Here is a 226696-nt window from a genome sequence, read left to right on the forward strand (position 1 = left end):
GTGACCAGCGGCGTGGGCGACGTGATCGGCCACATGGCGGTCAGCGCGCAGATCTCGCCGATCCTGCTGGCGTGGCTGGTGGCGGCGGTGATTCGTATCGCCACCGGTTCGGCCACCGTGGCGACCATCACGGGCGCCGGCATTGTGGTGCCGGTGGTGGGGATGATCCCGGGCGTCAACCGTGAGCTGCTGGTGCTGGCCACCGGTGCCGGGTCGTTGATCCTGTCCCACGTGAACGACGCCGGTTTCTGGCTGGTGAAGCAGTACTTCAACATGACCGTGGCCGAAACCTTCAAGACCTGGACCGCGATGGAAACCATCCTGTCGGTGGTGGGTCTGGGCTTTATCCTGCTGTTGTCGCTGTTCGTGTAAGCGATCGCACAGGCACAAAAAAACCGCAGCGATGCGGTTTTTTTGTGCCCTGATTTTAGGTTTCACCCAAAACCAATGTGGGAGCGGGCTTGCTCGCGAAAGCGGTGTATCAGTCGCTGAAAATGTTGACTGACACGACGCCTTCGCGAGCAAGCCCGCTCCCACAGGAGGATAGGTGTCAGGCAGTGGTTTTCGGGGCCAGGCCATCCGCCCGGAACATCCCGCGAATCCCGCGCACCGCCTGACGAATCCGGTCCTGGTTCTCGATCAGCGCAAAGCGCACGTGATCATCGCCATACTCACCAAAACCCACCCCCGGCGAGACGCAGACCTTGGCCTCGGCCAGCAGTTTCTTGGCGAATTCCAGCGAACCCAGATGCGCGTAAGCCTCGGGAATCTTCGCCCAGACGTACATCGACGCCTTCGGATTCTCGACCATCCAGCCCAGCTCATGCAGGCCTTTGACCAGCACGTTGCGGCGCTGGCGATACTGCTCGGCGATGTCGCGCACGCATTGCTGATCGCCTTCGAGCGCGGCAATCGCCGCCACTTGCAGCGGAGTGAAGGTGCCGTAGTCGTGGTAGCTCTTGATCCGCGCCAGGGCGTTGACCAGTTCCGGGTTGCCAACCATGAAACCGATGCGCCAGCCGGCCATGTTGTAGCTCTTGGACAGGGTGAAAAACTCCACCGCGATGTCCTTGGCGCCCGGCACCTGCATGATCGACGGGGCTTTCCAGCCGTCGTAGACGATATCGGCGTAGGCCAGGTCGTGAATTACCAGCACGTCGTACTGCTTGGCGAGGGCGATCACCCGTTCGAAGAAATCCAGCTCCACGCACTGCGCGGTGGGGTTGGACGGGAAGCCGAGGATCATCATTTTCGGCTTGGGGATCGAGCCACGGATGGCCCGCTCCAGTTCGTCGAAGAAGTCCACGCCGGGCACCAGCGGCACCGAACGCACCTGGGCGCCGGCAATCACTGCGCCGTAGATGTGAATCGGGTAGCTCGGGTTCGGCACCAGTACCGTGTCGCCCTGATCCAGGGTCGCCAGCATCAAGTGCGCCAGGCCTTCCTTGGAACCGATGGTGACAATGGCTTCGCTTTCCGGGTCGATATCGACCGCGTAGCGTTGCTTGTACCAGTTGGAAATCGCCCGGCGCAGGCGCGGAATGCCCTTGGACGTGGAGTAACCGTGGGTGTCTTCGCGTTGGGCAACTTGTACCAGTTTTTCGACAATGTGCGGCGGCGTGGCCCCGTCGGGGTTGCCCATGCTCAAGTCAATGATGTCTTCACCACGGCGCCGCGCGGCCATCTTCAGCTCGGCGGTGATGTTGAAAACGTAAGGGGGGAGTCGATCTATGCGCGCAAAGCGGCGCGGCGAACCTTGTTCAGCCATTGTTGCCTCGGATAACGTAAGCGCCCGGAACCGTCCGAGCGACGCTGGTCACTGCGGTGACCTGTGGCGGAAGATAAGGGCTGTGATGGCAGGCTGTCCAGCCTGCGTGTAAACAAATTTTTCCAAGGAAATCGGTAGATGGAATTCACCAGCGGCTTCTTGCTGAGCCTTTCGCTGTGCCTGGACATCGGCGTAGCCAACATCGCGATGATCACCTTGGCGATGCAGCGGGGATACTTTCAGGGCTTCGCGCTGGGCCTCGGCACCTGCGTCGGCGACCTGATCTATGCGGTGCTGGCGCTGGCCGGGATGACCGTGCTGCTGCAGTACGAAAGCGTGCGCTGGGTGCTGTGGATCGGCGGGTCTGCGCTGCTGATCTACTTTGCGGCGAAGATGATCTACTCGGCGATTCACCACGAAGCGCAGTTGGCGGCGACGGCGGAGGTGGGGCAGAACTCGCATCGCAAGGAGTTCTTTCGCGGGATCTTCCTCGCCATGTCCTCACCGAGCGCGATCCTCTGGTTCGCCGCAGTTGGCGGCACTCTTATCGCCCGTTCCGGTGGCGGTGGCCCGGTGAGTTCGGCGCTGTTCCTCGGTGGTTTCCTCTGCGCCGGTCTGCTGTGGTCGGCCGGTCTGTGCTTTGCCGCGAGCCACGGCGGCAAGTTGCTGGGTGACAAGCTGTTGCGCTACTCCTACATGGCATCGGCGGCGATCTTCTGCTATTTCGCGGTCTACGTGATCGTATCCGGTTATAACGAGTTCGTTGGCTCCGGGGCTGCCGACCAGTTGCACGCCTTGTGACGTTGCGAATCGGGTTTGGCTTCTATACTCAGCAGCCGAACCCCTACTTTTGTTCCAGGAGTCGAGTCATGGATGAGCAAAAACGCGTCGAAGTGGCGGAACCTCGCTTCGAACATGGACACTTCCTGCTGATCGCGGGATTTCGTGGTCGATTCACTCAGGACACTGCCAAGGACATTCCCGCGCTGTGGGAAAAGTTCTTGCCGCACCTGGGAAAGATACAGGGACAAAAAAACGAAGTGACCTACGGCGTCTGCAGCAATTTCGACGGCAAGGGTGGTTTCGATTACATCGCCGGGGTGGAAATCAGCAAGCTCGATGACCTCGACCAGAAGGTCTACCAGTGGGTCGAAGTGCTGCCCCGGCAGTACGCGGTGTTCGAGCACAAGGGCCCGCTCGACCAGTTGCCGCAAACCCTGCAATACATCTACAAGACCTGGCTGCCGACCTCTCACTACGTGGAACTGAATGCCCCGGAGCTGGAGCGCTACAGCGCCGATTTCAATCCGCGACTGCACACCGGCAAACTGGAAATCTGCGTACCGGTCGATACCAAGGCCTGAGCCCATAACGATGAGGCGGATCGCTGATCCGCCTCATGTTGTTCAACCGCGCTTGCCCTTGCCCAGCCGTCGTGCCCGCAACAGGTCGATGCCCAGGGTGATAAAGCCGAACGTACTGATGCCCAACACCATCAACAGGCCGATTTCAACGCTGCTCATAAGCGGTTACCCCCAAGGGTGATCAGAGACACACCGCAGGAATAGCCCGTCGCCGGCACGAAGAAAAGCGCTTATACGCAGGCTTTACGCCCCCCGCGCGGATCGATATGAACACCTTATTCCTTTATGCTTTGCGCACTTTTCTCCGCTGATTTTCGAGCTGCCATGAACACCGTCATCCGCAACGTCACCGCCGCCGACCTGGATCGCTGCTACGCGATCGAAACCGTTGCCTACGAAGGCGATGAAGCCGCCACTCGCGAGAAGATCGCCACGCGCATCGCCATTTGGCCAGAGGGTTTCATCGTCGCCGAAGTGGACGGCGTAGTCGCTGGTTTCGTGAACTCCGGTGCGGCATTTGACGTGCAGATGTCCGACGAGGCGTTCAAGGAGCTGATCGGTCACGACCCGCAAGGGCCGAACGTGGTGATCATGTCGGTGGTGGTGCACCCGGACTATCAGGGGCAGGGCCTGGCCAAGCGGCTGATGGCCGAGTTCATCGAGCGCATGCGCGGGATGGATAAAGCGACGATTCATCTGATGTGCAAGGAGAAGCATATTGCGCTGTACGCCGGGTTCGGCTTTGCCTACATCAAACCGTCGGAGTCGGATCACGGCGGGATGGCGTGGCACGAGATGATTCTGACCCTCTGAAAATCGCTGCAAGCCCAAATGTGGGAGCGGGCTTGCTCGCGAAGGCGGTGTGTCAGTTGCCAATGATTTATCTGAAACGACGCCTTCGCGAGCAAGCCCGCTCCCACAGGGGAGCAGTGGTGACTCGTTGATAGGTGTCAGTAGAGAGTGTCGCTTACTCTTTTCGGTGCTTCGCGGTCGTAGGTCTCGGCGTCGAACTGCCCGTCATTCAGACGCTTGTGAAAAGCGCCAGCAGAGGGCAGGGCCGAGCGCGGCAGGTGGGTTTCCGGGTTCCAGGCGTCAGAGCGCACAAAGGCTTTCGAACAGTGGAAAAACGCCGCTTCCACCGTCACCAGCAACACCGTTTTCGCCGGTTTGCCGTTCACCGCAAAGCTTTCCAGCAGCTCAGGATCGGCGCTGATGGTCGCGGTGCCATTGACCCGCAACGTCTCGCCAATCCCCGGAATGATGAATAGCAGCGACACCCGTGGATCGTGCAGCACATTGCGCAGGGTATCGATGCGGTTGTTGCCCGGGCGGTCTGGCAGGGCCAAGGTGTTCTGATCAATGATCCGCACGAACCCGGCTTTGTCACCGCGCGGCGAATTGTCGAGGCCGTCGGCGCCCACCGAGCTGACGATCACCAGCGGCGACAGGCGCACCATCGCCTGATAATCCTCGTTGAGAAAACCGATCTGCTTGCGCACCGCGCGGTCGTGGGGCAGGCCGTAAATAGCTTCCAGTGCTTCGATCGAATCGATCATCGTGCATCCCTTGATGATTTAGAAAAACAGTCCCATACGCCGCTCGTAACCGATCCGGCCCTTGTACGCCTCGCCGCTGTCGACGAAACCGTGTTTGGCGTACAGCGCGATCGCCGCCTCGTTATCGGCATCCACCGACAGCTCCAGGCCCTTGATCTCCGGCCATGCTTCACGCGCGACCTCGGGCAACGCTTGCAGGCAGGCCTTGCCGTAACCCTTGCCCTGCGCGCGGTGATCGACCTGCAAGGCGTGCAGGGTGGCGCTGTGTTCATCGGCCCAGGCCGGCAACACCGGTGGGCGCTTGAGCAGCAGGAACGCCACCGGCACCTGATCGGCCAGCAGCGCGAAACCTTTGACGCCGGGACCGGGTCTGGACAGCAGCGTATGCAGCGCGCCATGGATGTCGCCGGAGAACTTGATCTGCTCGGGATGGATTTCAATCGCCTCGACCCGCTGACGCTGCAAGGCGTTCAGGCTGTCGTATGGCACGAGTTGGGCTGACACGGGAATTTCCTTTTTCCTACAAAGATGAGCCTCGGATTCTAGCGATTTTGTGTTCGGCGGAAATTTTTTGTTTCGGCTGTCGATCTGCCTGTTTGCCGAACGACTAAGGGGTGTCTTCACAACAAAAACACGGAGAACACCATGAGCGCACAGACTGAAATCCAGGCCCTGATCAACACCTACCGCGAAGCGGTGATGACCAAGGACGTCGACAAAGTCATGGCGTTGTATGCCGATGACATTCTTTCCTTCGACGCGATCAAGGCCCTGCAATTCAAGGGCAAACCCGCTTACCGCGCGCACTGGGAAGCCTGCATGGAGATGTGCCCCGGCCCGCACGTTTTCGAGTTCCACGAGATCGCCATCGAGACCGCCGACAACATTGCCTTCGCCCATTGGGTCGCCAACTGCGGCGGCACCAACGACAAGGGCGAAACCCAGAGCTGCTGGATGCGCGCTACTGCGTGCTATCGGCAGGTGGGCGGGACGTGGAAGATTGTCCACGAGCACTGGTCGGCGCCGTTCGATCCGATGAGCGGCAGCACGCTGTTCGATGTGCAGCCCTGATCTTCAGCCATAGTTGATCCGTTCGATTCAGGAGAACGCCATGAAGTATTTATGCTTGGTCTACAGCGATGAGCGCCTGCTGCACACCTCGCCCGACAGCCCGGAAGACGTGGAGTGCTGGGCCTACGCCGAGTCGATTCAGGGCAGTGGGCGGATGGTCGCGGCCGAAGCGCTGGAGTCGGTGCAGACCGCGACCACCGTGCGTATGCGCAACGGCAAGCTGTCGATCACCGATGGCCCGTTCGCAGAAACCAAAGAGCAACTGGCCGGTTTCTACCTGATCGATGCCAAGGATCTCAACGAAGCGATTCAGGTCGCCGGCCACATTCCGGCGGCCCGGGTCGGCAGCGTTGAAGTGCGTCCGGTGCGACAGTTGAATGTCTGAAGTCCGGGCGCGGGTCGAGCAGGTCTATCGCGAAGACTCGCGGCGGATTCTTGCCACGCTGATTCGCCTGCTCGGGGATTTCGACCTCGCCGAAGAAGCCTTGCACGAGGCGTTCTTCGTCGCGGTCGAGCGCTGGCAGCGCGACGGTGTGCCGGACAATCCGCGCACCTGGCTGGTGTCCACCGGGCGCTTCAAGGCCATCGATGTGTTGCGCCGCCGCGCCCGCTTCAAGGCCTCGCAGCCGCTGTTGCTGGCGCAGCTCGAAGAACTGGAACAGGCCGACTGGAGTGGCGAAGACGTGGAAGACGACCGCCTGCGGCTGATCTTCACCTGCTGTCACCCGGCGCTGGCGGCGGATGCGCAAGTGCCGCTGACGCTGCGTGAGGTCTGCGACCTGACCACCGAGGAAATCGCCCGCGCGTTTCTCTCGGCGCCGGCGGCGATTGCCCAGCGCATCGTGCGCGCCAAGGCGAAGATTCGCGATGCAAAAATCCCTTATCAAGTACCGAGCCTGAGCGAACTGCCCGAGCGCCTCGACAGCGTGTTGCGGGTGATTTATCTGGTGTTCAACGAAGGCTATTCGGCGTCGATGGGCGCTGAGTTGACCCGTGAAGACCTGACTCGCGAAGCGATTCGGCTGGGGCGGTTGCTGATGGAATTGCTGCCGGAGCCGGAGGTCATGGGCCTGCTGGCGTTGATGCTGTTGCATGAGTCGCGACGGCCGGCGCGCACGTCACCCAGTGGAGAATTGATCCTGCTGGACGATCAGGATCGCTCGCGCTGGGATGCCGGGTTGATCGCCGAAGGTTGTGCGCTGGTGGAGCGGGCGCTGACCACGCGGCGATTTGGGCCGTATTGCCTGCAAGCGGCGATTGCCGCGGTGCATGCCGAAGCGCCGTCAGCGACAGAAACCGATTGGCAGCAGATCGTCGGGCTGTATGACGTGCTGTTGCGCGCGATGCCGTCGCCGGTGATCGAGTTGAACCGCGCGGTGGCAGTGGCCAAGCGCGATGGCGCGTTGGCCGGGCTGACGCTGATCGAGGGGATCCTGGATCGCGGTGAGTTGCAGGATTACCACCTGGCGCATTCGGCGCGGGCGGAGTTTTGTCGGCAGTTGGGTCGGGTGGAGCAGGCGCGGGCGGCGTACCGGCGAGCACTGGAACTGACCCGGCAAGAGCCGGAGCGGCGGTTTATCGAGGGGCGGCTGAGCGAGCTGGACTGATCCGAGGTATTCATTGGCAGTGCCGGCCCCTTCGCGAGCAAGCTCGCTCCCACAGGTGATTGCATTCCAACTGTGGGAGCGGGCTTGCTCGCGAAGGGGCCAGTAAAGTCAGCATGAAACTTCGGGTTTGCTCGCGATTGGGAGCTTCTATTCCAGCATCTCCCACAGATCATTGCATTCCAACTGTGGGAGCGGGCTTGCTCGCGAAGGGGCCAGTAAAGTCAGCATGAAAACATCAGGCTTGCTCGCGATTGGGAGCTTCTATTCCAGCATCTCCCACAGATGATTGCATTCCAACTGTGGGAGCGGGCTTGCTCGCGAAGGGGCCAGTAAAGTCAGCATGAAAACTTCGGGCTTGCTTGCGATTGGGAGCTTCTATTCCAGCATCTCCCACAGATGATTGCATTCCAACTGTGGGAGCGGGCTTGCTCGCGAAGGGGCCAGTAAAGTCAGCATGAAAACTTCGGGTTTGCTCGCGATTGGCAGCTTCTATTCCAGCATCTCCCACAGGTAAGCGCATTCCAACTGTGGGAGCGGGCTTGCTCGCGAAGGGGCCAGTAAAGTCAGCATGAAAACTTCGGGTTTGCTCGCGATTGGCAGCTTCTATTCCAGCATCTCCCACAGGTGAGCGCATTCCAACTGTGGGAGCGGGCTTGCTCGCGAAGGGGCCAGTAAAGTCAGCATGAAAACTTCGGATTTGCTCGAGATTGGGAGCTTTTATTCCAGCATTCCCACAGGTGAGCGCATTCCAACTGTGGGAGCGGGCTTGCTCGCGATTGGGAGCTTTTATTCCAGCATCTTGCTCAGTAACCAGCTCCCCGCCGGCCCCGGCGGATAAATGCGCGACCACAACGCATCGACATACACCGGCCGCGGCCAGCCGCGCACCGTCAGTTCCACCAGCGAGCCATTCCCGAAACGCGCCACCAGCCAGCGCGGCAGCGCCGCCCAGCCAAAGCCCATCTCCGCCATTTCCATCAGCATCAGGTAACTCGGCGCCGACCACACCCGGCCCTTCGCCCGGCTGTCGTAGGGATTGACGATGGTCGCCAGGCGCAACTCGCGATGCTGCTCCAGCACCTGCTGGTCGACCCGTTCGACACGGGTCAGCACATGATCACCTTTGACGAACAGCGCCAGGTCAGTGCGCTCGGCAACGGTCGAGGTCACCAGATCCGGTGGATAGGTGTCCTGCATTTCGGCAAACGCCAGGTGCGCGCGGCCACGCTGAACCAGTTCGATCAGGTCGTCGCACTCGGCGATCAGGCATTCCAGCTCCAGATCCGGATAGCGCTGCTCGAAGCCGACCAGCGCTGCTTCGAAACGCGCCGATTGATAGGTGTCGGAAATCGCCACGGTCAGCTTCGGCTCAACGCCTTGGGCCAGTTGTCGGGCGCTCATTTCCATGCGATTGGTGGCCGCCAGAATCGCCTCGGCCCGTTGCAGCATCACGTGCCCGGCCGGGGTCAGGGTCGGTTTGCGGCTGCTACGGTCGAACAGCACCAGATCCAGATCGATCTCCAGGCTGGCCACCGCCGCACTGATGGTTGACTGACTGCGCCCCAGCTTGCGCGCCGCCGCTGAAAACGAACCCTGAGTGGCCGCTTGGACAAACGCCAGCAGCACTTCCTGCGAAGCCATGAACTATCGCCTTGATCGATGGTTATTGGTTATGAAGTATCGGTGCGAGGCCGGATCATGGCAACCATCTTCACTCAAGGAGTCAGGCCATGACTGCCAACAAATCCATCACTGAACGTATCTTCCAGGCCATCGGTTTCGAGTGTCTGGCGATTCTGATCTGTACGCCGTTGCTGGCGTGGATCATGGACAAACCGCTGCTGGACATGGGCGCGGTGACCTTGCTGATCGCGATGTTGGCGCTGGCGTGGAACGTGCTGTTCAACGGCTTTTTCGATCGCATGCTCAAGCGCCTGAATGTCGCGCACAACGCCTGGACCCGGGTGGTCCACGCGCTGCTGTTTGAGGGCGGATTGATCGTGATGGGCGTGCCGCTGATTGCCTGGTGGTTGTCGGTCAGCCTGTGGCAAGCGTTCTTGCTCGACATCGGTGTACTGCTGTTTTTCCTGCCGTACACCTACGTGTATCACTGGGGCTATGACGTGGTGCGCGAGCGGTTATTGACGGCCCGTGCTGCTTGAGTTTGGAAGACAAACTGTGGCGAGGGAGCTTGCTCCCGCTCGGCTGCGCAGCAGTCGTAAACTCGATAAACGCGGTCTGTCTGACAGACCGCATTGGCCGGTTTTGGGGGGCGCTTCGCACCCCAGCGGGAGCAAGCTCCCTCGCCACACTGTTTGGGTTTAGAGGAACATCCCACCCGATGCCTCGACCCGCTGCCCGTTGATCCACTGCGCACCCGGCGCCAGCAGCATCGACAGCGCACCCCCAATATCATCCGGCTGCCCGGCGCGGCCCAGTGCGGTGTTGCTGGCGACCATCGCGTTCAACGCCGCGTTGTCGCGCACGGCACCGCCGCCAAAGTCGGTCTCGATCGCGCCGGGTGCCAGAATGTTCACGCCGATCTGCCGCGCGCCCAGCTCCTTGGCCTGATAGCGGGTCAGCACTTCCATCGCGCCTTTCATCGCCGCGTAGGCAGCGTAGCCCGGCAGGCTGAAGCGGGTCAGGCCGCTGGAAATGTTGATGATGCGCCCGCCGTCATTGATCAGCGGCAGCAGTTGCTGAGTCAGGAAGAACGGCCCTTTGAGCTGGATATTCATCAGCAGGTCGAACTGTTCCGGGGTGGTCTCGGCGTACGCCGCGTGCACACCGATCCCGGCGTTGTTGATCAGAAAGTCGAAGCGCGGGCGATCAAAGTGCTGCAACGCCTGCTCAACCCGCGAAGCGAAATCGGCAAAGGTTTCGCTGCGACCGACGTCCAGTTGCAGCATCACGGCTTTGGCGCCGCGTTGTTCCAGTTCAGCGACCAGCGCCTGGGCTTCATCGGCGCGGCTGTTGTAGGTGCCGATGATGTCCACGCCTTCGGCGGCGAGGTGCAGGGCGGCGTTCTTGCCCAGGCCACGGCTGGCGCCGGTGATCAATGCGATTTTGCGGCTCATGTGAAATCCTCGATTGCGGTGAGTGGTGATGAGCAAAGTTTATTTATCCGCCATGGGGTGATAAACAGACTGAAAGCGGAATCACTGATCGACTCAGCCGAACAATCAACGGGTGTCCTCATGAACAAACTGGAACTGCTGCGCACCTTCGTCCGGGTCAGCGAATTGTCGAGTTTCACCTTGGCCGGCGAGAGTCTCGGGTTGCCGCGCTCGACGGTTTCCGAACACGTCCAGGCCTTGGAAACCCTGCTCGGCACCCGCCTGCTGCAACGCACCACGCGCAAGGTGCAGGCGACTCAGGACGGCCTGGTGCTGTACGAACGCAGCAAGGATCTGCTGTCGCACATGGATGAGATCGAGGGGCTGTTTCGGCAGGATCCGGCCTCGCTGAGCGGGCGGATTCGTGTCGACATGCCGAACATCCTCGCGCGGCGCCTGATCATGCCGCTGCTGCCGGAGTTCATGGCTCGACATCCGAATCTGCAGCTGGAAATCAGCAGCACCGACCGCCGCGTCGATCTGCTCAGCGAGGGCTTTGATTGTGTGGTGCGCATTGGCGCGCAGCCGGATCAATCGGTGGTGGCGCGGCACTTGGGCGACTTCCCGATGATCAACTGCGCCAGCCCCGCGTACCTCGAACGCTATGGTGTGCCGCAGACGCTGGAGGATCTGGCGCAGCATCGGCTGGTGCATTACGTCGGCGTGCTCGGCTCGCGCTCGGAAGGGTTTGTGTATGAACAGGATGGACAGGTGCGGCGCCTGCCGATGGCTGGCAGTGTCACGGTTAATAGCACCGATGCTTACGAGTCGGCGTGCCTGGGCGGTTTCGGCCTCATCCAGGTACCGCGCACCGGCATGCAACCGCACCTCGAAACTGGCGAGTTGGTGACTGTGCTGCCGCAGTTCACGGCGCCGGCGATGGGCATTTCAATCCTGTATGCGCGGCAACGGCATTTGCCGCTGCGGGTGCGGGTCTTCATGGAGTGGTTGGGCGATGTCATCCGTTCGACGTTGTAACTTGCCGCAGATCAACTGTAGGAGTGAGCCTGCTCGCGATGGCGTGCTGTCAGTCGATGTAGATGTGACTGAAGCGCCGCTATCGCGAGCAGGCTCACTCCTACAGGGGGGCCGGGTCGTTCAGAAGATCTGGGTGAACAGCCAATAGAGGCTGCCTGAAAGCAGAATCGCCGCCGGCAAGGTCAACACCCATGCCATCAGCAGGTTGCGGATGGTCTTCATCTGCAGCCCGCCGCCATTGGCAACCATGGTCCCGGCCACGCCCGATGACAACACGTGAGTGGTCGATACCGGCAAACCGAACATGTCCGCCGCGCCGATGGTCAGCATCGCCACGGTTTCCGCCGAGGCGCCCTGGGCGTAGGTCAGGTGGGTTTTGCCGATCTTCTCGCCGACCGTCACCACAATCCGTTTCCAGCCAACCATGGTGCCCAGGCCCAGGGCGATGGCCACGGCGATCTTCACCCACAGCGGAATGAAGCGCGTGGCGTTGTCGATCTGCTGCTTGAACAGTTGCAGTTTGTCAGTGGTGTCAGCGTCGAAATTGCCGACCTTGTTCTTGTCCATCAGGCGAATGCTTTCGCTGGCCAGGTACATGTCGTTACGCACGTTGCCCATGGCTTCGGCCGGGACTTTCGACAGCGAACCATAGCCTTTCACCTCCGCGCCAATGTGTCCGGTGAGGGCGGCGAGGGCGGGGATCAGTTGCGGTGTGGCTTGCTTGCTGCGCACGTAATCGGAGAGTACCGGACGCGGATCGGCCGGGGCCGGCAGCGGGGTGTTTTTCACCAGCGCTTGCTGGGTGACCTCGGCGACAGCGGCGAACTGTAACGCCTGATCGGCGGGCATGGTGCGGTTCAACGCGTAAGCCATCGGCAGGGTGCCAACCAGAATCAGCATGATCAGGCCCATGCCTTTCTGCCCGTCGTTGGAGCCGTGGGCGAAAGACACACCGGTGCAGGTGGCGATCAGCAAACCGCGAATCCACCACGGTGGCGGGTTGTTGCCTTCCGGCGCCTTGTACAGCGCGCGATTCTTGATGAAGGCGCGCATGGCCAGCAGCAACAGCGCCGCGCAGCCGAAGCCCACCAGCGGCGACAGCAGCAGGGCGTAACCGATCTTGGTCGCCTGCGCCCAGTCCACGCCGCTGGTGCCGTCGCGCCCGTGCATCAAGGCGTTGGCCACGCCGACGCCGATGATCGAGCCGATCAGCGTGTGGGAAGAGGAGGCCGGCAGGCCCAGCCACCAGGTACCGAGGTTCCACAGGATCGCCGCGATCAACAGGGCGAAGATCATCGCGAAACCGGCGGACGAACCGACCTGCAGAATCAGCTCCACCGGCAGCAGGGCGATGATGCCGAACGCCACCGCGCCGCTGGACAGCAGCACCCCGAGGAAATTGAAGAAGCCCGACCAGACCACCGCCACATTCGGCGGCAGCGAGTGGGTGTAGATCACCGTCGCGACCGCGTTGGCGGTGTCGTGAAAACCGTTGACGAACTCGAAGCCCAGCGCAATCAGCAGCGCTACGCCGAGCAGCAGGAACGGGGTCCAGGTGGTGACGGTGGTGCCCAGCTCATGCATGTCGTGCATCAGGCTGTAAGCGGTGAATAGCATCCCCATCGCGAGCACCGCGAAGAACACCACGTAAGTGAACGGCCCGGGTTTTTTATCAAGTGCCGGCCGGCCGCCGTGGGCGGACGTGGGGCGGGCGGCGGTCAGGGAGGGAGTAGCCATGAGCGGACAATCCTGAGCGAGGGAAGGAATGTCGGTCATGATCATTGCAGAATGTTACAGAGAGACTGCGACAGGTCAGTGTTTGCGGTTTTAGTCCCTCCGCTGATCCGAATGAGATGTGGATCCAAATGTGGGAGCGGGCTTGCTCGCGAATGCGGTCTGTCATTCAGCGATGATGTTGGCTGACCTGACGCTTTCGGGAGCAAGCCCCCTCCCACAGGAGATGGGCCGTGAATGAAGTATTTTGGCTGGTCGCGATCCGGGGTGGGAGCGGGCTTGCTCGCGAATGCGATCTGTCATTCAGCGATGATGTTGGCTGACCTGACGCCTTCGGGAGCAAGCCCCCTCCCACAGAGATGGGCCGTGAATGAAGTATTTTGGCTGGTCGCGATCCGGGGTGGGAGCGGGCTTGCTCGCGAATGCGATCTGTCATTCAGCGATGATGTTGGCTGACCTGACGCCTTCGGGAGCAAGCCCCCTCCCACAGGAGATGGGCCGTGAATGAAGTATTTTGGCTGGTCGCGATCCGGGGTGGGAGCGGGCTTGCTCGCGAATGCGGTCTGTCATTCAGCAATGGTGTTGGCTGACCTGACGCCTTCGGGAGCAAGCCCCCTCCCACAGGAGGTGGCCGTGAATGAAGTATTTTGGCTGGTCGCGATCCGGGGTGGGAGCGGGCTTGCTCGCGAATGCGGTCTGTCATTCAGCGATGATGTTGGCTGACCTGACGCTTTCGGGAGCAAGCCCCCTCCCACAGGAGATGGGCCGTGAATGAAGTATTTTGGCTGGTCGCGATCCGGGGTGGGAGCGGGCTTGCTCGCGAATGCGGTCTGTCATTCAGCGATGATGTTGGCTGACCTGACGCCTTCGGGAGCAAGCCCCCTCCCACAGAGATCTGTGGTGAACACATAAATCAGGGGTCAATAATCCCCACGCTTGCGAAACGCCCAGCGCCCGGCAATCACGGTGAACGTCGCGACCAGCGCCACCAGAATCCAGAACCCCTCCGGATCCGTCGCCAGCGGTACACCCCCCACGTTCATGCCGAAGAAACCGGCGATGATGTTGATCGGCAGCGCCAGCACCGTGACCACGGTCAGAGTGAACAGTGTGCGGTTGCTCTGTTCGTTGAGGTTGGCGGCGATTTCTTCCTGGAGCAGTTTGATCCGCTCGCCGAGGGCGGTGAGGTCGTTGATGATCAGCGCGAACTCCTCGGTGGATTTGCGCAGCTCCTTGACGTCCTCCTTCTGCAGCCACGGCGGCGGACGATTGAGCAGGCGCAGCAAGGATCCCGGCTCCAGCGCCAGCAGCCGTTGCAGGCGCACCAGCACCCGGCGATTGGCGCCGAGTTCGGCGCGGTTGGTCGACAGGCGCGAGGAGAGCAATTCGTCCTCGACTTGGTCGACGCTCATGCTGGTCTTGCGCACGATCTGCGTCAGCACTTCGCCCTGATCACGCAACAAATGCACCAGCAGTTCCGACGGCGAGCGAAAGCATTCGCCGGCCTTCACCGACGAACGCAATTTGTCCACCGAGTGCAGCGGTTGCAGGCGTGCGCTGACAATCAGTTTGCTGCGCACGCAGACCCACAGCGTCGACACGTCCGAGGAAACCATGCTGCTGAGGTTGAACACCACGTCGTTGACCACCGCGAGCAACGCCGAGTCAACGTGCTCGATGCGCGTCGAACGCGAGCCTTCGTGCAGCGCCTCGAAGAATTCTTCAGGCAATTGCAGATGACTTTTCATCCAGCGCTCGCACGCGGCGTGCGCCAGGTTCAGGTGCAGCCAGAGGAATTCATCACTGTCGCTGTCGTCTTGCAGACAACGCAGGGCGGTCGCCGAATCGACTTCGCGGCCACGTTCACCGGGACGAAAACGAAAGCCGTAAAGCAAACCGAACAAATCAGGATCGCGATGACTGATGTCGAGGCTGTGGTTCATGGAGGCTCGCTGCGAGGAGGGGACGCCGGTCGCGGGATGGCAGGTTCACTGAGCCGCATCATCGCAACCGCATGTGACGTTGGCGTGACTGCAAAATGACAGCGATCCGGATCGCCCACTGGTAACTCTGTGGGAGGGGGCTTGCTCCCGAATGCGGATGATCATTGAGTGATGATGTGGATGACACGCCGCTTTCGCGAGCAAGCCCGCTCCCACCCTGGGCCAGGGTCGATCACATTCTGTTAATTCACCTGCCAATGGTCGGATTTTCTTCAAGAAGCGCTCTGGTACGCCGATCACGCTTGGGTTACGTTGCGCGCGCTTGGCCATGAGTCAAGGCTCGCCGACACGGATGTCCGGCAAAATTCCACGCCTTACCGGGCGTGCCTCATCCCTGTCCTGAGTATCTCGCGATGCTGCAAAAATCCTTGAGAGCACAAATTCTCGCCCTGCTGAGCGGTAGCCTGCTGGCGATTCTGTTGATCGCACTGGCCTGCTTTCATTACCTGTCCAACGGCGTGCAGAACTACAGCCAGTTGATCGCCGGCCCGTTGCACACTTCGCAACTGATCGACGAGGCCAACCTGCAATTCAAGGTGCAGGTGCAGGAATGGAAAAACGTCTTGCTGCGCGGCAAGCAACCGGCGGACCTGGCCAAGTACTGGAGCCAGTTCGAAGATCGTCAGCGCGATGTGCAGAACATTCTCGGTGAACTGGCCGGCCAGAAAGGCCTGGAGCCGGCGCTGAAAACCCGCATCGAACGTCTGCGTGAAGAACACCGCCAACTCGGCAGCGCCTACCAGAAGGGCCGCGATGCCTACGTTGCTGCCGGTGCCGATCCAACGGCCGGCGACAGCGCCGTCAAAGGCATGGACCGCGCCACCAGCGATCAGATGAGCGAACTGGTTGCCGAGCTGCGCAAGCAGGGCACCGAACAGTCGGCGCAAATCAGCGCCAGTGCCGACAGCACCGTACTGCTGGGGATTCTGGTGATGCTCGGCTCGGGTCTGCTGATCGGTTTGCTGAGCCTGTGGCTGGTCAACCGCAACCTGATCGAACCGATCCGCAAGCTGATCGACTACGTCACCCAGTTGAGCCGTGGGCGCCTCGCCGAACGCGTCGCCAACGACCGTCAGGACGAGTTGGGCAACCTTGCCGCCGCGGCCAATACCCTGCGTGATTTCCTCGCCGAAACCTTCACTCATCTGCAACGCAGCGCCAGTGATCTGGACAGCGCCAGCGGCGAACTGAATGCGATCGCCACGACCATGGCCGGCGGCACCAACGAGCAGTTCAACCGCACCGATCAGGTGGCCACGGCGATGAACGAAATGTCCGCCACTGCTCAGGAAGTCGCCCGTCACGCGGCGGACGCGGCGCGGGCTGCGGACGATGCCGATCAATCCGCCCAGCAGGGTGAAAAGGTCATGCAGAGCACCATTCACAGCATCACTCAGATGCGTGGCGAAATCGCCAATACCGCCACGGTGATTCGTCGCCTGGAAAGCGACAGCGGCCGCATCGGCAAGGTGCTGGAAGTGATTCGCGGCATCGCCGAACAGACCAACCTGCTGGCGCTCAACGCGGCGATTGAAGCGGCGCGGGCCGGTGAAGCCGGACGCGGTTTTGCGGTGGTCGCTGACGAGGTGCGCAATCTGGCGCAGCGTACGGCCGAGTCGATCATCGAGATCAATCAGATCATTCAGAACGTGCAGACCGGTGCCGTGGACGCTGCGCAAGCGATCGAAAGCGGTCAGGCGCGCAGCGACGAAAGCGTCGAGCAAGTGACCCAGGCCGGCGCCATGCTTGAGCGCATCACCCACGCGGTGGAGGCGATCCGCGACATGAACCGCCAGATCGCCACCGCCGCCGAAGAGCAGACCTCGGTGGCCGAAGACATCTCGCGCAACCTGACCGAAATCACCTCGATCGCCAGCACCAACCTCAACAGCGTGCAGCGCACTGAAAGCGCCAGCCAGAACCTGCATGGCCTGTCCGGGCAACTCAACGAAGTAACCGCGCGCCTGAGCGCCTGACGTCCGCCGACGTGTACCGGTTCGGTTACCGAGTCGGTACACAGTCGATCTCAAATCCGTGCGACTGCCGCCGATGGCCGGTTATCTAAAACCGGCATTGGAGCCAGCCCATGGTCAGCATCACCTCTGTTTCAATCAATCAGACCGTCAGCACCGCCACCAGCAAAACCAGGATCAGCGACGCCAGTGACGACACCTTGACCACTGCAACCAGCAGCACTGGCGTCAGCGCCGATACCAGCAAAGTGGCGGCCGGCGGGGGCGCGGCTCCGGCAGGCGACAGCAGTTCCGACAGCAGCGCTGAATCGGATTCGGTGAAAGCACTGCGCAAGCAGATCGCCGAGCTGCAAAAGCAACTGCAGGAACAGCAGCAGGCACTGCAAGCGGCTCAGGCCAAGCAGGAAGATGCTGATGCCAAAGCGGCTGACGTGGCCTCCGCCGAGTCGCAAATCTCCAGCACCTCGGCTTCGTTGCAGACGGCCACGGCGGCGTTGTTGCAGGCGTTGCAGGATTCCGGATCGAGCAGCTCGGGCTCGCTGGTCAGTACTTCGGCTTAAGCATCACGCGATTACCCTGTAGGAGTGAGCCTGCTCGCGATAGCGGTATATCTGCCATATTCATGGTGACTGACATACCGCTATCGCGAGCAGGCTCACTCCTACAGGGAACTGTGGTGTGTTTCAGAGGGTTGGCAGGCTGAAGGTGAACAGCGTGCCGCTCTGTGCGGTGGACGCCACATGCAAATGCCCGCCGTGGGACTGGGCGATCTGGCTGGCGATATACAGCCCCAGACCAAGCCCGGCCTGGGGCGCGCTGCCGGTCGGGCGCGAGTAAGGCTGGAACAGATGCGGCAGGATCGCCTCGGGAATATGCCCCAGGTTTTTCACCGCCAGCATCAACGCACCGTGCTCAACCTGGGCGATCACTTCGATATCCCCATCCGGGTCGCCATGGGCCACGGCATTGGCCAGCAGGTTCGACAGCAGTTGAGCGATCCGCGCCCGGTCGCAGGGCACGCCCCGCAAATCGCCGATGGACGCATGAATCGTGCGCTGCGGATGCACGTTGCGAATCTCCGTCACCACTTGCTGCACGGCTTCGGTCAAATCCGCGCAGGGCTGGATATCCACTGGAATGCCCTTGCCCAAGCGTCCGCGAGCGAAGTCGAGCACATCATCCACCAACCGCGTCGCCCGTTGCGCACTGCCAAGGATGTTGCGTACCCGCACTTCGATGGCCGGATCCGGATGCTTGCGCAGAAGCATTTCGGCGCCGGCGCTGATGGCGAACAACGGGTTGCGCAAATCGTGGCCGAGCACGGCAATGAATTGTTCGCGCAACTCGGCGGTTTCGCGCTCCTGCAACAACGCGGTTTCGGTGCGCTGCGCGTTTTCCTCGGCTTCGATCTGCAACGCGAGCATCCGCGCGAACGACTCCATGGTGCTCTGGATGCTGCTGGACTTTAGTTGTGCCGGGTTCGGATCGAGCGCGCAGATCGTGCCGAAAAACCGTCCGTCAGTGCGGAACACCGGCACCGAGATGTAGCTCTCGAACTTGTACAGGCGCGGGGTGTGATGGTCGCGGTAGAGCGGGTCTTCGCTGGCCTTGTCGATCACCACCGAGGTGTGCGCAGCACGGATTTCGTGGCACAGCGTGGTGACCACATCCAGCTCGCCACCAACCTGCAGGCCGAAATCCAGTTGATCGAGGACGGCGCAGGCTGTCCACGAATCCTCGGTAACCCGCGCCACGGCGGCAAAGCGCAGGCCGGTCAGTTCGCGAATCACTTGAAGAATCGCCGGAACCGCACTGATCCGTCCGATTGTCGCGATGTCTGCTGCCGCTGTCTGCCCCATGCCCATCGTTCTCGGCTGCAATCGTTATCTGATGGTCGCCATACTAGCGGTCTGATGGCGGTTTTGGCATCCCTTCAAGCTGCATCCGCGTGATTCGCCGGGCAACGGACGCAAAAAAGCCGCACGATCGCTGATCGTGCGGCTTTGCGTTGGCGGTGTATCAGGTGTCTTGCTTGTTGCTCAGCACTTTGCCGGTGGTGGCATCGAAATCGACGTCGAACTCTTTGCCATCGGCGGTTTTCAGCTCGACTTCGTACTCGTAACCGTTGAAGTGGTTATCCAGATCGGTGTCGGTGATGGTTGCACCCGGGTGCAGTTTCAGTGCCTCGGCGTTCATCGACTCCAGCGACTTGATCTTGCCGGATTTGACCAGCTCAGGGATCTGGTCGACGCGGACATCAGCCTGGGCCAGGCCAGCAGTCAGGGTCAGGGCAGCGGCGGTAAACAGGGCAGTCAAAGTTTTCATCGGCTCATTCCTTGGGTTGTTCGTTGAAGTGGGCTCAGGTTAACCACCACAACTTAACTCACCCTTAAAACCCCAGATCGCGGGCAAGACTCTTGTAGGAGTCAGCCTGCTCGCGATGCGGACAACCCGGTCTGCCGATCAGAACCCGTTGTTTTTCAACACCTGATCCACACTGGCTGGCGCCGGACGCTTGTAGAACTTCAACAGCTCACTGGCACGGTTGGTGAAGATGCCATCAACGCCAGCCGCCATGACTTTCTCGAAGTCCACCGGCTCATCGACGGTGTAGACGTGCACCAGCATGCCCTGATCGTGGGTGTACTGGTTCATCCACGGTTGCACCAGATCCGAATAGCTCTGGTCGCCGCCCTTGGTCAACTTGGCCGAAGGGCCGGTGCCGATGGCGCCGTGAGCCTTGGCGAAATCCACCCATTGCTTGAATTCGGCTTCGGATTTCGGCTCCTGCTTGCCGTAGAAAACGTTCTTGTCCTTCTCGCCGGATTCGGCAAAGGTCACTTTGGATTTCGGTTCGATGCTGCCTTCGCCGACCCACAGCAACAGGATTTTCGGCACTTGCGGCATTTCCTTCTGCAGCAGTTCGAGGCTGTTCTTCTCGAAAGTCTGCAGGATTACCTTGCCTTTGCCCTGACCGACGGCCAGCTCGCTCTTGGCCAGTTTCGAACCGGCCGGACTCAGCCAGCCGCGATCCTGCAGCTTCTCTTTCAGGTCATGCTCGATCCCTGGAAACAGCTGCGGCTCCTTGGTTTCGATGTACAGGCCCGGTTTGTGTTTCGGGTTGGCCTGGGCGATGTCGATGATTTCATCGAGGGTGAGGATTTTCAGCCCGGCATAGGTCGGACGCGCGCGATCCGGGTAAGCCTTGTTGTACCAGCTGCCGGCGTCGAGGGTTTTCAGTTCGGCCATGGTGAAGGCGGTGGCCGGGCTGTCTTTGCGCTCCGGGAACTTGGTCGCGACGTCGGTGGTGCGTTGCAGGTTGTTGTCGTGCAGGGCAAACAGCACGCCGTCCTTGCTGCGCTGCAAATCCATTTCCAGGTAGTCGGCGCCGAGGTCGCGGGCCAGTTTGTAGGAGGCAGCGGTGGACTCCGGAGCATCGAAGGACGCGCCACGGTGCGCGATCACGGCTGGATGCGGGATGCCATGGGCGGCGGCCAGTGCGTTGACGTCAGTCTGGGCGGCGTGGGCCTGGCCGAGACCGAGCAGCAGGCTCAGCATGAGGGCGCTTTTGGTGAAAGTGGCGGGCATGTTCGAGTTCCTTTCGCAGGGCATTTTCAAAGACGTACCTTTTAACAACTGAATCGATTGGGTGCTATCGCCAGACCGACATAAACGTATTAAAAGCGATTTTTCCTGCACTTTTGTGGCGCGGTTTGCAGTACGCTTGCCCTCGGCAGACGCTCCGGCAGAGGGCGCGCCGATTCTGTTGCCCTGCGTGTAAACCATCGATGATTTTTCGTGAGGTTTACCATGCGCATCACTTCCCAACTCATCTGTCAGGCCGCCGATGACCTCAAGGGTTTTGTCGGCCTCAACCGCAAGACCGGCCAGTACATCGTGCGTTTCAGCGAAGATTCATTCGGCATGGACGTGGCGGATGACGGCATTATTCCTGTGAATGAATTCGTCTGGGCGCCGGCCTCTGAGACGACCATGACCTTGAAGCGCGAGCTGATTCAGTTGTTGCTGGATCAGAACATTGACGACCGGATCAACATCAGCGAGCCGTTGCGGGTGTACATGAGCAAGGTTGAGGTACCGGAGATTGTGGCGGTGCGCAGTCTGGTGAAGGGCTGAATTTTTGTAGTGGCTGTCCCGGCCTCTTCGCGAGCAAGCCCGCTCCCACATTGGATCTGTGGCGTTCACAAATCCCTGTGGGAGCCAGCCTGCTGGCGATGAGGCCAGTGAGCACACAACCAAATTCAAAACCCAAACGCGGTACCTGTGGGAGCGAGCTTGCTCGCGAAGAGGCCAGTCAGCGCGCCGCCATCGTCACTGCCCAAACCGATACTCGCGCTCCACCCGACACACTCGCGTCTGAAACTTCGAATACCACTGCGCCCGCCCGCGCGCTTGAATCACCCGGTGTTCGGGATGTTCGCGCCAGGCCAGAATCGCCGCCTCGCTCTGCCAGTACGAAATGGTGATCCCGACCCCGTCTTCCCCGCGAATCGAATCGATGCCGAGAAACCCCGGTTGCTGGCTGACCAGCGCCATCATCCGTTCCGACGCCGCCGCATAACCGTTATCACCCTCGGTGCGGGTCGAGGTGAAAATCACCGCAAAGCAAGGCTCGTTCGGCTTCATGGCTGTTGCTCCGCACACGCTTCGACAAACGCCCGCACCAGTGGCGGGATGTTGCCCTTGAGCGCTGCGCGTTCCGGTTGAAACAGCGTGGCGACAAAAAACACATGGTCAGTCAATTCGATCGCGCGCAAGTCGCCTGCCGAATCATGCCCCACGGCGCGTAGCTGATGGGTCAGCAATTCTTGTTCGAACTGCGGATTCACTCCGAATCGGCAGCGATAGCCTTCAAGAATTTCGGACGTTTCGTACGCCTTCGCGATCAACGAATCTGCGATCAGATGAATGCTGTCCACCGCCTCCACCAACGAACAGGTCAGCGGCGTGAGCACGGCTCGCGGCGAATCCGGTGACGTTTCGCCGTGTTCGGCATCGGCCCAGCCCAGCACGTTGCGGGAAAATTCCAGCAGTGCATGCTGAAAACCACCGCAGGTGCCGAGGAAAGGGCGCTGCTGTTCGCGGGCAAAACGAATGGCCCTGAGTGCACCAGCCTCGTTTCTGTAGGGGCTGCCCGGAACGCACCAGAAACCGTCGAAGTGATCCAGCGCAGCGTCGGCGTGAATCTGCTCGGTGGGCAGCCATTCGAATTGCACATTGTGACCGGACTGCTCGGCGATCATGCCGAGGGCAACGGGGATCGCCTGGTGGGCGGTGACTTGCGGGTCGTGATCGCCGATCAGGGCGATGCGAATGGCGCGATTTTCCATGAGTGTTCTCTGCGCTTGTTGATTGATGGGGCTCACTATAGATTGGCGTTCACGCACTCAATATTGGCGTTTCCCCAAGTGATCAATGCAGCGACGCACTATCGACTCGACTACCCCGATCTGGCGCTGATCCTCGCTTTGGTGCGCGGCGGCTCTCTGGCCCGGGCGGCGCAGCTGCTCAGGGTAGACGTGTCGACGGTGTTTCGCGCGGTGCGGCGGCTGGAGTCGGCGCTCGGTCAGCAATTGTTCGAAAAGAGTCGCGCCGGTTACCTGCCCACCACCCTCGCGCAGACCCTCGCCGAGCAGGCCGAACGCGCCGAGCAGGCACTGGAAGCGGCGCGGATCGGTGTCGAGCAGGGCGGTGAAGTGGTCAGCGGCACGGTGCGCTTGACGTGTACCGACTCGGTGCTGCAAGGGCTGTTGTTGCCGGCGCTGGCGCAGTTCATGCCGAACTATCCGGCGCTGACCCTCGAACTGAGCACCTCCAACGATTTCGCCAACCTCAGCCGCCGCGATGCTGACATCGCCCTGCGCCTGACGCGTACACCGCCGGAGCATCTGGTCGGACGGCAACTGGCGAAGATTTCCTACCGGGTCTGCGCCAGTGCGCGTTATCTGCAAACCGTCGATGCGACGAATCTGGCGGCGCTGACCTGGATCGCCCCGGACGAGTTTCTGCCGGATCACCCGACCGTCGCCTGGCGCCGCCAGCAGTTGCCCGGCGTGACCCCGGCTTATCGCTGCAACAGCATGCTGTCGGTGACGGAACTGGTGCGCGGCGGACTCGGGGTGGCGGCGTTGCCGGACTTTCTGATCTGCGAAGATTTGCAGGCCCTCAGCGAACCGCTGCACGGCTACGACACCGCGCTGTGGCTGCTGACCCGCCCGGATTGTCGGGCGTTGCGCTCGGTGGTCACGCTGTTCGATGAACTGGGGCGGGCACTGCGGTTGCCGTGATCAGCGTTGCGGGTTCTGGCAGATGTGCGCATGCAGTTCGCGGGTCAGGCCTTCGATGCGTTCGGTCAGGCTCTTGGTCATTTCGGTGAGGCGGGTGTTCTGTTCCAGCAGTTCGAGCAGTTGCGCGGTGGTCTGCGCGGCTTGGGCCTGGCGCTCACTGTTGGCCACCGCCAGCGCTTCACGGTGCTGTGCGTCGGCGTCCGATTGCGCCTTGTCCCGCGCGGCTTGCCGGGTTTGTGCCAGCAGGATCAACGGTGCGGCGTAGGCCGATTGCAGGCTGAACGCGAGGTTCAGCAGAATGAACGGGTACACGTCGAAAGTGGTGATACCCGTCGCATTGAGGCACACCCACAACAGCACGATCAGGGTTTGTGCGCCAAGAAAGGTCGGCGTGCCGAAGAACCGCGCGAAGGCCTCGGCGCGCAGGGCGAACGCGTCGTTGCCGAAGGTGGTGTTGAGGTGGGCGTGGGGGCGGTGGAAGCGCAGGTGGTCGACGGGGGCGGGCGCGGGGGCGTCGGTTTTTTCTGTGGTCATGATGGGCTCGGCAGGACTTGGGACTGAGGGTCACTATAGTCCTGCATCAAGGCTTATGGCCCTTTCGCGGGCAAGCCCGCTCCTACAGGGATTGAGTCGATCACTCATCTTGTGATCAACCCAGAACCTGTGGGAGCGAGCTTGCTCGCGAAAGAGACGACGCGGTCTTTTACCCTGGCAAGTCTTTCAGCCCGGCGCCCGCTCATTGGCAAACATGCTCACTGCCTGCACCGCTTCACTGGCGCCATCGCGGATCTGCAGAATCACGCTGCCGGCCTGATCCGCCAGTTCAACGCCCTGCGCCGCCCGCCCGCGTGTGCCTTCCATGCTCTTGATCGCCTGACGGGTTTCGCTCTGGATCAGGCCGATCATGTTGGAAATCTCCGCCGTCGAACCGCTGGTGCGCGCCGCCAGTTGCCGCACCTCGTCCGCCACCACGGCAAACCCACGCCCCTGATCCCCGGCGCGCGCTGCTTCAATCGCTGCGTTGAGCGCCAGCAGATTAGTCTGGTCGGCAATCGCGCGGATGGTGTTGACGATCGCGGTGATCTGCTCCGAGCGCTCGCCGAGTTGCGCGATCAGCGTTGATGACTGCGCGATGTCGTCAGCGATTTCGCGCATCTCGCTGGCCGCCTGCTGGATCACCTGAGTGCCTTGCTCGGCGACTTTCCGGGTTTCCACGGAGATGTGATAAGCGGCGCTGGCGCTGCGCGCATCGTGCTCGTGCTGCTCGACCCGGGCGGTGACGTCCGTGGCGAATTTCACCACTTTGCACAAACGCCCGGCAGCGTCGTACACCGGGTTGTAGTTGGCCTCCAGCCACACACTCTGGCCGCGCTTGTCGACGCGTTCGAACTGGCCCTGAAACAGCTCACCCTGATTCAGCCGCCGCCAGAAATCCTCGTAAGCGCTGCTGTTGACCAGCTCCGCCCGGCAGAACAAGCGGTGATGTTTACCCTTGAGTTCAGCGAGCGTGTAACCCATGCGTGTCAGAAAATTCTGGTTGGCCGTAAGAATGCCGCCGTTGAGGTCGAATTCGATCACCGCCATCGCCCGGTCGATCGCCTGCAGCTTGGCATTGGCCTCGCTTTCCTGCTGGACCTTGGTCGTCACGTCCATGGCGAATTTGACCACTTTGACCACGCGCCCCGACGCATCCTTGATCGGGTTGTAATTGGCTTCCAGCCAGACCGGCTGGCCCTGGCTGTTGATCCGCTCGAAGGTACCGGACTGGAACTGGCCGTTTTTCAGGCGCGACCACAGTTCGGTGTATTGCGCGCTGCGGCCAAACTCCGGGGTACAGAACAAGCGATGCGGCTGGCCGATCACCTGTTCGGCGCGATAACCCATGGTTTTCAGGAAGTTGTCATTGGCTTTTAACACCACGCCTTCAAGATCGAACTCGATCACCGCCATGGAGCGATTGATCGCTTCAAGCAGGCCATTCTGTTCGGTGATGGTGTGTTGAAGGTCGTTGAGTTCGGACTGGTGGCGTTTGAAAAACATAGGGGCAGTACCTGGAAGTAGGGAAAGACGAGGTTTGTGTCCCTGTTTCCGCGCTGGCAGAGCAAATGCTGGATGAGCATTTGCAATTGACTGCAAAGTGCCAGCATCCAGGCTGACGAGGCGATCTTATACAAACTGCTTCGAGTTGTACAAGAAATTGCGAATCAGTTTTTTCAATGCTGAAAGGTTGGCGTCTTCTTAGCCCGGACTGCTCAGCGCCACGCTGATGGTGTTGCGCCCCGTGTGTTTGGCGGTGTACAGCGCTTTGTCGGCGTCATCCAGCCAGGCAACCGCGTCGCTGTACGTCGGCTGAAACCGGGCCAGACCAATACTCAGGCTGACGCGCAGCTCTGGCACATCCGGGTGCCGGTATTGGTCCAGCGCCTGACGCAATCGTTCCATTTGCGCCTCGGCTTTATTGAGTGGCTGGTCGGGCAGGATCAGGCAAAACTCGTCGCCGTCATAACGGCCGGCCCGTTCACCCTCGGCCAGCAGTCCCTTGAGTGCCTGGCTCAGCTCACGCAGCACGGCGTCGCCAACGATGTGCCCATAGTTGTCGTTGATGGTCTTGAAATGATCGATGTCGATCAGCGCCAGAATGTCCTGGGTGTGGTTTTGCTGGCACAGCATGAAATGCGTGTGCAGCAGATCCTTCCAGGCGCCGTGATTGAGCAGCCCGGTGAGGCTGTCGGTGCGGCTCAGGTCTCTGAGTGCACGTTTGTGTTGTGCAAGTTTGATCGCCAGTTGGTAACTGACCATGCCCAGGGCCAGTGGATACAAGGTGAGCATCGGCAGACAGGCCCAGACCTGGATCTGCGTCATCGTCGGACTGAACTTGAAGCCGAACAGTAACCAGCCCAGCAGCACGCCGGCGACTTGGGCCAGGGCACCGAGCAGGAACAGACCTCGTCCACCGGCGGCGACATTGTTCATGGTCATCATCGACAGAATGGTCACGGTGGTCAGCGGATTGAACTGAAAGCACGCGGTCCAGAAACCCCCGCACAACGAGTCGTACAACAGGTTGCGGCGTTCGGCGTGGTAGGGGAAGGTCGAGCGGGTCGAAACCTGATAGGCCAGATGCGGCCAGATAAAACCGTTGAACACCAGCAGCGCCCAGAGCCAGTTCGGCATGTGCAACGGATACAGCGCGGCCGCGACGCTGAAAAAGCCGACGCCCAGACCGATGATCCTGGGCAGATAAATGCGTCTGGCGAATGACAAGCCTTTGCCGCGTTGATTTTCCATGATGTCCTGCGCCAGATTCATCCTGAAATACTTTGAAGTGTTTTTTCAGGTTGACCGTTCGTCGGTCAATTGTCGGACATTGTCATTTATTCCACCGGGAATAATCAGTGTCCTTCCGAGCCATTTAATCGTGGCGGGGCGCAGGAGAGGGCCGGTTTAGAGCTGGTATCTAGCCAGAAACATCTCCATTGCCGACTCGGCCACGGCTTTCTGCGTGTCTGCGTCCAGCGGCGGCAGGCCCATGGAAATCTGCGGCCAGAAACCGAACGATTTCAACAGACCTTGCACCTGCTGTGCAGCGAATTCTGCGTTCACGGTTTTCAGCCGACCATCCGCCAGCGCAGCGCGAATCCACACCGTCAGGCCTTCTTCGCGCTCGCCCATGCGCGCCACCATGTCCTGCGCGCGCTCCGGGGAATGGATGGTGGCGGCAATCGCCACCCGCGCCAGTCCGAGGAAGTTGTCATCGGCCATCATCTGCAGTTTAGCCAGCAACATGGGCAGCAGTTGCTCGCGCAGCGGCTGATCCGGGCGATAGGAAACGGTTTGCTCGTCGGTAATCCGTGCCCAGAGTTGGTTGAGAATTTCAGCGAACAGCTCTTCTTTGCTGGGAAAGTGGTTGTACACCGTGCGCTTCGACACCCCGGCGGTGGCCGCGATCTTGTCCATGCTGGTGACCTCGAACCCGTTGGCACGGAATTCGGCAATCGCCGCCTGAATAATGGCTTCGCGTTTGCGGTCAGTAAGGCGCTGTGGAGCTGTCATAAGTACGCTTCGGCAGAGGAGAGGTGGAATTACACTTGGCAGTTTACTTGTCATCGCGTTTCATGCAACCTAGAAACTACACCGCCCAGTGTAATGTTGCGTTAATCCGCGCAACCTAAAAACCAGAAAGTTCGGCTGATGCGTGCGTGCCTTGGCCATTTATCGTCCCACCGTGAAAAACTGCGAATCGCGCGGTTTTTCTGGAGTCTCTCAGTCATGGCCAATCCAGATTTGTCTGCGGATCAAACTACCACGCCTGAAGCCTCGCGCCAGGATCAAGGGCTGTTTCGTAACCATGCGCCGGTACAGCGCGAAGGTGGGCGCAAGATGCTGCGGATCATGTGGAACATGATTTTCAACAAGCCGCGCAATACCCGACCGGCCGCCGCGATCCCGGTGCAACCGCTGACCCGTGAAGACCTGCTGGCGGCACCGAATCACAGTGTTTACCGCCTCGGTCACTCGACCCTGCTGCTGAAGTTGCGCGACAAATTCTGGATCACCGATCCGGTCTTCGCCGAGCGTGCGTCGCCGGTGCAATGGGCCGGCCCGAAACGCTTTCACCAGCCGCCGATCAGCATCGACCAGTTGCCACCGATCGAAGCGGTGATCCTGTCGCACAACCACTACGACCACCTCGATTACCAGGCAGTGCTGAAACTGGCGGCCAAGACCACCTACTTCCTGACCCCGCTGGGCGTCGGCGACACCCTGATCAAATGGGGCATCGATGCCAGTAAAGTTCGCCAGTACGACTGGTGGCAGGGCACCGAAATCGCTGGCATCCGCTTCGTCGCCACCCCGTCGCAGCACTTCTCCGGCCGCGGCCTGTTCGACAGCAACAACACCCTGTGGGCCTCGTGGGTGATGATCGATGGCGATACGCGAATCTTCTTCAGCGGCGACAGCGGCTATTTCGACGGCTTCAAACGCATCGGCGAACAATACGGCCCGTTCGATCTGACCCTGATGGAAACCGGCGCCTACAACGTCGAATGGCCACACGTGCACATGCAACCCGAAGAAACCCTGCAGGCGCACCTCGACCTCAAGGGCCGCTGGCTGTTTCCGATCCACAACGGCACCTTCGACCTGGCAATGCACGCCTGGCATGAACCGTTTGACCGGATTCTGGCGCTGGCCTGGGAGCGTAGTGTTTCGATCACCACGCCGCAAATGGGCGAGGCGTTCAACCTAGCGCAGCCGCAGCGCGGGAGTGCATGGTGGTTGGCGGTTGAAGGCGAGACTGAAGCGGTGGTGCAGGGCGCCTGACGACCTGGCGCCTGCCGAGTCAGGAAAACACCACTCAATACGCCCTTCTTTCCGTGATCGAGGGGCTGGCTCCACCACATTTCACTGGCGGGTTCAGAGTAAGTTCAGTGGTAGTTGAATCTGGAAGAAGATGTGTAAGAAAAAGCCTCCGCCCCGTGTGGCGACTACAAGTCAGGCTGACTTTTCCTACTGATGATTGTCCTTGTGCTGACAGCTCTTTCTGACGGTGTCGGTAGGCTGTGTCGCGAGTGAATGACTCACTCGCTTTTTTTCATACAAGGACGATCCCGATGAAACACCCCTTCAAACGCCGTATGAACACGCTGGCGCAAGCCATCCTGATTTCGCTGACAGCCACAACTATCGCCAACGCCACTACGGCAAATGCCGCGCTCGAATACGCCAGCGTCACTGAACTCGGCGGCCTGATGGCGAACAATGAGCTGACCTCTGTCGCGCTGGTTGAGCATCTCACCCAGCGAATTGCTGACCTGGACAAACAAGGCCCGGCCCTTCACGCCGTCATCGAGCTCAACCCGCAAGCCCTCGACATTGCCAGGGCGCTGGACGAAGAACGTGCAGAAGGTCGGACGCGGGGGGCACTGCATGGGATTCCCGTACTGCTAAAAGACAACTTCGATACCGCCGACGGCCTGCAAACCAGTGCGGGTTCTTTAGCGATGGTCGGTCAGCCGCCTGCCAATGATGCTTTTGTGGTTAAACAATTGAGGGATGCCGGCGCGATTGTGTTGGGCAAAACCAACATGAGTGAGTGGGCTTACGTGCGAGACATGGATCTGCCGCATGGTTGGAGTGGCCGCGGTGGCCAAGGAAAAAATCCACACCTGTCGAGTCAAAGCACCTGCGGCTCCAGCTCCGGTTCCGCCTCTGCTGTGGCAGCGGGTTTTGCGCCGCTGTCCCTGGGCACCGAAACCAATGGTTCGATCACTTGCCCGGCATCGGCCAACGGTGTGGTTGGCGTGAAACCAACACTGGGTTTGTTAAGCCGATCCGGGATCGTGCCGATCACTCGTCTGCAAGACACTCCGGGTACCCTCAGCCGCACCGTTCGCGATGCGGCGCTGACGTTCAATGTCATGCAAGGTGTCGATGCTGCAGACTCCGCCACTTCGGGCGCACCCACAGGTATCGATTACACGGCGTTGCTGTCCAACGATGCCCTGCAAGGCAAACGCATCGGTTATCCCGTTGCCTACGTCGGCACCAACGGTATGCCTCTGACACCTGGCGTTGAGTTTCTGGCGGCCATGGACACACTGCAGAAACAAGGCGCCACGATCGTGCCAGTGACTGTTCGCTTGCCGGACATCGATGGCTACATCCCAGGGTTGATGGGTGGGATGAAACACGAATTGCCCGAATACTTTGCCAGCCGTCCCGACCTGCCAATCCAGTCACTGCAAGCGTTGATCGACTTCAACAAAACCGATCCCGGCAAAGAGGATCACGGACAGGCCATGCTCGAAGCGATCAACGATCTGGACATGACGCATGATCAGGCAAGCGCTTCGCTCGCAGCCATCAGCGAAAAATTCCAAGACGCCATTGACGAGAAACTGCAGGAGCACAACCTCGACGCGATGGTTGCTGACGCCGATGGTTACTCGCAGTTCGCCGCCGCCGTCGCCGGCTACCCCGCGATTACCTTGCCGTCGGGCATGGACGATGACGGGCTACCGACCTCCGTGTTCTTTTTCGGCAAACCATGGAGCGAGCCGCAATTGTTCGCCATGGCCTACAGCTATGAACAAGCCTCGGCCGAGCTGCGGCACCCTGCGTTCAAGTAATCATTCCACCTAAGCGAAATCCCCACGCTCTACAACGTTCTGCTGCATGGCCTGGGGATTCAATTTGCGACCCGGCGCAAACCCGGGAAAGAACACCAACCCCTGTGCCTCAAACCGATAAGCCAACGCCAGCCGCGTCGCATCCGCGACGTCCTGCTGCGCTTCAAACCGCTGAATGTCGTCCACCGCAACCTCCGCCTCGCGCGACAGCTGTTCCACGCTCCAGCCCAGCATCGCTCGGGCCTGGAGGCAGTGCGTCGGGGTGAACTGGAAAAGGGCAATGCGTTCGAGGATGTGGTTCATCGCAAGAGAGGCCATGGTGTGCTCCGGGCTCAAGAGTGCTGATTGAAAATGTACTGTGTTTTTGTACAGTTGTTTTCGGTCCGGATCAAACGCATTTTTTGATTTGCCCTAGTTAGCCGCCTCCAACCAGACGGACGGTGCCTGTCCGAGGATGCGCCGGAACATCGTCGAGAACGCCGCCGGGCTCTCATAACCGAAGTCCAGGGCGATCCGCGTCACCGCTTCACCGGCCGCCAGCCGCGCCAGCGCCAGTACCACGCAAGCCTGTTGCCGCCATTGGCTGAAGCTCAACCCGGTCTGCTGCCGAAACAGTCTGTTAAAGGTGCGCAAGCTTATGTGCAACTGCTCGGCCCAGTGTTGTGGCGACTGATGGGCGTTGGGTTGATGCAGAAAGGTCTGACACAAAGCCAGGAGCTTTCCGTCAGTCGGCAACGGAATGTGCAAGGGCAGGGGCGCACTCCGCGCCAGTTCATGCAGCAGCAGATCAATCAGTACGCCGTCGCGACCGTCGAGGTCATAGACCAGCGGCACTTTCACCGCTTCCAGCAACAAGTGCCGCATCAACGGCGAAACGCTGATCACCTGGCATCGCTCGCCCAAATCCACCGCCCCCGGCTCGATGTACAAACTGCGCGTACTCACGCCGAGCATCAGCACCTCATGTGCCACTCCCGGCGGAATCCATACCGCCCGTTGCGGCGGCACAACCCAATTGCCGTCATGAGTACGAACCTGCATCACCCCAGTCGCGCCGTACAACAACTGCGCCCGCCGGTGTGTATGAAATGGCAACAGGTGGCCGTGGGAATAATCCGTACCGATCGCCACCACCGGGCGCGGCGTGTCATCCAGCTGATTGATCAAAACATTGCGCATCGAGCGTTTCCCGGCAGTTGGCGTAAACGCAAACATTATTGGCTGAGATGCTGAAGCAGGCCAAGCCGCATCACTCTATCGTCGACCGCTCCCCATCACCGGAAGACGCGCCGTGTTCTACCTTCTGCTAACGCTGTTCGGCTGTATGACCGGCATCACCGCTGTGCTCTTCGGCTTCGGCGGCGGCTTCGTCGTCGTGCCGTTGCTGTACCGCATGCTCAGCGCCAGCCACGGCGCCGACGACCCCATCGGCCACTCAGCCATGCACATCGCCGTCGCCACCTCGACCTGCGTGATGATCGTCAACGCCCTGATCGCCACCGACAAACACCGCCGCGCCGGCAACCTGATCCGCCATTACCTGTGGCCGCTCGGCGGCTTCATCGCCTTCGGCGCAATCATCGGCGCAATAGCCGCGGTGTGGGTCAGCGGCGAGGTCATCCGCTACGCCTTCATCGCCTACCTCGGCGTGACCATCATCGACTGCCTGCTCAGGCGCGGCTTTCTCGCCCGTAACGAAGGCGTCATTCCACGCCGATTGGATCGCAAGGAAATATCCGCCGGCGGTGTAGGCATCGGCGCCATCGCCACGTTCCTCGGTGTAGGAGGAAGCGTCATGACCGTGCCGCTCCTGCGCCGCTGCGGGTTGAGCATGTCCCAGGCCACGTCCATGGCCAATCCACTGAGCGTGCCGGTGGCAGTGGCCGGGACATTGACATATATGGCGCTGGCCGGTTACAGCGAGACGGATCTGGGCGTGTGGTTTGTCGGGTATGTGGATTTGCTGGCGTTTGCGGTGCTGACGCTGGGGTCATTGGTCGGGATTCGGCTAGCCACGCCGTGGATCGGGCGGATACCGGATCGGGTGCATGCTTGGGTGTACATCGCACTGCTGATCATCGTGATGCTGGGCATGCTGCTCAAGTAGAGCCTCGATTCCTGCGCGCATCCTCTGCATACTCCGCAGCCTCATTCATTCAGGGATCGATCCATGCTCAAGGGACTGCCGCGCCTGGCGCCATACGCTGCGGCGCTGTTCACACTGATTTCCACCGCCCATGCCGAAGATGGCCGACACGTGTTCACCGGTACGCTGGGCAAGATGCCGATTGTGGTGGAGCTCAACACCACGCAGCAGGACGAAGTTACCGGCCGCTACTTCTATGAGAAGTATCACCGCGACCTGGAGCTCAGCGGCTCGCTGCAGGACAGCACGTTAAACCTTGTTGAAGGCAACAACCGCTATGGCGACGACAAACCGTTGCCAACCCTGAAGTTGAAATCCACCGCCAATGGCTGGCAGGGCGAATGGCAAAATCCCAAGGGCAAGAAGCTGCCGGTGCAACTGACCGAAGCCAAACTTCCTGCGCCGAGCGCAACTACGCCGCCCTTTATTGCCACTTTGCCGAAGAGCGATCCCTACGAGTATTTGCGCTTACAGGGACTCAAACTCAAACCGGAGAAGAAAGAAAACTTCATGGGCTACGACCTGCAATGGTGGACGGAGCCTGAGTCAAAGATATCGTTGTTCAGTGTCGAATCCGGCTATACGAAAGAAGTGCAGCAGCGGATTAATAACCACCTGCTCGGACGGCTCTGGACTGAAGTCATCGACTATCACCGCTGCATGATGGATGGCGGGGAATATGCCGAGTTCGATCAAGGGGCTGCCCCGGAGTTTCTCTCGCCGGATGTGGTCAGCCTGGACATTTCCACCGGTTACAGCTGCGGCGGTGCCCACCCTGATTTCGGCAGTTCGCCAATCAACCTCGACGTCCACACCGGCGAATTGTTGAAACTCAAAGATGTACTGTGGATTGGTGAACCGAATAGCGCGGCCACCGAATACGATCAGCTGAAAGTCATGGCGCCGTGGCTGGTCAAACAGTTCACCACGCTCTATCCCGAAGAGATGAGGAAGCCCGCCGAAGACGATGGCAACTGCGATTACACCGATGAAAGTGTCTGGGGCTATTCCAACTGGCACTTCACACCGAAGGGGATTTACCTGGGCGCTTACTTCGCCCGTTACCAACGTAACTGCGACAACCCCGATTGGTCAGTGCTGCCGTACTCGCTGGTCAACCAGCACCGTGGCGCAGCCAAACTGCAGTTGCCCAAAGGCTAACCATCACGCCAACCCCGGCGCCTCCCGCACAATAAAGTGATCCAGGTTCTCGATGTTGGCACTGAACACCCCGAACGTCTGTTCGGGGTTCTTCTTGCTCGGCACCTGCTTCAACTCCGGCGTCACGCCATAGAAGAAACAGAACAACTGCTTGTCGCTGTCGATCGCATGCTTGATCTCCTCCAGAAACGCCTTGCGCTTGCGGTAGTTGTCGATCAACTTCTTGCTCAAGTACACGTTCACCGAATACGGCTTCTTCTTCGCCTCATCCGTCTGCTTGAACCAGACTTTCTGCTCGAAATCGATACGAAAACTCTGGGTGTAATCCTTGATCTCCTTGATCTTGCCCCAGTAAATCAGCCCCTTGTTATCCGTCAGATACTCAATCTTCTTGAAGAACGAGCCATAAGGCGCCGTGTGCTCGCCAACCTTCAACGGCATGCGCTTGAGCAACTCCTTATCGGCGAAGTTCGACACAAAACACTCCACCGGATGCGCAAACACACTGGTCTTGTCCGGCGCCGTCTCACGCCCCGGCGACTCCCTGGAACTCACCTGCGCCACCCGCACCGGATCATCCCGCAACACATCCGCCGCCCCCGCCGGCGCAGCTGGCTTGCGCACATACTCACGCCGCGTCAGCAACAACTCCGACGGAAAATGCTCCTCCCGCCCGTCATCCACCTCACCCTCCGCCGCCTCAACCCCGGACGCCGACGCCTTCAAACTCACATACGGACAACCCGCCACGTGCTGCGTAGTGGGTAGATTCTTGAAGTGCGGCGTGCGCACGTAATTCACATTTTTCGCGTTGAACGTGCCCAACTCGTTGGCTGCATCGAATGCGGCGCGACAGGCATCGTTGGGGCACAGGAAATGCTCCTTTGCCGAATCGAACGCCACCGTCTCATCGAAATTGAGATCGCGAACGTCATAGATCGACAACTTGTCGTCGAGGCTGAGGCAGTAGGCGAGATCGAATTTCATGGTGGGGCTCGGATCCTTGAGTGGGGGAGGGGTATTAATAGCGGGAGGCGGCGCGGCTTGCACTGATTGTTTTCAGGATGATGCAAAACCTGTAGGAGCCAGCTGGCGATTCCAGGCATCAATCCAGATTTCAATCCTCACCCCGCCACTGCAGGCAGCACATCCCCCCTGTGGCGAGGGAGCTTGCTCCCGCTGGGCTGCGAAGCAGCCCCAAGATCAGCCAATACGGTTAGTCAGATAAACCGCGATTATTCCTTTTCAAGCCTTCCAACGTTCTCATACAGCCAAGCAGTGAAAGCCTCTCTGTCATCCGAATGGTGGCAACGTTGGTGACAGTTGGGACACAACGCCACAACATTAGTCTCAAGGTCCGAACCCTTTTGCGACATGTGCTTGACGTGATGTACTTCTAAAAACGGTTTCCCATCCTTTTCAAATGGCGCCGCTTTGCCACAACCTTCGCACTTTCCATTGGCTTGCTGACGAACCCAGCCCCTCAATTCAGGATCGCGAAAGTAAACCTTTCTGGTGGACGTCGTTTGGAGAGGTGTCTTTATACCTTTGGGGACGTAGTCAAATTGCTTCCGCTCGAATTTGGCCGCGCGTTGGTCCAGCAATGCTTCGTCCGCAGCTGGCTCAGAATCTTCAAGCGTCAGAACAGTGGAAGCATCAAGTGCCTTACGGATGCTGCGCGCTATATTCGCCCCAACATTCTTGGCAGGTTTGTAGCCTTCAATACGCTTCCGGCCCATTTCTACCAACACGGTAGAAATGTTCTGCATCCGAAACTCGACGGAGCCTTTAGTCCGACCGGCTAACGGGCCTTCACGCAGGATTCGATTTTCCTCAGTCTTGACGAATTTCTGGCCGCTCTGCTCGCGTGCCAGCATCTTGAGATAGGCATCGACTGCCGCCTGGATCTCGACCTCACTCCAGTCGCTATTACTTTTTTCTGTGTCCATACAATCGCCAAAGGTTGAAACCCTCGGACGATACTGAGTGGCCATCACAGCTGTCTACGAAAATTCCTACACAAAATAGCGACGAATCTCGCGTGAACCTACAAAAATATCTCTAACCCACGGAGTGCTTCGGTTGAAACATCCTTTGCAACCCTCATCTACCATAACTTCGCAATGCAGTCCGTCTTTCAATCGGATCGCTAAGCATGAGGTATATTCGGCAGTGGACTCCAGCCGTTAGCCTACGCCTCAGACGACCCTGTCGTTCTTGACCAATTCTTAGCAAAATCAAATTGCCTCAATCAAAGCTGTTCCGAATGCTAAGTTTGCGCAGCCCGGGCTAGGCGGACACATGAACCATTTGAGCCTGTTGGTTCTAGCTCTAACATCGATCGGACTCAAAAGTCGCTTGTAGCGAAGGCCGCAGGCCCGCAGAGGTAATGTAAATTATTATTGTACATCTAAATTATTGAATGTTTTTAGGTTGGCTGGCGCGGGGCCGCGGAGAGATTACATGCTGTTATCTTGTAGAGGGGGATAAGTCTTGCGGTCGGGTGAAACTGTATCTATATAGGGGAGGCGCATTTTTATGTGCTGGGATTTTGTTGGGCAATACTAAAATTTCCTTGTTGATCATTTCTTTGAGATGGCAATCTTAGGGTAAAGATTGCCGGTGATAATATTTTGCTTGAGAAGGCGGAGTGAAGAGGTGGTTACGATTTTTAGAGTTGCTCGGGTGTGTTTACTTCTAATCGAAAATATTGCCTGTCAAGCTCAAGGTCGAGTTCAAATATTTCCAGCACGGTTGCTTTTAGAGGGGTGCCGCCAAATACTTTAGGAAGAAACTCTTTTTCATAAAACATTTCGAAAACGCTAACGAAAGAATCGTAGTCTACATTAATGTCCGCACATGGGTTAGTAATCACGCCGAACCACTTGTCCTGATCGTTGTATGCAAGCAGCACGCCGTTTCTGCTGGTAGTCATACCCCTGGCGACTGTTACAGCGTCCCCACGTTTTAAGTCTGCCGGTGACGCAGTGAATGAATCCGATTTGTCCCAAAAGCCAGTTAGTTCGAGTGTTTTTTTCTCTTCGCAGATATCTGCCAGATACTCATACCCGGCCTCAAATGGGTTCTTATCTTCTTCCGCTAATGAAACTCGGATTTCTGCGGGTAGCGAGTTTTGCAGTTTTTCTATTTTCTCTTCTCGAATATTTTCTGAAGAGTCATTTATAGGAAGGTTGATCTCGCTATCGATTTCGGTTTGATAGTTTCTTGTCTTTTTAAGCCTTCGAACTTCGTTGGTGACTTCGATTTCATCGCCGATAATGTCAGTCCAGTCTGCAATTGAGGATTTTACGGTGTCCTGTGCGTTAACAATGCTTATATCTATGGCTTCCAGTTTTGCGCTGAAATCGCTTGGTTTGCTCAATTTTGCATTGGTTACGTATTTTTGTGTTCTGCTCAACGATCGCTCAATTTCCATGATCCTTCGAAATGCACCGATGGCGAATTTTTTTTGTGATTCCAGAAATTGTTGCTCGGTGATTAATTTGGAAAGTATCCAAGAGAAAGCAATCGATAAGGAAAATTGAATGATGTTGAATAGTGTGGATTCGAGTTTAGTAGCTGTATTGGCGGTTAAGACTTGCGTTACGATTAGAGCTAGGCAGGAAACGAGAAGTAAGGTTAGTGTCGCGTACACTGACCAGTGTGTTTTTTTTTCTGACATTTAAGCTTCCATTTACGGCAGCCCCGATTTCGGGGCTGCGTCCTTATATGGCGGTTTAGTGTTTTTGTATCAATCCCAGCTCAACGCACCACCAGTTTGGTATTCGATCACGCGCGTCTCAAAGAAATTCTTCTCTTTCTTCAAGTCCATAATCTCGCTCATCCAAGGGAACGGGTTAGTAGTCCCTGGATATTCCTCTTTCAAACCAATCTGGCTCAAACGACGGTTAGCGATGAACTTCAGGTAGTCCTCCATCATCGCCGCGTTCATGCCCAGTACGCCGCGAGGCATGGTGTCGCGGGCGTATTCGATCTCCAGCTGCGTACCCTGCAGGATCATCTGGGTCGCTTCTTCCTTCATTTCGGCATCCCACAGGTGTGGGTTTTCGATTTTGATCTGGTTGATCACGTCGATGCCGAAGTTCAGGTGCATGGATTCGTCGCGCAGGATGTACTGGAACTGCTCGGCGACACCGGTCATTTTGTTGCGGCGGCCCATGGAGAGGATTTGGGTGAAGCCGCAGTAGAAGAAGATGCCTTCCAGCACGCAGTAGTAGGCGATCAGGTTGCGCAGCAGTTCTTTGTCGGTGTCCGGGGTGCCGGTTTCGAACTTCGGATCGGAGATCGAGCGGGTGTACTTCAGGCCCCAGGCTGCCTTTTTCGCGACCGACGGGATCTCGTGGTACATGTTGAAGATCTCGCCTTCATCCATGGCCAGAGATTCGATGCAGTACTGGTAGGCGTGGGTGTGGATCGCCTCTTCGAAGGCCTGGCGCAGGATGTACTGGCGGCATTCCGGGTTGGTGATCAGGCGGTACACAGCCAGCACCAGGTTGTTGGCAACCAGGGAGTCGGCGGTGGAGAAGAAGCCGAGGTTGCGCATCACGATGCGGCGCTCGTCGTCGGTCAGGCCTTCCGGGTTTTTCCAGAGGGCGATGTCGGCGGTCATGTTGACTTCTTGCGGCATCCAGTGGTTTGCGCAGCCGTCCAGGTATTTCTGCCAGGCCCAGTCGTACTTGAATGGTACGAGTTGGTTGAGGTCGGCGCGGCAGTTGATCATGCGCTTTTCGTCAACGGCGACACGGGCGGAGGCGCCTTCGAGTTCGGCGAGGCCTTCGGCGACGTCGAGGGAATCCAGTGCGGCCTTGGCGCGGGCCACGGCGGCCGAGTCGTCGGCGGTCACGGCGCGGGCTTCCAGCGCTGCGGCACCGCCGGCGCTGTCGAGGCGGTCCATGTTGGCTTCAGTAGCGTGGCCGGCGTTGGCGCCTTTCACGGTTGCTACTTCACTGTCTTCTTTGTCGAATTCGTCCCAGCTCAGCATGACGTGTCGTCTCCTGCGTGAGGGCCTGTCGCCCCGTGTGAAACCTGATTGGTTGGTTTTTCACACGGTCGTACAGACCGCGTTGGATCTTAAGGAATCGTTTTTTGCGGCAGCCAAGGCAGGCAATAAAACAGAATTTTGTACGGGTTTCCGAGAGCCTCTGACGGGCGCAGATCAGCGTTGACGCTGCTGCGGGGCTTCAGAATGGCTTTTGCTCCCTGTAAGGGAATATTGCTGACCCGATTAGGGCGGCATTATAGGGAAAAAAACACGGCTGTGCTGAGGCGAATCCGCGCATGGAGCGGTCGAGGAGGGTGGTTTTTCGATGAGAGTGCGGGTTTACAGGGCTTTGCCGGGGATAGATTTTTTTTCGTAAAAATCTCGCGATTGTGGAATTGCTCAAAAAACGAACAAAAAAACCGGATTTTCACTACATCTAGTGTTTTGCAAGCATTTTTGACGACTCCAGACACAACTGAGCCCGACCGAAGCCGGGCTGGAATCGACCCTCAAATGAGGCGCTGAGCGGTCCGATTCGGTGCAGTCTCAATCATCAATTGGTGCAGCCGTTGCCCATGACGCTGTAACGCAAGATGTGGCGCTGACCCTTGGAGTCGTCGTACTCCATTTTTGCCGGTACCACTTCGCAGACATTCGGCACTTCGCTCATCGATACAACTTTGGCGATGTCCAGGTGAGTGGAGTAAGTGTATTCCTCGATCACCGGTTGTTGCTGTGCGACATCAGTCGGGACCTCGTCTGCCATGGCGGTTGCGCACAGACTGCTGAGGGCCAGAACCAATAAAGCTTTCATTTCAGATTTACCTTTTTGAGGTCGAGTGGGGTCACGCAACCTTTTTAGGGTTGCGTGTGGAACTTCATCGTTTGCAGTTATTACTTGAGAGCTGGATTAACGGCCTTCGTGGGGGCTGTAACGTTGTTAATCGCGTTTGCCTTGTTGGCGAGGTGGATTTTAGGCAGGTGGGGTGGGGGTAAACAGGTGGGGTTTTGATAAACACTTTTGGCGGTTTTGGTAACAATCGCCGCAAAACACCGCCCAACCCTTGTAGGAGCTGCCGAAGGCTGCGATCTTTCGCCTTTGATTTTGCAAGGCAAGATCAAAAGATCGCAGCCTGCGGCAGCTCCTACAACCATCGTCGAATGGTTCTATGGGCCCGGCCCGGCTACAACGGGGTCATACAAAAACAACTATTCCACCGAGGTAAGAAAGATGAGTGCGGCTTCTCTGTATCCCGTTCGTCCCGAGGTTCTGGCCAATACGCTGACTGACGAGGCGACCTACAAAGCCATGTACCAGCAGTCGGTCGTCAACCCTGACGGTTTCTGGCGCGAGCAAGCCAAGCGCCTCGACTGGATCAAGCCTTTCACCACGGTGAAGCAGACTTCCTTCGACGATCACCATGTCGACATCAAATGGTTCGCCGACGGTACCCTGAACGTTTCCTACAACTGCCTCGACCGTCATCTGGCCGAGCGCGGCGACCAAGTCGCAATCATCTGGGAAGGCGACGATCCTTCCGAAAGCCGTAACATCACCTACCGCGAACTGCACGAGCAAGTGTGCAAACTGGCCAACGCCCTGCGTGGTCAGGACGTGCACCGCGGCGACGTGGTGACTATCTATATGCCGATGATCCCCGAAGCCGTGGTCGCCATGCTGGCCTGCACCCGGATCGGCGCGATTCATTCGGTGGTGTTCGGTGGTTTCTCGCCGGAAGCGCTGGCGGGGCGGATCATCGATTGCAAGTCGAAAGTGGTAATCACCGCTGACGAAGGCATCCGTGCCGGCAAGAAGATCTCGCTGAAGGCCAACGTCGACGATGCGCTGACCAACCCGGAAACCAGCAGCATCCAGAAAGTCATCGTGTGCAAGCGCACCGGTGGCGACATCAAGTGGAACCAGCATCGCGACATCTGGTACGAAGACCTGATGAAAGTGGCGGGTACCGTCTGCGCGCCGAAAGAGATGGGCGCTGAAGAAGCGCTGTTCATCCTTTATACCTCTGGCTCGACCGGCAAGCCGAAGGGCGTGCAGCACACCACCGGCGGTTATCTGCTGTACGCGGCGATGACCCATGAGCGCGTGTTCGACTACCGTCCGGGCGAAATCTACTGGTGCACCGCCGACGTTGGCTGGGTCACCGGCCACAGCTACATCGTCTACGGCCCGCTGGCCAATGGCGCGACCACGCTGCTGTTCGAAGGCGTGCCGAACTACCCGGACATCACCCGGGTGGCGAAGATCGTCGACAAGCACAAGGTCAACATCCTCTACACCGCGCCGACCGCGATCCGCGCGATGATGGCCTCCGGCACCGCCGCCGTTGAAGGCGCGGATGGCAGCAGCCTGCGTCTGCTCGGTTCGGTGGGCGAGCCGATCAACCCGGAAGCCTGGGACTGGTACTACAAGAATGTCGGCAAGTCCCGTTGCCCGATCGTTGATACCTGGTGGCAGACCGAAACCGGCGGCAACATGATGAGCCCGCTGCCTGGGGCGCATGCACTGAAGCCGGGGTCGGCAGCACGTCCGTTCTTCGGTGTGGTACCGGCGCTGGTCGACAACCTCGGCAACATCATCGAGGGCGAGGCCGAGGGCAATCTGGTGATTCTCGATTCGTGGCCGGGTCAGGCGCGCACGCTGTATGGCGACCATGACCGCTTCGTCGACACCTACTTCAAGACCTTCCGTGGCATGTACTTCACCGGTGACGGTGCGCGGCGTGACGCCGATGGTTACTACTGGATCACCGGGCGCGTGGACGACGTGCTCAACGTTTCCGGTCACCGCATGGGTACCGCCGAGATCGAAAGCGCGATGGTCGCTCACCCGAAAGTCGCCGAAGCGGCGGTGGTCGGTGTGCCGCACGACATCAAGGGGCAGGGCATTTATGTCTACGTCACCCTGAAGAATGGCGAAGAGCCGAGCGAGCAACTGCGTCTGGAGCTGAAGAACTGGGTGCGCAAAGAGATCGGGCCGATTGCTTCGCCGGATGTGATCCAGTGGGCACCGGGGTTGCCGAAGACCCGTTCGGGCAAGATCATGCGGCGGATTCTGCGCAAGATTGCTACGGCGGAATACGATGGGTTGGGCGATATCTCGACCCTGGCGGATCCGGGGGTGGTGCAGCATTTGATTGATACGCACAAGACGATGAATGTGGCTTAAGCCTGTCTGATGCATTGAAAAGCCCTGTCCGGTGATGCCGGATGGGGCTTTTTTGTGTCTGGAGGTTTTGAGGTGGCAGGGCTGGCCCCTTCTCGAGCAAGCCCGCTCCCACAGGTCGATGTGTGTTCTGTCTGGAAGAACGCAGTCCAGCCGGGGCTATTTTGTCTGGTGGGGTTGTGGTGGTTTTGCTGGCCTCTTCGCGAGCAAGCCCGCTCCCACGGTGGGCCTGCATTCTTTCAGGCAGAATGCGATCAACCTGTGGGAGCGGGCTTGCTCGCGAAGACAATCTGTCAGACGCCGCAGTAATCCCCTGTCAGAAACCCAACCAATAATTATCGATTTCCTGTGCAAGCCATTTCCCGCTGTTACCCATGCCTACCCGAGTAACCAAATGTGTAACCGGCCGCCCCGCCGCGGGGCGAAGGGAAACGCAATGCCCCGTTTTAGAGCCTCAAACCCCTTGGTGAAAAATAAGACACAACGCTGCGCTTGCCGGATTAGAAGGGTTTGCGAATAATAGGCCCGCAATTTGCAGCATAGATCGGTTCACTGTCTTTCGCTCTTGCATGAATTTGCAAGGCTGTCAATGCGCTCAAGCGGGTTTCTCTGTGCATCTGTAATTAGTTGTCGCATTGAAGAAATATCGGCTTCGGGCCTGTCGTTAGAATGCCGATCACTCGCTCATCGTGGCTGACGTTGAAACCTCCGAGGGTTTCAATGGGAAATTTCCCACCGATGCTGCACCGCTTTCCCGATTCACCCATTCGCATATTGGGCTGTCGCTCACTCTGCCGTTTTTGCCCTTTACCGATGGAGTCCCAAGATGAAGAAACTTGTGCTGCTTGGCGCCCTGGCACTGTCCGTGCTGTCGCTGAATTCCTTCGCTGATGAAAAACCTCTGAAGATCGGTATCGAAGCGGCTTACCCTCCGTTCGCTTCCAAAGCGCCGGATGGCAGCATCGTTGGTTTCGACTACGACATCGGCAATGCCCTGTGTGAAGAAATGAAGGTCAAGTGCCAGTGGGTCGAGCAAGAGTTCGACGGTCTGATCCCGGCACTCAAAGTGCGCAAGATCGACGCGATCCTGTCGTCCATGTCGATCACCGAAGACCGCAAGAAGTCCGTGGACTTCACCAACAAGTACTACAACACCCCGGCCCGTCTGGTCATGAAGCAAGGCACCGTTGTCAGCGACAACCTGTCTGAGCTCAAGGGCAAGAACATCGGCGTGCAACGTGGTTCGATCCACGAGCGTTTCGCCCGCGAAGTCCTGGCCCCGCTGGGTGCCGAGATCAAGCCATACGGCTCGCAGAACGAAATCTACCTCGACGTGGCCGCCGGTCGCCTCGACGGTACCGTGGCTGACGCCACCCTGCTGCAGGACGGCTTCCTGAACACTGATTCCGGCAAAGGCTTCGCCTTCGTCGGCCCGCAGTTCACCGACGTCAAATACTTCGGCGACGGCGTAGGCATCGCGGTGCGCAAGGGCGACGCGCTGAAAGACAAGATCAACGCTGCGATCGCGGCCATCCGTGAAAACGGTAAATACAAAGCCATCCAGGACAAGTACTTCGTCTTCGATATCTACGGCAAGTAACACGTCTCTGCGACAAGTCAGAAATGGCGCAAGCAACAGGATCTCTGCGGTTTGCGCCATTTTTTCATCCCAACTTTCGAGGACCTGAATCATGTTGAAAGGCTACGGGGCTGTCATCCTCGATGGCGCATGGCTGACGCTTCAGCTCGCCTTGTCGTCCATGGCCCTGGCCATCGTTCTCGGGCTGATCGGGGTCGCGTTGCGCCTGTCGCCGATTCGCTGGCTGGCGTGGCTGGGCGATCTGTATTCCACGGTGATCCGCGGGATTCCCGACCTGGTGCTGATCCTGCTGATTTTCTACGGTGGTCAGGACCTGCTCAACCGCGTCGCGCCGATGCTCGGCTATGACGACTACATCGACCTGAACCCGCTGGCTGCCGGTATCGGCACCCTCGGTTTCATCTTTGGTGCGTACCTGTCCGAGACCTTCCGTGGCGCGTTCATGGCGATCCCCAAGGGCCAGGCCGAAGCGGGCATGGCGTACGGCATGAGCAGTTTTCAGGTGTTCTTCCGGGTGATGGTGCCGCAGATGATTCGCCTGGCGATTCCTGGCTTCACCAACAACTGGCTGGTTCTGACCAAGGCGACCGCGCTGATTTCGGTGGTCGGTCTGCAAGACATGATGTTCAAGGCCAAGCAGGCGGCAGATGCCACCCGCGAGCCTTTCACCTTCTTCCTCGCAGTGGCGGCGATGTACCTGGTGATCACCAGTGTCTCGTTGCTGGCGCTGCGTCACCTTGAGAAGCGCTACTCGGTAGGCGTAAGGGCGGCTGATCTATGATCTTCGACTACAACGTCATTTGGGAGGCCATGCCGCTGTACCTCGGCGGCCTGCTGACCACCCTCAAATTGCTCGCACTGTCGCTGTTTTTCGGTCTGCTGGCGGCACTGCCGCTGGGCCTGATGCGCGTCTCCAAGAACCCGATCGTCAACGGCGCCGCGTGGCTGTACACCTACGTGATTCGCGGCACGCCGATGCTGGTTCAACTGTTCCTGATCTACTACGGTCTGGCGCAGTTCGAAGCGGTACGTGAGAGCTTCTTGTGGCCGTGGCTGTCCAGCGCGACGTTCTGTGCGTGCCTGGCCTTCGCGATCAATACCAGCGCCTACACCGCCGAAATCATCGCCGGCAGCCTCAAGGCTACGCCGAATGGCGAGATTGAAGCCGCCAAGGCCATGGGCATGTCGCGCTTCAAACTGTACAAGCGCATTCTGTTGCCATCGGCCCTGCGCCGGGCACTGCCGCAGTACAGCAACGAAGTGATCATGATGCTGCAGACCACCAGTCTGGCGTCCATCGTGACCCTGATCGACATCACCGGCGCGGCCCGTACCGTTAACGCGCAGTACTACCTGCCGTTCGAGGCGTACATCACCGCCGGCGTGTTCTACCTGTGCCTGACCTTCATTCTGGTGCGCCTGTTCAAGCTGGCCGAGCGTCGCTGGCTGAGCTATCTGGCCCCACGGAAGCACTGATATGGAACGCATCGACCACGTATTGCCGTGGAGCCATCTGGGCAGCGAGCGCAAGATTTCGGTCTTCCGCTTCGGCAGCGGCGAGCGCAAGGCTTACATCCAGGCCAGCCTGCACGCTGACGAACTGCCGGGCATGCGCACCGCCTGGGAGCTGAAAAAGCGCCTCGGCGAACTCGAAACCCAAGGTCTGCTCAACGGTGTGATCGAGCTGGTACCGGTCGCCAACCCGCTGGGCCTCGGGCAATTGCTGCAAGGCAATCATCAGGGGCGTTTCGAGGCGGGCAGCGGCAAGAATTTCAACCGCGATTTCGTCGAGCTGAGCGCACCGGTGGCGGCGGCTTTGGCCGAGAGCCTAGGTGATGATCCGCACGCCAATATTCGTTTGATCCGTCAGGCGATGGCTGATCATCTGGCGGCGTTGCCCGAGGCGAGCAGCCAGTTGCAAGGCATGCAGCGCGTTTTGCTCAGCCACGCCTGCACCGCCGACGTGGTGCTTGATCTGCATTGCGACGCTGAAGCCGCGCTGCACATGTATGCGCTGCCACAGCACTGGCCGCAGTGGCGTTCGCTGGCCGCGCACCTGAATGTGAAGGTCGGTTTGCTCGCGGAAGATTCCGGCGGCAGCTCCTTCGATGAAGCGTGCTCGTTGCCGTGGTTGCGACTGTCGCGGCAGTTCCCGGACGCGCAGATCCCGCTGGCGTGCCTGGCGACCACTGTCGAGCTGGGCGGTCAGGCCAATACCGACCGCGCGGATGCGGTGGCGTGGGCCGAAGGCATTCTGGCGTTCCTCGCCGAGCAGGGCCTGATCACTGGCGAGTGGCCGAAGCCGGCCAGCGAACCGTGCGAAGGCATGCCGTTCGAAGGCACTGAATTACTGTTGGCGCCGCACCCCGGTGTGGTGAGTTTTCTGCGTAAACCCGGCGAGTGGGTTGAAGCCGGGGATGAGATTTTCGAAGTGATCGACCCTGTGTCCGATCGGGTCAGCACGGTGTGTGCTGGTACGTCCGGGGTGCTGTTTGCCATTGAACGGCTGCGCTATGCCCAACCCGGTTTCTGGCTGGCCAAGGTGGCGGGGCGCGAAGCGCTGCGTCACGGGCGCTTGCTCAACGACTGACTGACTGTTTTTGTGAGAACCGACCGCATGTACAAACTTGAAGTCCAAGACCTGCATAAACGCTATGGCAGTCACGAAGTGCTCAAGGGCGTGTCCCTGAAAGCGGCAGCCGGCGATGTGATCAGCATCATCGGCTCCAGTGGCTCCGGCAAAAGTACTTTCCTGCGCTGCATCAACCTGCTTGAACAGCCGCACGCGGGCAAGATCCTGCTCAACAACGAAGAGCTGAAACTGGTAGCAAACAAGGACGGCGCGCTGAAAGCCGCTGATCCGAAACAGCTGCAGCGCATGCGCTCGCGCCTGTCGATGGTGTTCCAGCATTTCAACCTGTGGTCGCACATGACCGCGCTGGAAAACATCATGGAAGCGCCGGTCCACGTACTGGGCGTGTCCAAGGCCGAAGCCCGCGAGAAAGCCGAGCACTACCTGAACAAGGTTGGCGTGGCCCATCGTAAAGACGCGTTCCCGGGGCACATGTCCGGTGGCGAGCAGCAGCGTGTGGCGATTGCCCGGGCGCTGGCAATGGAGCCGGAAGTGATGCTGTTCGACGAACCGACTTCGGCCCTCGATCCGGAACTGGTCGGCGATGTGCTGAAGGTGATGCAGGCTCTGGCCCAGGAAGGCCGCACCATGGTCGTGGTCACGCACGAAATGGGCTTCGCCCGTGAAGTGTCGAACCAGTTGGTGTTCCTGCACAAAGGTGTCGTGGAAGAGAGTGGCAACCCGCGCGAAGTGCTGGTCAATCCGCAATCCGAGCGTTTGCAACAATTCCTGTCGGGCAGCCTCAAGTAATCGCTGCCGTTATGCACCAGATTAGGTCATGCTTCGCGACCTGAAGGCTGGCTCGGTCCCCCTGTGGGAGCGGGCTTGCTCGCGAAAGCGGTCGATCAGTCAACATCATTGCTGCCTGAACCACCGCCTCCGCGAGCAAGCCCGCTCCCACAACGGACCTGCGACAGCTTCGATTACGGGCTAGCATTGGCCCATGCCTTCATCACCGTTCTTCGTTTCGGATTGCCCGCCCATGACTGCCCATCGAATTGGTTTCCTGATTTGGCCCAGCACTAAAGCTCTGACGCTGGCGCTGGCGGAGGAGGCCTTGCGTGTTGCTCAGCGGGTGCATCCGGAGGTGGTTTACGAACTGTCGTTCCTCCAGGCCGAAACCGTGACAGACGTTGCGGCCGAAGGGGCGTGGCAACTGCCGGGCGAGGCGTGGACCGGCAAGCTGGAAAACTTCCAGAAACTGTTCCTGCTCGCCGACGAGCCGCCGACCACTCTGGCCCCGGCCCTCAGCAGCGCGCTCAAGCAACTGGTGCGTGCCGGTTGCGTGATCGGCGGTCTGTCGGCCGGTGTCTATCCGTTGGCGCAGCTCGGTCTGCTCGACGGTTATCGCGCGGCCGTGCACTGGCGCTGGCAGGACGATTTCGCTGAACGTTTCCCGAAAGTCATCGCCACCAGTCACCTGTTCGACTGGGATCGCGATCGCCTGACCGCGTGTGGCGGCATGTCGGTGCTCGACCTGCTGCTGGCGGTGCTGGCCCGTGATCATGGGGCCGAGCTGGCCGGTGCGGTGTCCGAAGAACTGGTGGTCGAGCGCATCCGCGAGGGCGGTGAACGCCAGCGCATTCCGCTGCAGAACCGCCTCGGTTCCAGCCATCCGAAGCTCACCCAGGCGGTGTTGCTGATGGAAGCCAACATCGAAGAGCCGCTGACCACCGACGAAATCGCCCAGCACGTGTGCGTGTCCCGTCGGCAACTGGAGCGGATCTTCAAGCAATACCTCAACCGCGTGCCGAGCCAGTACTACCTGGAACTGCGCCTGAACAAGGCTCGGCAGATGTTGATGCAAACCAGCAAGTCGATCATCCAGATCGGCCTGTCCTGCGGTTTCTCCTCGGGGCCGCATTTCTCCAGCGCCTACCGCAATTTCTTCGGCGCCACGCCGCGCGAAGACCGCAACCAGCGGCGCAGCAGCAGTCCGTTCGAGCTGTCGTCAGTGCCGCCGGAGCGCGGTTGACGCACCCCGGCAGATCCCGCTGACCGTCACTCATCGACCCCGGAATCTTCGGACGTGGACACCTCCATTTCTGCCCGCTCGATGACGGCTTCCACGCCAAAATCGATGCGGTGCTTTCTGAAGTAGGCGATCAGTCGTTGCAGGCTGAACTCGGAGAGCGGATTACTCCGCAGGCTGAATTTTTCCGCACGCTCTTCTGGCAACTCCAGAATATCGCTGGGAACCTGGGTGATCGCGTTGTCGCTCAAGTCGGCGATTTCCAGGTGTTCGAGTTGCAGCAAGCCCGGCGGCAGGCTGGTGATGCCGGTGTTGTCCAGCATCAGCGTTTGCAGATTGGTCATCTGGCTGACATCAGGCGTCTCGCCTAACGGGTTATCACTCAAGTCCAGGTGATCCAGGCGCTCCATTTGCGCAAGCTCAAGGGCGGCTTGAGGCGTGAGCGTCAAATCGCAGTGTGAAAGCGACAAATAGGTCAGCTCAGCCATGCGAAACACCGCTGGTGGAATGTGTTCCAGTCGATATTGATAAATCGTCAGTCCTCTGAGGCTGGCGAACGTCTCGACAAACCTGTCGATTCCAAACGTCTGACCCGGAAGGCTTCTGAGGTACAGATGGGTGACATGGCTGAAATCGGCATTGAGTACGGGCAAGTCGCCGCGGATGATCGTCGCCAGGTTCAAGTCATGCAGTGGCTGGAGGTTCTCATCCGGTTCGTCCTGCTCGGTTTCCCGGCGCCAGCACTGCTCAATGAGCGATTTGAATTCGTGACGTGCGGCGTGCTCGTTCAGCACTTGCTCAATCGTGAAGGGCTCGCCACTGATCGGGTGCAGGGCAGGATGGTCGTTCGCCCAGTTGGCGAGGTTGCTACTCAAGTCGCTGTATTCACGCTCAAGCCGTGCAAGTTCGATTCGACCCTCGGCCAGGGTGCCGGGTAGCAGATAGAAAAACTCACTGGCCTGTTCCAGATCCATGTGCGTGTACAGCGCCTGTACGCGCAGCAGATCAGCCTGTTCGGCCATTACGCCGAAGTCCTGGCGGGTGTCGTTGAAGTGGAGTTTGATGCGCTCCCGGTCTGCGCTGGCAATCGGATTGCCGCTCAGGTCGAAGCCTTCCGGAACGTTGTTGGGCAGCTCGAAAAGGGCGGGAGGCAGCGATCGGATCTGGTTGTCGTTGAGCAGCGCGGTGCGCAATAACGGACGCGTGAGCAGGCCGGGTGGCAGTTCGGAAATGCCGGTCTCCGACACATCGATGTAATTGAGTCGGGGCATTTTTTCGACGTTGGGGGTGAGTCCGAGCGGGTTCCTGAACAGGTCCAGGGTTCTCAGGTGAGTCAAGGCCGCCAGTTTTGTGTGGCTCTCGGCTGTCAGGGTGATGCTGCAGTCGCTGAGAATCAGCTCGCGCAGTTGTGGCGACTGGCTGATCGACTCCGGCAGGCTGCCCAGCTGGAAATTGCGCAGCGCGAGACGACGCAAGCCGGAGAAGCAGTTCAGAAACCCGTGTATACCCTGAGTGCTGCCGACCCCCTCAATGGTCAGGTAGTCCACGTGACTGAAGTTCACCTCCAGCTGTGGCAGCTCTCCCATGATCGACTGTGACAGACGCAGATCGATGGTTTGCTCGGTGTTCTCCGGCAAGGAAACCTGCTGCTTCCAGCAGTCCAGAATGTCGACCCGCATCTGCCGTCGGCGATGATGCTGGATCGCGTATTGCTCGGTGGTGAGGCGGGCGCCGGTCTCCGGATGAACGAGGGGAATCCCCTCAGTCCACGGATTCAGTACCGCGTCGAGGCGGTTGCGTTCAGTGATCAAGCGGCTCAGCTCCGCACGCGGGCCGCCCGGATGGCGTTGCAGGCGCCCGACAAACGCGTTGAGTTCCTCGGGCAGCAAGTGCGGCAGCAGCCAGTGGGCGTGGGCGTGCAGCGTCGGCGTATTGGTCGGCATACGTCGATAGCCACTGGTACCTCCACGCAGGCGCATCACGGCCGGTTCATAAGCAGGTTTGCGAAGCGGGTTTTGCGACAACAGCTCCAGCAACGCTTGACGGTCGAGCGCGTGGTCACGAATCAACTGCTTGAGCTGCAGGTCTTGTGTGATGTGGATGTTCAGCGCCGAACGTTCTGCGTCGGGCAGGGCATGCAGCAGGCTTGAATACAGTGAGCCCGGCGCGCTGAGCGACTCACCGGTAGCGTCGAACGGCTGATAGTCGCCCTGTTCGGTCAGTACCAGCACTTTGCGAATGAGCGCGTCCTGTGCGCCGAGGCTGTCGATCAGTTGCCCGCTATGGCTGTAGTGCCTGAGCTCCAGTCGTATCGACGGCGACCAGCCCGGCAGCCGAGGCAAGGAATGTAGGGCCAGCCGATCGGTATCCAGATTATTGACTGTCGCTTGCAACTCCAGTCCTTCGAGGGCTCGAGTTGCGCGCACTTGCAGGCCTGTCTCCTGGGTCAGAGCGGCCAGTCTTTCGGAGAGTGTTCCGCGCTGTAATTGCAGGCATTCGGCATCACTTGCCGTTTCCAGTATCGATTGCGCCAACGCCTTCGGCAGGCCGGGTTCGGCATCCATCAGTACCTGTACCAGCGGGCTGGCGCCGCGCTGCAACTGACGATATCGATCCTCGAACAGGCTTTGGCGCTTGCGCTGTGCCAGCTCGGCGACGGTGCGCCGCAGGCGGGTCGCGCGGGCTTCGGCCGAGGGGGCGGGCGTATGTGATGCTTCGCTCAATAGCCGCCTTCTTTGCGATTCTGTCAGACGTTGCAGGCAGGTCTTGAGCAGGTCGCCATCATCCAGTCGTGAGCCCTCGATTTGTATGAAGGGCACATCGGCAACGGGGCTGCGCCACAGGGTTCTGCCCTGGCGATCAACCAGTTGCAGGCCTCGGTCAACAGGCCAGTCGCCGTTGTCGAAAAGCAGTTGCAGTTGGGTGGCCGGGTCGGCCTTGAGGTAATCCTCGGCATGCGGGCTGCCAATCTGCTCGATGAACAATTGAATGTCCTGATCGATCTGCCAGCGCAACAGCGTGTCACTGAGTAAAGGTGGCAACTGATCGCGCTCGACGTGCATCTGGCGCAGGGTGTTTTCCTCGCAGCCACTGATGTTCAGCAGGCGCTCCCGCAGAGCGACGGGAAGGCGCTGCATCTGCGCACTGCTGCGGCTCAGCACGGTGGCGCGATCCCAACCCAGTGGCTGGTCAATTTCGGTTTGCCAGGCGCCTGCCGCGTTGTGCCTGAGTGCGGGTTTATAAGCCTCGGGACGCGTCGGATGGTCGATGCGATAGGCGCCCGTTTCGGCATCAAGGCTGACGGCATACAACTTGTCTTCGAGGGCCAGCAGACTCTTGCCCAGGTGGGTTTGCAGGCCCAGTGCATCGGTTCGGATGTCTTTGGGCAGCGTGCCGGACCACTCGTAAGGGCGCAGGTCGGGTTTCCAGTAGCGGGTCTTGCCATTGGCCGTCTTCACCGGAATGAAGCGGTCGATGAACTGGACGACATCGGCAGGCAATAGCGCGCGAAACTCGCTGACGGCGATAGCGCCGCCAGCGGCGAAAGTGCCGACCTGCACCATGGACTCCACGACACCGATCAAATGCGCGAACGCTTCGCGGGGTTGTCCTTCGGCCCAGTCGACGATGCTTTCGAACGTCTCGTCGAGCAGTTGGTAGGCCGTGTAGGCAAGCATCAGCTCGCCGAGAAATGGCACGAATGGCAAGGCGACAAACGCGACGAGGCTGAGCAGCGACTGTGCGATGTCCGTGAAGGAATCCCAGAGTGCCCAGCGCGCCTTGCGATCGACCATGGCCGTCGAGACGGCGATGACGCGGGCATCGTTGAGCATCTTGTCGAGCTTGCGCTGGTACAGATACACCCACAGCTCACCCTGGATCGGGGTCGCGACGATCTGCAGAAAGGGTCGCGCGGCCGGATGCTCGCGCCAGGTGGGGCGTGGATCGCCGACCGGTACGGGTTGCCAGGTGACGGGGCTGAGCATGGCCCGCAACTGGCCGAAGAAAGCGCCGCGATCGGCATGGTTGATGAAACGGCTGAAGAACACCTGATAGTCCGGATCGCGCAAGCGTTGCGCCAGCTCCTGAGCGAAGGCAGCGCTGCTGGCGTATTCCTTGACCGGGTGTTGCGGGTCATCAGGAATATAAACCACGACTCGCGCTGCTGCGTGTGCAGCCTCAAGATTCGGCGCGAACAACACGATGCCGGTCAGGTTGACTTTCATCATCGTCAACGCATGGCAATGCCACGCCTGACGATTGAGGCGCAAATGTTGCAAGCCATCGAGCAGCCCGAGGATCAGGCGATGGACATCGGCCCCCAGCAGCTTTTGCATGTAGGCCATTTGCAGGGCGGCGACCAGTGCGGCTTTGTCACTCGTGCAAACCTGCGGTTGCAGCACGGCTGCGACCAACGGATTGCTGATGCCCAGATTGTCTTGCAGATAAGTGTTGTAGCGGCGGCCGATATCCAGTTCACGACACAGGCGGGTGAAGGCAGCTATCGGCATCGCTTTGAGGATGTTCGGCAGTACGCTGAACTGACCGTCAGGCGAGGGTTCGCTGACGTAGCCCGAGGCGGATTCGAAGGCGTCGGCGGCGGTTTCGCTGCTTTCAAAATTGTGCAGCGCGGCGTCCAGCAGCGAGACGGTCCAGGTGCGTGCGGCGCCGGATTTGAGGCGTAACCACGGAACATGGTCGGGCAGATACAGGCGCAGGAAGGTCTGCCGGACATCCAGATTCAAGCCAAAGCGCTTTGCCAGTTCGGCGCGTAGCAGCGGTTCGGCGAACGCTTTGGCGTCCTGCAACCGGGCAAGGCTTCGTTCGACGCGGTTGTGTGCGGTCCAGTGTGCGGCATGCAGCGCACGCAGTTTTGCATGCTCGTTGCGTGAAGCCTGTTTGAGGTTGGCGGGCAGTAGCGGACTGGCTCGTTTCAAGGCCGCGCGATTGCGTGCCGAAGCCTGGCTCAGCCATGTCGGGATGGCCTGGAGCAGCGGTTGATAGTGTGCGTCCTGCCTGGGTAGCAGCAGTGGGTCGGGCAGTGTCGCGAGGGCGGGTGTGGTTTCTTGAATCATGGGGTGAGGCCGTTTGCCTGGAGAAAGGTCCCTAGCAAACACCGGCCATTGATTCGATGTGCGGTACATATATACCGCACACCACAAAACTCTCTTGATTAAGATCTCCGGTACGTCTGCGCAAACGGCGGCGTGCAGTTTAAACTGCGCCTTTGCGACGCTATATGTCGCATTGCCGTAAACCCGGGAAAAACCGGGGTTTGCGCTATAAGAAGTTGTCGCTTGGCGGCAAGGCCGGGCTGAAAACTGTCCTTACAATCCCCCCATCGCTCGCCAGTTTCAGGCGGGTGGCCCTCATCAGGAGACTCCGATGTCCGTTGAGCACGCTGCGGTAGAACGCGCCGATTTCGACCAGGTTATGGTTCCCAACTACGCGCCTGCCGCTTTTATTCCGGTGCGTGGCGCCGGTTCCCGCGTCTGGGACCAGAGCGGTCGCGAGCTGATCGACTTCGCCGGCGGGATTGCCGTAAACGTATTGGGCCACGCGCATCCGGCGCTGGTCGGTGCACTGACCGAGCAAGCGAACAAGCTGTGGCACGTGTCCAACGTGTTCACCAACGAGCCGGCCCTGCGCCTGGCGCACAAGCTGATCGACGCCACGTTCGCCGAGCGCGTGTTCTTCTGCAACTCGGGCGCCGAAGCCAACGAGGCCGCGTTCAAGCTGGCCCGTCGCGTGGCGTTCGACCGTTTCGGCAGCGAAAAATACGAGATCATCGCTGCGCTCAACAGCTTCCACGGTCGTACCCTGTTCACCGTTAACGTCGGTGGCCAGTCGAAGTACTCCGACGGTTTCGGCCCGAAAATCACCGGCATCACCCACGTCCCTTACAACGATCTGGCCGCGCTGAAAGCGGCGGTTTCCGACAAGACCTGCGCGGTCGTGCTCGAACCGATCCAGGGCGAGGGCGGCGTACTGCCGGCCGAACTGGCTTACCTGCAAGGTGCCCGTGAACTGTGCGACGCGAACAACGCGCTGCTGGTGTTCGACGAAGTGCAGACCGGCATGGGCCGTACCGGCCACCTGTTCGCCTACCAACATTACGGCGTGACCCCGGACATCCTGACCAGCGCCAAGAGCCTGGGCGGTGGTTTCCCGATCGCCGCGATGCTGACCACTGAAGCGCTGGCCAAACATCTGGTCGTCGGCACCCACGGCACCACTTACGGCGGTAACCCGCTGGCGTGCGCCGTCGCCGAAGCGGTGATCGACGTGATCAACACCCCTGAGGTGCTGAGCGGTGTCAACGCCAAGCACGACAAATTCAAGACCCGCCTGCAGCAGATCGGCGAGAAATACGGCCTGTTCACTCAGGTACGTGGCCTCGGCCTGTTGATCGGTTGCGTGCTGAGCGAAGCCTGGAAAGGCAAGGCCAAGGACATCTTCAACGCTGCTGAAAAAGAAGGCCTGATGATTCTGCAGGCCGGCCCGGACGTGATCCGTTTCGCCCCGAGCCTGGTGGTGGAAGACGCCGATATCGATGCCGGTCTCGACCGCTTCGAACGCGCGGCAGCAGCACTGACGCAAGCCTGATAGACCCTTCGACGCCTGAGGATTCGGGCGTCGATCAAAATTTTATGCCGGACCCCGATCCACTGTAGGAGTGAGCCTGCTCGCGATTGCGGTATGTCAGTCGACTCATTGGTTTCTGACAGACCGCAATCGCGAGCAGGCTCACTCCTACAAGGTCCGGTGTTTTTTCTTCTGTAAATTTATAAGAGAAAGGAGTGACACCATGCTGGTGATGCGCCCTGCGCAAATGGCTGATCTGGGCGAGGTACAGCGTCTGGCTGCGGACAGTCCGATTGGTGTCACTTCCTTGCCGGATGACGTGGAACGTCTGAGCGACAAGATCGCGGCGAGCGAAGCCTCGTTCGCTGCCGAAGTGAGCTTCAACGGCGAAGAGAGCTATTTCTTCGTCCTCGAAGACACCGCCACCGGCAAACTGGTCGGCTGCTCGGCCATCGTTGCCTCGGCCGGTTACTCCGAGCCGTTCTACAGCTTCCGTAACGAGACCTTCGTCCACGCCTCCCGCGAGCTGAAGATCCACAACAAGATCCACGTGCTCTCGCAATGCCACGACCTGACCGGCAACAGCTTGCTGACCAGTTTCTACGTGCAGCGCGAACTGGTGGGGTCGCCGTGGGCCGAGCTCAACTCCCGTGGTCGCCTGCTGTTCGTCGCCAGCCACCCGGAGCGTTTCGCTGATTCGGTGGTGACCGAGATCGTCGGTTACAGCGACGAAAACGGCGATTCGCCATTCTGGGACGCGATCGGGCGCAACTTCTTCGACCTCAACTACGCCGAAGCCGAGCGCCTGTGTGGCCTGAAGAGCCGCACGTTCCTCGCCGAACTGATGCCGCATTACCCGATCTACGTGCCGCTGCTGCCGGATTCCGCTCAAGAAGCGATGGGCCAGGTGCACCCGCGTGCGCAGATCACCTTCGACATCCTGATGCGCGAAGGCTTCGAGACCGATCACTACATCGACATTTTCGACGGTGGCCCGACCCTGCATGCGCGTGTTTCGGGGATCCGTTCGATCGCCCAGAGCCGTGTAGTGCCGGTGAAGATCGGCGAGCCGGTCAAAGGTGCCGGGCGCCAGTATCTGGTGGCCAACGCGCAGTTGCAGGATTACCGCGCGGTGTTGCTGGAACTGGACTACGCGCCGGGCAAACCGGTGACCCTGGATCTGGAAGCAGCCGAAGCCCTGGGCGTCGGTGAAGGTGCCAGCGTGCGCCTGGTGGCGGTTTAACGCCTTAGCGAGTTTCACGGGTGGCGAAGGCGGCCCGTTTGAGGAGATAGCATGATTGTTCGTCCCGTACGCAGCAGCGATTTATCCGCGCTGATCGACCTGGCCCGCAGCACCGGCACCGGCCTGACCACCTTGCCGGCCAACGAAGAGCGCCTGACCCATCGGGTTGGCTGGGCCGAGAAGACCTTTCGCGGCGAAGCCGGCCGTGGCGATGCGGACTACCTGTTCGTGCTCGAAGACGACAACGGTCGCGTGGTGGGGATTTCCGCCATCGCCGGCGCGGTCGGTCTGCGCGAGCCGTGGTACAACTTCCGCGTCGGCCTGACCGTCAGCGCCTCGCAAGAGCTGAACATCTATCGCGAGATCCCGACGCTGTTCCTCGCCAACGACCTGACCGGCAATTCCGAGCTGTGCTCGCTGTTCCTGCACGCCGATTACCGCACCGGTCTGAACGGCCGCATGCTGTCCAAGGCGCGCATGCTGTTCATCGCCGAGTTTCCGGAGTTGTTCGGCAACAAGATCATTGCCGAGATGCGCGGCGTCTCCGATGAGGCCGGTCGTTCGCCGTTCTGGGAAAGTCTGGGCCGGCACTTCTTCAAGATGGAATTCAGCCAGGCCGACTACCTGACCGGTGTTGGCAACAAGGCGTTCATCGCCGAACTGATGCCGAAATTCCCGCTGTACACCTGCTTCCTGTCGCCGGATGCGCGTAACGTTATCGGTCAGGTGCACCCGGACACCGAACCGGCGCTGGCGATGCTCAAGAGCGAAGGTTTCAGCTATCAGGGCTACGTCGATATCTTCGACGCCGGTCCGGCCATCGAGTGCGAAACCAGTAAGATCCGCGCAGTCCGCGACAGCGAGGCGCTGGTGCTGGCGATTGGTACGCCGGGCGATGACGCCACGCCGTTCATCATCCATAACCGCAAGCGCGAAGACTGCCGCATCACCGCTGCGCCGGCCCGCCTGGCTGCCGGCACGCTGGTGGTCGATCCGCTGACCGCCAAACGTCTTCAACTCAACGCCGGCGATCAAGTGCGCGCCGTGGCGTTGTCTGCTGCTCGGGAGTCGAAATAATGAATTCGCTATACATCGCAGGTGAATGGCTGGCCGGTCAGGGCGAAGCATTCCAGTCGCTGAATCCGGTGACCCAGCAAGTGCTGTGGTCGGGGGAGGGCGCGACTGCCGCTCAGGTCGAGTCGGCCGTGCAGGCTGCGCGTCAGGCCTTTCCGGGCTGGGCGCGGCGTTCGCTGGACGAGCGCATCAGCGTGCTCGAAGCTTTCGCCGCCGCCCTGAAAAACCACAGTGACGAACTGGCCCGCACCATCGGTGAGGAAACCGGCAAGCCGTTGTGGGAAGCCGCGACCGAAGTTACCAGCATGGTCAACAAGATCGCGATCTCGGTGCAGAGCTACCGCGAACGTACCGGCGAGAAGAGCGGCCCGCTGGGCGACGCCACCGCCGTGCTGCGCCACAAGCCACACGGTGTGGTGGCGGTGTTCGGCCCTTACAACTTCCCGGGTCACTTGCCGAACGGGCACATCGTGCCGGCACTGCTGGCGGGTAACAGCGTGCTGTTCAAGCCGAGCGAACTGACGCCGAAAGTCGCCGAGCTGACGGTCAAGTGCTGGATCGAAGCCGGTCTGCCGGCCGGCGTGTTGAACCTGCTGCAAGGCGCTCGCGAAACCGGTATCGCGCTGGCGGCGAACCCGGGCATCGACGGTCTGTTCTTCACCGGCTCCAGCCGTACTGGCAATCACCTGCACCAGCAGTTCGCCGGGCGGCCGGACAAGATTCTGGCTTTGGAAATGGGCGGCAACAACCCGCTGGTGGTCGATCAGGTCGCTGATCTGGACGCGGCGGTGTACACCATCATTCAGTCGGCGTTCATCTCCGCCGGTCAGCGCTGCACGTGTGCGCGTCGTCTGCTGGTGCCGCAAGGCGCGTGGGGCGACAGCCTGCTCAAGCGTCTGGTGGAAGTCAGCGCGACCATCGAAGTCGGTGCGTTCGATCAGCAGCCTGCGCCGTTCATGGGCTCGGTGATTTCCCTCGGCGCGGCGAAAGCGCTGATGGATGCCCAGCAACACCTGCTGGCCAATGGCGCGGTGTCGCTGCTGGCGATGACTCAGCCGCAAGCGCAGTCGGCCTTGCTGACCCCGGGCATTCTGGATGTGACCGCCGTGGCCGAGCGTCCGGACGAAGAACTGTTCGGCCCGTTGCTGCAGGTGATTCGCTACGCCGATTTCGCTGCGGCGATCAGCGAGGCCAATGACACCGCTTATGGCCTGGCGGCTGGTTTGCTGTCGGATTCCGAAGATCGTTATCAGCAGTTCTGGCTGGAAAGCCGCGCCGGTATCGTCAACTGGAACAAACAGCTGACCGGTGCGGCGAGCAGCGCGCCGTTCGGCGGCGTCGGGGCTTCGGGCAACCATCGCGCCAGCGCCTACTACGCGGCAGACTACTGCGCGTACCCGGTGGCCTCGCTGGAAACCCCAAATCTGGTGTTGCCTGCGGCCCTGACGCCTGGCGTGAAAATGGCGTAACGGCCATCGCGAGCAGGCTCACTCCTACAGGATTTGTGTCGTACACAACATGTGTGTTCCCCGCCAAACCTGTAGGAGTGAGCCTGCTCGCGATAGCCGCGACGCGGTCTGACTGAATTGTTACTTGAAGCCTATAACAACAGATTCTCGTGGAGCCTCGCTGATGAAATCCTATGAAGTCAATTTTGACGGTCTAGTGGGGCCGACCCATAACTACGGCGGTCTGTCCTACGGCAACGTTGCGTCCCAGAGCAACAGCCAGCAGTCTTCGAATCCGAAGGAAGCGGCGCTGCAAGGTCTGGCGAAAATGAAAGCGCTGATGGAAATGGGCTTTCAGCAAGGCGTGCTGGCGCCGCAGGAGCGTCCGGACGTGGCCGCGTTGCGCCGTCTGGGTTTCAGCGGCACCGACGCGCAATTGATCGAGCGCGCCGCGAAGGAAGCCATGCCGCTGCTGGTCGCCAGTTGCTCGGCATCGAGCATGTGGGTGGCCAACGCTGCCACGGTCAGCCCGAGTGCCGACACCGCTGACGGTCGCGTGCATTTCACCGCCGCCAACCTCAATTGCAAATACCACCGCAGCATCGAACACCCGACCACCAGCCGCGTGCTCGGCGCGATGTTCGCCGATCAGCAGCACTTCGCCCACCACGCCGCGTTGCCGGCAGTGGCGCAGTTCGGTGACGAAGGCGCAGCCAACCACACGCGTTTCTGCCGTGAGTACGGCGAGGCCGGTGTCGAGTTCTTCGTGTTCGGTCGCAGTGCCTTCGACACCCGTTACCCGGCACCACAGAAGTACCCGGCGCGCCAGACCCTGGAAGCGTCGCAAGCGGTGGCGCGTCTGCACGGTCTGCGTGATGAAGGCGTGGTTTATGCGCAGCAGAACCCGGCGGTGATCGATCAGGGCGTATTCCACAACGACGTGATCGCGGTGGGTAACGGCGAGGTGCTGTTCTATCACGAGGACGCGTTCCTCGACACCGAGCAGATGCTGGCCGAGTTGCAGGGCAAACTGGCCAAGGTCGGCGGCAAGTTCCAGTCGGTCTGCGTGCCGCGTTCGGCGGTCACCGTGGATGACGCCGTGCGTTCCTATCTGTTCAACAGCCAGTTGCTGTCGCGTCCGGACGGCTCGATGCTGCTGATCGTGCCGGAAGAATGCCGTGGCAACGAGCGCGTGTGGAACTACCTGCAAGGTCTGACCAGCTCCGGCGGGCTGATCCGCGAAGTCAAAGTCTTCGACCTCAAGCAAAGCATGCAGAACGGCGGTGGCCCGGCGTGCCTGCGACTGCGCGTCGCTCTCAACGAAACCGAGCTGGCGGCCGTCAACCCAGGGGTTATCATGACGGCCCCGTTGTACGGTTCGTTGACCGCATGGGTTGAAAAGCACTACCGCGACCGCCTGAGCGAAACCGATCTGGCGGACCCGCAGTTGCTGCTTGAATGCCGGACGGCACTGGATGAACTGACGCAAATCCTTAAACTGGGCGCGGTTTATCCATTCCAGATCAATTGATGGCCGGCGCGTTGCCTGAACGCGGCGCGCGGCTTGTCTCCCCCAAGAGAGTAAAAATATGAGCGATTCCCTGCAGCTGATCCTTGAAGACACCGACGGCACGCAACTGCAAACCTCGTGCACCCGCGTCGCGGTCATGTGGCAAGGCAAAGAGCTGTGGATCCAGCAGGACGGCCGTGGCCAACTGCTGATCGGCGTGGACGTTGAAGAAGGTGACGCCGAGTACGCCAACCTGCTGCTGCGCCCATTGGCGACTAATCTGGTAAGTCTGCAACTGGAAATGGAACCGGCTGAAGTCGGCGACGACGAAGACCACGTGCACGGCCCGGATTGCAACCACGATCACTAAGGAAACCGCTCTATGCTCGCCCTCGGCAAACTGCTTGAACTGACCCTCGCCGGCCGCGAACCGGCGGAGAAGACTCAACTGACTGTCGAAGGCGTGCGCATGCGCTGGTTGAGCGAGGGTGCGCTGGAAGTCCGGCCGCCCGAAGCGCGCGACAATGGCCTGGACCTGCTGCTGTCGGCAGGTATCCACGGCAATGAAACAGCGCCGATCGAGTTGCTTGATCGGCTGCTGCATGACATCGCTCGCGGCGATCTGAAACCGCGTGCACGCATTCTGTTCCTGTTCGGCAACCCGGAAGCGATTCGCAAAGGCGAGCGTTTCGTCGAGCAGGACGTCAACCGGCTGTTCAACGGCCGTCATGAACAAACCAGCGGTTCCGAAGCCATTCGCGCCTGTGAGCTGGAACGGCTGGCGGCGAGCTTCTTCAGCCTGCCGGATCGTCAGCGTCTGCACTACGATCTGCACACCGCGATTCGTGGTTCGAAGATCGAGCAGTTCGCCCTGTATCCGTGGAAAGAAGGGCGCCAGCACTCGCGCCGCGAACTGGCGCGTCTGCGTGCCGCCGGGATGGAAGCGGTGCTGCTGCAGAACAAGCCGTCGATCGTTTTCAGCTCGTACACCTACGACAAACTCGATGCCGAGGCTTTCACCCTGGAGCTGGGCAAGGCGCGGCCGTTCGGGCAGAACGACGGCGTCAATGTCTCGCTATTGGAAACTCGTCTGAAGCAGATCATCGAAGGCACTGAGCCGGATCTGGCTGCAGAAGGACTGGATGGTTTGCAGCTGTTCAGCGTGGCGCGGGAAATCATCAAGCACAGCGATGCGTTCCGCCTGAACCTGCCGGCGGACATCGAGAACTTTTCTGAATTGGATGTGGGCTATGTGCTGGCCGAAGATCTGGCCAATACCCGCTGGGTCATCGAGGAAGAGGGCGCGCGGATCATCTTCCCAAATCCCAAGGTCAAGAACGGCTTGCGCGCGGGTATCCTGATCGTGCCGACCACCGACGAACACTTATCCTGAGAACACCTCAGACCCCATGTGGGAGCGGGCTTGCTCGCGAAAGCGGTGTGTCAGTACACAGACTCGTCACTGACACACCGCTTTCGCGAGCAAGCCCGCTCCCACATTTAGATTTGAGTGAGTTTTGGGGCCGCGCTCGACCCAGACAGGCTCAGACCGCTACCGCACGCGGCTCACTGCGACGCAGCGCACGAACCTTCTGCAGCGTATCCGCGCAAGTCCGCGCCGCTTCCTGACCCTTGTGTACAAAGTGCTCGAAGAAGAATTTCTGATGCTCTTCACCGGCATGGAAGTGGTGCGGGGTCAGGGACACCGAGAACACCGGTACTTCGGTTTCCAGTTGCACCTGCATCAGGCCGCTGACCACTGACTGGGCGACGAACTCGTGACGATAGATGCCGCCGTCCACCACCAGAGCGGCCGCGACGATGCCGGCATAACGCCCGGTCTTGGCCAGTAGCTTGGCGTGCAGAGGCATTTCAAAGGCGCCGCCGACTTCGAAGAAATCGATGTCCGATTCCTGATAACCCTGAGCGAGCATTTCGGCGACGAAGCCCTTACGGCTCTGGTCGACGATTTCCTTGTGCCAGCAGGCCTGGATGAACGCGACGCGCTCGCCGTGAGGGTGTTTGGTTTTGCTGTCGATAGCGGTGGGTTGCATGTTCTGACTCCTGTTTGTGTGAAAAACAGGGCGTTATGAATCGAAAGGGATTCAAGGGTACGCACGAGCACACAAGCGCGCGGGCGGCCCTTTGGCGTCAATCCCGTTCTCTCTTCATCCGGACTATGACCGTCGGCCCCGGAATCACACCGGGTCTGCTGACCTTGCCGCCGATCACAGCCTTTGCCGTGTTCGTCGCCAAGCGCTCGCGGGCTATGCGCATTGCGCGCAATTACCGCCGGTGGGGAATTGCACCCCGCCCTGAGAACGTTTTCGCCGCCCTTTCTCGGGCGGCGCAGCGTTTTTATCACATATTTTCCGGCCCTGCACAGAACCTGTGGGAGCGAGCTTGCTCCGGGCGGCGTTCCGACGAAGGCGGTGTGTCAGCCAATTAGTTTGCCGGCTGACACACCGCCTTCGCGAGCAAGCCCGCTCCCACATTGGGTTGCGTCCTTTCAAGGAGTAATGTGCTTTTTCTCATTCAAGGGTTGATTAATCGGCGCCATGACCGCAGTAATTCACCTTCGAAAAGGGATTTCCCCTGCTGACCAGAGGCCAGGTTCATGAGCGTTATCGATCTTCGCAGCGACACCGTCACCCAACCGACTCCTGCCATGCTCGACGCGATGACTGCGGCGGCTACCGGTGACGATGTGTACGGCGAAGATCCGACGGTCAGTCGTCTGGAAGCCGAATTGGCGAAAAGGCTGGGTTTCGCCGCTGCGCTGTTCGTGCCGACCGGCACCATGAGCAACTTGCTCGGGCTGATGGCGCATTGCGAGCGTGGCGACGAATACATCGTCGGCCAGCAGGCGCACACCTATAAGTACGAAGGGGGTGGCGCGGCGGTGCTCGGTTCGATCCAGCCACAGCCGCTGGAGGTGCAGGCCGATGGTTCGCTGGATCTGGATCAGGTCGCGGCAGCAATCAAGCCGGATGACTTCCATTTCGCTCGAACTCGTTTGCTGGCGCTGGAAAACACCATGCAGGGCAAAGTGCTTCCGCTGGAGTATCTGGCCCGCGCCCGCCGCTTCACTCAGGATAAAGGCTTGCAACTGCATCTGGACGGCGCGCGGCTGTATAACGCGGCGGTCAAGCTTGGGGTGGATGCCCGCGAGATCACGCAACATTTCGATTCGGTATCGGTGTGTCTGTCCAAAGGCCTCGGGGCGCCGGTCGGTTCGGTGCTATGCGGCTCTGAGCAACTGATCGGCAAGGCCCGCCGCCTGCGCAAAATGGTCGGCGGCGGCATGCGTCAGGCCGGATTGCTGGCAGCGGCGGGGCTGTATGCACTGGATCACAACATCGAACGTCTGGCGGATGACCATGCCAACGCCCGGTTTTTGGCCGAAGGCTTGCGCGAGGCCGGGTTCAGCGTCGAGCCTGTGCAGACCAACATGGTCTACGTGCAAATGGGCGACCAGGCCGAAGCGCTCAAGGCGTTTGCCGCCGAACGCGGGATCAAGCTGAGCGCCGCGGCGCGCTTGCGCATGGTCACGCACATGGACGTCAGTCGCTCGCAAATCGAGCAAGTGATCGCGACATTCGTCGAGTTTTCGCGCAAGTGACAGGGTTAGCCGTCCAATTGACCGTTACTATCGTATAAACACGCTGTACCCCGCGCGAAGGGCCGATATAATGCGGCCCTTTGCCGTCGTTTCGTCTGTTGACGTTTCGTACAGGCCTTTGGCCGCAGCCTCCGTGGAAGAACCTAATGAAAAGCGCAGAAATCCGTGAAGCCTTCCTTCGCTTCTTCGAAGAGCAAGGCCACACCCGTGTAGCCTCCAGCTCTTTGATTCCGGGCAACGACCCAACCCTGCTGTTCACCAACGCGGGGATGAACCAGTTCAAGGACTGCTTCCTGGGCCAGGAAAAGCGCGCGTACACCCGCGCAACCAGCAGCCAGAAGTGCGTGCGTGCCGGTGGCAAGAACAGCGACCTGGAAAACGTCGGTTATACCGCTCGTCACCACACCTTCTTCGAAATGCTCGGTAACTTCAGCTTCGGTGACTATTTCAAGCACGACGCGATTACCTTCGCCTGGACCTTCCTGACCGGCGTTCTGAAACTGCCGAAGGAAAAACTCTGGGTCACCGTCTACGCCTCCGATGACGAAGCGTATGACATCTGGACCAAAGAGATCGGTGTGCCGGTCGAGCGCATGATCCGCATCGGCGACAACAAAGGTGCGCCGTACGCCTCCGACAACTTCTGGACCATGGGCGATACCGGCCCGTGCGGCCCATGCACCGAGATTTTCTACGATCACGGCGACCACATCTGGGGTGGCCCACCGGGTTCGCCGGAAGAAGACGGCGACCGTTACATCGAGATCTGGAACAACGTGTTCATGCAGTTCAACCGCACCGCCGATGGCGTGTTGCATCCGTTGCCAGCGCCGTCGGTCGACACCGGCATGGGCCTGGAGCGGATCAGTGCGGTGATGCAGCACGTCAATTCCAACTACGACATTGACCTGTTCAAGAACCTGCTGAAGGCCTCGGCCGAAGCGATCGGCTGCGAAAATGGCGATCAGTCCTCGCTGAAAGTGGTGTCCGATCACATCCGTTCGTGCGGTTTCCTGATCGCCGACGGCGTGCTGCCGTCCAATGAAGGCCGCGGTTATGTACTGCGCCGGATCATTCGTCGCGCCTGCCGTCACGGCAACAAGCTGGGCGCTACCGGCAGCTTCTTCTACAAGATCGTCGCTGCGCTGGTCGCCGAGATGGGCGAAGCCTTCCCGGAACTGAAGAAGCAGCAGAGCAACATCGAGCGCGTACTGAAGGCCGAAGAAGAGCAGTTCTCCAAGACCCTGGAGCACGGCCTGAAGATCCTCGAGCAGGATCTGCTGGAACTCAAAGGCACCGTAGTGCCGGGCGACGTGGTGTTCAAACTCTACGACACCTACGGTTTCCCGATGGACCTGACGGCTGACATCGCTCGCGAGCGCGGCCTGACTGTGGACGAAGTCGGCTTCGAGCGTGAAATGGAAGCCCAGCGTGTTCGTGCGCGTTCGGCCAGCTCGTTCGGTCTGGACTACAACACCCTGGTCAAGGTTGACGTGGCCACCGAGTTCACCGGTTACAAAGACACCAGCGGTTCGGCAAAAATCGTCGCTATCTATAAAGACGGTCAGTCGGTCGACGTCTTGAGTGAAGGCGAAGAGGCGGTGATCGTGCTCAATCAGACCCCGTTCTACGCTGAATCCGGCGGCCAGATCGGTGATTGCGGTTTCCTCCAGGCGGGCAACGCGCGTTTCGACGTCCGTGACACCACCAAGACCGGCGGCGCCTTCCTGCACCACGGTGTGCTGGATTCCGGCAGTCTGACCATCGGCGCGCCAGTGGAAACCCACGTCGATGCCGAAGTGCGTCACGCGACTTCGTTGAACCACTCGGCCACCCACTTGCTGCACGCTGCGCTGCGTCAGGTACTGGGCGAGCACGTTCAGCAGAAGGGTTCGTTGGTGGATAGCCAGCGTCTGCGCTTCGACTTCAGCCACTTTGAAGCGATCAAGCCTGAGCAGATCAAAGCGCTGGAAGACATCGTCAACGCCGAGATCCGCAAGAACTCCGCGGTTGAAACCGAAGAAACCGACATCGAAACCGCCAAGCAGAAAGGCGCGATGGCGCTGTTCGGCGAGAAGTACGGCGACAACGTGCGCGTGCTGAGCATGGGCGGCGATTTCTCCGTTGAGCTGTGTGGCGGTATCCATGCCAACCGTACCGGCGACATCGGCCTGCTGAAAATCATCAGCGAAGGCGGTGTGGCATCGGGCGTGCGTCGTATCGAGGCAGTCACCGGTGCCGCGGCACTGGCCTACTTGAACGCTGCTGAAGAACAACTCAAGGAAGCGGCCAACCTGGTCAAGGGCAGCCGCGACAATCTGATCGACAAGCTGTCGGCCGTGCTGGAGCGCAACCGCGCGCTGGAAAAGCAACTCGAGCAGTTGCAGGCCAAGGCCGCCAGCGCCGCGGGCGACGATCTGTCGAACTCGGCAGTCGACGTCAAAGGCGTGAAGGTTCTGGCTGCACGTCTGGATGGTCAGGACGGCAAGGCGCTGCTGGCGCTGGTCGATCAGCTGAAAAACAAACTCGGTCGCGCAGTGATCCTGCTCGGCAGTGTCCATGAGGAAAAGGTCGTACTGGTTGCAGGCGTAACCAAGGACCTGACTGGCCAACTCAAAGCCGGTGATTTGATGAAACAGGCTGCTGCGGCAGTGGGCGGGAAGGGCGGTGGTCGTCCGGACATGGCGCAGGGCGGCGGTGTCGACGCCGGCGCACTGGATGGCGCATTGGCGCTGACCGTTCCATTCGTCGAGCAGGGTTTATAAGACGGCCCGCCGGGCCCGCAGTCTAGTGGCGGGCCCGGCGGCTGTTCGAGTGATTATTGGGCGCCCTTCATGGGCAGAGGCGGCTTTGAAATGGCTTTGATCGTACAGAAATTTGGAGGCACCTCGGTCGGTACTGTCGAGAGAATCGAGCAGGTCGCCGACAAGGTTAAGAAATTCCGCGATGCCGGCGATGACCTGGTGGTTGTGCTGTCTGCAATGAGCGGCGAAACCAACCGTCTGATCGATCTGGCCAAGCAAATCAGTGGCGACGTGCAACCGGTTCCGCGTGAACTGGACGTGATTGTTTCCACCGGTGAGCAGGTGACGATTGCCCTGTTGGCCATGGCGCTGATCAAGCGTGGTGTGCCGGCGGTGTCGTACACCGGTAATCAGGTGCGGATCCTGACGGACAGTGCGCACAATAAAGCGCGTATCTTGCAGATTGATGACCAGAAGATTCGCGGTGATCTGAAAGCAGGTCGCGTGGTGGTTGTCGCCGGTTTCCAGGGCGTCGACGAGCACGGCAACATCACCACCCTCGGCCGTGGCGGTTCCGACACCACGGGCGTGGCACTGGCGGCTGCATTGAAGGCTGACGAGTGCCAGATCTACACCGACGTCGATGGTGTCTACACCACTGACCCGCGTGTGGTGCCGGTCGCTCAGCGTCTGGACAAGATCACCTTCGAAGAGATGCTGGAAATGGCCAGCCTCGGTTCCAAGGTGCTGCAGATCCGTGCGGTGGAATTCGCCGGCAAGTACAACGTTCCGCTGCGCGTACTGCACAGCTTCAAGGAGGGTCCGGGCACCCTCATTACTATTGATGAAGAGGAAACCATGGAACAGCCGATCATTTCCGGCATCGCTTTCAACCGCGATGAAGCCAAGCTGACCATCCGTGGCGTGCCAGACACCCCGGGCGTGGCGTTCAAGATTCTCGGCCCGATCAGTGCCGCGAACATCGAAGTCGACATGATCGTGCAGAACGTCGCGCACGATAACACCACCGATTTCACCTTCACCGTGCACCGCAACGACTACCCGGCCGCACAGACCGTGCTGGAAAACACCGCTCGCGAGATCGGTGCCCGGGAAGTGGTGGGTGACACCAAGATTGCCAAGGTCTCGATCGTCGGCGTCGGCATGCGTTCCCACGCAGGTGTGGCCAGCCGCATGTTCGAATCCCTAGCCAAGGAAAGCATCAACATCCAGATGATCTCGACGTCGGAAATCAAGGTTTCCGTGGTGATTGAAGAGAAGTACCTGGAACTGGCCGTGCGCGCCCTGCACACGGCTTTCGAACTGGACGCTCCGGCCCGTCAGGGCGAGTGATCCAGTCACCTGAAGGGCGCGGTCTGACCGCGCCCTTTATTTTTTGAATGGCGCGAGCCCTGAACTGTTCTTTTGCTCGCGCTGGTCAATACTCAGGCATGTAGGGCTACGATCGCTCCGGTTGTAGGTCGGGTGCCTTTTTTTTGCAGACTGTTGTCCCTGAAATGAAATGCGTGAGGAGAAAGGTATGCTGATTCTGACTCGTCGGTGCGCAGAAAGCCTGATTATCGGTGATGGCGAAATCACCGTGACCGTGCTCGGCGTCAAAGGAAATCAAGTGCGCATCGGCGTCAACGCCCCGAAAGAGGTTGCCGTGCACCGTGAGGAAATTTACCTGCGTATAAAGAAAGAGAAGGACGAAGAACCAAGCCATTAATTTTTATCGATTTTTATGTTTGCAAACGGGGAAGAAGGTGGTTAATATACGCCCCGTGTTGCGGAGAGCTGGCCGAGTGGCCGAAGGCGCTCCCCTGCTAAGGGAGTACACCTCAAAAGGGTGTCGGGGGTTCGAATCCCCCGTTCTCCGCCATTATTTGCTTAGTGCGTTGTAATCTGGCTTTTTCTGTAAGTTCTTGAATTTATTAGAAAAAGTGGTTGGAATAGAGATTAGACGGGCTATAATGCGGCGCAACAAATGCACTCGTAGCTCAGCTGGATAGAGTACTCGGCTACGAACCGAGCGGTCACAGGTTCGAATCCTGTCGAGTGCACCATTTAAGAGTTGTTTATAGCGATATAAAGAACTCGGCTTCAGCCAGTTGTGGTCTGGTTTAAAAACACACATGCACTCGTAGCTCAGCTGGATAGAGTACTCGGCTACGAACCGAGCGGTCACAGGTTCGAATCCTGTCGAGTGCACCATTTAAGAGTCGTTTGTAGCAATACAGGCAACTCGGCTTCAACCAGTTGTGATCTGGTCTAAAAACACAAAATGCACTCGTAGCTCAGCTGGATAGAGTACTCGGCTACGAACCGAGCGGTCACAGGTTCGAATCCTGTCGAGTGCACCATATTCAAGAAGCCCGCGTTTAACGCGGGCTTTTTGTTGTCTGCGATTTGGCTTTTCCTTTCACGCATCCCCTCTCATCAAAATCGACTTGAGCACTGCGGCCTCGTTTCAGCTCATAGCGATAGCTCGTCGTCGACGTTCGAATGTTCACTTTGTCCGGTTTGCCGAGCGCGCTTTCGACGTCCTGTTGGCTCATGCCGGCAATCACTCGTTGATTGATGATCGCTGCGCGGCGCTGCCTGGCATCGATCAGGTTTCCACATTTATCCTCCAGGCGGCCAACGATGCCCGGTTCACGTCCCCTGATTGTCATACCGGATATTTCCTCGTGGTTGTGTTCCGGCATGATCGGTACGACGGATCCGGGCGAGTAGGGGTGAACGTGCTGTACCGAGCGCTGCTCGTCGTTCGCGCAACTCAGACTGGTGAAGGTGATGCCGCCGTCGGCTGCCTCGCAGCGGTGAAGGCTGGTGGTGGCCCCGGCGGGCGGCAGGCAGAGCAGGGTGATGAGTAAAAAACTGGATGTTGCAGAGCGCATTCGACGTCCTCCTTGACGGTCTACGCTCAAGGGTAGCCGCTACATTTTTGAGCGCCGGTGTGTTTTCTTTTCAGAATGAGTCGTCGCATTTGCATGGATCAGGACAGCGCTCAGGTTTGTTTCGCAAGCGCTTGTTTCGGCCGAGATTTTTTAACGTTTAAAACCGTCAGGCGGTGTATCATTGCGCCCGTCAGCCCCGCCGGGGCTTATGGAAAACCTCCATGGACTTACCCAGTAGTTATTCAGTAGCCCGTTTCACCAATCATGAATTGACTGATTGATCCTTCCGGCGTGCCCCGCTGCTGGGAGTGGAGTTCGCCTATGTCCGAAATCGAAGTAAAGAAAACACAGGAAAGCCTGCAGGATCGCCTGGCTCAGGTCGTTGAGCTGCTGCAGCGCCAGAAGGTCGTCGAAGACCTGACTCATCGCCAGGAAGGCGCGCATCACGACCGGGTCGAGAACTTGGTTCACCGGCAGAATCTCGTCGAGCTGCAACGCAAACTCGATGATCTGCACTCCGCCGACGTTGCCTACATCCTTGAAGCCTTGCCGCTGGACGACCGTCTGACGCTCTGGCAACTGGTCAAGGCTGATCGCGACGGCGACATTCTTCTCGAAGTATCCGATTCCGTTCGGGAAACGCTGATCGCCGACATGGACGATCACGAGCTCCTGGCTGCGGCCAAGGACATGGATGCCGACGAACTCGCTGACCTGGCCTCCGAGCTGCCGCGAGACGTCGTCCATGAGCTGATGGAGACGCTTGACCAGCAGCAACGCGAGCGCGTGCGTTCGGCCTTGTCCTATGACGAGGAGCAGGTCGGTGCGCTGATGGACTTCGAGATGGTGACCATCCGTGAGGATGTCAGCCTCGAAGTGGTTCTGCGTTACCTGCGTCGTCTCAAAGAGCTGCCGGGCCACACCGACAAACTGTTCGTGGTCGATTACGACGGCGTACTCAAGGGCGTGCTGCCAATCAAGCGTCTGTTGGTGAACGACCCGGAGAAACAGGTTTCTGAGGTCATGGCCAGCGATCCGGTGAGTTTTCACCCGGACGAAGACGCCTATGACGCGGCTCAGGCGTTCGAGCGTTACGACTTGATCTCGGCCCCGGTGGTCGACAAGAACGGCAAGCTGATCGGCCGTTTGACCATCGATGAAATGGTCGACCTGATTCGTGAGGAGAGCGAAAGCGAAGTCCTCAACATGGCCGGTCTGCGCGAAGAGGAAGACATCTTCGCCTCCGTCTGGAAATCCCTGCGCAACCGTTGGGCATGGCTGGCGATCAACCTGATCACGGCATTTGTCGCGTCGCGGGTGATCGGTCTGTTCGAAGGCTCGATCGAGAAACTGGTGGCGCTGGCGGCGCTGATGCCGATTGTGGCGGGTATCGGCGGCAATTCCGGTAACCAGACGATCACCATGATCGTGCGTGCCATGGCGCTCGACCAGGTCAGCACCGGCAACACCTCGCGCCTGATGCGCAAGGAGCTGGCGGTGGGGTTGATCAACGGTCTGGTCTGGGGTGGGGTGATCGGTGTGGTCGCCTACCTGCTTTACGGCAGTTGGTCGCTGGGGGTGGTGATGACCGCGGCGATGACCCTCAATCTGCTGCTCGCGGCGCTGATGGGGGTGTTGATCCCGATGACGCTGGCCAAGATGGGCCGCGACCCGGCGATGGGCGCCAGCGTGATGATCACGGCCATGACCGACAGCGGCGGCTTCTTCATCTTCCTGGGGCTGGCGACGATCTTCCTGCTCTGATTCGCTGCCATGCAAAAGCCCGCCGAAATGGCGGGCTTTTTTGTGCCTGTGTTTTTATTTGTGGGGAGGGTCAGATTTGAGGCAAAAAAAAGCCAGCACTTAAGCTGGCTTTAGATATTCGGTGTAACTCAGGACGCGTCTGCGGCCATCTCGGCATCGTGAGCGATCAGCGACACCAGAGCGTTCTGTTGTCGATGAGACAGCTGGCGGAAGCGTTGCAGCAGCTCACGCTCGTGCAATGAAAGCTCCGGGCTGTCCAGGCGCATGCTCAACTCTTCGCCCAGTGCACCTTCCTGAATAAGACTCTGCTCAAGGCGCGCAATGATCTCGGAGTTCATGCTGCGATGATGATTGCGAGCCACCTCGGCAATGCGTTCACGCATTCCGTCTGGCAGACGTACGACGAACTTGTCAGCCGTACGGCTGGAATAAATTGCCTGTTTCAATGGGCGCATATATTTAACCGGTTAGTTCAGGGGAGCGGTTCTCGGGATTGGCCGCAGGATGTGTGGTAGGACAAGCATCCGCGCCAAATGGTTCAACCTGAATTGTTAAGAGGCCCGCATCATGCCTCAAAATTGCCAGATCATTGGCGTCAATTCTGTGACAAATATTGAGCTGGGTAAAGGCGTAATGCCAGCACCAATTATCAGAAATGCGGACTGGTTGGAAAACTTTGCCTCGACCCGCATCACTGGCCGCGTCCTGATGCACATCCATTGATGTCCGAAGACCTCAGAACGTGCATGCTATGCGGCTTTCGATCCTTGTTCCTTATGTGTACAGGATAGTGGCAATTTGCCGATTTACTAGGGCAAACACCCGTTGGAGGGCGTTTTCAGGATGGATGGCAGGCTTATTTATCTGATGGGACCCTCTGGCTCAGGCAAGGACAGCCTGATCGAGGCTGCGCGTGAGCCACTGCGGGCGATGAACTGCGAAATCATCCGCCGAGTGATCACCCGCTCGGCGGAATCGGTCGGTGAGGATGCCATCGGCGTTTCGCCTGAAGAGTTCGAGCGACGCCAGCAAGCCGGGGATTTCGCGCTGGCATGGCACGCCAATGGGCTGGCTTACGGCATCCCGTCAGAAATCGACGAGTGGTTAAGTGCGGGACGGCATGTGCTGGTGAACGGTTCGCGCGCCAACCTGCGTCAGGCGCTGGAGCGCTATCCGACGCTGCTGCCAGTGCTGCTGACGGTCAAGGACGAGGTCTTGCGTGAACGCCTGCTCAGGCGTGGTCGGGAGACGCCTGAGCAGATCGATGCAAGGCTGGCACGTAATACGTTGTTCAAGGACAGAAGGGCAACTGACTTGCCTGTGCATCTGATCGACAATTCCGGCGACCTGGCGGATGCCGTCAAGCAACTGCTGGACTTGATCCGGCTTAACGCAGCACCGGATCAAACTTGATCTTGCGCCCGGCCACCAGGGCCAGCACAAACAACACCGCAAACACGCCGCAGCCAATCAGGGGCAGGGTGACTGAGGTTTCCTCGAACAGTGAAAAATGCACAACGCCACTCAATAAGGCGAGGATCAGAAATCCTGCGGCTGATCTGGACATGCTGTACTCCTGAAGATATTTCAAAAAACCAGACGTTCGGTGTCGCGCGTCGGCAGTGCTTGCTCAGGCTCATTGACCGCCTGTGCCGCGAAGTCGCTCTGGTCACTCAGCACCGCCCACTGTGGTGCTTTCTGCACCTGCAAGTAATGCGGCATGCGCTGGGCCACCGGTTCAGCACCCTCGGGAACAAAATGAAAGCCCACCAAAATCGCCAGGGCGATTGCGTTTGCGAGCAGGAGAGTGCTGTTCATGGGGCGGACTCCGGTTGAGCTGTTATGAGAACAGACAAAGCAGCCGGCGTGCCAACAGTCTAACCGCTGTGAAGTCCTTTAAAAACAAGGATTTGGAATGGTTTTTTACCGGGCGCGGGTTGCAATCTGCAATGATGGCTTTTTGCGGTAGTGCAAATTGCACGGTAAATGTTCCCGCAGCATTGCAAGGCGCCTGCCTACACTTAAAAAGCCCACGGACGACATGACAAATCAGGGGCTGGCCGTTAACATGCACGCCGTCCGTCGCGCCGTGTCCGGCCGCGACAACTCAGTGTCTCAGTAGCTCAATTGGATAGAGCATCCCCCTCCTAAGGGGAAGGTTGGCAGTTCGAACCTGCCCTGGGACACCATATAACTCAATGCTTCTAGCTTTTTCCTCTCGTCTCTGATTTCACTCGTGACAGCAGCGTGGCAGCAAACGGCTAAAATGGGCGGCGCCGCAGTCGAAGTTATCATCATCGGAAGAAGTGAATCTTCACCGGTCTCGCACCTTCGACATTCCGAGTTGCATCCAATAGCAACAATCAATCGGACGTCGGCTTGCTGGGTGTACGGACCGACCCTACACTCGAATCATGATAACGACCTTCCAACACAAAGGCCTTCGGGACTTCTTCGAAACACAGACGACCCGAGGAATTCAGGCGGATCACGCTGCTCGCCTGACACGCATCCTTGGTGCCCTGGACGTTGCTATCAAGCCAAGTGATATGGACATTCCAGGCTATCGCTTGCACCAACTCAAGGGGAACCTGGCGGGTTTCTGGTCGGTCACAGTTTCAGGCAACTGGCGTGTGATCTTCCGATTCAATGGCTCTGACGTTGAGCTGTTGGATTATTGCGATTACCACTGACAGGAGGGTAATGACTATGCCTATGCACAATCCGCCCCACCCTGGGGAAATATTGCGGGAAGACGTTCTTCCAGCTTTGAAAATGAGCGTTGGCGACCTGGCCGAACACCTAGGGTATTCACGCACGCACTTTTCTACTGTTCTTCATGGACATACCGGGATCAGCGCCGAAATGGCCTTCCGCTTGGAAATGGCCGGTTTGAGCAACGGTCGCCAGTGGCTGGCTATGCAGTCTGCCTACGATCTTTGGCAGGCGAAGAGCCGCGAGCACCCGAATATCACTCGACTCGAAGTCGTGTGACCGGTACAAAATTAAAAGCCTCGCAATTGCGGGGCTTTTTTCATTCACTCAGGCCGTGGCCAAGTCCCTGATCCGGAGCACCGTTGTAGTCGAGCAGTTTGCGTGCCTTGCTGTTGCTCGGATGCCAAGGCCCGCAGCGAGCAACTCAGTCACCCGCTTGTGCAAATCAGCGTCCACCGGCCGGCCCTGGTATTTACCGGCCGCTTTCGCTTTCTCAATTCCCTAGGCTTGGCGCTCCCGTCGCTGCTCGTAATCCTTGCGCGCGATTGCCGCCATCATTTCCACCAGCATCGAGTTGATTGCGCCCAACATCCGGCCGGTGAACTCGTCGCCTTTGGTGCCCTGCATTCCTTGGTGACTGGTCGGCAGATCGAGCGCGACGATGCGCAAGCCTTTAGAGTTGATCGCAGCCTTGAGCTTCTGCCAATCCTCCATCGGAAGGCGTGAGAGGCGGTCTATCTACTCCACCAGCAGGACGTCACCCTTGCGCGCATCTTTGAGCAGGCGCAGCAGCTCAGGGCGGTCTGCCGAGGCGCCGCTAGCGTTCTCCAGGTACACGCTCGCAATCACCTTGTTGTGGTCAGTGGCGAATTGCTCGAGCGAAGCCCGGGCGCGACCGGCGTCCTGCTCTCCGGTCGATGCTCGAAGGTATGCGCGGATGAACATGATGTGCTGTCCGTATCAGTTAAGGTGTTCTACTAATACTGTTGCACTATGAGTGTCACTTATCAGGCTGAAAGCGCAAATAAACGTGAATTTGCGCGGATCAGCTCGGGCATACCCTTTCAGATGGCTCGAACCGAGCTTATTATCTGCGGCCCATTTTGGTGATGGCTTTTTGAGATGAAGAACCCGAACCCGTACGCGGCTGGATTCTATGCGTTGCTTTTGGCGTTGATAATTATTTGTATCAGCATCTTTTGGTCTATCTGGACTAATGGCAAGGCAGGTAGCACGCAGGATGCTTTCACTTTTGTTAGCTCGTTTTCATCTCTGGCCCAAGCTCTCACAGCGTGTGTTTTAGCAATACTCGCTTATCAGGGCTTAACCAGTTGGAAGCAGCAGCTCATTCACGGCAAGGCTATCGTGGTTGTTTGGGACGCCAATCTAGCCTTCAGTACTGTTGAAGCCAGCATTCTCAGACTCTGTAATAAGTGGAGCTTGGGCGCGCCTGAGGCTAGATCAGAAGAGGTCATGAAGGTGTTGAAAAATGACCCACTAGCAAAGCAGCTGGAAGCGTTTGGAGAGCAGTGTCTAATTCTTGATAGGGTGGTAATTAAGGGCAATGAGTGGGTAGCTCGCTCCGAGAAACTCATGTCTTTAATTGGTCAGCTTGCGGTCGAGGTCCACAAGTCACCGTATCACCCTAAGAAAGGTCTGTTGGGCTTTCTCACCAGCAGAGTGGATAAGACCGTAGATGAGGTCGCTCATCAGCTAGAGTCGTTGATGGAGCTCATAAAGTCAGATCTTCAGGTTCTTGACAGAAAGTATTCGTAGCGACCTTAGCCCTTGTCCTCTGCAAGAGGGCGTAGTGAAGATTCAGGACCTGCGCGACTTGAATCAATACATGAGTGCAGGAATTACCAGCACTCAATGAGATTGAGATCTTTCGGCTAGTTGTCGCCGTTTTCCTCGAACTTGCCAATTGAGGTGCTGACCCCGCTCAGTTGGCGACGTCCCTTGACCTCGTAGGTACGTCCGCCGTCTTCCGGGTCTGGCTTGCGCACGGTCATTTGCGCAAATAACCCATCCTTCTCGCTGTAGGCGCCGAACCAATTGTTCATCCGGCCGATAAAACACTCCTTGCCAATGATCACCGGGAAGTCGGCGACTGACTCGATGGCGTAATAGCCGGCTCCGTAGCTGTAATATCCCTCGGTGTCAGTGGCCGTTGGTGGAATCGGGCAGATCGGTGTTCTCTGCTCGCTGGCCTGGGTCTGATTTTCAGTCACATGAGTCAATGCTTGGTTGAGTGACTGGTGCAGTGCTGGCTCCAGTTTGAACGTCACGCTGTTGTCTTCATTGTGTTGAGTCCGAGGAACGCTAAGTTGGTAGCCGTAGCGAACCTCGACGATGGGTACGTCGTGGTTGATTTGCAGGGGACTGAGTAAATACACCCGATCAACTCCGTAGGCACCGGCGCGATAGGCCGCGTAGATCTTGCCGCGAAGGTTGATCCAGTTGACCGACTGGTTGGCGCCACGGTCATTGGTGGAGTAGAGCGAGCCGCCAATGGATTCGCCGTCGGACGACGGGGTCCTGCGGTTGAACTTGTCGCCGTCACGGCGAAAGGTCTCGACGAACGTGTACAGGCCGGTGCCGCCGGTGTAGGTCTCGACAATCAGGTCACGTTGCCGGTCACCGTCCAGGTCAATCAAGGTAAACATAGTCCGGCCCAGGGCCGTATCAGCGTCGAACTCGGTGGCGCTCAAGGCCTTCCATTCGTCTTGGGAAACACCTTTGGGCCGCGTCTTGGGGAAGTGCGTTTTGTCTGAGAATTGATCGGCGTCCGGGTCAGCGGAAAACGTGGTTCCAGGGCTTTTCAACGACAGTGAGGCGAGTGTCCGTTCCAGGGCAAATTGCGGATCAGTTTTGCTCGCAGCCCGAATACTGTTTTGCAGGTCATCCAGCACTTGTTAATCAACGCCATCCGGTTGATGGGCGGCGGACTGTGTCCACTGCGCTTGCAAAAGTTGCAGGCGCTCGCGATAGCGCAAATCCAGGCAGGTAACATCCTCGACGCATTCATTGCGTGTTTTCAACCAGCTACGTTGCGTTTGCTTCAGGTCCGGTTGGGCTTGCGCGGAGGTGTTCATCAGTTGCCGATAGAGCATCCCCAACTGCGCATCCAGGTCATGCAACCCTCTATTTGCGCAAATCGTCTTTTCGACGGTATTCGAAGCTTTTGCACAATCCATTCCAGCCGCCATCGCCTGCTGGAAAAACAGCAGCGCACAGGCGGACACGATGCAACGTCCTTTGATGTACACGAGATAAACCTTGTAGGGGGAAAGGTGAGTCGGTGCGCAGGTTAATCGCTGCGCGAGGAATCTTGAAGTGTCCGCTTCAGAGAACGTCACTTGTGGCCGATAACCCACTCGGTGACTTAAAAGTCGCGTGAAATCGCTTGATAGCATTTGGCCGGCAGCTATCATCTGCGCGCCTGAAATTGCCCTCACTTCAATTGCCTGGAAATCCTCGATGCTGTCGTATCACCAAAAGAGTTTTCTGATCGTCGATGATTTCTCGGATTTCCGCAGTTCCGTCCGCTCGATGCTGCGCGAACTGGGGGTCAAGGATGTGGATACCGCCGATACCGGCGAGCAAGCGCTGAAGATGTGTGCGCAGAAGTCCTACGATTTCATCCTGCAGGATTTCCATCTCGGCGACGGCAAGAAGAACGGCCAGCAGGTGCTGGAAGATCTGATGTCGGAAAAGCTCATCAGCCATGAAGCGGTGTTTGTCATGGTCACGGCCGAGACCAGTCAGGCGATGGTGCTCAGTGCGCTGGAGCACGAGCCGGATGCGTACCTGACCAAGCCGTTCAACCGCTCCGGCCTGGCGCAGCGCCTGGAGCGTCTGGAGCAGCGCAAGACGTTGCTCAAACCGATTCTGCAAGCCCTTGATCGCGGTAAACCGGTCGAGGTGCTCAATGCCTGTATTGCGCTGTGCAAGCAGGACATCCGTTATTCGCCGCTGTGCCTGCGTTATCGCGCCGATGCGCTGCGCGATATGAATCAGAACGAAGCCCTTGAACGCCTCTACGACAGCATCATTGCTGATCGGCCGTTGCCGTGGGCGTTTGCCGGGCTGGGCAAGTTGCTGTTCAAGCGTGGGCAAGTGGCGCAGGCCAAAGATGTCTACGAAAAAGCGCTGAAAGTGTTCCCGATGATGCCGGCGTTGTACGACGGCATGGCCGATGTGCTGGTCGCCGAGGGCGACACCAAAGGCGCGCAGCGGGTGCTGGAGGAGGCGATTCGTTTGTCGCCGCTGGCGGTGCGCCGGCAGGCGTTGCTCGGCAAACTGGCGATGACCAACGAGGATTTCGACACCGCGTCCCGGGCCTATCGTCAGGCGGTGGCGCAGGGCGCGCAGTCGCGTTTCAAGGACCCGGAAAGCAACCTCGGTCTGGCCCATGCCTTGATCAGCAAGGGCAGTGAGCGCGGGCTCGATACGCGCACCCGGCTGGAGATCAACACCACGCTCAGCGCCGTCGCCAAAGAGAATCCGTCTGACCCCGGCCTGCAGATTCGTGCGCGCCTGATGAAGGCCACCAGTCTGCTGCTCAACGATGCCGAGACCGCCGACAAGCTCACCGAACAAGCGCTGATGCGCCTCGACGGCATGGAGCAGTTCATGAGTCCCGAGGCGGCGCTGCTGGTCGCCAAGCAATTGCAGATGCTCGGTCAGGCCGAGGCGGGCACTTCGATGCTCAAGAGCTGTGCGGAGATCTACGGCGACGACCCGGCGGTGATGAAAGACATCGCCAAGCTCACCGACGACCCGACTATCCTCAGTTCGAGCAACGCCGCCGCCGACCTCAACCGTCAGGGCGTACGCGTGTACAAGACCGGCAACCTGGTGGAGGCCCGCGAGGTGTTCCGCAAGGCGCTGAAGATGCAACCGAAAAACATCAGTATCGCGCTGAACATGGCCCAGTCGCTGCTGCACGGCACCGACACCAGTGTGCCGTCGGCGGAGCTGGAAGAATGTCGGGCCTGCCTGAAAATGGTCGGCCTGATGCCCGACACCGACGCGCGTTTTGCGCGTTATCAGAAGCTGAAAAGCAAGGCGTTTGGCGAATGAACCAAGACGAGCAGGCTCTGGATTTCTCCACGGTGATCGCCTCCACCGTTCACGACATGAAGAACTCGCTGGCGATGCTGATGCAGGCCCACAGCCAGTGGCTGGCGCGCTTGCCCGAGGGGCAGCGCGCAGGAGCGGAGCAGGGCGTGATCGACTTCGAGTTCGCCCACCTCAACGGCATGCTGGTGCAGTTGCTCGGGCTGTACAAACTCGGCGTCAACCAGTTGCCGCTGCAACCGGCGTATCACGAGCTGGATGATTTCATCGAGGCGCAACTGGCCGCGCATCAAGAGGTGTTCGCCAGTCGCGGGATCATTGCTACCTACGAAGTCGATCCGCTGAGCCCGCTGGGTTTCTTCGATCGCGAATTGGTTGCCTCGGTATTGGGCAACTGCATCAACAACGCCATTCGTTATGCCCGCGAGTCGCTGCTGATTACCGTCAGCGACGAGGCCGGGCAACTGGTACTGAGCATCAACGATGACGGCGACGGTTACCCGGCCGAGATGCTCGAGCGTCAAGCCGATTACGTGCAGGGCATCAATCACGGCAGCGGCAGCACCGGCCTGGGCCTGTATTTCGCCAATCGCATTGCTGCTTTGCATCAGCGCAATGGCGTGGTCGGGCACACCGAAATTCGCAATGGCGGGCCGTTGGGTGGCGGGGTGTTCAGCCTTTATCTGCCGTGACTCGACACTGCCCCCTGTAGGAGCTGCCGCAGGCTGCGATCTTTTGATCTTGTCTTTCAAAAGCAACATCAAAAGATCGCAGCCTGCGGCAGCTCCTACAGGGGGAATGTAAGGCGGTTTATTTTGTTTGACGCTGCTTGATATTCCGAACAGCCGGAGCCTATTTTGTACGGGTCGCCGTTCGCGGCTCGCACAATAACAAGGATTGCGTCATGACAACCGATGGCCAGCGTTCACTCGCGCAGCGACTGACCGGCATTGATGAGATTGAATGTGTCACGCCGGATTTGAACGGCGTGCCGCGCGGCAAGGTGATGACCGCCGAGGGTTTTCTCGAAGGGCGGCGTTTGCAGATGGCGCGGGGTGTGCTGCTGCAATGCATCATGGGCGGTTATCCGCCGGCGCGGTTTTACGGTAGTGATGACGGCGATCTGGCGCTGGTGGCCGAGCCGAGCATGATCCATCCTCTGCCATGGAGCGACGAGCCACGTGCCCTGGCCATCTGCGATGCCGACGAACTGAGCGGCGAAAGCTCCAACCTGTCGACCCGCGGTCAATTGAAGAAAGTCATTGCCCGGTACGCCGCACGCGGTCTGGCGCCGGTAGTGGCGACCGAGCTGGAATTCTTCGTCTTCGCGCCGAACACTGATCCGACCCAGCCGTTCCGTCCGCCAGTCGGCCTCGACGGACGTCGCGAGGATGGGCAGTCGGCCTTCAGCGTCAGTTCCAATAACGGTCTGCGGCCGTTCTTCAGTGAAGTCTATAAATGCATGGCCGCCCTCGGCCTGCCGCGCGATACCTTCATGCATGAAATGGGCGTCAGCCAGTTCGAGATCAATCTGCTGCACGGTGATCCGCTGTTGCTGGCCGACCAGACCTTCCTGTTCAAACACCTGCTCAAGGAAGTCGCGCTCAAGCATGGTCTGAGCGTGGTGTGCATGGCCAAGCCGCTAGCGCACACGCCGGGCAGTTCGATGCACATTCACCAGAGCCTGGTCGAGATCGCCACCGGCAAGAATGTGTTCAGCGACGAGGACGGCCAGCCGACCGCGATGTTCCGCCATTTCATCGGCGGGCAGCAAGCGGGCATGGCCGATTTCACTGCGCTGTTTGCGCCGAACGTGAACTCCTATCAGCGTCTGTGCCACCCGTATGCGTCGCCGAACAATGCCTGCTGGTCGCACGACAACCGCGCCGCAGGGCTGCGGATTCCGGCCAGTTCGCCGGTGGCTCGTCGCGTGGAAAACCGCTTGCCGGGCGCCGACGCCAACCCGTATCTGGCGATTGCCGCGAGTCTGGCCGCCGGCTTGCATGGAATCGAGCATGAGCTGGAACCGACTGCGGCGATTCAGGGCGAATTCGAAGTGCCGGACAATCTTTCGCTGCCGTGTACCTTGCATGCCGCACTCGAACGTCTGAAACGTAGCCAATTGGCCAGGGAACTGTTCGGACAGGAGTTCATCGAAGGCTACATCGCTTCGAAGACCATGGAGTTGACCAGCTTCTTTGATGAAATCACTCCCTGGGAACGGCGTGTTCTAGCAGCCCAGGCCTGACTAACTGTCGCCGTCGGGCTATCGTCTGGATAGCCCGATACTCACTGCAAGGAGCCGCTCGGAACGCCGATGCGCCAAATCTGGAAATCCTTTCGAGCGCTGTATTTCGCCTCGCTGATGATGTTGATCGGCTCGGGCCTTCTATCTACTTACCTGGCGTTGCGCCTGGCCGCTGACAATGTCGACGGGCTGTGGGTCGGTGCGCTGATGGCGGCCAACTATTTCGGCCTGGTGCTGGGCGGCAAGATCGGTCACCGCTTGATCGCCCGGGTCGGACACATTCGGGCGTATTCGGCGTGTGCCGGGATCGTCGGCGCGGCGGTGCTCGGGCATGGCCTGGTCGATTGGCTGCCGGCGTGGCTGGTGCTGCGGACCATCGTCGGTCTGGGCATGATGTGCCAATACATGGTGATCGAGAGCTGGCTCAACGAGCAGGCCGACGCCAACCAGCGCGGTCTGGTGTTCAGCGGCTACATGATCGCTTCGTATCTGGGGCTGGTGCTCGGTCAGTTGATTCTGGTCATGCATCCGGGCCTCGGTCTGGAGCTGCTGATGCTGGTCGCGCTGTGTTTTGCCCTGTGTCTGGTGCCGGTGGCGCTGACCCGCCGGATTCACCCGGCGCCACTGCATCCGGCACCGATGGAACCGCGCTTCTTTATCAAGCGGGTGCCGCAGTCGTTGAGCACGGTGCTGGGCGCCGGCTTGATCATCGGCTCGTTCTACGGTCTGGCGCCGCTGTATGCGTCGCAGCAGGGGCTGTCGACCGAGCAGGTCGGTCTGTTCATGGGTAGCTGCATTTTTGCCGGACTGCTGGTGCAGTGGCCGTTGGGCTGGCTGTCCGATCGTTATGACCGGGCGCTGCTGATTCGCTGCTTTGCCGGGTTCCTCGCGGTGGCGGCGTTGCCGTTGGCGATCCTGCCGCAGGTGCCGCTGGAAGTTCTGTTTGTCGTCGGGTTCATGTGTTCGCTGGTGCAGTTCTGCCTGTACCCGCTGGCGGTGGCGTTCTCCAATGACCACGTCGAGGGTGATCGCCGGGTGTCGCTGACGGCGATGCTGCTGGTGACCTACGGGGTTGGCGCGAGCATCGGCCCGTTGCTGGCCGGGGTGCTGATGAAGCTGTTCGGCAGCCAGAGCCTGTATGCGTTTTTCAGTTTCTTCGCGCTGGTGCTGGTGTGGCGCATCCGCCCGAAAGCGGTGACCAATCTGCATCAGGTCGACGACGCGCCGCTGCACCACGTGGCGATGCCGGACAGCATGTCCAGCTCGCCGCTGGTGGCCGCCCTCGACCCGCGGGTGGATGAGCAGGTGGTGCAGGAGCAGATGCAGACCACGGTTACGCCGGAACCGGAACCGGAGCCAGAACCCGAAGTGCAGCCTGAAGCGGCGGTGGAAACTGATCCGGCTGATGAGGGTGATAAACCAGCACCGGATATCAGTGGGGCCAGACCCTGAAATGTGGGAGCGGGCTTGCTCGCGAAGGCGGCGTGTCAGCCAGCATCAATTTTTAATGTCAGGCCGTATTCGCGAGCAAGCCCGCTCCCACAATGGATCTCCAGTCGCCGCGAGATTCAATCGCGCATAAAAAAGGGCAGTCCCGCCAGGGACTGCCCTTTCTATTTGCTCGTACGAATCACATATCGTCTTTATCGAACCGGCGTGCTTCACGCTGCAACTGATAGACGAAGCGCTCGACATTGCGCGCCGCCTGGCCACTGATGTTGTGAAAGCGCAGGCCGGCGAAGGTGATGTTGAGCTTTTCTTCGAAGTGCAGATAACGCAGTTCGACCGAGATAGGTTGATTGCCGAACAGCGGGGTGGCGATCATGCGGTCGTAGACCTGACCCAGTTGCAGGCGGTCGGTGATGTCGCCTTCAAAGCGCAGCTTGCAGCCGGTGGCGGAAATATCCAGCAGTTTGCCGTTGATTGGCGCCTTGAGCTTTTCGCCGCCGAGTTCGACGCTGACCAGATCGGTCAGCTTCAGGGCTGCGCGAAAGGCGTTGCGGCGCTGGTGGTAAACCACTTCGGTCGGCAGCTCGCCGGTGTAGAAGCGATCGCCCTCGGACTCTTCAATGTTCAGCGTACCGGTGCATTCCCAGGCGATGCGCACGCCATCGTGGAAACCTTCGACCTTGAACGGTTCGCCCGCCAGCAGAAAACGCTCGCCATCGCGCGGGATCATTTCATCCAGGGCAATCGTTGCCGTTTCCCGGTCAACCTTGATCAGGTAACTCTGGAAGCGCTGACTGCGCTCGTGGAACGTGATGATCAGCGGGTCGTGGCTTTCTTGCAGCTGGCGCAGGTTGCTGGAGATTTCCAGGGGCGTGGTCAGCACCTTTGGGGGCTGCGGACTGTCATCCGCGCTTAGGGCGTTTGGCACGTTTTCTCAATCTCCAGACAAAATTTGACTACGGCTAGCCAGCATTTTGCCAGCATGTTTCGCGGGTTGATAGTGCAGGCACATCGAATGGCTCACGCCTGGCTGAGGGTGCGCGGCTTGGTCGGTTTGGCAAATGTGCCAGAAGCGTCATACAGCGCTGGCGGCTCGCCCCCGGTGAGGATTTTCAGTTGATTGGCCGTGGCGGCCTGTTGAATCTGGATCGACTGGCCGTTTTTCACATTGGCGGCCTGGCACTGGGCAATCAGGTCGGTCAGTACATCGCTCTGGGACAGCAACTGATCGCCAATGCTCGACTGGCTGGCCAGTTGCTCCAGGCCCTGACGGTCGAGCGGCAGGTTGAGGCTGGCAAGGATTTCGCTGCGCTTGCGGCCATGCTGTTCAAGCAGAATGATCAATGCCTGTTTGCGCGCCAGAATGTCTTCGAGCAAAGGCATGTCACGACCGTGCAAAGCGAGGGACTCGGTTTGCAGCAACTCCAGCAATTGTTGAGCTGGAGCAAAGTCGTCGGTGATCAGTTGCAATAAATTAGTGTCGTGCATGGCTGGCCTTGGGTTCTAAGCGTCCAAAAGCCTGGCGCCGGCAAAAGCCTAGCGCTGGGCTTCGAAGTTGAGCAGTTTGCTGGCTACACGGTTGCTGTCGACTTTATAGCTGCCATCGGCAATCGCTGCTTTCAACTCGGCCACGCGGGCTTTGTCGACGGCAGGCTGATCGCGCAGCTTGTCAGTGACCTTCTGCAACTGTTGAGCCTCATTGCTGAGGTGTACCGATTCCCCGCTTTTTGCGGTACTGGCCGTTTCGGCCTGGGTATTCAGCGGCGCGGAGGTGCCGGATTCGGCGGTTTCCTTGGCGTTGCTGGTACGTGTACTGCCCGTAAGTGACGAGGAGCTGTTCAGACGGCTGAAATCGATGACCATGTTAAAAACCTCTGGGAATTTGGACGCTTGCCATGTTTTCGGCCATTCCCTGGAAAACTTTAGGCTCACTTTGCAATGAGCTGCATGTGCCGAAGCGTGTCCTGCTGCGGCACAGTTTAGGGAAGCGTCGGGGCTGGCGCCAGTTTTCTGCGAGAGCGTTTTACATGGCCACTTCCACCTGGCCCGGCGCAACGACTTGCGCCTTGATCACACGGTTGGAATTGAGGTTTTTCACCCGAATCTGTTCTTTCAGACCGCCGTTGGCCAGGGCTTCACCGGGCATGCGCACGGCGAGCGTGCCGCTGCGGGCGGTGATGACCACTTGATCACCTTTGCGCACCACTTCTGCCTGTTCCAGATGCACCAGAGTAATGACCTGATCGGCGACCGTTGGTCGGGTTAATTTCTGCCCGATCGCCTCGTCTACCGAGGTCAGGAAACCTTGATTGATCACACTGACGTCGCGCTCGCGCAAGGTCACGTCCTGCGGCCCGATAATCCCGGCGCGCTTGAGCGGACGGGTGGTGGTGACAATCTCGCGAAACAGGCGGACTTGAGCGGGCACGAACACCGTCCACGGCGAACTTCCTTCGCACCGGACCTTGACCGTAACCCGGCCCAGCGGCCGCGCCGGGCTCTCCAGCGAGGCTGTCAATTCCTTGTCGCACATAGGCATGCGCATGCGCGGGTCGAGCTGGTTGACCTCGATTTCGTAGCGGCCTTCCGTTTGACTGGTAGCCAGATAGTCTTCTACGGTGAACTCAAGAAAGCCCTGAGTGACGCCGATAAGCATGTCAGGCAAGGTAACCGTATCAGCACCGGCAGGGCTGCCAGCGAAGAAAAAGCAGACGGCAGACACCGCGCACAGCGCTTTGCGGGTGCGGTAGGTCAGGCGTCGAAAAAATGTCGTTTGAGCGTTCATACGAGTTAAAAAGCAAGCGCCGTGCCGTTTAGCAATGAATGTGCGTCGCAACAACACTTGGCGTTGGTGTAGGAGTCTGGGCATGGCTGGTGTAATGGATTCGGTGAACCAGCGCACGCAACTGGTGGGGCAGAATCGCCTGGAGCTGTTGTTGTTCCGTCTCGACGGCCAACAGCTCTACGGAATCAACGTGTTCAAGGTGCGGGAAGTGCTGCAATGCCCGTCGTTGACGTTGATGCCCAAGTCCAGTCCTGTCGTGTGCGGGGTGGCGAATATCCGGGGGGCGACCATTCCGATCCTTGATCTGGCAATGGCGACTGGTTCCGGGGCGTTGAAAGACAAGAACAGTCCGTTCGTGATCATCACGGAGTACAACACCAAGACCCAGGGTTTCCTGGTCCGCTCGGTGGAGCGCATCGTCAACATGAACTGGGAGGAGATCCATCCACCGCCCAAAGGCACCGGGCGCGATCACTACCTGACGGCTGTGACTCGGGTCGACAATCAGTTAGTCGAAATCATCGATGTCGAGAAGGTGCTGGCGGAAGTGGCGCCGACGCCTGAGGCGATTTCGGTCGGTGTGGTCGATGTCGAAACCCAGAGCAAGGCGTTGTCGCTGCGGGTGCTGACGGTCGATGACTCGTCGGTGGCGCGCAAGCAGGTCACGCGTTGCCTGCAGACGATCGGGGTCGAAGTGGTGGCGCTGAACGACGGCAAGCAGGCGCTGGATTACCTGCGCAAGCTGGTCGAAGAGGGCAAGAAGCCGGAAGAAGAGTTCCTGATGATGATTTCCGACATCGAGATGCCGGAGATGGACGGGTACACCCTGACGGCGGAGATCCGCAGCGACCCGCGCATGCAAAAGCTTCATATCATCCTGCATACTTCGTTGTCGGGGGTATTCAATCAGGCGATGGTCAAGAAAGTCGGTGCCGATGACTTCCTGGCCAAATTCCGTCCTGATGACCTGGCATCCCGGGTAGTCGACCGGATCAAAGCAGCAGATATCAGCTAGGGGCCTTTTGTCCCTGGCGGTCAACACGATTTAAGAGGCGGCATCATTGTCTACGGGTAATTTGGATTTCGAACAATTCCGGGTCTTCCTGGAAAAAGCCTGTGGCATTTTGCTCGGTGAAAACAAGCAGTACCTGGTCTCGAGCCGTCTCAACAAACTGATGGAGCAGCAAGGCATCAAGTCCCTGGGTGAGCTGGTACAGCGCATCCAGACCCAGCCGCGCAGCGGTTTGCGCGAGCAGGTGGTCGATGCCATGACGACCAACGAAACCCTGTGGTTTCGGGACACCTATCCGTTTGAAGTCTTGAAGAACAAGGTGCTGCCCGAGGCGATCAAGGCCAGTCCCAACCAGCGTCTGCGGATCTGGTCGGCGGCGTGCTCGTCGGGTCAGGAACCGTATTCGCTGTCGATGTCGATCGATGAGTTCGAGCGCAGCAACCTCGGTCAGTTGAAGATGGGCGTGCAGATCGTTGCCACGGACTTGTCCGGCAGCATGCTGACCAACTGCAAGACCGGCGAGTACGACAGCCTGGCGATCGGCCGCGGTTTGTCCGCCGATCGTCTGCAGCGCTACTTCGATCCGAAAGGGCCGGGGCGCTGGGTGATCAAGGCGCCGATCAAGAACCGGGTGGAATTCCGTTCGTTCAACCTGCTCGACAGCTACGCGAGTCTGGGCAAGTTCGACATCGTGTTCTGCCGCAACGTGCTGATCTACTTCTCCGCCGAGGTGAAGAAAGACATCCTGTTGCGCATTCACAGCACGCTGAAGCCGGGCGGCTATCTGTTCCTTGGCGCTTCCGAAGCGCTGAACGGTTTGCCGGATCATTACCAGATGGTCCAGTGCAGCCCGGGGATCATTTACCAGGCGAAGTGATTGCATCGGCAATACGAAAAAACGGCGGGCCCGCAAAGGCCTGCCGTTTTTTTGTGCCTGAATTATCTCCCTCACACACCACAAATCCCCTGTGGGAGCGGGCTTGCTCGCGAAGGCGGTGTGTCAGGAAAACAAATATTGACTGAGATGACGCCTTCGCGAGCAAGCCCGCTCCCACAGTCGTACGGTGTCGGTGGGAGGGGGCAGGCGGCAGAAAAGCGGCATCTGGCGGAAACCGTTTGCCGCTTTTCTGGCATTGCCGCTTTGCCGATTCCTCGCAAAGCCCCGGTTTACGGGGGGTCTTCTGATTGGCACGGCGCTTGCTAAAGCTCAGTTACGAAAAACCGGTCACCCGAAGGTTCCCGACATGAGCATCAGCTTCGATAAAGCGCTCGGCATTCACGAAAAGGCATTGGGCTTCCGCGCCCAGCGTGCCGAAGTGTTGGCCAACAACATCGCCAACGCCGATACCCCGAACTACAAGGCTCGGGATCTGGACTTCTCCAAAGTGCTTGAAGCACAGACCCAGAAGAACGCCAACGGCACCATCGCCCTGAACATGACCAACAGCCGTCACATCGAAGCTGAAGGCCTGGGCAATGGCGACGAGTCGCTGATGTATCGCACGCCGATGCAGCCTTCGATCGACCAGAACACCGTGGACGCCCAGCTTGAGCAGTCGAATTACGCGGAAAACGCGGTCGGCTTCCAGGCCAGCTTCACCCTGCTCAACAGCAAATTCAAAGGGCTGGTGTCAGCCCTGCGCGGAGAGTAATCCATGTCCCTGTCCAGCGTTTTCAACATTGCCGGCAGCGGCATGAGCGCACAAACCACGCGTCTGAACACCGTGGCTTCGAACATCGCCAACGCCGAAACAGTCTCGTCGAGCATCGACCAGACCTACCGCGCCCGTCACCCGGTGTTCGCCACCATGTTCCAGGGCGGCCAGAACACTGGCAGCAACTCGCTGTTCCAGAGCCAGGACGCCGCAGGGCAGGGCGTGCAGGTACTTGGCGTGGTCGAAGACCAGAGCAACCTCGAAGCGCGCTACGAGCCGAACCATCCGGCCGCTGACGCCAAGGGCTACGTCTACTACCCGAACGTCAACGTGGTGGAAGAAATGGCTGACATGATTTCCGCGAGCCGTTCGTTCCAGACCAACGCCGAAATGATGAACACCGCCAAAACCATGATGCAGAAGGTACTGACCCTCGGTCAGTAATAAGGGGCGACTGCCATGAGCGTTACCGATACCACCAGCAGCCTGAGCATGAATGACATCCTGGCGAACTCGTCGAAAAAGACCAGTTCGACCACCGGTGGCATTGCTTCGGCCACCAACAGCGCCACCGGCGGCCAAGCGCTGGGCAAGGACGCGTTCCTGCAACTGCTGGTCACCCAGCTGAAAAACCAGAACCCGCTCGATCCGCAGGACAACAGTGCCTTCGTAGCACAGTTGGCGCAGTTCAGCAGCCTTGAGGGCATCACCACCCTCAACAGCACCGTCAGTTCGCTGGCCGGCAACTACAGCTCCTCGCAAGCCCTGCAGGCATCGTCGCTGGTTGGCCGTAACGTGATCGTGCAGACCAACACCGTTCAATTGGACGACCCGAGCAAAGGCATGACCGGTTCGGTCACCGTGCCGTCGTCGATTGCCGGTGGCACCGTCAGCATTACCGACAGCAGCGGCACGGTGGTTCGCACCATCGATCTGGGCAGTCGCGCCGCAGGCAGCGCAAGCTTCACCTGGGACGGCAAGGACAAGGACGGCAATCTGGTGAAGACCGGTACCTATACCGTCAAAGCCAACGCATCGATCAATGGCACCGCGACCGACCTGGCAACCTACCTGCCAGCCACGGTCAACAGCGTGACCATCAGCCAGACCGGTGGCGAGCTGATGCTCAACCTGTCCGGCAAGGGCACCGTCGCCCTGTCCAAAGTACAAACCATTGGTATATAGAGCCGACTAACCGGCACAAAGGAGTGGAATATGTCTTTCAATATCGGCCTTAGCGGTCTCTATGCAGCCAACAAACAACTGGACGTGACCGGCAACAACATCGCCAACGTCGCGACCGCCGGTTTCAAATCGTCCCGTGCAGAGTTCGCAGACGTTTACTCGGCCACTCGCCTGGGTACCGGCAGCAAGGTCATCGGTAACGGCGTGCGCCTGGCCAACGTTTCCCAGCAGTTCACCCAAGGTGACATCAACAACACCGGTAACGTGCTGGACATGGGCATCAACGGTTCGGGCTTCTTCACCATGAGCAACAACGGCTCGATCTCCTACACCCGCGCCGGTACGTTCAAGGTCGACGATAAAGGCTACATCACCAACACCGACTACACCTCGCGTCTGCAGGGCTACGGCGTGGATGCCAACGGCAAGGTCATCAACGGCGTACTGACCGACCTGAAAATCGACACCTCGAACCTGGCGCCAAAGTCCACCTCGCTGGTGACGTCGACCATCAACCTGGACTCGACCGCTCCGGTGATCGACGACACCGTGGCCGCCGGCAAATTCGACCCGACCAACCTCGCGACCTACACCAAATCGTTCAGCACGCCGATCTATGACAGTCAGGGCAACATGCACCCGATGGATCAGTACGTGGTCAAGACCGGTGCCAACACCTGGAAGGTCTACACCTTGGTAGACGGGCGTAACCCGGACGCTACCGGTAGCGATCCGAAGGTCACCGCGCCGACACCTTCGACCATGACGTTTGACTCCGCTGGCAAACTGACTCAGGTCAGCACCCTGCCTGGTCCAGTGATCAGCAGCGACTTGAAGCTCACCGGCTGGGTACCGGGTAACGTGGTCAACGGTACCTTCAAACCTAACGGTGCCGCTGCGAACACGGCCGGCATTACCATTTCGATGGCGCAGACTACCCAGTACAACGCCGACACCGCCCGTTCGATCCCGACCCAGGACGGCTATGCTACTGGCCAGATCACTAACCTGACCATCGACGGTACCGGTACCCTGTTCGCCAACTTCAGCAACAACCAGAACAAGGCCATCGGCCAGGTTGCGCTGGCCAGCTTCACTAACGAGCAGGGCCTGCAAGCGATCGGTGGAACGAGCTGGAAGGAAACGTTCGCCTCGGGTATCCCGGGTTATGACGCTCCGCAAACCGGTACCCTGGGTTCCATCCAATCCAACTCGCTGGAAGAGTCGAACGTTAACCTGACCAACGAGCTGGTAGACCTGATCAAGGGCCAGAGCAACTATCAGGCGAACGCGAAGACCATTTCGACCCAGAGCACCATCATGCAAACCATCATTCAGATGACCTGATATCGATGTTTTGTAAAAAGCTGTAACGGAAAGCCCCTCTTTGAGGGGCTTTCTTGTTTAATGCGCGCGCCGGGGCCACTCGTCTGCGGCAATCGTATTTGTGCGGGCGTATTCATGCGCTTGCTCAGGCAACACCCGGGCGCCAATGAACGGTTCGCCCAACCACAGACAGGGATGTAACGATCACTCCATGGTTTTTTTCTCTCGCTCCCGAATCGTCCTCGGGACGTTGTTCGTCAGTGCATTGCTGGTCTGGTTTATAGGGGGGCAGGGCTGGGGCGCCACGCCAAGGAAATATCTGACCACGACCGTCACCGTCGAGGATCTTGAAGAAACCGTATTGGCCAGTGGTACGGTCAAGCCTTTCCAGCAAGTCAGTGTTGGCGCACAGGTCAACGGGCAACTCCAGAGCCTGAAGGCCGGGTTGGGCGATACGGTGCGCCAAGGTCAGCTGCTAGCCGAGATTGACCCGTTGTTGCCACAGAACGAATTGCTCAAGTCACGGGCAGCATTGCTCAGTGTCCGGGCACAATATAAGGCTCGACAGGCGCTGATTCGCCAGTACGAACTTGATTTCCGTCGCAAGCAAAGTCTGGTTGCCAGTGAGGCCGGATCGCGGGCCGATCTGGAAATAGCCGAAGCGCAATTGCAAAGCTCACGTGCCGAACTGGCATCCCTGGCTGCGCAGATTTCCCAGGCGGAGATAGAAATCCGCATCGCCGAAGTCAACCTTGGCTATACGCGTATCAATGCGCCGATGGACGGAGAAGTCATTGCCGTGGTGACGAGGCAGGGGCAGACCGTCGTTTCCGCGCAAAGTGTCCCGACTTTGCTGATCCTGGCCCGACTGGACCGGATGACGGTCGAGGCGCGGATATCTGAAGCTGACGTGGTTCGAGTCAAGCCAGGCCAGGCGGTGTCCTTCAGTATCCTGGGCGATCCGGATCGGCGCTTTGAAAGTCATATTCGGGCGGTAGAACCGGCGCCAGAGTCCATTGCCCGGCAGGACACAATGCTGGGTAGCGGTGGCTCGACTGCTGGCGGTGCCGATGCAGCGGTGTATTACAACGCGCTGTTTGACGTGCCCAATGACGATCGTTCGTTGCGCACATCAATGACGGCGCAGGTCAGTGTGCTGCTCGCTTCTGCGCCAAAAGCCACAACGGTGTCGGTGGCTGCGTTGGGCAAGCGTGCCGCGGATGGCCGCTATGAAGTGCGTCGACTGGTTGATGGTCAGTTGCAGACGGTGCTGGTCAAGACCGGCTTGCGCAATGACCTTAATGTTCAGGTGTTGGACGGTCTCAAGGAGCATGACGAAGTTGTCCTCGGCGAGGAGCCGGAGCCTCAATGAGCAGCGCGAACGATCTTCGCGGCTTGACGCCGGATGCGATGAACGACGTGTTGCCGGACAAGCCGCTATTGTCCCTTGAAGGTGTGCAGCGTTGGTTCGCTGATGGCGAGGCCAGAACGCAAGTGTTGCGGGACGTGAGTCTGACCATTGGCGCCGGAGAAATGGTGGCGATTATCGGTCCGTCTGGCTCCGGAAAATCCAGCCTGATGAATATCCTCGGCTGTCTGGATCGTCCCTCCGCCGGTCGCTACTGCATCAACGGTCTCGACATGGCCGGTATGAGCAGCGATGAGCTGGCGACATTGCGTCGTGAGCATTTCGGGTTCATTTTCCAGCGCTTTCATTTGCTGTCGCATTTGAGCGCTGAGGCCAACGTCCAGGTGCCGGCCATTTACGCCGACCAGTCGTTTATCGAATGTCAGCAACAGGCCAGGGCATTGTTGCAACGCCTGGGGCTGGGGCAGCGCCTGCAGCATCGGCCGGGGCAGCTTTCCGGTGGTCAGCAGCAGCGGGTCAGTATTGCCCGTGCGCTGATCAATGGTGGCGCGGTGATCCTGGCTGACGAACCTACCGGCTCGCTGGACTCACGCAGTGGTGAGGAGGTAATGGCCATCCTGCGTGAACTGCACCGTAGCGGCCACACCATTATTATCGTGACCCATGACGTGCAGGTGGCGCAGCACGCTGACCGAATTATCGAGATTCATGACGGAGAGATCGTCGCGGATCAATCGAATGCCAGCCGAAAAGTGCCTGCGGCGCAGGTCGCCGAGGCTGGTGAAAGTACGCAAGATCAGGGGCGCGAAGTAGCGGCGGTGCAGTGGCGTCGCTTCAGCGAGGCTTTCAAGATGGCCTGGGTTTCCCTCTGCAGCCATCGTATGCGTACATTGCTGACCATGCTGGGGATCATCATCGGCATCGCCTCAGTGGTGTCGGTGGTCGCTTTGGGGCAGGGCGCGCAGACTCGGGTACTGCGCGATATCAGCGCCATGGGCACCAATACCATCGATGTTTATCCTGGCAAGGACTGGGGGGATGAGCAGGCTGCCTCGATCCGGACCCTGCAACCTGTGGATCTGCGGATCATCCAAGGGCAGTCCTGGGTCGACAGTGTCTCGGCGATGGTCAATGGCAGCCGAACGATTCGCTATCGCAATCTGCATGTCAGTGCCACCGTCAATGGTGTCGGCCACGATTATTTCCAGGTGATGGGCATCCGCATGAGCAAGGGGGCGGTGTTCAGTGCCAGCGATGTAATGCGCCGCGGCCAGACCCTGATCATTGATCACAATACTCGACAACGGCTGTTCAAGGAGTGGGAGCAGCCACTGGGCAAAGTCATCCTGGTGGGCGGCCTGCCTTGCACGGTCGTAGGGGTCATGGAAAGTCGCGATGACGGTTTTTCAGGGCCAAGCCTGCAGGTCTATCTGCCTTATACGACGGTGATGGGGCGCTTGTTGGGGCAGAGCCATTTCAATTCGATCAAGGTTCGGCTCAGGGAGCAGGTTGCCAGTCCAGCAGCAGAGCAAGCACTGCAAACATTGTTGGTGGCACGTCATGGGCGCGCGGATTTTTTCCTCAGTTCCAGCGACAGCATCCTTAAAATCGTACAGAAAACCACAGACACACTGACCCTGCTGATTTCTGCGGTGGCGCTCATTTCACTGTTGGTTGGTGGTATCGGCGTGATGAATATCATGCTGGTGTCGGTCACCGAGCGCACCCGGGAGATTGGCATCCGCATGGCGGTCGGCGCGCGGCGCACGGACATCCTGCAGCAGTTTTTGATCGAGGCGGTGCTGGTCTGTCTGCTGGGGGGCTTGTTGGGTGTCCTGCTTTCGTTGTTGATCAGCCAGGTGTTCGGCTATTTCGTGCAGACAATCGTTATGGAATTCACGGCTTTGGCCATGATTTCAGCGTGTTTATGTTCGCTGCTGGTCGGCGTGTTGTTCGGTTATATCCCGGCGCGCAATGCCGCCCGGCTTGATCCCATTCAGGCGTTGTCCAGAGAATGAAGTACACGAAGCGCAAGTGGATCTGGGCATTGCCGTTGCCTTTGTTGTTGGGCGGCTGCAGCGCTCTGCTGCACAGCGAATATCGTCAACCGCAAGTGAAGATGCCGGCCTTCTGGTTTGGCGACGCATCCCGTGAGCGCTCATTGAGCGTGCAAGAGCGATGGTGGGAAACGTTTGATGATCCACGTCTGAACGCCTTGGTCGACGACGCCCTGGCGCGCAATAACGATCTTGCAGTTGCTGCGCTCAGAGTGCGTCGGGCAGCGCTTCAGGCAGGGCTCACCGGCACCAATATCACGCCCGATCTGGACGTGGGGGCGGGGGCGGACTGGAGCAGGAATCTGCATCGAGACAATTCAAGCCAGCGTCGATTTTCCACGAGCGCGACGGTGCGTTACGAAGTCGATTTGTGGGGGAAACTGGCGAGTACGCGCGATGCCGGGCAATGGGCGCTGTTGGCGACCGACTTTGACCGGCGTGCCAGCGCGCTGAGCCTGGTGGGTACGACGGCGCGCCTGTATTGGCAGATCGGCCTGTTCAACGAACTGGTCCGGTCTGCGCGGGAAAGTATCGGGTACGCCGAGCAGACGTTGCAACTGGTGCAGTCTCAACATCTGGCGGGTGCGGCGACGGGTCTTGAAGAGGCACAAGCCGAGCAGGTGTTGGCCACGCAGCGTGCTGTATTGAGTGACTATCTGCAGCAACTTGAAGTGGCGCGCAACGCACTGGCCATTGTCTTTGATCAGGCACCCGAGCATCGGTTTGCAGAACTTGTGCAATTACCTTCGACGGCATTGGCGAGTGTGCCGGCAGGCTTGCCGGCTGATCTGGTTGATCGACGTCCGGATTTGCAGGCGGCTGAATGGCGATTGCGCCAGGCGCTGTCGAACTATGACGCAACGCGTGCCAGTTTCTATCCCTCGTTCACACTGACGGGCGGTCTGGCTACTGGCGGTAGTCGAGAGTTAAGCCAAGTGCTCAATAACCCTGTCGGTCTATTGGGTGTTGGTATCAGTCTGCCGTTTGTGCAATTGAATGTTCGCAAGTACACAGTGGGTATATCGGCGGTGGACTATGAGGCGGCGATAATCGACTTTCGTCAGAGCCTTTATATCGCGCTGGCGGAAGTTGAAGACGCCCTGTCGGCGCAAGTGCAGTTGGCTGATCAGGGGGGACGGCGAGAGCAGGCTCTGGTCGCCGCAATGAAAGCCGAAGGGTTGGCCGAAATTCGTTATCGCAGCGGGCAAACGGGTATCAAGGAGTGGCTGGATCTGCAAGAGAGCCGGCGTGCCGCGCAAATTTCACTGGCGCAGAATCGCTTCGAGCGACTGCAGGCGCAAATGGGACTGTACCTGGCGCTGGGCGGAGGCTTCGCGCGTTAATTTATTGCGCAGACAAACGTTAACTTATTGGGATGTTGTTTTTAATTAAGGAAGATTGTGCCGCGTGTCTGGTTTTAGTTAGCGTATTTTTTTTGATTTGGGTCAGTGGTTTGTATGCAATTAATGTTGTAGGTCTTTGCCTGGTTGTTGATTTTTTGAGTTGATTTAATTAATAAATAGTTTTGGTTGTGGGGGTTTTATTTGTTGTTTTTAGTTGTTTCGCAATGTAAGGTGCGCGCTCTTTCGTCAGGGCCTTGATGAATGATGGGTGTTCGGTTTGCAACACTCTTACTGCTGTCTCTGGTTGTGTCGGCAAGATGATGATCTATGAAGTTATTGCGCTGACGACCGTTTGAGACGTTTATTTGAAATGGAGATCGTTATGTCGCTGCGTATGGGTTTTGGTCTGACTTTGGCCGCAAGTTTGCTGTTGGGTGCAGTCGTTGTTCAAGCTGCACCGGCTTCCTGGTGGCTTTATCAGTCGGCTTCGACCGGCCGTACTATGTGCAGCAACGTTCCACAAGCCAGTGGCTGGGTTCGTGTTGCCGGTCCTTACAATAACGGCGGCTGCCGATAGTAAGCACCAATAAGGAGGCTCCTTCTGTGAAGGGGCCTTTTTTGTATCGGCTGAACCCTGTTCATTAGAGCCTTGGTGTTTGGCAGACAAAAGAAAACCCCCGACAAACCAGAAGTCTGTCGGGGGGTTTCTTTTGCCTGGAGGAGTCAGGCGTCTCGCGACGCCTGACCCGGCTCAGCTTATTGGCAAGCTTCGCAATCCGGCTCGTCGATCGCGCAAGCCTTTGGCACTGGAGCTGGACCGGCCGGAGCTGCCAGAACCGAATCGTCGCCGTGGTTGCCGCCGCTGGAAACAGCGTTCAGCTTGCCGGTGTTGATGGTCGACTTCTCGGTGCTGGTCGCGGCCAGGGCACGGAGGTAGTAGGTGGTTTTCAGACCACGGTACCAGGCCATGCGGTAGGTCACGTCGAGCTTCTTGCCCGAGGCGCCGGCGATGTACAGGTTCAGCGACTGGGCCTGGTCGATCCACTTCTGACGACGGCTGGCGGCGTCAACGATCCACTTGGTATCCACTTCGAACGCGGTCGCGTAGAGCTCTTTGAGTTCTTGCGGGATGCGCTCGATCTGCTGAACCGAACCGTCGTAGTACTTCAGGTCGTTGATCATGACCGAGTCCCACAGACCACGAGCCTTGAGGTCGCGAACCAGGTACGGGTTGATCACGGTGAATTCGCCCGACAGGTTCGATTTCACATACAGGTTCTGGTAGGTCGGTTCGATCGACTGCGATACGCCGGTGATGTTGGCGATGGTCGCGGTCGGTGCGATGGCCATGATGTTGGAGTTACGAATGCCTTTCTGTACACGGGCGCGAACCGGTGCCCAGTCCAGGGTTTCGTTCAGGTCAACATCGATGTACTTCTGGCCGCGTTGTTCGATCAGGATCTGTTGCGAATCCAGTGGCAGGATGCCTTTGGACCACAGCGAACCGTTGAAGGTCTCGTACGCGCCACGCTCATCGGCCAGGTCGCAGGACGCCTGGATCGCGTAGTAGCTGACCGCTTCCATCGACTTGTCGGCGAACTCGACGGCAGCGTCGGAACCGTAAGGGATGTGCTGCAGGTACAGCGCGTCCTGGAAGCCCATGATGCCCAGACCGACCGGACGGTGACGGAAGTTGGAGTTCTTCGCTTGCGGCACCGAGTAGTAATTGATGTCGATCACGTTGTCGAGCATGCGCACGGCGGTGTTCACGGTGCGTTGCAGCTTGGCGGTGTCCAGCTTGCCATCCACGATGTGGTTCGGCAGGTTGATCGAGCCCAGGTTGCAAACGGCGATCTCGTCCTTGTTGGTGTTCAAGGTGATCTCGGTGCACAGGTTCGAGCTGTGAACCACGCCGACGTGCTGCTGCGGGCTACGCAGGTTGCACGGGTCTTTGAAAGTCAGCCATGGGTGGCCGGTTTCGAACAGCATGGAAAGCATTTTGCGCCACAGGTCTTTGGCCTGGATGGTCTTGAACAGCTTGACCTTGCCCGGGTACTCGGTCAGGGCTTCGTAGTACTCGTAACGCTCTTCGAAGGCTTTACCGGTCAGGTCGTGCAGGTCAGGAACTTCGGATGGCGAGAACAGGGTCCACTTGCCGTCATCGAAGACACGCTTCATGAACAGGTCAGGGATCCAGTTGGCGGTGTTCATGTCGTGGGTACGACGACGATCATCACCAGTGTTCTTGCGCAGTTCGATGAACTCTTCGATGTCCATGTGCCAGGTTTCCAGGTAGGCACACACAGCGCCTTTGCGCTTGCCACCCTGGTTAACGGCTACGGCGGTGTCGTTCACCACTTTCAGGAACGGAACTACGCCTTGCGACTTGCCGTTGGTGCCTTTGATGTACGAACCCAGGGCACGCACAGGGGTCCAGTCGTTGCCCAGGCCGCCAGCGAATTTCGACAACATGGCGTTGTCGTGGATCGCGTGGTAGATGCCCGACAGGTCGTCCGGAACGGTGGTCAGGTAGCAGCTCGACAGCTGTGGACGCAGGGTACCGGCGTTGAACAGAGTCGGGGTCGAAGCCATGTAGTCGAACGAGGACAGCAGGTTGTAGAACTCGATCGCACGGTCTTCTTTCTGCTTCTCTTCGATCGCCAGGCCCATGGCCACGCGCATGAAGAAGATCTGCGGCAGTTCGAAACGCACGCCATCCTTGTGGATGAAGTAACGGTCGTACAGGGTCTGCAGGCCCAGGTAGGTGAATTGCTGATCGCGCTCGTGGTTGATCGCCTTGCCCAGTTTTTCCAGGTCGAAGGTCGCCAGCACAGGGTTCAGCAGTTCGAACTCGATACCTTTGGCGATGTAAGCCGGCAGCGCCTTGGCGTACAGGTCGGCCATTTCGTGGTGAGTGGCGCTTTCGGCCACACCCAGGAAGCCCAGACCTTCGGCACGCAGGGTGTCCATCAGCAGGCGAGCGGTGACGAACGAGTAGTTCGGCTCACGTTCAACCAGGGTACGCGCGGTCATCACCAGTGCGGTGTTGACGTCGTTCAGGGCCACGCCGTCGTACAGGTTTTTCAGGGTTTCGCGCTGGATCAGATCGCCATCGACTTCAGCCAGGCCTTCGCAGGCTTCGGTGACGATGGTGTTCAGGCGGCCCATGTCCAGCGGCGCGAGGCTGCCGTCGGCGCGGGTGATGCGGATCGACGGGTGCGCGTCGACCGCAGCTTCTACCGGCGCATGGGCTGCGCGTTCTTTCGAGCGGCCGTCACGGTAGATCACGTAGTCGCGAGCGACTTTCTGCTCGCCGGCACGCATCAGGGCCAGTTCGACCTGGTCCTGGATTTCTTCGATGTGGATGGTGCCGCCCGACGGCATGCGACGCTTGAAGGTCGCGGTGACCTGTTCGGTCAGGCGCGCAACGGTGTCGTGGATTCGCGACGAAGCGGCAGCGGTGCCGCCCTCAACTGCGAGAAACGCTTTGGTGATAGCGACGGTGATCTTGTCATCGGTGTAAGGAACGACAGTGCCATTACGCTTGATCACGCGCAGTTGACCAGGCGCGGTGGCGGCCAGATCCGAATTCGAATCGGCGGCCTGCGGCAAGGTGCCCTGCGGGTTCTCGCGAGTTGTGTCGGTTTGCATGGGGGGTGATCTCCACATTCTCTATGTTTGTTTGGGCACCATCATGGTGCTCACCGTTCTGGTCCGAAGCACTACAACCGACGGGCGTCGGGCATAACAACTTCGGACCAGTAGGAAAAAGGCTAATGACGCCGCATCCTTGCCGAAGTTTTTGGCTGCGAGCCAGGGCTCGAGCCGGATTCCTTCCCGGGTGACAGTAATGACTGCAACACCCGTACCGTTCCGGTCGTTTCCGACCTGAAAAACGGCGCCATCCGCAAGTGCGGTTTGGGCTTTGAAAAACTTGCTTGGTTCAACCGGAAACTGGCAATAAAGCGCTTGAGTTTCAGGTCCGAAATGTGGTTGGTCGTCTGAGCGGAAAACCCTATATGTAGGGTCTCTCCTCGCGCCGTGCTACAAGATAATGCGTTTCGAGAGGGCTTGCAACGTACTAGCTGTGGATAAACCTGTGCGTAAATTGTGTAAGAAACCAGGAATTCCCGTGTAGGCCGCGAACCTGCTGAGCTAGACCGTTTGTCACTGTTTTTCACCCGGGAAAAACGCTTCAGCGGAATTTTAAGGGCGCGAACCCTACCACAAAAAACCGCCGTGTCCGAACGCATTTGGCGACTTGTGTTCTGGCTGTACGCCGTTTATACAATCGAGCGGTGCTTACCCGTTCTTATCCTCCTGAAAGATGACAAAAAGACCGGAGAAATGTGGGAGCGGGCTTGCTCGCGAAAGCGGTGGGTCAGGCAATGTTCATGTTGACCATGCCGCCGTCTTCGCGAGCAAGCCCGCTCCCACAGGGGAATCGAGTCAGGCCGAGCATTCTTCCTTATTAATAAAAACAGCAAGCAGAGGTCACCGGTGGAGCAAGAAGCCTGGCAGGTATTGATAGTCGAGGACGACCAGCGTCTGGCCGAACTCACCCGCGAATACCTGCAAGCCAATGGATTGCGCGTGGAGATCGAAGGCAACGGCGCGCTGGCGGCGGCGCGGATCATCAAGGAGCAGCCGGACCTGGTGATCCTCGACCTGATGCTGCCCGGTGAAGACGGCCTGAGCATTTGCCGCAAGGTGCGCGACCGTTACGACGGGCCGATCCTGATGCTCACCGCGCGCACTGACGACGCTGACCAGATTCAAGGCCTCGACCTCGGTGCCGACGATTACGTGTGCAAACCGGTGCGTCCAAGGCTGTTGCTCGCGCGGATCCAGGCCTTGCTGCGCCGCAGCGACACAGCCGAGCCGATCGCGGAAAAAAGCCGTCGCCTGCAATTCGGCCCACTGGTGGTGGACAACGCCTTGCGCGAAGCCTGGCTCGGCGACAGCGGTATCGAACTGACCAGCGCCGAATTCGATTTGCTCTGGCTGCTGGTGTCGAATGCCGGGCGGATCCTCTCCCGCGAAGAGATCTTCACCGCGCTGCGCGGCATCGGCTACGACGGCCAGGACCGCTCGATCGATGTACGCATCTCGCGCATCCGCCCGAAAATCGGCGACGACCCCGACCATCCGCGCCTGATCAAGACCATCCGCAGCAAAGGCTATCTGTTCGTCCCTGAAGCCTGCGTGGATCTGGCCCTGTGAATTCGATCTTCCTGCGCATCTATGGCGGCATGTGCGCGGCGCTGATTCTGGTGGCGGTGCTCGGGGTGCTGGCGCTGCACCTGCTCAATCAGGTGCGCAGCGAGCAATACCGCGAGCGTCTGGCCCACGGCACGTTCTCGCTGATGGCCGACAACCTGCAACCGATGAACCAAACCGAGCGCCATCGCGCGTTATTGGTCTGGGAGCGTCTGCTGGGAATTCCGTTGGCACTGAAGACGTTCTCCGAGACCGGTCTGGACTTGTCCCAGCGCACTCGGGTGCAGCGCGGCCAGGCGTTGGTGGAGCAGACCGGCCCGCATGCGGCGCGGGTCTACAAAATGGTCAGCGATAAAGAGCAACTGGTGCTTACCGGCGACGTGCAGCAGATCAGCGAGCAACTGGCGCGTGCGACTATTTACCTGCTGGCCGATGAACTGGTGCGGGTGCCGGTCGGCGAACAGCCCAGGCGACTGGCGCAGTTAAAGGAAGAGAAGGGCTTCGGTTTCGATCTGCGGCTGGTCACGGTCAACGAAGCCGACATGGATGAAGACCAGAGCCGTCGCGTGTCCGAGGGCGATACGGTAATGGCGCTGGGCAAGGGCGGGGATTCGATCCGGGTGTTTGCCGGCATGGTCGGCACGCCGTGGGTGCTGGAGATCGGCCCGCTGTATCAGATGAATCCGTACCCGCCGCAATGGCTGGTGCTGATTGCGGCCCTCGGCCTGAGCCTGATCGGGCTGATCGTCTACCTGTTGGTGCGTCAGCTCGAGCGGCGTCTGCGTGGTCTCGAAGCCGCAGCCACACGCATCGCCAAGGGCAGCCTGGAAACCCGCGTACCGGCCCGCGGTGCTGACTCGGTGGGGCGGCTGGCGGCGGCGTTCAACGGCATGGCCGAGCACTTGCAGCAGTTGCTGGCGATCCAGCGCGAGCTGGTGCGTGCGGTGTCCCACGAACTGCGCACGCCGGTGGCGCGCCTGCGTTTCGGTTTGGAGATGATCGGCTCGGCCACCACCCCGCAGGCGTTGGAAAAGTACCGTGAGGGCATGGACCACGACATCGAGGATCTCGATAAGCTGGTCGACGAAATGCTCACTTACGCGCGTCTGGAGCAAGGCTCGCCGGCACTGACCTTTCAACGCATCGACCTTGATGCGCTGGTCAATCAGGTGATCGAAGAACTGGCGCCGTTGCGTGCCGAGGTCACGGTGCAGCGCGGGTTGTGTCTGTCCGCTGCGGATAACGACGGCGCCTGGGTCGAGGCCGAGCCGCGCTTCCTGCATCGGGCGTTGCAGAATCTGGTGAGCAACGCGATGCGCCATGCGCGCTCGAAAGTCACGGTGAGTTATCAGGTCGGGCAGTTGCGCTGCCGGGTGGACGTCGAGGATGACGGGCCGGGTGTGCCGGAGTCGGCGTGGGAGCGCATTTTCACGCCGTTCCTGCGTCTGGATGACAGCCGCACCCGGGCGTCGGGCGGGCATGGCTTGGGGTTGTCGATTGTGCGGCGGATCATTCACTGGCATGACGGTCGGGCGCTGATCAACAAGAGCAAGAGCCTGGGTGGGGCTTGCTTCAGTCTGAGCTGGCCGAGGAATCAGGAGCGCCGTTGAGTTTTGTGTCAGCAGAGAGGGCGCCTTCGCGAGCAAGCCCGCTCCCACCCTTGAAATGCAATCCCCTGTGGGAGCGGGCTTGCTCGCGAAAGCGGCGCAACAGTCGCCAAAAAATCCTCAGGCCGGAATGCTGACCAGACTCAACAACTGCCCATCCTGCACCCCAAATTGCGCCTCCAGCTCGGTGCCATGACGCCATTCATCAGACAGGTCAGTCAGCAGACGCAACCGGACCTGCCCCTGCTCCGTCCACTCCAGCACCTCGGCGTGCTCGAAATAAAAGCGCTTCTGCACAATCGGGTACAGGGCCTTGAACAGGCTCTCTTTCACCGAAAACGTCAGGGTCACGCACAACCCCAGTTGCTCCTGCGAGCCGGCGGCCATGCGCTGCAGTTCCGCCGGCGTCAGGATCTCCCCGGCCAGGCGTTCGGCGCGGTCGCTGTCGAGCAGGTTTTCCAGATCCATGCCCAAGCCGCGCCAGTGCTGTTTATTGGCGACAATCGCCGCTGCACGCCCGGTGCTGTGGGTGATCGAGCCGCAAATGTGCGCCGGCCACACCGGCGCACGGTCTTCGCCAATCGGCGGAATCACGCTTGAGCCTTCCAGTTGCTGCAGCGCAGCCCGGGCGCAAATCCGCCCGGCGAGAAACTCGGCCTGACGCTTGGCCACCGAGCGCTGAATGCTCGGCGGCGCTTCGATGGCGCTGCGCTGGAAGTCATCGCCCAGCAGTTGCTTCGGGTCGAAACGGGTGCTGAGCAGCACGGTCTCGGGCAACACGTTGGGCAACGGCCAGTGGGCGTCGAGCGGGGTGCAGCAGGCGGGGAGGGGCGGGCTGGAATTCATGGCGGGCATTTTGCCGGTTGGCGCGGATGCTGGGTAGAGCCAAATCCTGTATCTGGCGGCGCTGACCCTGTAGGAGCTGCCGAAGGCTGCGATCTTTTGATCTTGATCTTAAAAAGCAAAGATCGCAGCCTGCGGCAGCTCCTACAGGGTGGATGTGGATCAGCCAAAGATTTTCTGGAAGAACGCCTTCATGTCCGCCCAGGATTTTTCATCGGCCGCCTTGTTGTAACCGATATCCGGGCCACCGTGTTCACCGTGGCTCAAACGATCGGCATCCGGATTGGTGAAACCATGCTTGGCGCCGTCGAGGCTGACGAATGTGTAGTCGGCGCCGGCCTTGTCCATCTCGGATTTGAATGCGGTGACGTTGTCTGGAGTGACCATGCTGTCCAGCGCACCGTGCTCGACCAGAATTTTCGCCTTCACACTGCCGGGCGTCGCCGGGGTGGTGGTCGCCAGCGCACCGTGGAAACTCACCACGCCCGCCAGTGGCTCGCCCTGACGCGCGGCGTTGAGCACCACGCCACCGCCGAAGCAGTAACCGATGGCGGCGATTTTATTGACGTCGGTCTGCGGCTGCTTTTTCAGCAGGTTCAGCCCGGCCTCGAAGCGCTTGCTGGAGGCCGCGGCATCCTGGGTCGCGGCTTGCATGAACGCCATTGCATCCTTGGGATGTTCGGTGTTCTTGCCTTCGCCATACATGTCGATCGCCAGCGCGCTGTAGCCCAGTTCGGCGAGATCGCGGGCGCGACGCTTGGCGTAATCGTTCAGCCCCCACCATTCGTGCACCACCACCACGCCCGGGCGTTTGCCCTTGATCGCGTCGTCGTAGGCGTAGTAGCCGATCAGCCTGGTGCCGTCGGCGCTCTGGTAGGGAATCTCCTGAGTCTTGATCGCGGCGTTGGCCAGGCTGCTGGCAGCGAGCAAGGCGAGGGCGAGGAACAGGCGCATGGTCGGTCTCCTTATCGAAAGTGGTCAGGACAGCCTAGTCGATTTGATTCAGCGCAGGTTCAGAGAGTGTTCAGGGGCGGTACAGGGGCCGGTCAGTAACCTTGCGCCATACCCAAACAGCAATGTGAAAGAGGAAACGCGATGAATCATCTAAACAAACTGCTGCTGGCTTTTACCTTGTTGGGCTCAAGCATTGCGGCACACGCCGATGACACCAGCAACTTTGCCGGCCTGACGTTCGGCCAGAGCAGTGACAAGGTCAAAAAGTCCCACGCGCTAAACGACAACCTTGGCCACCCGGACGCCAGCGGCGCAATTGACGGCAACAACACTTACGGCGTGCGCCTCGGCCAGCAAAACTCGCAAGGTCGTTACTACGCGACTTACGACAACGTGTCCGGTTCGCACAATGGCATTAAACTGCGCCAGGAAAACCTGCTGGGCAGCTACGATCTGTTCTATCCAGTGGGCGGCAGCACCAAACTGTTCGGCGGTGCAACGGCCGGTTTGACCAAGCTGACTCAGGACTCGCCAGGCTACAGCCGTGACAGCGACATCGGTTACGCCGTCGGTGGCCAGTTCGGTGTACTGCAACAGGTGGCGCAGAATGTTTCGGTCGAACTCGGTTACCGTTACTTGATGAGCAACGCCAGCACTGAAATGAAAGAGAGCGGTGGCAGCAAACAAGGCTCGCTGGACTTGACCAGCAGCGCCCAGACTTATCTGTCGGCGAACTACGCTTTCTAAGGCGTTGCCGCCAGATCCAGTGTGGGAGCGGGCTTGCTCGCGAAGGCGATGTGTCAGTTGACATCCGGGTTGACTGATCCACTGCTTTCGCGAGCAAGCCCGCTCCCACAGCTGCGTTGTTGGAGTTTTTGATTTACCCGGGAGAGCGTTATGAAACTGTTGGTCGTCGAAGATGAAGCGCTGTTGCGCCATCACCTGCAAACCCGCCTGACGGAGAGCGGTCACGTGGTCGAGTCCGTGGCCAATGCCGAAGAGGCGCTGTACCAGACCGGACAGTTCAACTTCGATCTGGCGGTGATCGACCTCGGCCTGCCAGGTATGGGCGGTCTGGACCTGATCCGGCAGTTGCGCTCAAGCGGCAAGACCTTTCCGATCCTGATCCTCACCGCGCGCGGCAACTGGCAGGACAAGGTCGAAGGCCTGGCCGCAGGGGCCGACGACTACGTGGTCAAGCCGTTCCAGTTCGAGGAACTCGACGCGCGCCTGAATGCCTTGCTGCGCCGCTCCAGTGGCTTCACCCAGTCGACCATCGTCGCCGGGCCGCTGTTGCTGGACCTCAATCGCAAGCAGGCGTCGCTGGATGAACAGCCGCTGGCGCTGACCGCCTACGAATACCGCATCCTCGAATACCTGATGCGCCACCACCAGCAAGTGGTGCCCAAGGATCGCCTGATGGAACAACTCTACCCGGATGACGACGAGCGTGATCCGAACGTCATCGAAGTGCTGGTCGGCCGCCTGCGCCGCAAGCTCGAAGGCCCGGGCGGGTTCAAACCGATCGACACCGTGCGCGGTCTCGGTTATCTGTTCAATGAGCGCTGCACTTGATCCGTTCCCTTCGCGTTCGTTTGATGCTTGCCGCCACCACGTTGGCGGTGTTGTTCATGCTCGCCTTGCTGCCGGCGATGCAGGGTGCGTTCAGCCTCGCGTTGCAGGATTCGATCGAGCAACGCCTGGCCTCGGACGTCACCACACTGATCTCCGCCGCACGGGTGGAGAATGGTCATTTGGTGATGCCCTCGCAGTTGCCGGATGAGCGCTTCAACCTCACCGACTTCCGCTTGCTCGGCTATATCTACGACCGCGACGGCAAGTTGGTCTGGCGATCGAAAGCCACTCAGGAAGAGCAGATCAACTACAAACCGCGTTACGACGGCCTCGGCAACGAGTTCGCGCGGATCCGTGAAGCCAGCGGCCAGGAGTTCTTCGTCTACGACGTCGAAGTCAAACTGCTCGGCGGTAAAAGTGCCGCGTTCAGTATCGTCGCCCTGCAACCGGTGCGCGAATACGAAAACACCCTCGAAGGCCTGCGCGAAAATCTTTATCTGGGCTTCGGCGCCGCATTGCTGGTGCTGCTGGCGCTGTTGTGGATCGGCCTGACCTGGGGCCTCAAGGCGCTGCGCCGGCTCAGTCAGGAGCTCGACGAAATCGAAAGCGGCACCCGCGAAAGTCTCACCGAACAGCACCCGCGCGAACTGCTGCGCCTGACCGGCTCGCTCAACCGTTTGCTGCACAGCGAACGCCAGCAGCGCAGCCGTTACCGGGATTCTCTCGATGATCTGGCGCACAGCCTGAAAACCCCGTTGGCGGTACTGCAAGGGGTCAGTGAGGACATGGCGCAACGCCCGGAAGATCGCGATCAGGCCTGGGTGCTGCAAACCCAGATCGAACGCATGAGTCAGCAGATCAGCTATCAACTGCAACGGGCCAGCCTGCGCAAAAGCGGTCTGGTGCGCCATCAGGTGCGGCTGCAACCGGTGCTCCAGAGCCTGTGCGACACGCTGGACAAGGTTTACCGCGACAAACACGTTCGAGTGGCCTTCGATCTGCCGGAACAATGCTATGTGCCGATCGAGCAGGGCGCGCTGCTCGAGATGATGGGCAACCTGCTGGAAAACGCCTATCGCCTGTGCCTGGGCGAAGTGCGCATCAGCGTGCGCGAGACCCTCGCGGGTATCGAGCTGTGCATCGAAGACGACGGTCCGGGCGTGCCACCGAATCAGCGCGCGCGGATTCTCGAGCGTGGCGAACGTCTGGATCGTCAGCATCCGGGGCAGGGTATCGGCCTGGCGGTGGTCAAGGACATCATCGAGAGCTACAACGCCAAGCTGATGCTCGGGGATTCGCCGATGGGCGGGGCGGCGTTCAGGATTCAGTTTCCTGCGGTTTAGGTGTTGGCTGTTCTGACGTCATCGCGAGCAGGCTCACTCCTACAAGGGGAATGCATTTCAAATGTAGGAGTGAGCCTGCTCGCGATGGCGCCAGTCAGTTCACCGCAGGTCTTACTGCTCCTGCGCCCGATACGCCCCCGGTGTCAGCCCCGTCCATTTCTTGAACGCCCGGTGAAACGCCGACGGTTCGGAAAACCCCAGTTGCTCGGCAATCTGCTGCAACGACAGATTCGCCCGCCCCAGGTGATAAATCGCGATGTCGCGGCGCAACTGATCCTTCAATTCCTGAAAACTGGTGCCTTCTTCGCGCAAATGCCGACGCAGGGTTTGTGGGCTGATGTGCAGGTGCGCGGCCACCGCTTCCAGGTCCGGCCAGTGCGCGCTGTCGCGGCTGAGCAAGCGGCGCAGGCGGCTGCTGAGGCTGTCGCCGTCGTCCGGCCGTGACAGCAGGTCGGCGGGCGAGCGTTCGAGAAAGTGCTTGAGGGTGCGTTCGTCCTGCAACAGCGGCATCGACAGATAGCGGCTGTGAAACAGCAGGCTGCTCTGCTCGGCGCAAAACACCAGCGGGCAGGGGAACAGCAGGTCGTATTCGGCACCGTGCGCCGGTTTCGAGTAACTGAAGGTGGCCTGCTCCAGACGAATCCGCTGGCCGATCAGCCAACTGCCGAGACGATGCCAGATCACCAGCAGGCTCTCGCTGAGGAAGTGATCCGGGTCCCATAACTGCGAGTCATCGAGGCTCAGGCGCACCCATTCGTCTTCGCGACTCAGGCTCAGGCGCGGGGCTTCGGGGAATAGGCTATAAAACATTAAACCGCGCTGCAGTGCCTTCTCCAGATTCCGGCAGTGGATCAGAGCGTGGCACATCATCGCGAAACTGCCGGGTTTGCTCGGCGCGTTGCCAAAGCCCAGGTATTCGTCATCCAGCGCCAGCCACAGACTCTGGATCAGTTGGGTGAATTGCTCCGGGGCGATGCGCGCCCGTGGCTCATCGAGCAACTCCGGGCTGATGCCCAGTTGCTGCAGCAGCGGCGCATAGTCGAACCCCGAACGGCGTGCGCCGCCGAGGGCGGCACGGGCGAAATGACTGGCGATGGTACGTTCGCGCATAAGCGGCAGATCCTTCCTCAGGCGCCGGATGGTAGCCGGGGCATGCGCAAGGCAACAAGGCGGATTTCCGCCAAATTGTAGGACGAGATCCGCCGAGTTGGCGGAAATCCGCCACACTCGCGTCACCGGGCAGTGACAAAAAAAACTGCGCATCCCCTGATATCAAAAGGCTTGCAGCCATTTGCACCAAAGTGGCACGGCGTTTGCGATAAGAGCGATAGAAGCGTGCGTTTATCCACCAGGAAAAGCGCCGTTCCAACAACAAATCCCTCCAGTGCAGGAGGGTTCGCAATTTAAGGTTTTGCGGACAACAGATGGATGTTGCCCCGTGGGACTCTTGAGGAAATTTGCAATGACGACTCGTCAGCCACTCTACAAATCCCTGTACTTCCAGGTGATCGTTGCCATCGCCATCGGCATCCTGCTCGGTCACTTCTACCCACAGACCGGTGTGGCCCTCAAGCCACTGGGTGACGGGTTCATCAAACTGATCAAAATGGTCATCGCCCCGATCATTTTCTGTACCGTTGTCAGCGGTATCGCCGGCATGCAGAACATGAAATCGGTGGGCAAGACTGGCGGCTACGCGCTGCTGTACTTCGAAATCGTTTCCACCATTGCCCTGCTGATCGGTCTGATCGTGGTCAACGTTGTGCAACCGGGCGCCGGCATGCACATCGACGTCACCACCCTGGACGCCTCGAAAATCGCCACTTATGTGACGGCCAGTAAAGACCAGAGCATCGTCGGCTTCCTGCTTAACGTGATCCCGAACACCATCGTCGGCGCATTCGCCACCGGTGACATCCTGCAAGTGCTGATGTTCTCGGTGATCTTCGGCTACGCCCTGCATCGCCTGGGTTCGTACGGTCGTCCGCTGCTGGACATGATCGATCGCTTCGCCCACGTGATGTTCAACATCATCAACATGATCATGAAACTGGCGCCGCTGGGTGCTTTCGGCGCGATGGCCTTCACCATCGGTGCCTACGGCGTTGGCTCGCTGGTGCAACTGGGCCAGTTGATGATCTGCTTCTACATCACCTGCGTGCTGTTCGTGGTGGTGGTGCTGGGTGCGATCTGCCGTGCTCACGGTTTCAGCGTGTTTAAACTGGTGCGTTACATCCGTGAAGAGCTGTTGATCGTACTGGGCACGTCCTCGTCGGAATCGGCACTGCCACGCATGCTGATCAAGATGGAGCGTCTGGGCGCGAAGAAATCCGTGGTGGGTCTGGTGATCCCGACCGGTTACTCGTTCAACCTCGACGGTACTTCGATCTACCTGACCATGGCGGCTGTGTTTATCGCTCAGGCGACCGACACCCACATGGACATCACTCACCAGATCACCCTGCTGCTGGTATTGCTGCTGTCCTCCAAAGGCGCCGCCGGTGTGACCGGTTCGGGCTTCATCGTGCTGGCCGCCACCCTGTCGGCCGTAGGTCACCTGCCGGTGGCCGGTCTGGCGCTGATCCTGGGTATCGATCGCTTCATGTCCGAAGCCCGCGCCCTGACCAACCTGGTCGGTAACGCCGTAGCGACCATCGTTGTCGCCAAGTGGGTGAAAGAGCTGGACACCGACGTGCTGCAAGCCGAGCTGGCTTCTGGCGGTCGCGGTATCTCCGATGAGCGTGAAGAAGATGACCTGGGTGTGGCTGAAGGCCCAACCCCGAGCAATGTGAAGTAACTGCAATTTGGTAATACCTTGTGGCGAGGGAGCTTGCTCCCGCTGGACTGCGCAGCAGGCCCTTCTTTGAAGAGGGGGCCGCTTCGCGACCCAGCGGGAGCAAGCTCCCTCGCCACAGGTGTTCTGAAAAACCTGCTTCGGCAGGTTTTTTATTGCCTGCGATTTGAGCTTTACGGTCACTGCCGCTGATGCATCCGGTGATTGCCGTGCGCGGCATCGCTGCCTAGGCTGAGTACATCGCCCAAGGAGATCGCCCATGTCCGCACCGCTGGCCTCACTGAAGATTCTCGATTTCTCTACCTTGTTGCCAGGGCCGTTCGCCTCGCTGCTGCTGGCGGACATGGGCGCCGAAGTGCTGCGCATCGAATCGCCGACGCGCCTGGATCTGCTGCGGGTGTTGCCGCCGCACGATCAAGGTGTGTCGGCCAGCCACGCTTACCTCAATCGCAACAAGCGCAGCCTGGCGCTGGATCTCAAACAGCCGGAAGCGCTGGAGGTGGTCAGGCAGTTGCTGGGCGACTACGACATCGTTCTGGAACAGTTTCGCCCCGGTGTGATGGAGCGTCTGGGCCTGGGGTACGAGGCGCTGAAGGCGATCAATCCGAAGCTGATTTACGTGTCGATCACCGGCTACGGCCAGACCGGGCCTTACAAGGATCGCGCCGGGCATGACATCAACTATCTGGCACTGGCCGGGCTCTCCAGCTACACCGGTCGCGCCGACAGCGGGCCGTTGCCGCTGGGCATGCAGGTGGCGGATGTGGCGGGCGGATCGTTGCACGGGGTGATCGGCCTGCTGGCGGCGGTCATCGCCCGGCAGCGGACCGGGCAGGGCACGCACTTGGACGTGAGCATGACCGATTGCGCCTTCAGCCTGAACGCCATGGCTGGCGCCGGGTATCTGGCCTGTGGCGAGGAGCCGCATTGGGAAGAGCAGATGCTCAATGGCGGTAGCTTCTACGACTACTACCGTTCGCGCGACGGGCGTTGGTTGTCGGTGGGCAGTCTGGAGCCGGGGTTCATGCAGCAACTGTGTCAGGCGTTGGGCCGGCCGGAGTTGGCGGCGCAGGGCTTGTCACCCAGGCCTGAACAGCAGCGCGCCTTGAAGGAAGCGCTGAAAATCGAGTTCGAGAAGCATGATTTCACCGAGCTGTGCGAGCTGTTCGCCGGGGTCGATGCCTGTGTCGAACCGGTCTTGAACCTGAGCGAGGCGGTGCAGCATCCGCAGTTGCAGGCGCGCGGGCTGGTGACCCAGGTGCCGCGCGGCGACGGTTCCAGTCAGGCGCAGATTGCCTGTCCGCTGAAGTTTTCCGAGGCGCTGCCGGCGCCGCGACATGTAGGGGCGGGGTTGGGGCAGCATACGGAGCAGGTGTTGGGGGAGTTGGGGTTTAGCCCTGAGCGGATTGCTCAACTGCGTGCGACCAGGGTGATTCTTTAGCGGCTGTGCCGGACTCTTCGCGAGCAAGCCCGCTCCCACAGGGGAATGCATTTCAAAATGTGGGAGCGGGCTTGCTCGCGAAGGCGTCGGCGGCGACAACACCAAACCGACTATTCCACCCGCATCTCACCACTGAACACCAAGGTATTGCGGCAGCGCCGGCACAAGTAACGTCGCCCTTGGCGCACCAGGCTATGACGCTGCGCCGAAAACGGAAAATCACTGTCGGCGCACGGGCATTTGTAGATATAGCGGGTCACGCTGCGGCGTTTGACGGCATAGGTGTGGCAACGATCCGGCGGCAGCTCGTAAACCCCGCGCATGATCAGTTGCCACTCCTCGCCATGCGGCTGGATGCGGTCGCCGAACAGTTGATGGGCGATCAGGTGCGCGACTTCGTGGGCCACCGTCTGCTTGAGGAAGTGTTCGGTGTTTTCCCGGTACAGCTGCGGGTTGAAGCGCAGCAGGTTCTCGTGCAGATGCGCGACACCGGCTTTTTGCCCGCGCAGCTTGAGGCTGACGACGGGGCGTTGGAAATGACGTTTGAAAAAGGCTTCAGCGAGTTGGTAACAGTCTTCGACGCGGGTATTGAGTTGCTCGGGCATGCTTGATGGATCTCCAGAGGCGTCGAGTATGCCGCAACCTCTGGGACTTGCGAATCGCTGACCTGCCGAATGGTCATCCGCCAAACGAGAAGGCCGCCTTGCGGCGGCCTGTATTGGCAGATCTTGTTTTTCTCGGGGGTGAAACATGTCAGTTGGTATACACCGGCCCCACGCCGAGGCCCCAGACAATCACGGTGAACGCCATGATGGCCACCAGCACCACCAGACCCACCGCCAGCACCGAGCTAGAAAACAGGAAGCCTTCGTCCGACGGAATGTTCATGAACGTCGGCAGCCCGACATACAGCAGGTACACCGTGTAACAGATGGCCGCCGTGCCGACGATCATCCCCAGCCACATGTGCGGATACAGCGCCGCCAGCCCGCCGACGAACAACGGCGTCGCGGTGTAGGTGGCGAATGCCACGCAACGGGCCAGACTCGGGTTGGCGTCATAAGTGCGGGCCATCCAGTGCACGAAGGCGCCCATCACCGCAACCCCGCCGAGCATCGCCAGGTACGACATGATGGTCATCCACAGTGCGCTTTCAAAGGTCAGCATCACCGGTGCGCGGTTGCCGATCACCCAGCCGACTTGCGTGGTGCCGATAAACGCCGAAACCGCCGGAATCGCCGCCAGAATCAGCGTGTGCGTCAGGTACATGTGGCTGATGCTTTCCTCTTGGTCGCCACGGATTTCCTTCCATTCCTGATCAGGGTGGGTAAAAAGTCCCACTACGTGATGGATCATGCCAGTCACTCCTCTTGTTATTGCCATCGCCCCCCAGCGGAGCGCCTACGGGCCAAGGTGGCCGAGCAAATTCAGGTCTTCAGATGTGTGCGACCTTATGTCGCAGTATAGAAAGGACTTAACCGCACAGGGACTAGGGGCTTAGAGCAAATTGCGCTTTAAATGCGGAGCGTAATCGCAGTTGCATCTGTAGGAGCTGCCGAAGGCTGCGATCTTTTGATCCTGGTTTTTTACAATCAAAAGATCGCAGCCTTCGGCAGCTCCTACAGGGTGCGTCCGTCAGGATGCTGCGCCGCCGGTGGGTTTTTGCGTAAAATGCCCGCCTTTCGTCACACCTCACGGATTTCGCGTCATGGGCACTCTTACGGTCAACCAGAACAAACTGCAAAAGCGCCTGCGCCGCCTGGCCGGCGAAGCGGTCGCCGATTTCAACATGATCGAAGACGGCGACAAGGTCATGGTCTGCCTGTCCGGGGGCAAGGACAGCTACACCATGCTCGACGTGCTGCTGCACCTGCAGAAGGTTGCACCGATCAAGTTCGAGATCGTCGCGGTGAACATGGATCAGAAGCAGCCGGGCTTCCCCGAGCACGTGCTGCCGGCCTACCTGAAAGAACTGGGCGTCGAGTACCACATCGTCGAGAAGGACACCTATTCGGTGGTCAAGGAGCTGGTGCCGGAAGGCAAGACCACTTGCTCGCTGTGCTCGCGCCTGCGTCGCGGCACGCTGTACACCTTTGCCGACGAAATCGGCGCGACCAAAATGGCCCTCGGTCACCACCGTGACGACATCGTCGAGACGTTCTTCCTCAACATGTTCTTCAACGGCACCCTCAAGGCGATGCCGCCGAAGTTGCGCGCCGACGACGGGCGCAACGTGGTGATCCGTCCGCTGGCCTACTGCAACGAGAAAGACATCCAGGCCTACTCGGACTTCAAGGAATTCCCGATCATCCCGTGCAACCTTTGCGGTTCGCAGGAAAACCTGCAGCGTCAGGTGGTCAAGGAAATGCTTCAGGACTGGGAGCGCAAGACTCCGGGCCGAACTGAAAGCATCTTCCGCAGTCTGCAGAACGTGGTGCCGTCGCAACTGGCCGACCGCAATCTGTTCGACTTCACCAGCCTGAAGATCGACGAGACCGCGGCTTCGCGCTTCGTTAACGTCGTCAATCTGTAAACACTGTCCCTGTGGGAGCGGGCTTGCTCGCGAAGGCGGTGTATCAGTCGCTATATGCGCCGACTGACACTCAGTCTTCGCGAGCAAGCCCGCTCCCACATTGGTTTTTCGTTTCATTCAATAGGAGAGGGCATGCGCGATTACAAGTGGCTGCACGAATACTGTCTGAACCGCTTCGGTTCGGCGGCTGAACTGGAAGCCCATCTGCCCGTTCCCAAGACCCCCGCGCAATTGCGCAAGATCAGCGACGATCGTTACCTCTCGACCATGGCCCTGCGCGTGTTTCGCGCTGGTCTCAAGCACAGCCTGGTGGACGCCAAGTGGCCGGCCTTTGAAGAAGTGTTCTTCAAGTTCGCCCCCGAAAAAGTCGTGCTGATGAGCGCCGAGCATCTCGAACGCCTGATGCAGGACGCGCGGATCATCCGCCACCTGGGCAAGCTCAAGAGCGTGCCGCGCAATGCACAGTTCATCCTCGATGTGGAAAAGGACAAGGGCAGTTTCGGCGCGCTGATCGCTGACTGGCCGGTGACCGATATCGTCGGTCTGTGGACCTACCTGAAAAAGCACGGGAGTCAGTTGGGCGGACTGTCGGCGCCGCGCTTCTTGCGCATGGTCGGCAAGGACACATTTGTGCCGAGCTATGACGTGGTCGCCGCGCTGAATGCGCAGAAGATCGTCGACAAAGTGCCGACCAGTTTGCGCGATCTGGCGATTGTGCAGAATGCGTTCAACCAGTGGCATGAGCAAAGTGGCGGGCGGCCGATGAGCCAGATTTCGATGATGCTCGCGTACACCGTCAATCATTAAGACCGCAGCGCTCCATTCGCGAGCAAGCCCGCTCCCACAGGATTCTTGTTGAAACACAAAATTCTGTGATCGACACAAAAACTGTGGGAGCGGGCTTGCTCGCGAAGGCGTCAGCTCAGGCGACGGAAATCTCGCCTTCGCCCGCCAGCTTGCGATTCAACTGATACCGCCACCGCACATACAGTAGCGCTGAGCAGAACAGCGCCAGGCTCGCGGCCATCTCCAGCACGCCAAACAGTTGCCGGTTCGGGTCATACGCTGCCAGTGCGCCCTTGATGAAATACAGATTCACCACAAAACACATCCACGAGTGCGCACGCGCGTTGCCCATCAGCATCCCCGGCGCGAGGATCAGCCACGGGATCAGCTCGACCAGCAGGATCACCCACGGTCGGGCGCCGTGCAGGTCGGCGAACAGCAGGTAGTAAGCGGCGAGCAGCCCGGCGAGGCCGAAGAAGCACAACAGGCTGATGACCCGCATCGCCTTGACGCGGGGTTCGAGCCACTCGACGGAGGGCAGGACTTTCGGCTTCTTCGCCACCCTCAGCCCTCCAGTTTTTGCGCGGTCTTGGCCAGGCGTGCGCCGAGTGCGCGACACAGCGCCATCTCGTGCTGATCGAGACCTTTCTTGCCATCGGCCCCGGCATGATGACTGGCGCCATACGGCGTACCGCCGCCCTGGGTTTCCAGCAGTGCCGACTCGCTGTACGGCAGGCCAGTGATCAGCATGCCGTGGTGCAACAGCGGCAGCATCATCGACAGCAGGGTGGTTTCCTGACCGCCGTGCAGGCTGGCGGTGGAGGTGAACACGCCAGCCGGTTTGCCGACCAGCGCGCCGGTCAGCCACAGGTTGCTGGTGCCGTCGAGGAAGTACTTCAGCGGCGCGGCCATGTTGCCGAAACGCGTCGGGCTGCCAAGGGCGAGGCCGGCGCAGTTCTTCAGGTCATCGAGGGTAGCGTAGAGCGCGCCTTCTTCCGGGATGTCCGGAGCCACTGCTTCACACTCGGTGGAGATTGCCGGCACGGTACGCAGGCGCGCTTCGAGGCCGGCCTGTTCGACGCCGCGGGCAATCTGCCGGGCCATCTCGTTGGTCGAACCATTGCGGCTGTAATACAGAACCAGAATGTACGGCGCGCTCACGGCAGCAACTCCAGAATCTGCTCCGGTGGGCGACCGATAACGGCTTTGTCGCCGACTTCAAGAATCGGCCGTTCCATCAGTTTTGGATGCTGGGCGATGGCGTCGATCAATTGCGCGTCGCTGAGGCTTTCGTCAGCCAGCTGAAGCATTTTGTATTCATCTTCTCCGCTGCGCAGCAGTTGCCGTGCACTGATGCCCAGCTTGCCGAGCAAGGCCTTGATCTGCGCGGCGTTCAGCGGCGTTTCCAGGTAACGCACCACGTTCGGGGTCAGGCCGCGGGCCTCAAGTAGTTCCAGCGCGCCGCGGGATTTCGAGCAGCGCGGATTGTGATAAAGCGTCAGATCGGTCATGGCGGGTCGCTTCTGGCGTAAAGTGGCGGCTATTCTAACTGTGCAGCGCGCAATCCAGAACCTTCAGAGGCGATGGGTCGCAGGCGCCTTCAATTTTTGACCAGGGAACATGACATGACACGGCGATTGGCAGCGGCATTGACGATAATCGGGGCGTTGATGCTGGGGGGCTGCGGCAATGACTACGGCATTGACCAGAATGGTCAGAAGGTCGCGTCCGAGCGTCTGGACAAGCAATGGGTAGTCATCAATTACTGGGCCGAATGGTGTGGCCCGTGCCGCACGGAAATTCCGGAGCTCAATCATTTGGCTGACGAACTCAAGAGCAAGAACGTGGGTGTGTTCGGGGTCAACTTCGACAACGTCCAGGGTGAAGACCTGAAGAGCGCCAGCGAGAAACTGGGCATCAAATTCACCGTGCTGGCGCAGGATCCGGCGGACCTGTTCGACCTGCCGCGCAGTGAGGCCTTGCCGGTGACTTACATCATCGACAACAAGGGCAAGGTGCGTGAGCAGTTGATGGGCGAGCAGACGGCGGCGGGGGTGATGGCCAAGCTGGAGGCGTTGCAGGCGACAAAGTGAGTTGAATGGGCTTTTGTGGCGAGGGAGCTTGCTCCCGCTGGGGCGCGAAGCGGCCCCAAACCCTGCTGACTCGTGTCTGCGGCAATGCGCGGTTAACGGTTGTGCGACTGCTGCGCAGCCGAGCGGGAGCAAGCTCCCTCGCCACAGTAACTGGCGTTCAGAAAAAAGATCAGCCCTCTTCCAGCCACCAGCGCAACGGCTTGCCTTGCGCCGGCCAGAAGCGCATCTGCTCGATTGGCGAGATGTCCCAGCGCTCAACGCCTTGCAGCGCCTGCAGGAAGCGTTGTTCCTGCTCCATCAGTGCCGGGGCGCAGAGTTTGCGGGTCTTGCCGATCGGGCCGAAGCTCAGCTTGTCACCGTCGAGGGTGTACGGCGCGAACCAGTGGTTGCAGCCGCCATTGCCGTACGCGCGGCCATCGTCACCGAGGGTCACGGTCAGATGGCTGTAATCCATCAATGGCCGCTCGCCGATCCACTCCAGGATGTAGCTGCGGTTCTGCTGCAATTGCACAGGCTCTGCGGCGCAGCCCACCAGAGCGGCACCGACCAGCAGCGGCAGGGCAAGGCGTTTCATCACGCGGGCTCCTGGCATTTCGGGCACAGGTGCTTGTCGCCGACGGCTTTCCAGCCCAGTTCGGCGATGCGCGCCGTGGCGGCCGGCTGCTCGGCAGTCTTGCCCAGCTTGGCGTCCACGGCGAACTCGAAGTTCAGCTCTTTGGCGCAGCTGTCGCAGTTGACCTGCCAGGTGTGGATCGCCAGTTCGCCGAATACCGGGCCGGTGGTCATCGCGGTCCATTGGCCCGGCGGATTGATCAGGTGGCGCACGGTGTCGACGGTCAGGCGCATGGACAAGTCCTTGCTGCCTTTGAGGGTGACCAACAGGACGTCACCGTTGCGGATCGAGCCACCGTTGCCGGTGACCTGATAGCGGCCCGGTACGAGGGCGCGGCATTCGGTGAGGGTGTGTTGCGGGTTCATCAGGGTGTAGCGGAAATCGTGTTCGACCATGGGTCCTCCAAATCTGCGCGACATGCTAGCACGGGCTGGATTGCAGGATGGCGTACGCGTGCGACCTTCGATCCGGTTCAAATCCTCCGGCGCTCATGGCAAACTGCCGCCCTTCACTCTGAGGGAACGGAACATGGCGCTGATCGAATGTTATGAATGCAAGCGGAGCATCAGCTCGGAAGCCAAGGCGTGCATTCATTGTGGTGCTCCGATGGCGCAGCAGCACGAGCACACACCGGCGCAAGCCGCCGCCGCGACGATTTCATTTGGCAGCCTGCCGCGCAACAAATCCGTGCCCGAGGCGTTTATCCCGCCAGCAGCCCCTGAGCCTGCGCCGCGCGTTTCACCGGCGGCGGTCGGTCGCCGCCGTCGGCAACCGGAACCCGCACCTCAACTTCAGCCCAACGCCGACGGTTCGCGGCCGGTGGAAGGCTGGTTGAAGATCATGGTGTTCTTGCTACCGATGGTCTTCGTCTGGTTCCTGCTGCGTAACGGTCATTCGATGAAGCAGCGCTTTTTCGGTTTTGGCTGGCTGGCGTTGCTGATCCTGGCCTCGTCGCTGTCGCCGAAGTAAACCGGCAAGCCTTCAACCTTCGACCTGGTTCTGCGGCGCGCCTGCGGCCCAGGTCGCGATGTTGTGCAGGGTGGTCGCGGCAATCGCGCCCAGCGCTTCATGGGTCAGAAACGCCTGATGCGCGGTGATGATCACGTTCGGGAAGGTCAGCAGCCGCGCCAATACGTCGTCCTGCAACGGCAAGTCGCTGCGATCCTCGAAAAACAGCTGCGCCTCTTCTTCATACACATCCAGTCCCAGATAGCCCAATTGACCGTCCTTCAGGGCATCGATCAGTGCCGGTGTGTCGACCAGCCCGCCGCGTCCGGTGTTGATCAGCATCGCCCCCGGCTGCAGGTGCGCCAGTGATTCGCGGTTGATCAAGTGTTTGCTCTGGGCGTTGAGCGGGCAGTGCAGGCTGATGATCCGCGACTGCGCGAGCAGCTCCGGCAGACTCAGGTAACGTGCGCCCAACGCCACGACCTCAGGGTTTGGGTACGGGTCGTAGGCCAGCAATTCGCAACCGAAACCGTGCATGATTTTCGCGAACGTCACGCCGATCTGCCCGGTGCCGACAATCCCCACGGTTTTGCCCACCAGATCGAACCCGGTCAGACCGTGCAGGGTGAAATCGCCTTCGCGGGTGCGGTTGTAGGCGCGGTGCAGACGCCGGTTAAGCGCCAGAATCAGCGCCACCGCGTGTTCGGCCACCGCATGCGGCGAGTAGGCCGGCACCCGCACCACGGCCAGCCCGAGGCGTTTTGCCGCGGGCAGATCGACATGGTTGTAGCCCGCCGAGCGCAGGGCGATCAGTCGCGTACCGCCGGCGGCGAGGCGTTCCAGCACCGGCGCGCTGAGGTCGTCATTGATGAAGGCGCAAACCACCTCATGCTGTTCGGCCAGGGCGGCGGTGTCGAGACTGAGCCGGGCCGGCTGAAAATACAGTTCCAGCCCGGCCGGGCAGGCGGCAGCGAGGAAACTGTCGCGGTCGTAGGTCTGGCTGCTGAAAACGAGCGTGCGCATGTATTGCTCCTTGGCGCGGGGTGGCGAGTCAGGGTTGACCCGAACTCACTTTAGCGTGGGCCAGCGAACGCGACATTGCTGTGGATCAGGCACTGATTCGGGCTTGGGTTGCGAGGCGATTGATCGCCCGATCCAGCTCCTCCAACGCCACCACTGCTTTCGGATCGCCCTGTTTGAGCAGGGTTTCACTGCGCTGGCAGGCCGCGCGTAACTGCGGCACGCCACAATATCGGGTCGCACCGTGCAAACGATGCACGCGCTCGATCAGCGCGTTCTGATCGCGAGCTTCACTGGCGGCACGAATGGCTTCGCGGTCGGCCTCCAGCGAGGCGAGCAGCATCGCCAACATGTCCGCCGCCAGATCGGCCTTGCCGGCGGCCAGGCGCAGGCCTTCTTCGTGGTCGAGCACCGGCAACTCATTGGCGCCCGCCGCGCTGTCGCTGGCACGCTCCGTTCCTTGATTGCGCAAGGCCAGACCGGTCCACTTCAGCACCACTTGCGCCAGCTGCCGCTCGCTGATCGGTTTGGTCAGGTAGTCATCCATGCCGCTTTGCAGCAAGGCGCGTTTTTCGTTGGCCATGGCGTGGGCGGTGAGGGCGACGATCGGCAGCGGCGTGCAATGCCGTTCGCTCTCCCACTGGCGGATGGTTTCGGTGGTCTGGCGTCCGTCCATCCCCGGCATCTGCACGTCCATCAGCACCAGGTCGAAGGATTCGCTCTGCACCGCTTTGACTGCTGCGTAGCCGCTCTCGACTGCGAGCACCTTGGCGCCCATGTCTTCGAGCAGGGTCTGCACCAGCAACAGGTTGGCCGGGTTGTCGTCGACGCACAGCACTTTCGGTGCACGGCTCGACAACGGTTCGCCCGGCTCGTTGCGCGGCTGGCGTGGATTGGCCAGATCGGCCAGCGCCCGACGCAGTTTACGCGTGCAGGCTGGTTTGGCTTGCAGCTGGCTGTGCGGGTTGGGCACCGAGAGATGGAACAGCGTCTGTTCGGTGGTCGGGCACAGCACCAGCACTTTGCAACCCAGGTGTTCCAGATCCCAGATGTGCTGGTTCAGGCGCTCCGGAAGCATGTCGTTGCTGGTGATGCCGAGCACCGCAAGGTCGATCGCCTGATCGGTCTGGTGCGCGCCAGTGACGCCGTTGGTCAGGCTCTCCAGCGTATTGAACGGCGTGACGTCGAGGCCGCAGTCTTCCAGTTGATGCTGCAGCGCCTGACGCGCCAGTTCGTGATTTTCCAGCACCGCCACGCGACGCCCGAGCAGTGGCGGGCCCGGCAGGTCTTCGCTGTCGTCGCGGGTTTTCGGCAGGCTCAGGCTGATCCAGAATTCCGAGCCTTCGCCCGGGGTGCTGTCGACGCCGATTTCGCCACCCATCTGTTCGATCAGACGCTTGGAGATCACCAGACCCAGACCAGTACCGCCGGGCTGGCGCGACAGCGAGTTGTCGGCCTGACTGAACGCCTGGAACAACGCGCGCACGTCCTGACTCGACAGGCCGATGCCGGTGTCCTGAATGCTGATGCGCAGTTGCACGCTGTCTTCGTGTTCTTCTTCAAGCATGGCGCGGGCGACGATGGTGCCTTCGCGGGTGAACTTGATCGCGTTGCTGACCAGGTTGGTGAGGATCTGCTTCAGGCGCAGCGGGTCACCGACCAGAGACAGCGGCGTGTCGCGATAGACCAGACTCACCAGCTCCAATTGTTTGGCGTGGGCTGCCGGTGCCAGGATGGTCAGGGTGTCCTGCAACAGGTCGCGCAGGTTGAACGGGATGTGGTCGAGCACCAGTTTGCCGGCCTCGATCTTCGAGAAGTCGAGGATCTCGTTGATGATCCCCAGCAGGCTGTCGGCGGACTTTTCGATGGTGCCCAGATAGTCGAGCTGGCGCGGCGTCAGTTCGCTTTTCTGCAACAGATGCGTGAAACCGAGAATGCCGTTGAGCGGCGTGCGGATCTCGTGGCTCATGTTGGCGAGGAACTCGGATTTGATCCGGCTCGCCTCCAGCGCCTCTTTGCGTGCCAGATCCAGTTCGATGTTCTGGATCTCGATGGTTTCCAGATTCTGCCGCACGTCTTCGGTGGCCTGATCGACGCTGTGCTGCAGTTCTTCGCGGGCGTTCTGCAGGGTCCCGGCCATGCGGTTGATGCCCGAGGCGAGTTCGTCCAGTTCCTGGCTGCCGAGCGGTGGCAGGCGGGTTTCCAGATGACCGTCCTTGAGCTGGGCAACCGCCTGTTTGATCTGGCTCAGCGGGCGGTTGATGGTGCGGCCCATGCGCAACGCGAGCAGGGCCGCTCCCGCCAGCCCGGCGGCAATCAACAGCAGGCTGGCAAACAGGCTGCGATAACCGCGCAGCAGCATGCCGTTGTGCGACAGCTCCAGTTCAACCCAGCCAAGCAGACGGTCGGATTCTGCGGGGATCAGCTCACCGGCGAGATTGCGGTGCTTGCCGAACACCGGCATCAGGTAACGCGTGGCGTCATTGCCGCTGCGCCGTAGCAGTTGCGCACTGTCGCCACTGGGTGCCTGATTGAGCATGGTCGGGCCGGCGTGCGCCAGCGGGGTACGGTCGGGGGCGAGGAAAGTAACGGCGCGCACGTCAGGCTGTTCGAGGGACTGGGTGGCGATGCGTTCCAGCAGATCGGTATTGCCATGGCCCATGGCGGGTGCCACCAGCGGCGCCAGTTGCTCGGCGATCATTTCACCGCGCTGCATCAACTGGGTCTGCAAATCGGACTGTTGCATCCAGGTGAAATAGCCCCCGAGCACCAACGCCATCAGGCTGGTGGGCAACAGGGTCAGCAACAACACGCGACCTTTGATTCCCAGTTTCTTGAGCACACCCATCTCCTGCATCCCGCTGAACTGTTGACTCGCACGTGCGTCCGGCACGCGACATTGGCGCAGTGTAGCGATTTGCAGGCAGGCAATCTTCGGAAAAATCATGTCGCCATCGGTCGGCGCGGCCTGGTGCGTGTGTCCGGCCGGTCAAGCTTGGGTTGCCCGATGGCGGGCAATCTTGAATAATCGGCCAACTGAGAATTATTTGCAGATACTCATGACTCCTGTCTCCGCCGACCTGCCACGCATTCTTGCCATCGAGGACGACCCGGTGCTGGGCGCCTATGTTCACGAGCATCTGGGCCGCAGCGGCTTTGCGGTGACCTGGTGCCAGAACGGTCAGGAAGGGCTGAACATTGCGCGTCACCAGCCGTTCGACGTGGTGCTGATGGACATTCTGCTGCCGGGGCTCGACGGCCTGAAGGTGCTGACACAATTGCGTCAGAGCCATTCGACGCCGGTGCTGCTGATGTCGGCGCTCGGCGCCGAGGCCGACCGCATCAGCGGCTTTCGTCTGGGTGCCGATGATTACCTGCCCAAGCCGTTCAGCATCGCCGAGTTGCATGTGCGGATCGAGGCGATCCTGCGCCGGGTGGCGCTGGATCGGCGCCCGGCAGCGATTGCACCGGCTACGATTCACGGCGCGCTGCGTTTCGACGAAGAACAGTGCGACGTCTTCTATAACCTACTGGCCGCCGGTCTGACCCGCAGCGAATACCGTCTGCTGGAAACTCTCCATCGCAACGACGAAGAAGTGCTGAGCAAGGCCTTCCTTTATCAGCATGTGCTGCAACGCGGCTACGCGGCCCACGACCGCAGCCTCGACATGCACATCAGCCAGATCCGCCGCAAACTCAAGGCCATCGGTTACACCGAGCGCGAGGTGCGCACAGTGTGGGGCAAAGGCTATGTGCTGAGTGCCACCGATGAAAATCTCTGAGTTGCCGGGGCGGCATTCGCTGTTCTGGAAACTGGCGTGTCTGCTGGTAGCGTTTTGTCTGCTGATGATCTGGCTCAGTTGGTCATGGGGCCGCTACATGGAGGAGCGCAACCAGTATCTCTCTGACGAGGCGCGCGGCACGCTGAGCCGTTATGCCAGCGAAGCCGAGCGGGCGTGGCAGCGTGGTGAGCGCGACGGGGTCGATAACTGGTTGCAGAGCATGGAGCTGCGTGAGGCCGCCTGGGTCGGGGTGATCGACCGCAATCTGCAGTCGTTGAGCAGCGAGCCGCTGAATGAACAGGAAATCCAGCACCTGACCTTTTTGCGTGGGCTCGACTGGCCGATCCACAAGAAGGGCCGGCCGTGGCTGCGGGTGCCGTTTGCGCAGAACCCATCAGCCGGCAGTCTGGTGATCGAGTTGCCCGAGCGATTCCTGCCGGGGAAGTACCGGGTGTTCTGGCGGGTGATCACCAATGGCGTGATTCCGGGGCTGTTCACCTTGCTGCTGTGTGTCGGCCTGTATCGCTTGCTGGTGGTGCCGCTGAACAATTTGCGCGCGCAGGCCAACGCCTGGCGCGCCGATCAACTGAATGTGCGCCTGTCGAGCGGCATTACCCAGCGCCCGGACGAACTCGGCGAACTGGCGCGGGCCTTCGACTCGATGTCCGAACGCCTGCAATCCACCGTCGCCCTGCAACAGCAATTGCTGCGCGACCTGTCCCATGAACTGCGCACGCCGCTGAGTCGCCTGCGGGTGGCCAGTGAAAGCGAGCAGGATCTACGGCAACTGCGCGAGCGCATTGGCCGTGAAGTCGACGGCATGCAACGACTGGTCGAAGACACCCTGCAACTGGCCTGGTTCGACACCGAACGTGCGCCGCTGCCGGACGAGGCGATCCAGATTCAGGCGCTGTGGGAAATGCTCACCGACAACGCCTGTTATGAAAGCGGCTGGCCGAGCCTGCAATTGCAATGCGCGGTGCCGGCGTCATGCTGGGTGCGCGGCAATCTCAACACCCTGGCACAAGCGCTGGAAAACATTCTGCGCAACGCCATTCGGCATTCGCCCGAGGGCGGCATCGTACGCCTCGATGGTCGGCGTGATGGTGATCACTGGCATTTGTGGCTGGAGGATCAGGGCGGCGGGGTGGCGCAGAGCGATCTGCAACGGATCTTCTCGCCCTTCATCCGCCTCGACGGCTCACGCCCGGGGGATGGCGGGTTTGGCCTGGGACTGAGCATTGCGAGGAATGCGGTGCAGCGCCAGGGCGGGATGTTGTGGGCGGAGAATGGTGGGGCAGGGTTGCGCCTGAATTTGCGGCTGATTGCCGATGACGGCGGCGCGGCGGCTGACGCCTTCGCGAGCAAGCCCGCTCCCACTTTGGATGTGTGTCGTCCGCAGATTGTATAACCAACACCGCCACCCTCCTGTGGGAGCGGGCTTGCTCGCGAAGGGGCCCTTCGATTCACCGCGGAACTCAAAAGTCGCACCACCGGTGCGACATTCATCTGCTTATTCCCATAAACCATAAGCACCGCACTTTGCGTGATATGGCCTGCGAACGTTTGCCGGTATGATAGGCGCCCCCGCACGTCTGGATTGCGAATACGCCATGACCCTGCAGTACCCAACCATCGCCGATTGCGTCGGCAACACTCCGCTGGTGCGTTTGCAGCGCCTGCCCGGTGCCACCAGCAACACCCTATTGCTCAAGCTCGAAGGGAACAACCCGGCGGGTTCGGTCAAGGATCGTCCGGCGCTGTCGATGATCACCCGTGCCGAACTGCGCGGGCAGATCCACGCTGGCGACACGCTGATCGAAGCGACCTCGGGCAACACCGGGATCGCCCTGGCCATGGCCGCCGCGATAAAGGGTTACAAGATGATCCTGATCATGCCGGACAACTCCAGCGCCGAACGTAAAGCGGCGATGACCGCTTACGGTGCCGAGCTGATTCTGGTCAGTCAGGAAGAGGGCATGGAAGGCGCTCGTGATCTCGCTCAGCGGATGGAAGCCGAAGGCCGTGGCAAGGTGCTCGATCAGTTCGCCAACGGCGACAATCCGGAAGCGCACTACACCACCACCGGCCCGGAAATCTGGCGTCAGACCCAGGGCACCATCACCCATTTCGTCAGTTCGATGGGCACTACCGGCACCATCATGGGCGTCTCGCGCTACTTGAAAGAGCAGAGCGACAGCGTGCAGATCGTCGGTCTGCAGCCGATGGAAGGCTCAGCCATTCCCGGCATCCGCCGCTGGCCGCAGGAATACCTGCCGAAGATCTATCAGGCCGACCGCGTCGACCGTATTGTCGACATGGCGCAAAGCGAAGCCGAGGACGTCACCCGGCGACTGGCCCGCGAAGAAGGCATCTTTTGTGGCGTGTCTTCGGGCGGTGCGGTGGCAGCGATGCTGCGCCTGTCCAAAGAAGTTGAAAACGCGGTGATCGTCGCGATCATCTGCGACCGTGGCGACCGTTATCTGTCGACCGGCATTTTCGACGCGCCCAACTGATGGCCAAGCACGAGAGAGGCCTGCGCTTCCAGCCCACTGGCGGCAGCAAGGCCGCGCAAATCCCGACCGGCAAAAAACAGCGCTTGAACATCGAGCGCCTGGCCAATGACGGTCGCGGCATCGCGTTTTTCGAAGGCAAAACCTGGTTCGTTCTCGGTGCCCTCGCCGGTGAAGAGGTCGAGGCGCGGGTGCTTGGCGCCCGCGGCAAAGTGGTCGAGGCGCGCACCGAGCGCGTGTTCAAGGCCAGCGAATTGCGTCGCCCTGCAGCCTGTCAGCACGCCGGCCGCTGTGGCGGGTGCAGCGTGCAGCATTTGCCCCACGCCGAACAGCTTGCCCTGAAACAGCGCATGCTCGCCGAGCAATTGTCGAAGGTTGCCGGGGTCGCGCCTGACGAATGGGCTGCGCCGTTGACCGGCCCGGAATTCGGCTATCGCCGCCGCGCGCGGATCGCCGTGCGTTGGGACATGAAGGCGAAGCAGCTTGAAGTCGGTTTTCGCGCCGCCGGCAGCCAGGACATCGTCGCCATCAACGAATGCCCGGTGCTGGTACAGCCCTTGCAACCGATCATGACCCGTTTGCCGCAGATGCTCCGTCGTTTGAGCAAACCGCAGGCGCTGGGGCACGTCGAGTTGTTCAGTGGTTCGTCGTTGGCGGTGTTGTTGCGACACATGGCGCCGCTGTCCGAAGCCGACCTGACGATCCTCAAGGAATTCTGTCAGTTCCATGACGCGCAACTGTGGCTGCATGGCGAAGGCGACCCGCAACCGGTGGATGCCACGCAGTCGCTGGGCTATCGCCTGGAGCAGTGGGATCTGGAACTGGCCTGGCGGCCGGGGGATTTCATTCAGGTCAACGCCGGGGTCAATGAGGCGATGGTCGCGCAGGCGCTGGATTGGCTGAAACCGCGCCCCGATGAACGCGTGCTGGACCTGTTCTGCGGTCTGGGCAACTTCGCCTTGCCGCTGGCCAAAAGCGTGCGTGAAGTGGTGGCGGTGGAGGGCGTGCAGACCATGGTCGACCGCGCTGCCGCCAACGCTGCCAGCAACAATTTGCATAACACAAAGTTTTTTCAAGCCGATTTATCCCAGCCTTTGACCGATGCTCAGTGGATCGGAAACGGCTTTTCTGCGGTACTCTTGGACCCACCGCGTGACGGTGCTTTCGAGGTGGTGCGCAAGCTCGCGACCCTGGGTGCCAAACGGTTGGTGTATGTATCGTGCAACCCTGCAACTCTGGCGCGCGATACGGTCGAATTGATCAAGCAGGGCTACCGGTTAAAACGTGCCGGGATTCTCGATATGTTTCCTCAGACGGCACATGTCGAGGCCATGGCGTTATTTGAAGCGAGCCAGGATGGCTCGTCTGAATCCGTCTGACCTGTCCGGGCGGCGCTCGCTTTAGCCCCGCGAGCGCATACGGGCGTTGAGGGTCAGCGATTTGACGCATTGAATCTGCGTCGTAGGGAAGGTAAAGCAGCATGGTACAGGTGAGAGCACACCAGCCGATCAACACTGACGGCAGTATCAATCTCGAGGCTTGGCTCGATCACGCGGTCAGTGTCGACATGGCACTGGATCGCGAAGCCTTGAAAGAAGCCTGCGAGTTCGCTCGCGAGGCCGAACAGCAGTCCAATGCCAAGAAGAATCTGTGGGCCGAAGGCTCCGGCAGTTTCAGCACGGGACTGGAGATCGCCGAGATCCTCGCCGACCTCAAACTGGATCAGGATTCGCTGGTTGCGGCAGTGCTGTATCGCGGCGTGCGCGAAGGCCAGATCGAGCTCGCGGCGGTCGGCCAGCGCTTCGGCCCGGTGGTGGCCAAGCTGATCGACGGCGTGCAGCGCATGGCGGCGATCAGTGCCAGCCTCAGCCCGCGCCAGTCGATGGTGATGGGCACCCAGGGCCAGGTGGAAAACCTGCGCAAGATGCTGGTGGCGATGGTCGACGACGTTCGCGTCGCGCTGATCAAACTGGCCGAACGTACCTGCGCCATTCGCGCGGTGAAAACCGCTGACGACGAGAAGCGCAACCGCGTCGCCCGGGAAGTCTTCGATATCTATGCGCCGCTCGCGCACCGGCTCGGCATCGGTCATATCAAGTGGGAGCTGGAGGACTTGTCCTTCCGTTACCTGGAGCCTGATCAATACAAACAGATCGCCAAGCTGCTCCATGAGCGGCGGCTGGACCGTGAGCGTTTCATCAGCGATGTGATGACCCAGCTCAAGGACGAATTGCAGGCCACCGGCGTCGACGCCGACATCAGCGGCCGGGCCAAACACATCTATTCGATCTGGCGCAAAATGCAGCGCAAGGGTCTGGAATTCAGCCAGATCTACGACGTGCGCGCGGTGCGTGTGCTGGTGCCGGAAATGCGCGACTGCTACACCGCGCTCGGCATCGTCCACACCCTGTGGCGGCACATCCCGAAAGAATTCGACGACTACATCGCCAACCCGAAAGAGAACGGCTACCGCTCGCTGCACACCGCGGTAATCGGTCCGGAAGGCAAGGTGCTGGAAGTGCAGATTCGTACGCACTCGATGCACGAAGAGGCCGAGCTCGGCGTCTGCGCGCACTGGCGCTACAAAGGCACCGACGTCAAATCCGGCTCAAACCACTACGAAGAGAAAATCTCCTGGCTGCGGCAGGTGCTCGAGTGGCACGAAGAACTGGGCGATATCGGTGGTCTGGCCGAACAGCTGCGAGTCGATATCGAACCGGATCGGGTCTACATCTTCACCCCCGACGGTCATGCCATCGACTTGCCGAAAGGCGCGACGCCGCTGGACTTCGCCTACCGTGTGCACACCGAAATCGGTCACAACTGCCGGGGCGCGAAGATCAACGGGCGGATCGTGCCGCTCAACTACAGTCTGCAGACCGGTGAGCAGGTCGAAATCATCACCAGCAAGCACGGTACGCCGAGCCGCGACTGGCTGAACCCGAACCTGGGCTACGTCACCACCTCGCGGGCGCGGGCGAAGATCGTTCACTGGTTCAAGTTGCAGGCCCGTGACCAGAACGTCGCGGCCGGTAAAACCCTGATCGAACGCGAACTCAATCGCCTCGGTCTGCCGGCGGTGGATTTCGACAAGCTGGCCGAAAAGGCCAACATGAAAACCGCCGAAGACATGTTCGCCGCCCTCGGTGCCGGCGATTTGCGTCTGGCGCAACTGGTCAACCTCGCACAGCAACTGGTCGAGCCGGAACGCGGCAACGAACAGCTGGAGCTGATCCCGCGCAAGGCCACCGGTTACAAGCCGGGCAAGCGCGGCGACATTCAGATCCAGGGTGTCGGCAACCTGATGACGCAGATGGCCGGCTGCTGCCAGCCGCTGCCGGGCGACGCGATTGTCGGCTACATCACCCAGGGCCGCGGCGTGAGCATTCACCGGCAGGACTGCGCCTCGGTGCTGCAACTGGGCGGGCGCGAGCCGGAGCGGATCATCCAGGTCAGTTGGGGCCCGGTGCCGGTGCTCACCTATCCGGTGGACATCGTCATCCGCGCCTACGACCGTTCCGGTCTGCTGCGTGACGTCTCGCAGGTGCTGCTCAACGAGCGGATCAACGTGCTGGCGGTCAATACCCGCTCGAACAAGGAAGACAACACTGCGCTGATGTCGCTGACCATCGAGATCCCCGGGCTGGATGCGCTGGGGCGCTTGCTGGGACGGATTTCGCAGTTGCCGAACATCATCGAGACGCGGCGTAACCGTACCCCGTGAAGATGGCTTCGTTCGAAGGTGGGAGCGGGCTTGCTCGCGAAGAGGGCGTGTCAGTCGATATTTACGCTGAATGACACACCGCATTCGCGAGCAAGCCCGCTCCCACGTTGGTTTTGTGTAGAGGCATGACAGATGTATTCACTTGAAGACCTGCTCCACCTGATGAACCGCCTGCGCGATCCGCAGTACGGTTGCCCGTGGGACATCAAGCAAACCTACGCGACCATCGTCCCGCACACCCTCGAAGAAGCCTACGAAGTGGCCGACGCCATCGAGCGGGGCGACTTCGATCACTTGCAGGGCGAGCTGGGCGATCTGCTGTTTCAGGTGGTTTATTACAGCCAGTTGGCCAAGGAAGAAGGGCGCTTCGAATTCGCCGGGGTGATCGACAGTATTACCCGCAAACTGATCCGCCGCCATCCGCACGTGTTCCCCACCGGCGATCTGTATGCGCCGCTGGACGTACCACGCTTGAGCGAAGAGCAGGTCAAGCAGCGCTGGGAAGAGATCAAGGCCGAAGAACGCGCCGAGAAATCCGCCGCGCCCGAGCAGCTGTCACTGCTCGATGACGTGCCTGCCGCGTTGCCGGCGCTGTCGCGTTCGGCCAAATTGCAGAAGCGCGCTGCGCAGGTCGGCTTCGACTGGCCGGATGCGTTGCCGGTACTGGACAAGGTGCGCGAAGAGCTCGATGAGGTGCTCGAAGCCATGTCCGAAAACGATCCGCAAGCAGTGGCCGACGAGATCGGCGATCTGCTGTTTTCCGTGGTCAATCTGGCCCGGCACCTGAAGGTCGATCCGGAAACCACCCTGCGTGGCGCCAACGCCAAGTTTGAAAGACGTTTCCGTTTTATCGAACAGGCATTGCGCGACACCCATCGTCCCATGGAAGATTGCACCCTCGAAGAGTTGGACGCCCTGTGGGGTGAAGCCAAACGTCAGGAAAAGAATTTGCCCAGCTGCGGCTGAGCCGTTGCCCAAGTGAGTAAGCATTAATGAGCCTTTCCCTTCGCGACCAGTTGCTCAAAGCAGGCCTGGTCAACCAAAAGCAGGCCAAACAGGTCAGCAAAGACAAGCAGAAGCAACAGCGTCTGGCCCACAAAGGGCAGGCCGAGCTGGATGATTCGCAGCAGCGCGCCGCCCAGGAAGCCATGGCCGAGAAGGTCAAGCGCGACCAGGAGCTGAACCGTCAGCAGCAGGAGAAGGCCGAGGCCAAGGCCCGCGCCGCGCAGGTCAAGCAGTTGATCGAAGTCTCGCGTCTGCCGAAGCTGACCACCGAGGACTACTACAACTTCGTCGACGACAAGAAGGTCAAGCGCATCTCGGTCAACACGCTGATGCGCAACAAGCTCAGCAGCGGCTCGCTGGCGATCGTGCACCATGCCGGCGGCTACGAAGTGATCCCCCGTGAAGCGGCGCTGAAGATCCAGGAGCGCGACCCGCAGCGTATCGTGCAGCTCAACGTGCAGACCGAAGAGGTCAATGCCGAAGACGATCCGTACGCGGCCTATCAGATCCCTGATGACCTGATGTGGTAAACCGATAAAGCTGTAACAACACAACTGTGGCGAGGGAGCTTGCTCCCGCTGGGGCGCGAAGCGGCCGTTGTTTTAAAACAGGGCCTGCCGCGCAGTCCAGCGGGAGCAAGCTCCCTCGCCACAGGTTCAATATTTGCCTAAGCGGATTTCAGATCCCGCTGCTGTTCCTGCAGTTCCAGTTCGGCCTTGTAGTTGTGGGCGTCGATCTCGTTGTGGAACATGCCGACCAGCAAGTCTTGTTGATGCACATCCCAGATGCGGATACCGGCGGCTACGCCTTCGTGGGACATGTGTGAATCGTCGCGTTCAGTTACTTTTACAGTCATCTGCTAGCTCCAAATCTCAAGTTATCTGCAGCAAGGCGTGTGCAGGACTCTTTTATATGATTTGTTAGCTTGCTAAGTAAACGCTTGATTTGCGCAAGGTGTTGTTGCGGTTTTTGCAACAGTGCTGCAGCCCGCGTAATCCGCGACATTCGGTCGCAGGGCGGTAAGTTTCATGACAGAAGTTTCATTTTCAGGCGCACTGATATCCCCTATGGGAGCGGGCTTGCTCGCGAATGCGGAGTATCAGTCGCCGTCTTCATACCTGACTCACCGCTTTCGCGAGCAAGCCCGCTCCCACAAGGGATAGTGGTGTGCCTGGCGACTTTCTTCAGATGAAAAAAAACGCCCCGAACCAGTCGGGGCGTTTTCATGTGTGGCTCAGCAGCGGAGAATTACTTGCCTTCCCAGCGCTTCAGCACCAGCGTGGCGTTGGTGCCGCCGAAGCCGAAGCTGTTGCTCATCACGGTGTTGATGGTGGCGTTCTCGCGGGTCTTGGTCAGCACCGGCAGATCGGCCACTTCAGGGTCCAGTTCGTCGATGTTGGCGGAACCGGCGATGAAGTTGCCTTCCATCATCAGCATGCAGTAGATCGCTTCGTGAACACCGGCGGCGCCCAGCGAGTGACCGGACAGGCTCTTGGTCGAGCTGATCGCAGGAGCCTTGTCGCCGAACACTTCACGCACACCTTTCATTTCCGCGACGTCGCCGACCGGAGTCGAGGTACCGTGGGTGTTCAGGTAGTCGATCGGGGTGTCGACGGTGGACAACGCCTGCTGCATGCAGCGGATTGCGCCTTCGCCGCTCGGCGCAACCATGTCATAGCCGTCGGACGTCGCGCCGTAGCCAACGATTTCGGCGTAGATCTTCGCACCACGGGCCAGAGCGTGTTCCAGCTCTTCAACCACGACCATGCCGCCACCGCCAGCGATGACGAAACCGTCACGGTCGGCGTCGTAGGCGCGGGAGGCTTGTTCCGGGGTGTCGTTACGCTTGCTGGACAGGGCGCCCATCGCGTCGAACAGGAACGACTGGCTCCAGTGCTCTTCTTCACCGCCACCGGCGAAGACGATGTCCTGCTTGCCCATCTGGATCTGTTCCATGGCGGTACCGATGCAGTGAGCACTGGTGGCGCAGGCAGAAGCGATGGAGTAGTTCAGGCCCTTGATCTTGAACGGCGTGGCCAGGCACGCGGAAACGGTGCTGCTCATGGTCCGCGTTACACGGTATGGGCCAACGCGCTTCACGCCTTTCTCGCGCAGGATGTCCAGCGCTTCCATCTGGTTCAGGGTCGACGCGCCGCCCGAGCCGGCGATCAGGCCGGTACGCGGGTTGGACACTTGCTCTTCGGTCAGGCCGGAGTCAGCAATGGCGTCTTTCATGGCCAGGTAGGCGTAAGCCGCTGCGTGGCCGACGAAACGATAGATCTTGCGATCGATCAGTTCTTCAAGGTTGAGGTCGATGGAGCCGGAAACCTGGCTACGCAGACCCATTTCAGCATATTCCGGGTTGAACCGGATGCCAGGGCGGCTTGCACGCAGGTTAGCGGAGACGGTCTCTTTGTCATTGCCCAGGCACGAAACAATGCCCAGACCAGTGATAACGACGCGGCGCATGCGAATAACCCTTAGAAGTTGTCAGTGGAGGTGAACACGCCGACGCGAAGGCCTTCGGCGGTGTAGATTTCGCGACCGTCGACAGTTACCGAACCATCGGCGATGGCCAGGTTCAGCTTGCCTTTGAGGACGCGTTTGATATGAATGTTATAGGTGACTTTCTTGGCGGTCGGCAGGACCTGGCCGAAGAATTTCACTTCGCCCGAACCCAGCGCACGGCCACGGCCCGGCAGGCCTTGCCAGCCCAGGAAGAAGCCGACCAGTTGCCACATGGCGTCCAGACCCAGGCAGCCCGGCATTACCGGATCGCCCTCGAAGTGGCACGCGAAGAACCACAGGTCAGGGTTGATATCCAGCTCGGCGACCAATTCACCTTTGCCGTACTTGCCGCCTTCTTCGCTGATCAGGGTGATGCGATCCACCATCAGCATGTTCGGGGCGGGCAGTTGCGCGTTACCTGGGCCGAACAGCTCACCACGACTGCAGCGCAGCAGGTCTTCCCGAGTAAAGGCGTTTTGTTTGGTCATGCGAGCTCCTCAATAATCCCATGCGGCAGGTGGGGCAAATCTTCCCGGCCGATCGACGCGTTCATGCCTCGTACCGGCAGCCTACTCATAGACTATTGCGTTGTGGTGAAAGTCACAGCACCAAGGACATGAATGTACACTTGTGCACTGAAATTTTTATTCAAGCCTCTTTTGAGGCTTGTTCGGGTGCCTAAGACTGCCGCACTTTCGCTTTTCACGCCAGTCGCAGATGGTCGAAAAACCGTCACTACTGCACCCAGCGCTGCAGAATCTGTTGTAGGTCATTGCGTTTGAACGGCTTCGCCAGGTAATCGTTCATGCCCGCCGACAGGCAGGTTTCACGGTCGCCCTGCAAGGCGTTGGCGGTCAGCGCGATGATCGGCACCTCGCCGCGTCCGGGCAGTTGGCGGATCTGCCGGGTCGCCTCGTAACCGTCGATGATCGGCAACCGGCAGTCCATCAGAATCACTTCGAAATCATTGCCTTCGGCGCTGCGCACTGCTTGCGCGCCATCGTTGGCGACGCTGACGGTAAACCCAAGGCTGCGCAGCATGGCTTCGATGACTGTCTGGTTGACCGGATTGTCCTCCACCAGCAGCACATTGCGCCCTTCACCATGCCCGTTGCCATTGGCCGCGCGCGGTGCAGCCAGTTGCGGCAACGTCTGCTTATATAAGGCCAGCGGGATTTCCAGAGTGAACACCGATCCCAGGCCTTCTTCACTTTGCGCGCGCAACGTCCCGCCCATGCGTTCGGCCAGGGTGCGGGCGATCGGCAGGCCGAGGCCGGTGCCGCCATAGCGCCGGGAAATTGAACTGTCGGCCTGCTGGAAGGCGTTGAACATCAACTCCAGACTTTCCGAGGAGATGCCGATGCCGCTGTCGCGCACGGAACAGGTGAACCACAGCAGTTCGTGATCCAGCGACTGCCACTGCGCCTCGATGCTGACCCGGCCGCGCTCGGTGAACTTCAACGCGTTGCCCACCAGGTTGACCAGAATCTGCCGGATCCGCGTCGGGTCGCCCTGCACCTGCAAGTCGCGCATGTCCTCGGGGATTCGCAGATTCAGGTCCAGGCCACGCTGCACCGCGCTGTGCTGGAACGACTGGGCGCAAGCGCCGATCAGGTCGGCGAGGTTGAACGGGATGTGCTCCAGTTCCAGCTCCGAGCGTTCGATCCGCGAGAAGTCGAGGATGTCATTGATGACTTTCAGCAGATGTTCGGTGGACTCCGAAGCAAGCGCCGCGTACTCGATCTGCTCCTCAGTCATGTCCGTGGTTTCCAGCAACTGCAACATGCCCAGCACACCGTTCATGGGGGTGCGCAGTTCGTGGCTCATCATCGCCAGAAAATCGGATTTGGCGTTGTTGGCCTTTTCCGCTTCCTCGCGGGTCTGGATCAGTTGCGCCATCGCCTGATGTTGTTCGCGACTGGCCTGTTCCAGTGCCTGGGCGAGGTTGTTGATGTGCTGCGACAGCGCGCCCAATTCAGTGTCGTCGACGATTGGCAGCGGGGTCTTGTAGTCGCCTTGCTGTATCGCCTTGACCGCGTTGCCGATATCGCGAATCGGCGCCGACAGGCTGCCGGCCAGACGCCGCGCCAGAACAAAAGTGAAGAGCAGGGCAAACAACGCCAGAATCCCGGCCTTGAGCAGAATTTCCTGCTGGCGCTGACTGAAGGCATCGTTGGACAGGCCGACGATCACCCGGCCCAGATAGTCCTCGCTGGTGACGTTATTGCTGGCTTTGGCGTCGTGGAAAAAATCGCTGTTGAGGGCGATCCGTTGCAGGCGCACCGGGGCCTGGAACACCTCGACCTGATGCGGGCGGTTGTGCGCGTCGGCGGCTTGCTCAACATAGGCGAGAATCCGGTTGGCGCTGTCCTGCACTTCCAGAAAGCGCACGTTCGGAGTCGCCAGGGTCGCTTTGAGCAGACTTTCCAGCACTTCGTTGTTGCCGGAAATCACCCCGTATTCGGTGGCGGGTGCCAGTTGGTTGGCGATCAATTGCCCGGTGTGATTGAGCTCCTGACGTAGATCCTGAATCCGCACGAAGGTAAAGAAGCTGATCAGCAGCAGCGTGAGCAGCAGGGCCGGGCCGAGGCTGATCAATTGCGTGCGGGTGTTGATGTCCCAGCGGCGACGCAGATTCATGGGGGGCTTTCTCCTTCAGCCAACTGACGGGCTACAGACGCTTCATCGATTGGCTCGATACCCAGGGAACGAGCGACCTGCACATTACTTGAGACCTTGAAACGATCAGGGTAGAGCGTGCGCGGCCACGTTGCCGGCGGGCGATCCAGCAACTGATCGAGGATCGCCAGCCAGTCGGTCTGATCGCTGTAAGTGCTGGCGAGGCTGCCGGCACGCACGAACGCCGCGTTCGGCCCGACCAGCGCCACTTGCCGGGAGTAACTGCTGAGCAGCAGGTTTTTCGCGGTTTTCGGGTTGTACAGATCGGGATCGTCGAGGCCCAGCAACACGTCACTGTTTCTCAGCACGCTTTGCAACGGGCGACTGTCCTGGGTGTTGTCCCAACGCTGGCTGACGATTTGCAGATTCAGCGGCGCTGCGGCCTGATGCAGCTCCTTGAGCAGGAATTCGCTGTGTTGGTCGAACAGCACGCCGACCCGCCGCACCTGCGGCAGAATCCGCCGAATCAGTTGCAGTTGCCGCCCCAGCGGCGGGTCGCTCCACAGCAGACTCAAGTGCGGCGGTTGTGCGCCACCCAGGCGTTGCCGCGCTTGCAGTCGGCTGATGCGCAACACCAGCGTCGCCGGGCCTTGGGGCTCCTGCAGGCGCCAGTCGAGGCTGGGCAGATCGAGCAGAATCATCCGCAAATTGCTCGGCAACTTGCCCGGTGCCGGCAGGCTGGCCAGCGGCTGGAACCGCACGTTGTCGGTGGGACGCAGCTCGCTCAGGGCCTGGACGAAGGCCTGCACCCCGGGGCTTTCTTCGGCGCCGGTCAACAGAATGTCTGCGGCTTGCACCGCCACGCCGTGCAGCCACGCGGTCAAAAACAGACAGACACCCGCCAGCCAGTGGCCGAGGGTTGGCGTCTTGTTTGGCGTGGCGTAGCGCACCCTAGAACTCCAGCTCGGCGCTGAAGTACAGCACCCGGCGTTCGTCGTAATTGTTGTCGACGAAAGTGGTCGGTTCATTGTCGAGCCGCTGCTGCAGCACGCCGGCCAGTTGCAGTTGGGCTTTGCCCAGCGGGATGCGTTTGGCGATGCGCGTGTCGACCCGTTCGAAGCGGTAGCCGTTGAGCGCGTTGTCGCCGTAATAGAACAGGGCGCTGTTCCAGCCGTGGCCCCAGTCGCGCAGCCAACCGGCAGAACCGCTGTTGCGCGCAGTGAATTGCTGATCCAGCGGGTTGCTCGCCTCGGCGTCGACGAAGGCGTAGGTGAAGCGCAGGCGATCGATCATGCTCAGGCGCCAGTCGAGCTGGGTTTCGGTGCCGCGAAAGCGCGAGCTGTTGGCGTTGCTGGCGATGTACTGGTTGTTACGCAGCGGCTCGCTGATCATCCCGGTGATTTCGTCGTAGAACAGCTTCACGTCCACGGCCAGGCCCAGCTCGGCGAAATAGCCGTTGTAGCCCAACTCGCGCGAGCGCATGTGTTCCTGATCGAGATTGCCCGGGCCACGGGTCTTGACGAAGTAGCGCGCCGAAGACTGGCCATAGGCGGACGGCCGCAGGTTGCTTACCTGATAGCTCCAGTTGACGTTGTTCTCGAACATGTCCGGCGAACGGATCGCCTCCGAGTACACCGCGCGCAGGCCATGGCGTGGGTTGATCAGATAGTTGACGGCGAAGCGGGGCGTCAGCGAATTGCCGATCAGTTGGGTGTCTTCGAACATGGCGCCGCCCTGCAGCAGCCAGTGTTCACTGGCGCGCCACTCCAGTTGGCCGAACGCGCGCCAGGTGGTGTCGTCCAGCGTGCCGTTGAAGTAGGTCTCGGAGTCGGCCCGGTCGTAACGATAGTTCAGGCCACTGACCAGCCGCAGACTGTCGGACAGGCTGAGGGTGTCCTGCAATTCGAGGTCGTAGCGCGACTCGCGGGCGCTTTGGTCGATGTCGCCGCACAGGGTCTGGCTGGCACCGTTGCGCCATTGATCCAGCACTTGATTGGCGAGGGCCATCTCCTGCGGGGTGCCGGCTTCCGGACCGGGGCCGGTGAAGCGGGTGATGTTGCGTGCCAGCCGTTCGGTGTAGTTCGGGTTGAGCTGCCACAGTTGGGTCAGTTGCGGGCTGAACGACACTTCGGCATCACAGGCGCGCCACACCTGCTGGCGATCCCAGTGTTGGGCCGAGCCCTGTATATAAAGGCTGTGTTCGGGATTGATGTCGAGATTCCAGCGCACCGAGCCGGCGTAATCCTTGGCGACCACGTCGGAATTGTTCCCGGCAGCGGTAATCCCCGAGAACACCGGGCGGTAGGTGTAGGGCCGCTGGTTGCTGCCGTCCTTCGCGTTGATCTGCCAATCGAGGCTCTGGTTGTCGCTCAGTGTCTGGCTGACCGCGAGGCTGAAGCGGTTCAAGCGGCGGCTGTCGCGATAATCGGCGCCCGTGCGGTCGCTGTCGAAGCCATCGTCTTCCTGGCCGGACAGCGACAGGCGCAGGTCGCCACCAATCCACCCCGTGCCCTGGCTGGCATAGAAATCGTTGATGCCGCGCTGGCCACGGGTGTACTTCAGGCGCGTGCCGTGGCTGTCCGCCGGGTTGCGGGTGATGATGTTGACCACTGCCATCAGCGCGTTGGCGCCGTAGCTGACGGTGTTCGGCCCACGGAAAACCTCGATCCGTTCGATGTCCTCCATTGCTACCGGAATATCGCTCCAGTCCACCGTGGCCAGTCCCGCGCGGTACACCGAGCGGCCATCGATCAGCACCTGCATGCGCCGCGCTTCGCTGGCGTTGGTTCCGTGATAATTGACCGCAGCCTGATTGCCGTTGATGTTGCCGACCATCATCCCCGGCACCAGCCGCAGTAACTCGCTGATGTCCCGCGCACCGCTGGCGTTGATCAGCTCACTGTCGAGCACGGTCATGCTCCCCGGCACTTCCGCCGGTGTCTGTTTCAGGCGCGTAGCCGTCAGCACCTGCGGCAGCGTTTCGCTGTCGACAAACAGATCGTCCGCCTGCAACACCGGGCTGAACAGTAGCGCCAGCAGCAGTGACGAACGCGAGGGGGGAGAGCCAAAAGACACGGCACGGCCTTGATCGCAAAGAATTGGCGCGCATGTTAACCGAGGACAGTGACTTTTCCAGTCACGATGCGGGCATTTTCCTCGGCTTTATTGGTCTTCTTCCTACAAGTGTCGGTAATTGACGCAGGGGCTGGCCGCGCTCCGGTCGCCCCGTATAATGCCGGCATCGCCACTGGTATGGATTAACGGATTGCATATGACTGAACAGCGCCCGATTGCGGTCCTGGGAGGCGGAAGTTTTGGTACCGCCGTGGCCAACCTTTTGGCCGAGAACGGCCATCAAGTCCGGCAGTGGATGCGTGACCCCGAGCAGGCCGAGGCCATCCGGGTCAACCGCGAGAACCCGCGTTACCTCAAAGGCATCAAGATTCTGCCGGGAGTGACTGCGGTCACTGACCTGCAGGCAACCCTCGACGCCTGCGAGCTGTGCTTCGTCGCACTGCCGTCGAGCGCATTGCGCACGGTGCTGGCTGCCCACGCCGAGCGCCTGAGCGGCAAAATGCTGGTCAGCCTGACCAAGGGCATCGAAGCCCACACCTTCAAACTGATGAGCCAGATCCTCGAAGAGATCGCCCCGCAGGCGCGCATCGGCGTGCTGTCCGGGCCGAATCTGGCGCGGGAGATCGCCGAGCATGCGTTGACCGCCACCGTGGTCGCCAGCGAAGACGAAGAGTTGTGCAAACAGGTGCAGGCTGCGCTGCATGGTCGCACCTTCCGCGTTTACGCCAGTGCTGACCGTTTCGGCGTCGAGCTGGGCGGGGCGTTGAAAAACGTTTACGCGATCATCGCCGGCATGGCGGTGGCGCTGGAGATGGGCGAGAACACCAAAAGCATGCTGATCACCCGTGCGTTGGCCGAGATGACGCGTTTTGCGGTGAATCAGGGCGCCAACCCGATGACCTTCCTCGGTCTGGCCGGGGTCGGTGATCTGATCGTCACCTGCTCGTCGCCGAAGAGCCGCAACTACCAGGTCGGCTTTGCTCTCGGTCAGGGCTTGAGCCTTGATGAAGCGGTGTCGCGTCTGGGCGAAGTCGCCGAAGGCGTGAACACCCTGAAGGTGCTCAAGGCCAAGTCCCAGGAGGTTGGCGTGTACATGCCGCTGGTCGCCGGGTTGCACGCGATTCTGTTTGAAGGACGCACGCTGGAGCAGGTGATCGGTCTACTGATGCGTGCCGAGCCGAAAACCGACGTCGACTTTATTTCTACCAGCGGTTTCAACTGATTCAACAGGAAGCGAGCCATGAACGATCCGAAAACCGAAGCCAAGTACGAATCCATTCTCCTGCGGGTGTTGTGGATGATCGTCTACGTGCTGGTCTGGCAAGTGGCGCAGTTCATCCTCGGCGCCGTCGTGCTGGTGCAACTGATCTATCGTTTGATTTACGGCGCCCCGAGCGCCAGCCTGATGAATTTCGGCGACAGCCTGAGCCAGTTCCTCGCGCAGATTGGCCGTTTCGGCAGCTTTCACAGCGATCAGAAACCCTGGCCGTTCGCCGACTGGCCGACCCCGCGTACCCCGGAAGGCGAAGCGCCGCACGCCGTGCCGCCAGCCCCGCACCCGGCCCGCGATGAGGAACCCAAGCTATGAAACTCTGGGTATTGCGTCACGGCGAGGCGGTGCCTTATGGCTCGTGCCCCGATTCCGAGCGGGAACTGACCGAGCACGGTCGCCAAGAGGCGTTGAGCAGTGCGGCCCGGTTGATCGGTCAGCCGCTGACGGCGATCTATGCCAGCCCTTATCTGCGTGCGCAACAGACCGCACAGATTGTCCGCGAAGCGCTCGGGTTCGAGCCGGAGATTCGTACCGTCGAATGGCTGACCCCGGAGACCGATCCGGACAAGGTCACCGATCAACTGGTGTCGGTGAGCAATGTGCTGCTGGTCAGCCATAACCCGCTGGTGGGCAATCTGCTGAGCTATCTGCAGCATGGCGCCGGGTATCCGCCGGAGAAGGTCGGTACGGCGGGGTTGGCCGAGCTGGAAAGTCCTGAACTGCTGATCGGCTCGATGACCCTCAACAGCCTCAAGCATCCTTAACAGCAAAAGATCGCAGCCTGCGGCAGCTCCTACAGAGACCTGTGTAGGAGCTGCCGCAGGCTGCGATCTTTTGATCTTGTTTCTTTTGGTAAAAAATCCAACCAAGCACTTGCTTGGTTGACTACGCTTGCTCCAGACCCAAAAAACAGGAGCGAGTCGCATGTCTGCCGCCTTCCGTTTGCCGCTGGACGTGTTCTACGAGCGTGAGGCCCGGCACCCGCGCCAGCGTTTTCTGGTGCAGCCCATCGGTGGCGGGCAGGTCGAGACCCTGACCTGGGCCGACGTCGGTCATCAAGCGCGTTGCGCCGCGCACTGGCTGCGCGCGCGGGAATTACCGCAGGGCAGCCATATCGCGCTGATCTCGAAAAACTGCGCGCACTGGATCATTGCCGATCTGGCGATCTGGATGGCCGGGCACGTCTCGGTGCCGCTGTATCCCAACCTCACCGCCGATTCGGTGAATCAGGTGCTGACGCATTCGGAAAGTGTGCTGGCGTTCATCGGTAAGCTTGATGACTGGCCGGGCATGTCCGTCGGTGTGCCGGCGGATTTGCCGACCATCAGCCTGCCGCTGCACCCGCTCGGCGAGTTCGATTTCAGTTGGGATGACCTGCAAAAAAGCTCGCCGATCCAGGACGATCCGCGTCCTGCGGCCGAGCAACTGGCAACCATCATCTACACCTCCGGCACCACCGGGCTGCCTAAAGGTGTGATGCACAGCTTTGCCAATCTGGGGTTTGCCACGACTCGCGGCACGCAACTGTTCGGGCTTAACGAGCAAGACCGGTTGCTGTCGTACCTGCCGCTGTGCCATGTCGCCGAACGCATGTTCGTTGAGCTGGCCTCGATCTACACCGGGCAAACGGTGTTCTTTGCCGAAAGCCTCGACACCTTCATTACCGATCTGCGCCGGGCGCGGCCCACGGCGATGTTCGGCGTGCCGCGGATCTGGACCAAATTCCAGATGGGCGTGTACGGCAAGATCCCGGCCAAGCGCCTGGATTTCCTGCTCGGCCTGCCATTCATTGGCAAGCGGGTCGGGCACAAGGTGCTGGCCGGGCTGGGGCTTGATGCCTTGCGCGTCGCCCTGTCCGGCGCGGCGCCGGTGCCACAGACCTTGCTCAGTTGGTATCAGAAACTCGGCCTCGATGTGCTGGAGGTCTATGGCATGACCGAGAGTTGCGGCTACTCGCACATCTGCCTGCCGGGCCAGTACAAACAGGGCTGGATCGGCAAACCGTGCCCGGAGGTCGAGGTGCGAATCGACGAGTCCGGCGAGGTGCAGGTGCGCAGTCAGGCGAACATGCTCGGCTATTTCAAGGAGCCGCAGAAAACTGCGGAGACCCTCACCGAGGACGGTTTTCTGCGTACCGGCGACAAGGGCGAGCAGGATGCCGAGGGCCGCTTGCGCCTGACCGGCCGGCTCAAGGAAATCTTCAAGACCAGCAAAGGCAAATACGTCGCCCCGGCGCCGATTGAAAACCGGCTGGCGGTGCACTCGCGCATTGAGCAGGTCTGCGTGGTCGGCGATGGCCTGAGTGCGCCGCTGGGCTTGTGCGTACTGTCGACGGTCAATCAGGAGGAGGGGCGGGCCAGCCTGCATTCGAGCCTGGAAAAACTGCTCGAAGAGGTCAACGCCGTGCTCGACAAGCACGAGCGTCTGCGGCGGCTGGTGGTGGTCAAGGACAGCTGGGCGGTGGAAAACGGCTTTCTCACGCCGACCTTGAAGATCAAGCGCAATGTCATCGAAGACACCTACGGCGCGCGGTTTGAAGAATGGAGCGCGCGCAGCGAGGCGGTGCTGTGGCAGGATTGAGCGACGATCACAACAACAAAGGAAGCCTGCGATGAGCTTGTGGCGCACCACTCCGAACATCGAGCAGTTGAACGCAATCCAGAAAAACACCATCGGCGAAGTGCTGGATATCCGCTTCGAATCCTTCGACGAAGAATCGCTGACGGCGAGCATGGTCATCGACCACCGCACCCACCAGCCTTACGGTCTGCTGCACGGCGGCGCCTCGGTGGTGCTGGCGGAAACCGTCGGTTCGATGGCCAGCTACCTGTGCATCGATGCCAGCAAGTTTTACTGCGTGGGGCTGGAGATCAACGCCAACCATTTGCGCGGTTTGCGCAGCGGGCGGGTGACCGCGGTGGCCAAACCGATTCACATTGGTCGCACCACGCATGTCTGGGACATCCGTTTGACCAGCGATGAAGGCAAGGCCAGTTGTGTGTCGCGGTTGACCATGGCGGTGGTGCCATTGGGTGAGCAGCCACCGGCCCGGTGATCTGCTGAAGATCACAAGATCGTCCGATCGCGGCCCGAGCCTGCGACAGCTCCTACATTGGGATGTGTACCCTGTAGGAGCTGGCGCAGCCTGCGATCTTTTGCTTTTAACGACATCTCCATCACCATTTCTGGCAGTTATGGTCATTGCTGCGGATCCTGCTCTTACGGACAATCAACATCACGTTTCCCGTTCATGGATAAACCTGCATGTCGCAACCGATCTTTTTCACCCACGCCAACGGTTTTCCTTCGGGCACCTATGGCAAGTTGTTCGCGGCGCTGGCGCCCGAGTACCGGGTTGCGCATCTGGACGTGCATGCCCATGACCCACGTTTCCCGGCGGACGACAACTGGTACAACCTGGTCGACGAACTGATCCACCATTTGCAGCAACAGGATCAACCGGTGTGGGGTGTCGGCCATTCGTTTGGCGGCGTGTTGCACTTGCACGCAGCATTGCGCTGCCCTGAGCTGTATCGCGGCGTGGTCATGCTCGATTCGCCGGTGCTGACCCGCACCGACCAGTGGGTGATCCGCGCGGCCAAGCGCTTCGGCTTCATCGACAAACTGACCCCGGCCGGACGTACGTTGGGGCGGCGCGAAGAATTCGCCGATCTCGACACGGCGCGCAGCTACTTTGCCGGCAAGACCCTGTTTCGCGGTTTCGATCCGGAATGCTTCGATGCCTACCTGCAGCACGGATTGCATACGGTCGGCGACAAGTTGCGTCTGCGCTTCGACCCGGCTACCGAAATCAGCATCTATCGCGGCGTGCCGCACACCAGTCCCGGTCGCACGCGCCAATTGCAGGTGCCGCTGGCCGTGGTGCGCGGGCACAAGAGTCGCGTGGTCATGCGCCATCACACCCGATTTGTCGGGCGCCTGCCGCAGGGTGAAGCACTGAGCATGCCGGGCGGGCACATGTTTCCGCTCGAACGTCCGCAAGACACGGCGCGCCTGCTCAAAGAGCTGTTTACGCGCTGGGAGCGCCGCCAACACAAGGACTGCGCATGAGCCCGACCTTCGAAGAAGTGCGCCTGAGCCTGCCGCATATCGAACTGGCGGCGCACTTGTTCGGCCCCGAGGACGGTCTGCCGGTGATCGCCCTGCATGGCTGGCTCGACAACGCCAACAGCTTTGCGCGCCTGGCACCCAAGCTCAAAGGCCTGCGCATTATTGCCCTGGACATGGCCGGGCACGGGCATTCCGGGCATCGACCCAACGGCGCCGGTTATGCGCTGTGGGACTACGCCCACGATGTGCTGCAGGTTGCCGAGCAACTGGGCTGGAAGCGCTTCGGCCTGCTCGGGCATTCGATGGGCGCCATCGTTTCGCTGGTGCTGGCCGGTTCGTTGCCGGAGCGCGTCAGCCACCTGGCGTTGATCGACGGGGTGATTCCTCCTACGGACAAAGGCGAAAATGCCGCCGAGCGCATGGGCATGGCCCTGCAGGCGCAGCTGGATCTGCGTGAGAAGCGCAAACCGGTCTACAACACCCTCGACCGCGCCATCGAAGCGCGGATGAAGGGTTTGGTAGCGGTCAGTCGTGAAGCCGCCGAACTGCTGGCGCAACGCGGTTTGATGCCGGTGCCCGGCGGTTATACCTGGCGCACTGATAATCGGCTGACTCTGCCATCGCCGTTGCGCCTGACGCAGGAGCAGGCGATGGCTTTCGTCCAGCGCATCACCTGTCCGGCGCAACTGGTGGTCGCCGCCGACGGCATGCTGGCCAAACATCCTGAGTTGCTGGAGCGTCTACCCTTTAGCCAGGAACAGCTGGCGGGCGGGCATCATTTGCACCTGAACGATGAGTCCGGTGCCGACCTTGTCGCAGACTGTTTCAATCGGTTCTTCGCCATTCCTTGACTTGCACCGGGCAACTGTCGAGGCTGGGCGGGTTGAAATGGGAGACAAACACGATGGATTTCTATACTGCTGCGACCCCGACCCGCCAAGCCATGCCGATCCGATGAGCCTGACTATGCGGTCACTCAGTCTGTTGGCGCTGTGCTGTTTCAGTCCCGTTCTATTCGCTGCCGATGTGCCAGGTAGTCAGGATCTGCAGATCGTGCCACGTCTGGCCGATGCGCAGATTGTTGACTATCGCCCTCCTGTGGAGCTTGAGCGAATCTATCCGCTGGGCTCGATCCGCAAGATCAGCGGCCAGTTGCGCTTTGACGGCCAGGTCACGGCGCGCGGCCAGACCACTTCGGTCACTTACGAGTTGCCGCCGGAGCATTCCGCCACCGAGGCCTTCACCGCCGCCCGCCAAGCTCTGCAAAAGCAGGACGCCGAGTTGCTGTTCTGGTGTCAGGCCCGCGATTGCGGCGAAAGCAGCCTGTGGGCCAATGAAGTGTTCGGCAACGCCAAGCTGTACGGTGCCGATGAGCAACAGGCCTATCTGCTGTTGCGTCTGGCCGCACCGAAGGACAACACCCTGGTGGCGCTCTACAGCATCACCCGCGGCAATCGCAAAGCCTACCTGCATGTCGAGCAGTTCGAAGCGGGCGCGCCGCTGGGCGAGTTGCTGCCGACCTCGGCGACGCTGTTGCGACAGCTCAAAAGTACCGGCGAACTGGACTTTCCCAAGCTGACCGGCGATCCGGATGACACTTGGTTACGGCTGATTTCCCGTGGCTTGAACCTCGACACCACCCAACGCGTGACGATTGCCGGACCCAAGGCCGAGGCCTGGCGTCAGGCACTGATCGGTCAGGGTGTGCGGGCGGCGCGGATGGAGGCGGGGAGCGCCGACGGCTCTGGCCTGCGCATCGATCTGTTGCGATAAGCTGCATCGGGCGTGCATGCGTGGCGTGTTCGCCTACTCTTTGACCGACTGACTTCTTCGAGACTTTACATGCTCAATAACGATCGGCTGTTGGTGCAAATCCTCCTGCTGGTGCTGTTCGGTGCCAGCCTGTGGGTGATGGCGCCGTTCTGGTCGGCGCTGTTCTGGGGCGCGGTGCTGGCGTTCGCCAGTTGGCCGCTGATGCGTCTGCTGACCCGCTGGCTCAATGGCCGCGAATCACTTGCCGCAGCTATTTTGACCCTGGGCTGGATGTTGCTGGTGGCTGCGCCGCTGGTGTGGCTGGGGTTCAACCTGGCCGATCATGTGCGCGATGCCACGGCGTTCATCAAGGATGTGCAGGTCGATGGTCTGCCGGAAGCGCCGGCCTGGCTCGGCAGCGTGCCATTGGTGGGCGAGCGGCTGGTGGGGATCTGGAACAGCATCGATCAGCAGGGCGCGGCGTTGATGGTGTCGATCAAACCGTATCTGGGGCAGGTGGGTAACTGGTTGCTGGCGCGCAGTGCGCAGATCGGCGGCGGGATTCTCGAGCTGACCCTGAGCATTGTCTTCGTGTTCTTTTTCTATCGCGACGGGCCGCGCTTGGCGGCGTTTGTGCACGGTCTGCTGCAGCGCCTGATCGGCGAGCGAGCCGGGTATTACATCGAGCTGGTGGCCGGCACCGTACAGCGGGTGGTCAACGGGGTGATCGGTACGGCGGCGGCGCAGGCGGTTCTGGCGTTGGTCGGGTTCCTGATTGCCGGGGTCCCGGGGGCGCTGGTGCTGGGGATCGTGACCTTTCTGTTGAGTCTGATTCCGATGGGGCCGCCGCTGGTGTGGATTCCGGCGACGGCCTGGCTGGCGTGGAAGGGCGAGTACGGGATGGCGGTGTTTCTTGGGATCTGGGGGACGTTCATCATCAGTGGCGTGGATAACGTGTTGAAGCCTTATCTGATCAGCCGCGGTGGGAATCTGCCGTTGGTGATTGTGTTGCTCGGGGTGTTTGGCGGGTTGATTGCGTTTGGGTTTATCGGGTTGTTTATCGGGCCTACGTTGTTGGCGGTGGCTTATAGTTTGTTGACGGATTGGAGTAAGAGTCAGGCTCGGGTTTAGGCGTCGCGGCAGGCTTTTTTGGGATTGCGGGCATATCCGTTGCTTCGGGTGTTGCGGCTGGCGGTTTCGCCCTTACGGCGAGTCACTTTTGACAAACGCCTCAAAAGTAACCAAAAAGTCTTGCCCCAACGTTCGGCCCTCGCCGGGGCTCGGGTTCCTTCGCTCCGTGATTCATCCGGGGGCATCGCCTCCGGTTTGCTTCGCTGCACCTCCTCTCGATGCGTTCGACTTCGTCGAACGGTCGCTGCGCTCCCACCCCCGGATAAATCCCTCCACTCAGCCTGCCGACGGGGCCGGCACGGCAAGATCAAGAGCTTTCGGCGAGCTGACACTCGGCCATTGAGTGGGGCGGCTTCGCCGCGTGCGGTGCATACAGTTAAAAATTGTGGGAGCCAGCCTGTTGGCGATGGCGGCCTGACAGCCGACCAGTTTCCAACTGACCACCCCCAATCTAACTGTGGGAGCGGGCTTGCTCGCGAAGGCGGCCTTATAGCCGAACAATCTCCAACTGAATGCACTCCATCCAATTGTAGGAGCCAGCCTGCTGGCGATGGCGGCCTTATAGCCGAACAATCTCCAACAGAATGCACTCCATCCAACAGTAGGAGCCAGCCTGCTGGCGAAGGCGGCCTTTATAGCCGACCAATTTCCAACTGAATAAACCCATTCCCACTGTGGGAGCGAGCTTGCTCGCGAAGGCGGCCTTATAGCCGACCAATTTCCAACTGAATGCACTCCATCCAACAGTAGGAGCCAGCCTGCTGGCGATGGCGGCCTTATAGCCGACCAATTTCCAACTGAATAAACCCATTCCCACTGTGGGAGCGGGCTTGCTCGCGAAGGCGGCCTTATAGCCGAGCAATCTCCAACTGAATGCACTCCATCCAATTGTAGGAGTGAGCCTGCTCGCGAAGAGGCATATCATGCAACCAGCCTCTCACGGCCACACTCAAATGACCGTTCCCACACCGCTGCATGGAAACGATCACCCCATCACGACATAAGGTCAGGTCGCCACATTCAGGTACTTGCCCACCGACGCAGCATTGTCCAGCGAGTACTGTTTGCTCAAGTTGGCAATCATCCGGTTCAGCGCTTCGCTGGTGGTCTGGGTACTGGTGGTCTGTTCTTCGGGCGGGTGATCCCGACCTGCCTGTAGCGCCGCTTTCAGTTCGTCGCTGCTCACGCCGCCACTGCTGTCGCTGTCCAGTACCTTGAGCAGTGCAGCGCTTGTGTCGGTGCTGGTTGTCGAGGTGCTGTCGCTGGTCTGCAGGGCGCTGCTCAGTTCAGTCGTGCTGATGCTGCCGTCGCCATCGGCATCCAGTTGGCTGAACAGTTCGTCGCTGGAGGCTTGTTGCGGCGGTGGTGGCGGTGGTGGGGTGAGGCTGGCGGTGAGTTCGTCCTGGCTGACGGTGCCATCCTTGTTCTTGTCCAGGGCCGAGAAGATTTGGTTGCCGTCGGCACTGCTGCCGGCGCTGGTCAGGCCGTTGCTCAATTCGTCGCTGCTGATGGCGCCGTCGCCATCGGCGTCGAGGGCGCTGATCAGGGCGTCGGCGAGGTCGGTGTTCGGTGCTTGATCCTGAGGTGGCGGAGGAGGGGCCATCGCGGTCATTTCTTCGGCGCTGAGGCTGCCGCTGGCGTCGCTGTCCAAATCGCCGAATTGCTTGCTCAGGTTGACCAGCAGGCCGTCGTCGGACTTCTGCGACAGAGCGCTTTTCAGTTCGTCCTGGTCCACCGCGCCGTCGCCGTTGCTGTCGAGTTTGGCGAACAGCTGCTTTTGCAATTGCTGGCTGCGGGCGTTCTGGGTGGAGGTGCTGCTGGTGCTGTTATAGCTCGTGTAATTGCTGACGCTACCGATCATGGGCTCACTCCTTGGACTGTAGAACCGGTGGGTGTACCGGCTTGTGCAGACTCAAGGGGCAAGTTGTCCTGGGTGTTTTGGCTTTGTACCGGTGGGTATACACGATGGAGTGAACACCACTGAAACCTGTGAGAGCGGGCTTGCTCGCGAAGGCGGCCGATCATTCAACACAGAAGTCGACTGACACACCGCTTTCGCGAGCAAGCCCGCTCCCACGGGGGATAGGTGTGTTTCTTAAGTGCGCGGCAGGCGGATGATTGCGGTCAGGCCGCCGCCCGGGGTTTCTTCCAGATTCAATTGTCCACCCAAACGCTGCGCTGCCTCGCGGGCGATGGTCATGCCCAGGCCGACGCCGCCGGAGTTGCGGTTGCGTGAGCCTTCCAGGCGATAGAACGGTTCGAACACCGCCTCGCGTTTGTCTTCGGCAATGCCCGGGCCGTGATCGATTACGCGGATCAGCAATTGCTCGCGCTGATCCTGCAGTTCGATGCGTGCCTGTCCGGCGTAGCGCAGGGCGTTGTCCATCAGGTTGTTGATGCACGAGCGCAGTGCCATCGGCTGCACCTGCAGCGGCGCACAATGGCCGCTGACTTCAACGTCCGCACCTTGATCCTGAGCGTTCTCGCACAGCGATTCGACCAGCGCCTGCACATCCATCAACTGCAAGGCCTCGCTGGTGCGCTGTTCGTGCAGGTAGGTGAGGGTGGCGTCGAGCATGCCGATCATGTCGTTGAGGTCTTGGCGCATCTGGCCTTGCAGTTTGTCGTCGTCGATTTTTTCCAGACGCAGCTTCAATCGCGACAGCGGCGTGCGCAGGTCGTGGGAGACGGCGCCGAGCATGCGTGCCCGTTGCTGCACCTGTTCGCGGATGCGTTGTTGCATCAGGTTGAAGGTGTGCGCCGCTTGTCGGGCTTCACGCGGGCCGGACTCGTCCAGCGGCGGGCTGTCGAGGTTCTCGCTGAGGCGTTCGGCGGCGTCGCTCAGGCGCTGGATAGGCCGGGTGAGCAGTTTGGCGCCGTACCACGCAGCGATCATCAGCGAGATGAACTGGAAGGTCAGCGGCACCAGCGGTCCGCCGAACCACGGACGCGGCGGGCGATGGGCGAAACGCGGATCCGGCGGCGGCCGCTGGCCGTCGACACTCTCGGCGAACTCCGGCGGGGGCGGCGGCGGGCCGTAGTGGTGAAACCAGGCAAAGGCCAGCAGGTGCGCGAGGACGATCGCCACGAACAGCATGCCAAACAGGCGGCCGAACAGCGTGTCGAAGCGCGCTCGCATCAGCCGATGTCTCGCGCATCGAACAGGTAACCTTCACCGCGCACGGTTTTGATCAACTGTGGTGCTTTTGGATCGTCGCCGAGTTTTTGCCGCAGGCGCGACACCAGCAAATCGATGCTGCGGTCGAACGCTTCAATCGAACGGCCACGGGCGGCGTCCAGCAGTTGTTCGCGGCTGAGTACCCGGCGCGGGCGCTCGATGAACACCCAGAGCAGGCGGAATTCGGCGTTGGACAGCGGCACCACCAGGCCATCGTCGGCGATCAACTGCCGCAGCACACTGTTCAGGCGCCAGTTGTCGAAGCGAATGTTGGCGCGCTGTTCGGTGCGGTCATCGCGAACCCGACGCAGGATGGTCTGGATCCGCGCCACCAGTTCCCGTGGCTCGAACGGTTTGGCCATGTAGTCGTCGGCGCCCAGTTCCAGGCCGATGATGCGATCGGTGGGTTCGCAGCGGGCGGTGAGCATCAGGATCGGGATGTCCGATTCGGCGCGCAGCCAGCGGCACAGCGACAGGCCGTCTTCGCCGGGCAGCATCAGGTCGAGCACCACCACGTCGAAATGCTCGGCCTGCATCGCCTGACGCATGGCCGCGCCGTCGGTGACGCCGCTGGCGTGGATGTTGAAACGGGCCAGGTAGTCGATCATCAATTCGCGGATCGGCACATCGTCATCGACGATCAGCGCGCGGATGCTCCAGCGTTTGTCGTCTTTCTGCTCATCAGTCACGGTGGTCTGGGTGTTGTGCATGGGGCTGTTCATCTGCCAGTAGGCCGCCAACCACAAAGATGGGCTGCGAGGTGGTGGTTTCAGCATAGGCGTCCTGCCGTGAGGCGGGAAGTGCTGATGTAAGGACGTGTTGCGGCTGGCGAGGCTAGCGCGGGCGCTTGTTGGCGGCGTGTCGGTTGTGTATCGGGTTCGACACAATAGCCGCGAGCGTTATGCTGATCACGGTTGCGGCGACGATTTACCGATCATCGGGTGCCGCGCCGTCGCCGCTTCCGCTACAATGCGCGCCGATTTCGACTTGCCTGAGAGCCCATCCATGTCCGCCTGCCAGACTCCTATCATCGTCGCCCTGGATTTCCCCACCCGTGACGCCGCACTGAAGCTGGCCGACCAGTTGGACCCGAAACTGTGCCGGGTCAAAGTGGGCAAGGAACTGTTCACCAGTTGCGCCGCGGAAATCGTCGGCACCCTGCGTGATAAAGGCTTCGAGGTGTTCCTCGACCTGAAATTCCACGACATTCCCAACACCACCGCGATGGCGGTGAAAGCCGCTGCCGAGATGGGTGTGTGGATGGTCAACGTGCATTGCTCCGGTGGCTTGCGCATGATGGCGGCCTGCCGTGAAGAGCTTTCCAAGCGCAGCGGCCCGCAACCGTTGCTGATCGGTGTGACCGTGCTGACCAGCATGGAGCGCGAGGATCTGGCCGGTATCGGTCTGGACATCGAGCCGCAGGAGCAGGTGCTGCGCCTGGCCGCGCTGGCCGAGAAGGCCGGGATGGATGGTCTGGTGTGCTCGGCGCTGGAAGCCACCGCGCTGAAGTCGGCGCACCCGTCGCTGCAACTGGTGACCCCGGGGATTCGTCCGGCGGGCAGCGCGCAGGACGATCAGCGCCGCATTCTGACTCCGCGTCAGGCGCTGGATGCCGGTTCCGATTATCTGGTGATCGGCCGTCCGATCAGCCAGGCGGCAGATCCGGCCAAGGCACTGGCTTCGGTCGTGGCCGAACTGGCCTGATCAAACACCGCCGAACCCTGTAGGAGTGAGCCTGCTCGCGATAGCGGTATATCAGTGACATTGATTGTGACTGATACACCGCTATCGCGAGCAGGCTCACTCCTACAATTGTTTCGGTGGCTTACACCTTCAGCACCAACTTGCCGAAGTTCTCCCCCCTGAACAGTTTCATCAGCGTCTCCGGGAACGTTTCCAATCCTTCGACAATATCTTCCTTGCTCTTGAGCTGCCCCTTGGCCATCCAGCCGGCCATTTCCTGCGCGGCACTGGCGTACTGCGCGGCGTAGTCCATCACCACAAAGCCTTCCATGCGTGCACGGTTGACCAGCAGCGACAGATAGTTGGCCGGGCCCTTGACCGCTTCCTTGTTGTTGTACTGGCTGATGGCGCCGCAGATCACCACCCGGGCTTTCGGCGCCAGACGGCTGAGCACGGCGTCGAGGATCTCGCCGCCGACGTTATCGAAATACACGTCAACGCCTTTCGGGCACTCACGCTTGAGCCCGGCCAGTACGTCTTCGTGCTTGTAATCGATGGCGCCGTCGAAGCCCAGTTCGTCGATCAGGTATTTGCACTTGTCGGCGCCCCCGGCGATGCCCACCACCCGGCAGCCTTTGATCTTGGCGATCTGCCCGGCAATGCTGCCCACCGCCCCGGCAGCCCCGGACAGCACCACGGTGTCACCGGCCTTCGGTGCGCCCACATCGAGCAAAGCGAAGTAGGCGGTCATGCCGGTCATGCCCAGCGCGGACAGATACACCGGCAGCGGTGCCAGTTTCGGATCGACCTTGTAGAAACCTCTGGGCTCGCCAAGGAAATAATCCTGCACACCGAGGGCGCCGTTGACGTAGTCGCCGACGGCAAAGCCCGGGTTGTTCGAAGCGATGACTTTGCCGACGCCCAAGGCGCGCATGACTTCACCGATTTCTACTGGTGGGATGTAGGACTTGCCCTCGTTCATCCAGCCGCGCATGGCCGGATCGAGGGACAGGTATTCGTTCTTGACCAGAATCTGCCCTGTCGCCGGTTCGCCGACCGGTACTTCCTGGTAGGTAAAGGTCTCACGGGTGGCGGCGCCCACCGGGCGTTTGGCGAGCAGAAACTGGCGATTGGTCTGGCTGGTCATGGCAGGCACTCGAACTGAATGAAGCCTTGTTGATAGACCCTCGAGGCCAATGCTGCAAGGTCGGCTGATGCGGCGAATGCGCAATGATCCAGTGCAGTGATAGTCGCCCACAGGCTTTTATCACTGCGACGCATGAAGGCATAAACAGCCTTCTGATAGTGCTGACGCGGCACGGCCCTCGGTGACTATGCTGCGATTCTGCAAATCCCTCCTGCATCTCTCCTCCGAGGACATAACAATGAGCATGACGTTTTCCGGTCAGGTGGTCGTAGTCACTGGAGCGGCCAACGGTATTGGCCGGGCGACCGCCCAGGCATTCGCTGCCGAAGGTTTGAAAGTGGTGGTGGCCGATCTGGACGCGGCAGGGGGCGAAGGCACGGTGGCGCTGATTCGTACAGCCGGTGGCGAAGCGACCTTCGTGCGCTGCAACGTTACCGTCGAAAGCGAAGTGAAAAATCTGATGGACGAGGTGATCAATACCTACGGTCGCCTGGACTACGCCTTCAACAATGCCGGGATCGAAATCGAGCAGGGCAAGTTGGCCGACGGCTCGATGGACGAGTTCGACGCGATCATGGGCGTCAACGTCAAAGGCGTGTGGTTGTGCATGAAATATCAGTTGCCGCTGTTGCTCGCTCAGGGCGGCGGAGCGATCGTCAACACCGCCTCGGTGGCGGGGCTTGGCGCGGCACCGAAGATGAGCATCTATGCAGCGTCCAAGCATGCGGTGATCGGCCTGACCAAGTCGGCGGCGATCGAATACGCGAAGAAAAAAATCCGCGTCAACGCCGTGTGCCCGGCGGTGATCGACACCGACATGTTCCGCCGCGCCTACGAGGCTGACCCGAAGAAAGGCGAGTTCGCCAACGCGATGCACCCGGTGGGACGCATTGGCAAGGTCGAGGAAATCGCCAGCGCCGTGCTGTATCTGTGCAGCGATGGTGCGGCGTTTACCACCGGTCATTCCCTGGCGGTGGATGGCGGCGTCACGGCTTTCTGAATCCTGGTGGCAAGACTCGAAAAAACCCGCCTCAGTGCGGGTTTTCTTATTGCAGGGCGCCCGTTCCGTTAAACCACTAAACAATTTGTATCAAACGGTTAGAACAGCTGCTTTTGACGGCGTTGTCGCACAGCCTGAGCGACGCGGCTGTGATTTACTGCCGCCAGCAAAATGGACAGGAGTTTGCGTGCTCATGGAATTGAGAATTGACCGACAGGCAATGGTGCCGGTCGTACAGCAGATTGTTGATGGCATGACTGAGTGGATCTCGCGAAGCGGTGTGGCACCGAGCACGCGTTTGCCCTCCGTCAGGCAAATTGCGCGCTCCAATCTGCTGAGTCAGTCGTGTGTGGCCGAGGCCTGTGAACGGCTGGTGGCGCAAGGCGTTCTGGCCCCGCGTCAGGGCGCCGGATTCATGGTGGCCGCGCAGGGCGGTGGGGTGATCGGGATTGACTGCGGGCAGGCACATAGCGGGTTGAAACTCGGCGAGGGAGGCTTGCCGCAGAGCTGGCGTGAATCCGATGACCTGAGTTACGCGATCCGTCAGGTGGCCCGTACCGACATGGCGAGTCTGTTCAATTACAGCAGCCCTCTGGGGCTGCCGGCGTTACGCGAGCAGATTGTCAAACGCCTCAGGCTGATTGGCGTCGAGGCCCTGGATGAACAGGTGCTGACGACCTCCGGTGCCAGCCAGGCGCTTGATTTGCTCGCGCGCACGTTGTTAAAGGCCGGTGACTGCGTTGTCGTCGAAACCCCGGGCTACGCGCCGCTGTTCGAGCTGTTGCGCCTGTACGGCGTGCAGTTGCTGGAAGTGCGCCGCACGCCGAGCGGGCCGGATCCCCAGGCGCTGGAAGCGCTGTTGCGGCAGTTCCGGCCGGTCGCGATGTTCATCAACAGTCACCACCACAATCCCACCGGCTCTTGCCTGACTCTTGGCGTGGCACAACAGATCCTGCGCTTGTGCAACGCTCACGATGTGCGAGTGATTGAGGATGATGTCTACGCCGACCTGCACAATGGCAACGGCACTCGCCTGGCGGCACTCGATGAACGGGTGATCTATGTCGGCAGTTTTTCCAAGACACTGAGCAGCTCGCTGCGCGTCGGGTTTGTCTACGCCGAGCCAGCGCTGATTGCGCGGCTGGGGCGGGTCAAGATGATCAGTAGCATGGGCGCCTCGGGTTTCAATGAGGCGGTGCTGACCAGTCTTCTGGCCAATGGCGCCTATCGCAAAATGGTCCAGCGTCAGCGTCAACGGCTGAATACCGATCGGGTCGCCGCGTTGCAGGCGCTGGAAGATGCCGACTGGGAGGTCTTCGGTAAGCCATGTGGCGGCCTGTTCATCTGGGCCCGTGCCCCGCTGGGCGATACTGCGCGCTTGCACAGTCAGGCGCAGTGCAATGGTGTCAGCCTTTGCGACCCGGGGGCCTTCAGTCCGAGTGGCGAACCCAGTGAGTGGCAGCGGATCAATGTGGCCTATGCCTGTGATCCGAGGGCCCGGCAGTTTTTTCGCAGTACCGGTGCGAATCGACCTCAAGCGTTCTGAAAACGACGCGTGCGTAGCTTTTTGCCATTATTCCGCCGCCAGAGACTTGTGCTGCTCCATGGCCGTTGCGAATCTTCGGCAACAGACTTTGGCAGGGGACTACGCGCAATGATTTCCGCCGTGCAAGGACGTTTTGCCAACCTCGGTATGGCGAAGAAACTGGGTATCGGGTTCGTGCTGGTGCTGCTGTTGACCGCGCTGGTGGCCGCCATCGGGGTCTGGTCTCTGCAGAGCATCAGTCAGCGCTTCGATGGGCTGAAGCAGATGTCGTCGCTCAACAGTGCACTGCTCAAGGTGCGGCTGCTGGAGCAGGACTATGCCTTGCACAACAACCCGAAAACCGTCGATGCCTTGCGCGAAGGCATCGACGACTTGTTGGCCCGGGCCGCGCAACTCAAGGCTCGATCCCCGGCGAACGCGGCGGTGATGAGTGATGTGGAGCAGGCCCTGAGTGCCTATCGCAAGGCCTTCGATGAGTTCGTCTCTCTGACCCAGGCCAAGGATCTGGCGCTGGAAATGGCCAGCTGGTCGGTATCCAGTGTGGCCAACAACCTGGACGTGCTGCAGGCCGGGCTGGCTGATGACGGCGCGTATACCTTGAAGGACACCGAAGGCAAGGACGGCGCGCAGTTCATCGAACAGGCCAGCCAGGTCAGCCAGGTGTCGCGGCTGATGCTGCAGGCGATGAACGAGGCGCGGATTCGTCTGGATCAGAGCCGCAAGGGCGATGCCGACAGTGCCGGCAAGGGCAACATCGAGCAGGCTGCTCAGGCACAGGCTCAGGCCGAGCAGTTGAAGACCACGGTCAAGGATGAGGGCTATCTGACGGTACTCAATGAAGTGTCCGGGCACATCGCCGGTTTCAACGACAAACTGGCCGAATACACCGGCCTGCTGGCCCAGGAGAAAACCGTCTACGAACAGTTGCACGAGCGTGCGGCGCAGGTGATGGAGCGCGTGGATCAGGCGTATGGCGCCGAGGACGGCGCAATGCAGGCGGAATTGAAGAAGAACTCGGTGCTGATCATCGGTTCTTCGGCGCTGGCGTTGCTGGTGGGGCTGATTGCCGCGTGGGTCATCACCCGGTTGATCGTCGCGCCGTTGCGCAGTGTGATGCGGGTTGCGCAGCAGATTGCGGCCGGGGATTTGAGCGCGAGGGTGGAGGTCACCCGGCGTGATGAAATCGGTCAACTGATGCTGGCGATGCAGCAGATGGGCACCGGGCTGAGCACGATCGTCAGCGGTTTGCAGGCGGGCATCGAGCAGTTGGCCAGTTCCGCGCAATCGCTGTCGGCGGTAACCGAGCAGACCAACCTTGAGGTCAACAGCCAGAAGGAAGAGACCGAGCAAGTGGCCACGGCCATGAACCAGATGACCGCCACCGTGCATGATGTGGCGCGCAATGCCGAGGAGGCCGCGCTGGCCGCGCAAACGGCGGATGCCAAGGTCGAGAGCGGGCAACAGGTGGTGCGCCAGAGCATGGTGCGGATCGAGCAACTGGCGGATTCGGCGACATCGGCCAGTTCAAGCATCGAAAGCCTCAGTGCGCAGATTCAGAATATCGGTACGGTGCTGGATGTGATCAAGAGCGTGGCCGAGCAGACCAATCTGCTGGCGCTCAACGCCGCAATCGAGGCGGCGCGGGCCGGGGAGCAGGGCAGGGGCTTTGCGGTGGTGGCTGATGAGGTTCGCGCGTTGGCGCGGCGTACGCAGCAATCGACCGAGGAGATCGAGCGGCTGGTCAGTGCCTTGCGTTCGGCGGCACATTCGTCGGTGCAGCAGATTCAGAGCAGTGGTGAGTTGGTCAAGCTGGCGGTCAGTGATGCGCTGCAGACCGAGAGTGCGCTGGGCAGTATCGCGGCGGCGGTTTCGTTGATTCAGCAGATGAATCAGCAGATTGCGGCGGCCGCTGAAGAGCAGAGTTCGGTGGCTGAGGAGATCAATCGCAGTGTGACGAGTATTCGCGCGAGTGCGGATCAGTCTTCGATGGCGATGCGGGGGAATGCGGTTTCGAGTGTTGAGCTGGCGCGGTTGGGGGGGGAGCTCAAGGGGATGGTTGGGCATTTTCGGCTTTGACTTGGCGGCCTCTGGGCCGACCAGGTTCTTGGGGTTTTGGGTGAATATCCGTTGCTTCGGGGGCTGCGGCTGGCGGTTTCGCCCTTACGGCGAGTCACTTTTGCAGACGCCCAAAAGTAACCAAAACGCTGGGCCCCTGCGTTCGGCCCTCGCCTAGGCTCGGGTTCCTTCGTTGCGGGATTCATCCGGGCGCATCGCCTCCGGTTTGCTTCGCTGCACCTCCTCTCGATGTGTTTGGCTGCGCCAAACGGTCGCTGCGCTCCCACCCCCGGATGAACCCCTCCACTCAGCCTGCCGACGGGGCCGGCACGGCAAGATCAAGAGCTTTCGGCGAGCTGACACTCGGCCATTTGAGTGGTGAAGAGCATGGGGGCTGTCTGGACTGCTTTGCTTTTCTGTAGGAGTGAGCCTGCTCGCGAAGGCGGCCTGACAGCCGACCAGTCTCTAACTGACTCACCCAATCCCACTGTGGGAGCGAGCTTGCTCGCGAAGGCGGCCTGACAGTCAACCAATCTCTAACTGAATACCCTCAATGGCAACCAGCCCACCCCCCACAAAAAAGCCACCTCTCGGTGGCTTCTCTTAACCTTCGACCATCAGTCGTAAATCACTTTCTTCTTCCAGTCCGCATCGGCTTCGGCTTCCTTGAGGCCTTCGGTCAACTGGTTCACTTCGCCTTCAACAGGAGCAATCTTGTCCATGACCTGGGCATTGGCGCGGGCCAGGAGTTTTTCCAGGTATTGCAGTTGTTCCGAGTACACCTGTGGTTCCTGCTGTTTGCGCAGGTATTGCACGCCGCGTTCGAAGGCGAGGCGGGCTTGGCCGGGTTGGTTTTGTTGCAGGGATTGTTGGCCGAGGTTGTTGAAGAATTCGATGTGCAGCAGGACCAGGATGTGGCGGACTTCCTTGATCCAGTGTTTGGCTTCGTTCGGTGGCAGGAAGCCGTCATGGGCGGCGCGGGTGATCTGGCCGTGCAGGGCTTCGAGCAGGAAGCGGACGTCCTTGGCTTTGGCTTCGGTCAGGATCGGTGCCGGCGGGTTGTTGACCGGGATCGATTCGCCTTGGGCCACCAGTGCGCTGAGTTCGGTGATCCGTGACTTGGTCGTGGCGCTGGTTTTTTCCAGGTTCAGCAGACGCTGGCAGACGTTCAGCTCCAGACGGGTCAGCAGCAGCTTGAGTGCCGGGGTCATGAACTGGCCGGGGAAGGTTTCGGTCAGTTCGCCGCAGCGGCGCAGGCGGTCGTTGAGTTCGACTTTGGTGCGGGCCTTCTCCAGTTTGTTGTTTTCCACCACATGGTTCATGTAGCCAATGGCGATCAGAATTGCGATCCCGGCTATGACTAGCAGGGTGATCATGAGTGGTGTCACCGGTAAGACCTCTTTATAGGGTTCGCATGCGAGTGTAGTGGCTGGACATTCAGGCGCCCAGCGCCGCTCGACGAGTTGATTCAGCAACTTCTGTTTATATCGGCTGCGTACTGCTTATATGAATGCTGGCGCAAGGTGCGCAGATTGCCATCATTGTGTTGCGGACTATAACGCCTTGGCGAGTGGCGGAATATAGGCGTCAATCGTCGGGCGACGGAAAAGCCCGAATGCTCCGGTAAAGCAGGTCGAAGTCATTGATTTAAATAAATTTATATTCGGGGGTTGACGACCCCTCAAACCATCCATAGAATGCGCGCCACTTGCAGCGTAAAGCACACAGCGAAACGCGGCAGGGAGTGAATGTTGTAGCGTGTCCCCTTCGTCTAGTGGCCTAGGACACCGCCCTTTCACGGCGGTAACAGGGGTTCGAGTCCCCTAGGGGACGCCAATGCGGGAATAGCTCAGTTGGTAGAGCACGACCTTGCCAAGGTCGGGGTCGCGAGTTCGAGTCTCGTTTCCCGCTCCAATTTTAAACAGCACTGCTTTCGGGCGGGGCTGAGTGAAACCAGAACCATGTCTTCGGATGCGGGTCTGGACACCGAAACACACACCATGTGTTCCGGGTAGCGTGTCCCCTTCGTCTAGTGGCCTAGGACACCGCCCTTTCACGGCGGTAACAGGGGTTCGAGTCCCCTAGGGGACGCCATTTGCGGGAATAGCTCAGTTGGTAGAGCACGACCTTGCCAAGGTCGGGGTCGCGAGTTCGAGTCTCGTTTCCCGCTCCAAATTCTAAAAGCGCCGCTCAGTGAGCGGCGTTTTTATTAGTGAAAGTTGTAGCCTGTCCCCTTCGTCTAGTGGCCTAGGACACCGCCCTTTCACGGCGGTAACAGGGGTTCGAGTCCCCTAGGGGACGCCATTGCGGGAATAGCTCAGTTGGTAGAGCACGACCTTGCCAAGGTCGGGGTCGCGAGTTCGAGTCTCGTTTCCCGCTCCAATTTCACAAAAACGCCGATCAGTGATGATCGGCGTTTTTGTTTGTGCAGCGTTTTGCACGCAACAAAAAAGGACCTTCGGGTCCTTTTTTGTTTTCACGTCAGGCCCGCTGAATCACGGGCCCATGCCTTATCAGAGCTTCGGTAGCTGGCCGACACGGCCCATCATCTCAGTGACGATCTGCAGATCCAGCAGGAACTGGTCAACCGTCTTGAACTCACCGTCTGTGTGACCGGTGTATTTGACTTCAGGCCGGGCCAGGCCGAATTGCACACCGTTCGGCAGTTCATGCACTGATGTCGCGCCGGCAGACGTACCGAACTCATGCTTCATGCCGAGGTTTTCAGTGGCCACCGCCAGCAGTGCCTTGACCCATTCGCCTTCCGGATTGCGGTACATCGGTTCGGCGATCGAGTAAGTGAAGTCCACGGCAACATGGTTTTTCTTGCTCCAGGCCGCGAGCTTGTCAGCGATTTCTTTCTTCAACACTTCTGGCGATTTGCCCTTGGGCACGCGCAGGTTGACTGCCAGTTTGAAGGCTTTGTCGTCCACGCCGACGTAGGTCAGCGAAGTGGTCAGCGGACCCATGAACGAATCGGAGAAGCCGACGCCGAGTTTTTTGCCCAGGTAATCCAGACCCCAGTTGGTCGACGCATAGCGCGCCGCGTCGGTGATCTGGTTGTGCTTGAGCGCTACCTTGCCGTCGAGGCTGTTGATGAAGTCGAGCATCCGCGCGACCGGGTTGACGCCGGACTCGGGTTCGGAGGAGTGCGCTGACACGCCGGTGACGCTCAGCTTGACGTCTTTGCCGTCAACCTTGGCCGCGACTTCGAAGTCACCACCGTGTTTTTTCGCGTATTCGCTGCCGGCTTTCTGCAGACTCGCGGCCAATTGCTCAGGCTTGTCGGTGACGAGTGTCGCAACCGAAACCGATGGAATCTGGTTGGTTGCCAGGCCGCCGGTCATCGAGATGATTTCTGCGCCGTTGCCTTCAGCCTTGCGCAGCGGGAAACTGGCCATGACCGTGCCGTAGCCTTTCTCGGCGATGACCACCGGGTAGCCACCGTCCAGCGCCATGTTGTAGTTCGGCGTCGGGTTGTGTTCGAAGTAGTACGGGATCGCGTCGCCGGTGGTTTCTTCGGTGGTGTCCACCAGCAGTTTGAAATTGCGTGCCAGCGGCAGCTTTTCTTCCTTGATCACTTTCATCGCGTACATCGCGACGACGATGCCGTTCTTGTCGTCTTCGGTGCCGCGACCGTACATGCGATCGCCGATCAGCGTGACTTTGAACGGATCGAGTTTGGTGCCGTCTTTCAGCACCCAGTTTTCCGGGGTGACAGGAACCACGTCGGCATGCGCGTGGATGCCCACGACTTCGTCGCCGCTGCCTTCGAGGGAGATTTCATAAACGCGGTTGTCGACGTTGCGGAACTTCAGGTTGAACGATTCGGCGAGGTTCTTGATCTTTTCGGCGATCTTGATGAACTCCGGATTGTCGTGCTGGGCCACGCCTTCTTTCTGGAAGGTCGGGATTTCCACCAGTTCGCGCAGGGTTTCCAGCGCGGCCTTGCCGTACTTCACGCGGGTGTAGATGCCCAGCAGGCGGTAGATCTCGTTCTGCTGTTCAGCGCTCGGGGTCTTGTTGTCGAGAAAGGCGTTGATCGCCGGGCCGAGCTTATCGGTTTTACCCAGGTCGCTCTTGCCTACGGCACCCAAAAACTGGCGGAAGTCGGTGACGCTCGCCTCATCGAAGCTCTTGAGAATGGCCGCGCTTTGCTGTGGAGTGATGTTGGCCTGCGCGGGCAGGGTGAACGCAGAAAAGCTGGCCAGGATCAGGCTGGTAGCGGCCAGGCGCTTGAGAGAAAAATTCATTGCGGTGGGCATTCCTTTGCAGGCAGTTGAGTGGAAGTGTTTGAAAGTTGAAACAAATCTTTTCCAAACTAACACCGCGAAGGTGTTGAAGGGGAGTCCCTGAAGTGGGATCCGTCGCACAGAAATGCAAAAGCGGCGCAGAAACGAAAAAGGCCCGAGCAGTGTGCAACTGACCGGGCCTTGTCTTTGGGTGTCGTTTTTACATCGACAGCACCAGCCTGCCGGCGAACAAAATCAGGATCACGCCCATGCTGCGCTCGAACCAATGGCCCATGCGCATGAACAGGTTGCGTACCCGGCTGCTGGAGAAAAACAGCGCGACGATCACGAACCACAGCGCATTGACGAAGCACATCCACACCCCATACAGCGCCTGGATATTCAGCGGCGTGCTGGCGCTGATGATCGTGGTGAAGATTGCCAGGAAGAACAGCGTGGCCTTGGGATTGGTGGCATTGGTCAGAAAACCGGTGCTGAACGCCTTGAACAGCGACTGCTCGACCAGCGGCTCGTCGAGGTTTTTTTCGCCCTCAAGCGTGGTCTTCGGTTTACTGCGGATCAGGCTGATGCCGAGGTAAAAGATGTACGCGCCACCGATCACCTTGGCCACCGTCAGCAACCACGGCGTGGTGTGCATCAGGGCGCCAACGCCGAGCAAGGTGTAGAGAACGTGCACGGAAATGCCGGCGCCGATGCCCAGCGCGGTGCAGATGCCCACCAGTCGGCCGAAGCGCACGCTTTGGCGGATGGTCACGGCGAAATCCGGGCCGGGAGCGACCACGGCCAGAAAGTGAATGGTGGCCAGCGCCAGAAACTCGCCCAGGTAGTTCGATAACATTTCAGCTCCAGAAGGTCAGGGGTGAAGCATTGCCGCGATAGCCGACAAAGAACGAAAGGCTCAGTCGCGGATCCGCCACGCCCGGGGTCACCGAGTGCATGCAGCGCGAATTGAACATGATGAAATCGCCCGGCTCCGGCCGCACTTCCAGGGCCGGTGGGCCGAGCAGCGCGGGGTCGATGCCGTAACTGTCGCCACGCATCTGGTCGAACTGATCCGGGGTGATGTCGTCGTCCCACATCTGCAGAGCGCCGCCCTCGGTCGGCATGTTCAGGTACACGTTGCAGGCGAACTGCGCCTCCAGGCTGCGGGCCTGAAAGCTGTCCGGGGCGTCCTTGGCGAAAATATCGTGGTGGGCAAGGAAGCACACGCCGGGTTTGACCACCCGCGACAGGCCGACATACATCTTGCGCCCGTAGAGGTTTTCCAGATGCGCGCCGGCCGGCCATGACTCGTCGAGCATGCAGCGCAGGGTGTCGACCGGCGAGGAGTAGGGCGCACAGCGCTCGCGCAATTCGGCGATGTTGCGGGTGGCGCGTTCGAAATAGTCCTCGATCAGCAGCGGCTGGTTTTCCGCCTCGTAAAACGCCATGCCGATGCGGCCGATGCTCGGCGCGTTGATGTAACCCTCGAAGCCCGGAGCAAGAATCTTGTCGCCAATCTCGATCGCCAGCGGCTCGGGCAAGAAGCCTCTGACGCGGATGGCGAGGACTTCTTCGTTGGCCAGTTTTTTTATGCACGTCTCATCGAGACGCTCGACGTCTAGCATCATTGTTTTTTAGGTCCATCTATCGATAGTCAACGGAACCTGCGAATGCGGTTCCCCCCGGCGTCAGGCGCTGCGCGGAGCAGCGCCCGAGATGCTTAATCCACGCTGTAGTGGACGGATAACGTGCCTTTCTTCTGCGAAAGCGAGGCGATCGTGACTGTGCCCAAATCCTTCAGGCTGCGTACATGGGTGCCACCGCAGCCGTAGGCCGGCAGCTCGCCGAAGCCGATTTCCCGCGCGCCTTCGCGCAGCGAGGTCAGGCGCGGCAGATCGTGTTCGATCCACTGACTGATACCGTGTTGAACGGTTCGCGCATCGACTTCCTGGGCGGCATCGCCCGGCTTGAATTGCACCCGGCCCTCGTCCGGCCAGTGGTGCGCCTTGATCGGCGTCCAGCCCATGGCCTGCACGAAATGTCCGATCAAGTGCCCGGCCGAATGCATGCGGGTGTTGTAGCGGCGACGTTGTTCATCCACCTGAATACAGGTCATGCCGGGTTTTACCGGACGATCGACGTAATGCACGATCCGGTCAGGTTCCTGCACCACGCGTAGCACCTGGCTTTCGCCGATCATGCCGGTGTCACAAGGCTGACCACCGCCTTGCGGATGAAACAGCGTGGCGCGCAGCACCACGGCAAATTCGTTCTCGTGGGGCGTGCAGTCGAGGACTTCCACATTAGCCTTGAGGTCATCACTATGGAAAAAGAGGCGAAGCGTCATATTCCATGCCCTTATTAAAGTGTCTTTTTTTATTATATGAATCGTGCAATAACGTGATAATCCGTTCAAACATCAAAGGACTTGTGCGCTGTGAGCATCAATCTTCCGCTGCCACTGCTCGGTGAAATGGCGATCTTCGTCAAGGTCGTGGAAACCGGCAGTTTTTCCGAGGCAGCCCGCCAGCTAGGCTCGTCGCCGTCGGCGATCAGTCGCAGCATTTCCCGGCTGGAAAAGGCCCTGGCTACGCGTTTGCTGCAGCGCACTACGCGCAAACTGCGTCTGAGTGACGGGGGCGAGGAAGTGTTCAAGCGCTGCCAGGAGATGGTCAGCGCCGCCAAATCGGTGATGGAAATCAGCGGGCAGTTCACCCATGAGGCGGAAGGGCTGGTGCGGGTCAGCGTGCCAAAAGCGGTCGGGCGTTTCGTGATTCATCCGCACATGCCCGAGTTTTTGCGGCGTTATCCGAAAGTCGATGTCGAGTTGCTGCTGGAGGATCGTCAGGTTGACCTGATCGACGATCATGTCGACCTGGCGATTCGCATCACTGATCGACCGCCGGCCGGGCTGGTCGGACGGCAGTTGCTGACCATCGACCATTTGCTCTGCGCCACCCCGCAATACCTGGCCGAACACGGCACGCCGACTCACCCGCACGATCTGCTCAATCACAGTTGCATCTATCTGGGGGAAACCCCGAGCGATGCGCGCTGGAAATTCAAGAAGGGCAGCAAAGCGGTGACCGTCGGCGTGCGTGGCCGTTATGCCGCCAACCATACCGGGGTGCGGCTCGGGGCAGTGTTGCAGCACATTGGTATTGGCAGCTTGCCGTATTTCACCGCGCGTTATGCGCTGGAGCAGAAGCTGATTGTGCAGGTGTTGCCGGAGTGGACGTTCCTCGCTTCTTACCACGGTGGTCTGTGGTTGCTGCATTCGCCCACGCGCTACCTGCCGCCGAAGCTGCGGGTATTCATCGATTATCTGGTGGAGTGTCTGGAGAAGGAGCCGACGTTGAGCAAGCCGGGGAAGGCGGGGGCGCCGAATAATCTGGCGCTGGCGTATGAATTGCCGGAGAGCGAGGGGCTGCTTTAAAAGCAAAAGATCGCAGCCTGCGGCAGCTCCTACAGGGAATACATGTGATTCCTGTAGGAGCTGCCGAAGGCTGCGATCTTTTGATCTTCAAACCATTAAATCAGTGCTTGCTGTCCTGGGCCGACATCGCCAGCAGCTGCTTTTCCTGATTCCAGTCGAACGGTTCGTCGTTTTGTTCGGCTTCGTAGCGACGTTCTTCCAGTGCCTGATACAGATCGATTTCTTCATCGGACAGGTAGTGCAGGCAGTCACCGGCGAAGAACCACAGCAGATCCCGTGGAATCAGGTGGGCTATTTGCGGGTAACGGGTAATCACTTGGGTCAGGATGTCCTGGCCCAGGTACTGGCTTTCGATCGGATCGATCGGCAGGGACGCCAGCAGTTCGTCAAAGCGCTCCAGGAACAAGGCATGGCTTTCTTCGGGAACCTGTTCGGCCTCACCTACGGCGACCAGGATACTGCGCAGGTGGTCGAGCAAAACCAGATGATCGGCAACGACGTTGGACACGAGATAAGTCCTCAAGAGCAAAACGGGCGCAGGAGTATAAAGCTCTCGCACCCGTTTTTCACAAATAAACAGCTACACGGTCGTCAGCATCAGCGGACTTTGCCCTCAGCCTGCTTCAGCTCTTCCTTGTCGAAATCATCGACGTCGATCACCTTGCGCCGTGCCGCTTCGGCATCGCGCAGGGTCTGTGCTTCCTGCGGTTGCAACACCCCAGCCTCCAGTGCAGCGTCGATGGCGTGTTCGCCAGCGACCGGTTTGACCTGACCGCTCTTGAGCGAGGTGTGCAGTTTCTTGTGCAGCGGTTGGGCGGCATTCAGCAGATCGCTGGCGTGTTGCAGGGCACCGACGGCATCGTCGGCGGACTGCGGGCGATAGCAACCGGCGAGCAGTTCTTCAAGCGTCGGATCGCCTTTGGCACGACCGATCACCGCTGCCACTTCGGCGCCGAGCTTGTCCGACGGGCCTTTGTGGCGACGGCCGAACGGGAACACGATCACTCGCAGCATGCAGCCAAACACTTTGTTCGGGAAGTTGCTCAGCAGCTCATCCAGCGCCCGTTCCGACTGGCCGAGGCTCTCTTCCATGGCCCAGCGGAACAACGGCTCCATATGTGCCGGCGAATCCAGGTCGTGATAACGCTTGAGCGCGGCGGAGGCCAGATACAGGTTGCTCAGCACATCGCCGAGACGCGCCGACAGGCGTTCGCGGCGTTTCAGTTCACCGCCCAGCAGCATCATGCTGAAGTCCGCCAGCATGGCGAAAGCCGCTGCCTGACGGTTGAGTGCGCGGAAGTAGCCCTGACTGATCCTGTCCCCGGGAGCATGTTCGAAGTGGCCGAAGCCCAGGTTCAGCACCAGCGTACTGGCGGCGTTGCCGACGGCAAAACCGATGTGCTTGAGCAGCAGACCATCGAATTCTTTCAGTGCCTGGTCCTTGTCCTCGCGGCCGGCGAGGGCCATTTCCTTGAGGACGAACGGATGGCAACGAATGGCGCCCTGACCGAAGATCATCAGGTTGCGCGAGAGAATGTTCGCGCCTTCCACGGTGATGAAGATCGGCGCGCCGTTCCAGCTGCGTCCGAGGTAGTTGTTCGGACCCATGATGATCGCCTTGCCGCCGTGCACATCCATCGCGTGGGTGATGCATTCGCGGCCGCGTTCGGTCAGGTGATACTTGAGGATCGCCGACAGCACCGACGGTTTCTCGCCCAGATCCACCGCGTTCGCGGTGAGCATGCGCGCCGCGTCCATCATCCAGGCGTTGCCGCCGATGCGCGCCATGGCTTCCTGAATGCCTTCGAAGGCCGACAGCGGGACGTTGAACTGTTCACGAATCTGCGCGTATTGCCCGGTCACCAGACTGGTGAACTTGGCCGCGCCGGTGCCGACTGCCGGCAGCGAAATCGAACGCCCGACCGACAGGCAGTTCATCAGCATCATCCAGCCCTTGCCGAGCATTTCCTGGCCGCCGATGAGGTAGTCCAGCGGGATGAACACGTCTTTGCCCGAGTTCGGGCCGTTCATGAATGCGGCACCCAGTGGCAGGTGACGACGGCCGATCTCCACACCCGGTGTATCGGTGGGAATCAGCGCCAGACTGATACCGAGATCTTCCTTGTCGCCCAGCAGATGCTCCGGGTCATAGGCTTTGAAGGCCAGACCGAGCAAGGTCGCGACCGGGCCGAGGGTGATGTAGCGTTTTTCCCAGTTCAGGCGCAGGCCGATGACTTCCTGGCCTTCCCATTCACCTTTGCAGATGACCCCGGTGTCCGGCATGGCGCCAGCATCGGAGCCGGCCAGCGGACCGGTGAGGGCGAAGCACGGAATGTCGTCGCCACGGGCCAGCCGCGGCAGGTAGTGATTGCGTTGTTCGTCGGTGCCGTAATGCAGCAGCAGTTCGGCCGGGCCGAGGGAGTTGGGCACCATCACGGTGGAGGCGAGGTCGCCGCTGCGGGTCGCGAGTTTCATCGCCACTTGCGAGTGGGCGTAGGCGGAAAAACCCTTGCCGCCGAATTCCTTGGGAATGATCAGGGCGAAGAAGCCGTGTTCCTTGATGTGCCTCCAGGCTTCTGGCGGCAGGTCCATCGACTGGCCGATCTGCCAGTCAGTGACCATTGCGCAGAGTTCTTCAGTGGGGCCGTCGATAAAGGCCTGTTCCTCTTCGGTCAGTTGCACTTTCGGGTAGGACAACAACTTGTCCCAGTCCGGACGACCGCTGAACAGCTCACCATCCCACCACACGGTGCCGGCATCGATCGCATCGCGTTCGGTCTGCGACATCGGCGGCAGGGTTTTCTGGAACCAGTTGAACAGCGGCGCGGTGAAATGTTTGCGGCGCAGGTCAGGCAGCAGCAACGGCGCGGCAACCACCGCGAGCACCACCCACAAAACCAGCAAAAACCAGCCCGGGGCATGGCTGAAAATGCCCATCGCCAGCAGGTATACGGCGACGATACCCAACGCGGGCAGGGGGGCGATGCGGCGGTGGGCGAGGTACGCCACACCGACGATCAGAACCAGTATCCACAACAACAGCATATGTAATCCTCCGTGAACCAAGGCCAACCGACCCTCCAGAGCTTAGACGGCATCTGTAAAACGGGGTGGTCAGAACATGGTGATTGAACTCGTGGGAAACCCCGGATGGTTTTCGTAGGTTCGGTGGGCAACACCCGTGGGAAATCGTTCGCCGTTCCCGCGTCTTCGCGTGCATGTTTGGCCGAAACGTCGTTATCTCTGTGCTTGAGCTGTCGCTAGACTCGGGGTTCACCCAGGAGAACATCGTCATGCGCGAGTATCTGAGTCCCGGCCGCTTCATCGATAGTGACCACCCGGCGGTGGTGGAGTTCGCCGAACAACAGCGTGGTGCCAGCCGCGACCCGCTCGCGCAGGTGATCAGTCTCTATTACGCGGTGCGTGAGGCGGTGCGCTACAACCCGTATACCTTCAGCCGTGACCCGCAAACCCTGCGTGGCAGCTTTGCCTTGGCGAGGGCGGAAAGCTATTGCGTGCCCAAGGCCACGCTGCTGGCCGGGTGCGCGCGGCATTGCGGCATTCCAGCGCGCATCGGTCTGGCCGACGTGAGGAATCACCTGTCGACGCCGCGTCTGCTGGAATTGCTGCGCAGTGATGTGTTCGCCATGCACGGCTACACCGAACTGTTCCTCAACGAGCGCTGGGTCAAGGCCACGCCGGCCTTCAACCAGCAACTCTGCGAGCTGTTCAACGTCGCACCGTTGGAGTTTGACGGGATCAATGACAGCGTTTTCCATCCGTACAACCGTGACGGCGCGCTGTTGATGGAGTATCTGGTCGATCACGGCCAGTTCGCCGATGTGCCGGAAAAGTTCTTCTTCAAGCACCTGGAAAAGTGCTACCCGCATCTGTTCGGCGAACATCAGGCGAAGGTCTTGGGTGATATGCAGAGTGATTTGAGCCGGGTCTGATCCGGCGTATGCTGCCTGCCCACGCATTGGAAAAGAGGCGGTCATGCTGAAGATCTGGGGACGGAAAAACTCATCGAATGTCAGGAAGCCATTGTGGGCCGCCGAGGAGCTGGGCCTGGCCTACGAGGCGATTGACGCCGGTGGCGCTTTCGGTGTGGTCGACACGCCTGAATACCGGGCGATGAACCCGAACGGCCGGGTACCGGTGATCGAAGATGACGGCTTCGTGCTGTGGGAATCGAATGCCATCGTGCGTTACTTGCTGGCCAAGCATGCACCGAACAGCGCCTGGTACCCGGCAGACCCGCAAGCCCGGGCCATTGCTGACAAGTGGATGGACTGGACCACCTCAAGTTTTGCCGGACCGTTCCGCACGGTGTTCTGGGGCGTGCTGCGTACTCCGGCGGACAAGCAGGACTGGCCTGCAATCAACGCCGCGATCAAGGAGTGCACGGCGCTGCTGGCCATGGCCGATCAGGCCCTCGCCAGCCAGCCATACCTGTCCGGCAGCGAAATCGGCATGGGCGATATTCCGCTGGGCAGTTTCATTTATGCCTGGTTCGAGATGCCCATCGAGCGTGCCGCGCAGCCGCATCTGGAAGCGTGGTATGCACGGTTGAAGCAGCGTCCGGCTTATCAGAAAGCGGTCATGACCGCGTTGACTTGATAATAACTATCGACACTCTTGACTGTACTTGTGTGGCGGCGGCAAGCACCATTGCGCTCATGCGCCGTGGTTGTTTTGTTCGCCGCCCGGCCCAATCTTTCCTTTTCTTCCCTTCTTGGTGCGTAAATCCGATATGAGTTCCGCTCTGTCCATCCGGCAGCTAACCAAAACCTACGGCAACGGGTTCCAGGCCTTGAGTGGTATCGATCTGGACGTCGCCGAAGGTGACTTTTTCGCCTTGCTCGGCCCCAACGGCGCCGGCAAATCCACGACCATCGGCATTCTCTCGACCCTGGTCAACAAGACCAGCGGCACGGTGAATATCTTCGGTCATGACCTGGACAAAAATCCCGCCGCGCTCAAGCGCTCGATCGGTGTGGTGCCCCAGGAATTCAATTTCAACCAATTCGAAAAGACCTTCGACATCGTCGTGACTCAGGCCGGTTACTACGGCATCCCGGCGAAGATCGCCAAGGAACGCGCCGAGCAGTACCTGACCCAGCTCGGCCTGTGGGACAAGCGCGATGTGCCGTCGCGTTCGCTGTCCGGCGGCATGAAACGGCGTCTGATGATTGCCCGCGCACTGGTGCATGAGCCGCGCCTGCTGATCCTCGATGAGCCGACCGCTGGCGTCGACATCGAACTGCGTCGCTCGATGTGGACGTTCCTCACCGAACTGAACCAGAAAGGCATCACCATCATCCTCACCACGCACTATCTGGAAGAGGCTGAGCAGCTGTGCCGCAACATCGGCATCATCGACCACGGCACCATCGTCGAGAACACCAGCATGAAACAGCTGCTGGGCCAATTGCACGTCGAGACCTTCCTGCTCGACCTGAAAAACGACTTGCACGCCGCGCCGCAATTGATTGGCTATCCCGCCCGGTTGCTCGACGGCCATACCCTGGAGGTCCAGGTCGATAAATCCATGGGCATCACCGCGCTGTTTACTCAATTGGCGCAGCAGAACATCGAAGTGCTGAGCCTGCGTAACAAAACCAATCGCCTTGAGGAGCTGTTCGTGTCCCTGGTGGAGAAAAATCTATCGAAGGTGGCGGTATGAGTTCCGAGTTCCGCCCCAACCTTGTCGCCCTCCAGACCATCGTTTATCGCGAGGTCAAACGCTTCACGCGGATCTGGCCGCAGACCCTGCTGCCACCGGCGATCACCATGGTTCTGTATTTCGTGATCTTCGGTAATCTGATCGGGCGGCAGATCGGCGACATGGGTGGCTTCACCTACATGGAGTACATCGTGCCGGGGCTGATCATGATGTCGGTGATCACCAACTCCTACGGCAACGTGGTCTCGAGTTTCTTCGGCAGCAAGTTCCAGCGCTCCATCGAGGAACTGATGGTCTCGCCGGTGTCGCCGCACACGATTCTGATCGGCTTTACCATCGGCGGCGTGTTGCGTGGCCTGATGGTTGGGGTCATCGTGACCATTCTGTCGCTGTTCTTCACCCATCTGCAGGTGCATCACCTCGGCGTGACCATCCTGGTGGTGGTGCTGACCGCGACAATCTTCTCGCTGCTCGGCTTCATCAACGCGGTGTTTGCCCGCAACTTCGATGATATTTCGATCATCCCGACGTTTGTGCTGACGCCGCTGACCTACCTCGGTGGCGTGTTCTACTCGATCACCTTGCTGCCGCCGTTCTGGCAGACCGTGTCGCTGGCCAACCCGGTGCTGCACATGGTCAACGCCTTCCGTTACGGCATTCTCGGGGTGTCGGATATCCGCATCGGTATCGCGATCACCTTCATGCTGGTGGCGACGGTGGTGTTGTACCTCGGTTGTGCGCGGTTGCTGGTGAGTGGGCGCGGGATGCGCACCTGATCCAATGTGGGAGCGAGCTTGCTCGCGAATGCAGACAACACAAAACTAAACGGCCTCCCACTGCGGAGGCCGTTTTGCATTCAGCGCATGCGGCTTTTCTTGCGCCGCGCCCATTGCCGCGCCACCCACCAGCGCCAATACAGCATCACCGTGAAGTAGGCGATGATGCCGAGTAGCAGCCCGCATACCACCGATCCCAGCAGAAACGGCTGCCACATGGTCGACAACTCTCCGCTGATCCATTCCCAGGTCAACGAGTCGGGCAGGGTGCGGGCGGGCACATTCATCAGCCAGGCCCCGGTCTGGTACGTGCAGAAAAACACCGCCGGCATGGTGATCGGGTTGGTCAGCCACACCAGGCTCACGGCAATCGGCATGTTGCCGCGCACGCTAACTGCCAGTGCCGCCGCCACCAGCATCTGCGCCGGAATCGGCAGGAATGCGGCGAACAGCCCGACGGCCATCGCCCGGGCCACCGAGTGACGATTGAGGTGCCAGAGGTTCGGGTCATGCAGCAACTTGCCGAGAAAGCGTAAGGATTTGTGTTCCCTGATGCTCGTCGGGTCGGGCATGTAACGTTTGAATAAGCGCCGGGGCATAGGGCTTCTCGGTCGGTTAAGGCGGCAAGTATGTCTGGATTCTACGAAGCGCCCATTCAGACTTTGTGACAATTGTTGACGACGAGCAGGCTTCCTACCAGCTACGCCTAATGCAGGAACTCTCAAGGACGGGCTTATGCGCACAGGGATGATGGCGCTGGCAGTCGGTCTGCTGGTTCCGGTTTTTTTGCCGGTGTTACCGCCGGTCGGGTTGATGATGTTGTTGCCGCTGGTGGGGCTGATGTTGCTGCCGTTTCGCAGCTATCCCCTGGCGTTTCTGCTGTTCGGTTTCACTTGGGCGTGCGTCAGTGCGCAGTGGGCATTGAATGATCGCCTGCCCGCAGCGCTTGATGGCGAAACCCGTTGGGTTGAGGGGCGGGTGGTCGGTTTGCCGCAAACCAGCGAGGGAGTGGTGCGGTTCGAATTGGCCGATGCCCGCTCGCGACACGAAAAATTGCCGTCATTGATGCGTCTGGCATGGTACGCCGGGCCGCCGCTCAACAGCGGCGAACGCTGGCGCCTGGCGGTAAAGCTCAGGCGCCCCGGTGGTTTGCTCAATCCCGAGGCCTTCGATTACGAAGCCTGGCTGCTGGCGCAACGCATCGGTGCGACCGGCACGATCAAGGATGGTCAGCGCCTGGCCGAGGCAAATTGGGCATGGCGCGACAGCATTCGGCAGCGCTTGCTTGAAGTGGACGCGCAAGGCCGGGGCGGTGCATTGGCGGCGCTAGTGCTCGGCGACGGCTCCGGTCTCAGCCGCGAGGATTGGCAGATCCTGCAGGACACCGGCACCGTGCATCTGCTGGTGATTTCCGGCCAACACATCGGGATGTTGGCGGCGGTCATCTATCTACTGGTCGCCGGACTGGCACGTTTTGGGCTGTGGCCGCTGCGTTGGCCCTGGCTGCCATGGGCCTGCGGGCTGGCGTTCGCCGCGGCGCTCGGTTACGGCTTGCTCGCCGGGTTTGATGTGCCAGTGCAACGGGCCTGCGTGATGGTCGGGCTGGTGTTGCTGTGGCGCCTGCGCTTTCGCCATCTCGGCGCGTGGTGGCCGCTGTTGCTGGCATTCGATGCGTTGCTGTTGCTCGACCCGTTAGCCAGTTTGCGTCCGGGTTTGTGGCTGTCGTTCGCCGCGGTGGGGATTTTGATTTTCACCTTCGGCGGGCGACTCGGTGCGTGGAAATGGTGGCAGACCTGGACCCGGGCGCAATGGCTGATTGCGCTGGGCCTGTGCCCGGTGTTGCTGGCGCTGAACCTGCCGATCAGCCTCAGCGGGCCATTGGCGAATCTGCTGGCGGTGCCGTGGGTCAGTCTGCTGGTGCTGCCACCGGCACTGCTCGGCACGCTGTTGTTGCCGGTGCCTTACGTGGGTGCAGGCTTGTTGTGGCTGGCCGGTGGTTTGATCGACTGGCTGTTTCGCGGCTTGTCGCTGATCGCCGGGGTGTGGCCGGCGTGGATCTCGCCCTCGCTGCCGTGGTGGGCCTTGTTGATTGGCAGTCTCGGCGCCTTGTTGTTGCTGTTGCCGCGCGGCGTGCCATTACGACCGTTGGGCTGGCCGTTGCTGTTGATTCTGTTGGCGCCGCCTCGCGAACGGGTGGCAGAGGGTCTGGCGGATATCTGGCAGCTCGATGTCGGTCAGGGCCTGGCGGTTTTGATCCGCACGCGTCATCACACATTGCTCTACGACGCCGGTCCACGCTTCGGCGATTTCGATCTGGGGGAGCGGGTGGTGCTGCCGGCACTGCACAAACTTGGGGTCAACCGCATCGATCTGATGCTGCTCAGTCATGCCGACGCCGACCATGCCGGTGGTGCGCTGGCAGTATCGCGGGGCCTGAGAGTGACGCGAGTGATCAGCGGCGATCCGCCAGGGTTGCCCGCCATACTGCGCGCCGAAGCCTGTGAAAGCGGGCGCCAATGGCAGTGGGACGGCGTCAGTTTTCAGCTTTGGCAATGGGCGGCGGCCCATGACAGCAATCAGCGCTCTTGTGTGTTGCAGATCGAGGCCAATGGCGAGCGTCTGTTGCTGACCGGCGATATCGACACGGCTGCCGAACGGGTGTTGCTGGAGAGTCCGTTGGCAGTGCCGACGCACTGGCTACAAGCGCCGCACCACGGCAGCCGCAGTTCCTCTTCGATGGCTTTGCTTCGGGCATTACGCCCGCATTCGGTGCTGATCTCCCGGGGGCAGGGCAATTCCTTTGGTCATCCGCACCCGCTGGTGCTCGCGCGTTACCGCCAGCAAGGGCTGCGCATCTACGACAGCGCGCAGCACGGCGCCATTCAGCTGCGTCTGGGCAGCTTTCAGGCGCCGTTGCTGATGCGTCAACAGCGGCGCTTCTGGCGTTGAAACACCATTGATCGCAGGATCGCCGAATGCGGCATCAGGTCGTCGGGGCAGCGGGTCTTAATCGCGAACCGGTATGGTAAAGTGGCGCACTTTTTCGAGGGGACTGTCACTGTGTGGGAATTGGTCAAATCCGGCGGCTGGATGATGTTGCCGATCATTCTGAGTTCCATCGCGGCCATGGCGATTGTCGCCGAGCGCCTGTGGACCCTGCGCGCCAGCCGCGTCACCCCCGAGCATCTGCTGGGCCAGGTCTGGGTCTGGATCAAGGACAAGCAGCTCAATAAAGAAAAGCTCAAGGAATTGCGCGCCAACTCGCCGCTGGGTGAAATTCTCGCCGCGGGCCTGGCCAACTCCAAGCATGGTCGCGAGATCATGAAGGAATGCATCGAAGAAGCCGCGGCGCGGGTGATTCACGAGCTCGAACGCTACGTCAACGCGCTGGGCACGATTGCTGCCATGTCGCCGTTGCTGGGCCTGCTGGGCACGGTACTGGGCATGATCGACATTTTCAGCGCCTTCACCGGTTCCGGCATGACCACCAACGCCTCGGTCCTGGCCGGCGGTATTTCCAAGGCGTTGATCACCACCGCGGCGGGCCTGATGGTCGGTATTCCGGCGGTGTTCTTCCACCGCTTCCTGCAGCGCCGCATCGATGAGCTGGTGGTGGGCATGGAGCAGGAGGCGATCAAACTGGTCGAAGTAGTGCAGGGCGACCGTGACGTCGATCTGGCCGGGGACAAAGCGTGAAATTCCGTCGCAAGCCCCGGGAAACGATCGACATCAACCTCGCGTCGCTGATCGACGTGGTGTTCATCCTGTTGCTGTTTTTTGTGGTGACCACCACCTTCACCCGCGAGACTCAGCTGCGCGTCGATCTGCCGGAATCGGTCAGCGGATCGCCGGCCGAAGATCAACAACTCAAGCAACTGGATGTCGCGATCAGCGCCGAGGGCGTGTTTTCGGTGAACAACAAGATTCTGCCGAAAAACGACCTGGCGACGCTGATGGAAGCCATGCAGAAAGAAGCCAACGGTGACACCAACATGCCGTTGTCGATCAGCGCTGATGGCAAGACCCAACACCAATCGGTGATCACCGCCATGGACGCGGCCGGCAAGCTCGGTTTCAGCCATCTGCGCATGACCACGGTCGAGGCGGCGCCCAAATCCTGATGAGCCTGTCCGATCGTTTGCTCGCCGCGTGGTATCAGGGGCATCCGGCCCTGACGCTGCTGCGGCCGCTGGAAATGCTCTATCGCCGCGTGGTGGTCAACAAGCGTCAGCGTTTTCTTGACGGCGAAGGCCAGATCTATAAACCGCCGGTGCCGTTGATCGTGGTCGGCAACATTACCGTTGGCGGCACTGGCAAGACGCCAATGATTTTGTGGCTGATCGAGCATTGCCGATGCGCAGGCCTGCGGGTTGGTGTAGTCAGCCGTGGTTACGGCGCCAAACCGCCGCAACTGCCGTGGCGGGTCACCGCCGAGCAGAGCGCCGACTTCGCCGGCGACGAGCCGCTATTGATCGTGCAGCGCACCGGCGTGCCGCTGATGATCGACCCTGATCGCAGCGCAGCGGTCAAAGCCTTGCTCGCCAGTGAACCGCTGGACCTGATCCTCTCCGATGACGGCATGCAGCATTACCGTCTGGCGCGGGATCTGGAGCTGGTGCTGATCGACGCCGCCCGGGGCCTGGGCAACAAACGCTGCCTGCCCGCCGGTCCGTTGCGCGAGCCGATCGAGCGCCTGCAAAGCGTCGATGGCGTGCTGTTCAACGGTGCCACGGCAGACCGCGACGATGGCTTCGCGTTTCGCCTGCAACCGACCGCACTGGTCAATCTGCGCAGCGGCGAGCGCAAGCCGCTCGATCATTTTGCGCCCGGTCAATCGGTGCACGCGGTGGCCGGGATCGGCAATCCGCAACGTTTCTTCAATACCCTCGAAGCGCTAGACTGGCGCGCAGTCCCCCATGCGTTTGCCGACCACGCCGAATACAGCGTGCAGGCCTTGAATTTCACACCGTCATTGCCGTTGGTGATGACCGAAAAAGACGCGGTGAAGTGCCGTGCCTTCGCAGCAGACGACTGGTGGTATCTGGCGGTCGATGCCGTGCCGTCACCGGCCTTCGTGGCCTGGTTCGACACCCAATTGATGCGCCTGTTGCCCGATCGTCTTTTGCCTTAACTCTTTATCCAGGGAATGTTCATGGACACCAAATTGCTCGATATCCTCGCGTGCCCGATCTGCAAAGGCCCGCTCAAGCTCAGCGCCGACAAGACCGAACTGATCAGCAAGGGTGCCGGTCTGGCCTATCCGATTCGCGACGGTATCCCGGTGATGCTCGAAAGCGAAGCGCGCACCCTGACCACTGACGAGCGTCTGGATAAATGACCACTGCTTTCACCGTTGTCATTCCGTCGCGTTACGCCTCGACCCGCCTGCCGGGCAAACCGCTGCTGGATATCGCCGGCAAGCCGATGATCCAGCATGTCTGGGAACAGGCGAGCAAAAGCAGCGCCAGCCGTGTGGTGGTGGCAACTGACGATGCGCGCATCGTCGAGGCCTGCAAGGCGTTCGGCGCGGAAGTGGTGCTGACCCGTGAAGACCACAATTCCGGCACCGATCGTCTGGCTGAGGTCGCCGCCAAACTGGGCCTTGCGCCGGACGCGATCGTGGTCAATGTGCAGGGTGACGAGCCGTTGATCCCGCCGAGCGTAATCGATCAGGTCGCGGCCAATCTCGCGGCCCACACCGAAGCGCGTATGGCCACCCTGGCCGAGCCGATCGAAGATGTGGAGACCCTGTTCAACCCGAACGTGGTCAAGGTCGTCAGCGACCTCAACGGTTTGGCGCTGACCTTCAGCCGCGCAACCCTGCCATGGGCGCGTGACGCCTTCGCCAAGAGCCGCGAGCAGTTGCCGGAGGGCGTGCCGTATCGTCGCCACATCGGCATTTATGCCTACCGCGCCGGGTTCCTCCAGGACTTCGTGAGCTGGGGCCCGTGCTGGCTGGAAAACACTGAATCCCTCGAACAACTGCGTGCCTTGTGGCATGGCGTGCGGATTCATGTCGCCGATGCGTTGATCGCGCCGCCGACCGGGGTCGACACCGTTGAAGACCTCGAGCGCGTTCGTCGCCTGCTGGGGGCCTGATGCGCGTTCTGTTCGTGTGCCTGGGCAACATCTGCCGTTCGCCGACCGCTGAAGGTGTGTTGCGCCACAAATTGCGCGAAGCGGGGCTGGCGGATCAGGTCGAAGTGGCCTCCGCCGGCACTGGTGACTGGCATGTCGGCAATCCGCCGGACAAGCGCAGCCAGGCTGCAGCCAAAGTGCGTGGTTATGACCTGTCGGCGCAACGCGCGCAGCAGGTCAGCCGCGCCGATTTCGCCAGTTACGACCTGATTCTGGCCATGGACAACAGCAACCTGCGCAACCTCAAGGCCTTGCAACCGTCCACCGGCAAGGCCGAGCTGGACCTGTTCCTGCGCCGTTATGCCGGGGTTGTCGATGAAGTGCCGGATCCGTACTACGACGGCGATCAGGGCTTCGAACAGGTGCTGGACCTGATCGAGGCGGCGTGTGACCAACTGTTGATCGAAGTGAAGGGCCGGTTATGAGTTTGCAGCTTCAATCACAGGTTTCGCTGAAACCGTTCAACAGTTTCGGCGTCGACGTTCGCGCGCAGTTGTTCGCCGAGGCCCACAGCGACGCCGACGTGCGCGAAGCGCTGGCCTATGCGACTGCCCATGACCTGCCGTTGCTGGTGATCGGCGGCGGCAGCAACCTGCTGCTGACCGCAGACATCCCGGCACTGGTGCTGCGCATGGCGACCCGAGGCATTCGGTTGATCAGCGACGACGGCAACCGCGTGGTGATCGAGGCTGAAGCCGGCGAGCCGTGGCACCCGTTCGTGCTGCACACGCTGGCGCAGGGTTTTTCCGGTCTGGAAAACCTCAGCCTGATTCCCGGCACCGTGGGTGCAGCGCCGATGCAGAACATCGGCGCCTACGGGGTCGAGATCAAGGATGTGTTCGCCGGGCTGACCGCGCTGGATCGCCAGACCGGCGAGCTGCGCGACTTCAGCCTGGAAGAATGCAACTTCGCCTACCGCGACAGCCTGTTCAAGCAGCAGTCGGGGCGTTGGCTGATCCTGCGGGTGCGCTTCAAGCTTGATCGGGTCGCCCATCTGCATCTGGAGTACGGCCCGGTGCGTCAGCGCCTGACCGAGCAAGGCATTGACCACCCGACGCCTAGCGACGTCAGCCGCGCGATCTGCAGTATTCGCAGCGAAAAACTGCCGGATCCGGCGGTGCTCGGCAATGCCGGCAGTTTCTTCAAGAATCCGCTGGTGTCGGCCGCGCTGGTCGAGCAGATCAAGGCGCAACACCCGGATCTGGTGGCGTATGCGCAAGCGGACGGGCAGATGAAACTGGCCGCCGGCTGGCTGATCGAGCGCGCTGGCTGGAAAGGTTTCCGCGAGGCCGATGCCGGCGTGCATAAATTGCAGGCGCTGGTGCTGGTCAACTACGGCACCGCGACCGGTCTGCAGTTACTCGATCTGGCGCAACGCATCCAGAAAGATATTGCCGAACGTTTCAATGTCGAGCTGGAAATGGAGCCGAACCGCTATTGAGGCTACGCTTCAGGTCGGTATCCAAAGCCCTGCACTGATAAAAAGTGCAGGGCTTTTTTGTTAACGGTGGGTTAACTTAGCCAGCTAACGATAACCGTCATTTGCTCCACCAAAGGCCCGGTGCAGACGTTCGCGTCGGCACAAGAGAGCCTGTGCCAACCACATATCAGTCAGCGATGACCCTGTGGCGAGGGAGCTTGCTCCCGCTGGGGCGCGTAGCGGCCCCGCTTTCAAGAAGGGCCTGCTCCGCAGTCCAGCGGGAGCAAGCTCCCTCGCCACAGGTTCAGTGTTCGGCTTCACTGATGTGTATTGGCCCATTAGCCTGAGTCGATCTGCGTGAACCACCGCCAGTTCTGCTCGACCCCATAACCACTAAAAATATGCGGGCGTGCCCATGATTACCCTGAAACTAAACGGTCAAGACCATTCCCTCGATGTCACGGAAGACATGCCGCTGTTGTGGGCTATTCGTGATGTCGCCGGTTATAACGGCACCAAATTCGGCTGCGGCATGGGCCTGTGCGGTGCCTGCACCATTCATATCGACGGCCTGCCGGCGCGCAGTTGCATCACGCCGATCGGCTCGGTGGTCGGGCAAAACGTCAGCACCATCGACAATCTGCACGCCGATCCGGTCGGGCAAGTGGTGCAGCAAGCCTGGCTCGACAGCGCTGTGGCGCAGTGCGGTTTCTGTCAGGGCGGGCAGATCATGTCTGCCACGGCGTTGCTAAAAACCAATCCGAACCCGAGCGACGAACAGATTGAAGAGGCCATGGTCGGCAACATTTGCCGTTGCGGCACCTACAACCGGATCAAGACTGCGATCCGTCAGGCCTCCACTCACCTGAAGGAGGCCAAGGCATGAGCCGCTTGCCGAATGATTTCGCCCTGAGCAATCTCAGCCGTCGCGGTTTTCTCAAAGGTGTTGGCGCGACTGGCGCGTTGGTACTGGCCGCGAGTTGGGGCTGGCAGGATGCACTGGCTGAAGATGCGCCAAAGAAGTTCGGCGCTGATGGCATGCCCAACGGATGGATTGACGATCCCAAGGTTTACGTCAGCATTGCCGCAGACGGCACCGTCACCGTTGTCTGCAACCGCTCGGAAATGGGCCAGGGTGTGCGCACCAGCCTGACCATGGTGGTTGCCGATGAACTGGACGCCGATTGGGCCAAGGTCAAAGTCGTGCAGGCGCCGGGTGACGAGGTACGTTTCGGCAACCAGGACACTGACGGTTCGCGCAGCATGCGTCACTGGTATGAACCGATGCGCCGTTGCGGCGCGGCGGCCCGGACCATGCTGGAGCAAGCCGCCGCCGCGCAGTGGCAGGTGCCGGTGGGCGAGTGCCATGCGCAGTTGCACAAAGTCATTCACAAACCATCCGGTCGCGAGCTGGGTTACGGTGAACTTGCCGCTGCCGCCAGTGCGCTGACAGTGCCGGCGCGTGACAGCCTGCGCCTCAAGCAACCGTCGGAGTTTCGCTACATCGGCAAGGAAGGCACCAAAGCCATCGACGGTGCCGACATCGTCAACGGGCGCGCGGTGTACGGCGCCGACGTGCATTTCGACGGCATGCTCTACGCCACCATCGCCCGTCCGGCGGTGTACGGCGGCAAGGTCAAGTCGCTGGATAACAGCGCCGCGCTGAAGGTTCCGGGTGTGCTGAAGGTCATGCAGATCGAGAGCCGTCCGCTGCCTTCGGAATTCCAGCCACTGGGCGGCGTGGCGGTGATTGCCAGCAATACCTGGGCGGCGATCAAGGGCCGCGAGGCGTTGAAGATCGAGTGGGACGACGGCCCCAACGCCAGTTATGACTCGATCGCTTACCGCAAGGAACTGGAAGCAGCGGCGCGCAAACCCGGCAAAGTGGTGCGCAACACTGGCGATATCGACAAAGCCCTGAGCGGCGCAGCGAGCAGTCTCGAAGCCTCTTATTATTTGCCGCATCTGGCGCAGGCACCGATGGAGCCGATGGTCGCCATCGCTCGCTACGACAAAGGTGTGTGTGAAGCGTGGGCGCCGAGTCAGGCGCCGCAGGTAACTCGCGAACGCATCGCCGAGCGCCTCGGGCTGCCGTTCGACAATGTCACCTTCAACGTCACGCTGCTCGGTGGCGGTTTCGGCCGCAAGTCGAAGCCGGATTTCGTTGTCGAAGCGGCGATCCTTGCCAAGGAGTTCCCCGGTAAAGCCGTGCGGGTGCAATGGACCCGCGAAGATGACATCCACAACTCGTATTTCCATACGGTGTCCGCCGAGTATTTGAAAGCTGCTGTCGGCAAGGACGGTATGCCGTCCGGCTGGCTGCATCGCACGGTGGCGCCGAGCATCACTGCGCTGTTCGCTCCGGGCATGAATCATGAAGCGGCGTTCGAACTGGGCATGGGCTTTACCAACATGGCTTACGCGATTCCCAACGTGCGCCTGGAAAACCCCGAAGCCACGGTGCACACCCGGGTCGGCTGGTATCGCTCGGTGTCGAACATTCCTCACGGTTTTGCGATTCAGAGTTTCGTCGATGAATTGGCGCACAAGGCCGGCGTCGATCCGCTCCAATATCAGATCAAGTTGCTCGGCGCGGATCGCCAGATCGACCCGCGCACCTTGAGTGAGGAGTGGAACTATGGCGAATCCCCCGAGCGCTACCCGATCGACACCGGACGCATGCGCACCGTGCTGGAAACCGCGGCCAAGGCTGCCGGTTGGGGACGCCAATTGCCGAAAGGGCGCGGCCTCGGCCTGGCGGTGCATTACAGCTTCGTCACCTATGTGGCGGCGGTGATCGAAGTCGAGGTCAAGGACGACGGCACGCTGATCGTGCACAAGGCTGACATCGCCGTCGATTGCGGGCCGCAGATCAACCCTGAGCGCATCCGCTCGCAGTTCGAAGGCGCCTGTGTCATGGGCCTGGGCAACGCGGTGCTGGGTGAAATCAGCTTCAAGGACGGTAAGGTCCAGCAGGACAACTTCCATATGTACGAAGTGGCGCGCATGTCGCTGGCGCCGAAGGAAGTTGCCGTGCATCTGGTGACGCCGCCGGGTGACGTGCCGTTGGGCGGAGTCGGTGAGCCGGGCGTGCCGCCAATTGCGCCGGCACTGTGCAATGCGATCTTCGCCGCCACCGGCCAGCGCATCCGTAACTTGCCGGTGCGTTATCAGTTGCAGGGCTGGCAGAAGGCGCAGGCGTAATGGACAGCGCCGATCTCAACGTCCTGCGCAGCGTGCTCGAATGGCGCCGCGCCGGGCAGCGGGTGGTGCTGTTCAGTGTGGTGCAGACCTGGGGCACCGCGCCCCGGGCACCCGGCGCGATGTTGGCGTTACGTGAGGACGGCGTGGTGATCGGTTCGGTGTCGGGCGGCTGTGTCGAGGATGACTTGATCGCCCGTTTGCACGACGGGCGCATCGCCAGCGACGGCCCGCCGGTGCAACTGATTACCTACGGCGTGACCCGGGAAGAAGCCGCACGGTTCGGCTTGCCGTGCGGTGGCACGTTACGCCTGACCGAAGAACGAGTCGCTGATCCGGCGTGGGTCGCCGAATTGCTCGCGCGATGTGAAGCGCACGAGATTGTTGCCCGCGAGTTGAACATCGAAACCGGTGAAGTTTTGTTATCGGCGGCGAGCAAATCCGATGTGCTGGCATTCGATGGCAAGACCTTGCGCGCCATTTATGGCCCACGCTGGCGGCTGCTGTTGATCGGCGCCGGACAACTGTCACGCTACGTGGCGGACATGGCCCGGTTGCTGGATTTCGAAGTGCTGATCTGCGATCCGCGCACCGAGTTCGTCTACGGTTGGGAAGAGCATCACGGTCGCTTTGTCCCGGGCATGCCGGATGACGCAGTGCTGAGCATTCAAACGGATGAGCGCACGGCTATCGTCGCGCTGACCCACGATCCCCGCCTGGATGATATGGCGTTGCTCACTGCGCTCGATTCGCCGGCCTTTTATGTCGGTGCACTCGGTTCGCGGGTCAACAGCCAGAAGCGCCGGGACAATCTGGCTCAGCTAGGCTTGTCAGAGGCAGCCATTGCGCGATTGCACGGGCCGATCGGTCTGCACATTGGCAGTCATTCGCCAGCGGAGATTGCTCTGTCGTTGTTGGCGGAAATCGTCGCGATCAAGAACGGCGTCGAGTTGAAACAGAAGAAAGTTGTGGAGGCGCCATGAGTCGATCCATCGCAGTGATTGTGCTGGCAGCGGGTGAGGGCAGCCGCTTTCGTCAGGTTGCCGGTGCCGACAAGGACAAGCTGCTGGCCGATTGCACCGGGCGTGATGGCGCGGTGCGCTCGGTGATCGAGCAGGTGTTGCTGAATCTGCCGGCCGACTTGGACAAGCGGGTGCTGGTCACCACAGAAGCGCGGCCGCAGGCGATGCGCATGGCGCAGGCTTATGGCTGTGACGTGGTCTCGATTGAATCGACCGGGATGGGTGACAGCATTGCGGCGGGCGTTGCGGCTTGTCCGGATGCAGACGGCTGGTTGATTGTGCTGGGGGATATGCCGTTTATTTTGCCGTCGAGTATTGAGCGGGTGGTGGCGGCGATGGCCGACGACGCTGTGAGCGTACCGGTGCAGGACGGCGAATTTGGGCATCCGGTGGGGTTCGGGCGTTCGTTCGGGCCGGGGTTGCAGGCGTTGAGTGGTGATCGCGGCGCCAGGCCTTTGTTCAAGCAGGGGCGGGTGGTGGAAGTGGTGGTGAATGATCCCGGGGTATTGTGGGATATCGATGTGCCCGATTCTCTTGTATTCCCCCAATCCTGAGCCCTGCATAAATCCTCTGTAGGAGTGAGCCTGCTCGCGATAGCGGTGGGTCAGTGTCATTTGTGGTAGCTGATACCCCGCTATCGCGAGCAGGCTCACTCCTACAAGGGATCGGGGTGGTGCTTGAACTGGAGGCATGAAAAAGCCCCGCCTGATTGCTCAGGCGGGGCTTTTTATTGGCTTTCGGAATCAGACGAGCGGTTTAGGCTCGTGCTGTTTTTCCTCGGCCGCCTGGTGATGCTCGACCGCGTCCTGAACGGAGCGTGGTGCTTCGGCGATCACCGATTCAACCACGGCCTCTTCAGTCACGGCAGCAACTTCGACCACTTCAGCCGTCGGAGCAGCAGCGGCAGCCAGTTCGGCTTCCTTCTGCAGGCGCTCGGCTTCACGCTTGCGGCGACGCACTTCACGTGGGTCGTTTGGCGCACGGCCGTTTGGCGTCAGGGCGCTGACCGGAGCGGCTTCAACCACTGGAGCAGGGGCTTCAGCAACGACTGGCGCTTCGACCACCGGTGCTTCAACGACAGGCGCTGGAGCAGGTTCGCTCACTTCAACCACTGGCTCGGCAGTCTTGGCTTCTTCAACCACTGGGGCCGCAACGACTGGCGCTGGCGTTTCAGCGACGGCAGGCTCGGCAACCCAGTTGAACGCGGTCTGTTCTTCGCGAACTTCACGCACGGTTTCGGTCACGGTTTCAGCGACGGTTTCAGCAGCCGGCTCTGCGGCCACAACTGGCGCTTCAATGGCAGGTTCTGCAGCGGCTTCAACCTGAGGCAGAGTTTCTTGAACCGGTGCCACTTCGACTTCCGGAGCAGCAACCACTTCCACTGGGGTAGTGGCCTCAACAACCGGCGCTTCCACTGGAGCGGTTTCCTGAACAGCGGCGGTGGCGCGTTCGGCTTGCTCGTGAGCCTGTGCTTCGGCCGGAGCGCTGATCACGCTGCTGGCAACAGCGGCAGTGACGGCCAGGCCGGCAGCCAGATCGGCAGCGCTTGGTGCTGGTTCAGCGTTTTCGCCGGACTCGGACTCTTCCGAACCTTCGATCACGTTGCCGTTGGCATCACGCTGACGCTCGCGACGGTTGCTGCGACGACGCTGACCACGGGAGCGACGACGTGGACGATCGCCTTCGGCGTTGTCCTGACCGTCTTCCGGCAGTTGCTCTTCGTTGCTGTTCACTTCTTCTTCGGCGACGGCAGCAGCGGCCTGCTCGGCACGCGGTTGACGCTCTTCACGCGGCGGACGCGGTGCGCGCTCTTCGCGTGGCTGACGGGCTGGACGCTCTTCTGCGACCACAGCGGCAGCGGCAGCTGCTACGGGTGCAGTGGGAGCGGCGTCCAGTGGCTCGCGCAGTTCACGAACACGCTCTTCGCGCTCGCCACGTGGCTTGCGGTCTTCACGTGGCGCACGTGGTGCACGTTCTTCACGCGGAGCGCGTGGTGCGCGTTCTTCGCGGGCGGCTGGCGCTTCGCTGCGGGCTTCACGCGGCTCGCGAACTTCACGGGCTTCACGTGGCTGACGCTCTTCACGCGGTTCGCGTGGGGCGCGTTCTTCACGCGGTGCACGTTCTTCGCGCGGCTTGCGCTCTTCATCGCGGCGACCGTTACGGTTGCGGCTCTGCTGACGACCGTTGCGACGCTCTTCGTTGCGGGCCGGACGCTCGGTAGCCGGTTTTTCAACGACGACCGGAGCGGCTGGCTCTTCTTTGGTGGCGAACAGGCTGACCAGCGACTTCACCAGGCCCTTGAACAGGCTTGGCTCTGGCGCGGCAACCGGAGCCGGTGCAGCAGCGGCAGGCGCGGCGACTTCGGTCGGCACCGGCGCATTGGCACGGGCCGGCGCAGTCTTGACCGCAGCTTCCTGGCGAACCAGGGTGCGGGTCGCAGCGGCTGGCTGGACTTCTTCGACTTCGGCAGCGGCAGCAGCGATTTCGTAGCTGGACTGGTTGGTCGCAGCTTCCGGGCTGTCATCACGCAGGCGCTGAACTTCGAAGTGCGGGGTTTCCAGGTGATCGTTCGGCAGAATGACGATACGGGCACGGGTGCGCAGTTCGATCTTGGTGATCGAGTTGCGTTTTTCGTTGAGCAGGAACGCGGCGACCGGGATCGGCACCTGAGCGCGCACTTCGGCAGTGCGGTCTTTCAGGGCTTCTTCTTCGATCAGGCGCAGGATTGCCAGCGACAGCGATTCGACGTCGCGGATGATGCCGGTGCCGTTGCAGCGTGGGCAGACGATGCCGCTGCTTTCGCCCAGCGACGGACGCAGGCGCTGCCGGGACATTTCCAGCAGGCCGAAGCGCGAAATGCGGCCGATCTGCACGCGAGCGCGGTCGGCTTCCAGGCATTCGCGGACTTTCTCTTCCACGGCGCGCTGGTTCTTGGCAGGGGTCATGTCGATGAAGTCGATGACGATCAGGCCGCCGATGTCGCGCAGGCGCAACTGACGGGCGATTTCTTCGGCGGCTTCAAGGTTGGTCTGCAGCGCGGTTTCTTCGATATCGCTGCCTTTGGTGGCGCGCGCCGAGTTGATGTCGATGGACACCAGGGCTTCGGTCGGATCGATGACGATGGAGCCGCCGGAAGGCAGTTCGACGACGCGCTGGAAAGCGGTCTCGATCTGGCTTTCGATCTGGAAACGGTTGAACAGCGGCACGCTGTCTTCGTACAACTTGATCTTGCTGGCGTACTGCGGCATCACCTGGCGGATGAAGGTCAGGGCTTCGTCCTGGGCTTCAACGCTGTCGATCAGCACTTCGCCGATGTCCTGGCGCAGGTAATCGCGGATGGCGCGGATGATCACGTTGCTTTCCTGATAGATCAGGAATGGCGCGGAGCGATCCAGCGAGGCTTCTTTGATGGCGGTCCACAGTTGCAGCAGGTAGTCGAGGTCCCACTGCATTTCTTCGCTGCTGCGGCCCAGGCCGGCAGTGCGCACGATCAGACCCATGTCGGCGGGTGCAACCAGGCCGTTCAGCGCTTCACGCAGTTCGTTGCGCTCTTCGCCTTCGATGCGACGGGAGATACCGCCGGCACGCGGGTTGTTCGGCATCAGTACGAGGTAACGACCGGCCAGGCTGATGAAGGTGGTCAGGGCAGCGCCCTTGTTGCCACGTTCTTCTTTTTCGACCTGAACGATGACTTCCTGGCCTTCGCTCAGGACGTCCTTGATGTTGACGCGGCCTTCAGGGGCTTTCTTGAAGTATTCGCGGGAGATTTCTTTGAGGGGCAGGAAGCCGTGGCGCTCAGAGCCGAAATCGACAAAGGCAGCCTCAAGGCTTGGTTCGATGCGAGTGATACGGCCTTTGTAGATGTTGGCCTTCTTCTGCTCGCGTGCACCGGATTCGATGTCCAGGTCGTAGAGGCGTTGGCCATCTACCAGTGCAACACGCAACTCTTCGGGTTGAGTTGCGTTAATCAGCATTCTTTTCATGTAGTACCGTCGGTTTCCGGGCTGCCGGAAACGGCGTTCGGCACACACGACTTCTCACGGTCGGTGTCAGGTGCGTCGGGATTGGTTGGCCATTCCCGTGTCCAGCGATGTCAGGCCAATTGGGCCGATATCGCGACGTACGCGTCCTGCTTGCTGTGGCTACTTAAGCACTCAGTCAGGAGGAGGAATCAACCAGCGGCTGTGGACGAGATGAAGCGTCTTGATAAAGCCTATTGCTACACAGTCCGGCGGTTGTGCATCTCCACCCTACACGTATCCCTGATAATTCGGGTGCTGCCGCGCGCAGAATCCGCAGCGGGTTGGCATTTACCGTGAGCTCCGAAAGGGGAGGTCACGCATCATGGCTAATTCAGGCGATGTTTCCGAAGCCTTCGCTCGGGGTCATCTGCAGCTGACTGCACTTTGTGAACTGGCCTCGAATATTTGCCTGTCAGGCGAGTGAAAACTCTGCTCGACGGTGTAATTCAGGCCTCATGTCACCTGCGCTTGTTACAACTGCAAACTCCACCGTTACGTAGCGAAAGCCCCGTAGGACGGCCTCGCGTCCTGGTGAATTGCGTTGGTCAGGGCCGGTTTTTGACCGTGGTTCCGCTGTCCAGGCCGCTTTTGGCGGCGTTCGCGACTATAGCAGCAATGATTAAGTGCTTCAATTCCATAAAAATTGTTATCATCCGCGGCATGACAACTACTGCCCCTTCGACTCCAGGCGTTCAACTGCTTGAAGTCTCGCCGGAGTATGCCGGCCAACGAATCGACAATTTCCTGCTAGCCCGGCTCAAAGGCGTGCCCAAGACCTTGATTTACCGCATTTTGCGTAAGGGCGAAGTGCGCGTGAACAAGGGTCGGATCAAGCCCGAATACAAGCTGCAGGCCGGCGATATCGTGCGCGTGCCGCCGGTTCGTGTGCCTGAGCGCGACGAACCGGTGCCTCTGGCCCAGGGCCTGTTGCAGCGTCTGGAAGCCTCGATCGTCTACGAAGACAAAGCCCTGATCGTGATCAACAAGCCCGCCGGCATTGCGGTTCACGGTGGCAGTGGCTTGAATTACGGCGTGATCGAAGCCTTTCGTCAGTTGCGTCCCGACGCCAAGGAGCTGGAGCTGGTTCACCGTCTCGACCGTGACACCTCCGGCCTGCTGATGATCGCCAAGAAGCGCAGCATGTTGCGGCACTTGCACGCCGCCTTGCGCGGTGACGGTGTCGACAAGCGTTACATGGCTCTGGTGCGCGGCAATTGGGCGACCTCGATCAAGCAAGTCCGTGCGGCGCTGGGCAAGAGCAATCTGCGCTCCGGCGAGCGCATGGTCGAGGTCGACGAGGAGGAGGGCAAGGAGTCGGTGACCGTGTTCAAGGTCCTGCGCCGCTTTGGCGACTTTGCCACCCTGATCGAAGCCAAGCCGATCACCGGCCGTACGCACCAGATCCGCGTCCACACGTTGCACGCCGGGCACTGCATTGCCGGTGACACCAAGTACGGCGATGACGGTTTCAGCAAGGAAATCCGTGATCTGGGCGGCAAGCGCCTGTTCCTGCACGCCTACATGCTGACCGTGCCGCTGCCCGATGGCGGTGAGCTCAAGTTGCAAGCGCCAGTGGATGAAATGTGGGCCAAGACCGTGGAGCGATTGAGTGCGCCCATCTGATTACAAACTGCTGATTTTCGATTGGGACGGCACCCTCGCCGATTCCATTGGTCGGATTGTCGAGGCGATGCATTCTGCGTCCGCGCGTTCCGGTTTCGAGTTGCGCGATGATTTTGCCGTCAAGGGCATCATCGGCTTGGGCTTGCCCGAGGCGATCCGCACCTTGTACCCGGACATCAGCGATGCCGAGATGACCTTGTTTCGCGAGTATTACGCCGATCACTACATTGCGGCAGAAGCCGTGCCTTCGCCGTTGTTCGAAGGCGTAGTCGAGTCGATGGCGTCGTTTCGCGAGCAGGGCTACCACCTGGCGGTCGCGACCGGCAAGAATCGTCGTGGACTGGATCGGGTGCTCAAGGCCAATGGCTGGGAAGATTATTTCGATATCACCCGTGCCGCCGACGAGACCGCGAGCAAGCCGCATCCGCTGATGCTCGAGCAGATTCTCGACCATTGCGGCGTGCGGCCCGAGCAGGCGCTGATGGTCGGTGATTCGTCCTTCGATCTGCTGATGGCGCGTAATGCGGGCATGGCGTCGGTGGCAGTCAGTTATGGCGCGCAGTCGATCGAGTCGCTGCAGCAGTTCGAGCCGCGTCTGTCGATTGATCGTTTTAGTGAATTGCACGCCTGGCTTGGGCAGCAGGCTTAATACGTTTTTGCTGGGGTATCGCGCATGACCGACGAATGGAAAGCACCGGCCAAGGCAAGTGCCGACGACGGTGACGAGAAAAGCTGGAAGCTGCTGGAAAAGACGTTGCTGGCCAGTGTGCAGGAGCAGCGTCGCTCACGGCGCTGGGGGATTTTCTTCAAGCTGCTGACGTTTGTTTATCTGTTTGTTGCGCTGATCCTGTTCACGCCGCTGATGGACATGGAAAAGAGCGCCACCCGTGGGCCGAACTACACCGCGCTGATCGACGTCACCGGCATGATTGCCGACAAGGAGCCTGCGAGTGCTGACAACATTGTCGGCAGCCTGCGTGCGGCCTTCGAGGACAAAAAGGTCAAGGGCGTGATCCTGCGGATCAACAGTCCTGGCGGCAGTCCGGTGCAGTCGGGTTATGTGTATGACGAGATCAAGCGTCTGCGCGGCCTGCACCCGGATATCAAGGTGTACGCGGTGATTTCCGATCTCGGTGCGTCCGGTGCCTATTACATCGCCAGTGCGGCGGATCAGATCTATGCCGACAAGGCCAGTCTGGTCGGCTCCATCGGTGTAACGGCCGCCGGTTACGGTTTTGTCGGCACCATGGACAAGCTGGGCGTCGAGCGTCGCACTTATACCTCGGGCGAGCACAAGTCGTTTCTGGATCCGTTCCAGCCGCAGAAACCTGACGAGACTGCGTTCTGGCAGACCGTGCTGGATACCACGCACAAGCAGTTCATCAATAGCGTCAAGCAGGGTCGTGGCGATCGCCTGAAGGACAAGGAACATCCGGAGTTGTTTTCCGGACTGGTCTGGTCGGGCGAGCAGGCGCTGCCGTTGGGCTTGATCGATGGTCTGGGTAATGCCAGTTCGGTGGCGCGGGATGTGATCGGCGAGAAAGAGCTGGTGGATTTCACCGTGCAGGAATCGCCGTTCGATCGCTTCTCGAAAAAGCTCGGTGCCAGCGTGGCTGAGCAGTTGGCGATGTGGATGGGTTTCCACGGGCCATCGTTGCGCTGATTCGTTGTAAAGATCAAAAGATCGCAGCCTGCGGCAGCTCCTACAGAGATCGATGTAGGAGCTGCCGCAGGCTGCGATCTTTTGCGTTAAGGGATTTGCACGTCCTCAAGCAGCAGCATGTCGATCAGGCGAATCAGTGGCAGGCCGATCAGGCTGGTGGCGTCAGGTCCTTCGGTGGACTGGAACAGACTCACGCCCAAGCCTTCGGCCTTGAAGCTGCCAGCGCAATCGTAGGGCTGCTCCAGGCGCAGGTAGCGCTCGATGCGCGCTTCGTCGAGCTGGCGCATGTGCACGGTAAACGGCACGCAGTCGACCTGGCAGTGGCCGGTCTGGCTGTTGAGCAGGGCCAGGCCGGTGAGGAAGGTCACGCTGGCGCCGCTGGCGGCCAGTAGCTGTTCGCGAGCCTTGTCAAAGGTGTGTGGCTTGCCGATGATCCGTTCGCCGAGTACCGCGACCTGGTCTGAGCCGATAATCAGATGAGCAGGGTGGCTGGCCGCCAGTGCGCGAGCTTTCTGTTCGGCGAGGCGCTTGACCAGTTCGATGGCGGATTCGCCCGGTTGGTGGCTTTCGTCGATATCCGGCGAGCTGCAGACGAACGGCAGGTGCAGGCGGGCGAGCAATTCCCGGCGATAGGTCGAGCTGGAAGCAAGTAATAAAGGCAGCATTGGCGTCTCCTGAGGCAGGTGCGAATTCTAGCGGAGGCACGCAAGTGACGGACAGGGCACAATTTCCTTTGACATGGGTGGGTGCATCCCTATAATGCTGCGCCTATGTTGAATGACCCGATTCCACCTCACGTTGACCCGCGCAAATTGGCTGACCGTGGCACCACCCTTCAAGGTGAACTGCTGCTGGCCGATTTGAAGAGACTCTGCGACCCGCTTTCCGACGATGTCGGTACGGTGCAGGCCAAATTCGTTTTTGAACGAGATGAACGTAAATCTGTGGTGATCCACAGCTTTATCGACACCGAAGTCAAAATGGTTTGCCAGCGTTGTCTTGAGCTGGTCACCCTGCCGATCCACAGCGAATGCAGTTACGCTGTAGTGAAGGAGGGTGCGAATACCCAGTCGTTACCGAAAGGTTATGACGTGCTGGAACTGGGCGAAGATCCATTGGATCTGCAGTCACTGATCGAGGAGGAGCTTTTGCTCGCCTTGCCCATTGTGCCTGCTCATCATCCGGAAGAATGCCAGCAGCCGGCGGGAGCAGATGAACCCGAACCGAGCGAGGACGAGGTAACGCGGTCCAACCCGTTCAGTGTATTGGCGCAGTTAAAGCGTGACCCAAACGTTTAGGAGTTAATCAATTATGGCTGTTCAGCAGAACAAAAAATCCCGCTCTGCCCGTGACATGCGCCGTTCGCACGACGCTCTCGAGGCTAGCACCCTGTCTGTAGAAAAAACCACTGGTGAAGTTCACCTGCGTCACCACGTATCGCCAGAAGGCGTATACCGTGGCCGTAAAGTGATCGACAAGGGCGCTGACGAGTAATCACTTGTCCGCTCAAGTCATCGCGATTGACGCAATGGGCGGGGACTTCGGTCCCCGCAGCATTGTTCAGGCCAGCCTTGCTTGCCTTTCTGCTACGCCCTCGCTGCACCTGACCCTCGTCGGTCAACCCTCCCTACTTGAAGAACTGATCAACGGCCAATCGGCTGCCGATCGCGCGCGCCTGACGATTGTTCCGGCGTCTGAAGTCATCACCATGGACGAAAAGCCGACCCAGGCCTTGCGTGGCAAGCCGGACTCGTCGATGCGTATCGCCCTGGAACTGGTGCGTGACGGCAAGGCTCAGGCCTGTGTCAGCGCCGGCAATACCGGGGCGTTGATGGCGCTGTCGCGTTTCGTGCTCAAGACCTTGCCGGGGATTGATCGGCCGGCGATGGTGGCGGCGATTCCGACGCAGAAGGGTTATTGCCAATTACTCGATCTCGGCGCCAACGTCGATTGCAGCGCCGAGCATCTGTTGCAGTTCGCGGTGATGGGCTCGGTGGCGGCGCAGACGCTGGGCATCGCCCGGCCGCGTGTCGCCTTGCTGAATATCGGCACCGAAGACATCAAGGGCAATCAGCAGGTCAAGCTGGCGGCGACCTTGCTGCAGGCCGCGCGTGGCATCAACTACATCGGTTTTGTCGAGGGCGATGGCCTGTATCGTGGCGAGGCGGATGTGGTGGTCTGTGACGGTTTTGTCGGCAATATTCTGCTCAAGTCCAGCGAAGGCCTGGCGACGATGATCGCCGCGCGTATAGAAGCCTTGTTCAAGAAAAACTTTGCTTCCCGCGTGGTGGGTGCTTTGGCCTTGCCATTGATGAGGCGCCTGCAGGCGGATCTGGCGCCGGCGCGACATAACGGCGCAAGCTTCCTCGGCTTGCAGGGCATCGTGGTGAAAAGTCACGGTTCGGCCGGGGTTCAGGGCTTTCAGAGCGCGATTCAGCGCGCGCTGATCGAGATTCAGGAGAACCTGCCCGAGCGCCTCCACGGTCGTCTGGAGGATTTGTTGTCTTAGGCGTTTTCGTCGGACAATGCTTAAATGTGACCGCCCGGTTCAAAGGGCCATCCAACTGTCAGTTTCTTGCGTCCCCCAGCGGGGCGTCATTTTTCGACGACAAGATCATTAGGGGCTTGTTACATGTCTGCTTCCCTCGCATTCGTCTTTCCAGGACAGGGTTCGCAGTCCCTCGGCATGCTCGCCGAGCTGGGCGCGAAACATCCGCTGATCCTCGAAACATTCAAAGAAGCCTCTGAGGCTCTGGGCTATGACCTGTGGGCACTGACCCAGCAGGGCCCGGAAGAACTGCTCAATCAAACCGACAAAACCCAGCCGGCCATTCTGACCGCCTCGATCGCCCTGTGGCGCCTGTGGCTGGCTGAAGGCGGCGCGCATCCGGCATTTGTTGCTGGTCACAGCCTGGGTGAATACAGCGCCCTGGTTGCTGCCGGCAGTCTGAGCCTGGCTGACGCGGTGAAGCTCGTTGAGCGCCGTGGCCAGCTGATGCAGGAAGCCGTTCCGGCCGGTCAGGGTGGCATGGCTGCGATCCTCGGTCTGGAAGACGCTGATGTACTGGCTGCCTGTGCCGAAGCGGCGCAAGGCGAAGTGGTCAGCGCGGTGAACTTCAACTCGCCGGGCCAGGTAGTGATTGCCGGTGCCAAGGCTGCGGTTGAGCGTGCCATCGAAGGCTGCAAGGCCCGTGGCGCCAAGCGTGCCATGCCGTTGCCGGTGAGCGTGCCGTCGCACTGCGAGCTGATGCGTCCGGCTGCCGAGCGCTTTGCCGAATCCATCGCCGCCATCAACTGGCAGGCGCCGCAGATCCCGGTAGTACAGAACGTCAGCGCGCAAGTGCCGGCCGATCTGGAAACCCTCAAGCGTGATTTGCTCGAGCAACTGTACAAGCCCGTTCGCTGGGTTGAATCGGTTCAGACGCTGGCTGCCAAAGGCGCGACCAATCTGATCGAATGCGGCCCGGGCAAAGTCCTGGCCGGTCTGAACAAGCGTTGCGCCGAAGGCGTTTCGACTTCCAACCTCAACACCCCAGACGCTTTCGCTGCCGCCCGCGCAGCGTTGGCCTGAATCAGGAGAAACTTGCATGAGTCTGCAAGGTAAAGTTGCACTGGTCACCGGTGCAAGCCGCGGTATCGGCCAGGCTATCGCACTGGAGCTGGGTCGTCAGGGCGCCATCGTTGTTGGCACCGCGACCTCCGCCAAGGGTGCCGAGGCGATTGCTGCGACACTGAAAGAGCACGGTATTCAGGGCACTGGTCTGGAACTGAACGTGACCAGCGACGAATCCGTTGCCGCCGTGATCGCAAGCATTCAGGAGCAGTTCGGCGCGCCGGCGATTCTGGTCAATAATGCCGGCATCACCCGCGATAACCTGATGATGCGCATGAAAGACGATGAATGGTATGACGTGATCGATACCAACCTGAACAGTCTGTATCGCCTGTCCAAGGGCGTTTTGCGTGGCATGACCAAGGCGCGCTGGGGTCGAATTATCAGTATTGGCTCGGTGGTGGGTGCCATGGGCAACGCAGGCCAAGTAAACTATGCAGCCGCCAAGGCCGGTCTGGAAGGTTTCAGCCGTGCGATGGCGCGTGAAGTCGGTTCGCGTTCGATTACGGTCAACTCGGTAACCCCAGGGTTCATCGACACCGATATGACCCGCGAACTGCCGGAAGCACAGCGTGAAGCCTTGCAGACGCAGATTCCGCTGGGTCGTCTGGGACAAGCTCAAGAGATCGCCTCGGTGGTCGCTTTTCTTGCATCCGACGGTGCGGCATACGTTACTGGGGCTACAATCCCGGTGAACGGTGGGATGTACATGTAAGTAAAATGTGACGGATTGCTTCAAAAAAATGTCATACGAGCTGTCTAAAATCCGTTATAAAGCTGCAATCTATTTATAGGCAGAGGGCCGCAGGGTTTGAGGAGTGAAGCTTTCAGTTGAAAAGCTGAAAAGCCTTTCTATACACTTACCCACTGGCCAGCTGCCTGAATTTGTCCATTAGGAGTGAAAACAAGGTATGAGCACCATCGAAGAGCGCGTCAAGAAAATCGTTGCCGAGCAACTGGGCGTTAAAGAAGAAGAAGTGATCAACACTGCTTCCTTCGTTGAAGACCTGGGTGCCGACTCCCTTGACACCGTTGAGCTGGTGATGGCTCTGGAAGAGGAATTCGAGACCGAAATCCCTGACGAAGAAGCTGAGAAGATCACTACTGTACAAGCTGCAATCGACTACGTTACTAGCCACCAGGCGTAATAGTTTGTAATCGTTGTCTGCTGTCATGGAAAAACCGCACTGCCATCATGGCGTGCGGTTTTTTCTTTAGGCCTGATGCAAAGTCGTCATTTGAAAAAGGAGAGTGCTGTGTCGCGTAGACGCGTCGTAGTCACCGGTATGGGTATGTTGTCGCCACTGGGCACGGATGTGCCGAGCAGTTGGCAGGGCATTCTGGCTGGCCGCAGTGGCATTGGTCTGATCGAACACACCGACCTTTCTGCCTATTCCACCCGTTTTGGCGGCTCGGTAAAGGGCTTCAATGTCGAGGAATACCTGTCGGTCAAGGAAGCACGCAAGCTCGACCTGTTCATTCAGTACGGTCTGGCCGCGGGTTTTCAGGCTGTTCGCAACGCCGGTCTGGAAGTCACCGACGCCAACCGTGAGCGCATTGGCGTGGCCATGGGCTCGGGCATCGGCGGTCTGACCAACATCGAAGAAACCAGCCGGACCCTGCATGAGACGGGCCCGCGTCGAATCTCGCCATTCTTCGTGCCAGGCTCGATCATCAATATGATTTCCGGTTTTCTGTCCATCCATCTGGGTGCACAGGGGCCGAATTACGCCATTTCCACTGCCTGTACCACCGGTACGCACTGCATTGGCATGGCCGCGCGCAACATCATGTACGACGAGGCCGACGTGATGATCGCCGGTGGTGCCGAGATGGCCGCGTGCGGTCTGGGCATGGGCGGCTTCGGCGCGTCCCGTGCGCTGTCGACCCGCAACGACGAGCCGACCCGCGCCAGTCGTCCATGGGACAAGGGCCGTGATGGCTTCGTGCTGTCTGACGGTGCCGGTGCATTGGTACTCGAAGAGCTCGAGCACGCCAAGGCCCGTGGCGCCACCATCTACGCCGAGCTGATTGGCTTTGGCACCAGTGGCGATGCGTTCCACATGACTTCGCCGCCTGCTGATGGCGCTGGTGCAGCCCGTTGCATCACCAATGCGCTGCGCGATGCGAAGATCAACATCGACCAGGTGCAGTACATCAACGCCCACGGTACTTCGACCCCGGCCGGCGACCTTGCCGAAGCCAACGCGATCAAGACCGTGTTCGGTGATCACGCCTACAACCTGGCGGTCAGCTCCACCAAGTCCATGACCGGTCACCTGCTGGGTGCGGCGGGCGCGGTCGAGGCGATCTTCAGTGTGCTGGCGATCAACAGCCAAGTGGCCCCGCCAACCATCAACCTCGACGAGCCGGATGAAGGCTGCGATCTCGATTTCGTGCCGCACACTGCGCGCAACATGGATATCGATGTCGTATTGTCCAACTCCTTCGGGTTTGGCGGCACCAACGGTACGTTGGCGTTCCGCCGGTTCGCCGGTTGATGGACAGCTGGGTCGACGGTCAACCGGCTGACGCTCTGTCGCTGAAAGATCGCGGCCTGGCTTACGGCGATGGTCTGTTCGAGACCATTGCCGTGTACGGCGGCCAGCCGGTCTTGCTGGACCGTCACCTGACGCGTTTGGCCGAGGGTTGCTCGCGGCTGGCTATCTCGGCGGATATCGAGCTGGTTCGTTCCGAGCTGCTGAGCTATGCGGCAGCGATGGGCGAGGGTGTGCTCAAGCTCATTCTGACCCGAGGCGACGGCTTGCGTGGCTACGCACCCGATCCTGCGGCGCAGGGCCGACGCATTCTGCAGGGCAATCCACCTGCTGTTTATCCTGCCGTGCATGGCGAGCAGGGCGTGCGTCTGTTTCCCTGCGTCACACGGTTGTCGAATCAGCCGTTGCTGGCCGGGCTCAAGCATCTGAATCGTCTGGAACAAGTGCTCGCCCGGGCCGAGTGGCGCGACAGCGAACATGCCGAAGGTTTGATGCTGGATCAGGCCGGGCGCGTCATCGAAGGCGTGTTCAGCAACCTGTTTCTGGTGCGCGACGGCGTACTGATCACTCCGGAGCTGAAGCGCTGTGGCGTGGCCGGTGTGATGCGTGCTGAAATATTGTTTCAAGCCGAGTCATTGGCCATCCCCACCCAAATCACCGACATCAGCCTCGAACAGCTGCAATGGGCTGATGAAGTCTTTGTTTGCAACAGCGTGTATGGCGTCTGGCCGGTACGTGCCTACGCTGCACTGAGCTGGCCGGTTGGCCCGCTCACCCGTAAACTGCAAACCATTGCCCGCGCGCTACTGGATGCTTGATTCGTGAGACGTAAACTCTTGCTGCTGCTGGAAACCGGACTGGTTCTGGCAGGGCTGCTGATGGGCGCCAGCGCCTGGAAAATTCATTCGGCGCTGGAACAGCCCCTGAACATCACGCAGGAAGAACTGCTGGATGTGCCGAAAGGCTCGACGCCGACCCGTACCTTTCTTGAACTCGAAACCGATGGTGTCATCAAGGACGCCTTCTGGTTGCGCATCTACTGGCGCTTCAATCTGGCCGGCACACCGATCCATACCGGCGAATACCGCATGCAGCCGGGGATGACCGTCAACGGTCTGATCGACCTGTGGAAGCGTGGCGAAGTGGTGCAGTACAGCCTGACGCTGGTCGAGGGCTGGAATTTCCACCAGGTCCGTGCCGCGTTGGCCAAAGATGAAAAGATCGAGCAGACCCTCAAGGGCTTGAACGATAGCGAAGTGATGGAGAAAATCGGCCATCGCGGGCTGTTCCCGGAAGGGCGTTTCTTCCCGGATACCTACCGCTTTGTGCGGGGCGTCTCCGACGTCGAATTGCTGAAGAAAGCTTTTGATCGTCTCGATGAAGTGTTGGCCAAGGAGTGGGAAAACCGCTCGGCCGATGCCCCGTACAGTGAGCCGTATCAGGCGCTGATCATGGCCTCGCTGGTAGAGAAGGAAACCGGTGTGCCGCAGGAGCGTGGGCAAATTGCCGGCGTGTTTGTGCGCCGTATGGCGCTGGGGATGCAGTTGCAGACCGACCCGACCGTGATCTACGGCCTGGGTGATCGCTACACCGGCAAGTTGACCCGTGCTCATCTCAAGGAGCCGACGCCCTACAATACCTATGTGATTCCCGGATTGCCGCCGACGCCGATTGCCATGGTCGGCCGCGAGGCGATTCACGCCGCACTTAATCCGGTGGAAGGCAACAGCCTGTATTTTGTCGCCCGCGGCGATGGCAGCCATGTGTTCTCCGATGACCTGGATGCGCACAACAGTGCAGTGCGCGAGTTCCAGCTCAAGCGCCGCGCCGATTACCGCTCCAGCCCGGCCCCGGCGAATGCGCCTGCCTCGGCGACGGAGGAGGCGACTCCCGCGGCGTCCCCGGATACCGCTCCTGAGGTGCTGCCGCAGGTTCCACCTCAGGATCCTGCGCCAGCCCCGGCCCCTGCTGCCGAGCCTGAGACAGCGGCACCGCAAAACGCGCAATGACTTTGATTAAGGACTGCCTGTGACTGGCTTGTTTATTACCCTGGAAGGCCCGGAAGGCGCCGGCAAGAGCACCAACCGCGAATACCTCGCCGAGCGTCTGCGCGCTGAAGGTATCGAAGTGGTGCTGACCCGCGAGCCCGGCGGTACGCCACTGGCCGAGCGCATTCGCGATGTGCTGCTGGCCCCGGCCGATGAAGTCATGAACCCCGACACCGAGCTGTTGCTGGTGTTCGCCGCGCGCGCCCAGCATCTGGCCGAAGTGATCCGCCCGGCGCTGGCTCGTGGCGCTGTGGTGCTGTGTGATCGTTTCACCGACTCGACTTACGCCTATCAGGGCGGCGGTCGCGGTTTGTCGCTGGAACGCATTGCTGCGCTGGAGACGTTCGTTCAGGGCGACCTGCGGCCGGATCTGACGCTGATTTTCGATCTGCCGGTGGAAATCGGCCTGGCCCGCGCTACTGCCCGTGGTCGGCTGGATCGCTTTGAACTGGAAGGCCGGGCGTTTTTCGAAGCGGTACGCAATGCGTTCCTCAAGCGCGCCGAAGCCGATCCTGCGCGCTATGTGCGCATCGATGCCGGGCAGCCACTGGTCAAGGTTCAGCAAGCGCTGGATACCTTGATTCCGAACTTGCGGGAGCTGATTCGTGGCTGAGGCCTACCCATGGCAGGACAGCCTCTGGCAGCAATTGGCCGGACGTAGCCAGCACGCCCACGCGTACTTGCTGCACGGCCCGGCCGGGATCGGCAAGCGCGCGTTGGCCGAGCGCCTGATGGCCAGCCTGCTGTGTCAGCGTCCGACGCCCGAGGCGTGCGGCGAGTGCAAATCCTGCCTGCTGCTCAAGGCCGGCAGCCACCCGGACAATTACATCCTTGAGCCGGAAGAAGCCGATAAGGCGATCAAGGTCGATCAGGTGCGTGATCTGGTCAGTTTCGTGGTGCAGACCGCGCAGTTGGGCGGGCGCAAGGTGGTGCTGATCGAGCCGGTGGAGTCGATGAACATCAACGCCGCCAATGCCTTGCTAAAGAGCCTGGAGGAGCCTTCCGGCGATACCGTGCTGTTGCTGGTCAGCCACCAGCCGAGCCGTTTGCTGCCAACGATCAAGAGCCGCTGCGTGCAGCAGGCGTGTCCGCTGCCGGGTGAGGCCATGAGCCTGCAATGGCTGGCGCAGGCGCTGCCGGAGTGCTCCGAAGAGGAGCGCATCGAATTGCTGACGCTGGCGGCAGGCTCGCCGTTGGCGGCAGTCAGCCTGCAGTCCCAAGGCGTACGCGAACAGCGAGCGCAGGTGGTCGAAGGGGTGAAGAAACTGCTCAAGCAGCAGCAATCGCCGACGCAACTGGCCGAAGAGTGGAAAAGCATTCCGATGCTGCGCCTGTTCGACTGGTTCTGCGACTGGTCGAGCCTGATCCTGCGCTACCAACTGACCCAGGATGAAGCCGGCCTCGGTTTGACCGATATGCGCAAAGTTGTGCAGTACCTGGCGCAGAAAAGCGCCCAGGGCAAAGTCCTTGATATTCAGGACTGGATTCTCGCCCAGCGGCAGAAAGTCCTGAGCAAAGCCAACCTCAACCCGGCACTGCTGCTGGAAGCGTTGTTGGTGCAATGGGCGGGATTGCCTGGCCAAAGATAAGAATGTGTACCTAGACTCTGAACATCAGTAGTGGAGGTCAACATGAATGAAGCCATTAGCCCGGGGCCGCGCAACGGCATCCTGTCCCTGACGATCAAGGACAAATCGGTGCTTTACGCCGCCTACATGCCGTTCATCAAGAACGGTGGCCTGTTCATCCCGACCAACAAGAGCTACAAGTTGGGCGACGAGGTGTTCATGCTGCTGAACCTGATGGACGAGGCGGAGAAGATTCCGGTGGCCGGCAAGGTCGCCTGGATTACCCCCAAAGGCGCGCAAGGCAATCGTGCCGCCGGCGTCGGCGTGCAATTCAATGAAGGCGACAACACCGCCCGCAGTCGCATTGAAACTCATCTGGCCGGAGCCCTGAAGTCCGACCGTCCCACTCATACGATGTAAGTTGCAGTCCTTTTATGCTCGTAGATTCCCATTGTCACCTTGATCGCCTCGACCTCGCCGCCCATGATGGTTCGCTGGATGCTGCACTCGATGCGGCTCGCCAGCGCGGAGTAGGGCACTTTCTGTGCATCGGCGTGAGTGCCGACAACGCCGCCGACGTCAAAACCCTCGCCGAGCGCTATGACGACGTCGATTGTTCGGTCGGCGTGCATCCGCTGGATGTGCAACCGGGCGCGGCGCCTGCACTTGACTGGCTGCTGCACGAACTCAATCACCCGAAGGTGGTGGCGATCGGCGAAACCGGTCTGGATTATCACTACGAGCCGGAAGCCGCCGAGCTGCAGCAGGCATCCTTCCGCCTGCACCTGCAAGCCGCACAGCAGACCGGTAAACCGGTGATCATCCACACCCGTGGCGCCCGTGCCGATACCCTCGAACTGCTGCGCGAAGCGGCATTGCCCCAGGCCGGTGTGCTGCATTGCTTCACCGAAGACTGGGACATGGCCAAAGCCGCGCTGGACATGGGCTATTACATATCCCTGTCGGGCATCGTCACCTTCCGCAATGCCGACGCCCTGCGTGATGTGGCGAGCAAAGTGCCGGCCGATCGCCTGCTGGTGGAGACCGACTCGCCGTATCTGGCGCCGATCCCGTATCGCGGCAAACCGAACCTGCCGCAGTACGTGCGTGAAGTAGCGGAGTTTCTGGCGATGCTGCGTGGGGAGAGCTACGAGCGGTTTGCCGAGCAGACCACCGAGAACTTCAAGCGGCTGTTTCCCTTGGCGAGTGTTAAATCCGCCCTGTAGGAGCTGCCGAAGGCTGCGATCTTTTGATGTTGTTTTTTAAGATTCAAAATCAAAAGATCGCAGCCTACGGCAGCTCCTACAGGTGCGATGTACGTAATGACAGGGGTTTTTCACCAAATTCCAGGCAAAAAAAACCCGGGTTCTGGGGGGTGAATCCGGGTTAAGACCATTAGGAGTAAAACAAAGGCACACGGTCCCTTGGTACCTTTACCGGCACGGCACTTGGGGGAGATGCCGCCCGACAGTTCAAGTATTGATCAGTCTGGCGTTCAGTCCAGTTAGCCGGTCGGGGTTTTTAAACAAATTTGGAATACGTGCGCTTCAGTTGAGTTCTCATTGTGCCCCCCGCGTTCGCAAAATGAACAAGAAACACAGATATGGTCGGATGATCCGTGCATTTTTGTGCAAGTTAGGCATAATACGCGGCTTCGAATTTTGACCCCTACAGACCTTTTCTTATGCACAAAGAACCTCGTAAGGTCCGTGAGTTTCGTCGCCGCGAGCAAGAAATTCTCGATACCGCGCTCAAGCTGTTCCTCGAACAAGGTGAAGACAGTGTCACCGTCGAGATGATTGCTGATGCCGTGGGTATCGGCAAAGGCACGATCTACAAGCATTTCAAATCCAAGGCCGAGATCTATCTGCGCCTGATGCTCGATTACGAGCGCGATTTGAATGAGCTGCTGCATTCGGCCGATGTCGACAAGGACAAGGAAGCGCTGTCCCGTGCCTACTTCGAATTCCGCATGCGCGACCCGCAGCGCTACCGCCTGTTCGACCGTCTCGAAGAGAAGGTGGTAAAAGGCAATCAGGTGCCGGAAATGGTCGAGGAGCTGCACAAGATCCGTGCCTCGAACTTCGAACGCCTGACCCTACTCATCAAGGGCCGGATCAGCGAAGGCAAGCTCGAAGACGTGCCGCCGTACTTCCACTACTGCGCGTCCTGGGCGTTGGTGCACGGCGCGGTGGCGCTGTATCACTCGCCGTTCTGGAGCAATGTGCTGGAAGATCAGGAAGGTTTCTTCCAGTTCCTGATGGACATCGGCGTGCGCATGGGCAACAAGCGCAAGCGTGATCCGGAAACGCCGAGCAGCTGAATCATTCAGCGGCCTTATTGCGCCATGATTTCGCTACATGACGCAGTACCGCAGGAATATACTCAGGCATAGGGCTTGCTAAAACTTGATTTGTGAGTCAAGTTTTAGCGGCTCGAAAATCTATCGCCGGAGTGATCATGATCGTTGACCGTCAAGGCAGGCGTTTTCGCAATTTGCGCATCAGCCTGACCTCAGCCTGCAATTACGCCTGTACCTACTGCGTGCCCAACGGCAAGCGGCTGGTGGCTGCGCAGGATGAGCTGTCGGCCGAGGCCATGGCGCGCGGCGTTGCCTATTTGATCGAAGCCGCTGGCATCGAGCGCTTGCGTATCACCGGTGGCGAGCCACTGGTCAGCCCCAAACTCGAATCGTTCATGAGCGCCGTCGGCAAGATGGGCCTGGAAGACATCAGCCTGACCACCAACGGTCAACTCCTGGCGAAAAAACTTCCGCTGCTGGTGGATGCCGGTCTGCGCCGGATCAACGTATCCCTCGATACCCTGGACGCCGGTGCGTTCCGCAGTATCGCCCGTGGCGGCGATCTGGCGACCGTGCTCGATGGCATGGATCAGGCAAAAGCCGCCGGGCTGAAGATCAAGGTCAACATGGTGCCGTTGCGCGGGCAGAACCTTGATCAGGTGATGCCGCTGCTCGATTACTGCCTGGAGCGTGGCTACGAGCTGCGCTTCATCGAGTTGATGCGCATGGGCCACCTCGCCACCGACTCCAACGCCTTCCTGCAACAGTTCGTCAGCCTGCAGCAACTGCTGAGCCTGATCGGCGAGCGCTACGAGTACGCCCAGGCCGATGCGCCGGTGGATGCCACCGCCGTGCGCTATGCGATCCCGGGCGTAGGCCATTTCGGCGTGATCGCCAACGAAAGCGTGCCGTTCTGTCGAACCTGTTCGCGTCTGCGCCTGTCATCGACGGGATGGCTGCATGGCTGCCTGTCGTCGAGCAATCGCCACTACGTCGGTGATCTGCTCGACAAGCCGCGTCATCAGGCGTTGCCGGCTCTGCAGCGTCTGCTGGTCAAGGCGTTGGGCGACAAGCAGGAAGTGGCGTTCTCCGGTGGCGCTACAGTCATGAAGATTATCGGCGGCTGAACCCTCTTTTTCGCGAGCAGGCTCGCTCCCACAGGATTGCGAAAAACCCTGTGGGAGCGAGCTTGCTCGCGAATACGATCTTACAATCAACGAATTTCCTGAGCTGGCGCAAAAGCTGCATCCAACGGCCATTCGCCGGTTTTCCGTCACCGGCTTCTGGAGGATGAGGATGCGTAGCCTGGTTTTGCTGCTGGCCGTTTTGGCGCTTGGCGGCTGTATGACTGTCAGCGATATGGCCGAAGGCACTCGCTATCAGATGAGCGACGCGGGGCTGCTGGATCACAGCGACAGCCGTCGGGTGAACAATTTCCGCATTCAGCCGGATTCGTTCATCTACATTGCTCAGGGCTCATTCGCACCGCCGGGTGGCTCCTACCCACGGCCGAACGTGGTGGCCGAAGAAGCCTTCAAGGGCTTTGTCGAATACTTCCCGATGGTCCGCCGCGCGCGTGCACCGGAAGGTCTTGATCAGGCGATGGGCGAGGCCCGCGATGCCGGCGCCCATTACCTGCTGTACACCCGTTTCGCCAAGGCTGACGACCGCATCGGCAACTCCGATGAGTGGCTCGATCAGGAAGCCGTGGATCGCCTCGGCATCGACGGCGGGGTGATTCAGATCATGTTGATCGAGACCAGCACCCAGTATTTGATTGATACTGCACGGATCAAGAGTCGTGGCGGTTTACTGACGTTCCACGACAACAAGCCTGAAGACCTGATCGGCCCGCCACTGGCGCAGTACGCGCGCAGCCTGCTGGGAGTCAGCGACCAATAAATCAAGGAGTACGCCATGAGTGGCCCGCAAAAAGCCAATGACCTGTTGGGACAGATCCCCAAAACCAAAGGCCTGCCGCCGGTGCACTTGTGGAATCCGGACTTCTGCGGCGACATCGACATGCGTATTGCCCGGGACGGCACCTGGTATTACCTGGGCACGCCGATCGGGCGCAAGCCGATGGTCAAGTTGTTCTCCACGATCATTCGCCGCGACGGCGATGATTATTTCCTGATTACCCCGGTCGAGAAGGTCGGGATCAAAGTCGACGACGCGCCGTTTGTAGCAATTGCCGTGGAGGTTGAAGGCGAGGGTGAGGCGCAGGTGCTGCGTTTTACCACCAACGTCGAAGAAACCGCCGAGGCCGGGCCTGAGCATCCGATCCGCGTCGAGATTGATCCCGCCACGCAAGAGCCTGCGCCGTACGTGCATGTGCGCACCAACCTTGAAGCGCTGATCCACCGCAACGTGTTCTATCAACTGGTGGAGTTGGCGGTCAGTCGCGAAATCGACGGGCAGCGTTGGTTGGGCGTGTGGAGCGGCGGCGAGTTCTTCCGCATCGGCCTCGAGCCCTGACAATGAATCAAATGTGGGAGGGGGCTTGCTCCCGAAGGCGGTGTGACAGTCACCCTGTGTATTGACTGCTGCACTGCCTTCGGGAGCAAGCCCCCTCCCACATTGATTGATGGACAACCTGAAAAATCTGATTTGACACCCAATCATATGATCATTAGCGTGGACACCCATCGCCAAGCGCTTTGAGGTCTTCATGTCCAGCAGCTTTCATGCATCAACGGTCGACTGGCTGGGCAGTTGGATTGCCGCTGGCCAGGTGAAACCGGGGCAGGCGATCAAGGTCGAGGCGGATCTGGGTCAGCAGCTCGGTGTCAGCCGCACGGTGATTCGCGAAGCGATCAAGACCCTGGTCGCCAAAGGGATGCTCGAAGTCGGGCCCAAGGTCGGTACCCGGGTGTTGCCGGTGCGGCGCTGGAACCTGTTCGATCCGCAAGTGGTTGGCTGGCTTTCGCGCAATGGTTTGCCGGAAAATTTCGTCGATGACCTGCTCGACCTGCGCCGCACCATTGAACCGATGGCTGTGCGCTGGGCCTGCGAGCGCGCCAGCCTGGAGCAGATTCACGCGGTGCAACTGGCCTACAACGCGCTGGAACGGGCGGTCGACAGCAGCATCGATTACAACCGTGCCGACCAGGCCTTCCACGAATGCATTCTGGCGGCCAGCCACAATCAGTTCATCGAGCAAATGGTTCCGGCCCTCGGCGCCTTGCTTGCCGTGTCGTTTGAAGTCTCCGCTGCCGACCCCGATGAACTGCGTCGCACATTGCCGATCCACAAAGATATGGCCGACGCCATCGCCGCCCGCGATGCGGCGCGCGGCGTATGGGCCTGCATGACACTGATCGACAACGCCGACCTGGCGATCAAACGCTTTTACCCGCAGGTGATGGCCGACAAAAAAGCCAGTTGAAAACACTAATCCCCCTGTAGGAGTGAGCCTGCTCGCGATGGCGGTGGGTCAGTCACAATCGTCGTCACTGACCCACCGCTATCGCGAGCAGGCTTACTCCTACAGTTAAAACAACAACATGAAGGATTCGATATGCCGTTGACCGCCGTAACCCAACACCGCGCCAAGCTCGGCGAAGGGCCATTCTGGGACGCCCCGACCCAGGCGCTGTACTGGGTCGATATCGCCGGCAAGCAGGCGTTGCGGCTGATCGGCAACAACGTGCAGATCTGGCAGATGCCCGAGCACGTTTCCGCGTTTATTCCCTGTGCCAGTGGCGACGCGTTGGTGACCTTGAGCAGCGGCGTGTACCGCCTGGATCTTGATTCCCCCGGTCTCGAACCACGCCTGACGCTGTTGTGCATCGCCGACCCGCAACCGGGCAATCGGCCCAACGAAGCGCGCTGCGACGCCCAGGGCCGACTGTGGCTCGGCACTATGCAGAACAACATCGGCGACAACGGCGAAGACCTGCCGATCGAGCGTCGTTCCGGTGGCTTGTTCCGCATTGACCCCGACCGGCGTGTCACGCCATTGCTGCTCGGTCTCGGCATTCCCAACACGTTGTTGTGGAGCGACGACGGCACCACGCTGCTGTTCGGCGACAGCCTCGACGGGGCGCTCAATCGCTATTTCATTCAGACCGACGGCAAGCTCGACAGCCCTGAGGTCTGGTACGCAGCAGACGGGCAGGGCGGCCCGGACGGTTCGGCGATGGACGCCGAAGGGTATGTGTGGAACGCCCGTTGGGACGGCAGCTGCCTGCTGCGCCTGACGCCGGACGGCAAGGTCGACCGCAAAATCGATCTGCCTGTCAGCCGGCCAACCAGTTGCGTATTCGGCGGTGAAGACCTGAAAACCCTGTACGTCACCAGTGCTGAGAGTCCGCACAACCACCCACTCGATGGCGCGGTGCTGTCGATGCGGGTCGATGTGCCGGGCAAACTCTGCACGCGGTTTGCAGGCTGAATCCCAAAATATGGGATGCAAAATTATATATTGAGATTATTCGGCAGTCGGGTTTATAGTCGGCTCCAGCAGTAACACGCACTCACACTTAAAAAGAACAAAACAGGTGAAGTGATGCAGCGAATCTCTATCGCACTCCTCAGCGGAGCCAGCGTCTCGCAACGGCCCGGCGTCGCTCGCCGCGCCTGCCTGTTTCGTTTTCACAGTCTTCCAGACCGGACATCGGCAGATGCCCGGTTTTTTTGTGCTGACGAACAGGAGTCCTGATCCATGGCTGAACCTCTTTCCTTGCCGCCGGTGCCCGCGCCGCCGAAGGGTGAGCGTTTGAAAAACAAAGTCGTGCTGCTGACCGGTGCCGCTCAAGGCATCGGCGAGGCGATCGTTGCCACGTTCGCCTCGCAGCAGGCCAGACTGGTGATCAGCGATATTCAGGCAGAGAAGGTCGAGAAGGTTGCCGCCCAGTGGCGCGACAATGGCTACGACGTGCAGGCGATCAAGGCTGACGTCTCGCGCCAGCAAGACCTGCACGCCATGGCCAGACGGGCGATCGAGCTGCACGGGCGCATCGACGTGCTGGTCAATTGCGCCGGGGTCAACGTGTTCCGCGACCCGCTGCAAATGACCGAAGAAGACTGGCGTCGTTGCTTCGCCATCGACCTTGACGGCGCCTGGTACGGCTGCAAAGCCGTGCTGCCACAGATGATCGAGCAGGGCGTCGGCAGCATCATCAATATCGCCTCGACCCATTCCAGCCACATCATTCCCGGCTGCTTCCCGTATCCGGTGGCCAAGCACGGCCTGCTTGGGCTGACCCGGGCGCTGGGTATCGAATACGCGGCAAAGGGTGTTCGGGTCAACGCCATCGCCCCGGGGTACATCGAGACGCAACTCAACGTCGATTACTGGAACGGTTTTGCCGATCCGCACGCCGAGCGTCAGCGCGCATTCGATCTGCACCCGCCGAAACGCATCGGCCAGCCGATCGAGGTGGCGATGACCGCAGTGTTTCTGGCCAGTGATGAAGCGCCGTTCATCAACGCCTCGTGCATCACCATCGATGGTGGGCGCTCGGTGATGTACCACGACTGAATGAATCGGGTTTCAGTCGGTGAACTCCGCCTGAAATCCAATCATCATACGATATGACTATTTTCAACAGGCTTTGCAGCAGTACGTGTCACGCCACCACAAACTGTTTAATTTGCTCAAAAAAAATAACAAGGAGTCAGCTATGAAACGTCGTTTCGGGATTCGTACCCTGTGCAGTACCGCCCTGGCGGTCACCGCTTTCAGTCTGAGCAGTACGCTGCTCGCTGCCGATGCCGTGAAAATCGGTTTCCTGGTCAAACAGGCTGAAGAGCCGTGGTTCCAGACCGAGTGGGCCTTTGCCGAGAAAGCCGCCAAGGACAAAGGCTTCGAACTGATCAAGATTGCCGTGCCAGACGGCGAGAAAACCCTCTCGGCCATCGACAGCCTCGCGGCCAACGGCGCCAAAGGCTTCGTGATCTGCCCGCCGGATGTATCCCTCGGCCCGGCGATCATGGCCAAAGCCAAACTCAATGACCTCAAAGTAATTGCCGTGGACGACCGTTTCGTCGACGCCAACGGCAAGTTCATGGAAGACGTGCCGTACCTCGGCATGGCCGCGTTTGAGGTCGGCCAGAAGCAGGGCAACGCGATGGTTGCCGAAGCGAAGAAACGCAACTGGGACTGGAAAGACACTTATGCGGTGGTCAACACCTACAACGAACTCGACACCGGCAAGAAGCGCACCGACGGTTCGATGAAGGCGCTCGAAGACGCCGGCCTGCCGAAAGACCACATCCTGACCGCGGCGCTGAAAACCCTCGATGTGCCGGGCAGCATGGACGCCACCAACTCGGCGCTGGTCAAGCTGCCCAGCGCGGCGAAGAACCTGATCATCGGCGGCATGAACGACAACACCGTGCTCGGCGGCGTACGCGCCACCGAAGCCGCCGGGTTCGCTGCGGCCAACGTGATTGGCATCGGCATCAACGGCACTGACGCCATCGGCGAGCTGAAAAAGCCCAACAGTGGTTTCTTCGGCTCGATGCTGCCGAGCCCGCACATCGAAGGCTACAAGACCGCCGAGATGATGTACGAGTGGGTCACCACCGGCAAAGAACCGCCGAAGTACACGGCGATGGACGACGTCACCCTGATCACCCGCGAGAACTTCAAGCAAGAGCTGGAAAAAATCGGCCTGTGGAATTGATGGCTGCTCGATCGGTGTGAAGAGGTGACTCAGATGCACGCGCAAGTACAGACACATGAAAACAGCGCCGGCGGCAGCCTGCGCTTCAACGGGATCGGCAAGACCTTCCCCGGGGTCAAGGCGCTGGACGCCATCAGCTTCGTCGCCCATCCGGGGCAGGTGCACGCCTTGATGGGCGAGAACGGCGCCGGCAAATCGACCCTGCTGAAAATCCTCGGCGGGGCCTACATTCCGAGCAGCGGCGAGTTGCAGATCGGCGAGCAGACCATGGCGTTCAAGTCCACCGCCGACAGCATCGGCAGCGGCGTCGCGGTGATTCACCAGGAACTGCATCTGGTGCCGGAAATGACCGTCGCCGAGAACCTGTTTCTCGGCCATCTGCCGTCCAGTTTCGGCCTGATCAACCGTGGCGTCCTGCGCCAGAATGCCTTGGCCTGCCTCAAAGGCCTGGCCGACGAAATCGATCCGCAGACCAAGGTCGGGCGCCTGTCGCTCGGTCAGCGGCAACTGGTGGAAATCGCCAAGGCGCTGTCCCGTGGCGCGCATGTGATCGCCTTCGATGAGCCGACCAGCAGCCTCTCGGCGCGCGAAATCGACCGTTTGATGGCGATCATCAGTCGCCTGCGGGGCGAAGGCAAAGTGGTGCTCTACGTCTCGCATCGCATGGAAGAAGTGTTCCGCATTTGCGACGCGGTGACGGTGTTCAAGGACGGCCGATACGTGCGCACCTTCGATGACATGAGCCAGTTGACCCACGATCAACTGGTGACCTGCATGGTCGGCCGCGACATTCAGGACATCTACGATTACCGCAGTCGCCCGCGCGGCGCGGTGGCGTTGAAGGTCGACGGTTTGCTCGGCCCGGGCCTGCGTGAGCCGGTGAGTTTCGAGGCGCACAAGGGCGAGATTCTCGGGCTGTTCGGCCTGGTCGGGGCCGGGCGCACCGAGCTGTTCCGGCTGCTCAGCGGGCTTGAACGCACCACCGCCGGTCGCCTCGAATTGCGCGGTCATGAATTGAAATTGCGCTCACCGCGCGATGCGATTGCCGCCGGGATCCTGCTGTGTCCCGAGGACCGGAAAAAAGAGGGGATCATCCCGCTGGCCAGCGTTGCCGAGAACATCAACATCAGCGCGCGCCGCGCCAATGCCAGCCTCGGCTGCCTGCTGCGCGGGCTGTGGGAGAAGGGCAACGCCGACAAGCAGATCAAGGCGCTGAAAGTCAAAACCCCGCACGCCGGTCAGCAGATCAAATTCCTGTCCGGCGGCAATCAGCAGAAGGCGATTCTCGGTCGCTGGCTGTCGATGCCGATGAAGGTCCTGCTGCTCGACGAGCCCACTCGCGGCATCGACATCGGCGCCAAGGCCGAGATCTACCAGATCATCCATAACCTGGCCGCCGACGGCATTTCGGTGATCGTGGTGTCCAGCGACCTCATGGAGGTGATGGGCATTTCCGACCGCATTCTGGTGCTCTGCGAAGGCGCGCTGCGCGGCGAAGTCAGCCGCGACCAGGCCAATGAATCCAACCTGCTGCAACTGGCTTTGCCGCGCCATCGCGCTGACGGCGTGGCGAACTGAGAGGTGAACATGATGACCATCCAAAACAAGGCGCTGCCGACTCCCCGCAAACCGCTGGACCTGCGGCGCTTCCTCGACGACTGGGTCATGCTGCTGGCGGCCATCGGCATCTTCGTCGCCTGTACCTTGCTGATCGACAACTTCCTCTCGCCGCTGAACATGCGCGGGCTGGGCCTGGCGATTTCCACCACCGGCATTGCCGCGTGCACCATGCTCTACTGCCTGGCGTCGGGGCACTTCGACTTGTCGGTGGGCTCGGTAATCGCCTGCGCCGGGGTGGTTGCGGCAGTGGTGATGCGCGACACCAACAGCGTGTTCCTCGGCGTCAGCGCGGCGCTGGTGATGGGCCTGATTGTCGGGCTGATCAACGGCATCGTGATCGCCAAGTTGCGGGTCAACGCGCTGATCACCACGCTGGCGACCATGCAGATCGTTCGCGGTCTGGCCTACATTTTTGCCAACGGCAAAGCGGTGGGCGTGTCGCAGGAATCGTTCTTCGTCTTCGGCAACGGCCAGTTGTTCGGCGTGCCGGTGCCGATCCTGATCACCATCGTCTGCTTCCTGTTCTTCGGCTGGCTGCTGAACTACACCACCTACGGGCGCAACACCATGGCCATCGGCGGCAACCAGGAAGCGGCGTTGCTCGCCGGGGTTAACGTTGACCGGACAAAGATCATTATCTTTGCCGTGCACGGCGTGATCGGTGCGCTGGCCGGGGTGATTCTGGCGTCGCGGATGACCTCTGGGCAGCCAATGATTGGCCAGGGTTTCGAGCTGACCGTGATCTCTGCGTGTGTGCTTGGCGGGGTGTCGCTCAGTGGCGGGATCGGCATGATCCGCCACGTGATTGCCGGGGTGCTGATTCTGGCGATCATCGAGAACGCGATGAACCTGAAGAACATTGATACGTTTTATCAGTATGTGATTCGCGGTTCGATCCTGCTGTTGGCCGTCGTCATCGACCGCCTGAAACAACGGTAACCCCTAATCCCCCTGTGGGAGCGGGCTTGCTCGCGAATGCGGTGTGTCAGGCAATATTTTCGGCGTCTGACACAGCGCTTTCGCGAGCAAGCCCGCTCCCACAGTTGGCCGCGCCGCGCCTGACCTTCCGTCATCTCTCCCAAAAATTCCTTGCCCGCCCGCGCCCGTTTCGGTTATCACTTTGTACATGATTAGACAGGTACGATTTGACAAGAAACAACGGGTGGTCGACGAACTCGTCCGACGCATCGAAAGTGGCCTCATGGAGGACGGCTTTCTGTTGCCCGGCGAGCATCAGTTGGCTCAGGAATTCAACGTCAGCCGTGGCACGTTGCGCGAAGCGCTGGCCGAACTGAAACGGCGCAATTACATCGCCACACAAAGCGGGGTCGGCTCGATCGTCACCTTCGACGGTGTGGTGCTCGATCAGCGCAGCGGCTGGGCGCAGGCCTTGGCCGACAGCGGGGCGCTGATCAACACCGAAGTGCTTCGTCTGGAAGCGGTGACGCGGCCTGACCTGCTCTCGCGCTTCGGCACCGACCAATTCATCACCCTCGACCGCCGTCGCCGCGCCAACGATGGCACGCTGGTCTCCCTTGAACGCTCTTTGATGCCGGCCACCGGCGGCCTGGAAAGCCTGCCGCGCGTCGGTCTGATCGACAACTCCCTGACCATCACCCTCGCTGCCTACGGCTACATCGGCGAGCGCGGCGATCAGTGGATCGGCGCCGAACCGCTGAGTGCCGAAGACGCCGAGCTGCTCGGGCGCCCGGTGGGGACCGTGTTCCTCAAGGCCCTGCGCACCACCTACGATCGACAGAACCGTTTCATGGAGCAGGTCGAAAGCCTGCTCGACCCGGTGCATTTCCGCCTGCACCTGCAATTTGGAGAATCGAAATGACCGCGCTCAACCGTGCCCTCGGTGCGTTTTATGGCCTGGCTCTCGGTGACGCGCTGGGCATGCCGACGCAGTCGCTGAACCGCGAAACGATCAAGACCCGCTTTGGCACAATCACTGATCTGCAGGACGCCGGTCCTCTGCAACCGATTGCCGCCAACATGCCCAAAGGCTCGATCACCGACGACACCGAACAGGCGATTCTGGTCGGCGAGTTGCTGGTCGAAGGCAAGGGCCGCATCGAACCTGCAGTGCTCGCCCAACGGCTGATCGAATGGGAAGCCGAGATGCAGGCCAAGGGTTCGCAGGATCTGCTCGGCCCGTCGACCAAACGCGCCATTGAAATGATCCTCGCCGGCCACTCGCCGGAGGAGGCCGGGCGTTACGGCACCACCAACGGCGCGGCGATGCGCATCACTCCGGTGGGCATCGCCGCAAACGTCGCTGATCCCGAGCGTTTCATCGCAGCCGTGGTCCAGGCCTGTCAGGTCACCCACAACACCACGCTGGGGATTTCCAGCGCGGCGGCGGTCGCGGCAGTGGTCTCGGCCGGGATCAACGGCATGGACCTGGGCGAAGCGCTGAACCTCGGTCAGCAGATCGCGCAACAGGCCGAGGCACATGGTCACTGGGTCGCCGGCGGGCGCATCGCTTCGCGCATCAGTTGGGCGCGAACCATCAGCGTCGACAGCGACAAGGCACTGCTGGCGGATCTGCTGTACGACGTGATCGGTACTTCGGTGGCGTCGCAGGAATCGGTGGTGGTGTCGTTCGCCCTGGCGCAGCAAGTGGCGGTTGGCGAGATGAGTGCGTTCGACGCGTTGTGCATGGCCGCCAGCCTTGGCGGCGACACTGACACCATCGCGGCGATACTCGGGGCAATGCTTGGGGCCTGCCTGGGTCTTGAGAGTTGGCCTGCCGAGATGATCGAGACGGTGAAGGCTGTCAATCATCTGGAGCTTGAACCGTTGGTGCAGGGGCTGTTGGCCTTGCGTTGACCACATAACTGTGGCGAGGGAGCTTGCTCCCGCTGGGCTGCGAAGCGGCCCCAAACCCTGCCGACACACTGTGTCAGACATACCCCATTGTTTGGATTTACGACTGCTTCGCAGCCGAGCGGGAGCAAGCTCCCTCGCCACAAAAGCAAGTTTTATTGAGTCATTGCCACAACCACAATAAAGGCAAACAGGAGCACTGTTCATGAGTTCATCAAACGCCGGGCCAAGCGCCGGGCAACTGGAAACCCGCGGCATCGAGCCGGTGCCGGAAGCCGAGTGCAATGGCCATCCGCTGCAACTGTTCTGGGTCTGGTTCGCCGCCAACATTTCCATTCTCGGCCTGCCGCTGGGCGCCACGCTGGTGGCGTTTCGCGGGCTGGCGATCTGGCAGGCGATCATCGTTGCCATCGTCGGCGCCGCCGGTTCGTTCGCGGTGGTGGGGATCATCTCGATTGCCGGCCGCCGTGGCCGCGCGCCGAGCCTGACCCTGTCGCGGGCGATCTTCGGCGTACGCGGCAACATCGGCCCGACGCTGGTCTCGCTGATGTCGCGTCTGGGTTGGGAAACGGTCAACACCACCACCGCCGCGTTCGTGCTGCTATCGCTGTGTTCGATCCTGTTCGGCTCGCCGGTTGAAGCGAAAAGCGCACCCGTGCTGACGTTGATCTTCATCGCGATTTTCGTCCTGCTGACCCTGGCGGTTTCCGGCCTCGGCCACGCCACGCTCCTGGTAATCCAGAAGTGGGCGACTTACGTGTTCGGCGCGCTGAACATTCTGGTCGGCGGCTTCCTCTGCGCGACCATCGACTGGAGCGCGGTGTTCAACGCCACGCCTGCGCCGCTGAGCGCAATGATCATCGGCATCGGCACCATGGCTGCCGGTACCGGGATCGGCTGGGCCAACGCCGGCGCCGACATGTCGCGCTATCAGCACCGCAGCGTCAAGGCTGTACGGCTGGTCGCTTCGGCGGCGTTCGGTGCGGGGATTCCGCTGGTGCTGCTGATCACCCTCGGCGGCCTGCTGTCGGTAGGGAACAACGATCTCGCCTCGGCGACAGATCCGATCGTGGCGATCCGCGACATGCTGCCGACCTGGATGGCCGTGCCGTACCTGATCACCGCGTTCGGCGGTCTGCTGCTGTCGAACAACCTCTCGGTGTACTCCGCCGGTTTGACCACGCTGACCCTCGGTCTGAAGGTCAAACGCGTCTACGCAGTGGTGGTCGACATCGTGGCGATCTTCGCCGGCTCGATCTACTTCATGCTGATCGCCGACAGCTTTTACGGCCCGTTCATTACCTTTATTTCGCTGCTGGCGGTGCCGATCACTGCGTGGGTCGGGATCTTCGTTGTCGACCTGATTCACCGTCACTACTACAGCCCCAAAGATCTGCTCGATGTCAGCCCGAGCAGCGCCTATTGGTATCGCGGCGGCATCGAGTGGCGCGCGTTCGGCGCGTGGGCGATTGCCATCGTGCTCGGCTTCAGTTTCACCACCATCGGCACCACCGCCGAGAACGTCTGGTTCAAGGGCTTCCTGTCTGACTCGTGGCTGGGCCACAACGGGCTTGGCTGGATCGTGACCTTCGTGGTGGCCGGTGGCATTTACCTGGTTCTCGGCGGGGCGAAAGATCGTCGCGCCGCGCAAGTCGAGAATGCTCATGCCTAAGATGTTGCACACCGGCCAGGTCATCATCGACCTGGTCATGGCCGTGGATCAGCTGCCGCAAGTCGGCGGCGATGTGCTGGCGCAGTCTGCCGCTTTCGAGGCGGGCGGCGGCTTCAACGTGATGGCGGCTGCCGTGCGCAACGGGTTGCCGGTGGTCTATCTCGGTCGCCACGGCACCGGGCGTTTCGGTGATCTGGCGCGTCAGGCGATGAAGGATGAAGGCATTCACATAGGCATCCAGACGCCTGCGCAACGCGATACCGGGATTTGCGTGGCGCTGACCGACTCATCGGCCGAGCGCAGTTTCATTTCCTACATCGGCGCTGAAGGTGAGGTCACCGAAGAGGACTTGAACAGCGTGGCGGCCGAGGCGGGCGACTACGTTTATGTGAGCGGTTACAGCCTGCTGCACGCAGGCAAGGCGCAGGCGCTGCTGGACTGGACGCTGGCGCTGCCGGAGGTGATCAACGTGGTGTTCGATCCGGGGCCGCTGGTGGAGTCGCCGGACTCGGCGTTGATGCAGGCGCTGCTGCCGCGCATCGATGTGTGGACCAGCAACAGCGTCGAGGCGTTACGCTTTACCGAGGCAGCAGACATTGCTCAAGCGCTGGATCGGCTGGCGGATCATCTGCCCAAGGATGTGCTGATGGTAGTGCGCGATGGGCCGCAGGGTTGCTGGATTCAGCAGCGTGGCGAGCGTCGGCATGTGCCGGGATTTGCGGTAAAAGCCGTGGACAGCAACGGTGCCGGGGATGCGCATGCCGGGGTATTCGTCGCCGGATTGGCGCAGGGTTTGACCGCGCATGAGGCGGCACGGCGGGCGAATGCGGCGGCGGCTTTGGCGGTGACGCGGTGGGGGCCGGCAACTGCGCCGGGGGCTGCTGAAGTGGATATTTTTATCCGCGAATCCTGCGGCGATTGATCAACCGCCTTCGCGAGCAAGCCCGCTCCCACAGGGGGATTTGCGTCGTTCGCAACTCCAATGTGGGAGCAGGCTTGCTCGCGAAGGGGCCACACGGCTCAGCACAAAAAATGGATCAACTCGCTTTGCGCAATGCCGCAATCAACTCATCCTTGCGCATCGAAGAACGCCCGGCAATGTTCTTCGCCCGCGCCTCCTTGCGCAGACTGTCTACGGTCTGAGTATCCCGCGAAACCTTGCTGTCACGCGCATGTCCCTCGCGACTGGCCACTGCGCGTCGTGACGACTCCTTGCGATCTTCGGACTTGGCACTCGCCGGTTTCTTGCGTCCGGAACCACCAGCCTTTTCGCCGCCGCCCGACTGTTTGTTGACCGTCGCCCAGGCCCGCGCTTCGGCTGCATCCTTCGACAAGCCTTTTTTCTCATAGCTGTCTTCGATGTGTTCGGCCTTGCGCTTCTGTTCGGCGGTGTATTTGTCTTTGCTTCCACGAGGCATGGGATTTCTCCTTGCATCAGTAGACGGGTTTCATGTGTAGGAGCTGCCGAAGGCTGCGATCTTTTGATCTTGAAGTCGAAAGATCGCCGCCTGCGGCAGCTCCTGCATGATCATGCGTTCACACAACCACAGCTTCTAGACATCAAGCTTGCGCGCCGCTTCGACGCCCGCCGCACTGAGCTTGATCGGCAAATTCAACGAGTGTTCGCCGGCCTCGTTGCAGGTCACATGACCGTGGTGGATCAGTCCGCGATCCTGCAGAGAGGCGAGGGCGCTGGCCACCACTTTCTCGCCGCGATAATTGTCCAGCACCTCTTTGCCCAGTCCGCTTGGATGGGCGTGCAGCAGGCGGGTGAGGACTTCTTTTTCCAGGTTTTTATCGACGTTCATGGTTACCTCTTCATGGATGTGAATAGGACGCTCGCGTCGGCGAACTACTGGCCGCCGCCCTCGGAGCCCGAGCCACCGGTGGTGGTTTTCGAGCCGATGCCGGGGCCGGCGTTATCGGGTGTAGCGGGGGAGTCAGGGGTGTTCATGCCACCCTGGCGGCCCGGGTCACTGCCTTGAGTGCGCGGGTCGGTGCCAGTGGCGGGTGGCTGGTTGATCAACGGAACCCCGGAGCCATCGGTGTTCATGCCGGGGGCACTGTTAATGGCAGGGGCGCGCGGTGATGGAACCGGATCGGTGGGGCCTGTGCCCGCTGCAGTGGTAGAAGCGGCGAAAACCGCAGGGCTCAGCAGGGCGGCGAAAACGAGGGCAGTCAACCTTGACGGGATCATAGGGCTTCTCCAGTGATTGGAATCCTTACCTGTCTTTGGTCTGCCCTTGAATCGGATTGGTGCCTGATGAACGACGAACGGTCGAGACACATCGCTAACAGTCGAGGCCGATTTCTTCCTTGAACTGCTCCATGAAACCCTTCAGGCGCTGATGGCGGATCTGCGCCAGACGCTGACCGGCGCCAGTCTGGAAACCATCGGCGAGGTGCAGCAGCTTGGTCTGGAAGTGGTCGAGGCAGAAGCGTGTGTCGTCGTAGTCGCGCTCCTTGGCTTCAGGGTCCAGCGGGTCATACAACGCACTGCCCATGCGCCCGGCGACGTAGAAGGTGCGGGCAACGCCGAGCATGCCCAGCGAGTCGAGCCGGTCGGCGTCCTGGACCAGTTTCGCTTCGAGGGTCAGCGGGGTGATGTTGGCGGAAAAACTGTGGGATTCGATGGCGTGGGTGACGACGCTGATTTTGCTTTCGGGCCAATCCAGATCGGCCAGCACGTTGGCGGCTTTTTCTGCGGCGAGACGCGAAGCTTGCGAGCGCAGCGGCGAGTTCTTCTCGACGGATACGCAATCGTGCAGCAGCACGGCGGCGAGCAACACTTCCAGGTCGCCACCTTCCTCGGCCTGCAAGGTGCGCACGTTGTGCCAGACCCGCTGCAGGTGGGCGAGGTCATGAGCACCGTCGTCGCCGGGCTCGAGGGCGTGGGGCAGCAGTGCTGCTGCGAGCGCCTCCACGGGCATAAAAATCTCAGTGTTCATGAGCATCCTTTCAGACTGTCGAAGTTCCTGTGGGAGCGGGCTTGCTCGCGAAGGCATCAATCCAGTCGCCATCATTGTCGTCTGTCAGAGCGCTTTCGCGAGCAAGCCCGCTCCCACATTGCAATATCGGAGCAGGATATTCTCTGTGTTGCCATGTGACGAGCGCCGCATCCGGCCTTAGTATGGCGCTTTCCATTTTCCGACAAGGCCCGTCCATGACGATCGAAATCCGCCCGGCGACCCCCAGCGATGCACCGCAAATCCTCGCCTTCATCACCGAACTGGCAGATTTCGAAAAGGCCCGTCACGAAGTCATTGCCAGCGTCACCGACATCGAGCGCAGCCTGTTCAGCGAAGGCGCTACCGCCCACGGCCTGATCTGCCTGCGTGACGGCGTGCCGATCGGTTTTGCAGTGTTCTTCTTCAGCTATTCGACGTGGCTCGGCAGCAACTGCCTGTACCTCGAAGACCTCTACATCACTCCCGAACAACGCGGCGGCGGTGCCGGCAAAACCCTGTTGCGGCATCTGGCGAAAATCGCCTGCGACAACGACTGCGGACGCTTCGAATGGAGCGTGCTGGACTGGAACACTCCAGCCATCGAATTCTACAAATCCCTCGGCGCGCAACCGCAGGAAGAGTGGGTGCGCTATCGCATGGATGGCAAGGTGTTGCGCGAATTTGCCGAAGGCTGAGGAGATGATGGCAATCCGATGTTGTAGTGATTGCCGCCACCGCTCTAGTCCGGCATTCTACGCGCCATTTTTGCGCGCTCACGGACGACACCTGCAATGCTTCTGGCAAAATTTCTCCACGCCCGTGGAGCCTTCGCTGCGTCACTGAGTGACCGGCGATGAGCGGACTGCGGGCGTCAATGCGTCTGTATGGCTTGGTGAAAAACTCAGGCTGCTCTGACAACCCTCAGCGTCAACCGGTAGACATCCTGTGCATCGTCAATCGCACGGGCGGCAAAGCCATTCGTGCGTTTGTGTCGCGGCTCGACGCTGAACTCATGACACGCAGCGCCGGCCTGGGTGACTACCGTGTGATCGCGTTACGCCACTTCGAGCCGAATGCGTTTATCGACGCGCATCAGGGCTGGCTGACGCTGCACATCTGTTGCGGTTTCGTCGCCCCCGCCAGCCATTCGTTGCTCAAGGACGGCGCGTTGATGCCGATGGGCTGGTACGTCTATTCCGAGATCGGCCAGTGGACTGCCGAACATCATCTGGACCTCGGTGTGCAAATGGCCGATCTGCTGCAAACGGCTTACGAGCGTAATCACCTGCGCAATTACAACGCCTGGCTCAACGAGCTCGACGACGCCGCGCCGGCCGAACTGATCTGGCAAACCGACCAGGCCTGGCGGCATCTGCAAACTGCCACATCCCCCGACAGCCGTGAGCACTGCCACGCACTGTTCGACCCTGTCGACAACCGCTGGCGCTTCGCCGCGACCGACATCGACATCCATCAGCCGCACCCGGAACCTCTGAAGCAAGGAGCTTTGAATTGAGTGGTAAACCCGCCGCCCGCATCACCGACCCGACCGCCTGCCCATTGCCAGGCCATGGCACCAACCCGATCGTTTCCGGCTCGCCCGACGTCTTCTTCGACGGCCTCGCCGCCGCGCGCATGACCGACAAATCAGCCTGTGGCAGCCCGATCACCGGCGCTGTTTCCGGCACCGTATTCATCAACGGCCTGAACGCCGCGACCCTCGACAGCACCGGTGGCCACGGCAATGTCGTGGTCGGTGGTTCGGGCACGGTGATTATTGGACAAAGTGGCGGAGGGGCAGCGTTCAGTGGGTTGTTGCCGATGCCGGTGCATTTCAATGATCGGATGCAAGTGATTAACGAGATAACGGGGGAGCCTATGGCTAATCATCCTTACGCGATTCAACGCGGCGATGGGCGTGTAGAGCATGGCATTACCAATGACGCGGGATTCACTCATACGGTGAGCTCGCACATTCCCGAATCCATCAAGTTGTTCGTGGAGTAGTTTGGATGACTGCTGAAAATCCTGATTTGAAGGGATGTCAAAGGCTAGTAGTAACGCACGATTTGACCTGTAAAACCGATGGTACTGTTAAGCAGGCTACAGTTGCTCCGAAGAAGATCGTCCTGTTTTTTGTGGGTGGGGCGGGGGATAAAGAAAGTTATTACGGAACCGGACCTAATAATAACGTTGCGGAGGCCCTCAAGATTTTTGTGAAGAATATGGATGCAGAGGGGCTTTGCGCGGATACGTACGACGCACACCATATTGGCTACAACTCTTTCGTCAGTGAGGAAGGGCTAAAGGCAAACGTACTGGATAAAATTTCAGACCTTACGACACCGGTCTACATTATCGGACACAGCCTGGGAGGGTGGAACGGAGCTCACTTATCAAAAGTCCTCGCCGACAAGGGGTATCGAATTCCGGTACTGGTTACTCTTGATCCGGTCGGGGAAGGGCAGATCGTATGGGGTATTTCCAATATCTATCAGAAAGAGCCCGCGCCTAAGGCTGAATATTGGGTGAATGTGAGAGCCGATGCCAAGGACTGGAATTTTTCCGACCTGGTGGCTGATTTCGGAGAACAGTGGGATATGAAGCACGGTCCGAACATGAATGGCAGGGTTGACGTGAACCACGCTGATGCATGGGCCATTTATATTGCCGATCTTGGCGCCGGGATGTCAGCCAGAGATGTTCTGATGGAATCGGTGGTGTTGCATTTTAAAGGAAGGAAATGTGCGTAAGTTAATTCTGATTTTGATGTTTTCGATGTGTGCTTCATGTGCGATCAGCCACGGAAAACCTACTGCCAAAATCGAGTATTTGGGGGTGGAGCGCTACTTGGATCGAAACATTTACCAAGTCAGTTTCTCGTCCGACGTCGATGTCGACAAACTCTTCAAGTCCAAGATAAGTCAGTCGCTGCTTTGTGCTTTGGGGGAGAGTAGAGATTTTTCGCAGTCGCGCAATCTGAATGAATATGGTGAAGGATGGATTGAGCCTCTGAAGCCTGCAGACGGATCCACTTTCAAAGCGGATCTCATGTTTTATCGTGTGAAAGACTCAACGAGTGAAACGCTGATGAGCAGCAAGGACTTAAGCACTGTATTAGCGGGGCGAAAAACAATCGCATGCAAAGTCAGAATCAACTCCTACTCCTACAAAATCTACTATTCAGAAGTGATGAATATTCCTGTTGCTGAGCTGCTAAAGGAAATTGACAAGTATTGAGATCGGGCTTCTTGCCTGATCACAGGAAGCCTTGTTCTGATGCTCACTTCTCTGCGGATTCCCAATGACCGCTGAGCAATCCATCAAGTGTCTTTCGCACGGAAATCTTGAAAGCCCCGGCCTTCTCTTCATCGAAGGCCGCTTTCCAGTAGGTGTAGCCCTCACTGAAATCCGGAATCTGCGCCGTTTCTCCCACGCGGTGAGTCAGACTGCGCTGCAAAGCCTCGCTTTGAAAAGGCAGGTGGGGCATTGCGGTGAACTCGCCTCCGGTGACCGGATTGGTCATCCGAATGCCATCAACGCGGATATGCACGACGGTGCCGTAGTGCGGATAGCTTTCGATTTTGAGGATGGTCAAGGTCGAGGCTTCTTCACCCGGCCGGGTGTTGTAGGCCCAGATGTCGCCCTCCTTGATAGCGGGCAAGGCGCTGGCAATCGCCGCGAAGCAGAGTGGGCTGCAGAGCAATAACGCCTTTAAAGCGGTTTTCATTTTTTCTTCCTTGAACCTGTCGAGAGCGGTCGTCGCGTGAATGGGATCGGCATTTTAAAGATTTGGCAGAGAAACGGCTGTTACACTTGTAAATCCCATAATATGGGAATGATATTTATATATTGAGATTTTCCTGCGCCAAGGTTTATAGTCCGTAGCACTCACTGCCAAAAACAAAACAGGTGAAGCGATGCAGGCGCAATTGATCGCGCTCGACTGGGGGACGACCTCATTACGTGCTTACAAACTCGCGGCGGGCGGGGTGGTGCTGGAGCAGCGTGTGCTGTCGTCCGGGATCATGCAGTTACCGAAGACGCCGCGAGTCATCCACGGTGGTGAATGCGCCGACGGCTTTGAACTGGCCTTCGAAGAGGCGTGCGGCGACTGGCTCGATGCGCAGCCGGATCTGCCAGTGATCGCCTGCGGTATGGTCGGCAGCGCCCAGGGCTGGCGCGAAGCGGCCTACTGCGAGACGCCGGCGAACGTCGCCAATCTCGGAAACTCCCTACAAACACTGGTCAGTCTGCGCGGCACGCGGGTGCACATCGTGCCGGGTGTGATTCAACGCTCACGCCTGCCCAACGTGATGCGCGGTGAAGAAACCCAGGTCCTCGGCGTGCTGCAGAACTTGTCGGCCGAGGCGGGCGGCGATCTGTTGATCGGTCTGCCGGGCAGCCATTCCAAGTGGGTCGAAGTGGTCGAGGGCTGCATCACGCATTTCGATACTTTCATGACCGGCGAAGTGTTCGCCGTGCTCAGTGAACACAGCATTCTCGGGCGTACCCAGCAACAGGGTGCGGCGTTCGACGGGCTGGCGTTCGACCGTGGCGTGCAAGTGGCGCTGTCGGCGGACGGCGAACTGGGCGTTCTCTCCACATTATTCAGTGCCCGCACTCTGGGCCTGACCGGCGAACTGGCGCCGACGGCGCAAGCGGATTACCTGTCCGGGCTGATGATCGGCCATGAGCTGGCGGCACTCGCCACCGTTCAGCGCCGCCGCCGCAACAGCGTGCATCTGCCCGCGATCATCCTCATCGGCAACGCGCAACTCTGCGCCCGTTACGGCCGTGCCCTCGATGCCTGCGGTTTCGCTCGCATCACGCTGGCCGAGCAGGCCACCGAGCGGGGCCTGTGGCAACTGGCGCTGGCCGCCGGGCTGCTCGATTCCTCATCACGTTAACCCTGACTGGAGGCCTGACATGCTCAAGCAAGCATTGGCACAAAACGGTCTGATCGCAATCCTGCGTGGCCTGCATCCGCAGGAAGCCGCTGCTGTCGGAGAAGTCCTGTATGCCGCCGGATTTCGCGTCATCGAAGTACCGCTCAATTCTCCGTCGCCGTACGACAGTATCCGCATCCTGCGTCAGACCTTGCCTGCCGATTGCCTGATCGGTGCCGGCACGGTGTTGACCCCGGAGCAGGTCGAGCGGGTGAAAGAGGCGGGTGGCCAAGTGATTGTCATGCCGCACAGCGACGCCAAAGTGCTGCGCGCAGCGAAAGCGGCGGAGTTGTTCCTGTCGCCGGGTGTCGCCACGCCGACCGAAGCGTTCGCGGCGCTGGAGGAGGGCGCGGACATTCTCAAGCTGTTCCCGGCCGAGCAGATGGGTCCGGCGGTGGTCAAGGCGTGGCTCGCGGTGTTGCCCTCCGGGACGGTGCTGGCGCCAGTCGGCGGGATCACCCCGGACAACATGCAAACGTTCATCGACGCTGGCGTGAAAGGTTTCGGCCTCGGTTCCGGCCTGTTCAAACCGGGCATGACGACTGAGCAAGTGGCGGCCAATGCCAAGGCCTACGTGGCTGCCTGGAAAGCCCTTCGCTGAGATTTATCCGGCGCTGCGTGCGCTGCATCTAACAAGAGAGACAAGCAGATGAAAATCACCAAACTCACCACCTTCATCGTCCCGCCGCGCTGGTGCTTCCTCAAGGTCGAAACCGATGAGGGCGTGACCGGTTGGGGCGAGCCTGTGGTCGAAGGCCGCGCGCACACCGTTGCTGCTGCCGTTGAGGAATTGTCCGACTACTTGATCGGCAAAGACCCACGCAACATCGAGGACATCTGGACGGTGTTGTATCGCGGCGGCTTCTACCGTGGTGGCGCCATCCACATGAGCGCGCTGGCCGGTATCGATCAGGCGCTGTGGGACATCAAGGGCAAAGCTCTCGGTGTGTCGGTCAACGATCTGCTTGGCGGTCAGGTGCGCGACAAGATTCGCGTGTATTCGTGGATCGGCGGCGACCGTCCGGCCGACACCGCGCGTGCCGCGAAAGAGGCGGTAAGCCGTGGTTTTACCGCGGTGAAAATGAACGGCACCGAAGAGCTGCAGTTCCTCGACTCCTTCGAGAAAGTCGATCTGGCCCTGGCTAACGTGGCAGCAGTGCGTGACGCGGTCGGGCCGAACGTCGGTATCGGCGTGGACTTCCATGGCCGGGTGCACAAACCCATGGCCAAGGTGCTGATGAAAGAACTCGACCCGTACAAACTGATGTTCATCGAAGAACCGGTGCTCAGCGAAAACTATGAAGCGCTGAAAGAGCTGGCGCCATTGACCAGTACACCGATTGCCCTCGGTGAGCGGCTGTTCTCGCGCTGGGATTTCAAGCGGGTGTTGAGCGAAGGCTACGTCGACATCATCCAGCCGGATGCCTCGCATGCCGGCGGTATCACCGAAACCCGCAAGATCGCCAACATGGCCGAAGCCTACGACGTGGCGCTGGCGCTGCATTGTCCGCTGGGGCCGATTGCGCTGGCGGCGTGTCTGCAACTGGATGCGGCTTGCTACAACGCGTTCATTCAGGAGCAGAGCCTGGGTATTCATTACAACGAAAGCAACGATCTGCTCGACTACGTGAAGGATCCGCGGGTATTCGACTACGACCAAGGCTTCGTGAAGATACCGAACGGGCCGGGGTTGGGCATCGAGATCAACGAGGAATACGTGATCGAACGCGCGGCGGTCGGCCACCGCTGGCGCAATCCGATCTGGCGTCATGCCGATGGCAGTTTTGCCGAGTGGTGAGTCTCTTCTGACCCACCACAAATCCTTGTGTGAGGGGGCTTGCTCCCGAATGCGGCATGTCAGCTAAAGAGATGTCGACTGACACTCCGCATTCGGGAGCAAGCCCCCCTCCCACAATTGATCTCCATGGATGGGAGATGGCGTCAATGAGCTCAAATAATCATAAGAAGAGGCCCCCATGCCAACGCAAACCCTCACCGGGCAGGCGTCTTTAGTCACGCCCAGCCGCAAGCGTTTTTTCATCATGGTGCTGCTGTTCATCACCGTGGTCATCAACTACCTCGACCGCAGCAACCTGTCGATTGCCGCGCCCGCGCTGACCAGCGAGCTGGGCATCGACCCGGTTCACGTCGGGCTGATTTTCTCCGCATTCGGCTGGACCTACGCCGCGATGCAGATCCCCGGCGGCTGGCTGGTGGATCGGGTGCCGCCGCGCATCCTCTATAGCGTCGCGCTGCTGCTGTGGTCGCTGGCCACGGTGCTGCTTGGCTTCGCCGCGAGTTTCATTGCGCTGTTCGTGCTGCGCATGGCGGTCGGCGCGCTGGAAGCACCGGCCTATCCGATCAACAGCCGCGTGGTCACCACCTGGTTTCCCGAGCGCGAGCGGGCCACGGCGATTGGTTTCTACACCTCCGGGCAGTTTGTCGGCCTGGCCTTTCTGACCCCGGTGCTGGCCTGGCTGCAACATGAATTCGGCTGGCACATGGTGTTTGTCGCGACCGGTGCGGCGGGCATCATCTGGGCGGCAATCTGGTACGCGGTGTATCGCGAACCGCGGGATTTCAAGGGCGCCAACGACGCGGAGATCGACCTGATCCGCGAGGGGGGCGGACTGGTGGATATTCAAGCGCAAACGGCCAAAGCCTCGTTCAGTTGGACCGACCTCGGCATCGTCCTGAGCAAACGCAAATTGTGGGGCATCTACCTCGGCCAGTTCTGCCTGAACTCGACGCTGTGGTTCTTCCTGACGTGGTTCCCGACCTACCTGGTGAAATATCGCGGCATGGACTTCATCAAGTCCGGCCTGTTGGCGTCGCTGCCGTTTCTCGCGGCGTTTGTCGGCGTGCTGTGCTCGGGATTCTTTTCTGACTTGCTGATCCGCCGTGGCTGCAGCGTGGGCTTCGCGCGCAAGTTGCCGATCATTGGCGGGCTGCTGATTTCCACCTCGATCATCGGCGCCAATTTCGTTGAATCGACACCGCTGGTGATTGCCTTCCTGGCGTTGGCGTTTTTCGGCAACGGGCTGGCCTCGATCACCTGGTCGCTGGTCTCGACCCTCGCTCCGGCGCGGTTGCTGGGGCTGACCGGCGGGGTGTTCAACTTCATCGGCAACCTGTCGGCGATTGCCACGCCGATTGTCATCGGTTTCCTCGCCAGTGGTGATTCGTTCGCCTCGGCGATCACCTACATCGCGGTGCTGGCGCTGATCGGTGCATTGTCCTACGTGCTGCTGGTGGGCAAGGTCGAACGTATCGAGTTGTAGTGGTCTGCGTCGGGCGACCATAATGCCGCCCGTTCCCTCGCTCAACGGTAAAGGCTGGATATGCAGGAAGACGCCCCGGAAAAAACCAAGGACGCCGCACCCACCGGCACCCAGACGCTGCTTCGCGGCCTGGGTGTGGTGCAGGCGGTGGCCAGTGGCGCCCGCGATCTGAAAGAGATCGCCCGCCTGATCGGCACCACGCGCAGCACCACCCATCGTCTGGCCAGTTGCCTGGTGGACGAGCGCTACCTGCGC

214 protein-coding genes, 11 tRNA genes, 4 pseudogenes and 1 riboswitch (2 of these 230 only partly in view) are annotated in these 226696 nt (G+C 60.2%); of the genes and pseudogenes, 154 read left to right on the forward strand and 75 right to left on the reverse strand.

Going from position 1 to position 226696, the window contains the following annotated elements; all coding sequences use genetic code 11:
• Window positions 1-372, forward strand: the 3' portion of a protein-coding gene (locus CKW11_RS07830; RefSeq protein ID WP_095137079.1) for a GntP family permease. It extends 984 nt beyond the left edge of the window; 372 of the gene's 1356 nt are visible here — the last part of the coding sequence; its start codon lies beyond the left edge, outside the window; it ends in the stop codon at window positions 370-372.
• Between the two features lie 178 nt (window positions 373-550).
• Here CKW11_RS07830 and alaC read toward each other — a convergent pair whose 3' ends face one another.
• Window positions 551-1768 carry an alanine transaminase gene (gene alaC, locus CKW11_RS07835; protein ID WP_095137080.1) on the reverse strand — a complete coding sequence of 406 codons (1218 nt, stop codon included), beginning with the start codon at window positions 1766-1768 and terminating at the stop codon, window positions 551-553.
• 138 nt (window positions 1769-1906) lie between these two features.
• Between alaC and CKW11_RS07840 the strand changes: the two genes are divergently transcribed.
• From CKW11_RS07840 to CKW11_RS07850, 3 genes are all read left to right on the forward strand, one after another.
• A complete protein-coding gene (locus tag CKW11_RS07840; protein WP_095137081.1) occupies window positions 1907-2569 on the forward strand; it encodes a LysE family translocator in 663 nt (220 codons plus the stop codon).
• 68 nt (window positions 2570-2637) lie between these two features.
• Window positions 2638-3132, forward strand: coding sequence for a GyrI-like domain-containing protein (locus tag CKW11_RS07845; RefSeq protein WP_095137082.1), 495 nt, complete (start codon window positions 2638-2640; stop codon window positions 3130-3132).
• Window positions 3133-3456: 324 nt separating this feature from the next.
• Window positions 3457-3945, forward strand: a complete 489-nt coding sequence (locus CKW11_RS07850; RefSeq protein ID WP_095137083.1) for a GNAT family N-acetyltransferase — start codon at window positions 3457-3459, stop codon at window positions 3943-3945.
• Between the two features lie 137 nt (window positions 3946-4082).
• Here CKW11_RS07850 and CKW11_RS07855 read toward each other — a convergent pair whose 3' ends face one another.
• Window positions 4083-4688 (reverse strand): pyridoxamine 5'-phosphate oxidase family protein, encoded by a 606-nt coding sequence (locus tag CKW11_RS07855; RefSeq protein WP_095137084.1) that lies wholly within the window; start codon window positions 4686-4688, stop codon window positions 4083-4085.
• A gap of 18 nt (window positions 4689-4706) precedes the next feature.
• Window positions 4707-5192 (reverse strand): N-acetyltransferase, encoded by a 486-nt coding sequence (locus tag CKW11_RS07860; protein WP_095137085.1) that lies wholly within the window; start codon window positions 5190-5192, stop codon window positions 4707-4709.
• Window positions 5193-5333: 141 nt separating this feature from the next.
• Between CKW11_RS07860 and CKW11_RS07865 the strand changes: the two genes are divergently transcribed.
• Genes CKW11_RS07865 through CKW11_RS07875 form a run of 3 tightly spaced genes read left to right on the forward strand, consistent with a single transcriptional unit; the run spans window position 5334 to window position 7366 of the window.
• Window positions 5334-5759, forward strand: coding sequence for a nuclear transport factor 2 family protein (locus CKW11_RS07865; protein ID WP_095137086.1), 426 nt, complete (start codon window positions 5334-5336; stop codon window positions 5757-5759).
• 40 nt (window positions 5760-5799) lie between these two features.
• Entirely contained in the window at window positions 5800-6144 is a 345-nt protein-coding gene (locus CKW11_RS07870) for a YciI family protein (RefSeq protein ID WP_095137087.1), read from the forward strand.
• Window positions 6137-7366: an RNA polymerase sigma factor gene (locus tag CKW11_RS07875; RefSeq protein WP_095137088.1), complete on the forward strand. Its 1230-nt coding sequence runs from the start codon at window positions 6137-6139 to the stop codon at window positions 7364-7366. The genes CKW11_RS07870 and CKW11_RS07875 overlap by 8 nt, the downstream gene beginning before the upstream one ends.
• Before the next feature lie 786 nt (window positions 7367-8152).
• Here the strand turns inward: CKW11_RS07875 and CKW11_RS07880 are convergent.
• Window positions 8153-9007, reverse strand: coding sequence for a LysR family transcriptional regulator (locus CKW11_RS07880; protein ID WP_095137089.1), 855 nt, complete (start codon window positions 9005-9007; stop codon window positions 8153-8155).
• An 89-nt stretch (window positions 9008-9096) separates the two neighbouring features.
• Here CKW11_RS07880 and CKW11_RS07885 point away from each other — a divergent pair, with 89 nt between their 5' ends.
• The gene (locus CKW11_RS07885) at window positions 9097-9528 is read left to right on the forward strand and encodes a multidrug/biocide efflux PACE transporter (protein ID WP_095137090.1); all 432 of its coding nucleotides are present in this window, start codon (window positions 9097-9099) and stop codon (window positions 9526-9528) included.
• Between the two features lie 159 nt (window positions 9529-9687).
• Here the strand turns inward: CKW11_RS07885 and CKW11_RS07890 are convergent, their stop codons facing one another.
• Complete coding sequence (locus CKW11_RS07890; protein WP_095137091.1) at window positions 9688-10443, reverse strand: SDR family NAD(P)-dependent oxidoreductase; 756 nt, start codon at window positions 10441-10443, stop codon at window positions 9688-9690.
• Window positions 10444-10563: 120 nt separating this feature from the next.
• Here CKW11_RS07890 and CKW11_RS07895 point away from each other — a divergent pair, with 120 nt between their 5' ends.
• On the forward strand, window positions 10564-11460 hold the full coding sequence (locus CKW11_RS07895) for a LysR family transcriptional regulator (protein WP_095137092.1): 897 nt from the start codon (window positions 10564-10566) through the stop codon (window positions 11458-11460).
• A gap of 120 nt (window positions 11461-11580) precedes the next feature.
• Here the strand turns inward: CKW11_RS07895 and CKW11_RS07900 are convergent, their stop codons facing one another.
• Both CKW11_RS07900 and CKW11_RS07905 read right to left on the reverse strand, forming a co-directional pair.
• Window positions 11581-13197, reverse strand: a complete 1617-nt coding sequence (locus CKW11_RS07900) for an inorganic phosphate transporter (protein ID WP_095137093.1) — start codon at window positions 13195-13197, stop codon at window positions 11581-11583.
• 917 nt (window positions 13198-14114) lie between these two features.
• On the reverse strand, window positions 14115-15137 hold the full coding sequence (locus CKW11_RS07905) for a transporter (RefSeq protein WP_047599633.1): 1023 nt from the start codon (window positions 15135-15137) through the stop codon (window positions 14115-14117).
• Window positions 15138-16129: 992 nt separating this feature from the next.
• Between CKW11_RS07905 and CKW11_RS29075 the strand changes: the two are divergent.
• The 3 genes and pseudogenes from CKW11_RS29075 to CKW11_RS07915 form a co-directional block, all read left to right on the forward strand.
• Window positions 16130-16240: pseudogene (locus tag CKW11_RS29075) on the forward strand (hypothetical protein); the annotation flags it as partial.
• 228 nt (window positions 16241-16468) lie between these two features.
• Window positions 16469-17173 carry a methyl-accepting chemotaxis protein gene (locus CKW11_RS29080; RefSeq protein ID WP_371917868.1) on the forward strand — a complete coding sequence of 235 codons (705 nt, stop codon included), beginning with the start codon at window positions 16469-16471 and terminating at the stop codon, window positions 17171-17173.
• Between the two features lie 110 nt (window positions 17174-17283).
• Window positions 17284-17730, forward strand: a complete 447-nt coding sequence (locus CKW11_RS07915) for a hypothetical protein (protein ID WP_095137095.1) — start codon at window positions 17284-17286, stop codon at window positions 17728-17730.
• Window positions 17731-17853: 123 nt separating this feature from the next.
• On the opposite strand, the gene CKW11_RS07920 is transcribed toward CKW11_RS07915, so the two are convergent.
• From CKW11_RS07920 to CKW11_RS07930, 3 genes are all read right to left on the reverse strand, one after another.
• Window positions 17854-19029 (reverse strand): GAF domain-containing sensor histidine kinase, encoded by a 1176-nt coding sequence (locus tag CKW11_RS07920; RefSeq protein ID WP_095137096.1) that lies wholly within the window; start codon window positions 19027-19029, stop codon window positions 17854-17856.
• Between the two features lie 160 nt (window positions 19030-19189).
• A complete protein-coding gene (locus CKW11_RS07925; protein ID WP_007917758.1) occupies window positions 19190-19495 on the reverse strand; it encodes a PepSY domain-containing protein in 306 nt (101 codons plus the stop codon).
• A gap of 138 nt (window positions 19496-19633) precedes the next feature.
• Window positions 19634-20758, reverse strand: coding sequence for a glycerophosphodiester phosphodiesterase (locus CKW11_RS07930; RefSeq protein WP_095137097.1), 1125 nt, complete (start codon window positions 20756-20758; stop codon window positions 19634-19636).
• A gap of 222 nt (window positions 20759-20980) precedes the next feature.
• On the opposite strand from CKW11_RS07930, the gene CKW11_RS07935 reads away from it, so the two are divergent.
• Window positions 20981-21307 (forward strand): DUF2025 family protein, encoded by a 327-nt coding sequence (locus CKW11_RS07935; RefSeq protein WP_095137098.1) that lies wholly within the window; start codon window positions 20981-20983, stop codon window positions 21305-21307.
• A 195-nt stretch (window positions 21308-21502) separates the two neighbouring features.
• Here CKW11_RS07935 and CKW11_RS07940 read toward each other — a convergent pair whose 3' ends face one another.
• Both CKW11_RS07940 and CKW11_RS07945 read right to left on the reverse strand, forming a co-directional pair.
• Window positions 21503-21817 (reverse strand): antibiotic biosynthesis monooxygenase, encoded by a 315-nt coding sequence (locus CKW11_RS07940; RefSeq protein ID WP_095137099.1) that lies wholly within the window; start codon window positions 21815-21817, stop codon window positions 21503-21505.
• Complete coding sequence (locus CKW11_RS07945; protein ID WP_095137100.1) at window positions 21814-22521, reverse strand: CTP synthase; 708 nt, start codon at window positions 22519-22521, stop codon at window positions 21814-21816. The genes CKW11_RS07940 and CKW11_RS07945 overlap by 4 nt, the downstream gene beginning before the upstream one ends.
• Window positions 22522-22536: 15 nt before the next feature.
• Between CKW11_RS07945 and CKW11_RS07950 the strand changes: the two genes are divergently transcribed.
• Window positions 22537-23478: a LysR family transcriptional regulator gene (locus tag CKW11_RS07950; protein WP_095137101.1), complete on the forward strand. Its 942-nt coding sequence runs from the start codon at window positions 22537-22539 to the stop codon at window positions 23476-23478.
• On the opposite strand, the gene CKW11_RS07955 is transcribed toward CKW11_RS07950, so the two are convergent.
• The 5 genes and pseudogenes from CKW11_RS07955 to CKW11_RS07970 form a co-directional block, all read right to left on the reverse strand.
• The gene (locus CKW11_RS07955) at window positions 23479-24012 is read right to left on the reverse strand and encodes a DUF1003 domain-containing protein (RefSeq protein WP_095137102.1); all 534 of its coding nucleotides are present in this window, start codon (window positions 24010-24012) and stop codon (window positions 23479-23481) included.
• Window positions 24013-24198: 186 nt separating this feature from the next.
• A complete protein-coding gene (locus CKW11_RS29085) occupies window positions 24199-24693 on the reverse strand; it encodes a methyl-accepting chemotaxis protein (protein ID WP_371260358.1) in 495 nt (164 codons plus the stop codon).
• Window positions 24694-24744: 51 nt separating this feature from the next.
• Window positions 24745-25518: pseudogene (locus CKW11_RS29090) on the reverse strand (PAS domain-containing protein); the annotation flags it as partial.
• Between the two features lie 198 nt (window positions 25519-25716).
• The gene (locus CKW11_RS07965; RefSeq protein WP_095137389.1) at window positions 25717-26766 is read right to left on the reverse strand and encodes a diguanylate cyclase; all 1050 of its coding nucleotides are present in this window, start codon (window positions 26764-26766) and stop codon (window positions 25717-25719) included.
• Between the two features lie 156 nt (window positions 26767-26922).
• Entirely contained in the window at window positions 26923-27531 is a 609-nt protein-coding gene (locus CKW11_RS07970) for a TetR/AcrR family transcriptional regulator (protein WP_095137103.1), read from the reverse strand.
• Window positions 27532-27747: 216 nt separating this feature from the next.
• On the opposite strand from CKW11_RS07970, the gene CKW11_RS07975 reads away from it, so the two are divergent.
• Both CKW11_RS07975 and CKW11_RS07980 read left to right on the forward strand, forming a co-directional pair.
• The gene (locus CKW11_RS07975; RefSeq protein ID WP_095137104.1) at window positions 27748-28803 is read left to right on the forward strand and encodes an MBL fold metallo-hydrolase; all 1056 of its coding nucleotides are present in this window, start codon (window positions 27748-27750) and stop codon (window positions 28801-28803) included.
• Window positions 28804-29093: 290 nt separating this feature from the next.
• Window positions 29094-30611, forward strand: a complete 1518-nt coding sequence (locus tag CKW11_RS07980; RefSeq protein WP_095137105.1) for an amidase family protein — start codon at window positions 29094-29096, stop codon at window positions 30609-30611.
• A 9-nt stretch (window positions 30612-30620) separates the two neighbouring features.
• Here CKW11_RS07980 and CKW11_RS07985 read toward each other — a convergent pair whose 3' ends face one another.
• Both CKW11_RS07985 and CKW11_RS07990 read right to left on the reverse strand, forming a co-directional pair.
• The gene (locus CKW11_RS07985) at window positions 30621-30929 is read right to left on the reverse strand and encodes a hypothetical protein (protein ID WP_095137106.1); all 309 of its coding nucleotides are present in this window, start codon (window positions 30927-30929) and stop codon (window positions 30621-30623) included.
• Window positions 30930-31022: 93 nt separating this feature from the next.
• Entirely contained in the window at window positions 31023-31790 is a 768-nt protein-coding gene (locus tag CKW11_RS07990) for a helix-turn-helix domain-containing protein (RefSeq protein ID WP_095137107.1), read from the reverse strand.
• 112 nt (window positions 31791-31902) lie between these two features.
• On the opposite strand from CKW11_RS07990, the gene CKW11_RS07995 reads away from it, so the two are divergent.
• Window positions 31903-32718, forward strand: a complete 816-nt coding sequence (locus CKW11_RS07995; RefSeq protein WP_095137108.1) for a sulfite exporter TauE/SafE family protein — start codon at window positions 31903-31905, stop codon at window positions 32716-32718.
• A gap of 63 nt (window positions 32719-32781) precedes the next feature.
• On the forward strand, window positions 32782-33918 hold the full coding sequence (locus CKW11_RS08000) for a hypothetical protein (protein WP_095137109.1): 1137 nt from the start codon (window positions 32782-32784) through the stop codon (window positions 33916-33918).
• A 3-nt stretch (window positions 33919-33921) separates the two neighbouring features.
• Here CKW11_RS08000 and CKW11_RS08005 read toward each other — a convergent pair whose 3' ends face one another.
• From CKW11_RS08005 to CKW11_RS08025, 5 genes are all read right to left on the reverse strand, one after another.
• On the reverse strand, window positions 33922-34905 hold the full coding sequence (locus tag CKW11_RS08005) for a hypothetical protein (RefSeq protein ID WP_095137110.1): 984 nt from the start codon (window positions 34903-34905) through the stop codon (window positions 33922-33924).
• A 248-nt stretch (window positions 34906-35153) separates the two neighbouring features.
• Window positions 35154-35867 (reverse strand): HNH endonuclease signature motif containing protein, encoded by a 714-nt coding sequence (locus CKW11_RS08010; protein ID WP_095137111.1) that lies wholly within the window; start codon window positions 35865-35867, stop codon window positions 35154-35156.
• Between the two features lie 722 nt (window positions 35868-36589).
• Entirely contained in the window at window positions 36590-37600 is a 1011-nt protein-coding gene (locus tag CKW11_RS08015) for a hypothetical protein (RefSeq protein ID WP_095137112.1), read from the reverse strand.
• A gap of 69 nt (window positions 37601-37669) precedes the next feature.
• Window positions 37670-38920 (reverse strand): ribonucleotide-diphosphate reductase subunit beta, encoded by a 1251-nt coding sequence (locus tag CKW11_RS08020; protein ID WP_003227292.1) that lies wholly within the window; start codon window positions 38918-38920, stop codon window positions 37670-37672.
• 553 nt (window positions 38921-39473) lie between these two features.
• Window positions 39474-39734 carry a DUF2790 domain-containing protein gene (locus tag CKW11_RS08025; protein WP_027612631.1) on the reverse strand — a complete coding sequence of 87 codons (261 nt, stop codon included), beginning with the start codon at window positions 39732-39734 and terminating at the stop codon, window positions 39474-39476.
• Between the two features lie 417 nt (window positions 39735-40151).
• Between CKW11_RS08025 and acs the strand changes: the two genes are divergently transcribed.
• From acs to argR, 7 genes are all read left to right on the forward strand, one after another.
• Entirely contained in the window at window positions 40152-42107 is a 1956-nt protein-coding gene (gene acs, locus CKW11_RS08030) for an acetate--CoA ligase (protein ID WP_007963105.1), read from the forward strand.
• Between the two features lie 823 nt (window positions 42108-42930).
• The gene (locus CKW11_RS08035; protein ID WP_095137113.1) at window positions 42931-43704 is read left to right on the forward strand and encodes an ABC transporter substrate-binding protein; all 774 of its coding nucleotides are present in this window, start codon (window positions 42931-42933) and stop codon (window positions 43702-43704) included.
• 91 nt (window positions 43705-43795) lie between these two features.
• Window positions 43796-44485 carry an ABC transporter permease gene (locus CKW11_RS08040; RefSeq protein ID WP_003227287.1) on the forward strand — a complete coding sequence of 230 codons (690 nt, stop codon included), beginning with the start codon at window positions 43796-43798 and terminating at the stop codon, window positions 44483-44485.
• Window positions 44482-45180, forward strand: a complete 699-nt coding sequence (locus tag CKW11_RS08045; protein WP_095137114.1) for an ABC transporter permease — start codon at window positions 44482-44484, stop codon at window positions 45178-45180. Before CKW11_RS08040 ends, CKW11_RS08045 begins: the two co-directional genes overlap by 4 nt.
• Window position 45181: 1 nt before the next feature.
• Window positions 45182-46294, forward strand: coding sequence for a M14 family metallopeptidase (locus CKW11_RS08050; protein ID WP_095137115.1), 1113 nt, complete (start codon window positions 45182-45184; stop codon window positions 46292-46294).
• Window positions 46295-46321: 27 nt separating this feature from the next.
• Window positions 46322-47086 carry an ABC transporter ATP-binding protein gene (locus CKW11_RS08055; RefSeq protein ID WP_003227281.1) on the forward strand — a complete coding sequence of 255 codons (765 nt, stop codon included), beginning with the start codon at window positions 46322-46324 and terminating at the stop codon, window positions 47084-47086.
• 232 nt (window positions 47087-47318) lie between these two features.
• Entirely contained in the window at window positions 47319-48311 is a 993-nt protein-coding gene (argR, locus tag CKW11_RS08060) for a transcriptional regulator ArgR (RefSeq protein WP_027612635.1), read from the forward strand.
• A 26-nt stretch (window positions 48312-48337) separates the two neighbouring features.
• On the opposite strand, the gene CKW11_RS08065 is transcribed toward argR, so the two are convergent.
• Window positions 48338-53383, reverse strand: a complete 5046-nt coding sequence (locus tag CKW11_RS08065) for a dermonecrotic toxin domain-containing protein (protein WP_095137117.1) — start codon at window positions 53381-53383, stop codon at window positions 48338-48340.
• A gap of 310 nt (window positions 53384-53693) precedes the next feature.
• Here CKW11_RS08065 and CKW11_RS08070 point away from each other — a divergent pair, with 310 nt between their 5' ends.
• From CKW11_RS08070 to astE, 7 genes are all read left to right on the forward strand, one after another.
• Window positions 53694-54914, forward strand: a complete 1221-nt coding sequence (locus tag CKW11_RS08070) for an aspartate aminotransferase family protein (RefSeq protein WP_095137118.1) — start codon at window positions 53694-53696, stop codon at window positions 54912-54914.
• Window positions 54915-55116: 202 nt separating this feature from the next.
• Window positions 55117-56136 carry an arginine/ornithine succinyltransferase subunit alpha gene (gene aruF / locus CKW11_RS08075; RefSeq protein WP_025112905.1) on the forward strand — a complete coding sequence of 340 codons (1020 nt, stop codon included), beginning with the start codon at window positions 55117-55119 and terminating at the stop codon, window positions 56134-56136.
• Window positions 56137-56187: 51 nt separating this feature from the next.
• Complete coding sequence (gene astA, locus CKW11_RS08080) at window positions 56188-57213, forward strand: arginine N-succinyltransferase (RefSeq protein WP_027612638.1); 1026 nt, start codon at window positions 56188-56190, stop codon at window positions 57211-57213.
• Window positions 57210-58679, forward strand: a complete 1470-nt coding sequence (astD, locus tag CKW11_RS08085; protein WP_177439991.1) for a succinylglutamate-semialdehyde dehydrogenase — start codon at window positions 57210-57212, stop codon at window positions 58677-58679. Before astA ends, astD begins: the two co-directional genes overlap by 4 nt.
• Window positions 58680-58842: 163 nt before the next feature.
• A complete protein-coding gene (gene astB, locus CKW11_RS08090) occupies window positions 58843-60189 on the forward strand; it encodes an N-succinylarginine dihydrolase (RefSeq protein ID WP_095137120.1) in 1347 nt (448 codons plus the stop codon).
• A gap of 58 nt (window positions 60190-60247) precedes the next feature.
• The gene (locus CKW11_RS08095) at window positions 60248-60538 is read left to right on the forward strand and encodes a topoisomerase II (RefSeq protein WP_095137121.1); all 291 of its coding nucleotides are present in this window, start codon (window positions 60248-60250) and stop codon (window positions 60536-60538) included.
• 12 nt (window positions 60539-60550) lie between these two features.
• Window positions 60551-61561 (forward strand): succinylglutamate desuccinylase, encoded by a 1011-nt coding sequence (gene astE, locus CKW11_RS08100; protein WP_095137122.1) that lies wholly within the window; start codon window positions 60551-60553, stop codon window positions 61559-61561.
• A 151-nt stretch (window positions 61562-61712) separates the two neighbouring features.
• Here astE and CKW11_RS08105 read toward each other — a convergent pair whose 3' ends face one another.
• Complete coding sequence (locus CKW11_RS08105; protein WP_047599675.1) at window positions 61713-62222, reverse strand: 6,7-dimethyl-8-ribityllumazine synthase; 510 nt, start codon at window positions 62220-62222, stop codon at window positions 61713-61715.
• Window positions 62223-62323: 101 nt separating this feature from the next.
• Window positions 62324-62495: riboswitch (FMN riboswitch) on the reverse strand.
• Between the two features lie 290 nt (window positions 62496-62785).
• On the opposite strand from CKW11_RS08105, the gene ltaE reads away from it, so the two are divergent.
• The 8 genes from ltaE to CKW11_RS08145 all read left to right on the forward strand — a co-directional run bounded on the left by ltaE (window position 62786) and on the right by CKW11_RS08145 (window position 68897).
• Window positions 62786-63790: a low-specificity L-threonine aldolase gene (gene ltaE / locus CKW11_RS08110; protein WP_095137123.1), complete on the forward strand. Its 1005-nt coding sequence runs from the start codon at window positions 62786-62788 to the stop codon at window positions 63788-63790.
• Between the two features lie 146 nt (window positions 63791-63936).
• Window positions 63937-66555 (forward strand): alanine--tRNA ligase, encoded by a 2619-nt coding sequence (alaS, locus tag CKW11_RS08115; RefSeq protein ID WP_027612645.1) that lies wholly within the window; start codon window positions 63937-63939, stop codon window positions 66553-66555.
• A 90-nt stretch (window positions 66556-66645) separates the two neighbouring features.
• Complete coding sequence (locus CKW11_RS08120) at window positions 66646-67887, forward strand: aspartate kinase (protein WP_095137124.1); 1242 nt, start codon at window positions 66646-66648, stop codon at window positions 67885-67887.
• 187 nt (window positions 67888-68074) lie between these two features.
• Window positions 68075-68263, forward strand: coding sequence for a carbon storage regulator CsrA (csrA, locus tag CKW11_RS08125; protein ID WP_002554426.1), 189 nt, complete (start codon window positions 68075-68077; stop codon window positions 68261-68263).
• Window positions 68264-68325: 62 nt separating this feature from the next.
• A tRNA-Ser gene (locus CKW11_RS08130) sits at window positions 68326-68416 on the forward strand.
• Window positions 68417-68523: 107 nt separating this feature from the next.
• A tRNA-Arg gene (locus tag CKW11_RS08135) sits at window positions 68524-68600 on the forward strand.
• Window positions 68601-68671: 71 nt separating this feature from the next.
• Window positions 68672-68748, forward strand: a tRNA-Arg gene (locus CKW11_RS08140).
• Between the two features lie 72 nt (window positions 68749-68820).
• Window positions 68821-68897 (forward strand) — tRNA-Arg (locus tag CKW11_RS08145).
• Window positions 68898-68915: 18 nt separating this feature from the next.
• On the opposite strand, the gene CKW11_RS08150 is transcribed toward CKW11_RS08145, so the two are convergent.
• On the reverse strand, window positions 68916-69434 hold the full coding sequence (locus CKW11_RS08150) for a cell envelope protein SmpA (RefSeq protein WP_095137125.1): 519 nt from the start codon (window positions 69432-69434) through the stop codon (window positions 68916-68918).
• A gap of 321 nt (window positions 69435-69755) precedes the next feature.
• Here CKW11_RS08150 and mgtE point away from each other — a divergent pair, with 321 nt between their 5' ends.
• Window positions 69756-71198 (forward strand): magnesium transporter, encoded by a 1443-nt coding sequence (gene mgtE, locus CKW11_RS08155; protein ID WP_047599679.1) that lies wholly within the window; start codon window positions 69756-69758, stop codon window positions 71196-71198.
• Between the two features lie 128 nt (window positions 71199-71326).
• Here the strand turns inward: mgtE and CKW11_RS08160 are convergent, their stop codons facing one another.
• Window positions 71327-71653, reverse strand: coding sequence for an Arc family DNA-binding protein (locus tag CKW11_RS08160; protein WP_003178899.1), 327 nt, complete (start codon window positions 71651-71653; stop codon window positions 71327-71329).
• Between the two features lie 388 nt (window positions 71654-72041).
• On the opposite strand from CKW11_RS08160, the gene phnN reads away from it, so the two are divergent.
• Window positions 72042-72611: a phosphonate metabolism protein/1,5-bisphosphokinase (PRPP-forming) PhnN gene (gene phnN / locus CKW11_RS08165; RefSeq protein WP_095137126.1), complete on the forward strand. Its 570-nt coding sequence runs from the start codon at window positions 72042-72044 to the stop codon at window positions 72609-72611.
• Here the strand turns inward: phnN and CKW11_RS08170 are convergent.
• Window positions 72586-72765: a PA3371 family protein gene (locus CKW11_RS08170; RefSeq protein ID WP_095137127.1), complete on the reverse strand. Its 180-nt coding sequence runs from the start codon at window positions 72763-72765 to the stop codon at window positions 72586-72588. The two genes, phnN and CKW11_RS08170, sit on opposite strands and share 26 nt — an antisense overlap.
• A gap of 20 nt (window positions 72766-72785) precedes the next feature.
• Window positions 72786-73016, reverse strand: coding sequence for a hypothetical protein (locus tag CKW11_RS08175; RefSeq protein WP_095137128.1), 231 nt, complete (start codon window positions 73014-73016; stop codon window positions 72786-72788).
• Between the two features lie 294 nt (window positions 73017-73310).
• Here CKW11_RS08175 and CKW11_RS08185 point away from each other — a divergent pair.
• The 3 genes from CKW11_RS08185 (at window position 73311) to CKW11_RS08195 (ending at window position 74192) form a co-directional block, all read left to right on the forward strand.
• A tRNA-Arg gene (locus CKW11_RS08185) sits at window positions 73311-73387 on the forward strand.
• Window positions 73388-73612: 225 nt separating this feature from the next.
• The gene (locus CKW11_RS08190) at window positions 73613-73891 is read left to right on the forward strand and encodes a type II toxin-antitoxin system RelE/ParE family toxin (protein ID WP_095137130.1); all 279 of its coding nucleotides are present in this window, start codon (window positions 73613-73615) and stop codon (window positions 73889-73891) included.
• Window positions 73892-73907: 16 nt separating this feature from the next.
• Window positions 73908-74192 carry a HigA family addiction module antitoxin gene (locus tag CKW11_RS08195; RefSeq protein WP_095137390.1) on the forward strand — a complete coding sequence of 95 codons (285 nt, stop codon included), beginning with the start codon at window positions 73908-73910 and terminating at the stop codon, window positions 74190-74192.
• Between the two features lie 48 nt (window positions 74193-74240).
• Here the strand turns inward: CKW11_RS08195 and CKW11_RS08200 are convergent.
• A pseudogene (locus CKW11_RS08200) lies at window positions 74241-74858 on the reverse strand (recombinase family protein).
• A 177-nt stretch (window positions 74859-75035) separates the two neighbouring features.
• Between CKW11_RS08200 and CKW11_RS08205 the strand changes: the two are divergent.
• Window positions 75036-75689 (forward strand): hypothetical protein, encoded by a 654-nt coding sequence (locus CKW11_RS08205; protein WP_095137131.1) that lies wholly within the window; start codon window positions 75036-75038, stop codon window positions 75687-75689.
• 116 nt (window positions 75690-75805) lie between these two features.
• Here CKW11_RS08205 and CKW11_RS08210 read toward each other — a convergent pair whose 3' ends face one another.
• Both CKW11_RS08210 and CKW11_RS28815 read right to left on the reverse strand, forming a co-directional pair.
• Entirely contained in the window at window positions 75806-76825 is a 1020-nt protein-coding gene (locus CKW11_RS08210) for a PliI family lysozyme inhibitor of I-type lysozyme (protein WP_256582032.1), read from the reverse strand.
• A gap of 3 nt (window positions 76826-76828) precedes the next feature.
• Entirely contained in the window at window positions 76829-77182 is a 354-nt protein-coding gene (locus tag CKW11_RS28815; RefSeq protein WP_256582033.1) for a lysozyme inhibitor LprI family protein, read from the reverse strand.
• 211 nt (window positions 77183-77393) lie between these two features.
• Between CKW11_RS28815 and CKW11_RS08215 the strand changes: the two genes are divergently transcribed.
• The 4 genes from CKW11_RS08215 to CKW11_RS08230 all read left to right on the forward strand — a co-directional run bounded on the left by CKW11_RS08215 (window position 77394) and on the right by CKW11_RS08230 (window position 82695).
• A complete protein-coding gene (locus tag CKW11_RS08215) occupies window positions 77394-78998 on the forward strand; it encodes a tetratricopeptide repeat-containing response regulator (protein ID WP_095137132.1) in 1605 nt (534 codons plus the stop codon).
• Window positions 78995-79687, forward strand: coding sequence for a sensor histidine kinase KdpD (locus tag CKW11_RS08220; RefSeq protein WP_095137133.1), 693 nt, complete (start codon window positions 78995-78997; stop codon window positions 79685-79687). Before CKW11_RS08215 ends, CKW11_RS08220 begins: the two co-directional genes overlap by 4 nt.
• Before the next feature lie 314 nt (window positions 79688-80001).
• A complete protein-coding gene (locus CKW11_RS08225; RefSeq protein ID WP_177439992.1) occupies window positions 80002-81243 on the forward strand; it encodes a glutamine synthetase family protein in 1242 nt (413 codons plus the stop codon).
• A 69-nt stretch (window positions 81244-81312) separates the two neighbouring features.
• Window positions 81313-82695, forward strand: a complete 1383-nt coding sequence (locus CKW11_RS08230; protein ID WP_095137135.1) for an MFS transporter — start codon at window positions 81313-81315, stop codon at window positions 82693-82695.
• A gap of 178 nt (window positions 82696-82873) precedes the next feature.
• On the opposite strand, the gene CKW11_RS08235 is transcribed toward CKW11_RS08230, so the two are convergent.
• The 4 genes from CKW11_RS08235 to flgA all read right to left on the reverse strand — a co-directional run bounded on the left by CKW11_RS08235 (window position 82874) and on the right by flgA (window position 85477).
• A complete protein-coding gene (locus CKW11_RS08235; RefSeq protein ID WP_095137136.1) occupies window positions 82874-83620 on the reverse strand; it encodes a flagellar brake protein in 747 nt (248 codons plus the stop codon).
• Window positions 83621-83712: 92 nt separating this feature from the next.
• Window positions 83713-84180, reverse strand: coding sequence for a flagella synthesis protein FlgN (locus CKW11_RS08240; protein ID WP_027612275.1), 468 nt, complete (start codon window positions 84178-84180; stop codon window positions 83713-83715).
• 48 nt (window positions 84181-84228) lie between these two features.
• A complete protein-coding gene (gene flgM / locus CKW11_RS08245) occupies window positions 84229-84555 on the reverse strand; it encodes a flagellar biosynthesis anti-sigma factor FlgM (RefSeq protein WP_007917589.1) in 327 nt (108 codons plus the stop codon).
• A 160-nt stretch (window positions 84556-84715) separates the two neighbouring features.
• Window positions 84716-85477 (reverse strand): flagellar basal body P-ring formation chaperone FlgA, encoded by a 762-nt coding sequence (flgA, locus tag CKW11_RS08250; protein ID WP_095137137.1) that lies wholly within the window; start codon window positions 85475-85477, stop codon window positions 84716-84718.
• A gap of 82 nt (window positions 85478-85559) precedes the next feature.
• Between flgA and CKW11_RS08255 the strand changes: the two genes are divergently transcribed.
• From CKW11_RS08255 to CKW11_RS08295, 9 genes are all read left to right on the forward strand, one after another.
• Entirely contained in the window at window positions 85560-86492 is a 933-nt protein-coding gene (locus tag CKW11_RS08255; protein WP_095137138.1) for a chemotaxis protein CheV, read from the forward strand.
• A gap of 46 nt (window positions 86493-86538) precedes the next feature.
• On the forward strand, window positions 86539-87366 hold the full coding sequence (gene cheR / locus CKW11_RS08260) for a protein-glutamate O-methyltransferase CheR (RefSeq protein WP_007963053.1): 828 nt from the start codon (window positions 86539-86541) through the stop codon (window positions 87364-87366).
• Between the two features lie 367 nt (window positions 87367-87733).
• Window positions 87734-88141: a flagellar basal body rod protein FlgB gene (flgB, locus tag CKW11_RS08265; protein ID WP_007917581.1), complete on the forward strand. Its 408-nt coding sequence runs from the start codon at window positions 87734-87736 to the stop codon at window positions 88139-88141.
• A gap of 3 nt (window positions 88142-88144) precedes the next feature.
• On the forward strand, window positions 88145-88588 hold the full coding sequence (gene flgC, locus CKW11_RS08270; RefSeq protein ID WP_007963049.1) for a flagellar basal body rod protein FlgC: 444 nt from the start codon (window positions 88145-88147) through the stop codon (window positions 88586-88588).
• 15 nt (window positions 88589-88603) lie between these two features.
• Window positions 88604-89329 carry a flagellar hook assembly protein FlgD gene (flgD, locus tag CKW11_RS08275; RefSeq protein ID WP_095137139.1) on the forward strand — a complete coding sequence of 242 codons (726 nt, stop codon included), beginning with the start codon at window positions 88604-88606 and terminating at the stop codon, window positions 89327-89329.
• 30 nt (window positions 89330-89359) lie between these two features.
• A complete protein-coding gene (gene flgE / locus CKW11_RS08280) occupies window positions 89360-90676 on the forward strand; it encodes a flagellar hook protein FlgE (protein ID WP_095137140.1) in 1317 nt (438 codons plus the stop codon).
• A 145-nt stretch (window positions 90677-90821) separates the two neighbouring features.
• Entirely contained in the window at window positions 90822-92027 is a 1206-nt protein-coding gene (locus tag CKW11_RS08285) for an efflux RND transporter periplasmic adaptor subunit (RefSeq protein WP_218235251.1), read from the forward strand.
• A gap of 38 nt (window positions 92028-92065) precedes the next feature.
• Entirely contained in the window at window positions 92066-94042 is a 1977-nt protein-coding gene (locus tag CKW11_RS08290) for a MacB family efflux pump subunit (RefSeq protein ID WP_095137391.1), read from the forward strand.
• Complete coding sequence (locus CKW11_RS08295) at window positions 94039-95424, forward strand: efflux transporter outer membrane subunit (RefSeq protein ID WP_095137142.1); 1386 nt, start codon at window positions 94039-94041, stop codon at window positions 95422-95424. Before CKW11_RS08290 ends, CKW11_RS08295 begins: the two co-directional genes overlap by 4 nt.
• Before the next feature lie 756 nt (window positions 95425-96180).
• Here CKW11_RS08295 and CKW11_RS08305 read toward each other — a convergent pair.
• Complete coding sequence (locus CKW11_RS08305; RefSeq protein ID WP_095137143.1) at window positions 96181-99075, reverse strand: ribonucleoside-diphosphate reductase subunit alpha; 2895 nt, start codon at window positions 99073-99075, stop codon at window positions 96181-96183.
• An 849-nt stretch (window positions 99076-99924) separates the two neighbouring features.
• On the opposite strand from CKW11_RS08305, the gene CKW11_RS08315 reads away from it, so the two are divergent.
• Both CKW11_RS08315 and CKW11_RS08320 read left to right on the forward strand, forming a co-directional pair.
• The gene (locus CKW11_RS08315; protein ID WP_095137145.1) at window positions 99925-100647 is read left to right on the forward strand and encodes a response regulator; all 723 of its coding nucleotides are present in this window, start codon (window positions 99925-99927) and stop codon (window positions 100645-100647) included.
• On the forward strand, window positions 100644-102254 hold the full coding sequence (locus CKW11_RS08320) for an ATP-binding protein (protein ID WP_095137146.1): 1611 nt from the start codon (window positions 100644-100646) through the stop codon (window positions 102252-102254). The genes CKW11_RS08315 and CKW11_RS08320 overlap by 4 nt, the downstream gene beginning before the upstream one ends.
• A 117-nt stretch (window positions 102255-102371) precedes the next feature.
• Here the strand turns inward: CKW11_RS08320 and CKW11_RS08325 are convergent, their stop codons facing one another.
• Together CKW11_RS08325 and CKW11_RS08330 are read right to left on the reverse strand one after the other, a co-directional pair.
• A complete protein-coding gene (locus tag CKW11_RS08325; protein WP_095137392.1) occupies window positions 102372-103097 on the reverse strand; it encodes a 4'-phosphopantetheinyl transferase in 726 nt (241 codons plus the stop codon).
• A gap of 159 nt (window positions 103098-103256) precedes the next feature.
• Window positions 103257-104048, reverse strand: a complete 792-nt coding sequence (locus tag CKW11_RS08330; protein WP_095137147.1) for a dienelactone hydrolase family protein — start codon at window positions 104046-104048, stop codon at window positions 103257-103259.
• A gap of 141 nt (window positions 104049-104189) precedes the next feature.
• Between CKW11_RS08330 and CKW11_RS08335 the strand changes: the two genes are divergently transcribed.
• The 3 genes from CKW11_RS08335 to CKW11_RS08345 all read left to right on the forward strand — a co-directional run bounded on the left by CKW11_RS08335 (window position 104190) and on the right by CKW11_RS08345 (window position 106966).
• Complete coding sequence (locus tag CKW11_RS08335) at window positions 104190-104795, forward strand: hypothetical protein (RefSeq protein ID WP_095137148.1); 606 nt, start codon at window positions 104190-104192, stop codon at window positions 104793-104795.
• 150 nt (window positions 104796-104945) lie between these two features.
• A complete protein-coding gene (locus tag CKW11_RS08340) occupies window positions 104946-105623 on the forward strand; it encodes a response regulator transcription factor (RefSeq protein ID WP_095137149.1) in 678 nt (225 codons plus the stop codon).
• A complete protein-coding gene (locus CKW11_RS08345) occupies window positions 105620-106966 on the forward strand; it encodes an ATP-binding protein (RefSeq protein WP_095137150.1) in 1347 nt (448 codons plus the stop codon). Before CKW11_RS08340 ends, CKW11_RS08345 begins: the two co-directional genes overlap by 4 nt.
• 111 nt (window positions 106967-107077) lie before the next feature.
• Here CKW11_RS08345 and CKW11_RS08350 read toward each other — a convergent pair whose 3' ends face one another.
• Window positions 107078-108076, reverse strand: a complete 999-nt coding sequence (locus CKW11_RS08350) for an AraC family transcriptional regulator (RefSeq protein ID WP_095137151.1) — start codon at window positions 108074-108076, stop codon at window positions 107078-107080.
• A 352-nt stretch (window positions 108077-108428) separates the two neighbouring features.
• On the opposite strand from CKW11_RS08350, the gene CKW11_RS08355 reads away from it, so the two are divergent.
• Entirely contained in the window at window positions 108429-109763 is a 1335-nt protein-coding gene (locus CKW11_RS08355) for a dicarboxylate/amino acid:cation symporter (protein WP_095137152.1), read from the forward strand.
• A gap of 256 nt (window positions 109764-110019) precedes the next feature.
• Window positions 110020-111201 (forward strand): CaiB/BaiF CoA-transferase family protein, encoded by a 1182-nt coding sequence (locus tag CKW11_RS08360; protein ID WP_095137153.1) that lies wholly within the window; start codon window positions 110020-110022, stop codon window positions 111199-111201.
• Between the two features lie 110 nt (window positions 111202-111311).
• Here the strand turns inward: CKW11_RS08360 and CKW11_RS08365 are convergent, their stop codons facing one another.
• Window positions 111312-111806, reverse strand: a complete 495-nt coding sequence (locus CKW11_RS08365) for a SprT family zinc-dependent metalloprotease (protein ID WP_041067555.1) — start codon at window positions 111804-111806, stop codon at window positions 111312-111314.
• A gap of 148 nt (window positions 111807-111954) precedes the next feature.
• On the reverse strand, window positions 111955-112557 hold the full coding sequence (locus tag CKW11_RS08370) for a Yip1 family protein (RefSeq protein ID WP_016773629.1): 603 nt from the start codon (window positions 112555-112557) through the stop codon (window positions 111955-111957).
• Window positions 112558-112909: 352 nt separating this feature from the next.
• On the opposite strand from CKW11_RS08370, the gene ttcA reads away from it, so the two are divergent.
• Complete coding sequence (ttcA, locus tag CKW11_RS08375; protein ID WP_007968702.1) at window positions 112910-113734, forward strand: tRNA 2-thiocytidine(32) synthetase TtcA; 825 nt, start codon at window positions 112910-112912, stop codon at window positions 113732-113734.
• Window positions 113735-113866: 132 nt separating this feature from the next.
• Window positions 113867-114541 (forward strand): DNA-3-methyladenine glycosylase I, encoded by a 675-nt coding sequence (locus tag CKW11_RS08380; RefSeq protein ID WP_095137154.1) that lies wholly within the window; start codon window positions 113867-113869, stop codon window positions 114539-114541.
• 115 nt (window positions 114542-114656) lie between these two features.
• Here CKW11_RS08380 and CKW11_RS08385 read toward each other — a convergent pair whose 3' ends face one another.
• Genes CKW11_RS08385 through arsC form a run of 3 tightly spaced genes read right to left on the reverse strand, consistent with a single transcriptional unit; the run spans window position 114657 to window position 116031 of the window.
• A complete protein-coding gene (locus CKW11_RS08385) occupies window positions 114657-115082 on the reverse strand; it encodes a DUF2069 domain-containing protein (protein ID WP_095137155.1) in 426 nt (141 codons plus the stop codon).
• 2 nt (window positions 115083-115084) lie between these two features.
• Entirely contained in the window at window positions 115085-115681 is a 597-nt protein-coding gene (gene wrbA / locus CKW11_RS08390) for an NAD(P)H:quinone oxidoreductase (protein WP_095137156.1), read from the reverse strand.
• The gene (gene arsC, locus CKW11_RS08395; protein WP_095137157.1) at window positions 115678-116031 is read right to left on the reverse strand and encodes an arsenate reductase (glutaredoxin); all 354 of its coding nucleotides are present in this window, start codon (window positions 116029-116031) and stop codon (window positions 115678-115680) included. Before arsC ends, wrbA begins: the two co-directional genes overlap by 4 nt.
• Before the next feature lie 114 nt (window positions 116032-116145).
• Between arsC and CKW11_RS08400 the strand changes: the two genes are divergently transcribed.
• On the forward strand, window positions 116146-116613 hold the full coding sequence (locus CKW11_RS08400; RefSeq protein WP_027612297.1) for a TlpA disulfide reductase family protein: 468 nt from the start codon (window positions 116146-116148) through the stop codon (window positions 116611-116613).
• 169 nt (window positions 116614-116782) lie between these two features.
• Here CKW11_RS08400 and CKW11_RS08405 read toward each other — a convergent pair whose 3' ends face one another.
• Window positions 116783-117187 carry an META domain-containing protein gene (locus CKW11_RS08405; RefSeq protein WP_047599708.1) on the reverse strand — a complete coding sequence of 135 codons (405 nt, stop codon included), beginning with the start codon at window positions 117185-117187 and terminating at the stop codon, window positions 116783-116785.
• Window positions 117187-117621, reverse strand: coding sequence for a hypothetical protein (locus tag CKW11_RS08410; RefSeq protein ID WP_095137158.1), 435 nt, complete (start codon window positions 117619-117621; stop codon window positions 117187-117189). Before CKW11_RS08410 ends, CKW11_RS08405 begins: the two co-directional genes overlap by 1 nt.
• 133 nt (window positions 117622-117754) lie before the next feature.
• On the opposite strand from CKW11_RS08410, the gene CKW11_RS08415 reads away from it, so the two are divergent.
• On the forward strand, window positions 117755-118195 hold the full coding sequence (locus CKW11_RS08415) for a hypothetical protein (protein ID WP_095137159.1): 441 nt from the start codon (window positions 117755-117757) through the stop codon (window positions 118193-118195).
• A 12-nt stretch (window positions 118196-118207) separates the two neighbouring features.
• Here the strand turns inward: CKW11_RS08415 and CKW11_RS08420 are convergent, their stop codons facing one another.
• The gene (locus CKW11_RS08420) at window positions 118208-119197 is read right to left on the reverse strand and encodes a 2-hydroxyacid dehydrogenase (protein ID WP_095137160.1); all 990 of its coding nucleotides are present in this window, start codon (window positions 119195-119197) and stop codon (window positions 118208-118210) included.
• 85 nt (window positions 119198-119282) lie between these two features.
• Complete coding sequence (locus CKW11_RS08425; protein WP_095137393.1) at window positions 119283-122036, reverse strand: response regulator; 2754 nt, start codon at window positions 122034-122036, stop codon at window positions 119283-119285.
• 217 nt (window positions 122037-122253) lie between these two features.
• Here CKW11_RS08425 and CKW11_RS08430 point away from each other — a divergent pair, with 217 nt between their 5' ends.
• The 7 genes from CKW11_RS08430 to CKW11_RS08460 all read left to right on the forward strand — a co-directional run bounded on the left by CKW11_RS08430 (window position 122254) and on the right by CKW11_RS08460 (window position 130748).
• Window positions 122254-122976: a response regulator transcription factor gene (locus CKW11_RS08430; protein WP_095137161.1), complete on the forward strand. Its 723-nt coding sequence runs from the start codon at window positions 122254-122256 to the stop codon at window positions 122974-122976.
• Entirely contained in the window at window positions 122963-124387 is a 1425-nt protein-coding gene (locus CKW11_RS08435; RefSeq protein WP_095137162.1) for a sensor histidine kinase, read from the forward strand. Before CKW11_RS08430 ends, CKW11_RS08435 begins: the two co-directional genes overlap by 14 nt.
• A 202-nt stretch (window positions 124388-124589) precedes the next feature.
• Entirely contained in the window at window positions 124590-125492 is a 903-nt protein-coding gene (gene cysM / locus CKW11_RS08440) for a cysteine synthase CysM (protein WP_026000780.1), read from the forward strand.
• Complete coding sequence (rlmD, locus tag CKW11_RS08445) at window positions 125492-126868, forward strand: 23S rRNA (uracil(1939)-C(5))-methyltransferase RlmD (RefSeq protein WP_095137163.1); 1377 nt, start codon at window positions 125492-125494, stop codon at window positions 126866-126868. Before cysM ends, rlmD begins: the two co-directional genes overlap by 1 nt.
• A 101-nt stretch (window positions 126869-126969) precedes the next feature.
• Window positions 126970-129213, forward strand: a complete 2244-nt coding sequence (relA, locus tag CKW11_RS08450) for a GTP diphosphokinase (RefSeq protein ID WP_095137164.1) — start codon at window positions 126970-126972, stop codon at window positions 129211-129213.
• A gap of 132 nt (window positions 129214-129345) precedes the next feature.
• Window positions 129346-130179, forward strand: a complete 834-nt coding sequence (gene mazG, locus CKW11_RS08455; protein WP_095137165.1) for a nucleoside triphosphate pyrophosphohydrolase — start codon at window positions 129346-129348, stop codon at window positions 130177-130179.
• A gap of 26 nt (window positions 130180-130205) precedes the next feature.
• Window positions 130206-130748 carry a DUF2058 domain-containing protein gene (locus CKW11_RS08460; protein ID WP_007968960.1) on the forward strand — a complete coding sequence of 181 codons (543 nt, stop codon included), beginning with the start codon at window positions 130206-130208 and terminating at the stop codon, window positions 130746-130748.
• Window positions 130749-130885: 137 nt separating this feature from the next.
• Here the strand turns inward: CKW11_RS08460 and CKW11_RS08465 are convergent, their stop codons facing one another.
• The 6 genes from CKW11_RS08465 to CKW11_RS08490 form a co-directional block, all read right to left on the reverse strand.
• Complete coding sequence (locus CKW11_RS08465) at window positions 130886-131074, reverse strand: hypothetical protein (RefSeq protein ID WP_095137166.1); 189 nt, start codon at window positions 131072-131074, stop codon at window positions 130886-130888.
• Between the two features lie 392 nt (window positions 131075-131466).
• A complete protein-coding gene (gene fabB, locus CKW11_RS08470) occupies window positions 131467-132687 on the reverse strand; it encodes a beta-ketoacyl-ACP synthase I (protein WP_007957797.1) in 1221 nt (406 codons plus the stop codon).
• Window positions 132688-132698: 11 nt separating this feature from the next.
• The gene (gene fabA / locus CKW11_RS08475) at window positions 132699-133214 is read right to left on the reverse strand and encodes a 3-hydroxyacyl-[acyl-carrier-protein] dehydratase FabA (RefSeq protein ID WP_003227150.1); all 516 of its coding nucleotides are present in this window, start codon (window positions 133212-133214) and stop codon (window positions 132699-132701) included.
• A gap of 247 nt (window positions 133215-133461) precedes the next feature.
• Entirely contained in the window at window positions 133462-135366 is a 1905-nt protein-coding gene (locus tag CKW11_RS08480; protein ID WP_095137167.1) for a response regulator, read from the reverse strand.
• Complete coding sequence (locus tag CKW11_RS08485; RefSeq protein WP_095137168.1) at window positions 135363-136295, reverse strand: ABC transporter substrate-binding protein; 933 nt, start codon at window positions 136293-136295, stop codon at window positions 135363-135365. Before CKW11_RS08485 ends, CKW11_RS08480 begins: the two co-directional genes overlap by 4 nt.
• A 1-nt stretch (window position 136296) precedes the next feature.
• A complete protein-coding gene (locus tag CKW11_RS08490; RefSeq protein ID WP_095137169.1) occupies window positions 136297-138420 on the reverse strand; it encodes a TonB-dependent siderophore receptor in 2124 nt (707 codons plus the stop codon).
• Between the two features lie 196 nt (window positions 138421-138616).
• On the opposite strand from CKW11_RS08490, the gene CKW11_RS08495 reads away from it, so the two are divergent.
• The 9 genes from CKW11_RS08495 to CKW11_RS08535 all read left to right on the forward strand — a co-directional run bounded on the left by CKW11_RS08495 (window position 138617) and on the right by CKW11_RS08535 (window position 146647).
• A complete protein-coding gene (locus CKW11_RS08495; RefSeq protein WP_007968955.1) occupies window positions 138617-139642 on the forward strand; it encodes an NAD(P)H-dependent glycerol-3-phosphate dehydrogenase in 1026 nt (341 codons plus the stop codon).
• An 18-nt stretch (window positions 139643-139660) separates the two neighbouring features.
• Complete coding sequence (locus CKW11_RS08500; RefSeq protein WP_095137170.1) at window positions 139661-140008, forward strand: DUF4389 domain-containing protein; 348 nt, start codon at window positions 139661-139663, stop codon at window positions 140006-140008.
• Window positions 140005-140457: a phosphohistidine phosphatase SixA gene (gene sixA / locus CKW11_RS08505; protein ID WP_095137171.1), complete on the forward strand. Its 453-nt coding sequence runs from the start codon at window positions 140005-140007 to the stop codon at window positions 140455-140457. Before CKW11_RS08500 ends, sixA begins: the two co-directional genes overlap by 4 nt.
• 160 nt (window positions 140458-140617) lie before the next feature.
• Window positions 140618-142273 carry an AMP-binding protein gene (locus CKW11_RS08510; RefSeq protein ID WP_095137172.1) on the forward strand — a complete coding sequence of 552 codons (1656 nt, stop codon included), beginning with the start codon at window positions 140618-140620 and terminating at the stop codon, window positions 142271-142273.
• A 31-nt stretch (window positions 142274-142304) separates the two neighbouring features.
• Window positions 142305-142748 (forward strand): hotdog fold thioesterase, encoded by a 444-nt coding sequence (locus tag CKW11_RS08515; RefSeq protein ID WP_027612314.1) that lies wholly within the window; start codon window positions 142305-142307, stop codon window positions 142746-142748.
• Between the two features lie 209 nt (window positions 142749-142957).
• Complete coding sequence (locus CKW11_RS08520; RefSeq protein WP_095137173.1) at window positions 142958-143764, forward strand: alpha/beta fold hydrolase; 807 nt, start codon at window positions 142958-142960, stop codon at window positions 143762-143764.
• A complete protein-coding gene (locus CKW11_RS08525) occupies window positions 143761-144615 on the forward strand; it encodes an alpha/beta hydrolase (RefSeq protein WP_095137174.1) in 855 nt (284 codons plus the stop codon). Before CKW11_RS08520 ends, CKW11_RS08525 begins: the two co-directional genes overlap by 4 nt.
• A gap of 115 nt (window positions 144616-144730) precedes the next feature.
• Window positions 144731-145537: a DUF4892 domain-containing protein gene (locus tag CKW11_RS08530; protein WP_095137175.1), complete on the forward strand. Its 807-nt coding sequence runs from the start codon at window positions 144731-144733 to the stop codon at window positions 145535-145537.
• Between the two features lie 69 nt (window positions 145538-145606).
• Complete coding sequence (locus CKW11_RS08535) at window positions 145607-146647, forward strand: AI-2E family transporter (protein WP_095137176.1); 1041 nt, start codon at window positions 145607-145609, stop codon at window positions 146645-146647.
• A 1006-nt stretch (window positions 146648-147653) separates the two neighbouring features.
• On the opposite strand, the gene xopAW is transcribed toward CKW11_RS08535, so the two are convergent.
• The 3 genes from xopAW to CKW11_RS08555 form a co-directional block, all read right to left on the reverse strand.
• Entirely contained in the window at window positions 147654-148508 is an 855-nt protein-coding gene (gene xopAW, locus CKW11_RS08545; protein WP_095137178.1) for an EF-hand domain-containing protein, read from the reverse strand.
• A gap of 234 nt (window positions 148509-148742) precedes the next feature.
• Window positions 148743-149786 (reverse strand): HAMP domain-containing sensor histidine kinase, encoded by a 1044-nt coding sequence (locus CKW11_RS08550; RefSeq protein ID WP_095137179.1) that lies wholly within the window; start codon window positions 149784-149786, stop codon window positions 148743-148745.
• Complete coding sequence (locus CKW11_RS08555; RefSeq protein ID WP_371260451.1) at window positions 149786-150547, reverse strand: response regulator; 762 nt, start codon at window positions 150545-150547, stop codon at window positions 149786-149788. The genes CKW11_RS08550 and CKW11_RS08555 overlap by 1 nt, the downstream gene beginning before the upstream one ends.
• A 283-nt stretch (window positions 150548-150830) precedes the next feature.
• Here CKW11_RS08555 and pyrF point away from each other — a divergent pair, with 283 nt between their 5' ends.
• The gene (gene pyrF, locus CKW11_RS08560; protein WP_047295723.1) at window positions 150831-151529 is read left to right on the forward strand and encodes an orotidine-5'-phosphate decarboxylase; all 699 of its coding nucleotides are present in this window, start codon (window positions 150831-150833) and stop codon (window positions 151527-151529) included.
• A 121-nt stretch (window positions 151530-151650) separates the two neighbouring features.
• On the opposite strand, the gene CKW11_RS08565 is transcribed toward pyrF, so the two are convergent.
• Entirely contained in the window at window positions 151651-152655 is a 1005-nt protein-coding gene (locus CKW11_RS08565; RefSeq protein WP_095137180.1) for an NADP-dependent oxidoreductase, read from the reverse strand.
• A 238-nt stretch (window positions 152656-152893) separates the two neighbouring features.
• On the opposite strand from CKW11_RS08565, the gene CKW11_RS08570 reads away from it, so the two are divergent.
• From CKW11_RS08570 to CKW11_RS29100, 4 genes and pseudogenes are all read left to right on the forward strand, one after another.
• Window positions 152894-153655, forward strand: coding sequence for an SDR family oxidoreductase (locus CKW11_RS08570; RefSeq protein WP_003227117.1), 762 nt, complete (start codon window positions 152894-152896; stop codon window positions 153653-153655).
• Window positions 153656-153848: 193 nt separating this feature from the next.
• Window positions 153849-155201: a PLP-dependent aminotransferase family protein gene (locus CKW11_RS08575; protein ID WP_095137181.1), complete on the forward strand. Its 1353-nt coding sequence runs from the start codon at window positions 153849-153851 to the stop codon at window positions 155199-155201.
• 1113 nt (window positions 155202-156314) lie between these two features.
• Window positions 156315-156368: pseudogene (locus tag CKW11_RS29095) on the forward strand (hypothetical protein); the annotation flags it as partial.
• Between the two features lie 204 nt (window positions 156369-156572).
• Window positions 156573-157277 carry a methyl-accepting chemotaxis protein gene (locus CKW11_RS29100; RefSeq protein ID WP_371917869.1) on the forward strand — a complete coding sequence of 235 codons (705 nt, stop codon included), beginning with the start codon at window positions 156573-156575 and terminating at the stop codon, window positions 157275-157277.
• Window positions 157278-157873: 596 nt separating this feature from the next.
• On the opposite strand, the gene CKW11_RS08585 is transcribed toward CKW11_RS29100, so the two are convergent.
• Window positions 157874-158632: a hypothetical protein gene (locus CKW11_RS08585; RefSeq protein ID WP_177439986.1), complete on the reverse strand. Its 759-nt coding sequence runs from the start codon at window positions 158630-158632 to the stop codon at window positions 157874-157876.
• A 384-nt stretch (window positions 158633-159016) separates the two neighbouring features.
• On the opposite strand from CKW11_RS08585, the gene CKW11_RS08590 reads away from it, so the two are divergent.
• The 6 genes from CKW11_RS08590 (at window position 159017) to CKW11_RS08615 (ending at window position 159638) form a co-directional block, all read left to right on the forward strand.
• Window positions 159017-159092: transfer RNA gene (locus tag CKW11_RS08590), tRNA-Glu, on the forward strand.
• A 2-nt stretch (window positions 159093-159094) separates the two neighbouring features.
• Window positions 159095-159170: transfer RNA gene (locus CKW11_RS08595), tRNA-Gly, on the forward strand.
• A 104-nt stretch (window positions 159171-159274) separates the two neighbouring features.
• Window positions 159275-159350, forward strand: a tRNA-Glu gene (locus CKW11_RS08600).
• Between the two features lie 3 nt (window positions 159351-159353).
• Window positions 159354-159429: transfer RNA gene (locus tag CKW11_RS08605), tRNA-Gly, on the forward strand.
• A 55-nt stretch (window positions 159430-159484) separates the two neighbouring features.
• Window positions 159485-159560: transfer RNA gene (locus CKW11_RS08610), tRNA-Glu, on the forward strand.
• A 2-nt stretch (window positions 159561-159562) separates the two neighbouring features.
• Window positions 159563-159638 (forward strand) — tRNA-Gly (locus CKW11_RS08615).
• A gap of 131 nt (window positions 159639-159769) precedes the next feature.
• Here the strand turns inward: CKW11_RS08615 and CKW11_RS08620 are convergent.
• From CKW11_RS08620 to CKW11_RS08635, 4 genes are all read right to left on the reverse strand, one after another.
• On the reverse strand, window positions 159770-161509 hold the full coding sequence (locus tag CKW11_RS08620) for a dipeptidase (RefSeq protein WP_095137184.1): 1740 nt from the start codon (window positions 161507-161509) through the stop codon (window positions 159770-159772).
• 199 nt (window positions 161510-161708) lie between these two features.
• Window positions 161709-162347, reverse strand: coding sequence for a LysE family translocator (locus CKW11_RS08625; RefSeq protein WP_095137185.1), 639 nt, complete (start codon window positions 162345-162347; stop codon window positions 161709-161711).
• Window position 162348: 1 nt separating this feature from the next.
• The gene (locus CKW11_RS08630) at window positions 162349-163119 is read right to left on the reverse strand and encodes a 2OG-Fe(II) oxygenase (RefSeq protein WP_095137186.1); all 771 of its coding nucleotides are present in this window, start codon (window positions 163117-163119) and stop codon (window positions 162349-162351) included.
• 92 nt (window positions 163120-163211) lie between these two features.
• Window positions 163212-163838, reverse strand: coding sequence for a hypothetical protein (locus tag CKW11_RS08635; protein WP_095137187.1), 627 nt, complete (start codon window positions 163836-163838; stop codon window positions 163212-163214).
• A 90-nt stretch (window positions 163839-163928) separates the two neighbouring features.
• Between CKW11_RS08635 and CKW11_RS08640 the strand changes: the two genes are divergently transcribed.
• Window positions 163929-164927, forward strand: a complete 999-nt coding sequence (locus CKW11_RS08640) for a LysR family transcriptional regulator (protein WP_027612331.1) — start codon at window positions 163929-163931, stop codon at window positions 164925-164927.
• Window positions 164928-165027: 100 nt separating this feature from the next.
• On the opposite strand, the gene CKW11_RS08645 is transcribed toward CKW11_RS08640, so the two are convergent.
• Entirely contained in the window at window positions 165028-165435 is a 408-nt protein-coding gene (locus CKW11_RS08645) for a PA2817 family protein (protein WP_007967565.1), read from the reverse strand.
• Between the two features lie 89 nt (window positions 165436-165524).
• On the reverse strand, window positions 165525-167972 hold the full coding sequence (locus CKW11_RS08650; RefSeq protein ID WP_095137188.1) for an acyl-CoA dehydrogenase: 2448 nt from the start codon (window positions 167970-167972) through the stop codon (window positions 165525-165527).
• 248 nt (window positions 167973-168220) lie between these two features.
• Here CKW11_RS08650 and CKW11_RS08655 point away from each other — a divergent pair, with 248 nt between their 5' ends.
• The 4 genes from CKW11_RS08655 to CKW11_RS08670 all read left to right on the forward strand — a co-directional run bounded on the left by CKW11_RS08655 (window position 168221) and on the right by CKW11_RS08670 (window position 171389).
• Complete coding sequence (locus CKW11_RS08655) at window positions 168221-168880, forward strand: transglutaminase family protein (RefSeq protein WP_095137189.1); 660 nt, start codon at window positions 168221-168223, stop codon at window positions 168878-168880.
• A gap of 43 nt (window positions 168881-168923) precedes the next feature.
• Window positions 168924-169547 carry a glutathione S-transferase family protein gene (locus CKW11_RS08660; protein WP_095137190.1) on the forward strand — a complete coding sequence of 208 codons (624 nt, stop codon included), beginning with the start codon at window positions 168924-168926 and terminating at the stop codon, window positions 169545-169547.
• Window positions 169548-169680: 133 nt separating this feature from the next.
• Complete coding sequence (locus CKW11_RS08665; RefSeq protein ID WP_027612335.1) at window positions 169681-170613, forward strand: ABC transporter ATP-binding protein; 933 nt, start codon at window positions 169681-169683, stop codon at window positions 170611-170613.
• On the forward strand, window positions 170610-171389 hold the full coding sequence (locus CKW11_RS08670; RefSeq protein ID WP_007908200.1) for an ABC transporter permease: 780 nt from the start codon (window positions 170610-170612) through the stop codon (window positions 171387-171389). The genes CKW11_RS08665 and CKW11_RS08670 overlap by 4 nt, the downstream gene beginning before the upstream one ends.
• 80 nt (window positions 171390-171469) lie before the next feature.
• Here CKW11_RS08670 and CKW11_RS08675 read toward each other — a convergent pair whose 3' ends face one another.
• Window positions 171470-171988 (reverse strand): DUF2062 domain-containing protein, encoded by a 519-nt coding sequence (locus CKW11_RS08675; RefSeq protein ID WP_095137191.1) that lies wholly within the window; start codon window positions 171986-171988, stop codon window positions 171470-171472.
• A gap of 136 nt (window positions 171989-172124) precedes the next feature.
• On the opposite strand from CKW11_RS08675, the gene CKW11_RS08680 reads away from it, so the two are divergent.
• From CKW11_RS08680 to CKW11_RS08740, 12 genes are all read left to right on the forward strand, one after another.
• On the forward strand, window positions 172125-174338 hold the full coding sequence (locus CKW11_RS08680; protein ID WP_095137192.1) for a DNA internalization-related competence protein ComEC/Rec2: 2214 nt from the start codon (window positions 172125-172127) through the stop codon (window positions 174336-174338).
• A gap of 111 nt (window positions 174339-174449) precedes the next feature.
• Window positions 174450-175085 carry a MotA/TolQ/ExbB proton channel family protein gene (locus CKW11_RS08685; RefSeq protein WP_095137193.1) on the forward strand — a complete coding sequence of 212 codons (636 nt, stop codon included), beginning with the start codon at window positions 174450-174452 and terminating at the stop codon, window positions 175083-175085.
• Entirely contained in the window at window positions 175082-175510 is a 429-nt protein-coding gene (locus CKW11_RS08690; RefSeq protein WP_027612340.1) for a biopolymer transporter ExbD, read from the forward strand. The genes CKW11_RS08685 and CKW11_RS08690 overlap by 4 nt, the downstream gene beginning before the upstream one ends.
• Window positions 175510-176520 carry a tetraacyldisaccharide 4'-kinase gene (gene lpxK, locus CKW11_RS08695; RefSeq protein ID WP_095137194.1) on the forward strand — a complete coding sequence of 337 codons (1011 nt, stop codon included), beginning with the start codon at window positions 175510-175512 and terminating at the stop codon, window positions 176518-176520. Before CKW11_RS08690 ends, lpxK begins: the two co-directional genes overlap by 1 nt.
• A 21-nt stretch (window positions 176521-176541) precedes the next feature.
• Window positions 176542-176727: a Trm112 family protein gene (locus CKW11_RS08700; RefSeq protein WP_003174668.1), complete on the forward strand. Its 186-nt coding sequence runs from the start codon at window positions 176542-176544 to the stop codon at window positions 176725-176727.
• Window positions 176724-177488 carry a 3-deoxy-manno-octulosonate cytidylyltransferase gene (gene kdsB / locus CKW11_RS08705; RefSeq protein WP_095137195.1) on the forward strand — a complete coding sequence of 255 codons (765 nt, stop codon included), beginning with the start codon at window positions 176724-176726 and terminating at the stop codon, window positions 177486-177488. Before CKW11_RS08700 ends, kdsB begins: the two co-directional genes overlap by 4 nt.
• The gene (locus CKW11_RS08710; RefSeq protein WP_016986041.1) at window positions 177488-177952 is read left to right on the forward strand and encodes a low molecular weight protein-tyrosine-phosphatase; all 465 of its coding nucleotides are present in this window, start codon (window positions 177488-177490) and stop codon (window positions 177950-177952) included. Before kdsB ends, CKW11_RS08710 begins: the two co-directional genes overlap by 1 nt.
• Window positions 177949-178968, forward strand: coding sequence for a UDP-N-acetylmuramate dehydrogenase (gene murB / locus CKW11_RS08715; protein WP_095137196.1), 1020 nt, complete (start codon window positions 177949-177951; stop codon window positions 178966-178968). The genes CKW11_RS08710 and murB overlap by 4 nt, the downstream gene beginning before the upstream one ends.
• Window positions 178969-179362: 394 nt before the next feature.
• Window positions 179363-179833, forward strand: coding sequence for a (2Fe-2S)-binding protein (locus CKW11_RS08725; RefSeq protein ID WP_095137197.1), 471 nt, complete (start codon window positions 179363-179365; stop codon window positions 179831-179833).
• Entirely contained in the window at window positions 179830-182151 is a 2322-nt protein-coding gene (locus CKW11_RS08730) for a xanthine dehydrogenase family protein molybdopterin-binding subunit (protein WP_095137198.1), read from the forward strand. The genes CKW11_RS08725 and CKW11_RS08730 overlap by 4 nt, the downstream gene beginning before the upstream one ends.
• Window positions 182151-183131 (forward strand): XdhC family protein, encoded by a 981-nt coding sequence (locus tag CKW11_RS08735; RefSeq protein ID WP_095137199.1) that lies wholly within the window; start codon window positions 182151-182153, stop codon window positions 183129-183131. Before CKW11_RS08730 ends, CKW11_RS08735 begins: the two co-directional genes overlap by 1 nt.
• Window positions 183128-183724: a nucleotidyltransferase family protein gene (locus CKW11_RS08740; protein ID WP_095137200.1), complete on the forward strand. Its 597-nt coding sequence runs from the start codon at window positions 183128-183130 to the stop codon at window positions 183722-183724. The genes CKW11_RS08735 and CKW11_RS08740 overlap by 4 nt, the downstream gene beginning before the upstream one ends.
• 189 nt (window positions 183725-183913) lie before the next feature.
• On the opposite strand, the gene rne is transcribed toward CKW11_RS08740, so the two are convergent.
• Complete coding sequence (gene rne / locus CKW11_RS08745) at window positions 183914-187153, reverse strand: ribonuclease E (protein ID WP_095137201.1); 3240 nt, start codon at window positions 187151-187153, stop codon at window positions 183914-183916.
• A gap of 699 nt (window positions 187154-187852) precedes the next feature.
• Here rne and rluC point away from each other — a divergent pair.
• From rluC to sppA, 3 genes are read left to right on the forward strand one after another with little or no spacing between them, the layout of a single operon-like run.
• The gene (rluC, locus tag CKW11_RS08750) at window positions 187853-188815 is read left to right on the forward strand and encodes a 23S rRNA pseudouridine(955/2504/2580) synthase RluC (RefSeq protein WP_007950779.1); all 963 of its coding nucleotides are present in this window, start codon (window positions 187853-187855) and stop codon (window positions 188813-188815) included.
• A complete protein-coding gene (locus CKW11_RS08755) occupies window positions 188802-189464 on the forward strand; it encodes an HAD-IA family hydrolase (RefSeq protein ID WP_095137202.1) in 663 nt (220 codons plus the stop codon). The genes rluC and CKW11_RS08755 overlap by 14 nt, the downstream gene beginning before the upstream one ends.
• A gap of 24 nt (window positions 189465-189488) precedes the next feature.
• Entirely contained in the window at window positions 189489-190478 is a 990-nt protein-coding gene (gene sppA, locus CKW11_RS08760; RefSeq protein WP_095137203.1) for a signal peptide peptidase SppA, read from the forward strand.
• Between the two features lie 86 nt (window positions 190479-190564).
• Here the strand turns inward: sppA and CKW11_RS08765 are convergent, their stop codons facing one another.
• Window positions 190565-191143: a nucleoside triphosphate pyrophosphatase gene (locus CKW11_RS08765; protein ID WP_095137204.1), complete on the reverse strand. Its 579-nt coding sequence runs from the start codon at window positions 191141-191143 to the stop codon at window positions 190565-190567.
• A 105-nt stretch (window positions 191144-191248) separates the two neighbouring features.
• On the opposite strand from CKW11_RS08765, the gene CKW11_RS08770 reads away from it, so the two are divergent.
• From CKW11_RS08770 to CKW11_RS08900, 27 genes are all read left to right on the forward strand, one after another.
• Window positions 191249-191776, forward strand: a complete 528-nt coding sequence (locus tag CKW11_RS08770) for a YceD family protein (RefSeq protein WP_003204262.1) — start codon at window positions 191249-191251, stop codon at window positions 191774-191776.
• 13 nt (window positions 191777-191789) lie between these two features.
• Window positions 191790-191972, forward strand: coding sequence for a 50S ribosomal protein L32 (gene rpmF, locus CKW11_RS08775; RefSeq protein ID WP_003179396.1), 183 nt, complete (start codon window positions 191790-191792; stop codon window positions 191970-191972).
• Between the two features lie 4 nt (window positions 191973-191976).
• Entirely contained in the window at window positions 191977-192987 is a 1011-nt protein-coding gene (gene plsX / locus CKW11_RS08780) for a phosphate acyltransferase PlsX (protein WP_095137205.1), read from the forward strand.
• A 123-nt stretch (window positions 192988-193110) separates the two neighbouring features.
• A complete protein-coding gene (fabD, locus tag CKW11_RS08785) occupies window positions 193111-194049 on the forward strand; it encodes an ACP S-malonyltransferase (protein ID WP_095137206.1) in 939 nt (312 codons plus the stop codon).
• 16 nt (window positions 194050-194065) lie between these two features.
• Window positions 194066-194806: a 3-oxoacyl-ACP reductase FabG gene (fabG, locus tag CKW11_RS08790; protein WP_027612356.1), complete on the forward strand. Its 741-nt coding sequence runs from the start codon at window positions 194066-194068 to the stop codon at window positions 194804-194806.
• A 196-nt stretch (window positions 194807-195002) separates the two neighbouring features.
• Window positions 195003-195239 carry an acyl carrier protein gene (acpP, locus tag CKW11_RS08795; protein ID WP_024076962.1) on the forward strand — a complete coding sequence of 79 codons (237 nt, stop codon included), beginning with the start codon at window positions 195003-195005 and terminating at the stop codon, window positions 195237-195239.
• A 108-nt stretch (window positions 195240-195347) separates the two neighbouring features.
• A complete protein-coding gene (gene fabF / locus CKW11_RS08800) occupies window positions 195348-196592 on the forward strand; it encodes a beta-ketoacyl-ACP synthase II (RefSeq protein ID WP_003227039.1) in 1245 nt (414 codons plus the stop codon).
• Window positions 196592-197407: an aminodeoxychorismate lyase gene (gene pabC / locus CKW11_RS08805; protein WP_095137207.1), complete on the forward strand. Its 816-nt coding sequence runs from the start codon at window positions 196592-196594 to the stop codon at window positions 197405-197407. The genes fabF and pabC overlap by 1 nt, the downstream gene beginning before the upstream one ends.
• Before the next feature lie 3 nt (window positions 197408-197410).
• Entirely contained in the window at window positions 197411-198598 is a 1188-nt protein-coding gene (mltG, locus tag CKW11_RS08810; RefSeq protein ID WP_095137208.1) for an endolytic transglycosylase MltG, read from the forward strand.
• 19 nt (window positions 198599-198617) lie between these two features.
• On the forward strand, window positions 198618-199250 hold the full coding sequence (gene tmk / locus CKW11_RS08815; RefSeq protein ID WP_095137209.1) for a dTMP kinase: 633 nt from the start codon (window positions 198618-198620) through the stop codon (window positions 199248-199250).
• Window positions 199243-200226 (forward strand): DNA polymerase III subunit delta', encoded by a 984-nt coding sequence (locus CKW11_RS08820; RefSeq protein ID WP_041069199.1) that lies wholly within the window; start codon window positions 199243-199245, stop codon window positions 200224-200226. The genes tmk and CKW11_RS08820 overlap by 8 nt, the downstream gene beginning before the upstream one ends.
• A gap of 42 nt (window positions 200227-200268) precedes the next feature.
• Window positions 200269-200625, forward strand: coding sequence for a PilZ domain-containing protein (locus CKW11_RS08825; RefSeq protein ID WP_027612362.1), 357 nt, complete (start codon window positions 200269-200271; stop codon window positions 200623-200625).
• A 14-nt stretch (window positions 200626-200639) separates the two neighbouring features.
• Window positions 200640-201431: a TatD family hydrolase gene (locus CKW11_RS08830; RefSeq protein ID WP_095137210.1), complete on the forward strand. Its 792-nt coding sequence runs from the start codon at window positions 200640-200642 to the stop codon at window positions 201429-201431.
• 458 nt (window positions 201432-201889) lie between these two features.
• Window positions 201890-202528: a TetR/AcrR family transcriptional regulator gene (locus tag CKW11_RS08835; RefSeq protein WP_007950805.1), complete on the forward strand. Its 639-nt coding sequence runs from the start codon at window positions 201890-201892 to the stop codon at window positions 202526-202528.
• 137 nt (window positions 202529-202665) lie between these two features.
• The gene (locus CKW11_RS08840) at window positions 202666-203634 is read left to right on the forward strand and encodes a GTP 3',8-cyclase MoaA (protein ID WP_064588674.1); all 969 of its coding nucleotides are present in this window, start codon (window positions 202666-202668) and stop codon (window positions 203632-203634) included.
• A 169-nt stretch (window positions 203635-203803) separates the two neighbouring features.
• Window positions 203804-204409 (forward strand): DUF4823 domain-containing protein, encoded by a 606-nt coding sequence (locus CKW11_RS08845; protein ID WP_095137211.1) that lies wholly within the window; start codon window positions 203804-203806, stop codon window positions 204407-204409.
• Between the two features lie 15 nt (window positions 204410-204424).
• Complete coding sequence (locus CKW11_RS08850; protein ID WP_095137212.1) at window positions 204425-204985, forward strand: DUF1285 domain-containing protein; 561 nt, start codon at window positions 204425-204427, stop codon at window positions 204983-204985.
• Between the two features lie 193 nt (window positions 204986-205178).
• Complete coding sequence (locus CKW11_RS08855; RefSeq protein WP_095137213.1) at window positions 205179-205895, forward strand: FadR/GntR family transcriptional regulator; 717 nt, start codon at window positions 205179-205181, stop codon at window positions 205893-205895.
• A gap of 132 nt (window positions 205896-206027) precedes the next feature.
• Entirely contained in the window at window positions 206028-206903 is an 876-nt protein-coding gene (locus CKW11_RS08860; protein WP_095137214.1) for an SMP-30/gluconolactonase/LRE family protein, read from the forward strand.
• 270 nt (window positions 206904-207173) lie between these two features.
• Window positions 207174-207992, forward strand: a complete 819-nt coding sequence (locus tag CKW11_RS08865) for an SDR family oxidoreductase (protein ID WP_095137215.1) — start codon at window positions 207174-207176, stop codon at window positions 207990-207992.
• Between the two features lie 142 nt (window positions 207993-208134).
• Window positions 208135-209139, forward strand: a complete 1005-nt coding sequence (locus tag CKW11_RS08870; RefSeq protein WP_095137216.1) for a substrate-binding domain-containing protein — start codon at window positions 208135-208137, stop codon at window positions 209137-209139.
• A gap of 33 nt (window positions 209140-209172) precedes the next feature.
• A complete protein-coding gene (gene araG / locus CKW11_RS08875) occupies window positions 209173-210717 on the forward strand; it encodes an L-arabinose ABC transporter ATP-binding protein AraG (RefSeq protein ID WP_095137217.1) in 1545 nt (514 codons plus the stop codon).
• Between the two features lie 12 nt (window positions 210718-210729).
• Window positions 210730-211698, forward strand: coding sequence for an L-arabinose ABC transporter permease AraH (araH, locus tag CKW11_RS08880; protein WP_027612371.1), 969 nt, complete (start codon window positions 210730-210732; stop codon window positions 211696-211698).
• Window positions 211699-211885: 187 nt separating this feature from the next.
• Window positions 211886-212599, forward strand: a complete 714-nt coding sequence (locus tag CKW11_RS08885; RefSeq protein ID WP_095137218.1) for a GntR family transcriptional regulator — start codon at window positions 211886-211888, stop codon at window positions 212597-212599.
• Entirely contained in the window at window positions 212596-213594 is a 999-nt protein-coding gene (locus tag CKW11_RS08890) for an ADP-ribosylglycohydrolase family protein (protein ID WP_095137219.1), read from the forward strand. Before CKW11_RS08885 ends, CKW11_RS08890 begins: the two co-directional genes overlap by 4 nt.
• Before the next feature lie 202 nt (window positions 213595-213796).
• Window positions 213797-215263, forward strand: a complete 1467-nt coding sequence (locus CKW11_RS08895; RefSeq protein ID WP_095137220.1) for a cytosine permease — start codon at window positions 213797-213799, stop codon at window positions 215261-215263.
• Window positions 215256-216185, forward strand: a complete 930-nt coding sequence (locus tag CKW11_RS08900; protein ID WP_095137221.1) for a PfkB family carbohydrate kinase — start codon at window positions 215256-215258, stop codon at window positions 216183-216185. The genes CKW11_RS08895 and CKW11_RS08900 overlap by 8 nt, the downstream gene beginning before the upstream one ends.
• 115 nt (window positions 216186-216300) lie before the next feature.
• Here CKW11_RS08900 and CKW11_RS08905 read toward each other — a convergent pair whose 3' ends face one another.
• The 4 genes from CKW11_RS08905 to CKW11_RS08920 all read right to left on the reverse strand — a co-directional run bounded on the left by CKW11_RS08905 (window position 216301) and on the right by CKW11_RS08920 (window position 218211).
• Complete coding sequence (locus tag CKW11_RS08905; protein WP_095137222.1) at window positions 216301-216681, reverse strand: Rho termination factor N-terminal domain-containing protein; 381 nt, start codon at window positions 216679-216681, stop codon at window positions 216301-216303.
• Window positions 216682-216816: 135 nt separating this feature from the next.
• Complete coding sequence (locus CKW11_RS08910) at window positions 216817-217071, reverse strand: hypothetical protein (protein WP_095137223.1); 255 nt, start codon at window positions 217069-217071, stop codon at window positions 216817-216819.
• A gap of 44 nt (window positions 217072-217115) precedes the next feature.
• On the reverse strand, window positions 217116-217460 hold the full coding sequence (locus tag CKW11_RS08915; RefSeq protein WP_095137224.1) for a hypothetical protein: 345 nt from the start codon (window positions 217458-217460) through the stop codon (window positions 217116-217118).
• 94 nt (window positions 217461-217554) lie between these two features.
• Complete coding sequence (locus CKW11_RS08920) at window positions 217555-218211, reverse strand: HD domain-containing protein (protein ID WP_095137225.1); 657 nt, start codon at window positions 218209-218211, stop codon at window positions 217555-217557.
• Window positions 218212-218426: 215 nt separating this feature from the next.
• On the opposite strand from CKW11_RS08920, the gene CKW11_RS08925 reads away from it, so the two are divergent.
• The 5 genes from CKW11_RS08925 (at window position 218427) to CKW11_RS08945 (ending at window position 221451) form a co-directional block, all read left to right on the forward strand.
• Window positions 218427-218906, forward strand: coding sequence for a GNAT family N-acetyltransferase (locus CKW11_RS08925; RefSeq protein ID WP_007961964.1), 480 nt, complete (start codon window positions 218427-218429; stop codon window positions 218904-218906).
• A gap of 158 nt (window positions 218907-219064) precedes the next feature.
• Window positions 219065-219727 (forward strand): hypothetical protein, encoded by a 663-nt coding sequence (locus CKW11_RS08930; RefSeq protein ID WP_095137226.1) that lies wholly within the window; start codon window positions 219065-219067, stop codon window positions 219725-219727.
• Window positions 219724-220218 (forward strand): PAAR domain-containing protein, encoded by a 495-nt coding sequence (locus CKW11_RS08935; protein WP_095137227.1) that lies wholly within the window; start codon window positions 219724-219726, stop codon window positions 220216-220218. The genes CKW11_RS08930 and CKW11_RS08935 overlap by 4 nt, the downstream gene beginning before the upstream one ends.
• Window positions 220219-220223: 5 nt before the next feature.
• A complete protein-coding gene (locus CKW11_RS08940; protein ID WP_095137228.1) occupies window positions 220224-220964 on the forward strand; it encodes an alpha/beta hydrolase in 741 nt (246 codons plus the stop codon).
• The gene (locus CKW11_RS08945) at window positions 220957-221451 is read left to right on the forward strand and encodes a hypothetical protein (protein WP_095137229.1); all 495 of its coding nucleotides are present in this window, start codon (window positions 220957-220959) and stop codon (window positions 221449-221451) included. The genes CKW11_RS08940 and CKW11_RS08945 overlap by 8 nt, the downstream gene beginning before the upstream one ends.
• Window positions 221452-221494: 43 nt before the next feature.
• Here the strand turns inward: CKW11_RS08945 and CKW11_RS08950 are convergent, their stop codons facing one another.
• A complete protein-coding gene (locus CKW11_RS08950) occupies window positions 221495-221941 on the reverse strand; it encodes a hypothetical protein (RefSeq protein WP_095137230.1) in 447 nt (148 codons plus the stop codon).
• A 190-nt stretch (window positions 221942-222131) separates the two neighbouring features.
• Between CKW11_RS08950 and CKW11_RS08955 the strand changes: the two genes are divergently transcribed.
• The 5 genes from CKW11_RS08955 to CKW11_RS08975 all read left to right on the forward strand — a co-directional run.
• Window positions 222132-223121 carry a 2-dehydro-3-deoxygalactonokinase gene (locus CKW11_RS08955; RefSeq protein ID WP_095137231.1) on the forward strand — a complete coding sequence of 330 codons (990 nt, stop codon included), beginning with the start codon at window positions 222132-222134 and terminating at the stop codon, window positions 223119-223121.
• A gap of 19 nt (window positions 223122-223140) precedes the next feature.
• Window positions 223141-223761, forward strand: a complete 621-nt coding sequence (locus CKW11_RS08960) for a 2-dehydro-3-deoxy-6-phosphogalactonate aldolase (protein WP_095137232.1) — start codon at window positions 223141-223143, stop codon at window positions 223759-223761.
• Between the two features lie 48 nt (window positions 223762-223809).
• Complete coding sequence (gene dgoD, locus CKW11_RS08965) at window positions 223810-224958, forward strand: galactonate dehydratase (protein WP_095137233.1); 1149 nt, start codon at window positions 223810-223812, stop codon at window positions 224956-224958.
• 178 nt (window positions 224959-225136) lie between these two features.
• Window positions 225137-226441 carry an MFS transporter gene (locus CKW11_RS08970; RefSeq protein ID WP_095137234.1) on the forward strand — a complete coding sequence of 435 codons (1305 nt, stop codon included), beginning with the start codon at window positions 225137-225139 and terminating at the stop codon, window positions 226439-226441.
• A gap of 60 nt (window positions 226442-226501) precedes the next feature.
• Window positions 226502-226696: the 5' portion of an IclR family transcriptional regulator gene (locus CKW11_RS08975; protein WP_095137235.1), read on the forward strand. 609 nt of this gene lie beyond the right edge of the window; 195 of the gene's 804 nt are visible here — the first part of the coding sequence; its start codon is at window positions 226502-226504; its stop codon lies beyond the right edge, outside the window.

The sequence above is a fragment of the Pseudomonas sp. Irchel s3a10 genome, assembly GCF_900187525.1.
Classification (GTDB): domain Bacteria; phylum Pseudomonadota; class Gammaproteobacteria; order Pseudomonadales; family Pseudomonadaceae; genus Aquipseudomonas; species Aquipseudomonas koreensis_G.

Excerpts from the sequence above, each read along its gene's own strand:
- alaC (WP_095137080.1), bottom strand. The coding sequence starts at position 1,768 with ATGGCTGAACAAGGTTCGCCGCGCCGCTTTGCGCGCATAGATCGACTC.
- CKW11_RS07840 (WP_095137081.1), top strand. The coding sequence starts at position 1,907 with ATGGAATTCACCAGCGGCTTCTTGCTGAGCCTTTCGCTGTGCCTGGAC.
- CKW11_RS07845 (WP_095137082.1), top strand. The coding sequence starts at position 2,638 with ATGGATGAGCAAAAACGCGTCGAAGTGGCGGAACCTCGCTTCGAACAT.
- CKW11_RS07850 (WP_095137083.1), top strand. The coding sequence starts at position 3,457 with ATGAACACCGTCATCCGCAACGTCACCGCCGCCGACCTGGATCGCTGC.
- CKW11_RS07855 (WP_095137084.1), bottom strand. The coding sequence starts at position 4,688 with ATGATCGATTCGATCGAAGCACTGGAAGCTATTTACGGCCTGCCCCAC.
- CKW11_RS07865 (WP_095137086.1), top strand. The coding sequence starts at position 5,334 with ATGAGCGCACAGACTGAAATCCAGGCCCTGATCAACACCTACCGCGAA.
- CKW11_RS07870 (WP_095137087.1), top strand. The coding sequence starts at position 5,800 with ATGAAGTATTTATGCTTGGTCTACAGCGATGAGCGCCTGCTGCACACC.
- CKW11_RS07875 (WP_095137088.1), top strand. The coding sequence starts at position 6,137 with ATGTCTGAAGTCCGGGCGCGGGTCGAGCAGGTCTATCGCGAAGACTCG.
- CKW11_RS07880 (WP_095137089.1), bottom strand. The coding sequence starts at position 9,007 with ATGGCTTCGCAGGAAGTGCTGCTGGCGTTTGTCCAAGCGGCCACTCAG.
- CKW11_RS07885 (WP_095137090.1), top strand. The coding sequence starts at position 9,097 with ATGACTGCCAACAAATCCATCACTGAACGTATCTTCCAGGCCATCGGT.
- CKW11_RS07890 (WP_095137091.1), bottom strand. The coding sequence starts at position 10,443 with ATGAGCCGCAAAATCGCATTGATCACCGGCGCCAGCCGTGGCCTGGGC.
- CKW11_RS07895 (WP_095137092.1), top strand. The coding sequence starts at position 10,564 with ATGAACAAACTGGAACTGCTGCGCACCTTCGTCCGGGTCAGCGAATTG.
- CKW11_RS07900 (WP_095137093.1), bottom strand. The coding sequence starts at position 13,197 with ATGGCTACTCCCTCCCTGACCGCCGCCCGCCCCACGTCCGCCCACGGC.
- CKW11_RS07905 (WP_047599633.1), bottom strand. The coding sequence starts at position 15,137 with ATGAACCACAGCCTCGACATCAGTCATCGCGATCCTGATTTGTTCGGT.
- CKW11_RS29080 (WP_371917868.1), top strand. The coding sequence starts at position 16,469 with ATGTCCGCCACTGCTCAGGAAGTCGCCCGTCACGCGGCGGACGCGGCG.
- CKW11_RS07915 (WP_095137095.1), top strand. The coding sequence starts at position 17,284 with ATGGTCAGCATCACCTCTGTTTCAATCAATCAGACCGTCAGCACCGCC.
- CKW11_RS07920 (WP_095137096.1), bottom strand. The coding sequence starts at position 19,029 with ATGGGGCAGACAGCGGCAGCAGACATCGCGACAATCGGACGGATCAGT.
- CKW11_RS07925 (WP_007917758.1), bottom strand. The coding sequence starts at position 19,495 with ATGAAAACTTTGACTGCCCTGTTTACCGCCGCTGCCCTGACCCTGACT.
- CKW11_RS07930 (WP_095137097.1), bottom strand. The coding sequence starts at position 20,758 with ATGCCCGCCACTTTCACCAAAAGCGCCCTCATGCTGAGCCTGCTGCTC.
- CKW11_RS07935 (WP_095137098.1), top strand. The coding sequence starts at position 20,981 with ATGCGCATCACTTCCCAACTCATCTGTCAGGCCGCCGATGACCTCAAG.
- CKW11_RS07940 (WP_095137099.1), bottom strand. The coding sequence starts at position 21,817 with ATGAAGCCGAACGAGCCTTGCTTTGCGGTGATTTTCACCTCGACCCGC.
- CKW11_RS07945 (WP_095137100.1), bottom strand. The coding sequence starts at position 22,521 with ATGGAAAATCGCGCCATTCGCATCGCCCTGATCGGCGATCACGACCCG.
- CKW11_RS07955 (WP_095137102.1), bottom strand. The coding sequence starts at position 24,012 with ATGACCACAGAAAAAACCGACGCCCCCGCGCCCGCCCCCGTCGACCAC.
- CKW11_RS07965 (WP_095137389.1), bottom strand. The coding sequence starts at position 26,766 with ATGGAAAATCAACGCGGCAAAGGCTTGTCATTCGCCAGACGCATTTAT.
- CKW11_RS07970 (WP_095137103.1), bottom strand. The coding sequence starts at position 27,531 with ATGACAGCTCCACAGCGCCTTACTGACCGCAAACGCGAAGCCATTATT.
- CKW11_RS07975 (WP_095137104.1), top strand. The coding sequence starts at position 27,748 with ATGGCCAATCCAGATTTGTCTGCGGATCAAACTACCACGCCTGAAGCC.
- CKW11_RS07980 (WP_095137105.1), top strand. The coding sequence starts at position 29,094 with ATGAAACACCCCTTCAAACGCCGTATGAACACGCTGGCGCAAGCCATC.
- CKW11_RS07985 (WP_095137106.1), bottom strand. The coding sequence starts at position 30,929 with ATGGCCTCTCTTGCGATGAACCACATCCTCGAACGCATTGCCCTTTTC.
- CKW11_RS07990 (WP_095137107.1), bottom strand. The coding sequence starts at position 31,790 with ATGCGCAATGTTTTGATCAATCAGCTGGATGACACGCCGCGCCCGGTG.
- CKW11_RS08000 (WP_095137109.1), top strand. The coding sequence starts at position 32,782 with ATGCTCAAGGGACTGCCGCGCCTGGCGCCATACGCTGCGGCGCTGTTC.
- CKW11_RS08005 (WP_095137110.1), bottom strand. The coding sequence starts at position 34,905 with ATGAAATTCGATCTCGCCTACTGCCTCAGCCTCGACGACAAGTTGTCG.
- CKW11_RS08010 (WP_095137111.1), bottom strand. The coding sequence starts at position 35,867 with ATGGACACAGAAAAAAGTAATAGCGACTGGAGTGAGGTCGAGATCCAG.
- CKW11_RS08015 (WP_095137112.1), bottom strand. The coding sequence starts at position 37,600 with ATGTCAGAAAAAAAAACACACTGGTCAGTGTACGCGACACTAACCTTA.
- CKW11_RS08020 (WP_003227292.1), bottom strand. The coding sequence starts at position 38,920 with ATGCTGAGCTGGGACGAATTCGACAAAGAAGACAGTGAAGTAGCAACC.
- CKW11_RS08025 (WP_027612631.1), bottom strand. The coding sequence starts at position 39,734 with ATGAAAGCTTTATTGGTTCTGGCCCTCAGCAGTCTGTGCGCAACCGCC.
- acs (WP_007963105.1), top strand. The coding sequence starts at position 40,152 with ATGAGTGCGGCTTCTCTGTATCCCGTTCGTCCCGAGGTTCTGGCCAAT.
- CKW11_RS08035 (WP_095137113.1), top strand. The coding sequence starts at position 42,931 with ATGAAGAAACTTGTGCTGCTTGGCGCCCTGGCACTGTCCGTGCTGTCG.
- CKW11_RS08040 (WP_003227287.1), top strand. The coding sequence starts at position 43,796 with ATGTTGAAAGGCTACGGGGCTGTCATCCTCGATGGCGCATGGCTGACG.
- CKW11_RS08045 (WP_095137114.1), top strand. The coding sequence starts at position 44,482 with ATGATCTTCGACTACAACGTCATTTGGGAGGCCATGCCGCTGTACCTC.
- CKW11_RS08050 (WP_095137115.1), top strand. The coding sequence starts at position 45,182 with ATGGAACGCATCGACCACGTATTGCCGTGGAGCCATCTGGGCAGCGAG.
- CKW11_RS08055 (WP_003227281.1), top strand. The coding sequence starts at position 46,322 with ATGTACAAACTTGAAGTCCAAGACCTGCATAAACGCTATGGCAGTCAC.
- argR (WP_027612635.1), top strand. The coding sequence starts at position 47,319 with ATGACTGCCCATCGAATTGGTTTCCTGATTTGGCCCAGCACTAAAGCT.
- CKW11_RS08065 (WP_095137117.1), bottom strand. The coding sequence starts at position 53,383 with ATGATTCAAGAAACCACACCCGCCCTCGCGACACTGCCCGACCCACTG.
- CKW11_RS08070 (WP_095137118.1), top strand. The coding sequence starts at position 53,694 with ATGTCCGTTGAGCACGCTGCGGTAGAACGCGCCGATTTCGACCAGGTT.
- aruF (WP_025112905.1), top strand. The coding sequence starts at position 55,117 with ATGCTGGTGATGCGCCCTGCGCAAATGGCTGATCTGGGCGAGGTACAG.
- astA (WP_027612638.1), top strand. The coding sequence starts at position 56,188 with ATGATTGTTCGTCCCGTACGCAGCAGCGATTTATCCGCGCTGATCGAC.
- astB (WP_095137120.1), top strand. The coding sequence starts at position 58,843 with ATGAAATCCTATGAAGTCAATTTTGACGGTCTAGTGGGGCCGACCCAT.
- CKW11_RS08095 (WP_095137121.1), top strand. The coding sequence starts at position 60,248 with ATGAGCGATTCCCTGCAGCTGATCCTTGAAGACACCGACGGCACGCAA.
- astE (WP_095137122.1), top strand. The coding sequence starts at position 60,551 with ATGCTCGCCCTCGGCAAACTGCTTGAACTGACCCTCGCCGGCCGCGAA.
- CKW11_RS08105 (WP_047599675.1), bottom strand. The coding sequence starts at position 62,222 with ATGCAACCCACCGCTATCGACAGCAAAACCAAACACCCTCACGGCGAG.
- ltaE (WP_095137123.1), top strand. The coding sequence starts at position 62,786 with ATGAGCGTTATCGATCTTCGCAGCGACACCGTCACCCAACCGACTCCT.
- alaS (WP_027612645.1), top strand. The coding sequence starts at position 63,937 with ATGAAAAGCGCAGAAATCCGTGAAGCCTTCCTTCGCTTCTTCGAAGAG.
- CKW11_RS08120 (WP_095137124.1), top strand. The coding sequence starts at position 66,646 with ATGGCTTTGATCGTACAGAAATTTGGAGGCACCTCGGTCGGTACTGTC.
- csrA (WP_002554426.1), top strand. The coding sequence starts at position 68,075 with ATGCTGATTCTGACTCGTCGGTGCGCAGAAAGCCTGATTATCGGTGAT.
- CKW11_RS08150 (WP_095137125.1), bottom strand. The coding sequence starts at position 69,434 with ATGCGCTCTGCAACATCCAGTTTTTTACTCATCACCCTGCTCTGCCTG.
- mgtE (WP_047599679.1), top strand. The coding sequence starts at position 69,756 with ATGTCCGAAATCGAAGTAAAGAAAACACAGGAAAGCCTGCAGGATCGC.
- CKW11_RS08160 (WP_003178899.1), bottom strand. The coding sequence starts at position 71,653 with ATGCGCCCATTGAAACAGGCAATTTATTCCAGCCGTACGGCTGACAAG.
- phnN (WP_095137126.1), top strand. The coding sequence starts at position 72,042 with ATGGATGGCAGGCTTATTTATCTGATGGGACCCTCTGGCTCAGGCAAG.
- CKW11_RS08170 (WP_095137127.1), bottom strand. The coding sequence starts at position 72,765 with ATGTCCAGATCAGCCGCAGGATTTCTGATCCTCGCCTTATTGAGTGGC.
- CKW11_RS08175 (WP_095137128.1), bottom strand. The coding sequence starts at position 73,016 with ATGAACAGCACTCTCCTGCTCGCAAACGCAATCGCCCTGGCGATTTTG.
- CKW11_RS08190 (WP_095137130.1), top strand. The coding sequence starts at position 73,613 with ATGATAACGACCTTCCAACACAAAGGCCTTCGGGACTTCTTCGAAACA.
- CKW11_RS08195 (WP_095137390.1), top strand. The coding sequence starts at position 73,908 with ATGCCTATGCACAATCCGCCCCACCCTGGGGAAATATTGCGGGAAGAC.
- CKW11_RS08205 (WP_095137131.1), top strand. The coding sequence starts at position 75,036 with ATGAAGAACCCGAACCCGTACGCGGCTGGATTCTATGCGTTGCTTTTG.
- CKW11_RS08215 (WP_095137132.1), top strand. The coding sequence starts at position 77,394 with ATGCTGTCGTATCACCAAAAGAGTTTTCTGATCGTCGATGATTTCTCG.
- CKW11_RS08220 (WP_095137133.1), top strand. The coding sequence starts at position 78,995 with ATGAACCAAGACGAGCAGGCTCTGGATTTCTCCACGGTGATCGCCTCC.
- CKW11_RS08225 (WP_177439992.1), top strand. The coding sequence starts at position 80,002 with ATGACCGCCGAGGGTTTTCTCGAAGGGCGGCGTTTGCAGATGGCGCGG.
- CKW11_RS08230 (WP_095137135.1), top strand. The coding sequence starts at position 81,313 with ATGCGCCAAATCTGGAAATCCTTTCGAGCGCTGTATTTCGCCTCGCTG.
- CKW11_RS08240 (WP_027612275.1), bottom strand. The coding sequence starts at position 84,180 with ATGCACGACACTAATTTATTGCAACTGATCACCGACGACTTTGCTCCA.
- flgM (WP_007917589.1), bottom strand. The coding sequence starts at position 84,555 with ATGGTCATCGATTTCAGCCGTCTGAACAGCTCCTCGTCACTTACGGGC.
- flgA (WP_095137137.1), bottom strand. The coding sequence starts at position 85,477 with ATGAACGCTCAAACGACATTTTTTCGACGCCTGACCTACCGCACCCGC.
- CKW11_RS08255 (WP_095137138.1), top strand. The coding sequence starts at position 85,560 with ATGGCTGGTGTAATGGATTCGGTGAACCAGCGCACGCAACTGGTGGGG.
- flgB (WP_007917581.1), top strand. The coding sequence starts at position 87,734 with ATGAGCATCAGCTTCGATAAAGCGCTCGGCATTCACGAAAAGGCATTG.
- flgC (WP_007963049.1), top strand. The coding sequence starts at position 88,145 with ATGTCCCTGTCCAGCGTTTTCAACATTGCCGGCAGCGGCATGAGCGCA.
- flgD (WP_095137139.1), top strand. The coding sequence starts at position 88,604 with ATGAGCGTTACCGATACCACCAGCAGCCTGAGCATGAATGACATCCTG.
- flgE (WP_095137140.1), top strand. The coding sequence starts at position 89,360 with ATGTCTTTCAATATCGGCCTTAGCGGTCTCTATGCAGCCAACAAACAA.
- CKW11_RS08285 (WP_218235251.1), top strand. The coding sequence starts at position 90,822 with ATGAACGGTTCGCCCAACCACAGACAGGGATGTAACGATCACTCCATG.
- CKW11_RS08290 (WP_095137391.1), top strand. The coding sequence starts at position 92,066 with ATGAACGACGTGTTGCCGGACAAGCCGCTATTGTCCCTTGAAGGTGTG.
- CKW11_RS08295 (WP_095137142.1), top strand. The coding sequence starts at position 94,039 with ATGAAGTACACGAAGCGCAAGTGGATCTGGGCATTGCCGTTGCCTTTG.
- CKW11_RS08305 (WP_095137143.1), bottom strand. The coding sequence starts at position 99,075 with ATGCAAACCGACACAACTCGCGAGAACCCGCAGGGCACCTTGCCGCAG.
- CKW11_RS08325 (WP_095137392.1), bottom strand. The coding sequence starts at position 103,097 with ATGAATTCCAGCCCGCCCCTCCCCGCCTGCTGCACCCCGCTCGACGCC.
- CKW11_RS08330 (WP_095137147.1), bottom strand. The coding sequence starts at position 104,048 with ATGCGCCTGTTCCTCGCCCTCGCCTTGCTCGCTGCCAGCAGCCTGGCC.
- CKW11_RS08335 (WP_095137148.1), top strand. The coding sequence starts at position 104,190 with ATGAATCATCTAAACAAACTGCTGCTGGCTTTTACCTTGTTGGGCTCA.
- CKW11_RS08340 (WP_095137149.1), top strand. The coding sequence starts at position 104,946 with ATGAAACTGTTGGTCGTCGAAGATGAAGCGCTGTTGCGCCATCACCTG.
- CKW11_RS08350 (WP_095137151.1), bottom strand. The coding sequence starts at position 108,076 with ATGCGCGAACGTACCATCGCCAGTCATTTCGCCCGTGCCGCCCTCGGC.
- CKW11_RS08355 (WP_095137152.1), top strand. The coding sequence starts at position 108,429 with ATGACGACTCGTCAGCCACTCTACAAATCCCTGTACTTCCAGGTGATC.
- CKW11_RS08360 (WP_095137153.1), top strand. The coding sequence starts at position 110,020 with ATGTCCGCACCGCTGGCCTCACTGAAGATTCTCGATTTCTCTACCTTG.
- CKW11_RS08365 (WP_041067555.1), bottom strand. The coding sequence starts at position 111,806 with ATGCCCGAGCAACTCAATACCCGCGTCGAAGACTGTTACCAACTCGCT.
- CKW11_RS08370 (WP_016773629.1), bottom strand. The coding sequence starts at position 112,557 with ATGATCCATCACGTAGTGGGACTTTTTACCCACCCTGATCAGGAATGG.
- ttcA (WP_007968702.1), top strand. The coding sequence starts at position 112,910 with ATGGGCACTCTTACGGTCAACCAGAACAAACTGCAAAAGCGCCTGCGC.
- CKW11_RS08380 (WP_095137154.1), top strand. The coding sequence starts at position 113,867 with ATGCGCGATTACAAGTGGCTGCACGAATACTGTCTGAACCGCTTCGGT.
- arsC (WP_095137157.1), bottom strand. The coding sequence starts at position 116,031 with ATGACCGATCTGACGCTTTATCACAATCCGCGCTGCTCGAAATCCCGC.
- CKW11_RS08400 (WP_027612297.1), top strand. The coding sequence starts at position 116,146 with ATGACACGGCGATTGGCAGCGGCATTGACGATAATCGGGGCGTTGATG.
- CKW11_RS08405 (WP_047599708.1), bottom strand. The coding sequence starts at position 117,187 with ATGAAACGCCTTGCCCTGCCGCTGCTGGTCGGTGCCGCTCTGGTGGGC.
- CKW11_RS08410 (WP_095137158.1), bottom strand. The coding sequence starts at position 117,621 with ATGGTCGAACACGATTTCCGCTACACCCTGATGAACCCGCAACACACC.
- CKW11_RS08415 (WP_095137159.1), top strand. The coding sequence starts at position 117,755 with ATGGCGCTGATCGAATGTTATGAATGCAAGCGGAGCATCAGCTCGGAA.
- CKW11_RS08420 (WP_095137160.1), bottom strand. The coding sequence starts at position 119,197 with ATGCGCACGCTCGTTTTCAGCAGCCAGACCTACGACCGCGACAGTTTC.
- CKW11_RS08430 (WP_095137161.1), top strand. The coding sequence starts at position 122,254 with ATGACTCCTGTCTCCGCCGACCTGCCACGCATTCTTGCCATCGAGGAC.
- CKW11_RS08435 (WP_095137162.1), top strand. The coding sequence starts at position 122,963 with ATGAAAATCTCTGAGTTGCCGGGGCGGCATTCGCTGTTCTGGAAACTG.
- cysM (WP_026000780.1), top strand. The coding sequence starts at position 124,590 with ATGACCCTGCAGTACCCAACCATCGCCGATTGCGTCGGCAACACTCCG.
- rlmD (WP_095137163.1), top strand. The coding sequence starts at position 125,492 with ATGGCCAAGCACGAGAGAGGCCTGCGCTTCCAGCCCACTGGCGGCAGC.
- relA (WP_095137164.1), top strand. The coding sequence starts at position 126,970 with ATGGTACAGGTGAGAGCACACCAGCCGATCAACACTGACGGCAGTATC.
- mazG (WP_095137165.1), top strand. The coding sequence starts at position 129,346 with ATGTATTCACTTGAAGACCTGCTCCACCTGATGAACCGCCTGCGCGAT.
- CKW11_RS08460 (WP_007968960.1), top strand. The coding sequence starts at position 130,206 with ATGAGCCTTTCCCTTCGCGACCAGTTGCTCAAAGCAGGCCTGGTCAAC.
- CKW11_RS08465 (WP_095137166.1), bottom strand. The coding sequence starts at position 131,074 with ATGACTGTAAAAGTAACTGAACGCGACGATTCACACATGTCCCACGAA.
- fabB (WP_007957797.1), bottom strand. The coding sequence starts at position 132,687 with ATGCGCCGCGTCGTTATCACTGGTCTGGGCATTGTTTCGTGCCTGGGC.
- fabA (WP_003227150.1), bottom strand. The coding sequence starts at position 133,214 with ATGACCAAACAAAACGCCTTTACTCGGGAAGACCTGCTGCGCTGCAGT.
- CKW11_RS08480 (WP_095137167.1), bottom strand. The coding sequence starts at position 135,366 with ATGAATCTGCGTCGCCGCTGGGACATCAACACCCGCACGCAATTGATC.
- CKW11_RS08495 (WP_007968955.1), top strand. The coding sequence starts at position 138,617 with ATGACTGAACAGCGCCCGATTGCGGTCCTGGGAGGCGGAAGTTTTGGT.
- CKW11_RS08500 (WP_095137170.1), top strand. The coding sequence starts at position 139,661 with ATGAACGATCCGAAAACCGAAGCCAAGTACGAATCCATTCTCCTGCGG.
- sixA (WP_095137171.1), top strand. The coding sequence starts at position 140,005 with ATGAAACTCTGGGTATTGCGTCACGGCGAGGCGGTGCCTTATGGCTCG.
- CKW11_RS08510 (WP_095137172.1), top strand. The coding sequence starts at position 140,618 with ATGTCTGCCGCCTTCCGTTTGCCGCTGGACGTGTTCTACGAGCGTGAG.
- CKW11_RS08515 (WP_027612314.1), top strand. The coding sequence starts at position 142,305 with ATGAGCTTGTGGCGCACCACTCCGAACATCGAGCAGTTGAACGCAATC.
- CKW11_RS08520 (WP_095137173.1), top strand. The coding sequence starts at position 142,958 with ATGTCGCAACCGATCTTTTTCACCCACGCCAACGGTTTTCCTTCGGGC.
- CKW11_RS08525 (WP_095137174.1), top strand. The coding sequence starts at position 143,761 with ATGAGCCCGACCTTCGAAGAAGTGCGCCTGAGCCTGCCGCATATCGAA.
- CKW11_RS08530 (WP_095137175.1), top strand. The coding sequence starts at position 144,731 with ATGCGGTCACTCAGTCTGTTGGCGCTGTGCTGTTTCAGTCCCGTTCTA.
- CKW11_RS08535 (WP_095137176.1), top strand. The coding sequence starts at position 145,607 with ATGCTCAATAACGATCGGCTGTTGGTGCAAATCCTCCTGCTGGTGCTG.
- xopAW (WP_095137178.1), bottom strand. The coding sequence starts at position 148,508 with ATGATCGGTAGCGTCAGCAATTACACGAGCTATAACAGCACCAGCAGC.
- CKW11_RS08550 (WP_095137179.1), bottom strand. The coding sequence starts at position 149,786 with ATGCGAGCGCGCTTCGACACGCTGTTCGGCCGCCTGTTTGGCATGCTG.
- CKW11_RS08555 (WP_371260451.1), bottom strand. The coding sequence starts at position 150,547 with ATGAACAGCCCCATGCACAACACCCAGACCACCGTGACTGATGAGCAG.
- pyrF (WP_047295723.1), top strand. The coding sequence starts at position 150,831 with ATGTCCGCCTGCCAGACTCCTATCATCGTCGCCCTGGATTTCCCCACC.
- CKW11_RS08565 (WP_095137180.1), bottom strand. The coding sequence starts at position 152,655 with ATGACCAGCCAGACCAATCGCCAGTTTCTGCTCGCCAAACGCCCGGTG.
- CKW11_RS08570 (WP_003227117.1), top strand. The coding sequence starts at position 152,894 with ATGAGCATGACGTTTTCCGGTCAGGTGGTCGTAGTCACTGGAGCGGCC.
- CKW11_RS08575 (WP_095137181.1), top strand. The coding sequence starts at position 153,849 with ATGGAATTGAGAATTGACCGACAGGCAATGGTGCCGGTCGTACAGCAG.
- CKW11_RS29100 (WP_371917869.1), top strand. The coding sequence starts at position 156,573 with ATGACCGCCACCGTGCATGATGTGGCGCGCAATGCCGAGGAGGCCGCG.
- CKW11_RS08585 (WP_177439986.1), bottom strand. The coding sequence starts at position 158,632 with ATGATCACCCTGCTAGTCATAGCCGGGATCGCAATTCTGATCGCCATT.
- CKW11_RS08620 (WP_095137184.1), bottom strand. The coding sequence starts at position 161,509 with ATGAATTTTTCTCTCAAGCGCCTGGCCGCTACCAGCCTGATCCTGGCC.
- CKW11_RS08625 (WP_095137185.1), bottom strand. The coding sequence starts at position 162,347 with ATGTTATCGAACTACCTGGGCGAGTTTCTGGCGCTGGCCACCATTCAC.
- CKW11_RS08630 (WP_095137186.1), bottom strand. The coding sequence starts at position 163,119 with ATGATGCTAGACGTCGAGCGTCTCGATGAGACGTGCATAAAAAAACTG.
- CKW11_RS08635 (WP_095137187.1), bottom strand. The coding sequence starts at position 163,838 with ATGACGCTTCGCCTCTTTTTCCATAGTGATGACCTCAAGGCTAATGTG.
- CKW11_RS08650 (WP_095137188.1), bottom strand. The coding sequence starts at position 167,972 with ATGCTGTTGTTGTGGATACTGGTTCTGATCGTCGGTGTGGCGTACCTC.
- CKW11_RS08655 (WP_095137189.1), top strand. The coding sequence starts at position 168,221 with ATGCGCGAGTATCTGAGTCCCGGCCGCTTCATCGATAGTGACCACCCG.
- CKW11_RS08660 (WP_095137190.1), top strand. The coding sequence starts at position 168,924 with ATGCTGAAGATCTGGGGACGGAAAAACTCATCGAATGTCAGGAAGCCA.
- CKW11_RS08665 (WP_027612335.1), top strand. The coding sequence starts at position 169,681 with ATGAGTTCCGCTCTGTCCATCCGGCAGCTAACCAAAACCTACGGCAAC.
- CKW11_RS08670 (WP_007908200.1), top strand. The coding sequence starts at position 170,610 with ATGAGTTCCGAGTTCCGCCCCAACCTTGTCGCCCTCCAGACCATCGTT.
- CKW11_RS08675 (WP_095137191.1), bottom strand. The coding sequence starts at position 171,988 with ATGCCCCGGCGCTTATTCAAACGTTACATGCCCGACCCGACGAGCATC.
- CKW11_RS08680 (WP_095137192.1), top strand. The coding sequence starts at position 172,125 with ATGCGCACAGGGATGATGGCGCTGGCAGTCGGTCTGCTGGTTCCGGTT.
- lpxK (WP_095137194.1), top strand. The coding sequence starts at position 175,510 with ATGAGCCTGTCCGATCGTTTGCTCGCCGCGTGGTATCAGGGGCATCCG.
- CKW11_RS08700 (WP_003174668.1), top strand. The coding sequence starts at position 176,542 with ATGGACACCAAATTGCTCGATATCCTCGCGTGCCCGATCTGCAAAGGC.
- kdsB (WP_095137195.1), top strand. The coding sequence starts at position 176,724 with ATGACCACTGCTTTCACCGTTGTCATTCCGTCGCGTTACGCCTCGACC.
- CKW11_RS08710 (WP_016986041.1), top strand. The coding sequence starts at position 177,488 with ATGCGCGTTCTGTTCGTGTGCCTGGGCAACATCTGCCGTTCGCCGACC.
- murB (WP_095137196.1), top strand. The coding sequence starts at position 177,949 with ATGAGTTTGCAGCTTCAATCACAGGTTTCGCTGAAACCGTTCAACAGT.
- CKW11_RS08725 (WP_095137197.1), top strand. The coding sequence starts at position 179,363 with ATGATTACCCTGAAACTAAACGGTCAAGACCATTCCCTCGATGTCACG.
- CKW11_RS08730 (WP_095137198.1), top strand. The coding sequence starts at position 179,830 with ATGAGCCGCTTGCCGAATGATTTCGCCCTGAGCAATCTCAGCCGTCGC.
- CKW11_RS08735 (WP_095137199.1), top strand. The coding sequence starts at position 182,151 with ATGGACAGCGCCGATCTCAACGTCCTGCGCAGCGTGCTCGAATGGCGC.
- CKW11_RS08740 (WP_095137200.1), top strand. The coding sequence starts at position 183,128 with ATGAGTCGATCCATCGCAGTGATTGTGCTGGCAGCGGGTGAGGGCAGC.
- rne (WP_095137201.1), bottom strand. The coding sequence starts at position 187,153 with ATGAAAAGAATGCTGATTAACGCAACTCAACCCGAAGAGTTGCGTGTT.
- rluC (WP_007950779.1), top strand. The coding sequence starts at position 187,853 with ATGACAACTACTGCCCCTTCGACTCCAGGCGTTCAACTGCTTGAAGTC.
- sppA (WP_095137203.1), top strand. The coding sequence starts at position 189,489 with ATGACCGACGAATGGAAAGCACCGGCCAAGGCAAGTGCCGACGACGGT.
- CKW11_RS08765 (WP_095137204.1), bottom strand. The coding sequence starts at position 191,143 with ATGCTGCCTTTATTACTTGCTTCCAGCTCGACCTATCGCCGGGAATTG.
- CKW11_RS08770 (WP_003204262.1), top strand. The coding sequence starts at position 191,249 with ATGTTGAATGACCCGATTCCACCTCACGTTGACCCGCGCAAATTGGCT.
- rpmF (WP_003179396.1), top strand. The coding sequence starts at position 191,790 with ATGGCTGTTCAGCAGAACAAAAAATCCCGCTCTGCCCGTGACATGCGC.
- fabD (WP_095137206.1), top strand. The coding sequence starts at position 193,111 with ATGTCTGCTTCCCTCGCATTCGTCTTTCCAGGACAGGGTTCGCAGTCC.
- fabG (WP_027612356.1), top strand. The coding sequence starts at position 194,066 with ATGAGTCTGCAAGGTAAAGTTGCACTGGTCACCGGTGCAAGCCGCGGT.
- acpP (WP_024076962.1), top strand. The coding sequence starts at position 195,003 with ATGAGCACCATCGAAGAGCGCGTCAAGAAAATCGTTGCCGAGCAACTG.
- pabC (WP_095137207.1), top strand. The coding sequence starts at position 196,592 with ATGGACAGCTGGGTCGACGGTCAACCGGCTGACGCTCTGTCGCTGAAA.
- CKW11_RS08825 (WP_027612362.1), top strand. The coding sequence starts at position 200,269 with ATGAATGAAGCCATTAGCCCGGGGCCGCGCAACGGCATCCTGTCCCTG.
- CKW11_RS08830 (WP_095137210.1), top strand. The coding sequence starts at position 200,640 with ATGCTCGTAGATTCCCATTGTCACCTTGATCGCCTCGACCTCGCCGCC.
- CKW11_RS08835 (WP_007950805.1), top strand. The coding sequence starts at position 201,890 with ATGCACAAAGAACCTCGTAAGGTCCGTGAGTTTCGTCGCCGCGAGCAA.
- CKW11_RS08840 (WP_064588674.1), top strand. The coding sequence starts at position 202,666 with ATGATCGTTGACCGTCAAGGCAGGCGTTTTCGCAATTTGCGCATCAGC.
- CKW11_RS08845 (WP_095137211.1), top strand. The coding sequence starts at position 203,804 with ATGCGTAGCCTGGTTTTGCTGCTGGCCGTTTTGGCGCTTGGCGGCTGT.
- CKW11_RS08850 (WP_095137212.1), top strand. The coding sequence starts at position 204,425 with ATGAGTGGCCCGCAAAAAGCCAATGACCTGTTGGGACAGATCCCCAAA.
- CKW11_RS08855 (WP_095137213.1), top strand. The coding sequence starts at position 205,179 with ATGTCCAGCAGCTTTCATGCATCAACGGTCGACTGGCTGGGCAGTTGG.
- CKW11_RS08860 (WP_095137214.1), top strand. The coding sequence starts at position 206,028 with ATGCCGTTGACCGCCGTAACCCAACACCGCGCCAAGCTCGGCGAAGGG.
- CKW11_RS08865 (WP_095137215.1), top strand. The coding sequence starts at position 207,174 with ATGGCTGAACCTCTTTCCTTGCCGCCGGTGCCCGCGCCGCCGAAGGGT.
- CKW11_RS08870 (WP_095137216.1), top strand. The coding sequence starts at position 208,135 with ATGAAACGTCGTTTCGGGATTCGTACCCTGTGCAGTACCGCCCTGGCG.
- araG (WP_095137217.1), top strand. The coding sequence starts at position 209,173 with ATGCACGCGCAAGTACAGACACATGAAAACAGCGCCGGCGGCAGCCTG.
- araH (WP_027612371.1), top strand. The coding sequence starts at position 210,730 with ATGACCATCCAAAACAAGGCGCTGCCGACTCCCCGCAAACCGCTGGAC.
- CKW11_RS08885 (WP_095137218.1), top strand. The coding sequence starts at position 211,886 with ATGATTAGACAGGTACGATTTGACAAGAAACAACGGGTGGTCGACGAA.
- CKW11_RS08890 (WP_095137219.1), top strand. The coding sequence starts at position 212,596 with ATGACCGCGCTCAACCGTGCCCTCGGTGCGTTTTATGGCCTGGCTCTC.
- CKW11_RS08895 (WP_095137220.1), top strand. The coding sequence starts at position 213,797 with ATGAGTTCATCAAACGCCGGGCCAAGCGCCGGGCAACTGGAAACCCGC.
- CKW11_RS08900 (WP_095137221.1), top strand. The coding sequence starts at position 215,256 with ATGCCTAAGATGTTGCACACCGGCCAGGTCATCATCGACCTGGTCATG.
- CKW11_RS08905 (WP_095137222.1), bottom strand. The coding sequence starts at position 216,681 with ATGCCTCGTGGAAGCAAAGACAAATACACCGCCGAACAGAAGCGCAAG.
- CKW11_RS08910 (WP_095137223.1), bottom strand. The coding sequence starts at position 217,071 with ATGAACGTCGATAAAAACCTGGAAAAAGAAGTCCTCACCCGCCTGCTG.
- CKW11_RS08915 (WP_095137224.1), bottom strand. The coding sequence starts at position 217,460 with ATGATCCCGTCAAGGTTGACTGCCCTCGTTTTCGCCGCCCTGCTGAGC.
- CKW11_RS08920 (WP_095137225.1), bottom strand. The coding sequence starts at position 218,211 with ATGAACACTGAGATTTTTATGCCCGTGGAGGCGCTCGCAGCAGCACTG.
- CKW11_RS08925 (WP_007961964.1), top strand. The coding sequence starts at position 218,427 with ATGACGATCGAAATCCGCCCGGCGACCCCCAGCGATGCACCGCAAATC.
- CKW11_RS08930 (WP_095137226.1), top strand. The coding sequence starts at position 219,065 with ATGAGCGGACTGCGGGCGTCAATGCGTCTGTATGGCTTGGTGAAAAAC.
- CKW11_RS08940 (WP_095137228.1), top strand. The coding sequence starts at position 220,224 with ATGACTGCTGAAAATCCTGATTTGAAGGGATGTCAAAGGCTAGTAGTA.
- CKW11_RS08950 (WP_095137230.1), bottom strand. The coding sequence starts at position 221,941 with ATGAAAACCGCTTTAAAGGCGTTATTGCTCTGCAGCCCACTCTGCTTC.
- CKW11_RS08955 (WP_095137231.1), top strand. The coding sequence starts at position 222,132 with ATGCAGGCGCAATTGATCGCGCTCGACTGGGGGACGACCTCATTACGT.
- CKW11_RS08960 (WP_095137232.1), top strand. The coding sequence starts at position 223,141 with ATGCTCAAGCAAGCATTGGCACAAAACGGTCTGATCGCAATCCTGCGT.
- dgoD (WP_095137233.1), top strand. The coding sequence starts at position 223,810 with ATGAAAATCACCAAACTCACCACCTTCATCGTCCCGCCGCGCTGGTGC.
- CKW11_RS08970 (WP_095137234.1), top strand. The coding sequence starts at position 225,137 with ATGCCAACGCAAACCCTCACCGGGCAGGCGTCTTTAGTCACGCCCAGC.